General features: G+C 57.6%; 176 protein-coding genes, 2 tRNA genes and 2 pseudogenes. 90 read left to right on the top strand and 90 right to left on the bottom strand.

Features of this window, described 5'->3' with window-relative positions:
* Positions 1-169: 169 nt before the first annotated feature.
* On the bottom strand, positions 170-664 hold the full coding sequence (locus tag ACR0M9_RS12960) for a MarR family winged helix-turn-helix transcriptional regulator (protein WP_480773789.1): 495 nt from the start codon (positions 662-664) through the stop codon (positions 170-172).
* Positions 665-742: 78 nt separating this feature from the next.
* On the opposite strand from ACR0M9_RS12960, the gene ACR0M9_RS12955 reads away from it, so the two are divergent.
* Both ACR0M9_RS12955 and ACR0M9_RS12950 read left to right on the top strand, forming a co-directional pair.
* Positions 743-1,651 carry an EamA family transporter gene (locus ACR0M9_RS12955; RefSeq protein ID WP_480773788.1) on the top strand — a complete coding sequence of 303 codons (909 nt, stop codon included), beginning with the start codon at positions 743-745 and terminating at the stop codon, positions 1,649-1,651.
* Positions 1,648-2,289: an NAD(P)-dependent oxidoreductase gene (locus ACR0M9_RS12950; protein WP_480773787.1), complete on the top strand. Its 642-nt coding sequence runs from the start codon at positions 1,648-1,650 to the stop codon at positions 2,287-2,289. Before ACR0M9_RS12955 ends, ACR0M9_RS12950 begins: the two co-directional genes overlap by 4 nt.
* A gap of 12 nt (positions 2,290-2,301) precedes the next feature.
* Here ACR0M9_RS12950 and ACR0M9_RS12945 read toward each other — a convergent pair whose 3' ends face one another.
* Positions 2,302-2,745, bottom strand: coding sequence for a hypothetical protein (locus tag ACR0M9_RS12945; RefSeq protein WP_480565296.1), 444 nt, complete (start codon positions 2,743-2,745; stop codon positions 2,302-2,304).
* A gap of 278 nt (positions 2,746-3,023) precedes the next feature.
* On the opposite strand from ACR0M9_RS12945, the gene ACR0M9_RS12940 reads away from it, so the two are divergent.
* Complete coding sequence (locus ACR0M9_RS12940) at positions 3,024-3,467, top strand: hypothetical protein (RefSeq protein ID WP_480773786.1); 444 nt, start codon at positions 3,024-3,026, stop codon at positions 3,465-3,467.
* A 271-nt stretch (positions 3,468-3,738) separates the two neighbouring features.
* Positions 3,739-4,359, top strand: a complete 621-nt coding sequence (gene rpsD, locus ACR0M9_RS12935; RefSeq protein WP_170374584.1) for a 30S ribosomal protein S4 — start codon at positions 3,739-3,741, stop codon at positions 4,357-4,359.
* Positions 4,360-4,417: 58 nt separating this feature from the next.
* On the opposite strand, the gene ACR0M9_RS12930 is transcribed toward rpsD, so the two are convergent.
* On the bottom strand, positions 4,418-4,699 hold the full coding sequence (locus tag ACR0M9_RS12930) for a DUF1330 domain-containing protein (protein ID WP_480482308.1): 282 nt from the start codon (positions 4,697-4,699) through the stop codon (positions 4,418-4,420).
* A 93-nt stretch (positions 4,700-4,792) separates the two neighbouring features.
* On the opposite strand from ACR0M9_RS12930, the gene ACR0M9_RS12925 reads away from it, so the two are divergent.
* Positions 4,793-5,665 (top strand): LysR family transcriptional regulator, encoded by an 873-nt coding sequence (locus ACR0M9_RS12925; RefSeq protein WP_480773785.1) that lies wholly within the window; start codon positions 4,793-4,795, stop codon positions 5,663-5,665.
* Here ACR0M9_RS12925 and ACR0M9_RS12920 read toward each other — a convergent pair whose 3' ends face one another.
* Positions 5,666-6,127 (bottom strand): Lrp/AsnC family transcriptional regulator, encoded by a 462-nt coding sequence (locus ACR0M9_RS12920; protein ID WP_480773784.1) that lies wholly within the window; start codon positions 6,125-6,127, stop codon positions 5,666-5,668.
* Positions 6,128-6,229: 102 nt separating this feature from the next.
* On the opposite strand from ACR0M9_RS12920, the gene ACR0M9_RS12915 reads away from it, so the two are divergent.
* The 4 genes from ACR0M9_RS12915 to ACR0M9_RS12900 all read left to right on the top strand — a co-directional run bounded on the left by ACR0M9_RS12915 (position 6,230) and on the right by ACR0M9_RS12900 (position 10,560).
* A complete protein-coding gene (locus ACR0M9_RS12915; RefSeq protein WP_480773783.1) occupies positions 6,230-7,645 on the top strand; it encodes an aminotransferase class V-fold PLP-dependent enzyme in 1,416 nt (471 codons plus the stop codon).
* Between the two features lie 64 nt (positions 7,646-7,709).
* The gene (hisC, locus tag ACR0M9_RS12910; protein ID WP_480773782.1) at positions 7,710-8,795 is read left to right on the top strand and encodes a histidinol-phosphate transaminase; all 1,086 of its coding nucleotides are present in this window, start codon (positions 7,710-7,712) and stop codon (positions 8,793-8,795) included.
* Positions 8,792-9,712: a prephenate/arogenate dehydrogenase family protein gene (locus ACR0M9_RS12905; protein ID WP_480773781.1), complete on the top strand. Its 921-nt coding sequence runs from the start codon at positions 8,792-8,794 to the stop codon at positions 9,710-9,712. The genes hisC and ACR0M9_RS12905 overlap by 4 nt, the downstream gene beginning before the upstream one ends.
* Positions 9,709-10,560: an extensin-like domain-containing protein gene (locus tag ACR0M9_RS12900; protein WP_480773780.1), complete on the top strand. Its 852-nt coding sequence runs from the start codon at positions 9,709-9,711 to the stop codon at positions 10,558-10,560. The genes ACR0M9_RS12905 and ACR0M9_RS12900 overlap by 4 nt, the downstream gene beginning before the upstream one ends.
* Here the strand turns inward: ACR0M9_RS12900 and ACR0M9_RS12895 are convergent.
* Positions 10,557-11,558: a DUF2125 domain-containing protein gene (locus ACR0M9_RS12895; protein ID WP_480773779.1), complete on the bottom strand. Its 1,002-nt coding sequence runs from the start codon at positions 11,556-11,558 to the stop codon at positions 10,557-10,559. The genes ACR0M9_RS12900 and ACR0M9_RS12895 overlap by 4 nt on opposite strands.
* Before the next feature lie 67 nt (positions 11,559-11,625).
* On the opposite strand from ACR0M9_RS12895, the gene ACR0M9_RS12890 reads away from it, so the two are divergent.
* The 3 genes from ACR0M9_RS12890 to ACR0M9_RS12880 all read left to right on the top strand — a co-directional run bounded on the left by ACR0M9_RS12890 (position 11,626) and on the right by ACR0M9_RS12880 (position 15,150).
* Complete coding sequence (locus ACR0M9_RS12890; RefSeq protein ID WP_209504811.1) at positions 11,626-12,156, top strand: gamma-glutamylcyclotransferase; 531 nt, start codon at positions 11,626-11,628, stop codon at positions 12,154-12,156.
* Between the two features lie 69 nt (positions 12,157-12,225).
* The gene (locus ACR0M9_RS12885) at positions 12,226-13,404 is read left to right on the top strand and encodes a biopolymer transporter ExbB (protein WP_480773778.1); all 1,179 of its coding nucleotides are present in this window, start codon (positions 12,226-12,228) and stop codon (positions 13,402-13,404) included.
* Between the two features lie 3 nt (positions 13,405-13,407).
* Positions 13,408-15,150, top strand: a complete 1,743-nt coding sequence (locus ACR0M9_RS12880) for a peptidoglycan -binding protein (RefSeq protein ID WP_480773777.1) — start codon at positions 13,408-13,410, stop codon at positions 15,148-15,150.
* Positions 15,151-15,393: 243 nt separating this feature from the next.
* Here the strand turns inward: ACR0M9_RS12880 and clpA are convergent, their stop codons facing one another.
* Both clpA and gloB read right to left on the bottom strand, forming a co-directional pair.
* The gene (gene clpA / locus ACR0M9_RS12875; RefSeq protein ID WP_480773776.1) at positions 15,394-17,718 is read right to left on the bottom strand and encodes an ATP-dependent Clp protease ATP-binding subunit ClpA; all 2,325 of its coding nucleotides are present in this window, start codon (positions 17,716-17,718) and stop codon (positions 15,394-15,396) included.
* 174 nt (positions 17,719-17,892) lie between these two features.
* Positions 17,893-18,660, bottom strand: a complete 768-nt coding sequence (gene gloB / locus ACR0M9_RS12870; protein WP_480773775.1) for a hydroxyacylglutathione hydrolase — start codon at positions 18,658-18,660, stop codon at positions 17,893-17,895.
* Between the two features lie 61 nt (positions 18,661-18,721).
* Between gloB and ACR0M9_RS12865 the strand changes: the two genes are divergently transcribed.
* The 7 genes from ACR0M9_RS12865 to ACR0M9_RS12835 all read left to right on the top strand — a co-directional run bounded on the left by ACR0M9_RS12865 (position 18,722) and on the right by ACR0M9_RS12835 (position 25,080).
* Positions 18,722-19,456, top strand: a complete 735-nt coding sequence (locus ACR0M9_RS12865; protein WP_480482285.1) for a class I SAM-dependent methyltransferase — start codon at positions 18,722-18,724, stop codon at positions 19,454-19,456.
* Positions 19,457-19,758: 302 nt separating this feature from the next.
* Positions 19,759-20,319: a F0F1 ATP synthase subunit delta gene (locus tag ACR0M9_RS12860; RefSeq protein ID WP_209598051.1), complete on the top strand. Its 561-nt coding sequence runs from the start codon at positions 19,759-19,761 to the stop codon at positions 20,317-20,319.
* Positions 20,320-21,858 carry a F0F1 ATP synthase subunit alpha gene (atpA, locus tag ACR0M9_RS12855; protein WP_209504804.1) on the top strand — a complete coding sequence of 513 codons (1,539 nt, stop codon included), beginning with the start codon at positions 20,320-20,322 and terminating at the stop codon, positions 21,856-21,858.
* A gap of 12 nt (positions 21,859-21,870) precedes the next feature.
* Positions 21,871-22,746 carry a F0F1 ATP synthase subunit gamma gene (locus ACR0M9_RS12850; RefSeq protein ID WP_480487549.1) on the top strand — a complete coding sequence of 292 codons (876 nt, stop codon included), beginning with the start codon at positions 21,871-21,873 and terminating at the stop codon, positions 22,744-22,746.
* A gap of 20 nt (positions 22,747-22,766) precedes the next feature.
* Complete coding sequence (gene atpD, locus ACR0M9_RS12845; RefSeq protein ID WP_209504802.1) at positions 22,767-24,191, top strand: F0F1 ATP synthase subunit beta; 1,425 nt, start codon at positions 22,767-22,769, stop codon at positions 24,189-24,191.
* Positions 24,192-24,203: 12 nt separating this feature from the next.
* Positions 24,204-24,614, top strand: coding sequence for a F0F1 ATP synthase subunit epsilon (locus ACR0M9_RS12840; RefSeq protein WP_209504801.1), 411 nt, complete (start codon positions 24,204-24,206; stop codon positions 24,612-24,614).
* A 115-nt stretch (positions 24,615-24,729) separates the two neighbouring features.
* Positions 24,730-25,080: an H-type lectin domain-containing protein gene (locus ACR0M9_RS12835; protein WP_480482280.1), complete on the top strand. Its 351-nt coding sequence runs from the start codon at positions 24,730-24,732 to the stop codon at positions 25,078-25,080.
* 28 nt (positions 25,081-25,108) lie between these two features.
* On the opposite strand, the gene rpiB is transcribed toward ACR0M9_RS12835, so the two are convergent.
* Both rpiB and ACR0M9_RS12825 read right to left on the bottom strand, forming a co-directional pair.
* Positions 25,109-25,558: a ribose 5-phosphate isomerase B gene (rpiB, locus tag ACR0M9_RS12830; RefSeq protein WP_480487551.1), complete on the bottom strand. Its 450-nt coding sequence runs from the start codon at positions 25,556-25,558 to the stop codon at positions 25,109-25,111.
* A gap of 105 nt (positions 25,559-25,663) precedes the next feature.
* On the bottom strand, positions 25,664-26,683 hold the full coding sequence (locus tag ACR0M9_RS12825) for a ribose-phosphate pyrophosphokinase (RefSeq protein WP_209504798.1): 1,020 nt from the start codon (positions 26,681-26,683) through the stop codon (positions 25,664-25,666).
* A 107-nt stretch (positions 26,684-26,790) separates the two neighbouring features.
* Here ACR0M9_RS12825 and ACR0M9_RS12820 point away from each other — a divergent pair, with 107 nt between their 5' ends.
* Both ACR0M9_RS12820 and ACR0M9_RS12815 read left to right on the top strand, forming a co-directional pair.
* Positions 26,791-27,393: a DsbA family protein gene (locus tag ACR0M9_RS12820; protein WP_480773774.1), complete on the top strand. Its 603-nt coding sequence runs from the start codon at positions 26,791-26,793 to the stop codon at positions 27,391-27,393.
* 11 nt (positions 27,394-27,404) lie between these two features.
* Positions 27,405-28,223 carry an alpha/beta fold hydrolase gene (locus tag ACR0M9_RS12815; protein WP_480773773.1) on the top strand — a complete coding sequence of 273 codons (819 nt, stop codon included), beginning with the start codon at positions 27,405-27,407 and terminating at the stop codon, positions 28,221-28,223.
* Here ACR0M9_RS12815 and ACR0M9_RS12810 read toward each other — a convergent pair.
* Genes ACR0M9_RS12810 through ACR0M9_RS12800 form a run of 3 tightly spaced genes read right to left on the bottom strand, consistent with a single transcriptional unit; the run spans position 28,210 to position 30,646 of the window.
* Positions 28,210-29,244 (bottom strand): threonine aldolase family protein, encoded by a 1,035-nt coding sequence (locus tag ACR0M9_RS12810; RefSeq protein WP_480605204.1) that lies wholly within the window; start codon positions 29,242-29,244, stop codon positions 28,210-28,212. The genes ACR0M9_RS12815 and ACR0M9_RS12810 overlap by 14 nt on opposite strands.
* Positions 29,244-29,717 carry a YcgN family cysteine cluster protein gene (locus ACR0M9_RS12805; RefSeq protein ID WP_209504795.1) on the bottom strand — a complete coding sequence of 158 codons (474 nt, stop codon included), beginning with the start codon at positions 29,715-29,717 and terminating at the stop codon, positions 29,244-29,246. Before ACR0M9_RS12805 ends, ACR0M9_RS12810 begins: the two co-directional genes overlap by 1 nt.
* Positions 29,714-30,646 (bottom strand): bifunctional riboflavin kinase/FAD synthetase, encoded by a 933-nt coding sequence (locus ACR0M9_RS12800; protein WP_480773772.1) that lies wholly within the window; start codon positions 30,644-30,646, stop codon positions 29,714-29,716. The genes ACR0M9_RS12805 and ACR0M9_RS12800 overlap by 4 nt, the downstream gene beginning before the upstream one ends.
* A gap of 261 nt (positions 30,647-30,907) precedes the next feature.
* Here ACR0M9_RS12800 and ACR0M9_RS12795 point away from each other — a divergent pair, with 261 nt between their 5' ends.
* Together ACR0M9_RS12795 and ACR0M9_RS12790 are read left to right on the top strand one after the other, a co-directional pair.
* Entirely contained in the window at positions 30,908-31,489 is a 582-nt protein-coding gene (locus ACR0M9_RS12795) for a methylenetetrahydrofolate reductase C-terminal domain-containing protein (RefSeq protein ID WP_209598048.1), read from the top strand.
* Positions 31,486-32,475 carry a methylenetetrahydrofolate reductase gene (locus ACR0M9_RS12790; protein WP_480475455.1) on the top strand — a complete coding sequence of 330 codons (990 nt, stop codon included), beginning with the start codon at positions 31,486-31,488 and terminating at the stop codon, positions 32,473-32,475. Before ACR0M9_RS12795 ends, ACR0M9_RS12790 begins: the two co-directional genes overlap by 4 nt.
* Before the next feature lie 76 nt (positions 32,476-32,551).
* On the opposite strand, the gene ACR0M9_RS12785 is transcribed toward ACR0M9_RS12790, so the two are convergent.
* The 4 genes from ACR0M9_RS12785 to ACR0M9_RS12770 all read right to left on the bottom strand — a co-directional run bounded on the left by ACR0M9_RS12785 (position 32,552) and on the right by ACR0M9_RS12770 (position 36,175).
* Entirely contained in the window at positions 32,552-32,995 is a 444-nt protein-coding gene (locus ACR0M9_RS12785) for a MaoC family dehydratase (protein ID WP_267362989.1), read from the bottom strand.
* A gap of 101 nt (positions 32,996-33,096) precedes the next feature.
* Positions 33,097-33,972 carry a TIGR01459 family HAD-type hydrolase gene (locus ACR0M9_RS12780; RefSeq protein WP_480773771.1) on the bottom strand — a complete coding sequence of 292 codons (876 nt, stop codon included), beginning with the start codon at positions 33,970-33,972 and terminating at the stop codon, positions 33,097-33,099.
* 191 nt (positions 33,973-34,163) lie between these two features.
* Positions 34,164-35,084, bottom strand: a complete 921-nt coding sequence (locus ACR0M9_RS12775) for a manganese-dependent inorganic pyrophosphatase (RefSeq protein WP_480773770.1) — start codon at positions 35,082-35,084, stop codon at positions 34,164-34,166.
* A 110-nt stretch (positions 35,085-35,194) separates the two neighbouring features.
* Positions 35,195-36,175: a TraB/GumN family protein gene (locus ACR0M9_RS12770; protein ID WP_480773769.1), complete on the bottom strand. Its 981-nt coding sequence runs from the start codon at positions 36,173-36,175 to the stop codon at positions 35,195-35,197.
* 110 nt (positions 36,176-36,285) lie between these two features.
* Here ACR0M9_RS12770 and ACR0M9_RS12765 point away from each other — a divergent pair, with 110 nt between their 5' ends.
* The 6 genes from ACR0M9_RS12765 (at position 36,286) to ACR0M9_RS12740 (ending at position 42,139) form a co-directional block, all read left to right on the top strand.
* Entirely contained in the window at positions 36,286-36,960 is a 675-nt protein-coding gene (locus tag ACR0M9_RS12765) for a DUF2161 domain-containing phosphodiesterase (RefSeq protein WP_480557812.1), read from the top strand.
* A gap of 152 nt (positions 36,961-37,112) precedes the next feature.
* Positions 37,113-37,400, top strand: coding sequence for a co-chaperone GroES (groES, locus tag ACR0M9_RS12760; protein ID WP_170536247.1), 288 nt, complete (start codon positions 37,113-37,115; stop codon positions 37,398-37,400).
* A 53-nt stretch (positions 37,401-37,453) separates the two neighbouring features.
* Positions 37,454-39,091: a chaperonin GroEL gene (gene groL, locus ACR0M9_RS12755; RefSeq protein ID WP_267362982.1), complete on the top strand. Its 1,638-nt coding sequence runs from the start codon at positions 37,454-37,456 to the stop codon at positions 39,089-39,091.
* 245 nt (positions 39,092-39,336) lie between these two features.
* Positions 39,337-40,188, top strand: coding sequence for a DMT family transporter (locus tag ACR0M9_RS12750; protein ID WP_480773768.1), 852 nt, complete (start codon positions 39,337-39,339; stop codon positions 40,186-40,188).
* A gap of 29 nt (positions 40,189-40,217) precedes the next feature.
* Positions 40,218-40,991 carry an alpha/beta fold hydrolase gene (locus tag ACR0M9_RS12745; RefSeq protein ID WP_480482253.1) on the top strand — a complete coding sequence of 258 codons (774 nt, stop codon included), beginning with the start codon at positions 40,218-40,220 and terminating at the stop codon, positions 40,989-40,991.
* Positions 40,988-42,139: an alpha-D-ribose 1-methylphosphonate 5-triphosphate diphosphatase gene (locus ACR0M9_RS12740; RefSeq protein ID WP_480773767.1), complete on the top strand. Its 1,152-nt coding sequence runs from the start codon at positions 40,988-40,990 to the stop codon at positions 42,137-42,139. The genes ACR0M9_RS12745 and ACR0M9_RS12740 overlap by 4 nt, the downstream gene beginning before the upstream one ends.
* A 65-nt stretch (positions 42,140-42,204) precedes the next feature.
* Here ACR0M9_RS12740 and ACR0M9_RS12735 read toward each other — a convergent pair whose 3' ends face one another.
* The 4 genes from ACR0M9_RS12735 to ACR0M9_RS12720 all read right to left on the bottom strand — a co-directional run bounded on the left by ACR0M9_RS12735 (position 42,205) and on the right by ACR0M9_RS12720 (position 44,813).
* Positions 42,205-43,272, bottom strand: a complete 1,068-nt coding sequence (locus ACR0M9_RS12735) for a 5-(carboxyamino)imidazole ribonucleotide synthase (RefSeq protein WP_480622114.1) — start codon at positions 43,270-43,272, stop codon at positions 42,205-42,207.
* Positions 43,273-43,274: 2 nt separating this feature from the next.
* Entirely contained in the window at positions 43,275-44,030 is a 756-nt protein-coding gene (locus ACR0M9_RS12730; RefSeq protein ID WP_480773766.1) for an NAD(P)-binding domain-containing protein, read from the bottom strand.
* Entirely contained in the window at positions 44,027-44,512 is a 486-nt protein-coding gene (gene purE / locus ACR0M9_RS12725) for a 5-(carboxyamino)imidazole ribonucleotide mutase (RefSeq protein WP_267362974.1), read from the bottom strand. Before purE ends, ACR0M9_RS12730 begins: the two co-directional genes overlap by 4 nt.
* A 76-nt stretch (positions 44,513-44,588) precedes the next feature.
* Entirely contained in the window at positions 44,589-44,813 is a 225-nt protein-coding gene (locus tag ACR0M9_RS12720; protein ID WP_267362973.1) for a YdcH family protein, read from the bottom strand.
* 163 nt (positions 44,814-44,976) lie between these two features.
* On the opposite strand from ACR0M9_RS12720, the gene ACR0M9_RS12715 reads away from it, so the two are divergent.
* The 3 genes from ACR0M9_RS12715 (at position 44,977) to ACR0M9_RS12705 (ending at position 46,600) form a co-directional block, all read left to right on the top strand.
* On the top strand, positions 44,977-45,390 hold the full coding sequence (locus ACR0M9_RS12715) for an Hsp20 family protein (protein WP_058275530.1): 414 nt from the start codon (positions 44,977-44,979) through the stop codon (positions 45,388-45,390).
* 5 nt (positions 45,391-45,395) lie between these two features.
* Positions 45,396-45,620 (top strand): DUF1150 family protein, encoded by a 225-nt coding sequence (locus ACR0M9_RS12710; RefSeq protein WP_209504776.1) that lies wholly within the window; start codon positions 45,396-45,398, stop codon positions 45,618-45,620.
* Between the two features lie 92 nt (positions 45,621-45,712).
* The gene (locus ACR0M9_RS12705) at positions 45,713-46,600 is read left to right on the top strand and encodes a PhzF family phenazine biosynthesis protein (protein WP_480773765.1); all 888 of its coding nucleotides are present in this window, start codon (positions 45,713-45,715) and stop codon (positions 46,598-46,600) included.
* 101 nt (positions 46,601-46,701) lie between these two features.
* Here ACR0M9_RS12705 and ACR0M9_RS12700 read toward each other — a convergent pair whose 3' ends face one another.
* The 4 genes from ACR0M9_RS12700 to trxB form a co-directional block, all read right to left on the bottom strand.
* Positions 46,702-48,420, bottom strand: a complete 1,719-nt coding sequence (locus tag ACR0M9_RS12700) for a bifunctional sulfate adenylyltransferase/adenylylsulfate kinase (RefSeq protein ID WP_267362968.1) — start codon at positions 48,418-48,420, stop codon at positions 46,702-46,704.
* Positions 48,421-48,616: 196 nt separating this feature from the next.
* Positions 48,617-50,308, bottom strand: a complete 1,692-nt coding sequence (locus ACR0M9_RS12695) for an adenylate/guanylate cyclase domain-containing protein (protein WP_480773792.1) — start codon at positions 50,306-50,308, stop codon at positions 48,617-48,619.
* 80 nt (positions 50,309-50,388) lie between these two features.
* Complete coding sequence (locus ACR0M9_RS12690) at positions 50,389-50,838, bottom strand: RES family NAD+ phosphorylase (RefSeq protein ID WP_480773764.1); 450 nt, start codon at positions 50,836-50,838, stop codon at positions 50,389-50,391.
* Positions 50,839-50,841: 3 nt separating this feature from the next.
* Positions 50,842-51,783, bottom strand: a complete 942-nt coding sequence (gene trxB / locus ACR0M9_RS12685) for a thioredoxin-disulfide reductase (protein ID WP_267362965.1) — start codon at positions 51,781-51,783, stop codon at positions 50,842-50,844.
* A 227-nt stretch (positions 51,784-52,010) separates the two neighbouring features.
* On the opposite strand from trxB, the gene ACR0M9_RS12680 reads away from it, so the two are divergent.
* A complete protein-coding gene (locus tag ACR0M9_RS12680; protein ID WP_480493624.1) occupies positions 52,011-52,511 on the top strand; it encodes an Lrp/AsnC family transcriptional regulator in 501 nt (166 codons plus the stop codon).
* Positions 52,512-52,630: 119 nt separating this feature from the next.
* Here the strand turns inward: ACR0M9_RS12680 and ACR0M9_RS12675 are convergent, their stop codons facing one another.
* The 5 genes from ACR0M9_RS12675 to lgt all read right to left on the bottom strand — a co-directional run bounded on the left by ACR0M9_RS12675 (position 52,631) and on the right by lgt (position 56,852).
* Positions 52,631-53,413 carry a Hint domain-containing protein gene (locus ACR0M9_RS12675; protein ID WP_267362963.1) on the bottom strand — a complete coding sequence of 261 codons (783 nt, stop codon included), beginning with the start codon at positions 53,411-53,413 and terminating at the stop codon, positions 52,631-52,633.
* Positions 53,414-53,743: 330 nt separating this feature from the next.
* A complete protein-coding gene (locus ACR0M9_RS12670) occupies positions 53,744-53,872 on the bottom strand; it encodes a hypothetical protein (protein WP_267362961.1) in 129 nt (42 codons plus the stop codon).
* A gap of 270 nt (positions 53,873-54,142) precedes the next feature.
* Complete coding sequence (pgeF, locus tag ACR0M9_RS12665) at positions 54,143-54,901, bottom strand: peptidoglycan editing factor PgeF (RefSeq protein ID WP_267362960.1); 759 nt, start codon at positions 54,899-54,901, stop codon at positions 54,143-54,145.
* The gene (locus tag ACR0M9_RS12660) at positions 54,898-55,965 is read right to left on the bottom strand and encodes a class I SAM-dependent methyltransferase (RefSeq protein WP_480773763.1); all 1,068 of its coding nucleotides are present in this window, start codon (positions 55,963-55,965) and stop codon (positions 54,898-54,900) included. The genes pgeF and ACR0M9_RS12660 overlap by 4 nt, the downstream gene beginning before the upstream one ends.
* A complete protein-coding gene (gene lgt, locus ACR0M9_RS12655) occupies positions 55,962-56,852 on the bottom strand; it encodes a prolipoprotein diacylglyceryl transferase (RefSeq protein WP_480493629.1) in 891 nt (296 codons plus the stop codon). The genes ACR0M9_RS12660 and lgt overlap by 4 nt, the downstream gene beginning before the upstream one ends.
* Before the next feature lie 97 nt (positions 56,853-56,949).
* Between lgt and ACR0M9_RS12650 the strand changes: the two genes are divergently transcribed.
* The 5 genes from ACR0M9_RS12650 (at position 56,950) to ACR0M9_RS12630 (ending at position 60,156) form a co-directional block, all read left to right on the top strand.
* The gene (locus ACR0M9_RS12650; protein WP_480487580.1) at positions 56,950-57,198 is read left to right on the top strand and encodes an accessory factor UbiK family protein; all 249 of its coding nucleotides are present in this window, start codon (positions 56,950-56,952) and stop codon (positions 57,196-57,198) included.
* 321 nt (positions 57,199-57,519) lie between these two features.
* Positions 57,520-58,020 carry a type III secretion system chaperone family protein gene (locus ACR0M9_RS12645; RefSeq protein ID WP_209598027.1) on the top strand — a complete coding sequence of 167 codons (501 nt, stop codon included), beginning with the start codon at positions 57,520-57,522 and terminating at the stop codon, positions 58,018-58,020.
* Between the two features lie 39 nt (positions 58,021-58,059).
* The gene (proC, locus tag ACR0M9_RS12640) at positions 58,060-58,875 is read left to right on the top strand and encodes a pyrroline-5-carboxylate reductase (protein ID WP_480773762.1); all 816 of its coding nucleotides are present in this window, start codon (positions 58,060-58,062) and stop codon (positions 58,873-58,875) included.
* Positions 58,868-59,206: a tRNA-binding protein gene (locus ACR0M9_RS12635; RefSeq protein WP_209504763.1), complete on the top strand. Its 339-nt coding sequence runs from the start codon at positions 58,868-58,870 to the stop codon at positions 59,204-59,206. The genes proC and ACR0M9_RS12635 overlap by 8 nt, the downstream gene beginning before the upstream one ends.
* On the top strand, positions 59,206-60,156 hold the full coding sequence (locus ACR0M9_RS12630) for a 2-hydroxyacid dehydrogenase (protein WP_480773761.1): 951 nt from the start codon (positions 59,206-59,208) through the stop codon (positions 60,154-60,156). Before ACR0M9_RS12635 ends, ACR0M9_RS12630 begins: the two co-directional genes overlap by 1 nt.
* Here ACR0M9_RS12630 and ACR0M9_RS12625 read toward each other — a convergent pair.
* Positions 60,153-60,731, bottom strand: a complete 579-nt coding sequence (locus ACR0M9_RS12625; protein WP_480587907.1) for a thymidine kinase — start codon at positions 60,729-60,731, stop codon at positions 60,153-60,155. The genes ACR0M9_RS12630 and ACR0M9_RS12625 overlap by 4 nt on opposite strands.
* Before the next feature lie 355 nt (positions 60,732-61,086).
* On the opposite strand from ACR0M9_RS12625, the gene ACR0M9_RS12620 reads away from it, so the two are divergent.
* Positions 61,087-61,548: a hypothetical protein gene (locus ACR0M9_RS12620; protein WP_480475505.1), complete on the top strand. Its 462-nt coding sequence runs from the start codon at positions 61,087-61,089 to the stop codon at positions 61,546-61,548.
* 159 nt (positions 61,549-61,707) lie between these two features.
* Positions 61,708-63,510 carry a hypothetical protein gene (locus ACR0M9_RS12615; protein ID WP_480773760.1) on the top strand — a complete coding sequence of 601 codons (1,803 nt, stop codon included), beginning with the start codon at positions 61,708-61,710 and terminating at the stop codon, positions 63,508-63,510.
* Between the two features lie 26 nt (positions 63,511-63,536).
* On the opposite strand, the gene ACR0M9_RS12610 is transcribed toward ACR0M9_RS12615, so the two are convergent.
* Positions 63,537-64,661, bottom strand: coding sequence for a beta-ketoacyl-ACP synthase III (locus tag ACR0M9_RS12610; RefSeq protein ID WP_480557788.1), 1,125 nt, complete (start codon positions 64,659-64,661; stop codon positions 63,537-63,539).
* 160 nt (positions 64,662-64,821) lie between these two features.
* On the opposite strand from ACR0M9_RS12610, the gene ACR0M9_RS12605 reads away from it, so the two are divergent.
* The 3 genes from ACR0M9_RS12605 to ACR0M9_RS12595 are packed head-to-tail and all read left to right on the top strand — an operon-like array spanning position 64,822 to position 69,382.
* Positions 64,822-65,289, top strand: coding sequence for a MarR family winged helix-turn-helix transcriptional regulator (locus ACR0M9_RS12605; protein ID WP_480487592.1), 468 nt, complete (start codon positions 64,822-64,824; stop codon positions 65,287-65,289).
* The gene (locus ACR0M9_RS12600) at positions 65,286-66,323 is read left to right on the top strand and encodes an efflux RND transporter periplasmic adaptor subunit (RefSeq protein ID WP_480539308.1); all 1,038 of its coding nucleotides are present in this window, start codon (positions 65,286-65,288) and stop codon (positions 66,321-66,323) included. The genes ACR0M9_RS12605 and ACR0M9_RS12600 overlap by 4 nt, the downstream gene beginning before the upstream one ends.
* Positions 66,324-66,334: 11 nt before the next feature.
* The gene (locus ACR0M9_RS12595; RefSeq protein ID WP_480773759.1) at positions 66,335-69,382 is read left to right on the top strand and encodes an efflux RND transporter permease subunit; all 3,048 of its coding nucleotides are present in this window, start codon (positions 66,335-66,337) and stop codon (positions 69,380-69,382) included.
* Between the two features lie 65 nt (positions 69,383-69,447).
* Here ACR0M9_RS12595 and carB read toward each other — a convergent pair whose 3' ends face one another.
* Entirely contained in the window at positions 69,448-72,801 is a 3,354-nt protein-coding gene (carB, locus tag ACR0M9_RS12590) for a carbamoyl-phosphate synthase large subunit (protein WP_480539304.1), read from the bottom strand.
* Positions 72,802-72,979: 178 nt separating this feature from the next.
* Here carB and ACR0M9_RS12585 point away from each other — a divergent pair, with 178 nt between their 5' ends.
* The 4 genes from ACR0M9_RS12585 (at position 72,980) to aspS (ending at position 77,232) form a co-directional block, all read left to right on the top strand.
* Positions 72,980-74,107, top strand: coding sequence for an aminodeoxychorismate synthase component I (locus tag ACR0M9_RS12585; RefSeq protein ID WP_480482220.1), 1,128 nt, complete (start codon positions 72,980-72,982; stop codon positions 74,105-74,107).
* Positions 74,062-74,709 carry an aminotransferase class IV family protein gene (locus tag ACR0M9_RS12580; protein ID WP_480539302.1) on the top strand — a complete coding sequence of 216 codons (648 nt, stop codon included), beginning with the start codon at positions 74,062-74,064 and terminating at the stop codon, positions 74,707-74,709. The genes ACR0M9_RS12585 and ACR0M9_RS12580 overlap by 46 nt, the downstream gene beginning before the upstream one ends.
* Positions 74,706-75,377 carry a CPBP family intramembrane glutamic endopeptidase gene (locus ACR0M9_RS12575; protein ID WP_480539300.1) on the top strand — a complete coding sequence of 224 codons (672 nt, stop codon included), beginning with the start codon at positions 74,706-74,708 and terminating at the stop codon, positions 75,375-75,377. The genes ACR0M9_RS12580 and ACR0M9_RS12575 overlap by 4 nt, the downstream gene beginning before the upstream one ends.
* Positions 75,378-75,456: 79 nt before the next feature.
* Positions 75,457-77,232, top strand: coding sequence for an aspartate--tRNA ligase (gene aspS, locus ACR0M9_RS12570; RefSeq protein WP_480773758.1), 1,776 nt, complete (start codon positions 75,457-75,459; stop codon positions 77,230-77,232).
* A 180-nt stretch (positions 77,233-77,412) separates the two neighbouring features.
* Here aspS and ACR0M9_RS12565 read toward each other — a convergent pair whose 3' ends face one another.
* A complete protein-coding gene (locus ACR0M9_RS12565) occupies positions 77,413-78,132 on the bottom strand; it encodes a response regulator (RefSeq protein ID WP_480505952.1) in 720 nt (239 codons plus the stop codon).
* A gap of 136 nt (positions 78,133-78,268) precedes the next feature.
* On the opposite strand from ACR0M9_RS12565, the gene mce reads away from it, so the two are divergent.
* Together mce and ACR0M9_RS12555 are read left to right on the top strand one after the other, a co-directional pair.
* Positions 78,269-78,673, top strand: a complete 405-nt coding sequence (mce, locus tag ACR0M9_RS12560) for a methylmalonyl-CoA epimerase (protein ID WP_267364251.1) — start codon at positions 78,269-78,271, stop codon at positions 78,671-78,673.
* Positions 78,674-78,697: 24 nt separating this feature from the next.
* A complete protein-coding gene (locus ACR0M9_RS12555; protein ID WP_267364249.1) occupies positions 78,698-78,970 on the top strand; it encodes a DUF1467 family protein in 273 nt (90 codons plus the stop codon).
* 6 nt (positions 78,971-78,976) lie between these two features.
* On the opposite strand, the gene ACR0M9_RS12550 is transcribed toward ACR0M9_RS12555, so the two are convergent.
* Positions 78,977-79,687, bottom strand: coding sequence for an EI24 domain-containing protein (locus tag ACR0M9_RS12550; protein ID WP_480773757.1), 711 nt, complete (start codon positions 79,685-79,687; stop codon positions 78,977-78,979).
* Positions 79,672-80,250, bottom strand: coding sequence for a nitroreductase family protein (locus ACR0M9_RS12545; protein ID WP_480773756.1), 579 nt, complete (start codon positions 80,248-80,250; stop codon positions 79,672-79,674). The genes ACR0M9_RS12550 and ACR0M9_RS12545 overlap by 16 nt, the downstream gene beginning before the upstream one ends.
* 134 nt (positions 80,251-80,384) lie before the next feature.
* On the opposite strand from ACR0M9_RS12545, the gene ACR0M9_RS12540 reads away from it, so the two are divergent.
* Complete coding sequence (locus tag ACR0M9_RS12540; RefSeq protein WP_267364245.1) at positions 80,385-80,660, top strand: DUF167 domain-containing protein; 276 nt, start codon at positions 80,385-80,387, stop codon at positions 80,658-80,660.
* Here the strand turns inward: ACR0M9_RS12540 and ACR0M9_RS12535 are convergent.
* Complete coding sequence (locus tag ACR0M9_RS12535) at positions 80,657-80,896, bottom strand: hypothetical protein (RefSeq protein ID WP_267364243.1); 240 nt, start codon at positions 80,894-80,896, stop codon at positions 80,657-80,659. The two genes, ACR0M9_RS12540 and ACR0M9_RS12535, sit on opposite strands and share 4 nt — an antisense overlap.
* A gap of 121 nt (positions 80,897-81,017) precedes the next feature.
* Here ACR0M9_RS12535 and ACR0M9_RS12530 point away from each other — a divergent pair, with 121 nt between their 5' ends.
* The 5 genes from ACR0M9_RS12530 to ACR0M9_RS12510 all read left to right on the top strand — a co-directional run bounded on the left by ACR0M9_RS12530 (position 81,018) and on the right by ACR0M9_RS12510 (position 82,954).
* On the top strand, positions 81,018-81,725 hold the full coding sequence (locus ACR0M9_RS12530; protein WP_480773755.1) for a M48 family metallopeptidase: 708 nt from the start codon (positions 81,018-81,020) through the stop codon (positions 81,723-81,725).
* Positions 81,722-82,090, top strand: coding sequence for a YigZ family protein (locus ACR0M9_RS12525; RefSeq protein ID WP_480773754.1), 369 nt, complete (start codon positions 81,722-81,724; stop codon positions 82,088-82,090). The genes ACR0M9_RS12530 and ACR0M9_RS12525 overlap by 4 nt, the downstream gene beginning before the upstream one ends.
* Positions 82,091-82,158: 68 nt before the next feature.
* Entirely contained in the window at positions 82,159-82,410 is a 252-nt protein-coding gene (locus ACR0M9_RS12520) for a DUF6455 family protein (protein WP_267366457.1), read from the top strand.
* 14 nt (positions 82,411-82,424) lie between these two features.
* Positions 82,425-82,694 carry a DUF6455 family protein gene (locus tag ACR0M9_RS12515; RefSeq protein WP_267366459.1) on the top strand — a complete coding sequence of 90 codons (270 nt, stop codon included), beginning with the start codon at positions 82,425-82,427 and terminating at the stop codon, positions 82,692-82,694.
* The gene (locus ACR0M9_RS12510; RefSeq protein WP_480487616.1) at positions 82,694-82,954 is read left to right on the top strand and encodes a DUF6455 family protein; all 261 of its coding nucleotides are present in this window, start codon (positions 82,694-82,696) and stop codon (positions 82,952-82,954) included. Before ACR0M9_RS12515 ends, ACR0M9_RS12510 begins: the two co-directional genes overlap by 1 nt.
* Here ACR0M9_RS12510 and ACR0M9_RS12505 read toward each other — a convergent pair whose 3' ends face one another.
* Positions 82,955-83,197, bottom strand: coding sequence for a CDGSH iron-sulfur domain-containing protein (locus ACR0M9_RS12505; protein ID WP_480773753.1), 243 nt, complete (start codon positions 83,195-83,197; stop codon positions 82,955-82,957).
* Positions 83,198-83,423: 226 nt separating this feature from the next.
* Between ACR0M9_RS12505 and ACR0M9_RS12500 the strand changes: the two genes are divergently transcribed.
* Entirely contained in the window at positions 83,424-83,612 is a 189-nt protein-coding gene (locus tag ACR0M9_RS12500; RefSeq protein WP_209504738.1) for a hypothetical protein, read from the top strand.
* Positions 83,613-83,749: 137 nt separating this feature from the next.
* On the opposite strand, the gene rimO is transcribed toward ACR0M9_RS12500, so the two are convergent.
* Positions 83,750-85,138, bottom strand: a complete 1,389-nt coding sequence (rimO, locus tag ACR0M9_RS12495; protein ID WP_480505964.1) for a 30S ribosomal protein S12 methylthiotransferase RimO — start codon at positions 85,136-85,138, stop codon at positions 83,750-83,752.
* 95 nt (positions 85,139-85,233) lie between these two features.
* Between rimO and ACR0M9_RS12490 the strand changes: the two genes are divergently transcribed.
* A complete protein-coding gene (locus ACR0M9_RS12490; RefSeq protein WP_480773752.1) occupies positions 85,234-87,189 on the top strand; it encodes an AsmA family protein in 1,956 nt (651 codons plus the stop codon).
* 47 nt (positions 87,190-87,236) lie between these two features.
* On the opposite strand, the gene ACR0M9_RS12485 is transcribed toward ACR0M9_RS12490, so the two are convergent.
* Genes ACR0M9_RS12485 through ACR0M9_RS12470 form a run of 4 tightly spaced genes read right to left on the bottom strand, consistent with a single transcriptional unit; the run spans position 87,237 to position 91,808 of the window.
* The gene (locus ACR0M9_RS12485) at positions 87,237-88,733 is read right to left on the bottom strand and encodes a phosphomannomutase/phosphoglucomutase (protein WP_480773751.1); all 1,497 of its coding nucleotides are present in this window, start codon (positions 88,731-88,733) and stop codon (positions 87,237-87,239) included.
* 15 nt (positions 88,734-88,748) lie between these two features.
* Positions 88,749-89,582, bottom strand: a complete 834-nt coding sequence (kdsA, locus tag ACR0M9_RS12480; protein WP_480487624.1) for a 3-deoxy-8-phosphooctulonate synthase — start codon at positions 89,580-89,582, stop codon at positions 88,749-88,751.
* A gap of 5 nt (positions 89,583-89,587) precedes the next feature.
* Positions 89,588-91,171: a KpsE/RkpR family capsule polysaccharide export protein gene (locus tag ACR0M9_RS12475; protein ID WP_480773750.1), complete on the bottom strand. Its 1,584-nt coding sequence runs from the start codon at positions 91,169-91,171 to the stop codon at positions 89,588-89,590.
* The gene (locus tag ACR0M9_RS12470; RefSeq protein WP_209504732.1) at positions 91,149-91,808 is read right to left on the bottom strand and encodes an ABC transporter ATP-binding protein; all 660 of its coding nucleotides are present in this window, start codon (positions 91,806-91,808) and stop codon (positions 91,149-91,151) included. The genes ACR0M9_RS12475 and ACR0M9_RS12470 overlap by 23 nt, the downstream gene beginning before the upstream one ends.
* Before the next feature lie 249 nt (positions 91,809-92,057).
* Here ACR0M9_RS12470 and ACR0M9_RS12465 point away from each other — a divergent pair, with 249 nt between their 5' ends.
* Together ACR0M9_RS12465 and ACR0M9_RS12460 are read left to right on the top strand one after the other, a co-directional pair.
* Positions 92,058-92,645 carry a uracil-DNA glycosylase family protein gene (locus ACR0M9_RS12465; protein ID WP_480773749.1) on the top strand — a complete coding sequence of 196 codons (588 nt, stop codon included), beginning with the start codon at positions 92,058-92,060 and terminating at the stop codon, positions 92,643-92,645.
* Positions 92,638-93,426, top strand: a complete 789-nt coding sequence (locus ACR0M9_RS12460; RefSeq protein ID WP_480482184.1) for an SseB family protein — start codon at positions 92,638-92,640, stop codon at positions 93,424-93,426. Before ACR0M9_RS12465 ends, ACR0M9_RS12460 begins: the two co-directional genes overlap by 8 nt.
* A gap of 59 nt (positions 93,427-93,485) precedes the next feature.
* Here ACR0M9_RS12460 and yghU read toward each other — a convergent pair whose 3' ends face one another.
* On the bottom strand, positions 93,486-94,364 hold the full coding sequence (gene yghU / locus ACR0M9_RS12455; protein ID WP_480505973.1) for a glutathione-dependent disulfide-bond oxidoreductase: 879 nt from the start codon (positions 94,362-94,364) through the stop codon (positions 93,486-93,488).
* 248 nt (positions 94,365-94,612) lie between these two features.
* Between yghU and ACR0M9_RS12450 the strand changes: the two genes are divergently transcribed.
* A complete protein-coding gene (locus ACR0M9_RS12450) occupies positions 94,613-95,131 on the top strand; it encodes a YHS domain-containing (seleno)protein (protein ID WP_480475567.1) in 519 nt (172 codons plus the stop codon).
* 49 nt (positions 95,132-95,180) lie between these two features.
* On the opposite strand, the gene ACR0M9_RS12445 is transcribed toward ACR0M9_RS12450, so the two are convergent.
* Complete coding sequence (locus ACR0M9_RS12445) at positions 95,181-95,846, bottom strand: J domain-containing protein (RefSeq protein WP_267364348.1); 666 nt, start codon at positions 95,844-95,846, stop codon at positions 95,181-95,183.
* 229 nt (positions 95,847-96,075) lie between these two features.
* Entirely contained in the window at positions 96,076-96,942 is an 867-nt protein-coding gene (gene metF, locus ACR0M9_RS12440) for a methylenetetrahydrofolate reductase [NAD(P)H] (protein WP_480773748.1), read from the bottom strand.
* Positions 96,943-97,036: 94 nt separating this feature from the next.
* On the opposite strand from metF, the gene ACR0M9_RS12435 reads away from it, so the two are divergent.
* Positions 97,037-97,942, top strand: coding sequence for a LysR family transcriptional regulator (locus ACR0M9_RS12435; protein WP_480482174.1), 906 nt, complete (start codon positions 97,037-97,039; stop codon positions 97,940-97,942).
* Between the two features lie 98 nt (positions 97,943-98,040).
* Positions 98,041-98,826 (top strand): inositol monophosphatase family protein, encoded by a 786-nt coding sequence (locus tag ACR0M9_RS12430; RefSeq protein WP_480773747.1) that lies wholly within the window; start codon positions 98,041-98,043, stop codon positions 98,824-98,826.
* Positions 98,827-99,743: 917 nt separating this feature from the next.
* Here ACR0M9_RS12430 and ACR0M9_RS12425 read toward each other — a convergent pair.
* From ACR0M9_RS12425 to ACR0M9_RS12405, 5 genes are all read right to left on the bottom strand, one after another.
* Positions 99,744-101,000: an NAD(P)/FAD-dependent oxidoreductase gene (locus tag ACR0M9_RS12425; protein ID WP_480773746.1), complete on the bottom strand. Its 1,257-nt coding sequence runs from the start codon at positions 100,998-101,000 to the stop codon at positions 99,744-99,746.
* A 33-nt stretch (positions 101,001-101,033) separates the two neighbouring features.
* Positions 101,034-101,396: a cupin domain-containing protein gene (locus ACR0M9_RS12420; RefSeq protein ID WP_480773745.1), complete on the bottom strand. Its 363-nt coding sequence runs from the start codon at positions 101,394-101,396 to the stop codon at positions 101,034-101,036.
* 54 nt (positions 101,397-101,450) lie between these two features.
* The gene (locus ACR0M9_RS12415; RefSeq protein ID WP_480557754.1) at positions 101,451-102,188 is read right to left on the bottom strand and encodes an amino acid ABC transporter ATP-binding protein; all 738 of its coding nucleotides are present in this window, start codon (positions 102,186-102,188) and stop codon (positions 101,451-101,453) included.
* The gene (locus ACR0M9_RS12410; RefSeq protein ID WP_480773744.1) at positions 102,185-102,841 is read right to left on the bottom strand and encodes an amino acid ABC transporter permease; all 657 of its coding nucleotides are present in this window, start codon (positions 102,839-102,841) and stop codon (positions 102,185-102,187) included. Before ACR0M9_RS12410 ends, ACR0M9_RS12415 begins: the two co-directional genes overlap by 4 nt.
* A 79-nt stretch (positions 102,842-102,920) precedes the next feature.
* Complete coding sequence (locus tag ACR0M9_RS12405; RefSeq protein ID WP_480773743.1) at positions 102,921-103,664, bottom strand: ABC transporter substrate-binding protein; 744 nt, start codon at positions 103,662-103,664, stop codon at positions 102,921-102,923.
* A 114-nt stretch (positions 103,665-103,778) separates the two neighbouring features.
* On the opposite strand from ACR0M9_RS12405, the gene ACR0M9_RS12400 reads away from it, so the two are divergent.
* Positions 103,779-104,519 carry a helix-turn-helix domain-containing protein gene (locus ACR0M9_RS12400; RefSeq protein ID WP_480773742.1) on the top strand — a complete coding sequence of 247 codons (741 nt, stop codon included), beginning with the start codon at positions 103,779-103,781 and terminating at the stop codon, positions 104,517-104,519.
* 412 nt (positions 104,520-104,931) lie between these two features.
* Here ACR0M9_RS12400 and ACR0M9_RS12395 read toward each other — a convergent pair whose 3' ends face one another.
* Together ACR0M9_RS12395 and putA are read right to left on the bottom strand one after the other, a co-directional pair.
* Positions 104,932-105,675 carry a rhomboid family intramembrane serine protease gene (locus ACR0M9_RS12395; RefSeq protein WP_480493652.1) on the bottom strand — a complete coding sequence of 248 codons (744 nt, stop codon included), beginning with the start codon at positions 105,673-105,675 and terminating at the stop codon, positions 104,932-104,934.
* Positions 105,676-105,717: 42 nt separating this feature from the next.
* Positions 105,718-109,116, bottom strand: a complete 3,399-nt coding sequence (gene putA, locus ACR0M9_RS12390; protein WP_480773741.1) for a bifunctional proline dehydrogenase/L-glutamate gamma-semialdehyde dehydrogenase PutA — start codon at positions 109,114-109,116, stop codon at positions 105,718-105,720.
* 108 nt (positions 109,117-109,224) lie between these two features.
* On the opposite strand from putA, the gene ACR0M9_RS12385 reads away from it, so the two are divergent.
* The 4 genes and pseudogenes from ACR0M9_RS12385 to ACR0M9_RS12370 form a co-directional block, all read left to right on the top strand.
* A complete protein-coding gene (locus ACR0M9_RS12385; protein WP_480475581.1) occupies positions 109,225-109,707 on the top strand; it encodes an Lrp/AsnC family transcriptional regulator in 483 nt (160 codons plus the stop codon).
* A 30-nt stretch (positions 109,708-109,737) separates the two neighbouring features.
* Complete coding sequence (locus ACR0M9_RS12380; RefSeq protein ID WP_480773740.1) at positions 109,738-110,304, top strand: tetratricopeptide repeat protein; 567 nt, start codon at positions 109,738-109,740, stop codon at positions 110,302-110,304.
* A gap of 119 nt (positions 110,305-110,423) precedes the next feature.
* Positions 110,424-110,870 (top strand): annotated as a pseudogene (locus ACR0M9_RS12375) (integrase core domain-containing protein); the annotation flags it as partial.
* A gap of 34 nt (positions 110,871-110,904) precedes the next feature.
* Positions 110,905-111,093: pseudogene (locus ACR0M9_RS12370) on the top strand (D-lactate dehydrogenase); the annotation flags it as partial.
* Between the two features lie 7 nt (positions 111,094-111,100).
* Here the strand turns inward: ACR0M9_RS12370 and ACR0M9_RS12365 are convergent.
* Both ACR0M9_RS12365 and gph read right to left on the bottom strand, forming a co-directional pair.
* Positions 111,101-112,804 carry a SulP family inorganic anion transporter gene (locus tag ACR0M9_RS12365; RefSeq protein WP_480773739.1) on the bottom strand — a complete coding sequence of 568 codons (1,704 nt, stop codon included), beginning with the start codon at positions 112,802-112,804 and terminating at the stop codon, positions 111,101-111,103.
* A 327-nt stretch (positions 112,805-113,131) separates the two neighbouring features.
* Positions 113,132-113,791 carry a phosphoglycolate phosphatase gene (gene gph / locus ACR0M9_RS12360; RefSeq protein WP_480482160.1) on the bottom strand — a complete coding sequence of 220 codons (660 nt, stop codon included), beginning with the start codon at positions 113,789-113,791 and terminating at the stop codon, positions 113,132-113,134.
* A 217-nt stretch (positions 113,792-114,008) separates the two neighbouring features.
* Here gph and hemP point away from each other — a divergent pair, with 217 nt between their 5' ends.
* Together hemP and ACR0M9_RS12350 are read left to right on the top strand one after the other, a co-directional pair.
* Positions 114,009-114,176 carry a hemin uptake protein HemP gene (gene hemP, locus ACR0M9_RS12355; protein ID WP_209504713.1) on the top strand — a complete coding sequence of 56 codons (168 nt, stop codon included), beginning with the start codon at positions 114,009-114,011 and terminating at the stop codon, positions 114,174-114,176.
* Positions 114,173-114,649: a hypothetical protein gene (locus tag ACR0M9_RS12350; protein ID WP_480487641.1), complete on the top strand. Its 477-nt coding sequence runs from the start codon at positions 114,173-114,175 to the stop codon at positions 114,647-114,649. Before hemP ends, ACR0M9_RS12350 begins: the two co-directional genes overlap by 4 nt.
* A 49-nt stretch (positions 114,650-114,698) precedes the next feature.
* Here ACR0M9_RS12350 and ACR0M9_RS12345 read toward each other — a convergent pair whose 3' ends face one another.
* The 8 genes from ACR0M9_RS12345 to ACR0M9_RS12310 form a co-directional block, all read right to left on the bottom strand.
* Positions 114,699-117,764, bottom strand: a complete 3,066-nt coding sequence (locus ACR0M9_RS12345; RefSeq protein ID WP_480773791.1) for an aminotransferase class III-fold pyridoxal phosphate-dependent enzyme — start codon at positions 117,762-117,764, stop codon at positions 114,699-114,701.
* 107 nt (positions 117,765-117,871) lie between these two features.
* Entirely contained in the window at positions 117,872-118,786 is a 915-nt protein-coding gene (locus ACR0M9_RS12340; RefSeq protein WP_480482356.1) for an NAD(P)-dependent oxidoreductase, read from the bottom strand.
* Positions 118,787-118,845: 59 nt separating this feature from the next.
* Complete coding sequence (cueR, locus tag ACR0M9_RS12335) at positions 118,846-119,235, bottom strand: Cu(I)-responsive transcriptional regulator (protein ID WP_480482156.1); 390 nt, start codon at positions 119,233-119,235, stop codon at positions 118,846-118,848.
* Entirely contained in the window at positions 119,232-121,700 is a 2,469-nt protein-coding gene (locus ACR0M9_RS12330; RefSeq protein ID WP_480773738.1) for a heavy metal translocating P-type ATPase, read from the bottom strand. Before ACR0M9_RS12330 ends, cueR begins: the two co-directional genes overlap by 4 nt.
* A 79-nt stretch (positions 121,701-121,779) precedes the next feature.
* On the bottom strand, positions 121,780-122,544 hold the full coding sequence (locus tag ACR0M9_RS12325) for an SDR family NAD(P)-dependent oxidoreductase (RefSeq protein ID WP_480773737.1): 765 nt from the start codon (positions 122,542-122,544) through the stop codon (positions 121,780-121,782).
* Positions 122,541-123,533, bottom strand: coding sequence for an SDR family oxidoreductase (locus ACR0M9_RS12320; protein WP_480773736.1), 993 nt, complete (start codon positions 123,531-123,533; stop codon positions 122,541-122,543). The genes ACR0M9_RS12325 and ACR0M9_RS12320 overlap by 4 nt, the downstream gene beginning before the upstream one ends.
* Positions 123,470-124,372 (bottom strand): bile acid:sodium symporter family protein, encoded by a 903-nt coding sequence (locus ACR0M9_RS12315; protein WP_480773735.1) that lies wholly within the window; start codon positions 124,370-124,372, stop codon positions 123,470-123,472. Before ACR0M9_RS12315 ends, ACR0M9_RS12320 begins: the two co-directional genes overlap by 64 nt.
* A complete protein-coding gene (locus ACR0M9_RS12310; protein ID WP_480487653.1) occupies positions 124,369-125,685 on the bottom strand; it encodes a flavin-containing monooxygenase in 1,317 nt (438 codons plus the stop codon). Before ACR0M9_RS12310 ends, ACR0M9_RS12315 begins: the two co-directional genes overlap by 4 nt.
* Positions 125,686-125,750: 65 nt before the next feature.
* Here ACR0M9_RS12310 and ACR0M9_RS12305 point away from each other — a divergent pair, with 65 nt between their 5' ends.
* A complete protein-coding gene (locus ACR0M9_RS12305; protein WP_480487655.1) occupies positions 125,751-126,413 on the top strand; it encodes a TetR/AcrR family transcriptional regulator in 663 nt (220 codons plus the stop codon).
* 13 nt (positions 126,414-126,426) lie between these two features.
* Here ACR0M9_RS12305 and ACR0M9_RS12300 read toward each other — a convergent pair whose 3' ends face one another.
* The 3 genes from ACR0M9_RS12300 to ACR0M9_RS12290 are packed head-to-tail and all read right to left on the bottom strand — an operon-like array spanning position 126,427 to position 127,730.
* The gene (locus ACR0M9_RS12300) at positions 126,427-126,585 is read right to left on the bottom strand and encodes a hypothetical protein (protein WP_480487657.1); all 159 of its coding nucleotides are present in this window, start codon (positions 126,583-126,585) and stop codon (positions 126,427-126,429) included.
* 48 nt (positions 126,586-126,633) lie between these two features.
* Positions 126,634-127,254: a pyridoxamine 5'-phosphate oxidase family protein gene (locus tag ACR0M9_RS12295; RefSeq protein WP_480487659.1), complete on the bottom strand. Its 621-nt coding sequence runs from the start codon at positions 127,252-127,254 to the stop codon at positions 126,634-126,636.
* Positions 127,255-127,265: 11 nt separating this feature from the next.
* Positions 127,266-127,730 (bottom strand): nuclear transport factor 2 family protein, encoded by a 465-nt coding sequence (locus ACR0M9_RS12290; RefSeq protein WP_209504702.1) that lies wholly within the window; start codon positions 127,728-127,730, stop codon positions 127,266-127,268.
* Positions 127,731-128,033: 303 nt separating this feature from the next.
* Here ACR0M9_RS12290 and ACR0M9_RS12285 point away from each other — a divergent pair, with 303 nt between their 5' ends.
* From ACR0M9_RS12285 to ACR0M9_RS12275, 3 genes are all read left to right on the top strand, one after another.
* Positions 128,034-128,597 (top strand): TetR/AcrR family transcriptional regulator, encoded by a 564-nt coding sequence (locus ACR0M9_RS12285; protein WP_267366610.1) that lies wholly within the window; start codon positions 128,034-128,036, stop codon positions 128,595-128,597.
* Positions 128,598-128,739: 142 nt separating this feature from the next.
* A complete protein-coding gene (locus tag ACR0M9_RS12280) occupies positions 128,740-129,897 on the top strand; it encodes an acyl-CoA dehydrogenase family protein (protein WP_480773734.1) in 1,158 nt (385 codons plus the stop codon).
* Positions 129,898-130,042: 145 nt separating this feature from the next.
* Entirely contained in the window at positions 130,043-131,344 is a 1,302-nt protein-coding gene (locus ACR0M9_RS12275) for an NAD(P)/FAD-dependent oxidoreductase (RefSeq protein ID WP_480773790.1), read from the top strand.
* Between the two features lie 2 nt (positions 131,345-131,346).
* Here ACR0M9_RS12275 and ACR0M9_RS12270 read toward each other — a convergent pair whose 3' ends face one another.
* Together ACR0M9_RS12270 and ACR0M9_RS12265 are read right to left on the bottom strand one after the other, a co-directional pair.
* Positions 131,347-132,048, bottom strand: a complete 702-nt coding sequence (locus tag ACR0M9_RS12270) for an SDR family oxidoreductase (RefSeq protein WP_480773733.1) — start codon at positions 132,046-132,048, stop codon at positions 131,347-131,349.
* A gap of 131 nt (positions 132,049-132,179) precedes the next feature.
* Positions 132,180-133,082, bottom strand: a complete 903-nt coding sequence (locus ACR0M9_RS12265) for a LysR family transcriptional regulator (protein ID WP_480482132.1) — start codon at positions 133,080-133,082, stop codon at positions 132,180-132,182.
* A 75-nt stretch (positions 133,083-133,157) separates the two neighbouring features.
* On the opposite strand from ACR0M9_RS12265, the gene ACR0M9_RS12260 reads away from it, so the two are divergent.
* From ACR0M9_RS12260 to ACR0M9_RS12240, 5 genes are all read left to right on the top strand, one after another.
* Positions 133,158-136,370, top strand: coding sequence for a 2Fe-2S iron-sulfur cluster-binding protein (locus ACR0M9_RS12260; protein ID WP_480773732.1), 3,213 nt, complete (start codon positions 133,158-133,160; stop codon positions 136,368-136,370).
* A gap of 125 nt (positions 136,371-136,495) precedes the next feature.
* A complete protein-coding gene (locus ACR0M9_RS12255) occupies positions 136,496-137,362 on the top strand; it encodes an FAD binding domain-containing protein (protein ID WP_480773731.1) in 867 nt (288 codons plus the stop codon).
* Entirely contained in the window at positions 137,359-137,838 is a 480-nt protein-coding gene (locus ACR0M9_RS12250; RefSeq protein ID WP_209597982.1) for a (2Fe-2S)-binding protein, read from the top strand. The genes ACR0M9_RS12255 and ACR0M9_RS12250 overlap by 4 nt, the downstream gene beginning before the upstream one ends.
* Positions 137,838-140,093, top strand: coding sequence for a xanthine dehydrogenase family protein molybdopterin-binding subunit (locus ACR0M9_RS12245; RefSeq protein WP_480773730.1), 2,256 nt, complete (start codon positions 137,838-137,840; stop codon positions 140,091-140,093). Before ACR0M9_RS12250 ends, ACR0M9_RS12245 begins: the two co-directional genes overlap by 1 nt.
* Positions 140,086-140,331 (top strand): MoaD/ThiS family protein, encoded by a 246-nt coding sequence (locus ACR0M9_RS12240; protein WP_170346142.1) that lies wholly within the window; start codon positions 140,086-140,088, stop codon positions 140,329-140,331. The genes ACR0M9_RS12245 and ACR0M9_RS12240 overlap by 8 nt, the downstream gene beginning before the upstream one ends.
* Here ACR0M9_RS12240 and ACR0M9_RS12235 read toward each other — a convergent pair.
* Positions 140,328-141,032: a lysophospholipid acyltransferase family protein gene (locus ACR0M9_RS12235; protein ID WP_480773729.1), complete on the bottom strand. Its 705-nt coding sequence runs from the start codon at positions 141,030-141,032 to the stop codon at positions 140,328-140,330. The two genes, ACR0M9_RS12240 and ACR0M9_RS12235, sit on opposite strands and share 4 nt — an antisense overlap.
* 141 nt (positions 141,033-141,173) lie before the next feature.
* Between ACR0M9_RS12235 and ACR0M9_RS12230 the strand changes: the two genes are divergently transcribed.
* A tRNA-Trp gene (locus ACR0M9_RS12230) sits at positions 141,174-141,249 on the top strand.
* A 164-nt stretch (positions 141,250-141,413) separates the two neighbouring features.
* On the opposite strand, the gene ACR0M9_RS12225 is transcribed toward ACR0M9_RS12230, so the two are convergent.
* Positions 141,414-141,632, bottom strand: coding sequence for a hypothetical protein (locus ACR0M9_RS12225; RefSeq protein WP_480773728.1), 219 nt, complete (start codon positions 141,630-141,632; stop codon positions 141,414-141,416).
* Between the two features lie 438 nt (positions 141,633-142,070).
* Between ACR0M9_RS12225 and lptF the strand changes: the two genes are divergently transcribed.
* Positions 142,071-143,210 carry an LPS export ABC transporter permease LptF gene (lptF, locus tag ACR0M9_RS12220; protein WP_480773727.1) on the top strand — a complete coding sequence of 380 codons (1,140 nt, stop codon included), beginning with the start codon at positions 142,071-142,073 and terminating at the stop codon, positions 143,208-143,210.
* Positions 143,211-143,212: 2 nt separating this feature from the next.
* Here the strand turns inward: lptF and ACR0M9_RS12215 are convergent, their stop codons facing one another.
* Entirely contained in the window at positions 143,213-144,046 is an 834-nt protein-coding gene (locus tag ACR0M9_RS12215; RefSeq protein WP_480773726.1) for a LysR family transcriptional regulator, read from the bottom strand.
* 101 nt (positions 144,047-144,147) lie between these two features.
* Here ACR0M9_RS12215 and ACR0M9_RS12210 point away from each other — a divergent pair, with 101 nt between their 5' ends.
* On the top strand, positions 144,148-144,738 hold the full coding sequence (locus ACR0M9_RS12210) for an HD domain-containing protein (RefSeq protein WP_480605317.1): 591 nt from the start codon (positions 144,148-144,150) through the stop codon (positions 144,736-144,738).
* Here ACR0M9_RS12210 and speB read toward each other — a convergent pair.
* The 10 genes from speB to ACR0M9_RS12160 form a co-directional block, all read right to left on the bottom strand.
* Complete coding sequence (gene speB / locus ACR0M9_RS12205) at positions 144,735-145,577, bottom strand: agmatinase (RefSeq protein WP_480773725.1); 843 nt, start codon at positions 145,575-145,577, stop codon at positions 144,735-144,737. The two genes, ACR0M9_RS12210 and speB, sit on opposite strands and share 4 nt — an antisense overlap.
* Positions 145,574-146,743, bottom strand: a complete 1,170-nt coding sequence (gene nspC / locus ACR0M9_RS12200; RefSeq protein ID WP_480773724.1) for a carboxynorspermidine decarboxylase — start codon at positions 146,741-146,743, stop codon at positions 145,574-145,576. Before nspC ends, speB begins: the two co-directional genes overlap by 4 nt.
* Positions 146,744-146,828: 85 nt before the next feature.
* The gene (locus ACR0M9_RS12195) at positions 146,829-148,052 is read right to left on the bottom strand and encodes a saccharopine dehydrogenase family protein (protein ID WP_480773723.1); all 1,224 of its coding nucleotides are present in this window, start codon (positions 148,050-148,052) and stop codon (positions 146,829-146,831) included.
* Positions 148,053-148,074: 22 nt separating this feature from the next.
* Entirely contained in the window at positions 148,075-149,964 is a 1,890-nt protein-coding gene (gene speA, locus ACR0M9_RS12190; protein WP_480773722.1) for a biosynthetic arginine decarboxylase, read from the bottom strand.
* Between the two features lie 100 nt (positions 149,965-150,064).
* On the bottom strand, positions 150,065-151,150 hold the full coding sequence (locus ACR0M9_RS12185) for a DUF1513 domain-containing protein (RefSeq protein ID WP_480773721.1): 1,086 nt from the start codon (positions 151,148-151,150) through the stop codon (positions 150,065-150,067).
* A gap of 3 nt (positions 151,151-151,153) precedes the next feature.
* A complete protein-coding gene (locus ACR0M9_RS12180) occupies positions 151,154-152,164 on the bottom strand; it encodes an imelysin family protein (protein ID WP_480773720.1) in 1,011 nt (336 codons plus the stop codon).
* Between the two features lie 3 nt (positions 152,165-152,167).
* Positions 152,168-153,715 carry a di-heme oxidoreductase family protein gene (locus ACR0M9_RS12175; protein WP_480773719.1) on the bottom strand — a complete coding sequence of 516 codons (1,548 nt, stop codon included), beginning with the start codon at positions 153,713-153,715 and terminating at the stop codon, positions 152,168-152,170.
* Positions 153,675-154,160 (bottom strand): bacterioferritin, encoded by a 486-nt coding sequence (gene bfr, locus ACR0M9_RS12170; RefSeq protein WP_267365109.1) that lies wholly within the window; start codon positions 154,158-154,160, stop codon positions 153,675-153,677. Before bfr ends, ACR0M9_RS12175 begins: the two co-directional genes overlap by 41 nt.
* Entirely contained in the window at positions 154,108-154,401 is a 294-nt protein-coding gene (locus ACR0M9_RS12165; protein WP_480482354.1) for a (2Fe-2S)-binding protein, read from the bottom strand. Before ACR0M9_RS12165 ends, bfr begins: the two co-directional genes overlap by 53 nt.
* A gap of 93 nt (positions 154,402-154,494) precedes the next feature.
* Positions 154,495-155,766 (bottom strand): imelysin family protein, encoded by a 1,272-nt coding sequence (locus ACR0M9_RS12160; protein WP_480773718.1) that lies wholly within the window; start codon positions 155,764-155,766, stop codon positions 154,495-154,497.
* Between the two features lie 248 nt (positions 155,767-156,014).
* On the opposite strand from ACR0M9_RS12160, the gene ACR0M9_RS12155 reads away from it, so the two are divergent.
* Positions 156,015-156,572, top strand: a complete 558-nt coding sequence (locus ACR0M9_RS12155; protein WP_480487689.1) for a ZrgA family zinc uptake protein — start codon at positions 156,015-156,017, stop codon at positions 156,570-156,572.
* Positions 156,573-156,629: 57 nt separating this feature from the next.
* Here ACR0M9_RS12155 and ACR0M9_RS12150 read toward each other — a convergent pair.
* A tRNA-Leu gene (locus ACR0M9_RS12150) sits at positions 156,630-156,702 on the bottom strand.
* Between ACR0M9_RS12150 and ACR0M9_RS12145 the strand changes: the two genes are divergently transcribed.
* Both ACR0M9_RS12145 and ACR0M9_RS12140 read left to right on the top strand, forming a co-directional pair.
* A complete protein-coding gene (locus ACR0M9_RS12145; protein WP_480773717.1) occupies positions 156,670-156,849 on the top strand; it encodes a hypothetical protein in 180 nt (59 codons plus the stop codon). The two genes, ACR0M9_RS12150 and ACR0M9_RS12145, sit on opposite strands and share 33 nt — an antisense overlap.
* Positions 156,850-156,888: 39 nt before the next feature.
* Positions 156,889-158,427, top strand: a complete 1,539-nt coding sequence (locus ACR0M9_RS12140; RefSeq protein WP_480773716.1) for a hypothetical protein — start codon at positions 156,889-156,891, stop codon at positions 158,425-158,427.
* Between the two features lie 157 nt (positions 158,428-158,584).
* Here ACR0M9_RS12140 and ACR0M9_RS12135 read toward each other — a convergent pair whose 3' ends face one another.
* On the bottom strand, positions 158,585-161,893 hold the full coding sequence (locus ACR0M9_RS12135; RefSeq protein WP_480773715.1) for a hypothetical protein: 3,309 nt from the start codon (positions 161,891-161,893) through the stop codon (positions 158,585-158,587).
* A 349-nt stretch (positions 161,894-162,242) separates the two neighbouring features.
* On the opposite strand from ACR0M9_RS12135, the gene ACR0M9_RS12130 reads away from it, so the two are divergent.
* Together ACR0M9_RS12130 and ACR0M9_RS12125 are read left to right on the top strand one after the other, a co-directional pair.
* Positions 162,243-162,923 (top strand): AAA family ATPase, encoded by a 681-nt coding sequence (locus ACR0M9_RS12130; RefSeq protein ID WP_480773714.1) that lies wholly within the window; start codon positions 162,243-162,245, stop codon positions 162,921-162,923.
* Between the two features lie 13 nt (positions 162,924-162,936).
* Positions 162,937-163,236, top strand: coding sequence for a hypothetical protein (locus ACR0M9_RS12125; protein ID WP_480773713.1), 300 nt, complete (start codon positions 162,937-162,939; stop codon positions 163,234-163,236).
* A 109-nt stretch (positions 163,237-163,345) separates the two neighbouring features.
* Here ACR0M9_RS12125 and ACR0M9_RS12120 read toward each other — a convergent pair whose 3' ends face one another.
* On the bottom strand, positions 163,346-163,666 hold the full coding sequence (locus ACR0M9_RS12120) for a hypothetical protein (protein ID WP_480773712.1): 321 nt from the start codon (positions 163,664-163,666) through the stop codon (positions 163,346-163,348).
* Between the two features lie 395 nt (positions 163,667-164,061).
* On the opposite strand from ACR0M9_RS12120, the gene ACR0M9_RS12115 reads away from it, so the two are divergent.
* Both ACR0M9_RS12115 and ACR0M9_RS12110 read left to right on the top strand, forming a co-directional pair.
* Entirely contained in the window at positions 164,062-164,505 is a 444-nt protein-coding gene (locus ACR0M9_RS12115) for a hypothetical protein (protein ID WP_480773711.1), read from the top strand.
* A 17-nt stretch (positions 164,506-164,522) separates the two neighbouring features.
* A complete protein-coding gene (locus ACR0M9_RS12110) occupies positions 164,523-164,861 on the top strand; it encodes a hypothetical protein (RefSeq protein WP_480773710.1) in 339 nt (112 codons plus the stop codon).
* Here ACR0M9_RS12110 and ACR0M9_RS12105 read toward each other — a convergent pair whose 3' ends face one another.
* From ACR0M9_RS12105 to ACR0M9_RS12080, 6 genes are all read right to left on the bottom strand, one after another.
* Positions 164,862-165,788 (bottom strand): TAXI family TRAP transporter solute-binding subunit, encoded by a 927-nt coding sequence (locus tag ACR0M9_RS12105; RefSeq protein WP_480773709.1) that lies wholly within the window; start codon positions 165,786-165,788, stop codon positions 164,862-164,864.
* A gap of 16 nt (positions 165,789-165,804) precedes the next feature.
* Positions 165,805-166,653: a hypothetical protein gene (locus ACR0M9_RS12100; RefSeq protein ID WP_480773708.1), complete on the bottom strand. Its 849-nt coding sequence runs from the start codon at positions 166,651-166,653 to the stop codon at positions 165,805-165,807.
* A 1-nt stretch (position 166,654) separates the two neighbouring features.
* Entirely contained in the window at positions 166,655-167,860 is a 1,206-nt protein-coding gene (locus tag ACR0M9_RS12095; protein ID WP_480773707.1) for a hypothetical protein, read from the bottom strand.
* A 116-nt stretch (positions 167,861-167,976) separates the two neighbouring features.
* Positions 167,977-169,080, bottom strand: a complete 1,104-nt coding sequence (locus tag ACR0M9_RS12090; protein WP_480773706.1) for a hypothetical protein — start codon at positions 169,078-169,080, stop codon at positions 167,977-167,979.
* A 719-nt stretch (positions 169,081-169,799) separates the two neighbouring features.
* Positions 169,800-170,594, bottom strand: coding sequence for a DUF2272 domain-containing protein (locus tag ACR0M9_RS12085; RefSeq protein ID WP_480773705.1), 795 nt, complete (start codon positions 170,592-170,594; stop codon positions 169,800-169,802).
* A gap of 868 nt (positions 170,595-171,462) precedes the next feature.
* A complete protein-coding gene (locus tag ACR0M9_RS12080) occupies positions 171,463-171,639 on the bottom strand; it encodes a hypothetical protein (protein WP_480773704.1) in 177 nt (58 codons plus the stop codon).
* A gap of 103 nt (positions 171,640-171,742) precedes the next feature.
* Here ACR0M9_RS12080 and ACR0M9_RS12075 point away from each other — a divergent pair, with 103 nt between their 5' ends.
* Positions 171,743-171,865, top strand: a complete 123-nt coding sequence (locus ACR0M9_RS12075) for a hypothetical protein (protein WP_480773703.1) — start codon at positions 171,743-171,745, stop codon at positions 171,863-171,865.
* A gap of 60 nt (positions 171,866-171,925) precedes the next feature.
* Here ACR0M9_RS12075 and ACR0M9_RS12070 read toward each other — a convergent pair whose 3' ends face one another.
* Complete coding sequence (locus tag ACR0M9_RS12070; protein WP_480773702.1) at positions 171,926-172,360, bottom strand: hypothetical protein; 435 nt, start codon at positions 172,358-172,360, stop codon at positions 171,926-171,928.
* Between the two features lie 171 nt (positions 172,361-172,531).
* Between ACR0M9_RS12070 and ACR0M9_RS12065 the strand changes: the two genes are divergently transcribed.
* Complete coding sequence (locus ACR0M9_RS12065) at positions 172,532-172,942, top strand: hypothetical protein (protein ID WP_480773701.1); 411 nt, start codon at positions 172,532-172,534, stop codon at positions 172,940-172,942.
* The last annotated feature ends 195 nt before the right edge of the window (positions 172,943-173,137 follow it).

Raw genomic sequence — 173,137 nt, 5'->3', positions numbered from 1 at the left:
GGTCAGCCAGAAAAGGTCGCTCATATCACCACTCCATTTTTCGAGCCGTGAATCATGCAGCGCCTTGAAAATCAATGCATCCTGACCCTAGGCATCGGTAGTTAGTTCCAATGCAAAGTCGTATTCTGAGAGTGTGTTGGTTTCTTGGGGCGCGCCAATTTTCCGGTACTTATTTCGCGTCTACGTCAATCGCCTCGCCAAGTGTTTTGAGCAATTCATTCAGGTTTTCGCGCTGCGTGAGTGATAACCCTCTCAAGAGCCGATGTTGTGTTTCAACGTGATCTGAAACGACATTTTCGATTTTTGAGAACCCGGCCTTGGTCAAACGTATCAAAAAACCCCGTTTATCTTCAGGATTTGGTACGCGCTCTACCAGACCAGCCTTGACGAGCTGGTCAATCCGGTTGGTCATTGTCCCGGACGTCACCATGGTCAGGTCAAGCAATTCCCCGGGCGACAAGCCTTCAGGCTTTCCGGATCTGCGCAGAGTCGCCAGTACATCAAAGCTGGCGAGGTTAAGCCCGTAAACCTTCCAGGTTTTGTCCATCTCTTTTCTGAGTTGAGCCACCAGGCGGGAGAGACGCCCAATCGTTTCCATCGGTCCGACATCAAGGTCGGGTCGGGCTTTGTTCCATTGCGAAATGATACGATCAATGTGGTCCATGGAAGCATATTGCGAAGATTTATCTTGACGTCAAGAGAATGAGGAATATCTTGACGTCAAGATAAATGGAGATTCCTCATGAAACATCATGTCGACATCGCGCTCACTGCAATCGCGCCGCTGGTCTGGGGCAGCACGTACTACGTTACGACTGAATTCCTTCCGGCCGGGTATCCAGTCACTATGGCTGCCCTGCGGGCTTTGCCCGCTGGCCTGCTACTGCTTGTTCTTGCCCGGCAATTGCCGCAGGGTATCTGGTGGATACGCGCCTTCGTTCTCGGTGCGCTCAACTTCACCGCGTTCTGGACATTGCTATTTGTGGCGGCGTACCGACTGCCTGGCGGTGTAGCCGCAACTGTTGGGGCGGTTCAGCCTTTGATTGTCGTATTCTTGGCCGGGGTACTGATTGGTACGACGGTCAAGGTGTCTGCGGTGGTCGCGGCACTGATCGGTATCTTTGGGGTCGGACTTCTTGTTCTTGGTTCGGGGATTTCACTTGATCCGATTGGAGTGGTTGCGGGCATCGGGGGCGCAGCCTCCATGGGGGCGGGCACAGTTCTGACCCGGAAGTGGCAAGCCCCTGTGCCCCTTTTGACTTTGGCGGCCTGGCAACTCACGGCAGGGGGGCTGTTGCTGGTACCCTTGGCGCTTTTGTTTGAGCCTGCGTTTCCACCATTGAATACGCAAAACATCACCGGCATCGTCTATCTCACTCTGATCGGGGCTGCGCTGACATACATCTTATGGTTCCGGGGCGTTTCCCGGATCGAACCCGGCGCCGTTTCAGCCCTTGGTTTTCTCAGCCCGCTTTCCGCAGTCATTATTGGATGGATGCTTCTTGGTCAGGCTTTGACACCCACCCAGATCGCCGGAGCCGGGGTTGTGCTCACGGCAATCTGGCTTGGACAGCGTGCTGGGCGTATTAGCCCTCTCGTTCTTTCAGAAACTGCCCATACACACCTCGTCTCAAAAGGAGAATGCTCATGAAACTTGTCGTATTTGGTGCAACTGGCGATGTCGGTTCTCGTGTCGTGACTGAGGCGATCTCGCGTGGCCATGACGTTACCGCGGCAGTTCGAAACGAGGCAGGGATCGAAAACCTGCCCAAAGGCGCCAAGCCGATTGTTGCGAATGTTGCGGACCCTGCGGCTTTGGCCGCGGCCATGGCTGGTCAGGATCTGGCCGTAAGCGCTGTGCGCGCACCAGCCGGGCGTGAGGGCGAAGTCGTTGCTCTGACCCGTTCCATTTTGGACGCCGCATCCCTTGCAGATCTTCGGGTGATCATTGTCGGCGGTGCCGCGCGTCTGCATCTACCCGATGGTAGCCCACACACCGTCTTGACAGATCCCGACTTTCTGCCCGAGAGCATTGTTCCAACCGCGCGTGCATCCATGGCACAGTGGGAACTCTGTTCATCCGATGCCTCGGCAAACTGGACCTATGCCAGCCCATCCGCATTATTGCAGCCCGGTGAGCGCCTAGGTGTCTTCAGAACCGACACAGATAACCTGATTGTCGATGACGCCGGCAACTCAGAAATCTCCATGGAAGATTTTGCAGTGGCAATTGTAGATGAGGCTCAATCGCCCAAATATCCACGCGCCGCCTTTACCGTAGGCTATTGAACCTCCAACGACCTAGTCGTTTTGGGAGAGCGCCCCGCCTGCAGTTCGCAAGCGGGGTATTTTCTCGAATGCGGTCTCGTCACGCGACCTTACGAATACGAACAGGCCGCACCACGGCATCGACAGTCGCTGACGTAAGGCAGCTATGAGCCGATTCAACAGGGCGGTCCATGGCGGCTGGTGAGAAACTGCAGGCTCACCAATGACCGAGAAAAGCCCCATCGCCACAGGGCAGGTAAATGTCTCACCCAGGATGGCCAGACCCGGCATCACACCGACACCGGCGCGCAGATACACCTGGCTTGCGACGTCCATGGACCCTAGCGTTTGCACCAGTTTGAAATAGATCGGCAGGGCCACACCAGTGCACAAGGTCAAAAGAACGCTTGTTGCCGCCAATGCTGTTACACTCGGCGTCAAGGTCCATGGACGGTCCAGCAGCAGCTTAGCGCCCATCACCAAAACGCTCCGTCGGATCGCATGTCTGACTAAGGAAGTGTGACCACCACTCTCACGAGTGGGTTTTTCCATCTTGATCTCTGGCCAGAAACCATTCCCTGGGGAGCCGCAGCAAGCTGATGCTCAGATAATCAGCTTGGATCAAGGCAAACACGTATTTTTGATTCACTTCTGCAACATTCTTGTGAATGCTGCATTCCCGTCTCTTTTCCGCCGGATTTTGTGCTGATAAGCAATGATTGAATATCGGGATGTTAAATAGTGCGAGTGGGCAGATGAGAGCCGGAGTTAACGGTCAGGTAGCCATTTCATGGGATCAAACTGAAATCGACGGACTCGAGGACGCGCCTCTGGCGTGTCTGGCCGTCGGCGCGGCTTGGTCATGGCGCGGACAGGCGATAGTGCTGAGCGCAGAAGCCGAGAGCAGCGTCGAACAGATTGGATATGCGCGGGGCGCTGCAACCCGCATACAAAACCGCTTCCCGATTGTCCGGGAAATCTCCGGCTACGTGACCGGAGCTTTGACGCTTACCAATGGGTCGCAGCGGTTTTCAGCCAACCTTGTTGCCGACACCAATGATGCAGCGCCGACCATCGTTTTCGATGGCGCTTGCCCGCCACGGGATGAAGAATTCTGGATCGTCGACGTGACCGAGGTTGTGATGGTGCACAAGGCGGGTGTTGAAGGCGGCGGGAATGTCGTTGCCTTTCCGGCCTGAACGCGACCTGCATTTTTCTTGATGAAAGCGGTGTGACGGCAACCGTCGCTATGCGCGCAGGGGCCTGTGCTGCCTGCGGCGAACATATCTTTGCAGATATTCGAAACTGCGTTGAATGCCGTGTTGACTCTGCCGGCTTTGCGGATATAAGCGCGGCTTCATTGGTGTTGGTGGCCCCCGCAAGGGGAAGCCTGTCATGAGGGAAACCTCAAGAGGACAACGCCCTTCATAGTTGCCCGTTTGGGCATCGACCTAAAGAAGGAGATCAGCCGTGACCAAACGCACGTCTGCCAAGTACAAAATCGACCGCCGGATGGGCGAAAACATCTGGGGTCGTCCGAAATCCCCGGTCAACCGTCGTGAATACGGCCCCGGCCAGCACGGCCAGCGCCGCAAAGGCAAACTGTCGGACTTCGGTCTGCAGCTGCGTGCCAAGCAGAAGCTGAAAGGCTACTACGGCGACCTGACCGAAAAGCAGTTCCGCCGCATCTATGCCGAAGCCGAGCGTGTCAAAGGCGACACCGGTGAAAACCTGATCGGCCTGCTGGAGCGCCGTCTGGACGCCGTCGTCTATCGTGCCAAGTTCGTACCGACCGTCTTCGCTGCGCGTCAGTTCGTGAACCACGGCCACGTCAAAGTGAACGGCAAGCGGGTGAACATCCCCAGCTACCGCGTCAAAGAAGGCGACGTCATCGAAGTGCGTGACAAGTCCAAGCAACTGGCTGTTGTTCTGGAAGCTGTTGCCCTGGCCGAGCGTGATGTTCCTGACTACATCGATGCTGACCACTCGAAAATGACCGCAACGTTCGTTCGCGCACCGGGCCTGAGCGATGTGCCGTACCCGGTCATGATGGAACCGAACCTGGTCGTCGAATTCTACGCGAAGAACTGATCTTCGCATTCCGACCTGGAATTCAGAGCCGCACCTTTGGGTGCGGCTCTTTTCATTTTCAGCCCAGCAGAACGATATCTGACGCGCCTGCGCTGCGACGCAGCTCGTGAATGTCTTTTAGTTCCGGGTCGTTGATCCATCCCAGCGCCGCGTCCCGGTTGGGAAAGGAAAGTAGGGCTGCAACGTCAGGCAAGTCCGGCGTGCCGTCCAGCGCGGTTGTTTCTTTGGTGGCGTGTTCGACCTTTCCGCCATGGCGGGCCAGTGCAGGCCCGGCCTGTTCGCGATAAGCGGCCAGCGCGTCGGGATTCTTTACGGTAAGTTTTGCGTAGGCATAGATCATGGCTTTGCTCCTTGATGTGTGGGCAAAAGCTAGGGTGTGATCTGCTTTGCGAAAACGCGTGTATTTGCATCAGTGATATGCGAATTTGCATGTATGGATATTCATTGGGATGATTACCGGGCCGTACTCGCCGTGGTCCGCAGGCGCACCCTGTCCGCCGCGGCACAAGAGCTTGGCGTCAACTACACAACTGTTGCCCGCCGTATAGCCCGCGCCGAAGCTGCGACAGGCGAAGTGCTGTTCGAAAGGCTGACTGACGGGTATCGACCGACAGAAGCAGCGCACCTAGTCGCTGCGTATGCTGCCCGGATGGAAAGCGCAGAACACGCAATGCTGCGCGGTTTGTCAGGGCGGGATGCCCGGTTGGAAGGGCAGCTGACCTTAACCGCGCCGCAACTGTTAATTGCCCATGTGCTGGCCCCGGCGCTGGGCGAGTTTGCTCAAAGGCACCCTGCTGTGTCTTTGCAGGTGCGCGCGGCAAACGAGATTCTGGACCTTAATCGGCGCGAAGCCGATATTGCGATCCGGATCAGCCGCAACCCCGGCGATACGTTGAAAGGTCTGCGCCTGACGCAACAGCACAGCGCTTGTTTTGCCACGTCGGAATGGGCCGCGCGAATGCGGCAAGATCCGAATGCGCCCGTGGATTGGTTGCTTTATGAAAAGCAGCCGAACCTGCCGGACGGCGTCGACAAAATCTATCCGAACTCGCGGATACATATGCGCTTTGATGACATGGTCGCGATGGCGGCTGCCGCACAATCAGGGTTGGGCGTTGTGCGTATGCCGGTGTTTCTGGGCCGCTCACTTCGGGGCTTGGTGCAGGTTCCGGTCCTTTCACCGCAACCCTACGCAGATATCTGGATCGTGGCGCACCCGGACGTTTGGCCTTCGGCAAAACTGGTCGCGTTCCGCGATATCGCGGTGCCCTTTTTCAAACAAAAACGCCCGCTGTTTACGGCGTGATCAAATCGGCAAAGGCCGTCCTTCGGCGATTGCTTCCATCGCGAAATACGACGTGACGCTGTCCAGCTCGACCTTTTCGATCAGCCGTTGATACACCCTGTCGTAAGACGCCATATCCTGTGTGACGACTTTCAGCTGATAATCGTAGTCACCGCCAATCCGATGAAAATCCACGACCTCGGGGATCGTCAGAACGTGGCTGCGAAAGGCCTGTAGCCACTCGGCCGAATGATGCCGCGTGCGCAGCATGACAAAGACCACAAGGCTCAGGCCCAATTTCTCGCGTGCGATGCGGGCGGTTGAACCGATCAGGACGCCATCTTCGTTCAAAGCCTTCAGCCGCCGCCAGCAGGCGTTCTGCGAAAGCCCCGCACGATCCGCTAACTCCCGTTGCGACAGGGTGGCGTCCTTCTGCAGTTCTTTCAGAATGCGTGTGTCAATTTGATCCAATTTTGATGCCATTACTGATCATATGACACAAAGATTTTAAAATCTATGCAATAATAGGTGAAGTTTTCGCGCTAACAATAAATCACATTAGTCGGACAGTTAGGAGCCAATGCAATGTCCCTGTCCAAGTTTCGTGCGGAACTCTGTTCCACCGCTCACAATTCAAACCTGCGCGATGGGCTGATCGGAGAAAATGTTCTGATCCCGGGTCTGCATGGGGACGTGCCGCTTGTCTATGCGGATTACGTCGCTTCGGGTCGCGCCTTGCGGCAGGTCGAAGACTTTGTGGCGCAACATGTGTTGCCGTTTTATGCGAACAGCCACACCGAGGCCTCTTACTGCGGATCTTACATGACACATCTGCGCCGCGAGGCGCGGGCGGAAATAGCCCGCATTGTTGGTGCCCAGGAAGAGGACGCGGTGATCTTCACCGGGTCCGGCGCCACTGCGGGGCTCAACCGGTTGGTCAGCCTGCTCGGGGTGGCAGAGGCCGACCAACCGGTTGTCTTGATTGGTCCGTACGAGCATCACTCGAACATCCTGCCCTGGCGGGAAAGCAAGGCACTTGTGGTTGAAATCCCCGAGGCCGAAGGCGGCGGGGTTGATCTGGGGGCGCTGGAAAGCGCGCTCTTGACCCATGCAGGCGCAGATCTTCTGATCGGTTCCTTTTCGGCGGCGTCCAATGTAACCGGAATTGTCACAGACCCTGATCCGGTGACTCGGTTGCTCAAGGCGCACGGCGCTGTGGCGATTTGGGATTACGCCGGGGGCGGGCCTTACCTGCCGATGGATATGGGGCCGGCGGACGCGCGCAAGGATGCGATTGTCGTTTCCCCGCACAAGTTCCCGGGCGGTCCGGGGGCGTCGGGTGTTCTGATCGTAAACCGGGCTGCGGCCAAACGGAACTGCCCCAGCTGGCCGGGCGGCGGCACCGTCAGTTTCGTGTCACCGTGGCGGCATGACTACAGCGCGGACCTGTCTGCGCGGGAAGAGGCGGGAACGCCCAACGTGATCGGTGATATCCGAGCGGCGCTTGCCTTTATCGTCAAGGATGTCGTCGGCACAGAAGAAATCGCAAGACGCGAGGCGCAGTACAACCAGATGGCGCTGGACGGGTGGAAGGATAACCCGCACCTGACATTGCTTGGGGTCAATAATTCGCATCGCCTGCCGATCTTCTCTTTCCTTGTGCGCGACAACGCGGGACAGCCTGTGCATCAGCAGCTGTTTACCCGGATGCTCAGCGACGTCTACGGCATTCAGGCACGTGGCGGGTGTGCCTGCGCAGGGCCTTATGCCCACCGCCTGCTGGGGATTGACCGCGCCGCGTCCGAGGCGCTGCACGCGGCTTTGTCTGCGGGCGAAGAGATGAAGAAACCCGGCTGGGTACGCCTGAATTTCTCGTACCTGATGAGCGAGGAAACGGTTCAATTCATCATCGACAGTGTCAATGATCTGTCCCGCCGTACCGAGGAATTCGTGCCGTATTACAACGCCGACCCGGCGACTGCGCGCTTCAAGGCCGCATGATGGAATTGTCGCTTTTCTCAATCCGTTGAGACAGGTATGAGGGGCCCAATCAACGGAGCCTCTCATGACCAAGATCACCCCGCAACCCGGCATTATGGACATCGCGCTTTATCAGGGCGGCCAGTCGCATGTGGCGGGGGTTGAGCATGTGATCAAGCTGAGCTCGAACGAGAACCCGTTCGGCCCCAGCCCCAAGGCGATTGAGGCGGTGCGCGACAGCGCGGCCACTTTGCATCGGTACCCCAACACCGACCACGCCAGTTTGCGCGCGGCCATCGGCGCGCGTCACGGACTGGACCCTGCGCAGATCATCTGCGGTGTCGGCAGCGACGAGGTGCTGCAATTCATCGCTCAGGCCTATGCAGGGCCGGGGGATGAGGTGATCTATACCGAACACGGGTTCTCCATGTACCCGATCATCGCCCGCATGGCAGGTGCCGCACCGGTCATGGTGGCCGAGCGCGACCGCAAAGTCGATGTGGATGCCATTCTGGCCGCCGTAACCAGCCAGACGCGGATCGTGTTTGTGACCAACCCCGGTAACCCGACCTCGACCATGATCTCGAACGACGAGCTGGACCATCTGGCACAGGGTCTGCCTGATACCTGCCTGATGGTTCTGGACGGTGCCTATGCCGAATTCGTCGACGGTTTCGATGGCGGCGCGTCTTTGGTGGATGCGTATGAGAACGTAATCATGACCCGCACATTCTCGAAAGTGTACGGGCTGGGCGGGATGCGGGTCGGCTGGGGGTATGCGCACCAATCGATTATCGATGTTCTGAACCGGGTGCGTCAGCCCTTCAACCTGTCTTTGACAGCCCTGGCCGCAGCCGAAGCAGCGATCAGCGACGTCGATTTCCTGACGTTCTGCCAATCCGAAAATGCGCGCCTTCGGGTGTGGCTGGCCGAGGCGCTGGACAAGATCGGCGTGCCCTCGGACCCGTCCTGCACCAATTTCATCCTCGCGCGTTTTGCCGACAGGACCGAGGCCGAGGCCTGTGACGACTATCTGAAGACGCAGGGTTTGATTGTCCGCCGGGTTGCAGGCTACAACCTGCCGAATGCCCTGCGGATCACCGTGGGCGATGAGGAAGCCTGCCGCCGCGTCGTTGCGGCGATTACAGCATTCAAAGAGGGCGCAGCATGAGCCAGATTTACGACCGGGTTGCGCTGATCGGGCTGGGCCTGATTGCCTCCTCCATGTTCTGGGCGATCAAGCGTGGAGGCCTGGCCGGGGAAGTGACCGGCTATGCCCGGTCCGAGGCGACACGTGACACGGCGCGCAGAATCGGGCTGTGCGACCGCGTCTGTGACACGGCACGCGAAGCGGTCGAAGGTGCTGATCTTGTCGTTCTTTGCGTGCCCGTGGGGGCAATGGGAGCCGTCGCAGAAGACATCGCACCCGTGCTCAAGCCCGGCGTGACCCTGTCGGATGTGGGGTCGGTCAAGCAGCATGTCATTCAGGCGGTTCAGCCGCATATCCCCGAAGGTGTGCATTTCATTCCCGCGCATCCTTTGGCTGGGACAGAGCATTCCGGTCCGGAATCGGGTTTCGCCAAATTGTTCGACAATCGCTGGTGCCTGCTGGTGCCCGTCGAAGGGACCGACCCGGATGCAATCGCCCGCCTTCGGGCGTTGTGGGAAGGTATGGGGTCCCATGTGGATGAGATGGACGCGGATCATCACGATCTGGTTCTGGCCGTCACGTCCCATGCGCCGCACCTGATCGCCTACACGATGGTTGGTGTGGCCGACGATCTGCGCCGGGTGACCGATAGCGAAGTGATCAAATACTCGGCCGCGGGATTCCGGGATTTCACCCGCATTGCGGCATCTGACCCGACCATGTGGCGTGATGTGTTCCTGTCCAATAAAGATGCGACGCTGGAAATCCTGGGCCGGTTCACGGAGGAGCTGTTTGCGCTGCAACGTGCCATCCGCACCGGGGACGGGGAACATTTGTTTGACTACTTCACCCATACCCGTGCTATTCGTCGCGGCATCATCGATGCAGGGCAGGACACCGACGCACCGGATTTCGGGCGGGGAAAGGCAGGTTCATGAGGTCATACCGGGGGCAATTTCTGATCGGGATCATGGCGTTGTGCGCCATGGCCACACAGGCAGCACCTCTGGAACGATCTCTGGTTCCTCCTGCACGTCCGATTCTGGACCAGCACAACGTACAGGTTGTGTCCGCCGTTGCCCCGGTGTCCGTCGCGGCCATAACCGATCTGCGCCCCATCTCACGTCCGGTTTCACCGCAGGTCACTGCTGCACTGGCGCGACCTTCGGATTTGCCACTGCTGGGGCCCGACACCTCGCTGATACCTAACATGAGGCCTGAATCCCTTGAACAGCAGGTGCTTTTCAAAAAACGCAAACTGCGCAAAGGGTCCGTTTGCGGAGATATCGCAATTCAGGGCAAGCCCGTCGGAAGGGTCGGCAGCGAGAATTCAGCCTGTGGCGTAAAAGATGCGGTGCAGATCACCTCTGTTTCCGGTGTGGCACTCAGCCGCCCATCGACAATGGATTGCGGCACCGCCGTTGCACTGAACAAATGGGTCGATAAGACAGTCAAACCCACCTTCAAACGTCGCGGCCCGGTGGTCGAGTTGCAGGTGGCGGCTCATTATGCCTGCCGAACCCGCAACAACCGCAAAGGCGCGCGGATTTCCGAGCACGGCAAAGGACGGGCCATTGATATTTCAGCCTTCAAAATGGCCGATGGCGAGGTGGTGACCGTCCTCGCAGGATGGCGCAAGAACCCGTCAAAGAAGCAATTGCAGAAGATCTGGCGCGGCGCGTGTGGCCCGTTCGGCACCGTTTTGGGGCCGAACTCGGACAGCTACCATCGCGATCATTTCCATCTGGATACGGCACGCTACCGCAGCGGAGCGTATTGCCGTTAACGAAGGATCAGCCGCGGGGCAGGGCCCAGCGGCACCGGCCCCAAGGCGACAAAACCATCCCGGAAGTTCAGCTGAAGGTCCAGCGCGTTGGGGTTGCCGCCCAGCCCTGCCAGAAAATTCAGTGCGCGGGTGACAGGATCAACCGCCTGATCAGGCAGGGCACCTGCCGCGTTTGCCATGTCGATCATATCACGCCAGTTCTCGGCTTTGACGGCGATCTCACCACTGGGAACACCCTGCGCGTCTACATCCAGTTTACCGGCAGCAAACAGACGCAACCCACCCCATTTGATCTCGGCCAGTCGCAGGTCGATGGCCACGGGCTGTGGTCTGCTGTGTTCCAGCGCTGACCTGTCCCAGACTTTGCTGAACGTGGTGATCATGTCCAGTTCCAGCGTTTCGAAGGACTGCGGCAGCGACGCGGCCGAATTCATAAGGGCCCGCAACCGGTCGCCGGGTGTGAACCCATCCGCGTGGGCGGTAATGGCATAGGCTTCGGGCAGGGATGTTTGCGCCATGATCAGGCTCAGGGTGTCCCCGGCGGCCAGTGCAGTGGTGTTCTCGGTCACCGACCATGCCCCTGCCGTCAGCGCCAGTTTCTCAAGCACAAGCGAAACGCCGGGCTGCAACTGTAGTTCTGCAATCAATTCATCGGCGACAATCGTTGAGGTTTGATCGTAGTAAGACAGTCGTTGCGGCGTCTCGGCAAACCGCAGCACCTGCCGGCCGGGCCAGATCGCGGGGCTTTCGAATTCGATCCAGTCCGCACGCCAGGCTGTGCCATTCACCGGATCTGCAAGGGCAGGGTTGTTCAGACGAGTCACGTGATGGGTCGGATACCCTGCCGTTGCCACGTCCGAGAAATCAGCCAGCCAGCCGCGCGCCTGTTGTTGATCAAACCAGCCAGTGATTGCCGCGCGCAGACCATATCCGGCGACAAACCAATATGCGCTCCACAGGATGCCGACAAAAATGATCACTCGTATGACACGGCGCATGAGCTTTGGCCCTTTTTCCTGCCTCGGAATTGATGTTTATAGGCCCAAACGGGCAAGGACCAGTGCAATGACGATGTGGGTTTTCGGTTATGGATCGCTGCTGTGGAATCCGGGCTTTCCGGTCGCGCGCAGCGAACGCGCGACACTGCATGGCTATGCCCGGTCCTTCTGCATGAGCTCGATCCACCACCGGGGGACCGAGGAAGAGCCGGGGCTGGTGCTGGCGCTGGACGAGCAGGCGAACGCCAGTTGCACCGGTTTGGCCCTTGCGGTTGAAACCGGTCACGAAGACCGCACTCTGCACGAACTGCGCGAGCGCGAGCTGATCTCGTCGGCCTATGTCGAACGTATGCTGGATGTGCATCTGGAAAATGGCGACATTGTCAACGCCGTGACCTATGTGATCGATGCCGACCATGTGCAGTATTGCGGCGGGATGCCGTTGGAGGATCAGGCCCGGATCATCGCCCATGCGGTTGGCGGGCGCGGCCCGAATGACGAATACCTGTACAATACCGCCGAACATCTGGCCGAGATCGGCCTGCGCGACGCCGATCTTGAGTGGTTGGCGCAACGGGTGCGCAGTATTACCGCATAAACTCTTGGCGTCACCAGTGGAATTTCGCTAGTTTCGACGCAGAGCAGGCAAATACCGGGAACCACGCGCATGGCGCAGGCACATCAGGGCGCGAGACCCCATTTCTCGCATCCAACACGGCAGATTCTGTTGATGTTGATGGCGATCGGCCTGTCCGGGCTGGGTGTGTTTCTGGCGCTGCCCTATGTGTTGCCGGTGTTCTTCGCCAACCCGTACCTGAACGGCTTCATCCTGATGGTGTTCCTGATCGGCGTTCTTGCCTGTTTCTATCAGGTGACGCAACTGATCGGATCTGTACGCTGGATCGAGGCCTTCGTCGGCGGTGTTGTTCGCGAAGACGCCCGCACGCCGCAATTGTTGGCTCCTTTGGCCTCATTGCTGCGCGAACGGGGCGCGAGGTCGCAGATCAGCTCCACTTCAACCCGCTCGATTCTGGATTCCGTAGCCGAACGGGTCGAGGAAGAGCGGGAGATCACTCGCTATATCACCAACGTGCTGATCTATCTGGGTCTTTTGGGTACGTTCTTTGGACTGGCGACAACCGTACCGGCCATTGTCGATACCATCCGCAGCCTAAACCCGCAGGAGGGCGAGGAAGGGCTGGCCGTTTTCAACCGCCTGATGACCGGGCTCGAGGCGCAATTGCAGGGGATGGGCGTTGCGTTCGGATCGTCTCTGTTGGGTCTGGCCGGGTCGCTGATCGTCGGCTTGCTCGAAGTTTTTGCAGGGCACGGGCAGAACCGCTTCTATCGCGAGCTTGAAGAATGGCTGTCTTCGATCACCCGCTTAGGTTTCGCGGGTGGAGAAGAAGGCGGTGCCGAAATTGCCGTGCTCACGCCGGTGCTGGACGCCATGTCAGAACAGATGGATGCCTTGCAGGATCTGTTCTCTGCGCAGGAAAGCGACCGGGCCGAGGTTTCTGCCAAGCTGGGTTTGCTGGTCGATGTGATCGGTGAGATGAACAACCGTCAGGCCAATACCGAAGGAGTCACCTCGGCTTTGGAACGCGTGGCGCTGGGTCAGGAAGCCCTGCTGGATCACATGCGCGATCACGGCGCGGGTGAAGGCATCGACGCCGAAAGCCGGATGCGCCTGCGCTCGATGGATGTGCAGCTGCTGCGTATCCTCGAAGAGATTTCGGCGGGCCGTCAGGAAAGCATGAACGAGTTCCGAAAGGATATAGAACTGCTGGTCAAGGCGCTGACCCTGCCGCGCGGTGCGGTGCGTACCACGCCGGAAGGAGAATAACCCATGGCGCTGTCCCGCCGCACCGGTCAACGGTTCCAGGGCTCGGTCTGGCCCGGTTTCGTCGACGCGATGACGGGGCTGTTGATGGTGCTGACCTTTGTGCTGACCATCTTCATGGTGATCCAGTTTGTGCTGCGCGAAACCATCTCGGGTCAGGAAGACGAACTGACCACATTGGCCGACGAAATCGCGGCTTTGGCGGGCGCGCTGGGGCTGGAAGAACGCGAAAACAGCCGGTTGCAGGCGCGGCTTGGGGCGTTGAACACCACCCTGTCGCGGGCTGAAGACGATCTCGCGCAAGCCCAGTCACTGATCGCGTCACTGACCACCGAGCGCGACCGTCAGGCTGCCGCATTGGATCAGGCACAGACCCGGATCACCAACTTCGAAGCGCAAGTTGCCGCCCTGCTGGCCGAACAGGAACGGGCACTGGGCGATATTGCAGCGCTTGAAACGCAGCGCGCGCAACTGTTGACCGAGCAAGAGGCGCTGAACCTGGCGCTTGCCCAAAGCCGCGAGGAAATCGACGCGCAGACCGAAGCCGCCCGTTTGGCCGCTGCCCGTCGGGAAGCACTGGAAGCACTGGTGGCGGATCTGGAGCAAGGCAGCGCCGACCGAGACGCCCAGATCACCACCCTTGAACAGCAGCTCAGCGATGAAGAAGCCGCCCGTCTGGCCGAAGCCGCCGCCGCCGAGGCATTGCGTAACCGTCTTCAGGATGCCGATGCCGAGCTGACGGCCATGACACTTGCGCTGGAAGCGCAACGCAAAGAGGCCGAAGACACACTCACCCTGTTGGCCGCAGCACAGGCGGCGCGTGCCGCGTTGGAGCGTCAGTTTGGTGACGTGAACCCGGATCAACTGCGGGCCCAGCTTGAAGCCGCTTTGCAGGCGCAGACGCAAGCGCAGGCGGATGCCGATGCGCAACGCTCTCTGGCCGAGCAGCGGCAGGCCTTGCTGGACCTCGCCAATGCGACGCTTTCGGATGAAAAAGAAATCTCTGCCGAGGCGCAGCGAGAAGCCGCTCTGCTGAACCAGCAGATCGCCGCCCTGCGCGGGCAACTTGGCTCCTTGCAGGCTTTGCTTGACGATTTCGAAGAACGCAACGCTGCCGCCGAGGTGCAGATTCAGACGTTAGGACAGGACCTGAACGCAGCGCTGGCCCGTGCCGCATCCGAAGAACGCAGGCGCCGTCTGCTGGAAGAAGCGGAACGCCTGCGTCTTGAGGCCGAGGCCGAGGCACTGGCCGGGCAGAACCAGGAATTGGCGGCACAGGCCGAGGACCTGCAACGCTATCGCTCGGAATTCTTCGGTCGCCTGCGGGACGTTCTGGGCGGTCAGGAGGGGGTGCGCATCGAAGGTGACCGGTTTGTATTCTCGTCCGAGGTTCTGTTCCCGACCGGGTCCGCCGTACTGTCCGCAGAAGGGCAGCAGGAGGTCGCCAAGGTGGCTAACATCCTACGTAGTGTTGCCGCTGAAATCCCGCCGGGTCTGAACTGGGTGATCCGGGTCGACGGCCACACCGACAACGTTCCTCTGGCAGGGTCGGGCCGGTATCGCGACAACTGGGAGCTCAGCCAGGGTCGCGCGCTGTCGGTCGTGCGCTATATGGTTGACGCGCTGGGCATTCCGCCCAACCGCCTTGCGGCTAACGGGTTTGGAGAATTCCAGCCCGTAAACCCCGCTGACACGCCCGAGGCATACGCGCAAAACCGCCGGATCGAGTTGAAGCTGACCGAAAGGTAAAGACACTGGCCCTTAGCAGCCACGAAAACAAACAGCCGATCCGCAACCGGTTAGTGGCGATCCCGGCCACAGTGACCCGAACCGTTGGAAAATCAAGGCGGTGCATGTCCGCCAGACGTTTCACACGCGGCCTAACCGAGATGCCAACGCGACGCCGGGTAGGCGGGTGAGCCTTGCCAGCGCTGGGCGAAACCAAAAAAACCCGCCTTGGTAGGCGGGTTTTTTGTTAAATGCGGCGGGCGATCAGTCCGCCGTCAGAAGCGGAGGCTTGTCACCCGAAATGCGCGGTTGATCCGGGCCAAGGATCTCAAGATCCAGATCACCTTTCTTGACCGAGACACGGACCACACCGCCTTTTGCCAGCTTGCCAAACAACAATTCTTCGGCCAGCGGTTTCTTGATGTATTCCTGAATGACGCGACCCAGCGGGCGCGCACCCATCTTGTCGTCATACCCTTTATCCGCCAGCCATTCGGCGGCTTTGGGTGTCAGATCAATGGTCACACCACGATCCAGCAACTGCGCTTCCAGTTGCAGGACGAATTTCTCGACCACCTGCAAAATGACCTCTTTCGGCAGCGGCGCGAACGAGATCACGGCATCCAGACGGTTGCGGAATTCCGGCGTGAACATGCGTTCAATCGCGGCGGTGTCTTCGCCCTCGCGACGGTCACGACCGAACCCGATCGCGGCCTTGGCCTGCTCTTGCGCCCCCGCGTTCGAGGTCATGATCAGCACCACGTTGCGGAAGTTCACTGTACGGCCGTTATGGTCGGTCAGTTCCCCATGGTCCATCACCTGCAACAGGATGTTGAACACGTCCGGGTGCGCCTTTTCAATCTCGTCCAGCAGCAACACACAATGTGGATGCTGGTCGACACCGTCGGTCAGCAGGCCGCCCTGATCGAACCCGACATAGCCCGGAGGCGCGCCGATCAGACGGCTGACCGCGTGTTTCTCCATGTATTCCGACATGTCGAAACGCAGCAGTTCAACGCCCAGCGTATCCGCCAGCTGTTTCGCCACCTCGGTCTTGCCCACGCCGGTCGGGCCGGCAAACAGATAGTTGCCGATGGGCTTTTCGGGTTCCCGCAGGCCGGCACGGGCCAGTTTGATCGCGCTGGACAGCGCCTCGATGGCCAGATCCTGACCAAACACCACCCGTTTCAGCGATGCTTCGAGGTCTTTCAGCACCAACGCATCATCCTTGGTGACGTTCTTGGGCGGAATGCGCGCGATCTTGGCGACAACCGCCTCGATCTCTTTGACACCAATGGTTTTGCGCCGCTTGCTTTCCGCGACCAGATGCTGCGCCGCGCCGGCCTCGTCGATCACATCGATGGCCTTGTCGGGCAGCTTGCGGTCGTTGATGTAACGCGCCGACAGCTCGACCGCCGTCTTGATCGCATCAGCGGTGTACTTGATGTCGTGATGTTTTTCGAAATAGGGCTTCAGACCGCGCAGAATCTTGACACTGTCTTCCACTGAAGGCTCGTTCACGTCGATCTTCTGGAACCGGCGGCTCAGCGCACGGTCCTTTTCGAAGTGCTGACGGAACTCTTTGTAGGTGGTCGAGCCCATGGTGCGCAGTTTGCCGCCCTGAAGCGCAGGCTTCAGCAGGTTCGAGGCATCCATTGCCCCGCCCGAGGTTGCACCGGCACCGATCACGGTGTGAATTTCGTCGATGAACAGCACCGCGTCGGGGTGCTCTTCCAGCTCGGTTACAACCGCTTTCAGGCGTTCCTCGAAATCGCCGCGATAACGGGTCCCGGCCAGCAGCGCACCCATGTCCAGCGAGTAGATGGTGGTGTTTGCCAAGACATCCGGCGCCTCTCCGGCGACGATCTTGTGCGCCAGACCTTCGGCGATGGCGGTTTTGCCCACGCCCGGATCACCCACCAGCAGCGGGTTGTTCTTGCGGCGGCGGCACAGCACCTGGATACAGCGTTCCACCTCATCCGCGCGCCCGATCAGAGGATCGACATCACCCGCACGCGATTTCGCGTTCAGGTCAATGCAATATTTCCCAAGCGCACTTTCCTTTTGTTCCGTGTCGCCGGAACCTGTCTGAGCTTCTTCTTCCACCTGATCCGCACCGGATACCGACCGGCTTTCGCCATACGCGGGGTCTTTGGCCACGCCATGGGCGATGAAATTGACCGCGTCATACCGGGTCATGTCCTGTTCCTGCAGGAAATAGGCGGCATTGCTTTCGCGTTCGGCGAAAATGGCGACCAGCACATTGGCGCCGGTCACTTCGGTCCGGCCCGAGCTTTGCACATGAATCGCGGCGCGTTGAATGACGCGCTGGAACGCTGCCGTTGGTACGGCTTCGGACCCGTCAATATCTGTGACCAGATTTGAAAGATCTTCGTCTATGAACTCAACCAGAGTGCTGCGCAACTCGTCCAGATCAACGCTGCACGCTTTCATGACGCGCACCGCATCGGGTTCTTCCAGAAGCGCCAGCAGCAAATGCTCCAGCGTTGCAAATTCGTGTCGCCGTTCATTCGCAGCCGCCAAGGCCGCGTGGATGGCTTGTTCCAGTGTGCTCGAGAATGAAGGCACGCGGGTGCTCCTCTGTCTTGGGTCAGAAGGGGGCGGGCTTTCGGCCGGAACCCCATCCCAACCATGTCCTCATACTATTAGAGTTTGGTTGATCGTGGCCCGGCTTCAAGGGTTTTCTTTCACTTGACAGTCACATTTGTTGTGACCGTGGCCGTGAAGAGGGGCAAATAAGCATCAGAACCTGTCTTTTCCACCCCGAATTTCGGCGAAAACCGCCACAGGATCGGCGTTTTCCATGCCAAGATGGGCCTGAATCGCCGGATCCGTGGCCCTCAGGAACGGGTTGGTGGCTTTTTCAAGCGCCAAAACCGACGGAACAGTGGCTTCGCCAGCGGCGCGGGCGCGGTCGATATCGGCAATTCGCTGTTTCAGCGCAGCGTTCTTGGGATCGACGGTAATGGCGAATTTCGCGTTGGATTGTGTATATTCATGCCCCGAACAGACCAGAGTGTCGTCCGGCAAAGCGGCCAGCTTGCTCAGCGACGCCCACATCTGCGCCGGGCTGCCTTCGAACAGACGCCCACACCCGAGGGCCATCAGGCTGTCAGCGGTAAAGACGACCGCGCTTTGCGGAAGATAAAACGCGATATGACCAACCGTGTGCCCCGAAACGTCCAGCACCTCGACCGGTTCGCCACCCACCTCAAAGCTGTCGCCTTCGGCAACCTGCTGGTCCAGCGGGGGCAGGCGGTGCGCGTCGGCGGCCGCACCGATGACCTTTGCGGGGTGCTTGGCCAGAATTTCGGCCAGCCCTTCAACGTGATCCCAGTGATGATGGGTCAGCAGCACATGTGACAACGTCCATCCCCGATCTTCCAGTGCTGCAAGAATCGGCGCGGCTTCGGGCGCATCGATCAGCGCAGTCTGGCCATTGCCGCTGTCATGGGCCAGAAAGGCGTAATTGTCGCTGAGGCACGGGATTGTAACGATTTCAAGAGGCATGGCCTTTTGCCCTTTCATTGCTAGACTGCGCCCAGCTAAGCCGATTGACCGGATGTCCGCAATGCATCTTGATGTGCAGGATCTGAGGAACTTCTACTACCGCAGCACCCTTGGGCGCGCGGCACAGGCAGCTATTCGCGGGCGGCTGACCGAGCTCTGGCCCGAAGCCAAAGGTCAGACCGTTGCCGGTTTTGGCTTTGCCGTGCCGCTATTGCGCCCTTATCTGGCCGGTGCGCGCCGGGTCATCGGGCTGATGCCCGGCCCGCAGGGTGTGATGCCCTGGCCTGCGGGGATGCCCAATGTCTCGGTCCTGACGGAGGAGACCCGGTGGCCCATTGAAACCGGTCACGTCGACAAGCTTGTGGTGATGCACGGGCTGGAAACGTCCGAGCGGCCAAACCAGCTGCTCGAGGAATGCTGGCGTGTTCTGGGCCCCGGCGGCAGGGCCGTGTTCATTGTTCCGAACCGGGCGGGTCTATGGTCACGTACGGACAAAACGCCATTTGGCTTTGGTCGTCCCTATTCCGCCACTCAGCTGGAAAATCAGCTCAGATCACATTACTTCCTGCCCGAGGCGCATTGCTCGGCTCTTTACATGCCGCCGTCCTTCCGGCGGTTCTGGTTGAAATCGGGCAGTCTGATCGAAAAAACCGGACAGCGCATTCCAACTGTCATGGCGGGCGGGGTGCTGATGGTTGAGGTCACAAAGAACATCCACCCGCCTCGGGGCAATGTCACCAAAGATGCCATAAGGAAGCCGATCAAGGCGCTTGACGGTTTGCTAAAGCCTGCATGACAACCGCGTGCATCCCAAAGTGACAAATTCGCGAGAAAAAAGTCACAGGAATCGCAAAAACCTGCATATTCGTAACATTTTTCAACCGGGTTGACGGGTCCAAACGGTCGCACTTGGTGTAAGTGCATGAAAATTAACATTTTGTGGATAAATCTGTTACCGCTATAGCGTATTGCTTGGTTGGTTCACCTCTGCTACATCCCCGGTGATTTTGATCCCCGACCGTCTGGCCGGGGTTTCCTCACGCCCCAAGGTAGCGGCCGCTACCCAAAATCGGGGCCTCAAATATCGGAAGGGTGGACGTGTCCGAACCAGCTTCGATTTCCACAGGCATCGCCGAGCGCTATGCCACCGCGATCTTCGAGATCGCAAAAGAGAATAATGACCTTGCGGGTCTGGAATCCGGCATCAACGATCTGGCAGCAGCACTGGGCGACAGTGCCGACCTGCGTGACCTGATCGCATCGCCTTTGATTTCGCGGGCCGAGCAGGAAGGAGCAATTGCCGCTGTTGCTGACAAGATGGGGCTGAACGCCATCCTGCGCAACACGCTGGCTCTGATGGCGCAGAAACGCCGCCTGTTTGTTGTGCCGCAACTGGTGCAGGTGCTGCGTGACATGCTGGCAGATGAGCGTGGCGAAGTGACCGCCGATGTCGCCTCGGCCAAGGCGCTGACCAAGACACAACTGGAAAAACTGTCCAAGACGCTGTCCGAGCGTGTGGGCAAGACCGTAACTATCAATGCGACCGTGGATGAAAGCCTCATCGGCGGTCTTGTCGTCAAAGTGGGCTCGAAGATGATCGACAGTTCGATCCGTTCGAAGCTGAACTCCCTACAGAATGCAATGAAAGAGGTCGGATAAATGGGAATCCAAGCTGCAGAGATTTCTGCAATCCTGAAGGACCAGATCAAGAATTTTGGTCAGGAAGCCGAAGTGGCCGAGATCGGTCGCGTGCTGAGCGTCGGTGACGGGATTGCCCGTGTATATGGCCTGGACAACGTTCAAGCCGGTGAGATGGTCGAATTCCCCGGCGGCATCATGGGTATGGCGCTGAACCTGGAAAGCGACAACGTCGGTGTCGTTATCTTCGGTTCCGACCGTGACATCAAAGAAGGTGACACCGTCAAGCGCACCAACTCGATCGTGGACGTTCCGATCGGTGATGAACTGCTGGGCCGTGTTGTTGACGGTCTGGGCAACCCGCTGGATGGCAAAGGTCCGATCAATGCCACCAAGCGCGGCGTTGCAGATGTCAAAGCGCCCGGCATTATCCCGCGTAAATCGGTGCACGAACCGATGGCAACCGGCCTGAAATCGGTTGACGCGATGATCCCGATTGGCCGCGGCCAGCGCGAGTTGATCATTGGTGACCGCCAGACCGGTAAAACCGCTGTGGCTCTGGACACCATCCTGAACCAGAAGGTCTATAACGAAGCAGCAGGCGACGACGAGTCGAAGAAACTGTACTGCGTTTACGTTGCGATCGGTCAGAAACGTTCGACCGTTGCCCAGTTGGTGAAGAAACTGGAAGAATCCGGTGCGATTGAGTATTCGATCGTTGTCGCCGCAACCGCGTCCGACCCGGCACCGATGCAGTTCCTGGCACCCTATGCCGCAACCGCGATGGCGGAATACTTCCGTGACAATGGCCGCCACGCGCTGATCATCTATGATGACCTGTCGAAACAGGCCGTGTCCTACCGTCAGATGTCGCTGCTGCTGCGCCGCCCGCCGGGCCGCGAAGCCTATCCGGGTGACGTTTTCTACCTCCACTCCCGCCTGCTGGAGCGTTCGGCGAAGCTGAACGAAGACTTCGGCGCAGGCTCGCTGACCGCTCTGCCGGTTATCGAAACCCAGGGTGGTGACGTTTCGGCCTTTATTCCGACCAACGTGATCTCGATCACCGACGGTCAGATCTTCCTGGAAACCGAACTGTTCTATCAGGGCATCCGTCCTGCTGTGAACACCGGTCTGTCGGTTTCGCGTGTGGGCTCGTCGGCTCAGACCGACGCGATGAAATCGGTTGCCGGTCCGGTCAAGCTGGAACTGGCTCAGTATCGCGAAATGGCGGCCTTTGCACAGTTTGGGTCCGACCTCGACGCCGCAACCCAGCAGCTGCTGAACCGCGGTGCGCGCCTGACCGAGCTGATGAAGCAGCCGCAGTACTCGCCGCTGACCAACGCGGAAATCGTCTGCGTCATCTTCGCGGGCACCAACGGTTACCTCGACAAGATCGATGTCTCAGACGTTGGCCGCTACGAGGCTGGCCTGCTGGCGCATCTGCGCGGCAAGCACGCTGACCTGCTGAAGTGGATCACCGACGAAGATCCGAAGATCAAAGGCGACGCGTCCGACAAACTCAAAGCAGCGATCGACGAATACGCCGCGACCTTCGCTTGATAGGAGGTTCCGATGCCTAGTCTGAAGGACCTTAAAAACAGGATCGAGTCGGTCAAATCGACCCGCAAGATCACCAAGGCCATGCAGATGGTCGCGGCCGCAAAACTGCGCCGCGCCCAGGAATCTGCCGAAGCCTCGCGCCCTTATGCCGAGCGGTTCAATGCCGTGATGGCCGGGCTGGCGGCGTCGGTCGGGGGCAGCGACAGCGCCCCCAAGCTGCTCCGTGGTTCGGGCAGTGATGATGTCCATCTGCTGGTTGTGTTGACAGCTGAACGCGGCCTGTGTGGCGGCTTCAACTCGAACATCGCCAAGCTGGCCCGCCAGAAGGCGGAAGAGCTGCGCGGCAAGGGCAAGACGGTCAAGATTCTGACCGTCGGCAAGAAAGGCCGCGACGCGCTCAAGCGTGATTTTGGCGATCTGTTCGTTGGGCATGTGGACCTGAGCGAGGTCAAGCGTCTGGGTTATTCCAACGCGCAGGACATCGCAAAGGACATCCTGTCCCGCTTCGACGGGGGCGAGTTCGACGTTGCCACGATCTTCTACTCGAAGTTCGTCAACGTTGTGACCCAGATCCCAACGGCACAGCAAGTCATCCCCGCCTCGTTCGAGGAATCGGAAGGTGACGACAGCGGTGCCATTTTCGACTACGAGCCCAGCGAAGAGGCCATTCTGGCCGACCTGCTGCCCAAGGGGGTTGCGACCGCGATCTTCTCGGCTCTGCTCGAAAACGGAGCGTCTGAACAGGGCGCGCGGATGTCCGCAATGGACAACGCGACACGCAACGCGGGTGAGATGATCGACAAGCTGACGATCCAGTTCAACCGCTCGCGTCAGGCCGTGATCACCAACGAGCTGATTGAAATTATTTCCGGCGCCGAGGCGCTGTAGAGACAAACCGGAGACGAAACATGGCGAATGCAAAAGGCAAAGTCACACAGATCATCGGGGCCGTCGTCGACGTGCACTTCGAAGATCAGCTGCCTGAAATTCTGAACGCGCTGGAAACCACCAACAACGGCAAGCGCCTGGTGTTGGAAGTTGCTCAGCACCTGGGTGAAAACACTGTCCGCACCATCGCGATGGACGCGACCGAAGGTCTGGTCCGTGGTGAAGTGGTCACCGACACCGGTGCACCGATCTCGGTTCCGGTTGGCAACGCCACCCTGGGCCGCATCCTGAACGTGGTCGGCGAGCCGATCGACGAAAAAGGCCCGGTTGAGGCAACCGAAGCGCGCGCGATCCACCAGCCCGCACCGACCTTTGCCGAACAGTCGACCGAGTCCGAAGTTCTGGTCACCGGCATCAAGGTGGTTGACCTGCTGGCCCCTTACGCCAAAGGCGGTAAGATCGGCCTGTTCGGCGGCGCCGGCGTTGGTAAAACCGTTCTGATCATGGAACTGATCAACAACATCGCAAAAGTGCACTCGGGCTTCTCGGTGTTTGCGGGTGTTGGTGAACGGACCCGTGAAGGCAACGACCTGTATCACGAGATGATCGAATCGAACGTGATCAAGCCGGACAACCTGTCGGAAAGCCAGGTGGCCCTGGTTTACGGTCAGATGAACGAGCCTCCGGGTGCGCGTGCGCGTGTTGCTCTGACCGGTCTGACTCTGGCCGAGCAGTTCCGCGACCAGTCCGGTACCGACGTTCTGTTCTTCGTCGACAACATCTTCCGCTTTACACAGGCGGGTTCCGAGGTGTCGGCTCTGCTGGGTCGTATCCCGTCCGCTGTGGGCTACCAGCCGACACTGGCCACAGACATGGGTGCCCTGCAGGAACGCATCACCTCGACAAAGGCCGGATCGATCACTTCGGTGCAGGCGATCTACGTGCCTGCGGACGACTTGACCGACCCCGCGCCGGCAACCTCGTTTGCTCACTTGGATGCGACCACCGTTCTTAACCGTGCGATCTCGGAAAAGGGTATCTACCCGGCGGTTGACCCGCTCGACTCGACCTCGCGCCTGCTCGACCCGGCCATCGTCGGCGAAGAGCACTACAAGGTTGCGACCGACGTTCAGCAGATCCTCCAGCGCTACAAGTCACTGCAGGACATCATCGCCATCCTCGGCATGGACGAACTGTCGGAAGAGGACAAGCTGACCGTGGCCCGTGCCCGTAAGATCGAACGCTTCCTGTCGCAGCCGTTCGACGTGGCCGAGGTCTTCACCGGCTCGCCGGGTGTTCAGGTTCCTCTGGATGTCACAATCTCGTCGTTCAAGGCCGTTGTGGCTGGCGAATACGATCACCTGCCCGAAGCAGCCTTCCTGATGGTTGGCGGCATCGACGAAGTGATCGCCAAAGCCGAGAAAATGGCAGCAGCAGCCGCCTAAGGAGTATCCCTGATGGCAAACACGATGCATTTCGACCTCGTCAGCCCCGAGCGGAGCCTTGCTTCACTCGAGGTCACCGCGGTCCAGATTCCCGGCGCGGACGGGGACATGACGGCGATGCCCGATCATGCCCCCACCATCACAACGCTGCGCCCCGGTCTGCTGAAGGTTGAGGCACCCGAAGGGTCCAGCGAATACCTGGTCACCGGCGGGTTTGCCCAGATCAACGGCGACAGCCTGTCGGTTTTGGCCGAAAAGGCGGTTCCGGTTTCGGAAATCACCCGTTCGCATATGGACGAGCTGATTGCCGAGGCACGCGCCTCGCACGAAGCGGCAAAGGGCGGCGACGACATGTCGATCGTCGACGAAGCCGCCAAGCTGCTGGCCGATATGGAAGCTCTTGGGACACATATGAGCCTGTAATTGGCTTAACAGTGGAAAATTGGAACGGCCTCGCGATTGCGGGGCCGTTTTTTTTGTCGTGCTTTTGCCAGAAAGCCGGGGTAAGTTGCGGAAATTCAAGTATAATGATGAAAACATGAAAAAATTTCTGACCCATCCCATTGGCATCGATCAGGGTGAAAGTGTTCTGTTTTCGGAATTTGCCGAAGGCGGGGACATGTGGACTGGCGAAGGCCCCCGCGAACGCCGGAAACCCATCCAATTCAAGGGCACGTTTCTTAGCCCGCCCATGGTTCAGATCGGGATTTCCCTTTGGGATGTCGACACATCATCAGCCCTGCGCGCCGAGGTTCAGGCAGAAAATATCACCTCGGAAGGGTTCGAAGCGGTGTTTCGGACATGGTCCGACACGCGGATTGCCCGGATCCGGATCAGTTGGACCGCGTTTGGAGAGGTAGCACACCCCGACGACTGGAACATTTCCTGATCCGGGGCTTGCAGGACAGGCGCGGGGCTCAGTCGTCCTGCGCTTCGATCATGTCGACCCGTGTGGCGTGGCGGCCACCTTCGAATTCGGCCCCCAGAAACGCATCCACAATATCCAGCGCCTGACCTTCGCCGACAACGCGCGCGCCAATCGACAGCATGTTGGCATTGTTGTGCTGGCGGATCATCCGCGCAGAAAACGCATCCGAACAGACACCGCAGCGAATGCCGGGCACCTTGTTTGCGGCCATCATGATGCCCTGACCCGTGCCGCAGAGGATAATGCCCAATCCGCAATCCCCCGAAGCCACGGCCAGTGCCGCGGCCTTGCCGTGTTTGGGGTAATGGGTGCTTTCAGGGGTCGTCGGGCCGATATCGACCACGTCCCAGCCTTGCTGCGCGATGTGGTTGGCCACAGCCTGACGCAGCTCGATTGCCGCGTGGTCGCTGGAAAGAACAATGCGTTTGTTGCCAGTCATGGAGATCGGTCCACTTGTGTCGCTGATCGCGCACATGGGTCAGGCTTGTGCGCAATCGATGGTTCAAAAAGAAAGGGACGACACATCCTGTCGCCCCGTCCAAACTCAATCCATCTGGTACATGGATTCGTAGATCGGTGTCAGCGTCTTGTCTTCGAACAGGGATGACACGCTGGTTCCGTTCCAGATGTTCAGGATCGCCTGCGTAAAGATAGGCGCGGTCGGAACAATGCGGATGTTCTTGGCGCCCAAAATCTCTTTGGTCGGCTGGATGGTGTCGGTCAGCACCAGCGACTTCATCACCGAATTTGTCACCCGTTCCACCGCAGGGCCGCTCATGACGCCATGCGTGATGTAGGAATGAACCTCTTTCGCACCGTTATCCAGCAGCACCTGCGCCGCCTTGCACAGCGTTCCGGCGGTGTCGCACATGTCGTCGACGATCAGACAGATCTTGTCCTTCACATCCCCGATCACGGTCATCTCGGCGACTTCGCCCGCTTTCTCGCGGCGCTTGTCCACGATCGACAGAGGGGCGTTGATCCGCTTGGCCAGTTCGCGTGCGCGGGCCACGCCGCCCACGTCGGGTGAGACCACCATGATTTCATCTAGATTTCCCTTGAACTGATGCTTCACATCCAGCGCAAAGATCGGCGAGGCATAAAGGTTGTCCACGGGCATATCGAAAAAGCCCTGAATCTGGGCCGCGTGCAGGTCCATTGTCAGGATCCGTTCGATCCCGGCCCCTGTCAGCATGTTGGCCACCAGCTTGGCGCTGATGGGCGTGCGGGCCTTGGTGCGACGGTCCTGACGGGCGTACCCGAAATACGGGATCACGGCGGTGATCCGCTGCGCGGACGACCGGCGCAGCGCATCGGCGATGATCAGCAGTTCCATCAGGTTGTCATTGGCCGGGTTCGAGGTCGGTTGGATAATGAACATATCCTCGCCGCGCACATTTTCGAACACTTCCACGAAAATCTCACCGTCGTTGAACCGTTCGACACGCGCATCGACCAGACCCTGATCAACGCCTCGGTACAGGCTCATGCGGCGTGCGATGGCTTGGGCAAGCGGAAGGTTGGCGTTCCCAGCGATAAGCTTGGGTTCGTGAAGTGTCGGCATCGGCTGAGGTCCCCGGGCAGCAATGGCAATGTGACAGAATCGTGATGTTGACACCGCTTAGCATGGCCTTACCGTCCCGCAAAGGTAACGCAGCGGAGAAAGTGCACATGACCCAGATTGACTACTTTTTTGCGACACTCTCGCCCTATTCCTATCTGGCAGGGATGCGGTTGGAAGAAATCGCGGCGAAACACGGCGCGACGATCAACTATAAGCCGCTGGACATTATCGCCCTGTTCGCGCGCACCGGGGGGACCCCTCCGAAAGACCGGCATATCTCTCGTATCGAGTACCGCGCACAGGAGCTGCTGCGCCAATCGAAGAATCTGGGGATGGAGTTCAATCTGAAACCCGCGCACTGGCCGACCAACATGGCCCCGTCATCTTATGCGGTTATTGCCGCGATCAAGGACGGCTCGGGCGATGTGGGTAAGCTGTGTCATAGCTTCCTTCGCGCCTGCTGGGCCGAGGAAAAGGATATCGCACAGGACGATGTCATCCGCGAATGTCTGACGCAAGCCGGGTTTGATCCCGGTCTGGCAGACAGCGGCTTGCTGGTGGGCGCAGAAACCTACGCCGCCAACCTCGAGGAAGCCGTGGACCGGGGTGTCTTCGGCGCACCGTTCTACATCACGCCCGACGACCAGCGGTTCTGGGGTCAGGACAGGCTGGACGATCTGGACCGGCATCTGGCCGAGATGACCGAGTGACGGTCGGCGCCGTGACGCGATCCGTTTTCGTCAGGCACTTGGGCGAGGGGGAGCGGAAACTGCTCGCCCTCCATTGCACGATTGCACATTCCGGTGCCTGGTCCGGTTTGGCCATTGTGCTGGATGGTTGTGCGTCATTTATTGCCCCGGATATGCTGTCGCATGGGCGCAGCCCGGATTGGGACGGGCAGGTTGATTTCTTTGACGCTGTGACCAAACCGGCCCTGGCTGAATTGACCGAACCCATGGATGTAATCGGGCATTCCTTTGGGGCGATGATCGCGCTTAGGCTGGCGATCGAACATCCCGACCGTGTGCGCAGCCTGATCCTGATCGAACCCGTGTTCTTTGCAGTTGCAAAACAGGATGCGCCGCTGTTGTTCGAACAGCACGAACGGGACTCCGAGCCGGTCAACGCGGCCTTCGCATCTGGTGACAAGGTTTTGGCCGCGCGCCTGTTCAACAGGGCGTGGAGCACAAAGATCAGCCCCAAATGGCCTGATTTGCCCGAACGCACGCGGGCAAATATGGTGCGCGGGATCGATGCGGTTCCGGCTGTGCAGCCTGTGCTCTACGATGATCAGGCAGGTTTGCTTGACCCGGATAGGCTCCGGCGTGCATCGATGCCGACCCTGCTGCTGAGCGGGTCAGAGACGCCGCCGGTGATCCACGCGATTTGCGCCGGGCTGCAACGGCGTCTGCCTGATGCGCGCCATGAAAGCATCAGCGGCGCAGGGCACATGCTGCCGATTTCACACCCTGATGAAACCGGCGCTTTGCTGCGGGCGTTCTGGCAGGCCAACGCCCCGTTAGGCGTCAAAGCAGATTGAGAAACTGATCGATCTCCGCCGCTCCGATGGACCAGTCGCAAACCAGCCTGCACGCGAGGTTTTCGTTGTTATCCTCGCCTTCCAGCTCTGCACCCCAAAGGTGATAAACCGCGCCTGCCTTGTGCAGTTGCTTGTGCTTCGCGCGTGGGAATGAGGCAAAGATCATATTGGCCTGCGGTTCGTGCAGAAATGCGGCCCCCTTGGCGCGCAACCCCTCGGCCAAGCGGGCGCAGTTGTCATTGGCCTGACGCGCCATCTTCAGCCACAGGTCGTCTTCCAGATAGGCCGCCATCTGAGCGGACAGATAGCGGTGTTTGGAAAACAGATGCGCCCCGCGCTTGCGCCGCAGCTCAAACTCCCAGGCTTTGCTTTCATCAAAGAACACAACCGCCTCGACACCCATGAGACCGTTCTTGGTGCCACCAAAACTGACAGCATCTACACCTGCTTTCCATGTCATATCCGCAGGGGAACAGTTCAGCGCAACCAACGCGTTGGTAAAGCGCGCGCCGTCCAGATGCACGGGCAGGCCGTACGTCTTGGCGACCTCGCACAGGGCCTGCAACTCTGCCAGCGAATAGACCGATCCGCGCTCGGTCACTTGTGTGATCGACACAGGTCCGCGCTGCGGCCCATGTACGCCGCGTGTTTCCTCGCCCAGAATTGACCCGCGCAAAGCCTCAGGGGTCATCTTGTCTCCGCCCGGTACCAGGGTCAGCTTGGCGCCGCTGTAAAACTCCGGCGCGTTGCATTCGTCCTCGTGGATATGCGCGACTGGGGAACAGAAAACCGTTTCCCAAGGCTTTGACAATGTTGCAAGGGCCAGAGAATTCGCGGCTGTCCCCGTCGCCACCAGATAGACCGCAGCACCCGGAGCCTCGAAGATGCTGCGGATACGGTCGCGCACCTCGTTCATCAGCGTATCCGCACCATAGGCCATCTGATAGCCCTGATTGACCTCGGCCAGCCTGGCCATGACCTGCGGATGAACCGGCCCGGAATTGTCAGACGCGAAATGCATCAGCTTGGCTCCTCGATTATGTAATCTTCCCACTCTTCCATGGGTGTCTCAAACTCGGACACTGTGCGCCCCTGAACCGAGACCCCGGCGGCATGCACACTGTCCGCTGTACCAGATATCAACGGGTGCCAGTCGTAAAGCGGTTTGCCTTCCCACAGCAACCGATACGCGCAGGTTTGTGGCAACCAATAGGCATGTTCGTCGATATTGTCGGGGGTCATGACGATGCATTCGGGCACGAATTGATGCCGGATGTCGTATTGTACGCAGCGGCAGCTTTCGTCATCCAACAGGCGGCACGCGACGCAGGTCAGGGCAACCTCGCCCGTGTCTTCATCTTCCAGCTTGTTCAGGCAGCATTTGCCGCAGCCATCACATAACGCCTCCCACTCGCGCTGGTTCATTTGGCGCAGGGGTTTGCGCTCCCAAAACCGGGCAGGCAGGCCCGTGCGTTCAATCGGATCAACACTCATAGGGTGGTCAATATACCGCGGGCCTGTTTGCAGTCGGCATCCATCTGCGTGATCAGACTCTCCAGCCCGTCAAATGTCATCTCGGGGCGCAGAAAGTCGATCAGACCCACCGACAGCGTCGCCCCGTACAGATCGCCCGAAAAGTCGAACAGGAAGGTTTCGATATTGGGCACCTGGCCGTTAAACATCGGACGTACCCCGATCGAGGCCGCGCCGTGATAGCTGCCTTTATGCGGCCCATCCAACACGTCCACCAATACGGCGTAGACACCGAACTTTGGCGGGTGCAGCCCTTCGATGGACATATTCGCGGTGGGAAAGCCCAACTCGCGCCCGCGCTGTTCGCCCCCGATCACTTCGCCTTCGATCCGGTGCCAGTGTCCCAGCATCGCGGCTGCGTCCCGCGGTCGGCCGTCGCTCAGCGCGGTGCGAATGGCGGTTGAGGACACAACGTTTTCCGACCGTTCCATCAAAGGCGCAATCGTCACGCCGAACCCCATGTCCCGCCCGAACCGCACCAGATCCTGCGCCGTGCCGCTGCGGCCCTTGCCAAAGCAGAAATCGGCCCCCACCACGACATGCGACAGGCCCAGCCCGTCGCAGATCACGTTGCGTGCAAACTCTTCCGGCGATAGCCCTGCCAGCGCGGCGTTGAACGGCAGTTCATACAGCTTCTCTACGCCCAGCTTTTCCAGCCGGTGCGCCCGCGCATTGCCCCGCATCAGGCGGAACGGAGGCGTGTCCGGCGCAAAATACTCCCGCGGATGCGGCTCGAAGGTCAACACACCCAGCGGCGCGTCTGGCGCAGCATTACGGGCCAGTTCGATGACCGACTGGTGCCCCAAATGAACGCCGTCGAAATTCCCGATTGCCGCGCTGGCGCCGCGATCTTCTGGCTGGACGAACTGGATATCCCGGATGATGTGCATAGACGATTGCGTAGCGGCGCGAGTCAATTTGTTCAAGCGGCAGTTTGAATTCCAAGAATGCGATCCTGCGAATGAGCTTTGAACATTTCGCTTGGCCGGGAAAATGCACGAGGCCAATCCAAGTATTTCAGGTCAGGCGCCTCCAACCGCTTGATTCAAAAAAAACTCTGGGTTTAGACTGAAAATCCGGTCCCCTGGATTTAGGCGCACCGGATCAAAGCCCGGCCAGGTTCGAACGAACCCAGCACAGGAGGCAGACCCATGTACCGAATGCGACTGTTCGCGATTCGTCATGCCCGCACTTTCGAGTGGATCTATAAATGTGTCGAACGCGGCATGGTCGCGATGGACCCGCTATTTGCAAAGATCGGATATAACCGCGTCGAACGCCCCATTGCACTGGTCGAGAAGGGCGTCAAAACCCTGTTGTTCGATTGCAAGATGTGCGGGCAATGCGTGTTGTCATCCACCGGAATGTCCTGCCCGATGAACTGCCCAAAGCAATTGCGCAATGGCCCATGTGGCGGCGTACGTCCCGGCGAGTTTTGTGAGGTGAAGCCGGATATGAAATGCGTCTGGGCCCTGGCCTGGAACGGAGCCAGCCGTATGCGGGACGGAGCCGACAAGATAAAAGAAGTTCTTCCGCCGGTGGAGCACACGTTGAAAGGCTCGTCATCCTGGTTGCGGGTCAGCCGCGAGATTGCAGCGCACGAGCGCGAGACCCGGGATGCTGCCCGATTGGCGCTGGCCGAGGCATTCCCCGAAGCGCGCGAGAATGAACCCTCTGCGGCACCACTGGCCGCCGAACCACCCAACGCGATCAACCGGGAACTGAAGAAATGAGTGATACCCATCGCAACGAGGTGGAGCCGATTGGCTATGTTCCGGTTCCCCAAGGATATGTGTCGCACAGCCGGTTGGAAAAGGTACTCCGTTCAGGCCGTTTCGCAGTCACAGCCGAGTTGAACCCACCCGACAGTGCCGACCCCGAGGATGTTTTTCAGGCGGCCCAACCGCTTGGCGAAGTGGCTGACGCGATCAATGCAACCGATGCTTCGGGCGCGAACTGCCATATGTCGTCAATTGGGATTTGTGCCTTGCTGACGCGCGCGGGTTATTCTCCGGTCTATCAGATTTCCTGCCGCGACCGGAACCGGATTGCCATTCAGGGCGATGTTCTGGGGGCTGCGGCGTTGGGCGTCAGTAACGTGCTGTGCCTGACCGGCGACGGCGTCGGCGTCGGGGATCAGCCAGGGGCAAAACCGGTTTTCGATTTCGATTCCCTGACCCTGCTGCGGACGATCCGCACGATGCGCGATCAGGGAATGTTCCTGTCTGGTCGTAAGATCACGCGCCCGCCGCAACTGTTCCTTGGTGCTGCCGAAAACCCCTGCATACCGCCTTATGACTGGCGACCTGACCGTCTGGCAAAGAAGGTTGAGGCCGGGGCCGAGTATATTCAGACCAATTACATCTACGACATTCCGCTGTTCGAGAAATTCATGGCGCGGGTGCGGGATGCGGGACTGGACAAGAAAGTGTTCATCATCGCGGGTGTTGGCCCCATCGCGTCAGCGCGTGCGGCACGCTGGATGCGCAGCAATGTTCCCGGCATTCACATCCCCGATCAGGTCATCGAGCGGATGGAGAAAGCCGAAAAGCCAGCTGACGAGGGCAAGAAGATCTGTATCGAACTGATCCAGCAGATCCGCGATATCGCGGGGGTGTCCGGCGTTCATGTGATGGCTTACAGGCGCGAACACGTGGTGTCAGAGATCATTCTGGAATCCGGTGCGTTGAAAGGGCGAAAACGCGCCCGCCCGTCCTGAAAGGCACAGGCAAAAAACAGTGTCCAAACAAAAAAAGGCGCCGGTCGGGCGCCTTTTGCTTGGATGTGTTCGCCGATCAGTCGAACTTGCGCGACGGGGCCAGTACCATGGCTTCACCGATCAGAACCTTCTTGCCCTCGACCGAGCAATGGCAATCCAGTTTGACGCGACGCTTGGAAAAGTCGATGTCGATAACTTTGACCTCGGCGTAAACCATGTCACCGGGGCGCACGGGGGCCAGGAACTTCAGTGACTGCCCCATATAGACCGTGCCATGGCCCGGCAGTTGTTCGCCAATCACGGCCGAAATCAGCCCAGCTGTCAGCATCCCGTGCGCGATGCGCCCTTCGAAGATTGTATCGCGGGCATAATCATCATCCAGATGCACCGGATTCCGGTCTGTCGAGATCTGCGCAAACATCTCGATATCTTCGTCCGTCACCACTTTGCGCAGGTGGCGGGACATGCCCATTTCGATGTCTTCGATACAGATCGTTCCGCGTGGAAGATTGTCCAACATGTTGCCCTCACTCGAAATCGACCGAGAAAGAAAAAACCACTATCCGGCCTAGGTTGGCAACTTTATTACTTCGCAGTTGCAGAAAATCAAGTCTTTTCTTGCTATCTCAATCGACCGATTGTGTAGGTCGGGTTGATCTTTTCCCTTTCGATATAAGCTGTTAGGGATTCGTGATCCGGATGGTGCGACGTTTTTGTCTCGGCCGCCGCCAGCCCGCCCGAAATGAACAGGGAATCAATGCCTTCACCCATGCCCCCCAGAATGTCCGTATGGGGGCCGTCGCCGATCACCAGAATGTCGCTGTCCGGGATATCATGGCCCAGTTCCTGCAACCTGCGGCGCGCCAGATCGTAGATCGGCGGGTGCGGTTTGCCGAAATACAGGCTCTCGCCGCCCATCTCGGTATAGAGCTTGGCCAAAGCGCCTGCACACCATTCTCGTACCTCGCCGCGATCGACAACAATATCGGGGTTTGCGCATAGCAGCTTCATGCCCATCTGCTTGGCATAGAGGAAATCGGGGCGGTTCACGTCCGGGTCAGCCATCGGATCAAAAGGGCCACAGCAGACGATCCCCTCGGCCTCTCTCAGCGGGACACGTTCGATATGGATCGGGTGGTGCAGCAGTTTTAGGGGCTCGAAAAAGCCCGCATCGCGCTGCCATTCCCCCATGAAGTAAACCTTGTGCCCGACAGCGCCGCGGAACATCGCCGACCGCGCGGAATCGCCGCTGGTGGCGATGGTGTCATAGGCATCTGCGGGAACATTGAACTGCACCAGTTGCTCGGCCACACCCGCACGGGGTTTGGGCGAGTTCGTGACCAGCACGACAAGCCCCCCGTCCGCGCGATAGGCTTGAAGGGCTGCGACAGCTTCGGGATAAGCCGTGATTCCGTTGTGAACGCACCCCCACAGATCGACAAACAACGCTTTGTAGCGGGCAGAGATTTCGGACAGCGCGCGAACGATCTGGGTCATATGTGGCCTCAAGCTGAAACTGCACGAGCCTTATGACCGATTGGCAAGGGATTGGCCACCAATCGATAGGTGGCCACCCTGTATTTCATCTGTCGGGTACAGGTCTGCCCAAGCGCAATGCCGAAGGCGCAGACTCAGGACCAATAATGCGGGGCCAGTTTCACTCAGAACGACAGACCCCGCGTGTTTCTTCAGACCTTCAGGTTCGGAATGATCTGCTTTTTACGGCTCATGATGCCCGGCAGAACCACGGCGTCGCCATCGACGGATGCGCCAAAGCTTTTCTCGGCAACGGTTTTGACCAGATCGTTGGGCACCAGCAGAGTGGCTTCTTCGTTCAGGATATCGACGACGAACAGCAGCACCTGATCGACACCGTCTTCCTTGGCGACATCCACCATCGAACCCGCCAGGCTTGCCTTGCGGTCCAGAATGACGCCCGGCGCAGTGGTTTCCAGAACCGAGACGCGGAATTTGGTGCCATCGACCTCGTATTCCTTACTGTCCATGCGGATCAGTTCGGCATCCGAGAAGGACGAGACATCCGATTTCGCCGCAAACATGTCTGCCGCGTAAGCAGAGATATCCAGCTCCAGCTCGGCCGCCAGCCGCTCAGCGACCTCGCGGTCATGGGGCGTTGTGGTGGGCGAGCGGAATTCCAGTGTGTCCGACAGGATGCAGGTTAGTGCCGCGCCCTTGATGGCGTCGGGCATCTTGGCCGCATCGTCGCCCATCAGGTCGACCATGATGGTGGCCGTGCAGGCCAGCGGGCGTACGGTGATGTCGATCGGGCCTTTGGTTTCCAGACCACCGACCAGCTTGTGGTGGTCGATGACGGCGCGAATGTCCGCGTCATTTACATTGGCGGGCAGTTCGGCGGGGTTGTTGGTGTCGACGATGACCACCGGAGTGCCCGCGGCCAGATCGTCCAGGATGCGCGGTTTGGGCAGGTCCCAGTTGTCCAGCATGAATGCCGCTTCGGTGTTGGGTTCGCCCAACAGCACGGGCTCGGCCTGCACACCTTTGATTTCGTTAAGGTACCACGACCACAGGATCGGCGAGCCTGTGGAATCGGTGTCGGGGGATTTGTGGCCAAATACGAGCGTTGTCATGTCAGCGTCCTGCGGAATGGAAATTTGCGCGCCTTATAGGGCGGACAAACGTCCTTGTCACGCCACAGCAGCCCGTCTGCGACGCTTGGTCTGAAAACCGCTGAACCGGCTTAGAAAGCGGCGCGTGTCAGCGTGTATCCGGCCTGCCACAGCTGGTTCAGCAAACCGTGATCGTCACTCAGATGACCTGCGCCGACCGCGATCACTGCCGTCTGATCCGTGATGGCCAGAATATGCTCCATCCACAGGGCATTCCGCTGGACCAGCATCTGCTGCTCGAACCCGTTCCATTCCTCATCGAAGACGTCCCGGCTCAGCCCGGATTCCTCGAACCCCTGCAGGCGGGCAAATTGTATGATCTCGGCGTGCTTTTCTTCCAGATATCCATTGGCCATGGTGGCCAGTTGATCGTTGCTTCCCATCATCGCCCCGGACAGGCGCACCAGTGACTCGACCTGCTGTTCCAACGGGTGGCTGTCGAACATGGCGATCAGGTCGTCGATACGTTCCAGCGAGTGTTGCGGAATGCCGTTTTCTGCGGCCAGATCATTCAGGCGGGCGTCCATGCCGTAGGTCCCGTTCGGATCTTCCATCATGCAGGGCGGGATGCTCAGCATCATGCTCAAGAACCACGGTCGCATTTTGGCCGCCATCCAGCCGGGAATGCCGCGCTGGTTCAACGCGGTCGAGAATGCGGCCCAGTCTTCATCTCCCATCAGGTCGATCAGGGTCGGCCCGGATGTGATCATTACAGCGTTGAGATTATTGGCCAGGTTTTTTTCGAATGCGTCCATGTCAGTCTGGGTGACTTCGAAATAGAACGCGTCAGCCTTGCTCAGGTCCGGAGACAGGCGTTCAACCACCTTTTCCATGCGTTCGTCATACGTGTGCAGGGTGCCAATGATGTGCAGAACCGTGTCATCCTTGCGCGCAATCCAGTGGTTGCCTTCCGGAAAGGGGATGTCCGCCACCGCGCGCTGCAACTCGGCCCGCGCGTCATCCGACAGCTGCGGGCGCAGGTCCTGCCCATCGCACGCAGCCGCAGCCGTGATCGGGGCCAGTAGAAAAGCAAGAAATGTCAGCAGGCGCATGAACCCATCCGGTGTTGTGTCATCAAGGTGTTCCAGACATAGCCATGCCTGCGACCCATGTTCAAGCAACCCGTCTGGTATTCCTCAACAATCTGCGTAGCATAGGCCCCATGAACCGCGAGCAGGACCTCTATCCCCCGATCAAGGCGCTTTTGGAGCGTCAGGGATACACCGTCAAAGGAGAAGTGGGCGCTGCCGATATCGTCGCGATGCGCGAAGACGAGCCGCCTGTGATTGTCGAGCTCAAGCTCAGGTTCACGCTGTCCCTGTTCCATCAGGCAATTGCCCGCCTGAAACTCACGGATCAGGTCTATATCGGGGTCAGCAAACCCACCGGGCGCACGGCCCGGCGGGCGCTCAGGGACAATCTGGCGCTGTGCCGCAGGCTTGGTCTGGGTCTGATCACCGTACGTACCGATGGCACGGTCGAGGTGCAATGCGATCCGGGGCCCTATGCGCCGCGCAAGAACAAGGCCAGGGCGGCGCGGCTGCTGCGCGAATTCGACCGGCTGGAGGGCGACCCCAATTCCGGGGGCGCGACACGTCATGGGATCGTGACGGCCTACCGCCAGGATGCGCTGAAATGCGCGGCCTTTCTGGCCGAACACGGCCCGGCCAAAGGGGCCGAGGTCGCCAGATCGGTGGGTGTTCCGGTCGCCACCCGGTTGATGCGGGAAAATCACTATGGCTGGTTCGAGAAGGTTGAAAAAGGTGTCTACGCTCTTACCTCTGAGGGAACAGACGGCTTAAAACACTGGGCCTACAGCTGGGAACAGGCCGACTAGGCCGTTCTCAAAAAAATCCCAAACACCTTGTTGACTCGGCGTTTTAGACTCCCTAGCTATGCGTCGTTATCACTCACACACACCGAGTGCTAACGCCTCGTCGAATGGCGAGGGGAGGATAAACAAAACTTTGAGCCCAAGGAGCTGCAAAGATGGCATTGAAACCGCTTCATGACCGTGTGCTGGTTCGCCGTACCGAAAGCGATGAAAAAACCGCAGGCGGACTGATCATTCCTGACAGCGCAAAAGAAAAGCCCAGCGAAGGCGAAGTCGTCGCAACCGGCGAAGGCGCGCGCAAGGACAGCGGCGAGCTGATCGCAATGGCGGTCAAGGCTGGCGACAAGATCCTGTTCGGCAAATGGTCGGGCACCGAGGTCCAGGTCGACGGCGAAGAGCTGCTGATGATGAAAGAAAGCGACATCATGGGGATCATCGAGTAAGCCCGCGCTTTCTCTGATCTTCCACTAAACACATTTTCTCAAGGAGAAACGACATGGCTGCAAAGGACGTCAAGTTCGACACCGATGCCCGCAACAAGATGCTGAAAGGCGTCAACATTCTGGCGGATGCTGTCAAAGTGACCCTGGGCCCCAAAGGCCGCAACGTGGTTCTGGACAAATCCTTCGGCGCACCGCGCATCACCAAAGACGGTGTTTCGGTTGCCAAGGAAATCGAACTGGAAGACAAGTTCGAAAACATGGGCGCGCAGATGGTGAAAGAAGTCGCCAGCCGCACCAATGACGAAGCCGGCGACGGCACCACCACCGCGACCGTTCTGGCGCAGGCCATCGTAAAAGAAGGCCTGAAGCAGGTTGCAGCGGGCCTGAACCCGATGGACCTGAAGCGCGGCATCGACCTGGCAACCGCCAAAGTTGTCGAAGGCATCCGTGCTGCTTCGCGCGAAGTCAAAGACTCGGCAGAAGTTGCTCAGGTTGGCACCATCTCGGCCAACGGCGAAGCTGAAATTGGCCAGCAGATCGCGGACGCGATGCAGAAGGTTGGCAACGAAGGCGTCATCACCGTCGAAGAAAACAAAGGTCTGGAAACCGAGACCGATGTTGTCGAAGGTATGCAGTTCGACCGCGGCTATCTGTCGCCTTACTTCGTCACCAACGCAGACAAGATGATCGCAGAACTCGACGACTGCATGATCCTGCTGCACGAAAAGAAACTGTCCTCGCTGCAGCCGATGGTTCCTCTGCTCGAGCAGGTGATCCAGTCGCAAAAGCCGCTGCTGATCATTGCAGAAGACGTTGAAGGCGAAGCGCTGGCAACTCTGGTTGTCAACAAACTGCGCGGCGGCCTGAAAATTGCTGCTGTCAAGGCACCGGGCTTCGGCGATCGCCGTAAGGCCATGCTGCAGGACATCGCAATCCTGACCGGCGGTCAGGTGATCAGCGAAGATCTGGGCATGAAGCTTGAGAATGTCACCATGGACATGCTGGGCACCGCCAAGAAGATCGAGATCAGCAAAGACGAAACCACCATCGTCGACGGTGCTGGCGAGAAAGCCGAGATCGAAGCACGTGTTGCTCAGATCCGCACCCAGATCGAAGAAACCTCGTCGGATTACGACCGTGAGAAGCTGCAGGAACGCGTTGCCAAACTGGCAGGCGGTGTTGCCGTTATCCGCGTCGGCGGCATGACCGAAGTTGAAGTGAAAGAGCGTAAGGACCGTGTGGACGATGCTCTGAACGCAACACGCGCAGCCGTTCAGGAAGGCGTCGTTGTAGGCGGTGGTGTTGCTCTGGTTCAGGCCGGTAAAGCACTGGAATCGCTGAAAGGCGCAAACGCTGATCAGGACGCAGGCATCAACATCGTGCGCAAGGCTATCGAAGCGCCGCTGCGCCAGATCGCCGAAAACGCAGGCGTTGACGGTGCGGTTGTTGCAGGCAAAGTGCGCGAATCTTCGGATCCGGCCTTTGGCTTCAATGCTCAGACCGAAGAATATGGCGACATGTTCTCGTTCGGCGTGATCGACCCGGCCAAAGTTGTCCGTACCGCTCTGGAAGATGCGGCATCGGTTGCCGGCCTGCTGGTCACCACCGAAGCGATGGTTGCAGACAAACCGCAAAAAGATGCACCTGCTGGCGGCATGCCCGACATGGGCGGCATGGGCGGCATGATGTAAGCACGTCGAATTCGCCTAAGCGAATTCTGACGACCCCTGACAGGCGTTTGGCTGCAAGGTCAGGCTGTCGAGAGGGGAAGCAAAGTGCTAACGGACGGGGTCGCCTTTTGGCGGCCCCGTTTCATTTCCGATGGCCGCAATGCGGCCATGCCTCCGGCGGGAGTATTTTGGAAAAGATGAAGGCTGGGCCGCGTGTGCCCGAATTGTGAGTGTCCAACGCGCCGCCAAGTCGGTATGTGGTTGAAATGCGACTGTTCCTTCTGACCGCCCTGACCATGTGCGCCTTTGCGGCGAACTCCATTCTGAACCGGCTGGCTATCGACAGCGCGTCCAGCGATCCTGCGGGGTTTGCCATTATCCGGGTTCTGGCGGGGGCGTTGGTTCTGGCCGCACTGATCCTGCTGCGTAGAGGACATTTGCCCCTTCGCAACCGCAGGCGGATCATCGGGGCCGGGTCGCTTTCCCTGTATATGATCGGTTTTTCAATTGCCTATCTGACGTTGGATGCGGGGCTGGGCGCACTTATCCTGTTTGCCGTTGTGCAGATTACCATGTTCGCCGCCACCGCCCTTGCCGGGGCCAAACCCACCCGGCGACAGCTGGCCGGGGCAGCGATTGCACTGGGTGGTCTGGCCTGTGTCCTGTGGCCCACAGGAACAGTGCAGGTCGATCCAACCGGAACCGTTTCGATGATTGCTGCCGGAGTCGGCTGGGCAGCCTATTCACTGGCCGGGCGGTCCGAGCCCGATGCGTTGCAGGGCACGGCCGCAAATTTCATCGTCGCGCTGCCGGTGACCGCGCTGGCCCTGATGGCCACAGGGGCAGAGTGGCACATGACCGGATTGGGCTATCTCCTTGCGGCCTTGTCAGGTGGCGTGACCTCGGGTCTGGGATACGCCTTGTGGTATCGCGTTCTGCCCCGGCTGGCACCTTCGACGGCGGCAGTCGTCCAGCTCAGCGTGCCGGTGATCGCGATTGTGGGCGGCGTGGTGCTGTTGGGGGAAAGCGCGAGTGTGCGGCTGCTTGTTGGTGCGGCACTTGTTTTGGGCGGTATCGCGCTGGCTGTACTGCGACGTCAACGTGGGAAGGGCTTTTAACGCAGGCGCACAGGCTTTATCTGGCGGGTATGAGAATTCTGATCGCCCTGCTTTGTTGCCTTTTTCCCGCCGTGGCCAGCGCGAAATGCGTTGTCCTGCTGCACGGTCTGGCCCGGACCGAGGCGTCATTCAGCGTGATGGAGCAACTGTTCAAAGCGAATGGCTATTCCGTCGTGCGCCCCGGTTACCCATCGACCGAAATCGGTATCCCCGAACTGGCCGAACAAACCATCCCGCAAGCATTTGCAGCCTGCGGCAGTGACACCGTCAATGTCGTTGCGCATTCCATGGGTGGCATCCTGTTGCGATACTGGTTACAGGACCACAGCCCTGAAAACATGGGCCGTGTCGTCATGCTGGGGCCGCCCAATCAGGGTAGCCAGCTGGTCGATGAACTCAGCGCGTGGGAGGTGTTCGGATACCTGAACGGCCCGGCCGGACTGCAACTGGGTACGGGCCCGGATAGTATTCCCAGCCGCCTGCCGCCCGTGGATTTCGAACTGGGGGTCATCGCAGGTGATCAGTCCCTGAACCTCGTGTTTTCATCTCTGATCGACGGCCCGGACGATGGCAAGGTGTCGGTCGAATCCACCAAAGTCGAAGGCATGGCCGATCATCTCGTCTTGCCGGTGACCCACACTTTCATGATGAACAACCCGCAGGTCATGGCACAGGCTCTGCACTTTATCGAATTTGGTCGGTTCGATCCCCAGATCACTTGGCTGGACGGTGTGATGGACGTAATAGACGAGATCTGCATCGGGCAGAATTGCTCGGAACCGGGGGCGGAGCCATCAGAATGACCACATTGGAACTGACATTGACCGGTGCCGAGGTTCTGCTACCGGATGAAGGGCTGTCACGCGCGGAGCTTTCCGTTGCAGGTGGGGTCATTCAGAAAGACGCAACCGGGCGGCGGATTGACCTGACCGGGTTTCTTGTTCTGCCAGGTATTGTCGACTTGCACGGCGATGGGTTCGAACGCCATATCGCCCCACGTCGCGGCGCGATGAAGCAGATGAATGAGGGCATTCTGTCGGCCGAGGCCGAACTGGCGGCCAACGGCATCACCACAGCCGTTCTGGCGCAGTTTTACAGCTGGGAAGGCGGCGTGCGCGGCCCGGACTTTGCCGCGCAGGTGTTTGCGGCCATCGCAGCGGTCAAGGGCAGCACGGTCACCGATCTGATCCCGCAATTGCGGTTCGAGACCAATATGCTCGCGGATTACGACGAGCTGGCCCGTCGCATCGCCGATTGGCAGGTGCCATACGTGGTCTTCAATGATCACCTGCCGCATGATCGTTTGGCACAGGGCAAGAAACCACCGCGCCTGACCGGGCAGGCATTGAAGGCCGGACGCAACCCAGAGGCGCATTTTGCGATGCTGCTCGACATGCACGCCCGCAAGGCTGAGGTTCCGGCGGCGCTAGAAGCGCTCTGTTCGGACCTTGCGGACATGGGCGTGCGTCTGGGCAGCCACGATGACGCAACTGCCGAGGCGCGCGCCTGGTGGCGCGGCCAAGGGGTGCGCATTGCCGAGTTTCCCGAAACGCTTGAAGCCGCCGAGGCCGCGCGCGCTGCCGGGGATCACGTCATTCTCGGCTCACCCAATGTGGTCCGCGGCGGCTCGCATAAGGGCAACGCCAGCGCGGTAGAGCTGATCGCCATGGGGCTCTGTGATGCCCTGGCCTCGGATTACCATTATCCCAGTCCACGCCGCGCGGCGCTGATGCTGATCAAAACCGGGCTGCTGGATCTCGCAGGGGCCTGGGCGCTGATCTCATCCGGCCCCGCGCGGGTGCTGGACTTGCAGGACCGGGGCACGCTTGCCGCGGGCAAACGCGCCGATCTGGTAATCCTTGATGCAAGCACTCACCGGGTCGCCGCGACATTGGCGGGCGGGCGCGTCAGCTATATGTCTGGGGATATCGCAACCCGCTTTGTGGGGTAAAACCAGACCAGCTTCACCTTTTTCCAAATACTCTCGCCGAAGGCATCGCGCCGTAGCGCGATATTCTACCGCTTGATCCGGTTGAAATGTCCCATCTTGCGACCGGCCTTGACCTCGGCCTTGCCGTAAAGATGCAGCGCGACGTCCCGTTCGCGCGCCAGCTCGGGCACACGGTCCATATCGTCGCCAATCAGGTTCTCCATCACCACATCCGAGTGGCGCTGCCCGTCGCCCAACGGCCAACCCGCCACCGCGCGGATGTGCTGTTCGAACTGATCCACGGCGCAGCCATTCTGCGTCCAGTGGCCCGAATTATGCACGCGCGGCGCGATCTCGTTCACGATCAGCCCGCCGGGTGTCACGAACAGCTCAACGCCCATGACACCGACATATTCCAGCGCGTTCAGGATATTGGCCGCCAGCAGGATGGCATCGGTGCGCTGGGCAGGGGACAGTCGTGCAGGGATGGTGGTGGTGTGCAGGATGCCGTCGCGGTGCACATTCTCACCCGGGTCGAAACAGGCCACCTGACCGTCCAGTCCCCGCGCTGCAATGATCGAAACCTCGTGTGAGAAATCAACAAAACCCTCCAGAAGGGCAGGCGCACCAGCCATATCGGCCAGCGCGGCCTCGGCATCCCCGGGGCTGCGCAATCTGGCTTGTCCTTTGCCGTCATAGCCAAAGCGGCGGGTCTTCAGGATGGCGGGCGTGCCGATTTCTTCGATGGCCGCATTCAGGCTGTCCAGATCGGTGATATCCGCAAACGGAGCCGTTTTCAGGCCAAGCCCCTGCAGGAACGTCTTCTCGGTCAGGCGGTCCTGACTGACCCTCAATGCCTCACGCCCGGGACGAATGGGGCGATGGGCTTCCAGAATATCCAATGCCTCGGTCGGGATGTTCTCGAACTCATAGGTGATGACGTCCACCGCATCGGCGAAGGCCGTCAAGGCGTCGATATCGTCGTAGGCCGCTGTCGTAACCCGATCCGCAACCTGCCCGGCAGGCGGGTTTGCGCCCGGCTCGTAGATGTGGCTGACAAACCCCAGCCGAGAGGCCGCCACCGACAGCATCCGGCCCAGCTGGCCGCCACCCAGAATCCCGATCACTGCACCTTGGGCGAGCATCTCCGCCATCGTCAATTCTCCAAACGTTTTCCAATTGCGCCAAGCGCCGCTCTCAGCGCCTCATGCGCGCCCTGTTCGATCAGGGTGCCCGTCATTTGCAGGCTCAAAGTACCTTCGGTCGCCAAAGCGTCGCGCTCCTGTGCCAACCGCCCGGCTGTGTTTTTTTCCATCGCGGCGAGAAAACCCGCCATCAACTGCGTGGTATAGAACTCGGCCCCGTCCGCATCGCCGGTTACGTCACCCAGCCATTCGGCCCCGGTGGCCATCAGATCCAGAATGCCGGGAACCATGGCACAAATGGCAAAATGCGCGTTCAGCGCCACCTCATCCGCAACCTTGACCACGGGGTTTTCCGGCTCAAACAGCTCGGCCAGCAAGCGGTCATTGCCGAACGCCGCCATCGGACAGCCACCGGACTGCAAGAACCCCAGTGGGATGGTTTGGACGAAATCCGACGCAGGGGCGCAAAGCTTGGCCAAATCTTCGGCGGAAACGGCCGCCATAACCGAAACAACCTGCTGATCGGCGCGAAAGGTCAGGGGGGCCAGAACCTCGGCCGCGATATGCGGGCGCAGGCACAGAAACACGATGTCCGAGGCGTCAATCACCGCTTGCGGCGGCGCGATAGTCACGCCCAGTTCGGCCTTCAGGGCGGCCGAGACCTCGGCGTTGCGTTCTGTCACGCAGATCTCATGCCCTTTGGCGGCCATCAGCCGCGCAATCGGCGCGGCGATATGCCCGGTGCCGATAAACCCGATCCGGCTCATCCCTGCGGTTCCTCGGGGATTGAGGCGGACAACGCGTCACGCCAGGCATCCAGCCGCGCGGCCAGGGCCTCATCCTGCAAGGCCAGAATGCCCGCTGCCATCAGGCCCGCATTGGCCCCGCCAGCGGACCCGATTGCCATGGTCGCCACGGGAAAGCCCTTGGGCATCTGCACAATGGAATACAGCGAATCCACGCCCGACAGGGCCCGCGTCTGAACAGGCACGCCAATCACCGGTACGCGTGTTTTCGAGGCCATCATACCCGGCAGATGTGCCGCTCCGCCAGCGCCCGCGATGATCACCTGCAACCCGCGCGACACGGCGGTCTTGCCATAGTCCCACAACCGGTCCGGGGTGCGATGGGCCGAAACGATACGCGCCTCATAAGCGATGCCCAGTTCATCCAGAATATCTGCGGCTTCCTTCATCGTGGGCCAGTCCGACTGGCTGCCCATGATGATCCCCACTGTCACATCGCTCATCCGCTTATGTCCCCGCGCTCAGAAAGAGCGCGCACTATAGCCAAATCCGCTTTTGTGGCAATGCGGTACAGGGCGTTCAGGCAATGATATCGGGGGTCAGGCGATCTTCGATCAGGCGGATGAAGTCTTTCAGGCGCAGTTTTTCCTTTTTCAGACGCCGAAGGGTCAACTGATCAGCCGTTCCTTTTTCATGCAGCGCCTCGATCGCCTCATCAAGGTCGCGGTGCTGGCGGCGGAAAACCTCCAACTCAACCCGCAGAACTTCTTCGGTTTTCATCGAAAGGTCGGTGGGCGCGTTCATTGGCGACTCGGGCTTGTTGTGGTGCTTGCCCAACAAGATAGTGTGTCAGACGTTATCGCGCCAGACCTTGTGGACATCCTGGTTTCTTCCCATATTCTATAACAAGCGGTTGCCGGAACGGGACCGCGCACCACGTCGCTTTGACAATAAAGGACGAAAATACGTGTCGAAACTTACTCTTGGCTCATACCCGCATCTTTTGGGGTTCGAGCAGCTGGAACGCCTTCTGGAACGGTCTGCAAAGGCCGGTAATGAAGGATACCCGCCCTATAACATCGAACAGACCTCGGACTTTTCCTACCGCATCACCCTTGCGGTGGCCGGGTTCGCCGAAGAGGATCTGTCGATCACCATCGAGGATCGCCAACTGGTGATCCGGGGCCGTCAGCGCGACGACAGCGAGGGGCGCATCTTCCTGCACCGTGGTATCGCGGCGCGTCAGTTTCAGCGCATGTTCGTGCTGGCTGACGGGGTCGAGGTGGGAGAGGCGATCATGGAAAACGGTCTGCTGCATGTGGATCTGACCCGCGCCGTGCCGGAAACCGTGGTTCAGACAATCAACATACGGAAGGGGTAAGAGCAATGAATACACCGATTGAAATCAACACCGAAGGCGATCGTATCGTCTATGTGAAAACAGTCGACGTTGCCGATCTGCCGCGTGATCTGCGCGATCAGGCAGGTGATCTGGATCACCTTTATGCCGTGCACGATTCCGATGGTCAGCAACTGGCGCTTGTGGCCGACCGCAAGCTGGCCTTCGTTCTGGCCCGTCAGCACGACCTGTCACCTGTGGCCGTTCACTGAACGGCCCCTTTGTCCGGTGGGGCTGAAACGTTGCCCGCAACACACGCGCATCGGCGAAACTGCCGCTTTTAACCTGTAACGGAGCCGACTGCATGAGCTGGTTTGAATTCGACTGGGTAGACGCCTTCACCAATCGTGCATTTGGCGGCAACGGTTGTGCCGTGGTCCACGGCGGCGCGGGTCTCTCGGCCGAGCTCTGCATGGCCTATGTGCGCGAAACCTCTCTGGTCGAATGCACATTCACCGGCCCGTCCGACGTGGCCGACATCCGCGTCCGTTATTTTCTGGCCAGCCGTGAAATTCCCTTTGCCGGTCATCCGACGATTGCCACCGTAGCGGCGATGCGGTCGCGCGGCATGATCTCCGGCGATAACCTGACGCTGGAAACCGGCGCTGGCATCGTTTCGATCGGATTGCAGGGCGAACAGATTGAAATGACGCAGGTCGCCCCGCAATTTGGTGCGCATGTGCCAGCCGATCTGGTGGCAAAGGCGATCAGCCTGCCGCAAGAAGCCATCATCTCGCCACCCCGGATGGTTTCAACCGGCTTGCCCTTTTGTATTACCGTTCTGCGCGATCATGACGCTTTGCGCGCGGCCCGCCTGTCCGAGGACGCGCTGCGCAAAGTGGCTGCGACGGCAGGGTATTCCGGCTCGGACATGGCCGAGCCTTTCCTCGTGACGCTAAAAGGGGCTACCGACGCGGGCGATACGTTCTCGCGCTTGCTTATGGCTCCGCCCAGCCCGCCCGAAGATCCGTTTACCGGGTCTGCCACCGGGGCCATGGCGGCTTATCTGTGGAAATACGGGCTGATGACCAAAGACAGTTTCGTTGCGGAACAGGGTCACGATATGGGTCGCCCCGGTCAGGCTGTTGTCACGCGCGTTGGCCCCACCGATGCGATGACGGGAATCAAGGTAGCCGGTCAGGGGCATATCCTGATGCGCGGGCAGGTTGATCTGCCACAAGCCACCCAGTAGCCGAACCGTTCCCGTCTCCAGGGACTGCCCGGAACGCCTCAGACTATCAAAACAAAAACGGCCCCCGAAAACCGGAGGCCGCTGTGTTTCATTCATCTGGTTCAGCCTGCTGCGATCAGGCCCATGCTTTCCAGCTTCAGCAGCACCTGATGAGCGCAGTTGTCGACCTCGACATTTTCGGTCTCGACACGCAATTCAGGGTTCTGAGGCACGTCATACGGGTCCGAGATACCGGTGAATTCCTTGATCTTGCCTTCGCGCGCCAGCTTGTACAGACCCTTGCGGTCGCGCCGCTCACACTCTTCGATGGTGGTCGCAACATGCACTTCGCAGAAGGCACCGAACTGCTCGATCTCTTCGCGCACCGCGCGGCGCGTGGTGGCATAAGGTGCGATCGGGGCGCAGATGGCGATGCCACCGTTTTTGGTGATCTCGGATGCCACATAGCCGATCCGGCGGATGTTCAGGTCGCGATGCTCCTTCGAGAAACCCAGTTCGGATGACAGGTTCTTCCGCACGATATCGCCATCCAGCAACGTGACCGGACGGCCCCCCATCTCCATCAGCTTGACCATAAGCGCGTTGGCGATGGTGGACTTGCCCGAGCCCGAGAAGCCGGTGAAGAACACGGTAAAGCCCTGCTGGCTGCGTGGCGGCTTGGTCTTGCGCAGCTCTGCCACCACTTCGGGAAAACTGAACCATTCGGGGATTTCCAGACCCTCGGCCAGACGGCGGCGCAGCTCGGTGCCCGAGATGTTCAGGATCGTGACATTGTCCTTGTCCAGAATCTCGTCATTCGGCTCGTATTGCGCGCGCTCCTGCACATAGACCATGTGCTTGAAATCGACCATCTCGACGCCGATCTCGTCCTGGAACTGGCGGAACAGATCCTGCGCGTCATAGGGGCCATAGAAATCTTCCCCGGCCGAGTTCTTGCCCGGACCCGCGTGATCGCGACCCACGATGAAATGGGTGCAGCCATGGTTGGCGCGGATTAGCCCGTGCCAGACCGCCTCGCGCGGGCCAGCCATGCGCATCGCCAGATTCAGCAGGCTCATCGAGGTGGTGGACGCGGGATACTTGTCCAGCACCGCCTCATAGCAGCGCACGCGGGTAAAGTGGTCTACGTCGCCCGGCTTGGTCATGCCCACGACCGGGTGGATCAGCAGGTTGGCCTGCGCTTCCTTGGCGGCGCGGAAAGTCAGTTCCTGATGCGCACGGTGCAGCGGGTTGCGGGTCTGGAAGGCCACGATCCGGCGCCAGCCCAGCTTGCGGAAATAGGCGCGCAGCTCGTTCGGCGTGTCGCGGCGACCGCGGAAGTCATAGTGAACAGGCTGCTGGATGCCCACGACGGGGCCACCCAGATAGACCTTGCCCGCCACATTGTGCAGATAGTTCACAGCCGGGTGGGCATCGTCATCGGCACCAAAAACCTTCTCGGCCTCGCGGGCTTTGTTCGGTGTCCAGCGGTCAGTGACCGTCATGGTGCCCAGAATCACGCCTTCCTGATCGCGCAGCGCGATATCCTGACCCAGTTCGATCTTGTCCGCAAAGTCTTCGCTGACGTCCAGCGTTATGGGCATCGGCCATAGCGTGCCATCAGCCAGACGCATGTTTTCGACGACATTGTCGTAATCGGCCTCGCTCAGGAAACCTTTGAGCGGGTTGAAACCGCCGTTCATCAGCAGCTCCAGATCGCAGATCTGGCGCGGGCTCAGATCCCAACTGGTCAGGTCGGCGGCTTCGACCTTCAGTTTCTGGGCCGAGTCGTACGACACATAAAGTTCGGGAATGGGGGCCAGATTGCTTAACATCGTCATCTGAATACTCTTATCGCAGTGTTGTGTTGCCAATGATTCAAGGGCGTTTTCGGGGCATTTGCACCGACTGTCGTGCGAAGTCCACTGGCGTCAATGAAACAAAGGACGATATGCGCTGATTTCTCGCGGATTGGAAGGAATTTCCAACTCTGAAATCAAAATGATGATCTGGTTCTTTGGTGAGCAGATAATCCGATCATGCAAAGTATGACTGTTCCTGTTTTTGCGTGTGCGGCGCAAGCCCGGATGCGCGGGTGACTGGCAGGGCGGGAATCGGATCGGCAACGCCGCGTAGCTGGAACATCCGGATACCCTCCGGCGGCAGGTCCATACCCGCAGCCTTCAACACCTCTTGCGAGACCAGCAACTCGACCCCCAAGGCCTTGGTTTCGCTTTCCAGTCGGCTGGCCACATTGACGGCGTCGCCGATGATCGTTCTCGCGGCATGTCCCTGCGCGCCAATCTCACCCAACACCAGATCACCAAGGTGCAGGCCCATTCCGATGCGAATGCCGGGGCTGCCTTCGGCCTCAAGCTGCTCGTTGAACCGGTCGAGGGCATGGCTGATATCTATCGCAGCCTTCAACCCCGCGCTGGCGGATGCGGCTGCATCGGGTTTTTCGAAAACCGCCAGCAACCCGTCTCCCATATACTTGTCCACGACACCGCCGTCCTTGGTGATGGCAGGCACGACGGCGTCGAAGAACCGGTTCAGCAGGAACACGATATCATAGGGCAGCTGCCCCGTCGTGCGGGCGGTAAATCCGCGCATGTCCAGAAACAGCACGGCCAGTTTCCGTTCCTGCCCCTGACTGGCATGCCCGCGAACGCGCCCGCCATCCGGTTGAAAAACGCGGAAAACGGTGGTCGGTTCCGTCGGGCGGATCTGGCAGGCCAGCCGTGTCTGCGGTGAGGCGCCGACAGCGGCCAGGCTGCGGGCCTCGACATCGCCGGGCGGGGGCAGGGCGTTAGCGCCTTCCTCGATGATGACGCGGCATGTGGTGCAGCGTCCCTTCCCGCCGCACAAGGCCGTATGGGGCACACTATGTGCCTGCGAAATCTCAAGCAGTGTCATGCCCTTTTCGGCATCCACCTCGGGCCCGTTGCTGTAACTTACCCGCACCGAATGCCTGCGCCGCCACAGCTTGCGCCCGATATACACAAGACCCGTGGCCGCCAAGGCGAGCCAGAACGCCAAAAGGGCATTATCCTTGACGGTGAACATGGTCTGGAACGCCTCGGGCGAGGGCCAGTTGTAATGCTCGATATATTGTTCCCGCAGAAACTCATCCGCGAATTCCAACCAAATGCGGCGGCCCTCGGTCAGCAGACCGGCCAAGGCGAACATGGGGATGAAGACGGCAACACCGATCAGATAGGGTACGGCGCTGGACCACCATTTCGTCAGCCGTAACCACATATGCAGCCCGATACAGCCATGCACCCAGACGATCAGCAACAACGCGCTTTGCATCCAAATTACGATGTTAGGCCACATCAGGATGATGATGTACCCCATCTCGTCGTTGACGTCGTAAATCTCGTGCGCGACCCGCGTCTGGATGACATGCGAGATCAGCTGCAAAGGTATCAGCAGACCCAGAACAATCTGCAACGCCGTGCTGAACGGCATGCGCAGGGTCCGGCGTTGTGCGATCGAAGCTAGCGCCAGACCGGCATGTGTGAACAACGCCGCATAAAGCAGCAGGCTCATAAAACTGTGCCGCGTCACCGCTGTTCGACCGTCCTGCATCCCGTGCAGATAATCGGTGTGAAACAGGCCCAGTCCGATGTTGATGAAATGGAAGAAAGCGAAAGCAAACAGAACCAACCCGCTGCCGATCCGAAGCCGGGCTGCCCAACCGCCACGCCACAAAGCGCTCTTCAAGAATACCACCTGTATCGCTGTTCGCCTTGGTTGGACTTTGCGAGGACGTTTGCGGTCAGGTCAAGGCTTCGGGTGCAAATCTAGGCCCGCCAGTGGGTCGCGGGGTGTTGGGATTGAATTGATATCTTGTCCGCACAAAACAGCACCAGATGGCTGAGGTCGGGGCGCGAGCGCGAGCTGTAGATCAAGCCGTCCGCCCCTATTGCCCGCGCTTTATCCGAAAAAGACCATGTCGGCGAAGGGATCCCCGTCGCGCGAATATCCTGCCAGATCACCGACGCTGCCGTCTGCCCGCGGTAATCCACCAACTGCGCGTTTTCCACCAGAAACCTTTGTATCACGCGGTCGGGATCATCACCCGAGACGTAGCGCCGGATGGCGACCGAAGCGCCTTCGGCGCTGAGCGAGGCATAAAGCGCGAACTGTCCGGAATGATGAAAGCGCCCCTCAGGCGCGCGGGCAGGCAGCAATGGGGTCGCTGCCTGCGACGCAAACAGAATTCTCCAGACAGGGCCAGAGAATTCAAGCATGCATCAGTCCTGTTCGGCCAGGAACCGTTCGGCATCCAGTGCCGCCATACAGCCCATCCCGGCGCTTGTTACCGCCTGACGATAGACATGGTCGGTCAGATCGCCTGCCGCGAACACGCCGGGGATCGAGGTTTCGGTGCTGCCCGGTTTGGTGACGACATAACCACCCATATGGGTTTCCAGCGTGTCCTTGACCAACTCGTTCGCAGGGGCGTGGCCGATGGCGACAAAGACACCTTTGCACGGGATCTCGGTGATCTCGCCGGTTTTGACATGTTTGACCCGAACACCTTCGACGCCCAAAGGCGCATCGGTGCCGATCACTTCTTCCAGCTGGTGGAACCACAGCGGTTCGATCTTTTCATTCTTCAACAGGCGATCCTGAAGGATCTTTTCCGCCCGCAACTCATCACGGCGGTGGATCAGGGTCACCTTGCTGGCGAAATTGGTCAGGAACAGGGCTTCTTCCACGGCTGTGTTACCGCCACCGATCACCACGATTTCCTGCCCGCGATAGAAGAACCCGTCACAGGTGGCGCAGGCCGAGACGCCAAAGCCCTTGAACTTCTCTTCCGACGGCAGACCCAGCCATTTTGCACGCGCGCCTGTGGCCAGAATGACCGCATCAGCGGTATAGGTGGTGCCGCTGTCGCCCTTGGCGGTGAAGGGGCGCTTGCTGAGGTCCAGATCGCTAATGATATCGCCAATCACCTCACATCCCATGGCCTTCGCATGGTCCTGCATCCGCACCATCAGGTCCGGGCCCTGCACCTCGGTGTCGCCGGGCCAGTTTTCGACCTCGGTCGTCGTTGTCAGCTGACCACCGGGTTCGATGCCCTGTACCAGAATGGGTTCCAGCATGGCGCGGCTTGCATATACGCCTGCGGTGTATCCTGCGGGCCCCGACCCGATGATCAGAACCTTGGTGTGTCTTGTGTCGGCCATGGTGCCCCCGCTCGAATTGCCTGAATTGGGCCCGCGGCCCGTCGCCCCGATATAGCGACCGACCGGCCCGGCTTAAAGCCCCTTACTGTTCAGGTCCCCTCGGGACGGGGCGCCCTGGGTTTTAGGGGAGAAGGCGAAAAGGAAACAAAGAAAATTGCGCATCTGCGAAACATTATTGCGCGCGTGTGGGGTGCTGATATAAGAACCGAAAAAATCAGGAGCATTTGATGGTCACGACTCGGCTGGATGATATTGATCGCAAGATTCTGGCGGAACTGCAGGCGGACGGTCGTATGACCAATGTCGAGCTGGCAAAACGGGTCGGAATCTCGGCCCCGCCCTGTCTGCGCCGGGTGCGCACACTCGAAGAATCCGGCTTCATCACCGGTTATCACGCCGAGGTCAACTCACGCGAGTTGGGGTTCGAGGTTCAGGTATTTGCCATGGTCGGTCTGGACAGCCAGGCCGAAGTCGAACTGCGCGCGTTCGAAGGTCGCTGCCGCGAATGGCCATTGGTCCGCGAATGCCACATGCTGAACGGAGAAGTGGACTTCATCCTGAAATGCGTCGCACCTGACCTGAGCAGCTTTCAGCAGTTTCTGACGGGCGAGTTGCTGACCACGCCAAACGTGGCCAGCGTCAAGACATCGCTCGTTATTCGCGGCGCAAAAGACGAGCCAGGCGTACCGTTCGACGTTCTGGAAGAACGTATGAACCGGATGGCGTGACCCCAACACGTTTTGGTTGCGCGGTGATTGGTGGCAACAGTGCTGCCACCGCAAGGGATAGAACCCAACTTATTACCAGCTGCATGATGCCCCCCATAATGCAGTAATCACAATCATGCTCAGGCCGTCATCGCGTCGATCTCACCATCTCCGGCGCGCGGCATCAGCAGCGGGCCAAAATCGTTCAGCGACTCGATATGCGCGAACAGGTTCAGATAGATCGACCGAAGCGAGTGGCTGATCATGCGAACCGCATTCACACCTGGATGATATGTTTCGAACTGTAATCCATCTACGCGAATAACGGAATGGCGTTTTAAACAAATGTGAAACAGTTCAACGGGGGTGGGCGGCATTGTTTCAATGACACCCATCCCGTCCTGAAATTCGGACACGGGTGTAAGAATCGGCTGCCCCCCATGCAGGTGCCGCAAATGCGCAGGTGTTCCCACGATTCGCGCCGCCGGGCCAGCAATGACACCCGACATTGGCTTTTGCATCCCGAACGTATCCGCCATGATCCGCGTCAGCGGTCGCGTCCGGCCACGTGAATCCGCGCGTCCGGGGATCAACGTGACAGATCCCTTCCACAACACGGTTTCCGATGCGCCATCCTGCGTCAGGACCGTATCCCCCGGCATCAGATCCTCGATTGCCATCGGTCCATGTTCCGTTTCTACCAAAGATCCACGTGTGAAGGCGCAAAACGCGTCTTCAAACATCGGCAGGGCAGGTGCGATGTGGCGGGTCTGAACCACATCTCCGTTCTTCAACAGGCTGCTGACCTCATAGCGGCGCAGCTGGGCTTTTGGCTTGGAAACCGGCCGCGGCGCGTCCCGCAGCATAACAGACGTTTCGATAGCATTTCTGGCCGCGCGGGCCAGTGAATTAGGAATAGTCATTAATATTCCGTCCCCTCAAAATGTTCGGTCAGGCGCGGCGTACCCCCGTACAGACGCGCCCGGCGAACTGGTTCTTTGCCTTGAAACAAATGGGTGACCCTCGGGCGGCAACCGGTACGGTCCCGCGACGCGACTAAATCTCGCTTTCCAATGGTCAACACATTGACCCCCCAGACAAACTCGTACTTCACGGGCGAAATTGCCCGCACACACACAACTCCTAAAAAGTCACGAACCCCTCGCTCGTGACGCGCGATTCATCAGGCCGGAGCGAACCTGATACGCGTTGACCCAAATAAGACCGGCAGCTTGGTCTCTGGGTTTTCTGTCTCAGCGTCGTGCCGCGATGCGACTGGCGACCCTGACAGAATTGCTTGTTACCCGCTTCCACGGCATTTCCAGGTTCTGGTCCCGAGTGGCCTCGACCATGGCTTTCAGAAAGCGTGATTTGGTCTTCATTTTTTGGTCCTGCTCTGAACGGGGTGTATTTCCCCACATCCTCTGTGAACCTTTTGTGACGCGGGTTTGCGGCAGGGATAAGGCTTATCCGGGATGATTTGCGGACAGAAAAATGAAGTCAGACGGACCTCCCACTCAACACGCCAGCGCCCGATTTTCGAACGTCAGATACCGATCTGATTACTGGCAAAAACTCGTTACGATTCTGATGCCCAATCAACACAACAAATGTGGCGGAAAAGTGGCAGGGCACCTAAATCTGGACGAAGATCACAATCTTATGACGGAAATCAACCGCCCGTAATCGACCTCGTTCGCGTGCGTTGATCGGCGATAGGAATAGAACCTGTCAGGGTCGGAATATGTGCAGTGCCGGGTCCACTCGGCCTGTCCGATTCCCGCCTGCCGCAGCCGGTGCAGCCCGAAGGCGGGCAGATCAAATTGCAGGCGGTCACTTTCACCATTGGCAAAAAAGCGGCTGTTGTCCGGCGAATCCGCCAGGAACGCGTCCAGAAACTCTGGCCCCACCTCGTAAGCGCGCTGGGAAATACTGGGTCCGATCACGGCGCAGATATTGCTGCGGTCGGCTCCCAGCGCCTCCATCGCGTCCAGCGTCGCTTCCAGAACACCGTCCAGCGCGCCGCGCCACCCGGCATGGGCCGCACCGATCACATGCGCGTCGGGATCGGCGAACAGAACCGGCTGGCAATCGGCCGTCAGGATCGTCAGGGCCAGACCGGGTGTTGCTGTGACAATGGCGTCCGCTTTGGGTTTTTCACCGTCAACCGGGGCTTGGACTGTCAAAACCGTCGGGGAATGAACCTGATGCACCGCGACCATTGCCTCGGGGTCCACCTCCATCGCGTCGGCCACCCGCCGCCGGTTCAGCGCGACAATCTCGGTTTGATCCGAGGACCCCTGACCGCAGTTCAACCCGCTGAAAATTCCTGAAGACGCGCCGCCGCGACGGGTAAAGAACCCATGGCGAAATGGCGACAGCAGATCCGAGGTCAGAATTTCCAGCGTCATGGTTCCAATCCTGGTGGTGGGGCTGCATAGGCCGGGAAAAGGCCCATCACCTTGAACAGATTTCCCATTTCATCAGGATGCGTCAACCGCCGATGCGCGGCAATCAGCGCATCCAGCTCGGAACCGCTCAGTGCCTTGGACAGGGCTTGCGCGCGGGCGGTGATCCCCAGCCGTTCAAGGAAGACGCCCTGCGGTGTCAAGCGCGTATGCCTGCACCCACAGGCGCGGGTCGCAACGGCCAAAGGCTCAAAATCCACATGCGCGGTCAAATCGGCCTGACCGGGCGATGCCAGAGGATCGGAATGTTCGTGGTTTTGCAGAGCCTGCAAGGTATCGCCCAGCGAATGCCAGTCGCCATAATCCACAATCAATGCCGCGCCGCCATGGCTGGCGACCCGCCCCGCGATTACGGTCAGAATGGGAATTGCAGCAGCACACAGTTCGACCAGATCACCGTCCTTGGTGTCCGACAGCCTATCATTCAACGCCACCTGCGGCCCGATCGCGCCCAGTCCGAACGTCAACCCACCGTCGCGCTCGCCCACCAGACGCTCGCGCCAGCCCGTACCGTCACGCTGAAACTGGCGGATGGGCAGGGCATCAAAGAATTCGTTGGCCACCAGCAACAGCGGCTGGTCGGGCAGGTCGGCGATCGTTGCAATCCAGACCGCGTCGTAATCCTTCAGCGTTGCCGCCTGCACCTGTTTCAATACAGGCGATGCTTCAACCAGTACAACCTGCGCTGCCTCGTGAAATCCGGGTACTGACCGTGTGGCGCGCAGAATATCGGCCATCAGGGTACCACGCCCCGGCCCCAGCTCGCATAGGGTAAACGGTGCGGGCCGACCCTGATCCATCCAGCTCTGCGCAAGGCATAGCCCGACCAGCTCCCCGAACATCTGACTGATTTCCGGCGCTGTGGTGAAATCCCCCGCAGCCCCCAGCGGATCACGGGTCGTGTAATAGCCCAGCGTCGGATGCAGCAGGCATTCACCCATGAAATCTGCCACGCTCATCGGTCCATCCTGCCGGATGCGGGCGACCAGATGATCGGTCAGGCTCATGCCGCCCGCCGCCGCGCACGCAGGGCAAACCACAATCCAAGCGCGATCATCGGCAGCGACAGGAACTGCCCCATGGTCAGCCCGTACCCGCCCACATGCCAGGCCAGCCCCAGCGGATTGCCGGGCGATACGAATTGTGCGTCCGGCTGGCGAAAGAACTCGACGATAAAGCGCGACGCGCCGTAGCCCGCAAGGAACGTCCCCATGACAAGGCCCGGTGTGCGAAAACCGCCGCGCCGATAGACCAGCCACAGCAATACCGCCCCCAGCAACACCCCCTCCAGCGCGGCCTCATACAGCTGCGACGGGTGCCGGGCGCACATGCCTGCGACCACGCCGGGGCAATCCTGCGCAGCATATCCAGGAAAGATGACCGCCCAGGGCAGCTCACTCGGGCGGCCCCACAGCTCGGCATTGACGAAATTGGCCAGCCGCCCCAGCAGCAATCCGGGCGGAACGGTGTAGGCAACCAGATCCCCCAGCGACAGGGCGGGGATACGGTGCTGTCGTGCAAACAGGTACGACGCAAGGATCACGCCCAGCAATCCGCCATGAAAGGCCATGCCGCCTTGCCAGACCTTCACGATCTCCAGCGGGTGGGACAGGTAATAAGCCGGTTGATAGAACAGCACAAAGCCCAGCCGCCCGCCCAGAATCACACCCAGAATGATCCAGGTAACCAGATCCTCCAGCTGTTCGGGCTTCATCGGCGGGCCATCCGCAGGCCAGAGTGCCGGGCGGCGCAACGCCACAACAGCCAGCCGCCACGCGATCAGGATGCCCGCGATATAGGCCAGCGCATACCACCTTAACGCGAACTCCATCCCGAACAGCGGGATCGAGAACAGTTCGGGCGACAGATCGGGGAAATTCAGAACAGCCTGCATGTGCGTCTCATTGCCCGGGGTTTGCAGGTCAAGTCAACCTTGAGCCCGCGCCATTCTTTGCCCATATACAGGTAAACCGCGAGATCGGAGAACAGATATGCAGACCCGCAACAAAATCCTGGATGACGTGTCCCAGCTGATGACCAACGCCATGGGCGTGGCGCAGGGCGCGCGGGAAGAGGCTGAAAACGCGATGAAGTCGATGATCGACCGCTGGCTGGCCGACCGCGATTTCGTCACCCGTGAAGAATTTGACGCCGTGCGCGCCATGGCTCAGAAGGCGCGCGAAGAAAACGTGGCACTCGAAGCCCGCATCGCCGCGCTCGAGGCGAAACTGGACAAATAACGCCCCGGCGTTCCCTGTTTCCACAATTTTCGGACAAAGCATTCCGCCGCGCAATCCAGCCCGGATTGTGCGGTGCTGTGTATTCTGACGTGTCGCAGAATTTATTCAAGACAAAGCTGACTCTGGCGCCAATATTTTGATCGCCGTTGCCTTCTGTCCACAACTTATTGCTGTTATCCCCAATAATTAGGGTTGCCAGAACTTACGCCACATCGCACCATATTTAGTACAGGCCTATGGGGGAAGCCCGGTTTGTAGAGCAGGCAACTAGCGCTGGGGCGCTGCCAGCCCCGAAATGCTAGAGATTAGTGAGGTGGCATTATGGCCCTTTCCGAGCAGTATCTCGAAGAAGACATTCATCCGATCGACATTGTTGAGCATCTGGCCGAACATCACGACTGGGATTTTGATCGCATTGGGGACGATCAGATTGCCATGGCCGTTGAAGGGCAGTGGCGCACCTACTCGATCACGCTGGCCTGGTCCAACTATGACGAAACGCTGCGCATGGTGTGCAGCTTCGAAATGGAACCACCGGCCGAGCGTGAAATGCAGCTCTATGAGCTGCTCAACAAGATGAACGACCAGTGCTGGGCAGGCGCGTTTACCTATTGGGCAAACCAGAAGCTGATGGTCTATCGCTATGGTCTGGTCCTTGCAGGCGGGCAAACGGCCAGCGCTGACCAGATCGACACGATGATCAATGCCGCCGTCATGAGCGCCGAGCGGTACTACCCCGCGATCCAATTGGTGACCTGGGGCAACAGAGGGCCAGAAGAAGCCATGCAAGTGGCCATTGCAGAGGCCTACGGCCGCGCGTAAACCTTTGCCCCGAACCGATATGTAAAGCGGGAGGGGCAAATGGACATGACGCGAGTGGCTGAACAGGGGCTTGTGCTTCTGGGGTGCGGAAAGATGGGGTCCGCAATGCTGGCGGGATGGCTGGAACACGGCCTTCCGCCAGCTTCCGTTTGGGTCATCGATCCCTGCCCGTCAGATTGGCTGAAGGCGCAGGGCGTCAATATCAACGCACCGTTGCCCGAATCCCCCGCCGTGGTGCTGGTTGCGGTCAAACCGCAGATGATGGGCGAAGCCCTGCCTGCCATTCAGGCGCTGGGCGGTGGGTCCAGCCTGTTCATTTCCGTTGCGGCTGGCACCTCGATTGCCACCTTCGAATCCGTTCTGGGCCAAGACACCCCGATCATTCGCGCCATGCCCAACACACCCGCTGCTATCCGTCAGGGCGTCACGGCACTGATCAGCAACGCACACGCCTCCGAAACCGATATGGAACAGGCCGAAAACCTGCTGGCGGCAGTGGGCCAGACCGTTCGCCTAGAGGATGAGGCACAGATGGACGCCGTCACCGGGCTCAGCGGGTCCGGCCCGGCCTATGTGTTCCATCTGATCGAAACCCTGGCCGCAGCGGGCGAGGCGCATGGCCTGCCTGCCGAGCTTGCGATGAAACTGGCCAAGTCCACAGTGGCCGGTGCTGGGGCACTGGCCATGGCGTCCGACGAAGACCCCGCGCAGCTGCGCATCAACGTGACCTCTCCGAACGGTACCACACAAGCCGCGCTTGAGGTGCTGATGCATCAGGAAACCGGCTTTCCCGACCTGCTGCACCGTGCCGTCAAGGCCGCAACCAACCGATCCAAGGAGCTCTCGCGTGAGTGAAATTTCGTTCGACGACTTTCTCAAGGTCGATATTCGCGTGGGCGAGGTGATCCGCGCCGAACCCTATCCCGAGGCCCGCAAACCCGCGATCAAGATGTGGATCGACTTTGGGGACGAGATTGGCGAGCGCAAGACCTCGGCCCAGATCACCGCGCATTACGATCCGGCCACTCTGGTCGGCAAACAGGTCATGGCTGTCGTCAACTTCCCTCCGCGCCAGATCGGCAAGTTCATGTCCGAGGTTCTGGTGCTGGGTCTGCCCGATGACAACGGCGAGATCGTTTTGATCGGCCCCGACGGCAAGGTACCAACCGGCGGGCGGATGCACTGATGAAACTGCTTATCACGCGTCCGATGACACCGGCAGTCGAATCGCGCGCCCGCGCCGATTTCGATGTAACCATCCGGGAAAACACCCTGCCCATGGCGCGGCAGGAGATGCTGGCCGCTCTGGCCGGATACGACGTTGTTGTGCCGACATTGGGCGATCAGTTCTCGGCTCGGATCTTTGCCGAGGTCGGTCAGCCGCGCTGCAAGCTGCTGGCCAATTTCGGTGTTGGCTTCAACCATATCGACGTGGATGCCGCACGCGCGGCCGGGATTGACGTAACCAACACGCCCGGCGCGGTCACCGATGCCACAGCCGATATCGCCATGACCCTGCTGCTGACCACAGCCCGGCGGGCCGGTGAGGGGGAGCGGCTGGTGCGATCGGGTCAGTGGCAGGGCTGGCACCCGACGCAGATGCTGGGCCATCATGTGACCGGCAAGCGCGTGGGCATTGTCGGCATGGGCCGCATCGGACAGGCCATCGCGCGCCGCTGTCATTTCGGGTTTGCCATGCAGGTGGCCTATCAGTCCCGCAGCGCCAAGCAACTGGATTTCCCGGCGGAATTCACACCTGACCTTGAAACACTCGCCGCTTCGGTCGATTTCCTTGTGCTTGCGGTTCCCGGCGGTGCGGAAACCCGCCACCTGATCAATGCGCAGATTCTTGAGGCGATGAACCCCTCGGCTATTCTGGTCAACATCGCCCGTGGCGAGGTGGTGGACGAGGTCGCGCTGATCACGGCGCTGCAAACCGGTCAGATCGCGGGGGCGGGGCTTGACGTCTACGAATTCGAACCCAAAGTGCCGCAATCCCTGTGCGAAATGGAAAACGTCACCCTGCTGCCCCACTTGGGCACCGCCACCGAAGAGGTGCGCAGCAGCATGGGGCACATGGCGCTGGATAACGTGGCGGCCTTTGTCGCGGGCAGGGCGCTGCCCAACCCGGTCTAGTCGCCCACCGCCTCGCGCCAGTGTTTGCGGCAGAGCGAGACATACGTCTCGTTCCCGCCGATCTGTACCTGCGCCCCTTCAGTGATGGCCTTGCCGGTCTCGTCGCGACGAATCACCATCGTGGCCTTGCGGCCGCATTCACAGATCGTGCGCACCTCGCGCATTTCGTCGGCAAGGGCCAGCAGGGCGGCAGAACCGGGGAACAGCTTGCCCTGAAAATCCACGCGCAGCCCATAGGCCAGCACCGGCACATCCAGATCGTCCACCGCACGGGCCAGTTGCCAGACCTGCGCCTCGGACAGGAACTGCGCCTCATCAATGAAAACGCAGGCCACGGAACCTTTGTCCAGCCGGGACCGGATCATGGCGAAGACATCATCTTCGGGTGTGAAAGTGTCAGCCTGCTCCGATATGCCGATGCGCGATGCAATCCGCCCCGCACCCGCCCGCCCGTCAATGGCGGCGGTCATCAGATAGGTCTGCATTCCGCGCTCGCGATAGTTGTGCGAGGCCTGTAGCAACACGGTCGACTTGCCCGCGTTCATGGTGGAATAGTTGAAATACAGCTTTGCCATGGCGTGGGTCTAAAACGCCCGGCCAAAAGGAACAAGAGAGCAAAGGGATGTAAGAAGCGACGTCGCCATTGCGTGTGCAGAGGCCGAGCTGGGCTCGTAGGGGATGGAACCCCCGCGTCTGCAACAGCGACGCCGTCGGCCAACATGTGGCCAAAACAAAGCAAGGCCCAACAATACCGCCCCGCAATCACTCTTTACCGGCTTGAACTGCCGCCACTCACTCACAAAATCCCCCGCTTATCTGAGGGATAGTCAATGTATGACATTTCAATTATGACTCAGGTATGGGAAATTTCCCGACGCTTTCCCCGGTTTGGACACCGGGCGGGCGTTTGCAGGTAATAAAGGTAAATCAATGGCAGATATCGGGGCCTATCTGAAGAAACACACAGAAGCGCTGGTCAAAGATGTCGGAATAGAAGCTGCTTGTGAAATCACCGGAAAATCCAAGGCGACCCTGGGCCGGTATTATTCGGACAATGCCGAACACGCGGACAGGTTCATGCCCGTGGATGCGGTGGCTCGGCTTGAAAACGCAGCAACTTATCCGCATGTGACATCCGCGCTGGCGGATCTGAAAAACATCACCTTGTCCTACAGCGAACGCAACACCGAGGATCCTCGCACAGGCGGGGTGAATTCGGATGTCATCGCGCTCAGCCAGCGGTTTGCAATGTTGATGACTGAATATCAGTCCGCTATCGAAGATGGCATCATCACGGTGAACGAAGCCAAAAGGCTGCTGAAAGAAACCAGTTTGCTTCAGCAGGTCCTGATAGAAATGAAACTGCACCTGGAAGAAGAAAGCGTCAGCTAGGCTTGGTGGCGGCCAGCTATCGGCCAAAAACCGCCTGCCCGGATCGCCGCAGATGTCGTGCGCTTTGTGGCATGATCATCAACCGGACTCTGCGCCTCAATTCAGTCACGTCTTTCAGATAAGCTGTGGCGCAGGCAAGATCGTCAAGGGCAGTAAACCATGCAGAAAATGCAGGGAAATTACAGCATTCTCGCAGACCGTATGGTTTGGCGGTCGTTCCTGTTTGTCTATGCGCTCTTTCTGGCCACGGTGCTGTTTGGCGCTTATCAGGAAGGCCCTGATGACGCGATGCGCTGGGTCATGGTACAGGACCTGCTGGCGGGACAGGGCTGGTTTGACGCCTATCAGCATCGGCTGGGCCCCGGTGACGGCACGCTGATGCACTGGTCCCGGCTTGTCGATGCACCGATTGCCGGGATCTACGCGCTGTCCGCGATGGTCGTGCCGCCCGACACCGCCTTGCAAGTGACCGCGTTTGTGTGGCCGGTGCTTCTGGCGGGGCTGACCCTGTGGGCCTTTGCTGTCACCGGCGCAGCGTTGGGCGGGCGAAATGGCGCGATTTCGGCACTGGTGGTCGGTGCGCTGACGCTCGAACATTATCGGAAGTTCGACTATTTCTCGTTTGACCACCACAATGTTCAGATTCTGCTGTTTGCAGCGGCCCTCATGTTCTTTGTCCTGCGCAAGGCCAAACCCTCTGCTGCGGGATGGCTGGGTGTCTGTCTGGCCCTTTCGGTGTCAATCGGAACCGAATCGATCGTGCAGGTCGCGATTATCGCGGTGTTCTTCACGATTGACTGGATCGTGACCGGCACAGCCGCCCGCCGCCGCACCATGGTGTTTGGAACCGGGCTGGCGCTGACCCTGTTGTTGGCCAGCATTGCAACAACGGGGCGTCAGGGTTTTCTGTTCCCAAGCTGCGATGCCCTGACGATCAGTGTGGCCCTGCCGGCCGGGATCGCGGCCCTGTGCCTGTGTGCAGCAGCCTGGGTCGGGTCGGGCTGGTCCTATTGGGGGCGCATCGGCGCGTGTCTTGCGACAGGCGCTGTAACACTTGGCTGCGCTTACGCATTTGCACCGCATTGCCTTGAAAACCCGATTGCGGACCTGCCTCAGGACATGCGCGACTTCTGGCTCAGCCAGGTTGCCGAAGCACAGAATATAACCGTCGTGCTGGAACGACATCGGGGCGAGGCTGCGGCCCTGATCGCCATGTCCGTCATCACGGCGGTTGCAGCCTTGTTCTTTGCCCGCCAGTCGCAAGACAAACTGGATTACCTTCTGTTTCTGGCGCTGATTGTGACCGGGTTTTCCATGTTTCTGTACCAGTCCCGGATGATGACGTTTCTGGGCGTGTCTCTTGTGGCTGTTCAGGCTCAGGTGCTGCGGACCCTTTACGTCAGTTACAGAACCCATGGCCGCACGCTCTCCGGCTTGGCTATGATAGGCTTTATCGTCTGCGTCTCGCCAAAGATTGGTAGCAGCGTGGAAAAACAGTTGGAACGGTTTGCGCGCCCCTCCCTTGCGGCACCCGTCGCCGAGGTTGTGCAGGATTCGCAAAACATCGGCGCCCCCTGCAAAGCGCCCGAGGCCTACGCGGCCCTGAAAAACCTGCCAGCCGGAATGGTTCTGGTCGATTTCGATTATGCGGCAGAGGTGCTGCGCTATACCGATCATTCGGTTCTGGCGGGGAATTATCACCGCAACCGGGCCGGAATTCAGGCGCAGATCGCGGTTTTGCGTATGGACGCGCCTCAGGCCGGTCCGCGTCTTGCTGCGCTGGGTGTAAGCTATGTGCTGCTCTGCACCGCTGCGCCCCGTGCCGAATTCTGGGATTGGGCATCTCAGGGGCGCGGGCTGCAATCCCAGTTGGCAAAGGGTGAAACCCCCGCCTATCTCAGCCGGATTGATGGTGGGGAAGGGGCAGCGTTTCAGGTTTTTCAGTTGGCGGCCGATCTCTAGGCCGTAAGCGCTTTGCGGAATGTCGATCAGGCGTGACGCTTCACGATCACCGATCCAACCGAATACCCGGCCCCAAAAGAACAGATCAGGCCCAGATCGCCCTCTTGCAGATCGTCAGAGTATTTCGAAAACGCAATGATCGACCCTGCGGATGAGGTGTTCGCATAATCCTGAAGGATATTGGGTTGCTCGCCCGCCTCGGGTTCGCGGCCCAGAACCTTCTTGCCGATGAAGTCGTTCATCGTCTTGTTGGCCTGATGCAGCCACAGGCGTTTGAGGTCGGTATTGCTGACCCCTTCGGCCTCCATATGGTCGCTGATATGCTTGCTGACCATCGGCAACACTTCCTTGAACACCTTCCGGCCATTCTGCATGAACTGCATGTCGCGGCGGTCAATCACGCCATCGGGGCGCGACCGGCGCAGGAACCCGTTGTTATTGCGGATATTGTTGGAAAAGGCGGTGGCACAACGTGTCGACAGGATTTCGAAATGCGGGCCTTTTGCGTCTTCGATCCGCTCGATCAGCGTTGCCGTTGCCACATCGCCAAAGATAAAGTGACAATCCCGGTCGCGCCATTCCAGATGGCCCGAGCAGATTTCAGGGTTCACCACCAACGCCGCGCGCACCGACCCGGACCGCACCATATCCGCCGCCGCCTGAATGCCGAACGTGGCCGAAGAACAGGCGACATTCATGTCAAAGCCAAACCCGTCGATGCCCAGTTCCTGCTGAATCTCGATTGCAATCGCCGGATAGGCGCGTTCATGGTTCGAGGCCGCGCAGATCACCAGATCGACATCCGCCGCCGTACGCCCCGCCTGCGCCAGCGCCTTCCTGCAGGCATCCACTGCCATCTCGGTCATGATCCCGGGCTCGTCATCGCTGCGCTGGCGCAGCGTCGGGTGCATCACGTCCGGGTTCAGCACCCCGGCCTTGTCCATCACATAGCGGTTCTGAATGCCCGAAGCCTTGACGATGAACTCTTCCGAGGAATGCTGCATCGCCTCCATCTGCCCGGCTGCGATGGCCTCGGCATTCTTCGCGTTCTGCTTGTCGGCATAGGCGTTGAACGCTTCAACAAGCTCGGCGTTGGTGATGACGTTTTCCGGGGTGAAGACACCGGTACCGGTGATGGCGGGGGTATACATGGCGGGTCCTGAATGTTTCGGATTCGCCCAAAATGCAGTCATGGCGTGATTTGATCAAGATATGTTGACCTAAGGGAATTCTTTTCGGGGCACAGTTTCATATCTTGAATAGTTCAGAAATTGAAGTATATCGCTCCGTAACCCGCGCGGAGACCCCCCAATGCCCGACGATATCAGCGCCAGACTGGGCCGCCTCAGCCCCGAGATTCAGGCGATCATGGGCGTCTATGCCCTGTACTGGAAACTGGAAGAGACCTTCGACTGTATCGAAACAGACCTGAGCCACCCGGAATGCCACATGCTGATCAAACTGGATCAGCCCAAGCGCATGGGCGTTCTGGCCGCTGATATGTTAAGCGTCCCGTCAACGATCACCGCCACAGCCGATGCCCTTGAAAAAGCGGGCTACCTGACGCGGCGGCGTGACCCCGAAGACCGCCGCGCCTGGTTGCTGGTGCTGACAGAGCAGGGCGAAGAGGCCCGCAACATGCTGGTCGCCGCCGCCGGGGACCTGTTTCACAGGGCCTCGGGCCTAAACGAACAAGAAACTGCCGAATTCGCGCGACTGGCGCGCAAAATCCGCGACAACGTATTGAAAACGGGAATTCCCGAGGGATTGAAGAAATGAAACTCCTGACCTCTCTGGGCCTTGCACTGGCCATTCTGGCAACCCCGATTGCCGCTCAAGAGACCCCGAAACCGGTGAAACTCATGCAGGTGCGCGAAACCGCGCCGGGTTTCACGCGGCAGTTCTTTGGCCGCGTCGCCGCGCGCCAGACCGTTGATCTGGCCTTTCAGGTTGCGGGCCAGATTGTCGAGATGCCCATCAACGAAGGCTTCGTGATTCCCAAGGACGGCCTGATTGCCCGTCTGGATCAGGAACCGTTCGAGCTGCGCCTTGATCGGGCACGGCTGCAAAAGGAACAGGCCGACCGCACTGTCGCACGCCTGTCGCGCCTGCGCGGTACAACCGCCAGCCAGGTGGCCGTGGATGACGCCGAGACCGAGGCGCAACTGGCCGCGATCGCACTGCGCGACGCGGAATATGAACTGGAACACGCCACGCTGACCGCGCCGTTTGACGCGCTGGTCTCCAGCCGCTCGGTCGAGGCGTTTACGACCGTCTCGGCGGGCACCCCCATCGTCCGCATTCACGACATGTCGGAACTTCGCATCGTGGTCGATGTGCCCGAGATCCTGTTTCAACGCTCTGGCCAGAATGACGACTTCTTCATCACCGCGAAATTCCCGGTCAGTGACGAAGTCTTCCCGCTGGAAATCCGTGAATTCGACGCGGAAACCTCCAGCGTCGGTCAAACTTTCCGCATCCAGTTTGGCCTGACCCCGCCAAAGGGGCTGCAAATCTTTCCCGGTTCTTCCGTTACCGTCAACGTTCAGGTGCAGGACAACCGCACAGGCATCGTCGTCCCGGCGACCGCCGTAGTCGCTGACGCAAACGGCGCGCTGAACGTCATGGTGTTTTCCCCGGTCGGGGCGGATGAGGGCACCGTGCGCCGCGTCCCGGTGACCATCGAGCCCACGCAAACCGGCGAAGTCCGGGTGCTGACGGGCCTGTCTGACGGGGATGAGGTCGTCGTGGCCGGGGGCGCTGTGCTGACGGATGGTCAGACGGTGCGCCGGTTCGCCGGTTTCGCGAACTGAGGGGCTGACAGATGAACATCGCCCGCGCCTCAATCGACCGGCCGCTTTACACATGGCTGGTCATTCTCATTGCCCTCATTGGGGGCATCTGGGGGTTCACATCGCTTGGCCGTCTGGAAGACCCGGCCTTTACAATCAAGAACGCGGTTATCATCACGCAATACCCGGGCGCCACCGCCGAGCAGGTGGCGCTGGAAGTATCGGAACCGCTGGAATCCGCCATACAACAGATGGGCGAGGTGGACGTCATCACCTCGGTCAATCAACCCGGACGGTCCCTGATCGAGGTCGAGATCAAGTCGACATACGACGGCACCGAACTGCCTGCCATCTGGACCCGCCTCAGGGCCAAGGTGCGCGACGCCGCGCGCGGCCTGCCATCGGGCGTCGGCCAACCGTTTGTGAATGACGGGTTCGGCGACGTGTTCGGCCTGTTCTATGCGGTGACCGCCCAAGGGTTCTCGGACGCTGAAAAACACGAACTGGCAACCTTCCTGCGGCGGGAACTGCTGACCGTTGACGGCGTTGCGGATGTCGAGGTTCAGGGCCTGCCGGACGAGGCGATCTTTGTCGAACCCGATCTGGCGATTTCTGTGAACCAGAATGTCCCGCTGCAAGCAATCAACCAGGCCATCGCCAACGCGGATTCGGTCAATTCCTCAGGGTCCTTGCGCTCTGATAATGACCGGACCACCATCCTGACGGCCGAAGGGTCAGACAGTGTGTCGGCCATTGCGGGCCTGTCTGTCGGTTCGCAAGGGCAGGTGATCAACCTCTTTGACATGTCCGATGTCTATCGCGCCCGTCAGAACGACCCCGACATCATTATCCGCTACAACGGGACCGAGGCCTTCACCTTGGGTATCGCGGGTCTGGCCACGGAAAACATTGTCGAGGTTGGTAAACGTGCTGATGCAAAGTTCGCGGAATTGAACACAAGCATTCCCTTCGGTGTCGAAATCCTGCCGATCTATCAACAACATGTGGTGGTCGAACAGGCCTCGAACGACTTTCTCGTGAACCTTGCCATGTCGGTGGCCATCGTGGTCGCCGTGCTGGGCATCTTCATGGGCTGGCGCGCGGCCATTGTCGTTGGCTCGACCCTGCTGCTGACCGTGGTCGGCACGCTTCTGTTCATGTCGCTCTTCTCAATCGAGATGGAGCGAATCTCATTGGGTGCCCTGATCATCGCCATGGGGATGCTGGTGGACAACGCCATCGTCGTGGCCGAAGGGATGCAGATTTCCATGCTGCGCGGCCAGTCCTCGCGCGATGCGGCCGAGGATGTGGCGTCAAAAACCCAGATCCCGCTGCTGGGTGCGACCGTGATTGGCATCATGGCCTTTGCGGGCATTGGCCTCAGCCCTGACGCAACCGGAGAATTCCTGTTCTCTCTGTTCGCCGTGATCGGCATTTCACTGTTGCTCAGCTGGGTATTGGCGATCACCGTCACGCCGCTTTTGGGGCATTACTTCTTCAAACAGGGCAAAGCAGGCGAGATCGACGCATACGGCGGCCTCCTGTTCCGCACCTATGGTGCGATCCTGCGCTTTGCGCTGCGCTTCCGCTGGCTGGTTGTTGCTGGTCTCGTCGGTGTAACCGTGGTGTGTTATGCCGGGTTTGGGCTGATGAAACAGCAGTTCTTCCCCAACTCCAACACGCCTTTGTTCTTTGTGCACTACAAACTGCCGCAGGGCACACCGATTGCACGAACCGCCGAAGACATGGCGGTGTTCGAAGAGTGGTTGGCAGCACGCGACGACGTCGTCTCGGTCACGACCTTTGTCGGCCAGGGAGCTACTCGTTTCATGCTGACTTATTCAGCCGAAAAGCCGAACCCCAGCTATGGGCATATGGTCATCCGCACAGCAAGCCTGGACGACATCCCGGCGCTGCAAGCGGACCTTGAGGCGTTTGGGTCCGTCCAATTCCCCGAAGGTGAGTTCGGCACTAAGCGCCTGGTCTTTGGCCCCGGTGGCGGCGATCCGATTCAGGCCCGGTTCTCGGGCAGCGATCCGGTCGTGCTGCGCCAGCTTGCTGATGAGGCAGTGCAGCGCATGGCAGCCGCATCCCCGAACGCGCTGTTGGTTCATCACGATTGGCGCGAACAGGAACTGGCGCTGCAACCGATCTATGCCACCGAACGGGCGCAGACAGCCGGTGTCACACGCGAAGACATCGCCGCCACCCTGCAATTCTCGACCGACGGCATTACGGGTGGTGTGTTCCGCGAGCGCGACCGCCTGATCCCGATCATCCTGCGCCGACCCGCGGACGGAGATTACTCGATCGTCGATCAGGTCGTGTACTCGGACCAGTCGGAAAAGTTTGTACCAATTGAACAAATGGTGGATGGATTCGAGTACAAAACGCTCAATACGCTGGTTCACCGTCGTGATCGGGTTCTGACCATCACCGTCGGCGCCGACATCCCGCCCGACCTGACAGCGGCACAGGTCCACGCCGAAGTGCGCGACGCCATCGAGGCCATCGACCTGCCACCCGGCTACAAGATGGAATGGGGTGGAGAGTTCGAAAACTCGCGCAAAGCGCAGGCAAGCCTGGGCAGACAATTGCCGCTGAGCCTGCTGATCATGGTGTTGATCTCGGTCCTATTGTTCAACGCGATCCGCCAGCCGATCATCATCTGGCTGCTGGTGCCGATGTCCGTGAACGGCGTGGTGATCGGCCTGTTGGGAACAGGGTTGCCCTTCACCTTTACGGCACTTCTGGGCCTGCTCAGCCTGTCGGGTATGCTGATCAAGAACGGCATTGTTCTGGTTGAGGAAATCGATCTGGTCCGCGCCACAGGAAAGCCCCTGCGCGAGTCAATCATCGAAGCATCCGTGTCGCGTTTGCGGCCCGTCATGCTGGCGGCTGTCACGACCATTCTGGGCATGGCGCCGCTGCTGACGGATGCGTTCTTCGTCTCGATGGCAGTGACGATCATGGGCGGTCTGGCATTTGCCACCGTGCTGACAATGGTCGCGGCACCGGTGTTTTACCTGCTGTTCTTCGCCCGTGACGAACGAAAGAAAACGATGGAAACGCCTGCGTAAGGCATTGGAAATAAAGAAAAGCCCCAGAGTTTCCTCTGGGGCTTTTCCGTTTGGTTCAGGGGTCTTTACCCCTGTAGCGATTTCACCTCGACGTCGCCCTCAGCTTGTGCCTTGATCGCCAGTGCTGCGGCATTGGCCCCTGCAGCGGTGGTGAAATACGGGATCTTGTCATACAGCGCGATCGAGCGGATGGCCTTGCTGTCCTCAACCGCCTGCGCACCTTCGGTGGTGTTCATCACCAGCTGCACCTGACCGTCTTTCAGCATGTCCACAACATCCGGGCGGCCTTCGTACACCTTGTTCACCACGTCACAGGCAACACCCTGTTCGTCCAGCCAGCTTTGGGTGCCGCGCGTGGCCACAAGCGTGAAGCCCTGATCAACCAGAACCTGTGCCGCTTCCAGCATGGCTTTGCCCTTGTCGGCATCCTTGATCGAAATGAACGCACGGCCAGAGGACGGCAGCACCATGCCCGCGCCCATCTGCGCCTTGAGGAACGCGCGTGGGAAGTCACGGTCCCAGCCCATCACCTCGCCTGTCGAGCGCATTTCCGGGCCAAGGATGGTGTCGACGCCGGGGAAACGGGCGAAGGGCATGACGGCCTCTTTCACCGAGAACCAGGGCATATCTGGATCGGCCAGCGTCATCTGGTCCGCGATCTTGGTGTCCTTGCCTTCCTGATAGGGCGGGCGCATCGGGAAATCGGCCAACTTCTCGCCCGCCATGATGCGCGCCGCAATCGACGCAATCGCACTGTCGGTGGCCTTGGCAACAAACGGCACGGTGCGCGAGGCGCGCGGGTTCACTTCGATCAGATAGATCTCATCATCCTTGATCGCGAATTGCACATTCATCAGGCCAACAACATTCAGCGCCTTGGCCAGCTTGAACGCCTGATCCTTGATCTGCCCGATGATCTCTTTCGACAGCGAATAGGGCGGCAGCGAACAGGCGGAATCGCCCGAGTGAACGCCCGCTTCTTCGATGTGCTGCATGATACCCGCGACGTGAACGTCGGTGCCGTCACACAGGGCGTCTACGTCCAGTTCGACCGCGCCGGCCAGATAGCTGTCCAGCAGTACGGGGCTGTCGCCCGAGACCACAACGGCCTCGTTGATATAGCGTCGCAGCTGATCCATATCGCGCACGATTTCCATCGCGCGACCGCCCAGAACGTAAGAGGGGCGGATGACCAGCGGGAAACCGATCTCTTCCGCAATCTCCAGCGCCTTTTCGTCGGTCGAGGCAATGCCGTTTCTGGGCTGTTTCAGGCCCAGTTCATTGACCAGCGCCTGGAACCGTTCGCGGTCTTCGGCCAGGTCAATTGCGTCCGGCGTGGTACCCAGAATCGGAATGCCCTCGGCCTCGAGCGCGTTGGCCAGCTTCAACGGTGTTTGACCACCGAACTGAACGATCACACCGTGCAGCGTGCCGTTTTCCTGTTCCTTCGTCAGGATTTCCATGACGTGTTCAAAGGTCAGCGGCTCAAAATACAGACGGTCCGAGGTGTCGTAGTCGGTCGAAACCGTCTCGGGGTTGCAATTGACCATGATGGTCTCGTACCCGGCCTCGGTCAGCGCATAACAGGCGTGGCAGCAGCAATAATCGAACTCGATCCCCTGACCGATCCGGTTCGGACCACCACCAAGAATAACGACCTTCTTGCGGTCGCTTGGGCGTGCCTCGCATTCGACATCGCCCATCATAGGGGCTTCGTAGGTCGAGTACATATAGGGGGTTTGCGCTTCGAACTCAGCAGCGCAGGTATCGATGCGTTTGAAGACCGCGGTAACGCCCAGATTGTGGCGGGCGCGGCGCACGTTATCTTCGCTGCGGCCTGACAGATTGCCCAGACGCGCATCGGTAAAGCCCAGCATCTTGAGCTTGCGGATGCCTTCTTCGGTCACTGGCAGACCGTCCTTGCGCACGGTGCGTTCTGCTTCGATGATCTCGCGAATGCGGGCCAGGAACCAGGGGTCAAACTTGGTGACGCCAAAGATTTCATCGTCGGCCAGGCCATGACGCATGGCTTGTGCGATAGTGCGCAGACGGTCGGGGGTCTGCTTGCTGATCGCCTTGATGACATGCGCCTTGTCATCGCTGCTTTCGACCTCATCCCACAGGCCGATGCTCAACCCCGGAATTTCGATCTCATCAAACCCGGTCAGGCCGGATTCCATCGATGCCAGCGCCTTCTGCATGGATTCGTGGATGGTGCGCCCGATGGACATCGCCTCACCCACTGACTTCATTGCAGTGGTCAGGTAGGGTTCAGAGCCGGGGAATTTTTCAAACGCGAATTTCGGGATCTTGGTGACGACATAGTCGATGGTAGGTTCGAACGACGCAGGCGTGACCTTGGTGATGTCATTGTCCAGCTCGTCCAGCGTGTAGCCGACGGCCAGTTTCGCGGCGATCTTGGCAATAGGGAAACCCGTCGCCTTGGAGGCCAGCGCCGATGAACGCGACACGCGCGGGTTCATTTCGATCACAACCATGCGGCCATCATCGGGGTTGATTGCCCATTGCACGTTCGAGCCACCGGTTTCCACCCCGATCTCGCGCAGGACGGCAATCGAGCCGTTGCGCATGATCTGGTATTCCTTGTCGGTCAGCGTCAGGGCAGGGGCCACGGTAATCGAGTCACCCGTGTGCACGCCCATTGGGTCGACGTTTTCGATGGAGCAGACGATAATGGCGTTGTCGGCGGTGTCGCGCACCACTTCCATCTCGTATTCTTTCCAGCCCAGCAGGCTTTCATCGACCAGGATCTGGTTGACAGGCGAGGCATCCATGCCCGAGCGGCAGAAATGGATATAATCCTCGCGGTTATAGGCCACGCCGCCGCCTGTGCCGCCCAAGGTAAAGGCCGGGCGGATGATGGCAGGCAGGCCGATTTCCTCCAGCTCGTCCAGAGCGATCTGAACACCTGCGTCCAGATCGGCAGAGCCGTCGGCCTTCTTGGGGGCGGTCACGATGGTGGCTTTGGGGTTTTCCAGCCCCAGCCGATCCATCGCCTCGCGGAACAATTTTCGGTCCTCGGCCATCTCGATGGCGTCGCGTTTGGCACCGATCATCTCGACACCGAACTTGTCCAACACCCCCATCTCTTCCAGCGCGAGCGAGGTGTTCAGACCGGTTTGCCCGCCCATTGTGGGCAGCAGGGCGTCAGGGCGTTCCTTTTCGATGATCTTGGCGACGACCTCGGGCGTGATCGGCTCGATATAGGTGGCATCGGCAAGTCCGGGGTCAGTCATGATTGTCGCGGGGTTCGAGTTGACCAGAATAACCCGGTAACCTTCTTCGCGCAGGGCCTTGCAGGCCTGAGCGCCGGAATAGTCGAACTCGCAGGCCTGACCGATAACAATGGGACCCGCCCCGATGATCATGATCGACTTGATGTCGGTTCTCTTCGGCATGGCCTGGCCCCTTCGATTTTGTACGAGTCGCGGGCGCCGCCCAAGCGCCCAAATTGTCGTGCGTTATAGGGACCACGCAGAAAGGTTCAAGGGGTATCGGAAACAGAAGCGAAATTGCCGCTTTCCCCCCTTTCCCCTGCCAGAGTATTCTCTATATCGCCCTTCACGGCAAAAGAGGATGCAGTTGCGTATTCGTTTTGATCAGGGACCAGCCGGTCGCGGAACCCGGTTTCAGCGCCCGACTCGGATTATCCGCGCGGATACGGCGGAGGACGTGCCCCAGGCTCTGGCGGCGCTGGATGAGGCGCGCGCGGGCGGGGCCTGGCTGGCTGGCTATGCCAGTTATGAACTGGGATATGTGCTTGAACCCCGGCTGATCAAACTTTTGCCGGAATCGCGTCGGCTGCCCTTGCTGTGCTTTGGGGTCTACGGCGCGCCGGATCGGGTTTCTTTACCGACGCCCGCAGGCGTGGTGCGCGCGTTTCAGCCGCGCTGGGACGAGGCGCGCTATGGCGAAGCCTTTCAGGTGGTGCATGGTGCTATCGGTGCCGGTGATATCTATCAGGCGAACCTGACCTTTCCGATTGACCTGACCGTCTCGGGCAGCAGTGAAACCCTTTATGCGGCACTGGCAGCGGGGCAGCCCGTTGGGCATGGCGCGCTGGTGCAGCAGGTCGGGTTACCGGATTTGCTCAGCCGCTCGCCAGAGTTGTTCTTCCGCACAGACGCGGATGGAAAGATCGAGACACGACCGATGAAGGGTACCCAGCCGCGCAGCGAAGACCCGGACGAGGATATGCGGCGCCGGGCGTTTCTGACCACGGACGAAAAGAACCGGGCGGAAAACCTGATGATCGTCGATCTTCTGCGCAACGATATCAGCCGTGTCGCATTGCCCGGTTCCGTTCATGTCCCTGAACTGTTCAAGGTGGAAACCTATGCGACAGTGCATCAGATGGTTTCACTTGTCCGTGCCCAGTTGCTCAAATGCGCAGGGCTCAGCGATATACTGACGGCGTTGTTTCCCTGCGGCTCGATCACGGGCGCCCCCAAAATTCGCGCCATGGAAATTCTGGCCGGGCTGGAACCCTGGCCGCGCGACATCTATTGTGGCACCATCGGCTGGGCCGCGCCTGATGGGCGGTCCGAGTTCAACGTGGCCATCCGTACGCTGATGCTGGAAGACGATCAGGCCACCCTGAACGTGGGCGGGGGCCTTGTCTGGGACAGCACCGCCCCGGCAGAATATGAGGAGGCGCTATGGAAAGCCCGCTTCGCCCGCCAGCTGAGCCTGATTTCCGCCTGATCGAAACGCTGGCGTTTCGGCCAGGTCAGGGCTTTCTCCGAAAAGACCGTCACCTTGCGCGCATGGCCCGAACCGCTGCGGCCTTTGGCCTTCCCTTCAACCCGGATTCAGCGACCGCCGCGCTGGATGGCGCGTTGGGCGACACCCCCTTGCGGTGCCGCCTTACACTGGACGCATCGGGTGCATTCGAATTGACCACCGGGGTTCTGGCCAGCAACCCTCCGGTCTGGCGCATCGCCCTGTCTGATCAGCGACTGGCTTCCAATGATCTTTGGCTGCGTCACAAGACAAGCCGCCGCGCCCTTTATGACAATACTCGCGCCGCGCTGACGGATGGCATAGACGAGGTGTTATTCCTGAATGAGCTTGATGAGCTGTGTGAGGGCACCATCAGCAACCTTTTCGTCGAAAAACAGGACGGTCGTATTCTGACACCTGCGCTGTCCAGCGGTCTGTTGCCTGGCATATTGCGCGAAGAATTACTGGATAAAGGAACGGTGTCTGAGGCCGTGCTGACCTTGAGCGACCTGAAAAATGCACAAACTGCCTACATGGGCAATTCATTGCGCGGGCTGATCCGGGTGGAGCTGATAGACACGTGACCAAAGACAGCGCGATGGTCGGACCGCCGGTTGCATTGCCGCGGTTAAGGGTCGAGTTCGGCCTGTTCTATGTTGTCCTGCCGCTGATCATCGCGGTTTTGTTTCCACCGAACTGGATGTTTCCGGCTCTGTTTGCCCTGACCGGGCTGGGGATCATGCTGCTGCATTGGACACCGGGCTTTCAATGGGCCGAGTTGCGCTATGATTGGGCCAACTGGTCGCTTCGCGAAGTTGTGCTGTTTACCGCTTTCATGTCCGTGTTTTGCGTCGGGCTGATTCAGGTGACACGCCCCGACGCCGCATTTCTTCTGCTGATACACCGCCCTGAGATGCTGGCGCTTATCTGGATCGGTTATCCTGTTTTGTCTGCACTGCCTCAGGAACTGTTGTTCCGCCCACTGTTCTTCCGGCGTTATCACGCGATCCTGCCAGAGGGGCGTGCGGCTTATGTGCTGAATGCTGCCATCTTCTCGTTCGCGCATCTGATGTATTGGAGCTGGACTGTCGCCCTCATGACATTTGCGGGCGGGCTGCTGTTTACATGGGCCTACAGGCAGCGCGGTTCGTTCTTCTACGCGGTGCTGCTGCACGCGATTGCGGGCAATATCATCTTTGCGGTCGGGCTGGGTGTCTATTTCTACTCAGGCAACGTGCAAAGGCCGTTTTGACAGGGCGACCCGCCTTGACTTTCCGGGCCTGACAGGGTGTATCGGCGCGACGAATTCTGCGCCCGAAGGGATATGATCCATGCACGCCTATCGCAGCCACACCTGCGCCGCACTGACCGCCGCTAATGTCGGTGAAACCGTTCGCCTGTCCGGTTGGGTGCATCGGGTCCGAGATCATGGGGGCGTCCTGTTCATCGACCTGCGCGACCATTTCGGCGTAACCCAGATCCTGTGTGACGGCGACAGCGCCGCTTTTGCTGCGCTTGAAAAGGTGCGTTCCGAATGGTGCATCCGCATCGACGGAACCGTCAAGGCGCGTGCCGCCGAACTGGTGAACCCGAAACTGCCCACCGGTGAGATCGAGGTTTACGTGCGCGAACTGGAAGTTCTGGGGGCCGCCGAGGAATTGCCGCTAATGGTGTTCGGCGATCAGGAATACCCCGAGGAAACCCGCCTGCGCTATCGTTACCTCGACCTGCGACGCGAGGCGATGCAGCGCAACATGACCTTGCGCTCGGACGTGGTGGCCTCCATGCGCAAGCGTATGTGGGATCAGGGGTTCCGCGAGTACCAGACGCCGATCATCACCGCGTCCTCACCCGAAGGCGCGCGTGACTTCCTTGTGCCGTCGCGCCTGCATCCGGGTAAGTTCTACGCGTTGCCGCAAGCCCCGCAGCAGTTCAAGCAGCTGATTATGGTGTCGGGTTTCGACAAGTATTTCCAGATTGCGCCCTGCTTCCGCGACGAAGACCCGCGCGCCGACCGCTCACCCACCGATTTCTACCAGCTTGACCTCGAGATGTCCTTTGTCGAGCAGCAGGACGTGTTCGACACGATCCAGCCCGTTCTGACCGGTGTGTTCGAAGAGTTCGGTGGCGGTCGCAAGGTCGATCAGGACTGGCCGCAGATTTCCTACAAGGATTCGGCTCTGTGGTACGGCACGGACAAGCCCGACCTGCGGAACCCAATTAAGATGCAGGTGGTTTCCGACCACTTCCGCGGGTCTGGTTTTGCGATTTTTGCAAAGCTGCTCGAACAGGAAGGCACCGAAATTCGCGCTATCCCCGCGCCAACCGGTGGCAGCCGCAAGTTCTGTGACCGCATGAACGCCTTTGCCCAGAAAGAGGGTCTGCCCGGTATGGGCTACATCTTCTGGCGCGATCAGGGCGAAGGGATGGAAGCCGCAGGCCCGCTGGCCAAGAACATCGGCCCCGAGCGGACCGAGGCTATCCGTCAGCAATTGGGTCTGGGTGTCGGCGATGCGGCGTTTTTCCTGGGCGGCAAGCCGAAAGCCTTTGAAAAGGTTGCAGGCAAGGCGCGCGACGTGATCGGGGAAGAGCTTGGTCTGACCGAGAAAGACCGCTTTGCCTTTGCCTGGATCGTTGATTTCCCGATCTATGAGCAAGACGAAGAAACCGGCGCGATCGACTTTGAGCACAACCCGTTTTCGATGCCGCAAGGCGGCATGGAAGCGCTGCAGGGCAATCCGCTGGACGTACGTGGATACCAGTATGATCTGGCGTGCAATGGATATGAGCTGGTCTCGGGCGCGATCCGGAACCACAAGCCGGAGATCATGTTGAAAGCCTTTGAACTGGCGGGCTATGGCGAGGACGAAGTGAAATCCCGCTTTGGGGCCCTGTTCAATGCCTTCCACTACGGTGCGCCGCCACACGGTGGATGCGCTGCTGGGATCGACCGGATCGTGATGTTGCTGGCGGATGAGGCCAATATCCGCGAGGTCATGATGTTCCCGATGAACCAGCGGGCCGAAGACCTGATGATGCATGCGCCGTCGGACCCGACATCAGATCAGCTGATGGAACTGGGCTTGCGCCTCATCCCGCAGGACTAAACACCAGCCGCCCGCATCAAGCGGGCGGGTTCATTTTGGTGCCGGTGCGTATTCGCGGGTCAGTCCAGCGGGTTGTTCAGATCGCCCCGGTTGACACGAATAGAGCGCGCAGTCTGCCGTGTTTGGCGATAGGCCCAGATGCACAGAAGCGTCGCGGTGATGAAGTAGGCTGCAATCACGTCAAATCGCCTTTCTTTGTTCCAGGCGGTTCTGCACCATGCCGGCGACCTGCGCTGCCTGCGCGGTGATCGGTGCTCCGTTCGCCCGTGACAGCGCCAGCTTTCGGGCGGCTTCTGCCAAGGGCCTGTCATCGGCTTCCCGTGCGACCCCTTGCAGGAACTGGGCGGCGTAATCCCATGTGCGATGATCGTTGGGCCCGGTAAGGACATCGGCGATATGCGCCATGTCGTCCTGATAAGCCATCGGGTCGGGTCGGATGACTTCATCTCGAACCGAGTGGAGCCCGCTTGGGCGTCGATCTTCGGGTAGGCGCTCCAGAATGGACTTCTGAAAATAAGACAATGATTTTATCGGCTTGGACAGGAAACCATCCGCCCCGGCTGCGTGGGCCAGACCTTCGGTGGCGTCATCGCCCGACAGGCCCATGATTACGCTGATCCGTGGTGAAGCGTCGGCCAGTTCGGCGATCAGGTCAGCTCCGGATCCGTCAGGCAGGCCCATATCGACCAGAATGACCGACGGGCGATAGATCTGCAGGTGTCGCCGTGCCGATTTCAGGCAGTCAGCGCGTCGGATACGTGCACCGCTATGCAGGCACATCAGGCGGATCGCATCGCAGGCATATCGGCTGTCTTCAACAACCAGAATTGTCTGTCCCAGCAAGGGCCGCGTTGCGGTGGGCGTGGCGGCGGTGGTGGCAATGAGGCCCGAATCGTCCATGGCAGCTCTCCTATCCAGCAGATGCTTCACGCTAGGAACTTCTGGCTAACACGACGTTAACGCGCGATTTGGCGCACTTGTTCTTTCGCAGAGCAGCCCCCATAACCCACGCAACGCAGGACATCAGGAGTGAGACATGATTGGACGTCTGAACCACGTTGCCATCGCCGTACCCGACCTTGAGACGGCATCCGAACAGTACCGCAATGCGCTGGGCGCTAAGGTTGGCGCGCCGCAGGACGAACCGGATCATGGCGTCACGGTTGTGTTCATCGAACTGCCCAACACCAAGATCGAACTTTTGTACCCGCTGGGCGACGACAGCCCTATCAACGGGTTTCTGGAAAAGAACCCGGCAGGCGGTATTCATCACGTATGCTATGAGGTCGAAGACATCATCGCCGCCCGTGATCATTTGAAAGCGACCGGTGCCCGTGTTCTGGGGTCGGGGGAGCCCAAGATCGGCGCGCATGGCAAGCCGGTGCTGTTCCTGCATCCCAAGGACTTCAACGGCTGCCTTGTCGAGCTGGAACAGGTATGATCCGCAAAATCCGGAGGGGCTGAAGTGACCATTACTGCTGCATTGGTGCTGTTTGCCGTCATCTGGTTCATGACGTTGCTAGTGGTTTTGCCCATTCGCATCAAAACTCAGGGTGACCTGAACGATATCGTTCCGGGCACCCATGCGGGTGCGCCGGAAGTCCATCATCTGAAGGCAAAGATGTGGATCACCACCGCCATTGCTGTGGTTTTGTGGGCTATCATTGCCGGCATCATCATTTCCGGTGTGATTTCAGTGCGGGACTTCGACTGGCTGAACCAACTGGAGCCGCGCTAATCTGTGTCAGACCTTTTGGCCTGACACAGCATGAAAAATATGGGTGAATGTCGCCGCGCCAAGGATCGGGATCACCAGATTCAACAGCGGTATCGACAGCGGAATGGCCATCAGGGTTCCAGCGACCCAGATCGTGGTCGAATGCCTGGCTCGCAATTGGCGTGCGCCATCCCGTCCGATCCGGCGCATTGCAGCCAGCGTGAAGTATTCCCGCCCCAACAGGAACCCGTTCATGGCCCAGAAGATGAAGGGCGCAAACGGGGTGAAGATCGCATAGAGGATCAGCGCCAGCAGGTTTGCGACAATCAGCACGCCAAGAAAGCTGAGGCCGTCCAACAGGGCTTCTGACACCGGGATGCGTCGTGCAGGTGGTAAGGCTGGAAAGTGCTTGTCCTCGACGGCCTGTGCCACTTCGTCCAGAAAGATCGATGTGATGGCTGACGCCACCGGCACCATCAGGAAAACAGGCAGGATCAGGACGAGAACGATACCTGAATAGTTCAGAACGTCGTTCAGCCACGGGACAGCTCCGACAAATGGCAGCGAGATTTCACTGCCTGACAACAAGTTGATCAACCTGATCGCACCCGCACAGGCGAGACCCAGCAACAGGATGGTCAAACCTACACCGCGCAGCAGAACGGCGCGGAATTTGGGGTCTCCGATCTGGCCGAGCGCGCTGAAAAAGGCGTTCAGGATGATCATTCTGCGATCCATTCCGTCAAGGCTGCCACATCGGGCCGCGGGCGTTCGGGTGGCGCTGTTCCCTCGGTGGCGATATGTATCAGCCCGGCGACACGTTCGTTGTCGGCAAGCCCAAAGGCGTCGACGCAGAAGTCGTGGTCATGGGTTTGCCAACCCGATAGCCAGTTTGCGCCCCAGCCTGCGGCCAGCGCGACATTCAGCAGGGCCAGACAGACCGCGCCCGCAGAATAGGTTTGTTCGATCGCGGGTATTTTCTCGGACGGTTTTTGTACTTCGATCACGGCTACGGCCAGATGCCCCATGTCGAACTGGCTGCGCGCTTTTGAAATATCTTCCGGACTTTTGTTCAGCCGTTGCCCGCAGGCCTCGGTCAAGGTTGCCAACCGTGCCATGGCCCCCTGTTCCAGAACGATAAATCGCCAGGGTTCCAGTTTTCCGTGATCGGGGCTGCGTGCGGCTGCGGTCAGCAGGGGGCGCAATTCGTCCCGTGTCGGAGCCGGGGCAACCAGTGTCTTGGCGGGTCGGGACCGGCGCGACTGCAAAAACTCCAGAGCAGCGGGGTTTTTCATGGACATATGTTAACTTCCTTTACATCACGTCTCTGTATCTTGGTCGGCATGCCGAGGGTTTCAAGGGCGCGGCGACGGATCGCGTGGATCAATTTCATTCCACCGCCCATCATGCAAGACTATTGAGGGAAGGGGCGACAATGGCGAAATCCAAACTACGAGATCTGCCGGATCTCAGCGCGCAGGCGCACGCCGGGGCAACGTTTCATCTGAAAGTTACACCCAAGGCCGCGCGCGACCGGGTGGTCGTGAAAGACGGGCAGATCAGGGTATTTGTCACGGCACCGCCTGACAGCGGCAAAGCCAACCATGCGGTTCAGGTGATCCTTGCGAAATGTCTTGGCGTTGCCCCTTCGACACTGACACTCAAGCAGGGGCAAACCGCGCGCAACAAGGTGTTTGTCTATGTGCCCTAAGGCCCCGTTTCACGGATCTGGTAAACACCCTCGGGCAGGTCCAGCGCTGCGGCCAGATCGCGGACCTGTTCGGGCGACAAGGTGATCTTTTGCACTTGGTCGGTTCGCGGATCAAACTGTTCCAGCGTGACGCATTCGGCGAAATTGTTGATCACAACATCCTCTTGCAAAGGTTTTTCACCTTCGTCCACAAGCGTTATGACCGTCGAGTCGAATTCATGCTCAATCGAAAACATAAGGACAGAGTGCAAGCCGTCGACGCGCAATGCAAGACGTTCGTTTCAAAGCATTGTGTGGTTACTCTGAACAGCACGTACTATGTTGAAATCACGGTCAGACCGAGCCGAAGGATGTAACATGCGCAGACGCTTTGTTTTGGTGCTTCCCCTGCTGCTTGCGGCCTGTGCGGAAGGTGCATTGCGCGTGCAACCCGCCGCGGATTGGCTGGGTGAAGGGCCGGAGTCCGAAACCATGGCCCAGACCTTTCGCGAAGTCAGCCAGAACATTGGGGCCGAGGCTCGCAGCCAGTGTTTGAAACAATCAAGGCCTCAGAAATGCGATTTCCGGGTTCTCGTTGATCTGAACCCACGTGCGCCGGCCAATGCGTTTCAGACATTGGACGACCAGAAGCAACCCACCATAATCTTTACACTTGCGATGATCCGTTCCACACAAAATGCAGATGAACTGGCTTTTGTCATGGGGCACGAGGCGGCCCATCACGTGCTGGGCCACATCGCACGGCAAAGCGAAAATGCCAGCGCAAGCGCAACTGAGTTCGGAAAGGCGGAAAAGCTGCGCGGGGGCGACGCCGCCGACATAGAAGAGGCCCAGAAAGTTGGGGCGCAGGTTGGTGTTCAGGCTTATGTGAAGGATTTTGAGCTTGAGGCTGACCAGATGGGCACGATCATTACACATAATGCGGGCTACAACCCGCTGATCGGGGCAAAGTTCTTTGATCGCATTCCGGATCCGGGTGACAGGTTTCTGGGCACCCACCCGCCAAACGCGCAGCGCGTTCACATCGTGCTTGAAACCGCGACACAACTGGGACTGACGCAATGACCGATCTTGTGCGCCTTGGCGTGATTTTGACGGATCGCGGGTCGAAATATGCGGTATCTGGCGCGCCTGTGGCGTCACGCGCGGACGTCGACGCGGTTTTGGACCAACTGAAGTCCGATAAATCCTATGCCAAGGCCACACATAACACCTGGGCCGCCTCTTTGCCGACCGGCGCGCTGAAGGCCGATGATGGGGAGAGCGGCGCCGGTATGGTAATCCTGCGGATGATCGAGCGTGCAGGGCTGGACAATCACGTGATCATCGTCACCCGCTGGTACGGAGGCAAAAAGCTGGGCGGGGACCGCTTTCGCCGCGTTCAGGATGCAACCCGGGCCTATCTGGACCACATCGGCGTCCAATCTTGACCTGTATCAAAGTCTGACCTTCCGGATGCGCTAGGATTTCGTAAAGCGCGAAAGGGAAAGGATATAGCATGCCCACCCGAGAGTCCTTGCGGCTTCATGCCGGATTGGTGGACGATATGGCCAGAATGCTGGACATCGATCTTGAGGAAGCAGCCATTGGCGGCAAGCTATCTGTCGACCAGATTTCTGACGCAGTTCTGCGATGTACCGATTGTCCGAACCCGGATCATTGTCAGGATCTGCTTAAGAAAATGGCGACCGCTGGGCGGACACCTGAATATTGCCGTAACCAGGAGTTACTGCACAAATTGATGCCTTAACTGTCAGGTTCGCCATGCCACGTCTCGGTGAAATCATGGCCCACCTGCGCTTGGTACTGCGGATGGGCGAGGTCACAGGAACCGACCTGGCCGCAGCCTATCGGGACGGTCACCTGAAACATGAGGATTGGGCCGAGATCGTGCAGCAATGCCGAGGCTGTGCCTGGGCCAGAACCTGCCCAGAGTGGCTGGAACGGCGCGAACAGATTGATCATGCCCCATGCACATGCCCGAACCGTGAGCGTTTCAAGGCCATCAAAGCTTTGCAAGCGGAGGACGCGTGATGCCTCGGGATATTCTGGGTGAGGTCGAAAAGCACTTTTGGTTGACGCGCTCTGTCTCGCGAAGCATGGGAATTTCACTGAGCGAAGCAATGGCCGAAGGGCGGCTGTCGCCCGAAGAATACGCCAAACTGGTCACGCGTTGTCGCGCATCGGGCTGTGATGCGCAATGCACCAGCTGGCTGGCTCAGCGGCAGCATCCAGCGGATACGGCCCCGGATTTCTGTGCAAATTCAGAGACACTGAACCGATTAAAAGGTTGATCAAAGGTCTTTGTGCGTTCCATCGCATAGCGGCGCGTTTGCACTGTGTTTGCACCCGCAAAAGAAGACCTTTTTGCTGGTCTCGGCCGTGTATTTCACCGGTTCGAACCCACTGCCTTTATGTGAGCCATCGCAAAAGGGTTGGCGGTTCGATTTTCCACACGCGCACCAGAAATAGGTTTTCCCTTCGACAACCTCGACTGAAAAAGGGGTTTTCTGGGCAATAACGGGTGTGTCTGACATGTGGCTTCTCCGTCTTTGGCTGAAACGTCGCACAGTTTAGGACGATGCAGACAAAAAGGTAGCTGTAATGCCGCAAGGATCATCATTTGGGCTTCGAACTGGCATGGAATCGCTCTTCCTCACGAGGAAGTGACCGTTTCAGTTGCCAGATTGCCGTTCAGCCCGTACTCTGGAAACGGCCCGAAAAGCTGGGCAATATCAGAAAAGTAATAGAGGATTGACGGACATGAAACTGAAACTTGCAGCCGTTGGCGCATTTGCTCTGGTCCTGACCGCTTGTGCGCAGCAGGAAGAACCGACCCCTGTTTACGTACAACCCGACTACGACAAGTATGGCTCGGCCAGCTGCTCGGCAGGCTATGAACTGGCAACAACCGAAGCAGGTCAGACTGTCTGCAACCCGGTTTCTCAGTAAGCTTATCGCAGGCGGTCTGATTGCGGACCGCCTGCACCATTTTCAGGATTTATCGCCGCCATTCATGGCGGTTTATTTCTACCTGCGCTGTAAGGGGTAACTATTCACCCGAGGGCATTATGGGCAGGTTACTGGCGTCAAACGGGTTTCCCCCACAGATCGTATTCCCCCGCCTCGTCCACTTCGACCGTGACGATATCGCCGGGTTTGAGGCTTTCGAAGCCCTCGTCAATGAACAGGTTGCCGTCGATCTCGGGCGCGTCCGATTTGGTGCGGCAGGTGGCGGCTTCGTCATCCACTTCATCGACGATTACTTGAAGCGTTTGTCCGACTTTAGCTTGCAACTTGGCTTCTGAAATGGCCTGAGCCTTTTCCATGAAGCGATCCCACCGCTCTTGTTTGATTTCGGCCGGGACATGATCAGGCAGGTCGTTTGAGCGCGCACCATCCACGTTTTCGTATTGAAAACAGCCGACACGATCCAGTTGCGCCTCGTCCATCCAGTCCAGCAGGGTTTGGAATTCGGCCTCGGTCTCACCCGGGTAACCGACGATAAAGGTCGAACGCAGGGTGATATCGGGACAGATTGCGCGCCAGGCCTGAATTTCGTCCAGAGTTTTGGCCGCTGCGGCGGGGCGGGCCATCCGTTTCAGAACATCCGGGTGGGCGTGCTGGAACGGGATATCCAGATAGGGCAGTATGTTGGACCCGGCGTCCGCCATCAGCGGGATCAACTCGCGCACATGTGGATAGGGATAGACATAGTGCAGCCGTACCCAGGCATCCAACTGACCCAGTTCTCGGGCCAGATCGGTGATGTGGCTGCGCGCCTCGCGGTCTTTCCACGGGTTCACATCGTATTTCCGGTCCAGCCCATAGGCCGAAGTATCCTGCGAAATCACCAACAGTTCACGCACGCCATTTTCGACCAGCTTTTCCGCCTCACGCAGAACCGCATGGGCCGGACGGCTGGCCAGTTTTCCCCGCATATCGGGGATGATGCAGAACTTGCATTTGTGGTTACAGCCCTCGGAGATTTTCAGATAACTGTAGTGGCGGGGGGTCAGTCGAACACTGCTGGCGGGCAGCAGATCGACGAACGGGTCAGGGTCAGGGGGAACGGCGGCGTGAACCGCATCCAGTACCTGTTCGTACTGATGCGGACCGGTGACCGCCATGATGCGGGGGTGGTGTTCGCGGATGTAATCCGGTTCGGCCCCCAAACAGCCGGTGACGATGACCTTGCCGTTTTCAACCAGTGCCTCTCCGATTGCGTCCAGCGATTCCGCCTTGGCGCTGTCGAGGAACCCGCAGGTGTTCACAATGACGGCATCGGCCCCGGCATAATCGGGCGAAATGCCGTATCCTTCAGCACGAAGCCGGGTCAGAATGCGTTCGCTGTCGACCAAAGCTTTTGGACAGCCCAGCGACACCATACCGATCGTCGGCTGGTTTGAACGGGGTGTCTCGGTGATCCGGGCGGCCGGAGCCAGGTCAGGGCGGAGGTTTGGCGGGTTCGTCGTCATGGCGCGGCATATAGTGGGGAAAGCTTCCCCTTGCAAATGTGACGTGCGATTTGAATGATCGCGGCAAAGACAAGCCAAAAGGCGGAGAGCAGATCATGAAATGGCTGATACGCATCCTGTTTATTGTTGTGGCGGTGGTTGGGCTGGTCATTGGCGCGCTATTGCTGATGCCCGGCGACAAGCTTGGCGCGATTCTGGCTGAGCAGGTCAAAGCCCAGACAGGGCGCGAACTGACATTGAGCGGCGATGTGCGCCTGTCGTTCTGGCCGGTACTTGGGATGGAAACCGGGCCTGTGCGTTTTGGGAACGCCAGCTGGGCCGGGCCAGAGCCGATGTTGAGCGCTGATAGCCTTGCCGTGGGCGTGGATGCTGCTGCGCTTTTGAATGGGGATCTGCGGATCAAACGCGTTTTCGCGGAAAACCCGGTGCTGCGGCTGGAACGTTCGCAAGGGCGCGGAAACTGGGAGCTGAGCGCGCCTGTGACCACCGCGACTGCCACACCGTCTGCGGGGACGGTTCCGGCAGGCGCATCGTCGACCGTAACTTTGGAAGAGTTGCAGCTAAATAATGCGCGACTTATCTATGTGGAAGACGGTGCCACGCAGATGGATTTTCCTGATGTCACCTTGTCGGCCAGTTGGCCTCAGGTCACTGCGCCGATGGTAATGGAAGCATCAATGCCTGTACCCGGAGGTGCTGTTCAGGTTGATTTGAAGATCCCGGACTTGCCAGCTTTTGCCGCAGGGTCCGTAACCGCGCTTGAACTGGCCCTGACTGCACCGGGTGGTGAGATAGGCTTTGACGGCCACGTCAATCTGGCCGGAGAGATGGACGGGACCACAAAGATCACCACCCGAGATACGGAAAAGATGCTGGCGGCCTTCGGTCAGGCGGGTGTGGCTGTGCCGTGGGGATTGGGTAACGTTGCCGATATCTCTGCGCAAATGACCTATACGCGGGACGGTCGGATTTCCCTGCGGAACATGACAGCGCAGTTGGATGGCAACCGGTTCGTCGGAGAGGCGGATATCACCATTTCCGATCCCCCTCAGATCGTCGCACGGTTGGATGCGGGCGATCTTGACCTGTCAAAGATATCCGAAACCGGCGCCGGGTCGGGTGGCGCGTCTCAACCTGCGTCACCAGTTCAGGAAGGCTGGTCAAAAGACCCAATCGACGCATCCGCATTGGCTTTGGCGAATGGCAATATTCGCCTGACGGCCAACTCAATCGCGGTTCCCGGCATGACCTTTGGGAAAAGTGACCTGACGCTGACACTGGACCGCGCGCGGGCGGTTCTTGCCATGCATCCGGCGACGTTGTTTTCGGGTCAGTTGAATGGGCACGTGGTTGCCAACAATCGCAATGGCCTGTCCGTGGGTGGCAAGGTGACGGCAAGTGAGATTGATCTGAAACAGGCGTTGTCGACACTGGCCGGTGTCGAACGCCTGTCGGGAACCGCGGCAGGAACCGTTGAGTTTCTGGGTGTCGGTCGGTCTGAGGATCAGATCATGCGGTCTCTCAGCGGTAAGGGAAATCTGGATGTCGGGACGGGGGTAATATCCGGTTTCGATCTGGATCGACTTATGGGGCAGGGGACCGGATCGGGCGGAACAACGGTGTTCAACAGCCTGTCGGCCAACTTCACCATCGATCAGGGTGTAATGACGAATAACGATCTGCTTATGTCGCTTAAGAATTTCCGCGCCGATGGTCAGGGGGTCGTGGGTCTGGGTGCGCGCAATATCGATTATCTGTTCACGCCCGTAGCTTTGCGGGCCAATTCGGGGCAGGGCATATCGGTGCCTGTGCGTATCGTTGGCCCGTGGAGCAACCCGTCAATCAAGCCGGATCTGACCAAGGTCATCGAAGCGGCGGCAGATGTGAAGGTCAAAGAGCTGGAAAACGACGCGAAACAGAAAGTTTTCGAGAAGGTTGGAAACGAGCTGGATACCACCATCACGGACAGCGATCAGATCGAAGATGCGCTTAAGAACAAGCTTGAAGAAGAGGCGAAGAAAGGGCTGCTCAAACTGTTTGGCGGAAACTGAGCAAGTGTTGCGCTTGGGGCGATCAGATATGCCCCAAGCAGTTTTCCTCAGATGGTCTGGTCGTAATCGCCAACACCGGGTTCGGTTCGGATCACCGCATCGATATCGGCAAAGATCGCCCGCATCTCAGCCTCGCTTTCGCTGCTTTCACAGACGACCACCAGATTGGGTGTGTTGGATGAAGCCCGCACCAGCCCCCAGCTGCCATTGTCCAGAATGACACGTGCGCCGTTCACCGTAACGACCTCTTTGATCGCACGGCCTGCGAGTGTTTCGCCCGCATCTCCCTTGGCAACCAGCTTGTCGACCAGTCGCTGCAGGATATCGTATTTTTCGGTATCTGCTGCATAGGGTGACATGGTGGGCGTCGACCAGGTCTTGGGCAGAGCTTTGCGCAGGTCGGACATGCTTTGATCCGGGTTGCGGTCCATCAGTTTACAGATCTCGACCGCGACGCGCATTCCGCAGTCATAACCGCGCCCGACCGGCTCGGCCAGAAAGTAATGGCCCGACTTTTCAAACCCAGCCAGCGCACCGATTTCTTTGACGCGCCGTTTCATGTGGCTGTGGCCGGTTTTCCAGTAATCTGCCTTGACGCCAAGGGCCTGCAACTCGGGATCGCTGGCAAACAGGCCGGTGGATTTCACATCAGCGACAAAGGTCGATCCGGGGTGCAGCTTGGCCAGATCGCGGGCCATGATCACACCCACCTTGTCGGCAAAGATCTCTTCGCCTTCATCATCGACGACGCCGCAGCGATCACCGTCACCATCAAACCCAAGTGCCAGATCGGCACCGCTGGATTTTACCGTTGCCGCCATGTCATGCAGCATTTCCATCGCTTCGGGGTTCGGGTTGTAGTTTGGGAAGGTGTAATCCAACCGGTTATGGCTGGGGACGACCTCAACCCCCATCCGTTCGAAGATTTCGGGCGCAAAGGCCGAAGCGGTGCCGTTTCCGGTTGCGCAGACAACCTTTAGCGGGCGGGACACTTTGAAATCACCGACGAGGTCGTCGATATACGCTTCCTTCACGCCCTCGACGAATTCCCAAGATCCACCCTCATGCGCCTGACCTTCGCCGTTCAGAACGATGTCGCGCAATTCAGACATCTCGTCGGGGCCGTGTGTCAAAGGGCGGTCAAAGCCCATTTTGACCCCAGTCCAGCCGTTTGGATTGTGGCTGGCCGTAACCATCGCCACGGCCGGTACATCCAGATGAAACTGCGCGAAATAGGCCATTGGGCTAAGCGCAGGGCCAATGTCTTTCACGCGGATACCGGCCTGCATCAATCCCAGGATCAGGGCGTTTTTGATCGCCAGTGAATAGTCACGATAATCGTTTCCTACGGCGATCACGGGTTCGATCCCGCGCCTGCGCATTTGGGTACCCAGCCCAAGGCCCAGCGCCGTCATGCCCGGCAGGTTGATCTCTTCCGGATATTTCCAGCGGGCGTCATATTCGCGAAACCCGGTGGGTTTGATCATCGCGTCACGCAGAAAGCTCCAGGTATTTGGTGTTACCTCGGGAATTGGTTTGGTCATAACAAGTCTCAGTCGTTAAATCTGAATAGGATCAGCTTTGGCCAGCGCATCAAAGCGCATCAAAGTGTCAATGAGTTGGGGCATCTGATCCAACGGAATCATGTTGGGCCCGTCCGAAGGAGCATTGTCCGGATCCTGGTGTGTTTCAATGAACACCGCGCCAATACCCAGCGACACGGCGGCGCGCGCCATGACCGGAGCAAATTCGCGTTGCCCACCCGAGGAGCCACCTTTTCCGCCCGGTTGCTGCACGGAATGGGTCGCATCCATCACTACTGGATACCCGGTCTGGGCCATTTGCGGCAGGGACCGCATATCAGCCACCAGTGTGTTATAGCCGAACGAAGTGCCACGTTCGGTCAGCAGGATATTATGATTCCCCGTGCTTTCGATCTTGGACACGATATTGGGCATCTCCCACGGCGCGAGAAACTGACCCTTTTTCACATTGACCACAGCGCCCGTATTGCCCGCAGCCAGCAGCATATCCGTCTGGCGGCACAAAAACGCCGGGATTTGCAGGACGTCTACCGCCTCGGCGGCGATGGCGCACTGCGCTTCGGTATGAACATCGGTCAGGACCGGAATGCCCATTGTCTTGCGGATGCTATCCAGAACCTGCAACCCGGCATCAATGCCCATGCCGCGCTTGCCGGACAGTGAGGTCCGGTTCGCCTTGTCATAAGATGCCTTGAAGACATATTGCGCACCGGCTGCATCGCAGGCCTCTTTCATCTTGCCAGCAATCATCTGTGCGTGGTCTGCCGTTTCAAGCTGGCAGGGGCCCGCAATGATAGTCAGCGGAAGGTCGTTGCCGACTGTCAGGTCGGAGATTTTTACATGTTTCATGAGTCTTATGAGGATACCTGTTCACGAAGGACCGACGCGGTAAGCGAGATCATGAGGTAGATACCAGCAAACAACAGGAATGCCAAAATCGTATTTTCGAACTTGCGCGGATAGCTGGGTTCCTGACTTGGGATCGGGTTCACCGAGACGGTCAGGTAACGCACCTGCCGGTTAGCTTCGGATCGGGTCGATTCCATTTGCTGCATTGCCGTTTGCAGCATCATGTCCCGTGCCGCCAGATCCGCCTGAGCGATCTGGATGCGCACGCTCAACCGCGCCAGCGAATTTTCGCCATCGGAAGCATCCTGCATCTCGGCATTCAGTTGTTCCAGCACCTTTTCAAGCCGGGCAATGTCAGCCTTGACGCCGTCGACCTTGGCTTTGTTCGGGCGCAGGTTGTCTTGCAGGGCGGCAAGTTCAAGCTCTTTGTCCTGCACCAATATCTCGATCTCGTTGATGCGGGCGCGCAGGCTGGCAATGACATTCTCGGGGTCCAGCACCGCCCCTTGAAGCTGAAGCTCGATCAATTCCTCCTGCGCCTGCCGCCGCGCCTCCTGCGCCGCTTCAAAGCTTTCCAATGCGTCGCGCATCTGGTCTTCGCGCTTCTTGCCGGACAGGGCATTCACCCGATCTTCGGCGTAAGAGATCAAACGCTCCGAGAACTCGGTCGAGGTCTGTGCGTCTGGTGCAACAACCTCCATCCGGATGACCCCTTCGGTTGGATCATACCCGATTGTGATCATGCGTTTGAACAGCTTGTATGCGTCTTCCAGCGTGGCGTCGGGTGATAGCCTTTGAATCGGATCAATCACTTCCTGCTTGAAGACATCAGAAAAACCGGCGTCCCGATCCAGCAGTAACAAAGCCTCTTTCGATTCCAGGAAAGATTGAACCGAGATTGAATCTTGCGTGGTGGCGAATTGCGTTCCAGCGAGCAGCCCGCCGATGGAACCCGGCCCGCCATCGGCTTGCAGGATCAGAAACTCGGAATCGCTGGCATACATCGGGGTGGCGATGCGATAGAAATAAAACCCCACAACAAAGGTCGGAAGGAACACAAAGGCGGCCAGACGCGCGAACAGGCCAAACAGTTTACGCCTGCGTCGGCGCGCGATGTCCTTCTGAATCTGACCGATTTCAAGGTTCCGCCGCTCAGCCGGGCTGAGCTCGGGTCCCGGAAGGTTTGGCGTGCTTGCGCCTATGGATTGCGGCAACTGAATGCTGATCTTGTCTTTGACCTTCGAACTGTCGCCCTGTCCCGAGGGCTTTGCCGCGGCAAGATCAAGAAGGTTCGTGCGCTGAAACGGATCAATGCCTTTCTTGCGCAGCAAGCGCACCGCATCATAGTCCGATGTTGCCGCCAGTCCGTGTTTCTGCGCGAGTTTACGCGCAATACGCAACTGGCGGCCTGTCAGGCCTTCGCGCTTGATGTCGTCAATTTGCGTGCCTGGCTGGGCCTCGGCCGCCGGTGCCTGACCTTGCGTCGCGCCCCGTATGCGCGAGATTGCATCCGCTCGCGCCTCGGCCGAATCGTCCACCTGTCGATTGCTGTGCCAGTTGTACTTTCTAACCTTGGGTTTCGTAGTCATATAGCTGCTTTGCCTCTTCCAAGGAGTCAAACATGTACAATTGCCCGTCCAGCAGAACGGCGGCCTGCTGAGCGAATTTTTCCAAAACAGTCGGGCTGTGCGACACGATCACCAATGTCGTGGTGCGCAACCTTTCCTTCAGGATCGCCCCTGCTTTTTCGTTGAATTCAACATCTGTAGACGCTGGCATCCCTTCATCGACAAGATACATGTCGAAATCCAGCGCCAGCATCAAAGAAAACGTGAATCGAGACCGCATCCCCGAAGAATAGGTGGACAGCGGCTGTTCGAAATATTCACCCAAACCGCAGAGCCATTTGCAATACGCCTCAACATAGTCCGGATCCATGCCGTAAATCTTGGCGATGTATCGCGCGTTCTCAAGCGCCGACAACTTGCCGGTTACACCCCCGGTGAAACCCATGGGGAACGAGACCCGGCATTCGCGGCGGATCACGCCCTCGTCGGGTTTTTCCAGACCGGCCATCATGTTGATCAGCGTGGTTTTGCCAGTACCATTCGGGGCCAGAACGCCCAGCGACGTGCCCAGTTCGACACGGAACGAGACCCTGTCCAGGATCACCTTGCGGCGCGTCCCGGTCCAGAAGGACTTGCTGACATTGTCGAACTCTAGCATTCGGGGCCTGCTGCTCGTTTCCGTTGTGTCGCCGCGCTTTCAGGCGGTCAGAAAGGATGGTTTTTACCGTTCCATGTTGGCTACATTATGTCGAATTATGAAACAAATGTTCAATGCGTTGCTGCCGACCCCTCAAACAACTGATCGGTTGTCGGCAATTCCGCTGCACTTCTAGAAATCTGCCGCACCATTATTATGTGGTTTCACACCTGATCCTTGCAAAACAGCTTTGGGAGGTTTTGCAACAAGATGAAAGATTTAGATGGCGAAATCCGCGCGTGCCGCCTGTGCGCCGCGTCCTTTGCGCAAACCAAAACTGCCCATGAACCCCGCCCGGTGGTTTGGTTTCGGCGCGGGACACCCATCCTGATCGCAGGGCAGGCACCGGGTGCGCGCGTGCACGAGTCGGGGCAGCCCTTTACTGACCCGTCAGGCGATAGGCTGCGCCACTGGCTTGGGGTCGATGAACCTGTTTTTTATGATCGTGACCTTGTGTCGATTGTGCCCATGGCATTCTGTTTCCCCGGCTATGATGCCCGCGGCGCGGACCTTCCTCCGCCCGCGATATGCGGCAAAACCTGGCATGACAGGGTGATGCAGGAACTGGGGCAGGTGCCGTTGACGGTGTTGGTCGGTGGTCATGCGCATAAATATCATCTGGGCGCGCGAGGGTCGGTGACGGATGCCGTTCGGAACTGGCAGGACCATGCGCCGCGGGTCTTTGCCTTGCCTCATCCGTCCTGGCGGAATACGGCATGGGTAAAGAAAAACCCGTGGTTCGAGGCAGAACTGCTGCCGGTTCTGCGCGCGCGGGTCCAAGAGGTGCTGAATGACTGAAACCACAGCGTTGGACACGGCGCATGCCGCGATGCTGGCAGATCCGCAGAACGATGCTGCCCGTCTGCGGTTTTTTGAACGGCTTGCAGATAGTGAGCTGTTTTTGATGCTGACCGAGGAAGCGATGGGCGAAAACATCTCGCCCGAGGTGTTCGATGTGGCCGACGGGCGCTTTGTGTTGGCGTTCGACCGCGAGGAACGATTGGCGCAGTTTGCCGGGAGGCCTGTGCCTTATGTTGCGCTGTCGGGGCGTGTGTTGTCGGGGATGCTGGCAGGGCAGGGTATCGGGCTGGGCCTGAACCTGGAAACTGCGCCATCATCCATGCTGGTGCCTGCCGAGGCCCTGGGCTGGTTGGCCGAAACGTTGCAGCATGGCCCCAAAGAGGTCGAGGAAAAGCTTGCCGAGTTCATGCCGCCCTCCGGTCTGCCGGACAGCCTGTTGACCGCCCTTGATGCAAAGCTGGCAACTGCTGGCGGGCTTGCCAGTGCGGCCTATCTGGTCGCCACGAAATCCGAAGCGGGCGCTCAGGGTCATTTGCTGGGGTTTGTCGGTGCGGTCGAAGGGGCCGAGCCAGCGCTGGCCAGGGCAGCTTCAGAGGCGTTGACGTTTTCGGGGATCGAAGCGGGGGCGATAGATGTCGGGTTCTTTGCCACAGATGACGCCGCTGCCGCGCTGCTGGCGAAGACGGGGCTTCGCTTTGACCTGCCCGAACCGCAGGTTGCAGATCTGGTGCGCGAGGTTCCGGGCAGCAATCCCGCGAAACCGCCAATTCTGAAGTAACGACCAAAAGGCAAACACGCGGCGCATATTGCGCCGCGTGGTACCAGGATCGGACGCTGCTATTCCGCAGCAGCTTCCAGTTTGTCCTGCGTACGTGTTTCGAAATCGCTGGCGTCGTGACGCTCGTGAAGCTGTGTGTGCGGCTCGCCAAAGGCGCGGTTGACCATACGGCCACGCTGAACCGCAGGTCGTGCGTCAATCGCTTTGGCCCAGCGCACCACGTTCTTGTAGGATTCCGCGTCAAGGAACTCTGCCGCGCTGTACAGTCGGCCCAGAACCAGTTGACCGTACCACGGCCAGATCGCCATGTCGGCAATGGTATATTCCTCGCCCGCGATATAGGTCTTGTTCGCCAGTTCCCTGTCCAGAACGTCCAGCTGGCGTTTTGCCTCCATCGCAAAGCGGTTGATCGGGTATTCCCACTTTTCGGGCGCGTAGGCGTAGAAATGGCCAAACCCGCCGCCCAGATAAGGGGCGCTGCCCATTTGCCAGAATAGCCAGTTCATGACTTCGGTCCGTTCCGGCCCGGACGCGGGCAGAAACTCTCCGAACTTCTCAGCCAGATGAAACAGGATCGAGGCACTTTCAAACACCCGAACCGGCTTGTCGCCAGAGCGATCCCAAAGGGCGGGGATTTTCGAGTTTGGGTTGACCTCGACAAACCCTGAACCGAACTGGTCGCCCTCGCCGATGTTGATCAGCCACGCGTTGTATTCAGCGCCTTCGTGACCCAATGCCAGCAACTCTTCCAGCATTACGGTGACTTTGACACCGTTGGGCGTGGCAAGGGAATACAACTGCAATGGGTGACGTCCAACCGGCAAGTCCTTGTCATGGGTTGCGCCGGCAATAGGTCGGTTAATGTTGGCGAACTGTCCGCCACTTTCACTGTCCCATGTCCAGACTGCTGGTGGGGTATACGAAGATTGGTCGCTCATGTCTTGCCTTTCATGCCTTTGTCCGGGCCGCGTTCGATGCAGTCTTACAGGTAGTGTTGCAATCCGCCGAGTCCAACCCAGCCTTTCCGGCATAATTTGTAATAATCCGCGACCAAACTCTCACGTTTGCTCGAGAGGGGTCACAGCGGCGCGAGGAGGGCTACGAACAGAATGGGAATCGCATATTGTTTTGCCAGACCTGCCATCACGGCGTCACCGATACCGCTGGAACGAAAAGGATAAACTACATGAAACGCTTTGCTTTGACCTTTGCTGCGGCCATGGCCCTGGCCGTTCCGGCATTTGCCGGGCCGCAATATATTGACGGCACAGGGTTTGCCGTTTCGGGGTATGATGTTGTCGCCTATCGCAACCTGGATCAGGTACCGGTAGGTCAGCCACAGCACGAAGGCGTGCGTGGCAATGCCAGCATTACTGCCGAATACAATGGTGCAACCTGGGCATTCTCGTCCGAGGAAAACCGCGACAAATTTCTGGAAAACCCGGCCTATTATGCGCCGCAATATGATGGGCACTGCGCCTATGGCGTGTCGCGCGGTGGCAAGGTTCCGGCAAACCCGAACTTGTGGCGGATCGTTGACGACAAGCTGTATCTCAACATCACGGATGTGGTCGTCGGGTTCTTCGAAGAAGACATTCCGGGCAACATCAACCTTGCTGAAGGCAACTGGCCGGGTATCGAGCCGTCTGACGCCTCGACCAGCGTGATCCCGAAATTTACCTCGGAAGGTCCGGTGAAAAACTGACCCGGCCAAAATTGCACAAAGCCCGGCTTACCCAGCCGGGCTTTTTCGTTCAGCCAGCAAGCCAGAACTGATCCCGTATCGTCTGGTCGGCGTCAAACCGGATCCTGACGCTCTTGGCACCCGGAAATTTGCGTTCTCGGATCGTATCGGGAATGACGACTTCCCCAGCGCCCGTGTCGCTGGATTGAAAGCTCAGGATTTCCGCTGTGGTGTGCCGCGCACTGGTCAGAACGGTCGTTGGCAAAGCCACACGATTTGCGCCCTGATTAACCGGTGTCGTGACGAAGTAGGTCAGGTGTCGCCCAAAGCATCCGACCGCGTCGGGGACATGGTCAGCAACACCGCTGCCACATTTGGGTTGAATACCAGGCTGACTGTTCATATGCGACAGCACTTGCCCCGGATTCAGCATTGCCTCACAGGCGGCAATATCCTCTTGCGGAAGCTCGATGATACGTTTTTTCAACCGTGCCCGACGTGGTTGCGGCGGGCCAGCAGCGGCACCGCCCTTTGTCGCCAGCCCTTCTTTGCGCAGAAAATCATAGGCTGCCTTGGCGCGCGAAAACCCGGAACTGTCGCCTTCCTTGTGATCAGGATGCGTGTGAAAGGCGATGTGACGCCAGGCCTCTCGTATTTCACTGGAATTGGCAGACGGGTTTAGGCCCAGATCTGCCAGGGCATCCGTGCGTGCCCTAACCTTATCGACAGGTTCCATACTCAAAACACTCATTAAAAACTACACAGCCCTAGTGTTGCCGAGGGCATGGTTTTGTCAAATTTCATGGTTGATTGAGAGGGAAGCTGACAACAATCGCGATGCGAAGATTCTATTGTTCCGCAAAGGTGTGAATTCGCGGATACGACTGTGAAACAGGTCACGCATAAGAAAAGGAAAACGCCCGGGAAAATTCGTAACCCGGGTGAATCATTGGATTTTTCAGTTGTCAGGCGACGTTTTGAAGATCGACTTGTGGCGTAATTCCAAGGGCAAAGCACACATCGCGCGTCAATTCCGGGCGGTTGAGGGTATAGAAATGCAGCTTGTCCACACCACCTTCGATCAGGTCCGAGCACAACTCGGTGCAGATCGCAGTTGCCAGCAGATCCTCTCGCCCGTCGCGCACGGCCTTTTCAAAGGCTTGTTCGACCCAATCGGGAATATGTGTGCCACAGCTTTTGGCGAACTTGCGCGCACCTGCCCAGTTTTCTATCGGCAGAATGCCCGGAACGATCGGTTTGTCGATACCCGCCTTTGCGCAGGCATCACGGAAACGGAAGAAGGTTTCGGCCTCGAAAAAGAATTGCGTCAGCGCTTCGTCAGCGCCCGCGTCAAGTTTGGCCTTCAGCCAGTCCACGTCTGCTGACATGTCGGCGGCTTCAGGGTGCTTGTCAGGATAAGCCCCGACACGGATGCTGAACATTTCGGTTTCAGCCAGCGCCTCAATCAACTCAATCGAACTGTTAAAGCCTTCGGGGTGCGGTACGAACCGATCATGCCCTTTTGGCGGGTCGCCCCGCAGGGCCACGATGTCCTGCACGCCCGCACGTGCGAATGTGTCGGCGATTTCCAGCGTTTCCTGCCGCGAAGCGTCAACACAGGTCAGGTGTGCAGCGACCTTCAAACCAGAGGATTTATGCAGGGTTGCGACCGCGTCGCGCGTCAGTTCCCGGGTCGTACCGCCTGCACCGTAGGTGACGGATACAAAACGGGGCTCCAGCGGTGCCAATGTCTGGACCGTATCCCAAAGGCGGAAAGAAGCCTCCAGAGTTTTGGGCGGAAAGAACTCGAATGAAATTTCGGGTTTGGACATGGCTGCCTCACTGGATCAACTGACTATCTTGTGCCATGACGGGCATTGTGAGACAAACTCATATTATTCAACAACAACATGAACGATACTTGAGATGCATATTGAATTCCGGCACCTGCGTACCATAAAGGCGATCCATGAATGCGGTGGGTTGGCGCGCGCTGCCGACCAGTTGAACATCACTCAATCCGCATTGAGTCATCAGATCAAAGGGTTGGAGGATCAGGCCGGGGTCGAGCTGTTTCTGCGACGTTCAAAGCCGATGAAGCTGTCAGCCGCCGGTTTGCGTCTGCTGCGGTTGGCCGAGCAGATCCTGCCGCAGGTCGAGGCGGCACAGAATGAGTTTTCATCGCTGCGGGACGGGCGTACCGGGCGGATGCATATCGCCATCGAATGCCACGCGTGTTTCGAATGGCTGTTTCCGGTTCTTGAATCTTTCAGGAAATCCTGGGGCGACGTGGATGTCGATATCCGACCCGGTCTGGCCTTCGACGCCCTGCCAGCCTTGCAGAAGGAAGAGGTTGATCTGGTGGTCTCATCCGATCCCGAAGACCTGCCGGGTGTCGAGTTTGTGGAGCTGTTTGACTACAACCCCGTCTTTGTCGCTGCATCAGCCCATCCACTGGCGGAAAAAGCCTATGTCGAGGCTGAGGATTTCCGAGGCCAGACCCTGATCACCTACCCGGTGGAACGCACACGTCTGGATGTGTTCAGCCAATTGTTGATCCCTGCACGGGTCGAACCCGCCTCGATCAGGCAGGTGGAACTGACAGCTGTCATCCTGCTTCTGGTGGCCTCAAACCGAGGCATCTCGGTTCTGCCGGATTGGGTCGTGCGCGAGGTCAAATACAACTCGGACTATGTGACCCGCCCCCTGACCAAAGAGGGGATCACGCGTCGCCTTTATGCAGCGGTCCGTTCAGAAGATCTGGACAAGCCCTATGTGCAGGAACTGGTGAAACTGGCCCGCGAAGAGGCGCGCAAGCTGCAATCCCGGTAGAGGCGTTTTCTGCGGGTCTGTTATGCACATCATTCCTCTTGGCAAGGAAGCCTTGCGGCAGTATACGCGCGGTTTGACCGGACAGGAGCCTTTTTACAATGGTTGGCAGTGCAAATCTCAACATCATGATCAAGGCCGCGCGCAAGGCGGGGCGTTCTTTGGTCAAGGACTTTCGTGAAGTCGAGAATCTGCAGGTGTCGATGAAAGGCGCTGGTGACTTTGTGTCTAAGGCCGATATCGCGGCCGAAGCCATCCTGAAGGACGAGTTGCTGGGCGCACGCCCGACCTATGGCTGGCTGGCTGAAGAGGGTGGCTCCATCGACGGAGAAGACCCGACCCGCCGCTGGATCGTTGACCCGTTGGACGGCACCACCAATTTTCTGCATGGCCTGCCGCACTGGGCGATTTCCATCGCGCTGGAGCACAAAGGCAAGATCGTAGCCGGCGTGATCTATGACGCCGCCAAGGATGAGATGTTCTTTGCCGAAAAAGGCGAGGGCGCGTGGATGAACGACACCCGAATTCGAGTGTCGGGGCGTCACCGCATGATAGAATCGATCTTTGCAACCGGCCTGCCCTTTGGGGGTCGTTCTGACCTGCCTGCAACCCTGCAGGATCTGGCGCGTCTGATGCCCGCTTGCGCCGGTGTGCGCCGTTGGGGTGCTGCGGCGCTTGACATGGCATATGTGGCTGCGGGCCGGTACGAAGGCTTCTGGGAACGCCGCCTGAACGCGTGGGATGTCGCCGCCGGTATCATCATCGTGAAAGAGGCGGGCGGCTTTGTGCAGGCCCTGAACCCCGAGGGTAACGCGCTGGAAGATGGTGAAGTGATCTGTTCGAATGAACCAATCTTTGATCAATTCGCCAAAGTGATCCGGGGCTGATCGCCCACAGGCGCTAACTTAAGCGATCCATAAATCAGTCTTGCTCTGTTTTGGAAGGCGTAGGACTGGTTTCATTCCCGAGTTAAAGGGCCGGAGCGGGCTTGTTTCCGTTCATGGTGATGTAGTTGACATTTGGGTGGCCGCACGGGAAGCCGGTGCCTGCCGACGCAGCCGGAAGGTCGCGGTCTCCCAGTCACTTTTGCGGCTTGCCAGCATCATAGGCCCTATGGCCATTCACTATCGTCCGCTTCGGCCTGCGCAGCGTCTGCCGAGATCACGGTTTGTATGACGTTGGTGTATTGAAGCGGCCCCGCGGGAGTGCAAGCTGGCTGGAAACAACATGCCAGATGCTTTTGGCGGATAAGATCAAGATCTGGTCACATGACCGTTCGGTTGCCTCATTGGTTGACGGAATAACGGTCATGGGACCCAGAAAGAATGGTCAGGCGTGGCGATTACATATCGTTGCGGGGCGACGGACATATTCCGGGCCATTGAGGTTACCGACGGGCATAGTGGTGAATGCCACAAGCACTTTCCGGTTCATACCGGGGATATTGCCGATGGTGTCCGCGCCAATGAGAGGCCGTCGCGGCTGGAGTATATTCTGGAGAGCGGTGCCGATTTCATTGTCCGTTCGGGATGGCCCGCGTATCAACAATCGTCACCAAATAGCGATGTGTTCAGCATGACGTGTACAAGTTCGGCTAAAACTGGCTTTGCCGCGAAAGCCAGAGACCGGCGAAGCGCGAGAGGAAGGCCACGCGAAAGGAGAACCTGCTTCCCATAGAGTACTTCCACACTTTGTCGTCACGCTGCCAGCCGATCCCGAGCACCACGTCCGGACATGACAGCCGTGCTATGGGGCCGCTGCTATCCTTCCAGGTGCTTGCTGATGCGGCAGGTCGATTCTCAGATCACCTCTCCAGTAAGTCCCGCAGACGAAAGTACCAGATCGCGGCAGTGCCGTAATATGGGTGCAAGCGATGAAAGGGGAGCTGCTTCATCCGGTCCGCCGGCAACGGCAGAGGGATGGAAGAGTTCGCCAGATGGGCACCAATTGCCGCCCCCAATGCACTGCCAAGCGCCAGACCTCTGCCATTATACCCCAGTGCGGCCGTGACTCCGGCAGCCGGTTGATAGATATGAGGCAGGTGGTCCAAATTCATTGCAGCGCGTCCAGACCACATAAATTCCAACTCTTGATTTTCCAGAGAAGGGAAAAGCGCCTTCAAGTCAGCATGGATACGTTTGAAAGAGTTCGGCCCGCGTGGTTCTGCAAAATGTCCTCGCCCCCCCACCATGAGACGGTTCCCCGGGCCAATCCGAAAATAATTAGCGATACGCCGAGTGTCCGATACAACGCAGCCTTCGGGCAAGATTGATTGGCTAATGCTTTCGGGCAGAGGCTTTGTGGCCACCTGAGAACTGTTGGCGGGCACCATTGTCTGGCGCAATCCGGGCCACAGGTGGCTTGTATAGCCGTTGGTCGCCAGCACCACCTGATCTGCTTTGATCTGCCCTTGTTCGCCTACCGACAGTTTCCATCCCGCGCCATCTGATTGTATCCGGGAAACAGGGGTCTTGCCGTAAATCTTACACCCGGCATCCGCAGCCGCTTGTGCAAGCCCGGTGGCATAATTCAGCGGGTGCACACAGCCAGCCCTCCGGTCTTTCCAACCTGCAACAAACCTTCTTGAACCCGTCTGACGAGCGACCTGCGCAGCATCCAGCCATTCGACGGAGGCCCCCCGCTTTTCCCATTGCTGCATCCGGCTTTGCAAAGTGGGGATATGCGAGGTTTTTACAGTTGTCTGAATCCAGCCGTCCTGGCGGTGGTCACATTGGATGTTATGTCTATCGATAATATCAAACACATGTTGCGCAGCACCGCCGACAAATTCGGTGGTTACCTCGCCATACATGCGGTCCAGCTTGTCAGGATCGTACTTGAGGCCGGGAATGACCTGACCACCATTTCTCCCACTGGCACCAAATCCAGGTTGCTCAGCTTCAACGACGATGACGTTTGCACCCGCTTCAGCAAGAGAAAGAGCACAGGAGAGGCCAGTGTAACCTGCGCCTACGATCGCGACATCAGCCTTGCAGTTGTCGGCCAAAGCGGGGAATTTTGGGGTGCTATTTGCCGTGGCGGACCAGATAGAGTCTAGCATTGCGGTCAAACTCCGAAACTCAAAATACGGTCGTCAATTTGTATTCTCTACCAGGAAATAGAGCTTGCGGACGTGGGAGTGGATTGCCCAGGTGCCTTTCCAACCTTTGGGCAGGGCAAGAAAATCATTCGCGCCAAGGGTTACGGAATGGCCACCATCGGCATCAGTGATCGTCGCCGAACCGGACAGAATGTGACAGTATTCTGCCATGCCACTACGGTCTGCGGTGAACTCGCCCGGAGTGCATTCCCAGATACCGATCTTGGTATCGCCTGTTGGCGATGTGTAAACGGGTGCAGTAGCTTCCTGTTGCCCCGGCGTCAGGGTTGTCGGTTTGGGTCTGTAGTCGCCAACTTGGATCGCATCGAGATCTTTCAGGCCAACAAGATTGAACATTGTTGTTCTCCGTAAATGTCATTGGGGCAGAGGCTGGATTTAACCAGCATCATTTCACCCTTGTTCAGGGTGTGTGACCCGCCTAAGGAATTCCTGGGTGCGCGGATGTGTTGGATTTCGCAAAACTTCCTGCGCCTTACCCTGCTCAGCGATTTGACCCTTATCCAGGAACAGCACGCGGTCAGCGACTTCCCGGGCAAATTGAATCTCATGGGTCACCACAAACATGGTCATGTGCTCCTCAGCGAGGGCGCGCATAACCTGTAACACCTCGCCGACCATTTCCGGATCAAGTGCCGATGTCGGTTCATCGAGCAAAATGGCTCTGGGTTGCATAGCCAAGGCCCGGGCAATAGCGACCCTTTGCTGTTGCCCGCCGGACAGCGAGGCAGGGTAGGCGTTGATTTTTTCGGCTAACCCGACCCGCTCCAGATATCCGATTGCGCGATCCCGCACCTCGGACTTGTCCTGTTTCAGAACATAAAGCGGCCCCTCCATGACATTCTCCAAAGCCGTTCGGTGGGGGAAAAGGTTGAAACGTTGGAACACCATAGCCACTTGCGCTCTAAGTTGGTGAATTGTCGGTGATGCGACATCGACACGCTTCCCATCGATCAGAATGTCACCTGCCTGGTAAGATTCCAGACCGTTTACGCACCGGAGCATCGTTGACTTACCAGAGCCCGAAGGCCCGATAAGGCAAACAACTTCGCCCACTTCGACATTGGCGTTGATACCTTGCAACACGTTCAGTGAGCCGAAGGATTTATGAACCTCCTTGAATTCGATCATTTTGCGTCGCCCATTTTGTTTTCCATTCGCCGGATCGCGATGTTCAGGGGGATGGTCAAGCTCAGGTAAAGCAGCGCAACCAAAGTAAAAATTGTCATGTTGTCGAAGGTTGAAGAAGCCAGTGTTTTTCCCCGCATGGTCAACTCGGCAACTGAAATAACAGAGACCTGTGAACTGTCTTTGAGTAGCATGATCGTATTGTTGCCATAGGGTGGCAGGACAATTCTAAACGCCTGCGGCAGTACCACTCGACGCATCATCATACCGTGCTTCATTCCGATGGCTTTTGCCGCCTCTACCTGGCCGCGGTCTACCGCCTCTATCCCCGCACGAAAGGTTTCGCCGATATAGCAGGAATAGGTCAGCGCCAACCCGATGATGCCAGCCTGAAACGCGGTAAGGTCGATGCCGATTTCGGGCATCACAAAATAGATATAGAACAAAACCACGAGGATCGGGATGCCGCGTATGAATTCTGTCAGATACCGAATACCTTGAGCAAGGACTGGGATTCCTGAAGTTCTGAGCAGAGCCCACAATAATCCCAACAAGGTTGATAAAAGCAGTGCAAGCACTGTGACGGCAATTGTAAGCTTCAATCCACTCCAAAGCAGAGGTAGATACTCGATCGAGCGTTCAAGAAAGGTTGACATTGGCGCTGTTCCTACGGTCGTAGCGCTGGCACATCACTTGGTGAGCTGCCAGCGCCCTCTTGCTGGATAGGGAAGTTTCTCAAAGGCCGTATTTGTTGAAGATGGCCTTCAGCTCACCCGAATTCTGCAACTTTGCTAACGCCTCGTTCACCTGTTTCAGCAGCTCGGCATTTCCTTTGTCTACAGCCAACCCGACTCTGCCCGGTTTCATTGGTTCATAGCCTTCAACCAGACGAACACCCAGATTGGGATTTTGTGAAATCTGGTATCCGACAATGGGGCCGTCGCCGAAACCCGCTTTGATCCGACCAAGTTGAACGTCGCGCATGATATCTACGATCGAGTCATACAACTTGATCTCGCCGAATCCCCCAATCTCCGCCAGGGAATCCGCGTACACAGTTCCAACCTGCGCTCCAATCACCTCGCCCGCTAGATCGTCTCGCGTATAGTTTTCAGGGTTGTCCGCAGCGACGAACATGGCGTCCCCATAGCTGTAGGGGCTGTCTGAGAAGTCAACGACCTCTGCGCGTTTGTCGGTGATCAGCATGCCCGCAGAGATAAGATCAATCTTTCCTGTGGTCAGCGCGGGAATGAGTGCCGAAAACGCAGTAACTTCAAATTGCATCTCCATTCCGATTTCCGCACCAATCGCATTTGCAATGTCAACCATGGCTCCTGTCGGTTGTCCGGTTTGGATATCAACAAACGTAAACGGCACACCCGTGGTCGTTACCCCGGCATTAAGAGTTTCCGCGAAAGTGCCGTTCGCAACAGACAGCCAGGTCGCTGCAGCGAGTGTGGTAAGTATTTTCATGTTCATGAAACTTCTCCTTGTTGGTTCTTCACTGTTCTGAGGTCCTGCGGACCCGCCTGACAGGTCAACATTCCTCGAGTGTAGATGAGATTGAAAAATTTTCGACATTCTTTCATTAAAATGAAATATTATGCTTATGCGGGCTTCTTCCACGGTCAATGTGAAAAGCTGGGTGTATTTCATGGACATGAAGAGTGGTGGAAGGTATTCTTCGTATTCAAGCAACGAAGAGAGCGTGTCTTTATCATTATGCCAAACAACTCAAATCACTCAGCAGCGGCTGCAACGGATGGAGTAAGCGAAGACGTGCGACTTGGTCGCGCGATACGCGATCGGCGTAAAGAACTGGGACTTACACTGACTTATATCTCTGACGAGGCAGGGATATCGGTGGGCCTTCTCAGCCAAATCGAAAGGGGGTTATCGTCGCCGTCGGTTCGGGTCTTGCGCTCGATCAGTGGCGCGTTGCGGTTGTCGGTACTACAGCTGTTCAGTGTAGATGAAAACGAGGCGGCAGATGATGAGAGCTATATCGTTCGGGCCAATCACCGCAGGTCAATTGATCTCAGCAGTAAAGGGGTGTTCAAGTCCTTTTTGACAGCGCACGACGAAGGTGAATTACAGGTCATGGATCTAGATCTTGAGCCGGGTGGCGGATCAGGTGATGAACCGTATTCTCATGCCGGTGAGGAATGCGGGGTCGTGATTGAAGGATGTCTGGAAATATCGATTGATGGCAGGCCGCATATCCTGAACCAAGGGGATTCATTTCATTTTGAAAGTAGCCTCCCTCATCGGTATCGAAACCTTGGCAAGGGAAAATGCAGGGTTATCTGGGCAACGACTCCTCCAATCTGGTAGTGTTGAGGCAGGGTGTTCAGCAATGAACCGCTCAACGTCAAACTTTTTTCGGAGCTTGGGCAACGCACCTGGCTGCTCGGAGCGAAATCTGACACCTCAGGTGCGAACAATTACCGTGCCGGTGAACGGCGAGCGTGCCTTGCAACCCTGATTTTGGAATCTAATCTCGCAGGGCCAAGCTTGAATGGCTGGTTTTAACCCGCGCGGCGGCGTTGAGAATGAAGCAGCCGCGGCGGTTCCCATGCCGCGAACACGCGCACCAAATCTGGCATGCTGACCCCGAGTTCTCTTGGCACCTTCGCCGCGTTCTGCACGAACGGCAACAACCGCTCACAGGATGCGTGGGCTACCCAATTTTGGTATTCGATTTGGTAAGATAGCGCCCATGGGCTGATCGCCCCTCAGTTCAGCTTTATCGACGCGGAACGCGCGGAATACGTGACTGCGACAGCTTGTACGTTGCCTCTGGGTGGGGCGGGTGCCCGTGCGTGCGGTTCCAAAACTGCACGCCACCGCGCCGCAGCCACAATGGCACGCATAGGAGCAGGCCCACGGCAAACCCGCCGGTATGGGCCCAATAGGCGATACCGCCTTCGTCCGGGTTGCTGGTGACGCTGCCAAAGAACTGAATCGCCAGCCATACGCCCAGCATGATGAAAGCGGGGATGGTAAAGACCCTGAAATAGACAACCAGGATCAGCAGAATATCCACACGCGCCTTGGGAAACAGCAGCAGGTATCCACCCATGACACCTGCAATCGCGCCCGAGGCGCCGACGGTAGGCACCTGAGAGTCCGGCCCTGTAACCACATGGATCAGACCTGCGCCGATACCTGCGACCAGATAGAACAGCAAAAAGGGCAGATGGCCCATTTCATCTTCCAGATTGTCGCCGAATATCCATAAGAACAGCATGTTCCCGGCCAGATGCATCCATCCCCCATGCAGGAACATGGATGTCACAAGGGTTTCCAGACCAACCCCATCACTGACCCGCGCCGGGATGATGGCATAGTCGAAGAACAGCCGGTTGATAAGTGGCGCATCATTCATGATCCCCACATAGCTGAGGAAGATCAGGATGTTGGCCGCCAATAAGGCGTAGACAACATAAGGCGTGCGCCCTGAGGGGTTATGGTCGCGGATCGGAAACATGAGGTGACGCTGGGCTTTTGCGCGCCCAGCGTCAAGGCAAGCTTATGCCGCACCTCCCAACAACGCAGCGTTTCCGCCGGCTGCGGTCGTATCGACACACACATGGCGTTCACCCAGCACACGCGCGCGGTCGGGTCTGCCCGGAATCAGGGGCACAATGGGGCCGTTCCGGCGGGCCAGGTGCTGTTCGATCTGCTGCGCGGTTTCAGCGTCGCCCCACCAAAGGACACCAGAGATACCGGTCAGGTTCTCCAACCGGTGAAGGTCAAGCATTCCGGTTGCCTGAATGGCCGTGCCACCCAGCGCCTGTACGGCGTCAGCCTGCGCGCGCGCTGCCGTTTCCCCCGGCCCCATGCACAGAAGAGGCGGGCGGGGATATTCGCTCAGCCGGTTCGATTCTCCGGTTGGGCCGGGCAGAGAACGGGTCCGGATTGGGGCCGGCTGGCCCTGAGGAGCAGGTAGGTCTGCCAAATGCTCCCAGGTTTCTGTCGTGATTTGCCGATCCGGTGCACAAAACCGGGCCATGTAATTCGGGCCGCCCGCCTTCGGGCCGGTGCCTGACAGCCCTTCACCGCCAAAAGGTTGGGAGCCAACGATGGCACCGATCTGATTGCGGTTTACATAGATGTTTCCGGCATGGATTGCTTCGGTCACATGCTGCACCCGGTCGTCGATCCGGGTTTGCAGGCCAAAGGTCAGCCCGTATCCGGTTGCGTTGATATCCGCGATGACCTTGTCGATCTCCTGCGCTTTGAACCTTGCCACGTGCAACACGGGGCCAAAAATCTCACGCTCCAGCGCGGCAATGCCCGAGATTTCGATCAACGTGGGGGCAACAAAGATGCCTTCGGGCGGCAGCGGCAGCTCTTTCAGAACGCGCCCTTCGGCCCTTGCCGTAGCGACGTGATCGGCGATGACCTGCCGGGCCTGCGCGTCGATCACCGGGCCGCAATCAGTAGAGATCAGCCAGGGGTCCCCGATGCGCAGGGCATCCATTGCCCCTTTGAGCATGGTCAGCACGTCATCTGCGATATCCTGTTGCAGGTACAGGCATCGCAGTGCGGAACACCGCTGACCCGCGGACTGAAAAGCGCTTTCAATGATCGATTGCACGGCCTGTTCGGGAAGTGCGGTGCTGTCGACGATCATGGCGTTCAGGCCGCCAGTTTCTGCGATCAACGGCGTGCCGGGGCGCATGGCCCCAGCCATTGCCGACCGGATTCTGAGAGCGGTCGTTGTCGAGCCGGTGAAGGCCACGCCCGAGACGCGCGCATCCGATGTCAGCGCCGCGCCCACGGCCGGACCACCCGGCAGCAATTGCAGCGCGTCGCGCGGCACACCAGCCTCATGCAGCAATTGAATGGCGCGGTGCGCGATCAGGGGTGTCTGCGGCGCAGGCTTGGCCAAAACGGCGTTCCCGGTTGCCAAAGCTGCCGATATTTGCCCTGAGAAGATCGCCAGCGGGAAGTTCCACGGGCTGATGCAGGTGAATACTCCAGCGGGCTCGGCATCAGGTATGTTGGCGGCGTAGTAACGCAGGAAATCCACCGCTTCACGCAGTTCCGCCACGGCGTCAGGTAGCGATTTGCCAGCCTCGCGCGCCAGCAGGGCGAACAATTCGCCGTAATGCGTTTCATAAAGATCGGCGGCAGAGTTCAGGATGCGGGCACGTTCGACTGCCAGGGCTTGCCACGGCTTTGCCGAAGCCAGCGCCAGTTCCACATCAGCTTCACTTGCCGAGGCGACCGCACCCGGCTTGTCGGCAGGATTCGCCGGGTTGATTACCTGCTCATCCGCCTGGGGTTTGGCAGCGTCAGCCAGCAACGGCTGTGCATACCAGTGATACGCACGGAACTGATCCCGCGCTGCATCGATTTTGTCCAGCGTTGGAGTGTGGTGTAGATCAAAACCTTTGGAATTGGGGCGTTCCGGCTTGAATAGTTCGGGCCCGGTGGGCAGTGGGGGCGGCGGTGTCAGCACCGTAACAAACGGATCCGAGGCAACCACTTCCGGCGGGACGTTTTCGTCGACAATCTGGTTGACGAAGGATGAGTTTGCGCCGTTTTCCAGCAGACGCCGCACAAGGTAGGCCAGCAGGTCACGATGCGCACCAACCGGTGCGTAGATGCGACAACGCGTTTTCTGCCTGTTCATCACAAGCTGATGCAATGTCTCACCCATACCATGCAGGCGCTGGAATTCAAAAGGCTGACCTTCGGCCATGTGCAATATGGCGCTGACTGTATGGGCGTTGTGGGTGGCGAATTGTGGGTAGATCCGGTCTGTCATGCCCAGCAACTTGCGCGCATTGGCGATATAGGACACATCGGTGACCGCCTTGTGCGTGAAGACGGGAAAGCCATCCACGCCTTCGACCTGCGCGCGTTTGATCTCGGTATCCCAATAGGCGCCTTTGACCAGACGCACCATCAGCTTGCGATCGTGGCGTTCAGCCATGTCATAGAGCGTGTCCAGAACCAGCGAAGCGCGTGGCCCATAAGCCTGAACCACGATGCCGAACCCATCCCAGCCAGCCAGAGCCGGATCGGACATCACTGCCTCTATCACCTGCAATGACAAAGACAGGCGATCCGCCTCTTCGGCGTCGACGTTCAACCCCATGCCAGCGGCCTTGGCCAAAAGGGCCAGCGCCCGCAGTCGGGGAACCAGTTCATCCATCACGCGCTTTTCCTGCGCCAGTTCATAACGGGGATGCAGGGCTGACAACTTGACTGAAATTCCCGGGTTGGCGCGGATATCCTCATGGGTGCAGGCTTCGGCGATGACCGAGATGGCGCGTGAATACGACAGGTGATATCGTGCGGCGTCCGCCTCGGTTCGCGCGGCCTCTCCCAGCATGTCGTAGGAGTAGGTATATCCCTTGTTTTCCATCCCGCGCGCACGCTCCATCGCGGCGTTGATGGACTCACCTAACACGAATTGCCGCCCCATTTCCTTCATCGCACGCGACACGGCGGTACGGATCACGGGTTCACCCAATCGCTTGATGGCCCCGCGCAGGGCGCCAACAGGCGAGGCCTTGCCTTCGTCCAGAACCTTGCCCGTCAGCATCAGGGCCCAGGTTGAGGCGTTAACCAAGGATGAAGACGAGTGCCCAAGATGCTTGCCCCAGTCCGAAGGGGCAATTTTGTCTTCAATCAACGCGTCAATCGTGTCGGCATCCGGCACGCGCAACAGCGCTTCGGCCAGGCACATCAGGGCGACGCCTTCGTCGGTGGACAGGCCGTATTCGGCAAGAAACACCTCCATCAACCCCGGAGACGTGCTGGAGCGGATGTCGCGCACAAGCTGCGCGGCGGCGGCGCTGATGGCGCCGCGGTCCGTGGCGCTCAGGCTGGCCTGAGAGATCAGGGTTTCAAGGATCGCCGACTGGTCAGCATAGGTTGAGGTGTCGATTAATGTACGCAGGGTATGAGACATGAGTCCTCCGGTCTTTGTGCCAATATACCTGCGAAAACTCAGGACAATCGCCTGAGTTTACGATAATTGAAGGCGGAACACCTGAAATTTCGCCAGAGAGCAGCGCAAATGAACTTTCCTGACCTGGACCGGTTTGACCGGTCGATTCTGAGAATTCTGGCCGAGGATGGGCGCATTTCGGTCGCCGATCTTGCGCGCGAAATTGGTCTGTCGAAATCACCGACACAGGCGCGCCTGAAACGGCTTGAAGCAAGCGGGGTGATCAAAGGATACCGGGCGATGCTGGATCCGATCAGACTGGGGCTGGACCACGTTGCCTTTGTCGAAGTGCGCCTGACCGATACCCGCGAAAAGGCACTGGCCGAGTTCAATGCGGCTGTCCGAAAAACTGCCGAGGTCGAGCAAGCCCATATGATTGCTTCGAATTTCGACTATTTGTTGAAGGTCCGCACAGCCACGATGTCAGAGTATCGTCGTGTTCTGGCCGAAAAGATTTCATCCATGCCGCATGTCGCCAGCACCTCGACCTTTGTGGCGATGGAGGCGGTTAAGGAAGCCGGCAGTTTGGGTGGGTTCGAGCATCAGGCTTGACGGATCAGGATTACGAGCCATCCTTGGTACATGACACACGCTTTCCTCTTTGCTCTTTCTGTTGTTGCCTTGTCTTGTGCGGCGCACGCCCAGTCCTGCCCTGATGCTCCGGATCATTCAGAAGGTGTGGATGCGCTAATCAATCAGGTTCGGAAGGCAGAATCGCAAAGTGATGCGCGCGCCATTTCCAACCAGATGTGGGAGCTTTGGACGGACGCGCCGGATGCGCGTGCGCAAGGCTTGCTGGACCGGGGAATGGCACGGCGGGAGGCTTGGGATTTACTGGGCGCGTTGGAAGAGCTTGACCAGCTTGTCGATTACTGCCCGAACTACGCCGAAGGCTACAATCAGCGTGCGTTTGTGAACTATCTCAGACAAGACTTCGCTGCTGCCTTGCAGGATCTGAATGTCACGATCGAGTTGTCGCCGAACCATATAGGTGCGCTGAGCGGTCGCGCCTTGTCATTGTTGGGTCTGAAGCGCCTTGACGACGCGCGCGCTGCCCTTGCCGCGGCGCTAGAACTTAACCCATGGCTGTCAGAGCGGGCATTGTTAGAACCCGGCGGTCTTTTGGAACCGCCCGGTCAAGATATTTGACGCCGGGTTTTCGAAAGAACCGAAAGGGAAACCTAACCTTTTTGCGGGCAAACTGGTTGTGTTGGACCCCTTCGGAGTTGTTCACTGGCTATCCAGTGGTATGGGTTCTGACTGGCGTGGGCGTGTATCGGACGCTGAACATCATTGACGAATACACCAGCGAGGTGCTGATGATCCGCGTCGATCGTAAGCTCAACTCAACAGATGTGCTGAATGCATTGACTGACCTGTTCATCCTCCGCGGCCCGCCGGCATTCATAAGATCCGACAATGGGCCGGAATTTATCGCCCAGAAGGTGCGGGAGTGGATTGCAGCTGTCGGGGCGAAGACGGCTTACATCGAACCGGGATCACCCTAGGAGAACAGTCATTGCGAAAGCTTCAACGCCCGGTTCCGGGATGAGCTGCTCAACGGCGAAATCTTCTAAAGCCTAAAGGAGGCGCAAACTCTGATCGAGCAATCTCGTATCCACTACAACACCGTCAGGCCGCACAGTGCGTTGGGCTCCTGCCCGCCTGCGCCCGAAAGCATCGTCCCGATAGACCAGAGGCCCACGATGCACTAACAAACAAACCGGACTACCCGATAGGGGCACGCGACCGAGCGCGCTGAAGGCGGCAATGCTGGCCCTGTTTGACGAGTGCGGTGCGGAATATCCTGCCGAACACTATGTGGGGCACATGTACAAAGCCAAACCCGATTTGGCGGCGCATTACAAATGCTGCGTTCCGACCAACTCTTTCAATCCGGGGAACGGGAAGATGTCCAGGGCGCGAAGCTACAGGTGATTAACGGTCACATGGGATTTGGGCGCGTGTGATAGGCATCCAGCAGGGCTTTGCCGTTTTCATAAAACGCAGTTTCACCAATCAGTTCTGTGATGCCGTAGCGATCCAGCTCGGCTTTCACATCTGGCTCGACCAGCGTGAAAACCAGCCGTATCCCCTTGGATTGCAGGAAATTGGCGATACTGCGCAACGTGAACCCGGCTGTGAAATCGACAACGTCAATTGCCGAGGCGTCGATGCAGAACCATGTCAGTTTTCCGTCTGCGTTCTGAACGATTGTTGTGACTTCCTCGGTGAATATCTGCATGTTCGCGTAGTACATGCCGTGGGAAAACCGGTAGATTACCAGACCGGGCTCGAATTGGTTTGGTGCTTCCAATCCCTTTGAACGCCAGCCACCGGACTCGGTACGCAATACTACCGAATTCTTTGGGTGGTATCCCCGGCGTGTGTGGTCGACCAAAGACAGGACCATGGCAAAAATGACGCCTTGCTCGACACCAACCAGAACAACCACGGTGGCGGTTGCCGTGGCAACCCAGAACTCGGACCGGGCCTGCCTGTAAATTGTTGCCATTCCGTGCAGGTCGATCAGCTTGAGACCGATCAGGAAAACGATGGCCGAAAGTGCTGCTGTGGGAAGATAGGCTAAAGGCTTGGTCAGAAACAGGATAACCAACAGGACTATTACCACTGTTGTCAGTTGCGCCACCTGGCTGCGCCCTCCGGCGCTGGCGACCATCTCGGTCTTTGTGGGGCTGCCATTGACCACGAATGTCCCCGTGAATGCGGCTCCGAAATTCGCAAGACCCAGTCCGATCAGGTCCGTGTTTTCGTTGAAAGTCTCATCATATCTCGAGGCGTATGCCCGCGATGTGGCGGCGCTTTGTGCCAGAATAACAACGAAGATGGACAAGGCCGTGGGGAGCAATTGTTTGAACAAGGTCCAGCTCCACTGCACGTCCGGGATCGAGAACGAGGGCAAACCGCCGGCAACCTCTCCCAACACCGAGATTCCGGAAGTGTTGAATGAAAAGGCCCAACTGCACAGGATCACCCCGACAATGGCAACCAACGGCCCCGGGATTTCGCGCGACAGTCTTGTGCATCCCAGGACAATGCCCAACACGGCTGATGTGACGATCACGGTTGGCCAGTTGACGTTGGATATGTTGAAGTAAACGTCCTTCAACCTTGCAAGTGTTCCGTGCCCAGCGGATTCGATGCCCAACAATCCGGGGATTTGGCCCGTTGCAACCTGAATGCCCACGCCGGTCAGAAAGCCGACCAATACCGTTCTGGACAGAAAATCAGCCAGAAACCCCAGCCCGATGACACGCGCGGCAATCAAAAGCATAGCAGCCATAAGCGCCAGCAAGGACGCCAGTGCCAGATACTCAGACGTTCCGGACATCGCCAAGCCCGCCAGTCCCGAGGCGGTGATGGCTGCTGTCGCCGAATCGGCGCCGACAACAAGGTGTCGGGACGATCCGAACAGCGCAAACAGAGCCATGGGAATCAGGATCGTATACAGCCCGGACATGACCGGAGTGCCGGCGATTTTGGTGTAACCCATGACTTCGGGGATCGCGAGACATGCAAAACTCAGACCAGCCAGCATTTCCGCCGGAAGGCGCGCGCGGTCAACAGGCAGAATGCCCTGCAGGATTTGCAGACGCGCCGCTCTCTGATTTCTGTCCTGTTTTTCCATGGGTTACCCTATACCCATTCAACCAGTGAACCGAATGTTCGAACCGTCAGGCTATCTTATAGGCAAATTATCACAGGTAAATTGGGTGGTCTGACGTGCTGCTTTTTCCAGTTTTTCAGTTATTTTCGCCGAACTACGGGAATCCCCCAATTTCGCAAACTGCCGATCAGGGGTAAACATGACTTACCGTACTTACCACACACAAACACGGTATTTACTTTCCCCGATGAGGGGCTGGTCACACCCCCTCGGCCGGCCCCTCTTAACTTTTTGGGGTTTGCGAAAGCCCAAGTCATTCGTTTTATGACTCGTGTCGAGTGAACTTACTTAGTTTTGGATCAATTTGGTCACGAGTGTCGGCAGTGTTTCGGACGCACTGTAAGCAACGGTGTGCGGTATATTGGCCACCGGGGTTTTGCGGTACCCTTCCGTGAACAGCAGAAACGGTATCCTGGCGTTTACAGCTGTTTCTGCGTCGACCTCGCTGTCACCCACATACAAGCGTGTGCCCGAGGTCCCAAGTGCTTTGAAGCTTTCCAGCAGGTGGCCCGGATCCGGTTTGCGAATTGGCAATGTATCACCGCCGAAAACAACGTCGAAGAACCGGGATAAGTTGAGCGCCTCCAGCACGTGACGTGCGGGTGCTTCGGGTTTGTTGGTGCAGATACCAAGAACGCAACCCATCTGTTTCAGTGTTTCCAGGGCCTCCAGAACCCCGGGATAAGGCACTGTCGTTGCACTGACCGCCGCATTGTAATGCTTCAGTGTCTGTTGGGTCAGTTCCGCGTGGCGATCCATGGGCAAATCACAGTGTCGCATCAAACGCTCGACCAGTTTGGGAAGGCCATTGCCAACAAACCCTCTGATCACATCAACGGGCACAGGATCGTGACCCAGACCGTTCAGCGTTTTATTGGCCGCTGCTGCCAGGTCCCCGACGCTGTCGACCAACGTTCCATCCAGATCAAAAACAACTGCTGCGGTCACGTTTTGCTTGCCTTTCAATACCCGCCCCAAGTCTTAACCCGTCGTTTTCAGGGGCGCAATCGGCTCAATGACGCCTGATTTGAAACAGCGCTTGACATTCCTTACTAAAATAATCAGATTTAATGACAGGAACGGAAAGCCAACCCTCTCGGGTCAGCCAGATAAAACGAAACGCAACAGGTATGGCACCATGCCGACTCGCTCTGGAGATGCCCCGATGAACGTACAGAACCCGACCCCAACCCAAGGTTATGCTGTCTCGATGCTGCCTGCGCACAAGGCCGAGGATTTGACCAAAGGTGGCCACCTGGCCCATATCGAGTTGGGTGACCAATTGTATACCCTGCGCATCACCCGTGCAGGTAAACTGATCCTGACGAAATGAGCGCGCATTCATTGCGCGGCGGTGCCGCGGTCGGCCGTCTGGCGGATCTTGATCCAGTCGAAGCGGGTGCGGTGATGTATCTGCGGATGTGGAGCCAGGGTGAAAGCGGTCGCGCTGATATCGCGAGCGATTTTTGCATAGCGCTGGGATCAGATTATGGGCGTGCCGCCATGCTGACGCTGGATCGTCTGTGTTCGCTTTGCGCAACGCATTGTCGACGCCCGCTAATCAGGCACGGTCTGGGGTGTGCATGTCTGGGCGCGGATGAGAATTGTTTTGCCCAAATGGTTGCCGCCGCATCCGAAGGGGCACGCGAAGACGCGATGATGATGGCGTCACTGATCGTGCGCCCGGATTTTGCGCCTGCTCTGGCATCCCTGTCGGAGGAACTGGGCCTGACGCTCCGGCGTATGACGACGGGAAATGCGATTCCGACGACAGGCCAAGATACCCGCACTGCCGTTTTGCATTGACTGTGCTTGCAGGACGGTCAAACCCCGGCAAAGCGCCGGGGTCAATCCTTCAGCAGCACCCGCATCCCGCGTGGTGATGGTCGTGACCGCAAACCGGAGCAGGAGAGAAGTCACCGACCTCGGACAGCACGTCCCTTAGCGCCCACAGGATCATGTCCACATCCTCGGCCTCAATCGTCAGCGGTGGGCGGATTTTCAGGATGTTGTCCTTTGGTCCCTCACTGCCGATCAGAATTCGGTGATCACGCATCCGATTTTTGACATAGCTGCAAATCTCGGTTCCTTCGGTTCCGTCGGGATTGATCAGCTCAACACCCAGAAACAGTCCCATGCCCCGTACGTCGCCAACGCAACCAAAGTCGGCTTCGATCTGGCGCAGCCCCGCCATCAGGCGCTCACCCATCTGACGCGCATTGTCCTGCAGGCCTTCGTCATCGACGATGTCCAATACTTCCTTGCCGATCCGGCAAGACAGCGTTGATCCGCCAAAGGTCGAGAAGAATTCGATCCCGTTGTTAAAGCTGTTGGCAATCGCCCGCGTCGTTACCAATACGCCAAGAGGGTGCCCGTTACCAATGGGTTTACCCATCACCACGATATCAGGAAGCGCGCCCTGATGTTCAAATCCAAAGTAATACTCACCCAGGCGACCCAGACCGGTCTGTACCTCATCTGCAATGCAGACACCCCCGGCGGCGCGGATTTTTTCATAAACCGCAGGCAGGTAGCCCTTGGGCGGAATAATCTGTCCACCGACAGATGGGAAAGTTTCGGCGATGAACCCGGCTAGACCTTGACCCCGGTCCTGCAAGGCAGCAATGGCCGGGTCCACAAGATCAGCAAATTTCTGCGCCCGATCCGCATCGTCACGCTTGAACGAGCCGCGATAGTCGTCCGCAACCTCGACCAGTTCGACCCAATCGGCTTTCCCGATGCCACCCGGTTTGTTGAACTTGTAGGCCGATATCGCCACAGCCGCATTCGTATTGCCGTGATAGCCATGGTCTGGCGTCACGATCCCCTTGGCGCCGGTATGGGCACGGGCAAGCCGCAGGGCCAGTTCGTTCGCTTCAGTTCCGGAATTGACGAAGAAGCAGACCTCGAAGTGATCGGGCAGTTTGGACAGGATCTTGTCAGCAAAAGTTGTCTGTGCCGGATGCAGGTAGCGGGTATTCGAGTTCATCCGCTTCAACTGATCCGCCGCTACAGCTTGAATGCGGGGATGCGCATGACCCACATGAGGGACGTTGTTATAGGCGTCCAGATAGGGGCGGCCCCATTCGTCAAACAGGTGATGTTTCCACCCGCGTACGAGCATGACAGGGTCATCATAAGTCAGCGACAGGTTGCCGCCAAAGTGATCGCGGCGACCCTGCAGGATCGCCTGTTTGTCTGTGGGTTGGTAGAAAACCTTGTCATCCGGCAGGTTCAGTAAGGCCGCCGGGTTCGGGCAGACTGCGTGCCACAACTCCATCTCATCCGGATCGCCGACACCGGGCCAATCCGCCTCCATGCCATTGGTTGTCAGCGCCAGCTGGAAATGCACATGCGGTGCCCATCCGCCATTCTGGCTGGCGTCGCCCAACCGGGCGAACGCCGCCCCCTGTGCCACCGGATCGCCGGGTTTCAACCGGTCACAGCATTCCGGGTCCAGATGACCATAGAGCGTGTAGAACGGATCGCCATCCGGCGTTCCATGGTGCAGGATTATCACCGCACCGTAATCGAGGTGATGATCTCGGTTCTCGACCACTTCGACCCGCCCGCTCATTGGTGCGTGCAGCACCGTCCCTGCGGGTGCAAACACATCCACCGCCAGATGCACTGTTCGCCGGTCCGAGGCTTTCCATGGCCCTTTGCGAAATCCTGGCTCGGCATAAATCAGGCGGGGTTCGTTGTAATAGCCCAGCCACAGCCCTTCGCCGTATTCTTCACCAACATGTGCGGCCTCGGCCAATGGCATGTGGAAAGGGTTCTGGGGCCACACACAATTTTCAACCGACAACGACCCCATAGGAACATCGCTTAGGTCCTGACCGAACAGTTGGGAAAACCGGCCGCGATGTTCTTGCAGATACGCATGGATGCGTTCTGCGCCGTCCACGACCGGCAGCCCGCACGCTGCCCGAAGACGCGCAGACATCAGTCCGCCGTTGACGGAAGCATTCTCAAGAAACCGCCACGCAGGTGCCTGCGAGATTGTCACATATGGATCGTCCGGGTTTTCGACCGCCATCAGGGTCGAGTTGAGGACAGACACTGCCAATCGCATCCGCAGCAGCGGCCAGATCAGGTCGATCTCCTCGGCTTGCAGCCGGTTTGCGGCATGGTATCCCCGCACGAGAGCAGTCAATGCCCGCTCGGGTCTGGCATGATCTAGCACCACATAGGCCCCGGCGATTGCAAGGTCACAGACGCGCGGTGCTGCACACATGTCACCCAGATCAATCAGGCCGGAAACCCGCCTCCGCTCGCCCAATTCGCCTTCAACCAGAACGTTATAATCATTGGCGTCGTTGTGAATGGCCTGTTTCGGCAGGCCCTCAAGCCTATCCGTGATCGCCGTGAATTCGTTGCAGATATCCCGAAGCAACGCCCGACGCGCGGGATCGCTGATGGCGCCCAGCTTGTCATTGATCCAACTCGCTTGCGTCAGGTCCCATTTGAAATCTGGGCGGTGCAAAGCTTCATGCTGAAACCCCTCCAGCGCGCGATCTGTTGCGCCCACAACACGACCCAATTTCAGGATCAGCTCTTCGGATTTCGGGTTCGCTTGTGCATAGCAGCGCCCGGGCAGGCGTTCCTGCAACCACACCAGCCGCGATTTCCCTTCGGAATCGGAAATTTCCGGCAACATTGCGCCGTTCAACGCCGGGAACACCTTTGGAAACGGCAACCCGGGAGCTTCCGAGGCGATATGCGCAAGTGCTTCGATCTGAAGATCTACCAGACCCGCATCGCACCCTGCGCGCATGACTTTCAGCACATAGTCTTGGCCATTTGTGGCTTGCGCCAGAAAGTTCAGATCATATTCGCCATCCAGCCGGGTCAACCGTGCGTCCAGTCCCCAGTTTTGGCGCAGCGCGTCCGCCCAGAAGTTCACCAAATCGTTCATGTCTTTCTCCGTCCCGCTCATCCGGGATCCTCTTCATCTGGCCGAAAATATCCTCGGGGGTGAATTGGCCCAAAGGGACAAGAGGGGGCAGACAGCCCCCCGACCCCTTAATCCAAGGCACGCAAACGTTTGAACAGCGATGACGTGTCCCATCGTCCGCCGCCCAGTTTCTGCACGTCCTTGTAGAACTGATCGACCAGAGCGGTCACCGGCAGAGACGCGCCGGTTTCATTGGCCGTATTCAGACAAATCCCCAGATCCTTGCGCATCCAGTCCACAGCAAAGCCATGTTCGAACTGATCATTCAGCATGGTTTCATACCGGTTTGACATCTGCCAGCTGCCAGCCGCACCCTGGCTGATCACCTCAACAACGGCCTTCCCGTCCAGGCCCGCTTTTTCGGCAAAGTGCAAGGCTTCGCTGAGACCCTGAACCAGACCGGCAATCGCGATCTGGTTGCACATCTTGGTCATCTGGCCCGCGCCGCTGGCTCCGAGTCGACGGCAGATTTTGGAATAGACGTTCATTACCGGCTCAGCCGCATCATAAGCTGTCTGATCGCCGCCACACATAATTGAGAGAACGCCGTTTTCAGCGCCGGCCTGACCGCCCGAAACCGGGGCGTCCACAAAAGCGATACCCTGAGATAGGCCAGCAGCGTAAAGCTCGCGCGTGACCTTTGCTGAAACCGTCGTGTGGTCAACAAAAATGGCCCCGTTGGACATTCCCTGAAACGCGCCATCCTCACCGGTGCAAACCATGCGCAAGTCGTCGTCATTGCCGACGCAGGCCATGACAAACTCAGCATCCTTGACGGCGTCTTTCGGAGTGGCTGCCATCGCGCCGCCATGCTGCGCGACCCAGGCCTCGGCCTTGGTGGTCGTACGGTTGTAAACGGTGACGTCATGGCCTGCGGTTTGCAGATGTCCGGCCATGGGATAGCCCATGACACCAAGGCCAAGGAACGCGACTTTTGCCATTTTGTGATCCTCTCCGCTGTTCGGTCGGCTTCCGCGAAACAGGCCTGACCAAAATCTCTGGCGAAGACAAAGCAAAGCTGCGCCCAAAGGGCAACCCCAAGTCAGCCTTTCCCACCCAGATCCCGCAGGATTGGGCAATCGGGCCGGTCGTCCCCGGCGCAGGCGTCGATCAGGTGGCTTAGCGTATCGCGCATGGCGTTCAGGTCTGCGATCTTGGTTTCGATCTGAACAAGATGGTCGCGTGCAACTTGTTTCACGTCGGCACTGGCACGGGTTTCATCTTCGTAGAGCGCCAGCAAGGTCCGGCAATCCTCGATGGTGAACCCAAGAGCCCGGGCGCGGCCCAGAAAATTCAGCTTATGCACGTCCTGGTCGCGAAACCGGCGATAGCCATTGTCGTCGCGCATCGGTTTGATCAGCTTGATGTCCTCATAATACCGGATCGTCTTGGCGGGCAGGCCGGTGCGGGCGGAAACATCTCCGATGTTCATGCGTGCACCTCTTTGGTGGCCGTACCTGATGTTTCCGGCACGCTGGCGCGAATACGGCGCAGGCGCAGCGCGTTTGAGACCACAAAAACGCTCGATAGTGCCATTGCACCAGCTGCCAGCGCCGGGGACAGCAGATAGCCGCCAAACGGGTACAGCGCACCGGCAGCCACCGGTATCAGAAGGACATTGTATCCGAAGGCCCAGCCCAAATTCTGGCGAATATTCCTCATTGTCCGGCGGCTGATCTCGGTCGCATTCGCGACGCCCCGCAAATCACCGGACATGAGGACAACGTCGGCTGTTTCGATGGCCACATCCGTGCCGGTTCCGATGGCGATGCCGATATCAGCCGCCGCCAGAGCGGGGGCGTCGTTGATCCCGTCACCGACAAAGGCCAGCACTCCGAACCGGTCCCTTAAGGCCGTGATTGCGTCTACCTTGCCATCAGGCAGTACCTCGGCAGTGACATGATCAATCCCCAGCCGGTCGGCCAGAGCCCGCGCCGTGCGTGCGTTGTCACCCGTGATCATGGCCACGGTCAAACCCATCTGGTGCAACCGTTCCAGCGCTTCCACTGTGCCGGGCTTGATCGGGTCGGAAACGGACAAAGTGGCCGCTGCCTGCCCACCCAGAGCGACGAACAGAGGGGTTGCCCCCTGTGCGGCACGGGCTTCTGCCTCATCCGCCAGGGCTCCAAGGGTGATCCCACGCTGCTGCATCAACCGGTGCGACCCGATCAACACGTCGCGGCTTTCAACCAACCCTTGCAGGCCAAGCCCGGTAAGCGAACGGACATCCGATACCTCTGGCAGTGTCGCGGGCCCCGCGCGGGTGATGGCGGATGCGATCGGGTGTTCCGACCGTGCCTCAAGGGCTGCAGTCAGCCGCAGAACCTCCTCCCGGTCAAATCCTTTCGCCGTAGTCACGCTGTCCAGTTCGGGGCGTCCCAGCGTCAGGGTTCCGGTCTTGTCCAACGCAATTACGCGCGCCTGCTGAAGCTGTTGCAACGCATCCCCCTTGCGGAACAAAACCCCGAGTTCTGCCGCACGCCCGGTGCCCACCATGATCGAGGTTGGGGTCGCCAACCCCATAGCACAGGGGCAGGCGATGATCAGAACTGAAACACCCGCGACAAGCGCCAGGGGAAGGGCCGGGCTGGGGCCGAAGATCAGCCAGAGCGCGACAGTGATCACCGCAACAGCGATGACCGCAGGAACAAAGCGATAGGTGATCCGATCCACCAACCCCTGGATCGGCAGCTTCGCGCCCTGCGCCTGCTGCACCATACGAATGATCTGTGCCAGAGCCGTGTCGCCGCCGACGCGGGTGGCGCTTACCCGTAAAGCGCCGGTGCCATTCACGGTGCCGCCGACAACAGGCGCGCCTGCCGACTTGCCAACAGGCACTGGTTCGCCCGTGATCATGCTTTCATCGACGTAAGAGGTGCCTTCAAGCACTTCGGCATCCACCGGTACACGCTCGCCGGGGCGGATGTGCAGGATATCTCCGACAACAATTTCGGCGATTGGCCGGTCCTGTATCTGTCCATCCAGTTCGACCCGCGCGGTTTTTGGTTGCAAACCCACCAGTTTTCGGATCGCAGCTCCTGTTTTGCCTTTGGCGCGCGCCTCCATCAACCGGCCGAGCAGGATCAGAACCACGATCACCGCGGCCGCTTCGAAATAGACATTGGCGGTACCTTGCGGCAGCAGGCCGGGCGCGAATGTGGCCGTGACCGAATACAGATAAGCCGCGCCGGTCCCAAGCGCTACCAACGCGTTCATGTCCGGCGTGCCTTGCAACAGCGACGGGATACCTTTGCGGTAAAACACACGGCCCGGTCCGATCAGCAAAGCCGAGGTCAGGGCAAACTGAATCAAATGGCTCGTCTGCGTTCCAATGGTCGCCTGTATCCAATGGTGGAAGGCGGGGATCATGTGCCCGCCCATCTCAAGAATGAATACGGGCAGGGCTAGTGCCGCTGCCAGTATTGTGGAACGGACCAGCCGCTGAATTTCATCGTCTTCCCGGCTTTCTGGTTCCGCAACGCCTTGGATACGCGCGGGGTATCCAATTTCGGTAACAACCTGAGCCAGCGCCTCGGGTGTAGTTGCCGCTATAGCATAAGTTACCGTGGCCGTCCGAGTTGCCAGATTGACCTGTGCTTCGATCACGCCAGCGGTGGATGCCAACGCGCGCTCGATCTTGCCAACGCAGGATGCGCAGTTCATGCCCTCGATGCTCAGATCTGCATGACTTGTTTCAGCCGGATAGCCAGCTGCATCCAGCGCCGCTGTCAGTGCCGAGACCGGCCCGTCAAATGCCACCTGCGCTGTTTTGGTCGCGAAATTGACCGAGGCCGCATCAACACCAGACACATCACGCAGTGCAGCCTCGACACGGCCCACACAGGATGCGCATCCCATGCCGGTGATTTTCAGTTCTGTCAGTGCTTCTTGCGCCATGCGACTCATCCCAAGTGGTTTTCTGCCCTCCAGATGGGGGTTCCAGTGACGGGAAGGTCAAGGGGGTCGCGGCGAAATTCTACGACCCGGGCCCGCGCATGTTACGCTCCATTAAGCGCTGAAACAGGCGTGGTGACAGTCGGTTGAGCCACCACGATATGTATGCAACGCGACCGACCGGGATCATGGGCTGCGATTTGTCCAGTCCGCGCAGGATCGCCATGGCGGCACTCTCGGGGCTCATTTCGTCCATTCCGTCCTTGGCCGATCCGGGGCGCGCGGTTCCATCGGGTTGCTCCATTGCGTTGCCGGGGTTGGTGGCCACAAAAGACGGCGCTGCAATCTGAACCTGAACGCCATGTGGCTTTTCTTCGGATCGAAGCGATTTGAAAAAACCCTCAAGCGCGTGTTTCGAGGCAGCATAAGCCGTGCGATGGCAGAGCGGAGCGAAACCAGCCACCGACGAGATAGCCAGATGCGTTCCCTTTGACGCGCGGAGAGGCTGCAAGAATACGCGGGCCATTTCAACGGCTGCAAAATAGTTGATATCAAACAGTGCACGGTGACTGGCCGTGTCAGCCTGATCAAACCCGCGAATTTGAGTAACCCCGGCGTTGTAGATGACCAGATCAATACTGTCGCTTGACGTGATCGCCCTTTGTGCTGCGTTGGCAAGCTGTTCGGGGTCAGTCAGATCACAGGCAATTGGCAGTTGGTTCGGTTCTGTTTGCAGATCGGACACATCAAGGTCCAACAGCACCACCCGCCACCCATGGGCTTGCAATGCACGGCTCAAAGCTTGTCCCAAACCGCCCGCACCGCCAGAGATGACCGCGGTCTTCATAACCCGGCCTGCCGTTGCCAGAGCGCAAAAACCTCGGCGCTGGACTTTTCGGGCACATAGCCGAATTCAGATTTCAGGGCAGAATTATCCAGAACTGGCCGATATTGAAGGAACCTTACCTGTTCCGGCCCATAGCGAGATAAACCCAGTGGGCGCGCCACGACCAAGGCCGCTTTCAGCACCCATGCGGGCAGACGCAGAACCGGTTTTCCCATGGCGCGCGCCAAGTCGTTCACACCCATCGTGCCGTCACCGGCGACGTTGTAAATCCCGGCTGGCCCGTCGGTTGCTGCGCGCTGAAGGATGCGTGCCAGATCCTGGGTCCAGATAAAGACAAACGGGCTTTCGCTGCCGGACACCGCCAGCAAACGGGGTTTGCGAAACAGGGCGGTGATCTGGTTTTCGGTTCCAGCCCCCAGAACCGTTCCAACGCGCAAAACAACCTGCTCAAGATCCGGGGCGGCACTGCGGGCTTCGGCCAAAATCTCTTCGACCTGACGCTTGTGATCTGAATAGGGAAACTCGGGGTTGCCGCGCAATGGGTCGTCTTCGCGCAACGGCACAGGACTGTCTGCATGATAGCCATAAGCGGCACCGGAAGACGTAACGACCAGTCTGCGCACCCCGTTTGCGATGGCGGCATTCACCACATTTCGCGTGCCTTCGACATCGACAGCATAGGCTGTCGCGCGCCCCATCTTCGGCGGCGGCGTTACGACAGAAGCCAAATGCACAATCACATCCGGATTCACCTTGGCAATCACACGTGCAGGAGCGTCGGTTGTAACATCCATGGACAAAAATGAGGCGTCTTCCGGCAGGTTAACCGGGCGTTTCAGATCGGTTGCAAAGACCTCGTGCCCAACAAATGCGGGCAACAGCGCTTGCCCGACCATCCCGGCAGCGCCGGTTATCAGGATGCGGGTCATCGCGCAGCCTCGGTTCGCGCCATGACCGACGCCAAAGCCAGGCCCGAGATAGCGTGCCATACTCCCCAGAATGCAGCGACCACGGCCATGCCGCCCAGACCGTTGAAGAATGCAAAGATCAGGACGAGCCCAAGTCCGGAGTTCTGAATTCCGGTCTCAATGGTGATGGCGCGGCGATCAAAGGGGGACAGCAGGGTCAGAGTGGCCACAACCCAACCGCCCCCCAGCGCCAGGGCGTTGTGAAGGATCACAAGCCCGGCAACAGCCCCGGCAAACCCAAGGAAAAACCCCCAGTTGGCAGCCAGAGCAAGTACGATAAACCCAGCAAAGATACCCATCGACAGAAGTTGCAGCGGTGCGCGTAAACGTGCCGTCAAGGCGGGGAGGCGTTGATTCAGCGTAATTCCCAGAACCAGCGGCAGGATCAGCATCAGACCGACCAGGATCGCGATCTGCATTGGGTCGATCTGGGTCTGTTGCAGGATTGCGCGGGTTGGTTGGTAAAGCCCGCCCCAAAGCGCAATATTGAAAGGTGTCATAAAGATCGCACAGATGGTGGCGAAGGCTGTCATCGACACCGAAAGCGCTGCATTTCCGCCCGCGCGGTGGGTAATGAAGTTCGAGATATTGCCCCCTGGGCAAGCCGCCACAAGGATCAGGCCAAGCGCAATTGATGGTTGCGGTGCTGCAATCCACACCATCACAAAGGTCAGCGCAGGCAGGACGACGAGTTGTGAAAACAATCCGACAACCACTGGTTTGGGTGCGCGCCTTAAACGGTCAAAATCCCGAGGCGTAAGGTCGATGGCAATCGAGAACATCACGATTGCCAGAATAGCATTCAACAGCGTCAGAGACGCCGGACTGAAATTCAGTGTGATCTGGTCAATACCACTCATGCGGCGGCCTTCCCCAGCCGGTCGATCCAGCCGGTGACAGCCTTTCTGTAGGTATTCTTGTCCACGTAATAGGCCATGCGGGGCAGGTCGATATAGTTCATGCCTCCGGTGGCGCGCGTATAACCTTTTTGCTTTTCTGCGTGCAGATCGGCTGCCACGGGGCAGCCGTGTCGAAGCCCCTTGATGTAGCGCGCCACCATCTCGGCCTGCTCGTGCCTGCCCTGCCAGCCCAGGCCCGTGGCCTCGACCATGCCCAGCACGAACAGATCGTCCCGTTCGGGATGTATCGTGTTCAGATACAGATGCGGGGCGTCGCCCTGCCAGTTCAGCAGGCCCTTGTCGATAAACGGGTAATGCAGTTTGTATCCGGTCGCGGCGAGGATCATGTCATAGTCGTCGCAGGAGCCGTCCTTGAAATGCACGGTGTGGCCCTCCAGCCGGTCGATATCCGGGCGGATGCTCAGATCGCCATGGCCTGCGTGATACAGGACCAGCGAATTCACCACGGGGTGGCTTTCGTACAGCTTGTAATCCGGTTTGGGAAAGCCGTATTTCTGTGGATCGCCGACAAACCAGCCAAGGATCAGGCTGTCGACCTTACGCTTCAGCCACATCGGCAGACGGATCTTTCCACCTATTGTGTCAGCGGGTTTGCCAAAGACGTATTTCGGGACGAAATAATACCCGCGCCGCATCGACAGATCGCAGCGTTTCGCGTGGTGGATGGCGTCGACGGCGATGTCACAGCCGGAGTTGCCTGCGCCCACGACCAGCACACGCTTGCCGTCGAATTGGCTTGGGTACCGATATTGCGAGGCATGGATCAACTCGCCGTCAAATGTACCCGGAAAGCTGGGTACATTCGGTTCCGACAGGGTACCGTTCGCAATGAGTACGCCGGCATATTCGGCCTGATGGTCGCCATCTTGGTCTCGCCAGCACACGCGCCAACCGTCACCCGGATTGCCCAGCGGAGCGACCTGAGTGACTTCCGCATTGAATTTGTAACCCTCTCGCAACCCGAAACGGTCCGCAAATGCGCGGAAATAGTCGCGCATCGCCCGGTGCGAGGGGTACTCGGCAACCGCGTCATCCATGGGGAAATCCGTAAACTCGGTCATGCGCTTGGACGAGATCAGGTGCGCCGACTCGTACATGGTTGATCTTGGAGCATCGATGTCCCACAGACCGCCCACATCCGAATGCAATTCAAACCCCTGAAATGCGATTCCCTGTTCTTTCAGCACCTTGGCCGCGGCCAAACCCATTGGCCCCGCCCCAATCAGGGCGAATGTGTCGCGCGTTTCTGTCATGAACCCTCCCAAAGTTCGTGAGGTTTAAATTGAACGAACGTCCAAAATAAGGCAAGGTGAATTTTATGACGCTGAAAAACGTAGAAAAGCCAAGACAAAGGGCACCGTCCAAGCGATCTTTGGAAACCAAAGCGCGGATCATGGACGCGGCCGAAACAGTCTTTGCCGAACGCGGATTCGAAGGCGCGTCGATCCGCGATATCGCTGCGCTTGCAGGGGTTCAGGTTGGCCTTGTTCATCACCATGGCGGCGGCAAGGAAGAGCTGTTTTTTCGAGCGATCGAACGCCGTGCGGGCAAGCTGGCACAAATCAGAACCGATGCGCTGGCCAAGGCAAGAAAAGCAGGTCCGCTAACATTGCGCAGCATTCTGGACAGTTTTATCCGGCCTTATGTGGAACTGGCAGAAACAGGCGGTTCGGGATGGATGGCGTATGGGCGCCTTGTGGCGCATGTCTCGGTCGATCCCCGCTGGCGCGATATCGCGGCCGAGTGTTTCGACCCGACCGCCCGGCATTTTATCGACGAAATCGCTGCGCTTTATCCGGATGTTGACCCTGCGCTGCTGGCCAGCGGCCAGGTCTATTCCGTGTCGGCAATGCTGGCGCATCTCAACAGTGGTTGGCGGGTCGGGGCCCTGTCGCATGGCGGCGGAGTGTCAGAGGTGGAACGCCTGATCGAATTTTGTGCAGCCGGTATCGAAGCGATGGTTCAGACCAGTCGCGGTTGAACGCGCAGCATTGCTATTGCTGCAAATGGTTGAACAGGATGGTGCTGAACACAGAAGGTGGTGACGTCCGGACGGCGCTGGGTGAAGCAAAGAAACCAAACATCATGATCATAAGGATCAGGGCTGCTCCGGCAAGGAACGCCGCAGAAAGCTGAAAGACCGAACGAACCATTGGATTATTCCCTGTAAATACTCAACAAAGTTTGCGGTGTCTTGCGCATCACGAGAGCTTTGACAGTTCTTGTCTCAGCCTTTCATTTTCGGCCTGCAACTGGGCCAGTTGCTGGCCTAAACTGTTTAGATGCGGGCGCAGTTCGGCTTCGGTGAAACGCGGCGTGATGTGGCGTGGGCAGTTCCAGTCAAGCGCCTCAACTCGAATGATCGCGGCCCGCTCTGCGGGGGCTTCGGCCCCCTCCGGATACAAGCTGGCTGCCGCTGCTTGACCTTCCGTGAATTCGACACGCCCCAGGATCTTCAAACGGTGTTGATTGGCATAATCCATCAGGATCATCGCGACCCGATCGTTGCCATCCAGATTTCCGCGCGAGATATACTGTCTGTTGCCTGAAAAATCGGCATATCCGATGGTTTGCGGCCCCAGCACCTTAAGAAACCCGACCGGCCCGCCGCGATACTGCACATAAGGCCAGCCTGTTTCAGACACCGAGGATTGATAAAACCCGTCGCGCGCCTGAATGAACTGTTTTTCGGGTTCGCCGATCAGATGGCCCTGTTGCGGGCCACCTTCAATGAATTTGGCATAGGTTTTTGCCGATCCCATCCGCTCCTGATGGGCGCGGACGGTTGGGGTGAAGGTCAGTTCTGAAAACGCACGCGGCACAGTATGTCCTTTCAAAGACCCAGATCAGACAACTCGGGATGGTCATCGGGGCGTTCACCCAATGGCCAATGAAACAAGCGGTCGCTTTCGGCTATGGGGTGATCATTCAGCGAGGCATGCCGATGCGACATGCGTCCGTCTTCGGCAAATTCCCAATTCTCGTTGCCATATGACCGGAACCACTGACCGCTATCGTCGTGCCACTCGTAAGCGTAACGCACTGCGATGCGATTACCGGTAAAGGCCCAGAGTTCCTTGATCAGCCGATAGTCCAGTTCCTTGTGCCACTTACGGCTTAGGAAGGCGTGAATTTCGTCATGCCCTGACAGAAATTCCGCCCGGTTTCGCCACTGACTGTCATCTGTGTATGCGGGGGTGACGCGGTCGGGATCGCGGCTGTTCCAGGCATTCTCTGCCATGCGCACTTTTTGCGTGGCAGTTTCCAACGTGAACGGGGGAAGAGGGGGTCGAGACATGGTGCAGGGGGCTTTCAGGTTAGAGAAGCGGCAAGAATGGCCAGTGTCAGAAGAAATGGAACGTACTGAGGGGGGAATATGCTGGCGCGACGTTTCATCGGTCAAATCCTCTGGTGTACTGATCGGTTAACTTTCCAATAAGGTGTACCGATCTGTTAACTTTTGCAAGAGGAAAAGCAGAAAATATTTCGCGCGGTTCAGGGCGAGCCATGAATTCTAATGAAAACAATGATTTGAGTTAGGCCGGTTGTACTTCATGTTTCGGGGTAATATGTACAGAACGGTACACCATGGAGCCGAATCATGCGTCCAAACAAACGGGATGAACTTGTCAGCAAAGCCCTGAAGGTTTTTTATCGCGACGGGTTTCACGCGACCGGCATGGATAAGCTGGTGGCGGAAACGGGCGTTTCGAAAACGTCGATGTACAAACATTTCCGCACTAAAGAAGACCTGATTGTAGCCGCTCTGCGTCTGCGGGATGAGAATTTTCGCGAGTGGTTCTATCGGCGCATCGAAGAGATGGCAGAAACACCGGCCGAGCAACTCATCGTCAGTTTTGATGCCTTGAAAGAATGGTTCGAGGAAGATGGATTCCGGGGCTGCATGTTCATCAAGGCCGGGGCAGAATATCAGGAAACAGACCATCCGATCCATGTGCAGGCAGCCGAACATAAACAGCTGTTGCTGGAGCATTTCACGTCCGTCGCCGAACAGGCTGGTGCGCGTGATCCTCAGAAACTCGCGAGCCAGATCGTGTTGTTGCAGGAAGGGGCAATTGTGTCTGCGGTTTTGCTCAAGAATTGTGATCCTGCGGAAGACGCCAGAGATGCGGCACAGCATTTGCTGGCATTGGCGCTGAGTTAATTTCCTTTAAAACAAGCAGGTTCTTAAAGTTACCTAGCAAAGAAACGTTGCGTTGTTCGAAGTCGGAACGCCACGTCACGTGGATTGGCGGGAATCGGGCTGAACGCTAGGCTTTCGCGAAAGACAGATTGGAGAGCCTTTGATGTCACTTTTCACTTCGACCGCGGCATGGATCACTGACGAACACCGCATGTTTGCGGATATGGCTGGCCGATTCATGGATGATGAACTGTCACCGAATATCGAAGCCTGGGTTGAAAACGGGGCCGTTGATCGCGACTTCTGGCGCAAGGCTGGTGAAACCGGCCTGATGGCTGGTGCAATCCCCGAAGAATATGGCGGCGTCGGCGGCGGTATGGGCTTTGACGCCATCACCGCGTACGAACAGGGTGCACGGGGCGACGCTGGCTGGGGCTATGGTATTCAGTCGATCGTGACCCACTATCTTACCGCCTATGGCAGCGAAGATCAGAAACGGAAATGGCTGCCCAAACTGGCTTCGGGTGAGATGGTCGGCGCACTTGCCATGACGGAACCCAGCACCGGCTCGGATGTTCAGGCTGTGCGCACAACGGCCGAGAAGGACGGAAACTCCTACCGGCTGAATGGCTCGAAAATCTTCATCACGAATGGCCAGACGGCGGATCTGATCATCGTGGCCGCCAAGACTGACAAGTCCGAGGGCGCGCGGGGTGTGTCATTGATCGTGGTCGAAACCGAAGGGGCCGAGGGGTTTCGCAGGGGGCGCAACCTCAAAAAACTGGGGATGAAGGGCAACGACACGGCCGAGCTGTTTTTTGAAGATGTCAAAGTACCGATGACGAACCTGCTGGGGGCTGAGGAAGGTCAGGGGTTTTATCAGCTGATGAAGCAACTGCCATGGGAACGGCTGAATATCGCGATCATGGCGCTGGGTTCGATCGATTTTGCCATTGCCGAAACGGTAAAGTACGTGCAGGAGCGCAAAGCGTTCGGTCAGCGGGTGATGGATTTCCAGAACACGCGTTTCAAACTTGCAGAATGCAAGACCAAGGCCGAGGTTCTGCGCAGTTTCGTCAATGACTGTATCGGCAAACTGGAGGCAGGCGAACTGGACGCGGCCACCGCCTCGATGGCCAAGTACTGGGGGTCAGAGGTGCAGAACGAAATCATGCACGAATGCCTGCAACTGTTCGGCGGGTACGGTTTTATGATGGAGTACCCAATTGCCCGTCTCTACGCAGACGCCCGCGTGCAGATGATTTACGGCGGCACCAACGAGGTCATGAAAGAGGTGATCGCACGGTCGCTTGACGTTTGAAGGTATCCGGGCGGCCTCTTGCCTGATGTCATCATTCCTGACGGAATGCTCGCTTTTGGTGGACCTCGCAGGCCCGTGCTTGCGGGGTTTTTTCGTTGCTGACCCGACCACAGTTGCCCACTTGCAAAGGACGTGTAGCGGTATGATGATCCGCCGAAAGACTCAGAGGTCTGACGTGAACGATCCCGAACAAGCCTTGTGGCGGACTACATGTACCGAAGCAGTCACAGCTCTGCCGCTGAGCAGTGACAAAACTGTCGATCTGGCCATTATAGGTGGCGGATATACCGGGTGTTCAGCTGCCTTGACGGCAGCCCGTACCGGCGCTTCGGTCTGTTTGCTTGAAGCACAGAAGATCGGGTTTGGCGGGTCAGGGCGCAATGTCGGTCTGGTCAATGCCGGGCTGTGGCTGCCACCGGATGAGATCCGCGCGCATATCGGTGCAGAGGCTGGTGATCGCCTGATCGATCTGCTGGGCAAAGCACCGTCAGACGTTTTTTCCCTGATCGAAGAACACGGCATCACATGTGAGCCCATTCGCAACGGAACTCTGCATTGCGCGCATTCCGCCTCGGGCCTGAAGGACCTGCAAACGCGACATGCGCAGCTAAGCGGGTCTGGCGCGCCGGTAGCGCTGCTGTCGGCGGATCAGGCCCGTGACCGGACCGGCAGCGATGCTTTTCATGGGGCGTTGTTCGACCCTCGCGCAGGAACAATACAACCCTTGGCTTATGTCATGGGATTGGCGCGTGCCGCGTCTCAGGCCGGGGCGCAGATCCATGAACAAAGCCCGGTACAGACCCTTCGGCACGAAGGTGGGCAATGGGTATTGACGACACCGGGCGGGAACGTACGGGCGAGGTCCGTCATTCAGGCAACCAACGCCTATCACCTTGGCTTGCCAGATACTGCGCCTGCCTATGTTCCCGTTTATTACTTTCAATACGCAACGACCCCGTTGTCGCATAATCTGCGCGCCAGCATCCTGCCGCAGGCAGAAGGGTGCTGGGATACCGGGCTGATCATGACGTCCTTCCGGCTGGATCAGGCGGGGCGGATGATCATTGGCGGCATGGGCGATCTGGGGAATGCAGGACGCAGTGTGCATACCGGATGGGTCCGACGCAAACTGGCTGAGCTTTATCCTCAGCTTGCCGATCAGCCGTTTGAACAGGGTTGGCACGGGCGGATTGCCATGACCTCGGACCATATCCCGAAAATCACGCAGATTGGCCCCAACGCTCTGGCCGCGCACGGATATTCCGGCCGTGGTATTGGCCCCGGCACGGTGTTCGGTCGAATGATGGCCAAAAGTCTTCTTGCAGGTGAGCTTTCGCTTTTGCCCGTTCCTGCGGTGCATGAGCATCGCGAAAGCTGGACGCGCGTGCGCCGCGCCTTTTTTGAATCCGGCGCGGCGCTGACGCATCTGATAAAGGCGCGGATCTGAATTCAGACCGAGCGGGTGATGCCACCATCAACCCGGATATTCTGCCCGGTGATGTAGCCACCGCCTTCGGATGCCAGCAGGGCAACGACCGAGGCGACCTCGTCATAACTGCGCCCATAGCGCCCCATGGGAATGCGCGCGCGGAATTCTTCTTTTTCGGGCAGGCTGTCAATGAAACCGGGCAGGATGTTGTTCATGCGGATGTTTTCGGCAGCGTATTTGTCCGAGAACAGTTTGGTGAACGCGGCCAGCCCGGCGCGAAACACGCCTGAGGTCGGGAAAACCGGGTCAGGTTCGAATGCAGCGAAGGTTGAGATATTGATGATCGATCCACCGCCCTGCGCTTGCATGATCGGCGTCACAAGCCGCGAGGGGCGGACGGCATTCATGAAATAGACATCCATACCGGTGTGCCAATCTTCGTCCGTCAACTCAAGGATCGGGGCACGGGCGCCGTGACCAGCGGAATTGACCAGAACGTCAATACGCCCCCAATGGGCCATGGCCGCATCAACAAGCTTTTGCAGATCCTCCGTGGACTGGTTCGAGCCGGTTACACCGACGCCTCCCAACTCATGCGCCAGCGCTTCGCCCTTGCCCGAGGATGACAGAATCCCGACCTTGAAACCGTCCGCGGCCAGCCGCCTCGCGGAATCCGCGCCCATGCCGCTGCCGCCTGCTGTGATCAGTGCTACTTTCTCCATCTGACGTCTCCGTTTTGATTTGGTTTCAGGATGGCGAATGAATTGCGGTTTGACCAATCCGTTTTGTTGAGTACTCGTAACCGTGTCCCGCAGCCGAACCTGGCCTTTGTTATGCGCAGCTGACGGCTGTCTCAGGTCTGAAGGGACGCTGCGATGGCTTCTATCCGGTCGCGTAACCAGCGGTGGGCGGGGTCATTGGCCGATCTTTGATGCCAGACCATGTAGATGGACACAGGGGGACAGGCGAAGGGTAAAGGTGCGCAATCCAGCGCGGCAAGTGGGCCCTGTTTCATCAGTGCCGTATCTGTCGAGATCAGGTCGCTGCCCTGCACAAAGGCCGGGATCGCGTTGAAATGCGGCAGGGTTACAACCGCAGGATTGATCTGGCTTTGATCAACGCCGCGCATAACGGCACGGGCGTTTCGGCCATCGGCAAAGCGCACTTCGACATGGTCGCTGTGGCAATAGTCCTGCCAGCTGTCCGGGGGCGTGCGTTGCGTGGCGTCGTAGAACACCATCAGCGGGCTTTCGATCAGTCTTTTCTGGAAAATATCCGGTCCGTCGGGCGGCAGCGGGGTTAGCATCAACTGGCACCGGTCGCTGCGCAACAATTCGGGGTCGGGCACACCCGATGGGATGAATTCCAACCGCAGGCGCGCGCCTTCGGCGCGTGTGTCACGCAGCAACCATGGAAAGATCAGCTCTCGTGGCATGTCATTGGTGGCGATGCGGATGTTGATCTGTTCCGACAAAGGATCGAACGGCCGGCCGTCGGTCAGCGCGCGCATCCCGTCCAGTACCTTTTGCGCAGGCTCTTTCAGGGACAGGGCGCGTTCGGTTGGCGTCAGACCCTGACCTGAGCGAACAAACAGCGGGTCGCCCAGGACCTGCCGCAGTTTGGCCAGAGTATGACTGATCGCAGATTGCGTAACCCCCAGCCGATCTGCGGCTTTCGAGACCGAGTTTTCCTCGAGTATCGTCAAAAAAGTGCGTAGAACCTTGCCGTCGAGGTCAATGAAATCGAATTTGCTCATACCATTTATGATTAATCATGAATGGTTTTGCTGTCCATGGCGGGGTACGGGACGGGCATCAACAGGAGATATTCGATGGGGATCCGTTTATTCTCGGACAGAAACCGGCCCGTTCATATGGGCGGCTACCCGCTGGAGCGTTTGGACCGGCAAGATGACATGCCGGATCTGTCGCTTGTGCCCGCTTTGGCCGAGCTGAGTTTCCACCGACCGGAACACCCTGACAGCATCGTCAATGCGATGGGTGAGTTTCAGGCGATGATGGACGCTATCCGCGACGGAATGGTGAACCCGGTTGCGTCCGAGATTCCATCGGACCCGCAGGAACGGGCCAACCACATAAAAGCGTTCGGCTACTTCAACGATGCGTCGATGATTGGGTGCGGTCCACTGCCATCTGACGCCCTTTTGCCCGAGGCTCGCCGCAATCCCGATATTGACCGGCTTGCCCACGCGTTGCGCACCCGTCAGACCAAAACGCTGGCATCCGGGATCGACGTCATCATGGCTGATCTGAAAGACAGTATGGAGGCCGCGCCCAAGCCGATCGACAGCCATCGGCACAGCATTGTCTTTCTTTATGAACACAACCGCGATCCCGACCCGTCCGAACCCGGCGCTGATTGGATAGTCGACGCGCAGGACCATCGCGCCTGTCTGCTGGCGACCGAGAATGCGGTGGTCATTGCCAATTACATCCGCCTTTTGGGCTTTGACGCGCGGGCGCACAGCATGATGTCGACCGACGTTGATTTGGGCAAGCTGGCGGTCACCGCCGGGTTGGCTTCGGTCGAGGATGGAGAGGTTGTCGTGCCCTGGCTGGGCCAGCGCTTTGGTTTGGCCGCTGTGACGACTGACATGCCGATCGCCCATGACAAACCGCTGAAGCCTATGGCCGATCAGCCCTGGTTCCGGACGCAGGGGCCGGCATGGTGGTTGGGTACGGGCTTTGCCAAGAACGCCCTCAACCGCGACCCATATGCCAAGCGGCGCTATGTGGACGGGGCGCATCCGTTTGAGAAACTCAAACGGGTCGAGACACCAACGACCTTTATTGACGAAGAGAATGTCGCTCGTGTGCCCAAGCGTGCAGATATGTTTGCCCGGGCGCAGTTCGGAGATATGGGCAAGTCGCTACAGGATGCGGCCAAAGGCGGGTATTACGTCCGCAAGGCAGCGCCGAGTTTTGCCCAACGCCGTGCTTTGGGTGCGTTTGTACTGTTGCAGGACGGTGAAAGCGCTGACGCGCCCAAGCCATCTGACGCACAACGCAACGCAGCAAACATCAAGGCTGCGACCTATTTTCTGGGGGTCGATGCGGTGGGTCTCAGCCGCTGCCCGGAATGGGCCTGGTATTCCCATGACGCGACGGGCGAAGAAATCGTGCCGCCCCATGATCAGGCCGTCAGCATGATCATCGATCAGGGATATGAAACGATGGAGGGTGCCAGCGGCGACGACTGGATCAGCGTCGCCCAATCGATGCGCGCCTATCTGCGATTTTCGCTGCTGGGTGGCGTGATTGCACAGCAGATCCGCAATCTTGGCTACAAGGCCAAGGCGCATACGGTGATGGATGGCGAAGTTCTGCAACCTCCGCTTTTGTTGCTGTCCGGTCTGGGCGAAGTCAGCCGGATCGGCGAAGTGATCCTGAACCCCTATCTTGGGCCGCGACTGAAATCAGGCGTGGTGACCACGGATATGCCGATCGTGCATGACAGGTCCATCGATTTCGGTCTGCAAAGCTTTTGCGAGTCTTGCAACAAGTGCGCGCGCGAATGCCCATCGGGCGCGATCACGGCTGGGCCAAAGCTGATGTTCAACGGCTATGAAATCTGGAAATCCGACAGCCAGAAATGCGCGACCTACCGCGTGACCACTCCGGGAGGCGCGATGTGCGGGCGGTGCATGAAGACCTGCCCCTGGAACCTTGAGGGTATCTTCAAGGAGCGCCCGTTCCGCTGGGCCGCGATGAACATCCCCTCGGCTGCGCCTGCATTGGCCAAGCTGGATGACGCGGTTGGCAATGGCGGTTTGAACGACACCAAGAAATGGTGGTGGGATATCGAGTTGCAGCCCGACGGGGCGTATCGGCCAACAACACACCCTTTGAACCGGCGCGATCTGCAAAAGGATCTGAACCTTAGATACGAGGATCAGACATTGGCGGTCTACCCGGCCTATCTGGCCCCGCACCCCTGGCCCTATCCGTTTGCAATGGATCGCGAGGCAGGAATTGCTGCCTATGAGGCCTTGGTGACAGCCGAAGAGTACAAGGCGCGTAAAGCTGCGGGGGATATGTCGATCATTCATCTTTATCAGGTCGCAGGTGACGCGCCGGTGATGCGGGTCGCTGTGACCAAGGTCGACAAGATGACCTCGGATGTCACCAAGTATGAGTTTTCCTCCCTTGACGGTGCGCCGCTTCCTGAATGGTCCGCAGGTGCGCATCTGGATGTGCTTGTCGCGCCAGAGTTCCTGCGCCAATACTCCATGTCTGGCGACCCGTCGGAACGGGGGTCTTATCAGATCGGTGTTCTGCGCGAGGATGAAGGGCGGGGTGGCTCGGCCTTGCTGCACCGAATTTTCAACGAAGGGCGCAAGGTTTTCATCTCGAAACCGATCAACCATTTCGAACTGAACGAAGAGGCGTCCAAGACCTTTTTGATGGGGGGTGGTATCGGTATAACCCCGATGATCGCATTTGCTCATCGCCTGCATTCACTGGGCATGGATTTCGAGTTGCACTACTCGGCCAGCACGCGGGGTGGGGCGGGGTATCTGGATGATCTGGCGGGGATGCCATGGGCGAACCGCGTCCACTACCATTTCTCGGATGAAGGCTCGCGCGCTGATCTGGATGCGATCCTGTCGGGGTATCAGCAGGGATGGCACGTCTATACATGCGGGCCTGATCGGTACATGGAAGGAGTCATGCAGGCCGCGGAACATCAGGGTTTCCCCGAAGAGGTCCGACATCTTGAATATTTCTCGGTCCCGGAAACCCCGGACTACGAAAACCACCCATTTACCCTGAAACTCGCGCGTTCAGGTAAAACGTTGCCTGTGCCCGCAGACAAGGATGCCGCGCAGGTTCTGAACGAGGCGGGTTTCCACGTGGATGTGAAATGCGCCGATGGTATCTGTGGTGTGTGCAAATGTGGCGTCCTTTCGGGCGAGGTCGAGCATCGGGATTTCGTGCTGTCCAAAAAGCAGCGCCAAGGGGCGATGATTCTGTGCCAAAGCCGCGCTGCGGAGCCGGATGGTGTGATCGAGCTCGATCTGTAAGCATGGTCAGAAAGCGACCTTTGGACGGTTAAATTTGGTCGCTCGGCCCATGGACGTCAGGTGGGTGGTGAACTAACGTCGCCCCGAACCCAGATATCCCTGACCAACAGGTGCGAGGTAGCATTATGGATTATCACAGCCCCGCCAGCTTTGCCGAGGCTTCGGCTCTGGCCGCAAATGCGACGGGCATCACGCGCTTTCTGGCGGGCGGCACCGACGTTTTGGTGCAGCTGCGCTCGGAGTTGGTGACGCCTGATACGCTGATCGACATCAAGAAAATCAACGGTGTACACGACATTACCCACAAGGCTGATGGAAGCTGGACATTGGGAATTGCCGCAACCGGTTCCGAAATGAGCGAGCATCCCGAGTTGGGTCGTGACTGGCCCGGTGTGGTCGAGGCGATGGACCTGATCGGATCAACCCAGGTGCAGGGGCGCGCAACACCGACCGGTAACCTGTGTAACGGCTCACCTGCGGCTGATTCCGTGCCCGCCATGGTCGCAGCTGGTGTGACTGTTACCGTGACCGGCCCGGACGGCACTCGCGAAGTCGCGGTCGAGGATATTCCGACCAGCCCCGGCAAAACCTCGCTGGCCAAAGGCGAGCTGATCTCGGCGGTCAATATCCCGGCACGTGGCGAAAACGGCGGCGATGCCTATCTGCGGTTCATCCCCCGCACCGAAATGGACATCGCTGTGGTTGGCGTTGGTGTGAACCTGCGTCTTGACGGCGACACCATCACCGAGGCCCGTGTATCACTGGGCGCCGTGGCCCCGACCGTTCTGCTGGTCGAAGACTGTGCCAAGGCCATTATCGGCAGCGCGCTGGATGATGCGGCCCTGGATGCGCTGGCCGCCGCCGCCTCTGCCGCCTGTAACCCGATTGACGACAAGCGCGGCACGATCGCGTTCCGTACCGAGGTCGCAGGTGTTCTGGCAAAGCGCGCCGCGAAAATTGCCTATGCCCGCGCGAAGGGAGAAAACGCATGAAAAAGCTCCACGTAACCACCACCGTGAATGGCGATGCGGTCGAATACCTGTGTGATCCGCGTGAAACCTTGCTGGATTGTCTGCGCGACAAGCTGAACCTGACAGGCGCGAAAGAGGGCTGTGGCACCGGCGATTGCGGCGCGTGCTCGGTCACCGTTGATGGCCGTCTGGTCTGTTCATGTCTGATGCTGGGTGTCGAGGCCGAAGGTAAGCAGATCGAAACGGTCGAAGGCATTGCCGACGGTGATATTCTGCATCCGCTGCAAAAGAAGATGATCGAATACGCTGCTCTGCAATGCGGCATCTGCACGCCGGGCATTCTGGTGGCGGCCAAGTCTTTGCTGGAGAAAAACCCGAACCCGACCGAGGAAGAGACGCGGTATTGGCTGGCAGGCAACCTCTGCCGCTGTACTGGGTATGACAAGATCATTCGCGCCGTGATGGATACGGCGGCTGAGATGCGGGAGGCGTCGTAATGGCTCTGGACGATCGTAAATCAGACTTCACTTTTGTCGGCACCCGCCCCAACCGTCCCGACGGTCTGGACAAGGTGACCGGCCGCGCCAAATTCGGAGCGGATGCCTACGCCCCGGGAATGCTGCATGGCGCGATCCTGCGCTCACCTCATGCGCATGCGCGGATCGTGAAAATCGACACGTCGAAAGCCGAGGCGCACAAGGATGTCAAAGCTGTTGTGACGCGTGCCGACTTTGCTGAAGTGCCGTTCAAGCCCGGTCTGGAAGGTGAATTCTACAACGTTCTGGAAAACGTTATGGCCGGTGAGAAAGCGCTATATGACGGGCACGCGGTTGCAGCGGTTGCTGCGACTTCGGCATTGGCGGCTCGTGACGCGCTCAAGCTGATCGAGGTCGAGTACGAAGTGCTGCCCCACGTCACCGATGTGGATAAGGCGATGGCACCGGATGCGCCTGTCATCCGCGAAGGAGCTGCGGATTATTCCGTGCCGGAAGGAATGCACCCGAACGTTGTCCGCTATCATGAAAGTGGTCACGGCGATGTTGAGGCCGGATTTGCCGAAGCTGATCTGGTCATCGAAGATAGTTTCGTCACCGAAGCGACGCATCAGGGTTATATCGAACCGCACGCTTGTTTGGCCATATTGGGTAATGACGGTAAGGGTGAGTTGTGGTGCACGACGCAGGGGCATTGGATTGCGCAGAAAACCTGTGCCGCGCTTCTGGGGATCGAAACCTCGCAGTTGCGTGTCACTGCGTCTGAGATCGGCGGAGGGTTTGGCGGTAAGACAACCGTTTTCATCGAACCCGTCGCATTAGCGCTCAGCCGTAAGGCCAATCGCCCGGTCAAGCTTGTGATGACCCGGTCCGAGGTGTTCCGGGCTACTGGTCCGACTTCGTCTGCCTCGATGGACGTCAAAATCGGCATGAAGAAAGACGGCACGATCTCGGCGGCTCAGGGCATCTTCCGCCTTCAGGGCGGAGCCTTTCCCGGCGCGCCGGGCGACATGACTGCCATGTGTGCCTTTGCGCCGTACAACCTGACCAACGTCAAGCAGATCGGCTATGACGTTATGGCCAACCGCCCAAAGCAGGCAGCGTACCGCGCGCCGGGTGCACCGATGGGTGCCTTTGCGGTCGAGTCGGTGATTGACGAGTTGTGCAACAAGCTGGGTCTCGACCCCGTTGAGGTACGCCTGAAAAACGCCGCGCATGAGGGCACGAAGGCCAGCTATGGACCGACCTACGAGCGCATCGGTCTTGTCGAAACGCTAGAAGCAGCCAAGGCGCATCCTCATTATTCGGCTCCGCTGAAGCCGGGGCAGGGGCGCGGTATTTCCTGTGGCTTCTGGTTCAACCATGGTGGCGAGACCAGCGTGTCGCTTGCCTTGTCCGAGGATGGCTCGGCTCAGGTGATGGTCGGAACGCCTGATATCGGTGGTTCGCGCGCATCGATGGCCCTGATGGCGGCCGAGGTTCTGGGCATCCCGTATGAGAATATCCGGGTGACCATCGCCGATACGGCCACACTGGGCTACAATGACGTAAGCCATGGCTCTCGCGTGACCTACGCGTCAGGGCTGGCGACAATCAAGGCTGCGAGATACGCGGTCGAGAAACTGTGCGAACGGGCCGCGGCCAAATGGGGCATCCCGGTTGATGCGGTGAAATGGGAAAATGGCTGTGCAGTGCCCTCAGGGCCGAATGCAGGCGATTTCGATCCGATGCCGCTGGCCGATATCACCGCCGATATGGGCCGCACCGGTGGTCCGATCTCGGGTCATTTCGAGGCAACCCCCGAAGGTGCTGGCGTGTCCTTTGGCACCCACATCGTCGATGCCGAGGTTGACCCGGAAACCGGTAAGACCAGTGTGACCCGCTACACGGTCATTCAGGACGCGGGCAAGGCGATCCACCCGACCTATGTCGAAGGCCAATATCAGGGCGGTGCAGCGCAAGGTATCGGCTGGGCCCTGAACGAGGAATATATCTACGGTGAAGACGGTCGCTTGCAGAACTCGATCTTTCTCGACTACCGCATCCCGGTGGCCAGCGACCTGCCGATGATCGACACCGTGATCGTCGAGGTTCCGAATCCAGGCCACCCGTTTGGCGTCCGCGGTGTGGGTGAGACGGGTATCGTGCCGCCACTGGCCGCCATTGCCAACGCTGTGTCCAACGCGGCTGGCGTGCGGATGAAGCGGTTGCCGATGTCGCCGCCACGTATTCTGGCCGCTCTCAAGGACAATGGTTGAGGTTCACCTCTGGTCCGGCCTCCGGTCACTGACCGGGGGCCAGCAGGTGGTTGAGGTCGAGGCCAAAACCACTGGCGAGTTGCTGCGCGCGCTCGTGCGTGCGCATCCGCAGCTTCAGGCACCCATCGACGCTGGCGTTTCTATCGCTGTCGACGGGCGCGTGATCGCGACCGGACTGACCGAACCAATTCCAGAGGGCAGTGAAGTCTATCTGATGCAAAGGCTGAGGGGCGGTTAAGCGTCAGGCGACCAAGGCTCGCGCCCGACCATTCGGTCTGCCTCGGCCGTGATATCGTTCATATGCTGCTCAAGGCTTTGGCGCAGCGTTTCGATTTCGTCTTCACTGGCTTTGCGCGGAACTGTTTCCGTCCATTCCCGGCACAGAAACACCCCCTGGTTACCCCATGGGCGGGGCATCAAAAGATGATCCCATGTTCCTGCTTCGCGCCCATGTTTCGCCGAAAAGGTAATACCAAACACACGTTTACCCGATGCGCGCGCCCAAACCAGCGGAACCGTCGACAAAACCCGCTCTGGCCCACGGGGGCCGTCTGCCGCTATGCCAATTGATATTCCCTGTTTCATTTTGCCAAGCACTTCGCGCGACAACGCCACGTGGCGTTGATGACTGGACATGGCAATCGTGTCCATTCCGAACAGCTTCTGCACGCGACCCACCATGCTGCCAGCCCGCGCAGAAGATGTAATCGAACAGATGCGCCCCTTGTCCAGCGGGAAGAAATAGGGCGACTGCGCCAGCCGTTGGTGCCAGAGAACAACGATGACCGGCTCACCCTGTTCGGCCAATTGGTCCAGTTCGTCATAGCCGATGCGCTGCCATCGTGTGTTGCGGTGTGCCAGCCGAATATAGTTTGCAATCCGACGCGCCACCCAGTTTAGCACAGCTTCGCTGTCTGCAATCTTCTTACGGAGGTTCACGCCGGGTTCCTTCTGCTAACCGGTCCTTGTCTTAGCGCACCATGCGTTTTGCGCAACTTGTTTGTCCGGGCATTTCGTGGATGGGAATCTGAAAAAGCCTCTTGAGTCCGCCGCGTGGCTGGCATATCTGGGGCTCACTACAGGGGTATAGCTCAGTTGGTAGAGCGACGGTCTCCAAAACCGTAGGTCGCGGGTTCGAACCCTGCTGCCCCTGCCACTAAAATTGTCCGAATACTAAGTTGAGATACCCAAGGGTGAACGGGTTTCAGCCTTTGAGTTCGCTTTGCCTGTATTTAGCCATTTCGCGCCTGGGTCATTGCTGGTCGCAGTATTGGCTCCGACAGCACTGCTACAATGGCGCGAGGCCATCGTGCCCTGTTATTATCTTTTGGTGGCACCTGTATTTTCGTGCGGACCTACGGCATCCAGTTTTTTAGCCCACATATGCTGATATTCTTGAAACACCGCCGGCTTGTTTGAGTGGAGCGCCATCAATGCACACGCGGCCCACATAGCGACATCGTAATCCGAGTCGCTCTTTTTCAATAATTGCGCATTCAGTGCAGCGGCTTCTGATGTCGAAGGTTTATGCATTGCCATCGGACCCTTTTTGCCAACTGATGCTGTTTTTCGCAATCGTCCTGTCACGGACATTCACGATAACCAACAGGCATCATTATGTGGGTAGAACAGTGAATGGGTTGGAAACAAGACGTTAACATGTCGTTAACTTTTTGCTGGGGTGCTTGTCCAAAAGAGTGTTCGTGTGACCGGTCCAACGGTGAACTTGGTCACAGACCAATCACTAGAATCCTGCTTTACTTACAATTGTTACGAGTTGGCGCTCACGTTCGGTACATGACGCTGTTTTTGTTTTTCTCTCTTGTGGATGGGGCGCGCTTGTGGTTGAGCGCGCCTTTCCCATTTCCGGGTAACTAGGTTGTCGCCGGTGTCGGTTCTGTGGCGGTAAACGAGGTTTCCTTGGGTGGGCGATTGACTTATTGTCCGGCCACGACGCAATCAGCCGGATGAGGATACATGTCGCGTTTTGATGGATATTTCCTGCGGCAATTGCTGGTTTTATTCGGCTTCTTCACCCTTGTCCTGGTGGGTGTGTTCTGGATCACCCGTTCCGTCAGCCTGTTTGACAAGGTCATCAGCGGTGGCCAGTCCGCTATGGTGTTTCTTGAATTCACCGCGCTTACCCTGCCGACGCTGGTTCGTACGGTTATGCCGATGGCGGTGTTTGCGGCTGCTGTCTATGCGACCAACAGATTGAGCCGCGAAAGCGAGATGACAGTGATGCTGGCAACCGGGTCAAGCCCGTGGCGACTGGCGCGTGCCGTAGTTTTGTTCGGTGTGATCACCGGTCTGATGATGGCCGCCATCAGCGTGTTCCTGCGCCCGGCCTCGGTCCAACAACTGGAATTCCGGCAAGCCGAAGTTGCAGGAGATGTGACAGCGCAGTTGTTGAATGAAGGTGAATTTCTGCACCCTGCCGAAGATGTTACGGTTTACATCGGTGGCATCGATCTGGACGGTACGTTGCACGAGGTGTTCGTATCGGATCGCCGCGACCCGGAAAACGCGGTCAGCTATTCCAGCGTGACAGCCTATCTGGTCAATAACGACGCGGGAATTCATCTGGTGATGGTCGATGGGGTGGCGCTGCGTTTGAACAAGGCGGGCAGGGTTCTGTCCTCGACCCTGTTTCAGGACGCATCATATGACATTTCGCAACTGACGAACGCAAGCCCGTTGGCAAGCCGCAGCCTCGAAGCCATTCCAACCTCTGATCTGATCCTCAACCGGGATGCGATTTCTGAAACCGAGGGGTTCAGCCAGGGTAAATTGATCGAAGAACTGCATCAGCGATTTTCCTGGATAGCCATTTGCATCGCCGTATCGCTGGCGGGTTATTCAACCCTGATGTTAGGCAGCTTTTCACGGTTTGGATTGTGGCCTCAGATTTTGGGTGCCTTTACCATTCTTGTGCTGCTTGAAGGTGTTCGCGGGTTTGTGTCCCCGGTTGTGATCGATGACCCGAAGCTTTGGGTGCTGCTTTACCTTCCTGCCGTTATGGGTGTGTTGATCTCGTGCTGTTTTCTGCTTGTCGCAGGTCGTCCACTTATGCGGAAACGTGTGCGCAGGTCCGAGGTCATCCCAACACCCGCTTGATTTCAGGTTCGAAGTTCTTCCAGACAACAACGAATGTCGTCGAATTCTTCGCGATCACTACGGGCGACCAGATACATCGGCAGCCGCAGGCTCACACTGTCCTCTACCGGTTCGAGTGCACCCGAAGCCAGATGTTGCGAAATGACGTAATCGGGGAAGTAGCCGCATCCGCCTCTATGCAAGACATAACGTAGCGCCATCATGCAATTTCCCAGAAACAAGATCTGCCCCGAGGCGCGTCGCACGGCCGATCTGACGTGGTCTTGGTAAATCTCTCCAAGTTCAAGGTTGACGAAGACCAAATCGTTTTCTGCTGTTGCTGCTTGCGGGGTTTTGACCAGGGTTAGAAGCTCCGGTTCCAGCTCGTGGTAGGTGACGCGTCGGTCTGATGGCGTTTCATGCGTGATCGCCACGTCCAGCACATGGGTCGCCACAGCTTCAACCATGTTCAGATCGTGGTCGTAATTCAGTGTCAGCAGCAGTTTGTCAAAGCGCTGTTCAAACCGAACAGCCAGATCCACAAGCAAAGGGTCCCAGATGCTAAGCTGACTACCCAACCGAAGCGCTGGACGGTTCTGTGTCTGCAACGATAAATCCCGCGACGCGAAGGCCCAAAGGGACAGAATTTGTTCTGCATATGGTTTGAATTGTCTGCCAAACTCGGTCAGCGCCGTGCCACCGGCTCCGCGGGTAAACAGTGGTCTGCCGGTTTCTTCTTCGATCAAATGAATGCGCGCGCTGACGGCCGTTTGAGTCACATTCAGCTTGCGGGCAGCGGCATGAAAACCACCTGTCTCGGCCACACATAGAAAGGTTTCCAAAGCTTTGGTTCGCATACCGAGAGTATTTTTTGATCATTGTGATAAAATCAATTCATTTTTTTGAAGTTGCGACTCGTAATATTGTCGGCTTCGGGAAACACGCCAAAGGATCAGCCATGCTGGACAAAAGCCACAAACCGACCTGGACCAGTTTTGAGAATGCCACCAAGGCCGACTGGGACGCCGTTATGGATTATGAAGAGGCGTATAATGCCGCCTTGCCGGATCGCATTCTGGACGCCATTCGGTCACTGGACGAGGAATGGACACCCTATCCGGTCAACCGGTATCAGCACAGCCTTCAGGCCGCGACCCGGGCTTATGAGGATGGCGCGGATGAGGAGTTGGTGGTCGCCGCTTTGATCCACGATACCGGCGACATTCTGTCACCCTACAACCATGGAGAGCTGTCAGCGGCGATGATGAAGCCCTATGTCAGCGAGAAAACCTATTGGATACTTAAGCACCATTGCGTGTTTCAGGGTTACTACTACAACCACCACCTTGGAGGAGACCGCAACGCGCGCGACAAGTATCGCGACAGCCCCCATTGGGAGGACTGCCGCTATTTCTGCCATGAATACGATCAGAAGGCGTTTGACCCAGACTATCCGACGAAACCGCTGGAGTTTTTTGAACCCATGCTGCGCCGCATCCTGAGCAAGGGCGAAGGCCATATGGAACTGAACGAAACTGCCGAAGATTAACAGGCAGCCATCAGGCGATAGACAATCTGAGCTGTGGTGAAGTCCCAGGCGGCATTGCCGTCCGGGGCCAGCTCAACCACATCGAAGCCCACGCATCTGCGCCCCTTGAGCGCGTGCTCGACCAGCCGCAGCGCCTGATAATAGCCCAACCCGCCAGGCACCGGTGTTCCGGTGGCGGGCATCAGCGATGGATCCAGCCCGTCGACGTCGAAACTGACATAGACCAGCTCGGGGAAGTCTGCAGGCAAGTCGACCGAATGGATGTTACCTGTCACCAGTTCCTCGGCATCCACGTGAAAGACGTGGTTTCTCAGTCGGCTTTGGGCCTCTTCAGTTGAAAAAGCGCGAACACCGAACTGGGCGAGCCGAACGCCTTCTTCGGCAAGCAGGTGCATCACTGAGGCGTGAGAGTGTTTTTCGCCCTGATAAGCGTTGCGCAGGTCGGCATGGGCGTCGATCTGGACGATGCCGATGGGTTGGTTTAGCGCACGGGCCACACCCTTCACCGCACCATAGCTGAGGGAATGCTCGCCGCCCAAAGTGACCGGCACCTTTCCGGCCCGAATTGCAGTCTCGGTGCGTTGCGCAAGGCGTTCCATTACCTCGGGCAACGGGCCGTCACAATTCAGCGGTTCTTCGGTGAAAATCCCTTCGACACAGGGCTCAGCGTGACCGGTGATGCGTTCCAGTTCATTACTGGCCTCGATAATTGCTTCGGGGCCTTTGGCCGTGCCGGACCCGTAAGAGACCGTGCGCTCCAAAGGCACCGGGATCACGCGAAAGCGGGCATCTTCGGTGCGTTCGGATGCGGTCAATTCGCTGTCGAGAAAAATGCTCATGAGAGTCTGTCCTTGAAGTCGTCATATCCGAACTGCCGGATGATCTTCAGCTCGTCTGTTTCGCTGTTCCACAGGGCGATTGTGGGCAGGGGGACGCCATTGAAGGTGTTTGTCTTGACCATCGAGTAATGTGCCTGATCGAGGAAGGCAAAACGCTGTCCGATCTCCAGCGGCTTGTCCCAAGTGTAGTCGCCAATAACGTCACCCGCCAGGCAGGACGGGCCGCCAAGGCGATAGGTATGGCCTGTTTCGACCTCATCCATCAGGGCGGGGCGATAGGGGGCCTCGATCACGTCGGGCATGTGGCATGTGGCCGAAATATCGGTGATCGCGAGGTTCATGCTGTTGGTCGGCAGGTCGAGGATTTCACCGATCAGAACACCTGCGTCCAGCGCCACTGCTTCACCGGGTTCGAGGTAAACATCAATGCCGTAGGTTTCGCGAATGCTCTTGAGGAAAGCCACCAGCCCGTCGCGGTCATAATCGTCGCGGGTGATGTGGTGGCCACCGCCAAAGTTCACCCACTTGAGTTGATCAAGGTAGGGTTTGAGCTTCGGTTCGACAGCGTCCCAGGTGCGCTGCAAAGGCGCAAACCCCTGTTCGCAAAGCGTATGCATGTGCAGCCCGTCAACGCCGCGCAACGTGTCGGCGGTCAGTTGGCTGACTGGTGTGCCAAGGCGCGAGCACGGGGCGCAGGGATCGTATTTCGGAACCTCGCCTTCGGAATGTTCCGGATTGATGCGCAGGCCAACCTGCACTTTGGCGGTTTGGGCTTTGGCGAGAAACCGGTCCTTTTGGGCAGCGGAGTTGAAGATGACGTGATCCGACTGCGACAGGATTTCGTCGATGTCGGCGTCTTTGTACCCGGCGCAGAAGGTTGCGACTTCACCTCCATATTCCTCGCGTCCCAGCCGCGCTTCATAGATACCTGAGGCGCAGGTGCCGCCGAGGTGTTGGCGCACCAGTGGGGCCAGTGAGAACATTGAAAACGCCTTGAGCGCGCTGAGAACATGCGCGCCGGAGCGGGTTCCGACATCAGCGAGGATTTTCAGGTTCCGTTCAACCGCCTTTTCGTCGACGACAAAGCAAGGGCTGGGTACACGGGAGAGGTTGAAATTGCGGAAGGCGCCGGCGTCTCCGGCCTGTGTGGTCATCATGTCGGACATAACCGGCGTCTCCGTTTGGTGGAGAGGCCGGGGGCGCTGCCCCCGGACCCCCGGGATATTTAGGGCCAGATGAAGCTGAAGCGGATCAGAAGGTGACCGGGCCGTCGAGTTCATGGACCTGCCACGGCAGGCCATGTTCGTTCAGCATGGCCATGAAGTCGTCCGGGTCGAGCTGTTCCATGTTCCAAACGCCGGGCTCGGTCCAGTTGCCTTTCAGCACCTGCGCCGCGCCGATCATGGCGGGGACACCGGTGGTGTAGCTGACGGCCTGGCTGCCGACTTCCGCGTAGCACTCCTGATGATCGCAGATATTGTAGATGTAATAGGTCTTTTCGCCGGAGCCATCCTTGGCCTGACCTGTGGCGATATCGCCGATGCAGGCCTTACCCTTGGTTTCCGCGCCCAGATCACCGGGATCGGGCAGGAGTGTTTTCAGGAACTGGATCGGGATGATTTCCTTGCCGTCATGCATCACCGGGTCGATGCGGGTCATGCCGACATTTTCCAGAACCTTGGCGTGGGTGATGTAGGCGTCACCGAAGGTCATCCAGAAGCGGGCGCGCTCGATCTCGGGGAAGTGGGTCGAGAGCGATTCCAGTTCCTCGTGATACATCAGGTACATGTTCTTGGGGCCGATGGCGGGGAAGTCGAATTCGACCTTGTGGGTCATGGCGGGAGAGTGCTTCCATTCGCCACCTTCCCAGTGGCGCACTTCGGCCAGCACTTCGCGCAGGTTGATTTCGGGGTTGAAGTTGGTGGCAAATTCCTGATCGTTCGAACCACCATTGGCATCAAGCACGTCGATCTGGCGGATGGTGTCCAGCTTGTGCTTTTTCAACCATTTGGCAAAGACGGATGTAACACCGGGATCGAAGCCCGAACCAAGGATGGCGGTCAGGCCGGCCGCCTTGAACCGCTCCTTATAGGCCCATTGCCAGTGGTATTCGAACTTGGCCTCGTCTTCCGGCTCGTAGTTCGCGGTGTCTAGGTAATGGATGCCCGCCTTAAGGCATGCATCCATCAGCACCAGATCCTGGTAGGGCAGGGCGAGGTTCACGAGGATTTCAGCACCGGTTTCCTTGATCAGCTTTACGGTGTCTTCGACCTTGTAGGCGTCCAACTCGGCGGTTGCGATATCAACACCCACACGGTCTTTCACCGATCTGGCGATGGCGTCGCATTTAGATTTCGTGCGGCTGGCCAGCGTGATTTCGGTGAAGATATCCGAATTCATCGCCATCTTGTGCACAGCAGCGTGGGATACGCCGCCCGCGCCGACAACCAGTGTTTTGCCACTCAAAGTTCCCATGGGGGTGATCTCCTCTCAGGGGTTATTCGTAATAGGTGTAACCGTTGATCGACTCGCGGTAAGCGCTCATCAGGGTTTTGCGGTCCTTGGCATTCAGGGTGCCGGTCGAAATCGCCTCATCCACCATTTTGCGGAAGGCGGCGACGCAATCCTGCGGGTCGAATTCGACATATGACAGAACCTGGCTGATCGTGTCGCCCTCTTGTTCGTGCAGCAGGTCAAAGCCACCGTCCCGACGCAGGTCGATGGTGACCACGTTGGTGTCACCAAAGAGATTGTGTAGATCGCCCAAAGTCTCCTGATAAGCGCCAACGAAGAAGACACCCATGAAGTATTCGTTCTCTTCGGGCAGGGAATGCACCGGCAGGCTGGGGGAAACACCGTCGGCCAGAATGAACCGGTCGATCTTGCCGTCGCTGTCGCAGGTGATGTCGGACAGCACGGCGCGACGGTCGGGGATCTGGTTCAAAGATTGCAGTGGCACGATCGGGTGCAGCTGGTCGATGGCCCAGACATCTGGCAGCGACTGGAACAGCGAGAAGTTGCAGTGATAGATGTCAGCAACCTTTTCAAGCTGGTCATTCAGGTCCGTTTCCAGATCCTCTGACGCGGCCAATGCCTTGAGCCGCGCCATCAGCGACAGGTATATCCGTTCGGCCCGGGCCATCTGACGCAGGTCGACATAGCCGCGACGAAACAGGGCGCGCAGCTCGTTACGATAGAAGGTGGCGTCGTTCCAGCATTCCTGCAGGCGGTCGCGAGAGAGGTATCCGTGCACCGCGGCGAGGTCCGAGACCAAGTGGTGGTCATCCGGATCAACCTCGGGGCCATTGGGCGCATCGTAAAGCGTGCTTTCGAGCACGTTGAAGACCAGCATCGAGGACGTCGCCACCACGGCACGCCCACTTTCCGTGACCAGTGTCGGGTGGTCCACCTCTGCCTCGTCCATGGCGTAGGCCACGGTTTCGACGACATTGGCACAGTATTCTTCGACCGTGTAGTTGATCGAGTTTTCGGCGGCTTTCTTTTCGCCGGTGTAATCGACCCCCATGCCGCCACCCAGATCCAGGTGGGTCAATGGCACGCCTTCGCGCGTAAGCTCGGTGTAATAGCGACAGGCTTCGCCCACAGCACGGCGCACATCGTTGACATCCTGAACCTGGCTGCCCAGATGTGAATGCTGCAGCTTGAGGCAGTGCAGCAACCCTGCGTCTTTCAGCTTGTCTACGGTGGCGATAAGCTGATCAGTGTTCATCCCAAAGGCCGAGCGGTCGCCCGAGCTTTCTTCCCATTTGCCGCTGATCTGGTTGGTCAGCTTCACCCGAACACCGATCAGGGGCTCGATGCCCAGTTCGTTGTAAACTTCGATTACCGTGTCGGCCTCTTTCGGGCTTTCCAAAACGATGACCGTGTTGAACCCGATCTTGCGGCTTAGAATAGCCAGTTGGATGAATTCGGCATCTTTGACACCGTTACACACGATCAGCGCTTCGGGGGCCAGGCGATGCGCCAGCGCAATCACCAGTTCGGGTTTGGAGCCGGCCTCGAGCCCATAGTTGTATTTCTTTCCAAACTCGACGATCCGGTCAACAACCTGCGCCTGCTGGTTCACCTTGATCGGGAATACACCGCGATAGCTGCCTGTGTAGCCCACGCGCGCAATCGCATCACGAAAGCTCTCGTTCAGATGGGCAATTTCGTGTTCCAGATAAGACGCGACGCGCAGGACCATCGGTGCCTTGATTCCGCGGTCGTCCAGATCGCTGAGGATACCGGGCAGGCTAATCGCCGCTGCCTCGGGGGCCATGGGATTGCGCAGACCGATCTCGCCCTGTTCGGTCACCTCGATGAGGCCTTTTCCCCATTTCTCAACTCCGTAGATGGAATGCGGTGCGTCGGGCGTCTGTTTCAATCAAGTCGGTCCTTAACGTAGGGTGCCAGTTTCGCGCCCGCCAATACGGCAGCAGTTTGATTCTTCCAAGTGTAAACTATCTGATTGGGGATTCCGAATTTTACGCGGACGGGTGGATCGGGATCAGATGATTGTCCCATTGGCATTCGGCGCGGGTTCGAACAGCTGGGCGCGCGCCCATCAATGTCCCGAAAGCGCCTGTTCCCGTGGTAAAGACCAACCCGCCCGCCCCGGCCCCAAGCCCGCAGACATCCTCAAGCGCGAAGGCGCCGGTGAGTGTGCCGCTGGTTATGTCGAACTGGTGCAGCGCATTGCCGCGCGGACAGGTTATTGCGATCATATCGGCGTCGGCTGAAAACGCGACGCTGCCAGCGTATCCCTGCAACATGCTTTGTTCGTGATCCGGTGCCGCCAGCAGGCGTGGGGCTTCACCCTGACAATGCAAGCCCAACAGGGGCGGGTGTTCGGACTTGCTGCCCTGCCATTGCATGGCAAAGCCAACCAGACCGTCGCTCCGCACCACCAGATGGCGGATCGAGTTCTTGTGAAGCTCGTCAGGTAACGACACCTGTTCTTGGATCCTACCCGACTGGGTGAGATAGCTCAGGTTGGGTGCCATCGTCGGCAGGTTCAGCTTTGTGCGCCCGGTTTCGGGGTGGGTTTCGATCCCGCCATTGGCAATCACCAGCGTTTCCCCGTCGGGCATCAGGCGCATGTCATGCGGGCCTATTCCACCAGATGAAAACTCACCCAGACGCGAAAAGCTTTTAGCGTCCCAGACACTGACGATACCTGTCCCGGCTTCGTAGTCGTTCTCGGTGGCATAAAAATACGCGCCATCCGCCGAGAATGTGCCGTGGCCGTAGAAGTGTCGGCTTTCAGGGGCATTTAGCTGCGCAATCTGCGCGCCGGTTGCGCAATCGATGACGATGGCAAAGGTTCCCGGACGTCTGGCAAACGCGACCGCCAAGGCCTTGTGTGGATGGGCAGCGGCCGCATGTCCGCGTTCGGGTAGAGGCACGGAGAACACGATTTTCCCCAATGTGCTCAACCCGGCAAGTCGAAAGGACCCGTCGGGAAACAGCCCTGCGGCCAGAAAACCAGGCGAACCGGCCGAGGCCCACCCGCGGACTGGGGAAATCGTGGCTGCGGCAAGACCGGCAAGAAAATGGCGGCGTGACGTCACGGGTTAGTCTCCGTCCAGCGAGTTGAATCCTGCGCTGATCCCCAATGTCGGACCCAGCTCGGTCACGGCGATGCTGCGGATATCGTGGATCGACTGTTGAAGCGCCTCAATCCGGAACCGGGCCTGGGGATCTGAAACCCCGGCCAGCGAGGGATCGTCAATGGATTGAGCGTTCTGGATGGCACGTGCAAACGCAGCGTCCAGTTCCGACGCGATTTCGGGGTGATCAAAAGACAGCCGTGCAGCTAAATCTCGCAAGGATATCAGCGACAGTTCTACATGGCGTAAAGACCGCCCGGACCGCCACGCTTCGGCCCGGTTCGGACGGGGGCGGTCAAATGTCCCCATGGGGCGACCCAGCCGAGTGTCAGCCGTGAACTCAAGACCGGTAGCCAAGGCCTTGAACAGCTCCTGCATTGCTTCGTCCTGCGTCCGGTAGCGCCTGTTCTCTTGGGGTTGGGTAAGGCTAGGGGCATAGCTGTGCCAGTCCTGCGCCATCGCCCGGGCATTGGCATCGATATCCGCCGTGATCGCCCTGATCAGCGCGCAGCGATATTCGGCACTACCCTGTTCCGCGTAATTGGGATCGAACAACATCCGTTCGAGCGCGAAGAACCCGCGCCCTGCTATGGACGTTTCGGCATAGGTCTCCGGGCTTTGCACGGCGTCATCCTCGGTTGCGATATGCTGGGACAGGGCTTTGGTGGTGAACCCTTTCGTGTCCGGCCAGAACGCCATGGCGAAAGCGCGGTCATCGACCTCGGTCGGACCAAACCGCAGGTGGCTGGCGGATATCCAGCTATCGAAAGCCGCATCGTAGGCCGCGCGCAGCTCCGGTGAGGTCGGATCGCACTCAACCAGTGATGCGCTGACTAGCGCGCCTGTCGTTTCCGGGAGCGTGTCGAACCGGGGCAGGATATGGGTTTCTGTTACATCCATCAGGATCGGCGCGCGATCCTGTGCCTGCGCGGCAAGTGGCATGATCAACGCTGCAACAAGGGTAAAAACTCGCATGGGTCAGAGGCTCTCCAGAAATCGGATCAGGGCGTCACGGTCTGCCTTGGGCATCGAGACAACGGTGTCGCGGGCAGCCTGCGCTTCACCGCCATGCCACAGGATTGCTTCAAGCAAGGTGCGCGCCCGCCCGTCATGCAGAAACTCTGTGTGGCCCGAGACGCGTTCCGTCAGGCCAACGCCCCACAAAGGCGGCGTGCGCCATTCCCGGCCCGTTGCGCGGGCCTCGGGGCGATTGTCGGCCAGACCTTCGCCCAAGTCATGAAGCAACAGGTCGGTGTAGGGCCATATCAGCTGAAAACTGTGCTCGGGCCGGTCTTCCATCCGATGAGTGACATGTGACGGTGTGTGGCATGACGCGCAGCCGGTTGCATGGAACACCTCTTTCCCGCGAAGGACCCTGGGGTTGTCCATGTCGCGGCGACCCGGCACGCCCAGATTGCGGCTGTAGAATGCGACCAGGTCCATACCCTGATGATCGATCTCAAAGCCGCGCTCATCATTGTCGCCGTGCGGGGCTTTGATGCAGTTCACCTGCACATTGGTGCAATCCCCGTGCGGAGCAGGGTAGAGTGGGTTCGAAATGCCGATATCCCCGGCAAAAGCAGCTGCCGATTGTTCCATAACTGACGGCGTCCCCGCCTTGTGACCGAACCGGCCCATCATCGGCGTGTCAAACTCGACCGACCAGACGATATTCGGGCGACCTGATATGCCGTCCCCATCCAAATCGTTAGGGTCGGCCTTGGCAAGCAGGTCTTCGACCGGGATCGCTTCCAACAGGCCAAGCCCGATCATCTGCGGCGCGACCCGGGGGCTTAGCATCGCGTCGGGGTGCAGCGGGCCATAATCCAGATCGGCTGCCTGATAAGTCGGGCGGCGTAATGAGGCGGTTTCACCGTCAGAAAGCTCTACCGGGATTTCTTCGTACGAGATGTCCAGCCGGTATTCCGCTGGATGACCTGCCAGTGCGAAATCCTGCATCTGCCCACCATAGGTAGGCTCGGGCAGAGTGGCGATGTAATCTTCTATCGCTGCATAGCCATCTTCCGACGTGCCGGGGATCGAGACCCGCAGAAACATCGAAACCGCGTTGTCATCGGGCCCGTTTGGCGTGTGTCCGCGCCCATCCTTGATGTGGCAGCGCTGGCACGACCGCGCGTTATAGAGCGGCCCCAACCCGTCAGAGGCGAGCGTCGATGAGGGCGACGAAACCCAGACCTTCTTGAACAGCCCGTTTCCGACTTTGAAGTTCAGCTCCTGTTCAAAGCTCAGGTTGTCTGACGGTTGCGAGAACGCATCCGCGTCAGTACGGACCCGAACAGTCGCAGCCCCGGCGGGCAGTTCTTCAAACTGCTGCGGTGCGCTGAAATCCTGGGGCGGTGCTGTGACAACGGCAATTCGGGCGCGTTCATCGTCAGTGCGGGGGGTGAAGTTCAGATGCAGGTCCTGTAGCTCGGCTGACAGGGAAGGGGTGGCCGCAAAGGCGACCACCGACAGGGCGACAAGGCTATTCGCCTTCGTCCATTTTCGATGCGTTGAGTTGCGCATAATTGGCTTCGCCGATCCTTTCATAGAGGTCGAGCTGCGTTTCGAGAAAGTCGATATGGCCCTCTTCATCGGACATCAACTGCTCGAACAGCGACATCGAGACATAGTCGCCGGCATCCCGACAATATTCGCGCGCTTCCTTGTACAAGGCCCGTGCATCGATCTCGGCCGCAAGGTCACATTCCAGCGTTTCCTTTGGTGTTTGACCGATCCGAAGCGGGTCCAGCTTCTGAAGGTTGGGGTGGCCTTCCAGAAAGATGATCCGTTCGATCAGCTTGTCCGCGTGGCCCATCTCTTCGATGCTTTCCTCGCGGCTTTTCTTGGCCATGTGGCCAAGCCCCCAGTCTTCCTGCAACCGGTAGTGCAGCCAGTATTGGCTGACTGCAGTCAGTTCATGCCGCAGAGATTTGTTGAGATATTCGATGACTTTTGGATCGCCCTTCATCTGCACTCTCCTGTGATACTGCCGCGCGCAGGGCGCGGAGTTGCATGGGTACTTCGAGATTATCGCTTGACCGCATCGTGTCCAGAAACAGAGGCATGCATCCGCCGCAATCCGCCGATTTTCCAAGAGCACGGTAAACCTTGCCGGGGGTGATGATGGTTTGGGGGTCGGCTGTCCGCATCCAGTCGATGGCGGCGCGGATGTCGTGGTCCGAGATGTTGGTGCAGTGGCAGACAATCATGAATGTTGGCTTGGGTTTGTGTGGTTCAAAGGGCTGGCGGGTCAGCGTGCTGAGTGTACCGGGGGCAGGCAAGCCCCCGGCACGCGTTCTTGTTTAGTGGAATACCGCGTCGGGGTTATCCAGACTGTCTGATCCTTCAAATTCAATCTGGTCCAGTTCCAGTGTGGTCACGATGCGCTCGATTGTTTTGGTCTGGTCGATCAGGCCGTTGACGCCGGCCATGATTAGGGTTTCACCGCCTTCGTTGCCGCGTTCCAGCATTTGGTCATAGGCAAACCCTGCTTCCGCGGTCGATTTGATCCTGCCAAGGGCTTGCATCGTGACGGCCAGTTTCGCCTTCATCTCGGCGTCCAGTGCCGGATCAGTTGCGATTACCAGATCGGCCAGCGATGCGCCTGATACAGGTGTGCCATCGATGCGGGTATAGCTGCCCAGATAGACGTTCAGAACGCCCAGTCCATCGTAGTAATGGCTGTTGTGGGTGTTGTCCGAAAAGCAATCATGTTCTTCTTCCGGGTCGTTCAGCATCAGGCCCAGACGCATCCGCTCACCCGCTTGTTCACCGTAAGACAGTGAACCCATACCGGTCAGGATCGCACTGACACCCGCGGTTTCATTTTCCATCAGCGCCGTGCGCGCCGCGCCGCCTTGTTTCCACTGATCGGCCATCCAGGTCAGATCGCTGACCAGCAGGTCGGTTGCGGCGCTCAGATACTGGGCACGACGGTCGCAATTGCCACCAGTGCAGGTATCGCCGTTCGCATAATCAGTGGCTGGACGGTTGCCTGCACCGGCCCCGTGGCCGTTCATGTCCTGACCCCACAGCAGGAACTCGATAGCGTGGTAGCCGGTCGCGACATTGGCTTCGATACCATCAGCTTCGTGCAGGGATTCGCTCAGTAGTTCCGGAGTAATCTCGCTGGCGTCAATGGTTTCGCCCGACAGTTCGAAGCTGGGGTTGGCGATGACATTCAGAACCGCAAATTCGTTCTCATCCGTCGAGCCACCATAGGCCGCGTCGACATAATCAATCAGACCTTCATCCAGTGGCCAACCGTTTACTTTGCCTTCCCAGTCATCAACGATTGCGTTGCCAAAACGATAAACTTCGGTCTGTTGATAAGGCACACGCGCTGCAACCCATGCTGCCCGTGCCGCAGTCAGGGTCGCGTCCGAGGGTTCGGCAATCAGCGCACCGACTGCGTCCCGCAAAACCTTTGCCGCAGTCAGGCTGTCGTCATACTTGGCTTCGGCAATATCGGCATAGGTTTCCAGAATATCCGCTTTTGTCGGCACATCACCGGCAAAAGCAAAAGTGGCTGTCGCAAATGTCAAAGCGCTGGCTGTTGCAAACAACTTGGTCATGGAGGTCGATACTCTCTTTTCAGAACTGTCAGATCAGGCGGGTTTGTTCCCGCGGCGGCTTTCATTGAAATAACTGAGTTAAAAAGTCAACATTGTCAATCTGAGTTTTTTTGTCGGATAATGAAACCGCTGACTCAGTTGCCACTATCCCCATATCTGGCGGGGGTTCGGTCCGGCGGATCACATTGTGCGATACATGTTTCGGGCTAAAATCAGCCAAGTGATTCTTTGTAGGTGGTTTGTTGTTCATGAAGCGCGTGGTTCTGGCCTTGTTCCTGTTTCCTGCGGCACTTGCGGCGCAAGCAACGCAGGTTTCCACGCCTCATCACCATGGTTCGGCCCAGATCGACATCGTGTTTTCTGACACCGGGTTCGCCTTGGCGCTGAGGGTGCCAAGCATGGACATCGTCGGGTTTGAAACCCCGGTTGAAAACGATGACAGCCGCACGCGTGTGGCCATAGCAATGTCAGAGCTTTCCGACCCGCTGGACCTGTTCGTAACCCCGCCGGAAGCTGGGTGCTCTACGGTGACCGCCCATGTGGTTCTGACATATGGTATCACACGGCAGAGTGGCGAGGCGAACGCAGTTTCAGGCTCCACAACGGCGGAGAGTCACTCGGAGTTTCAGGCGGACTATGTCATTCAGTGTCAGGATATGAATGCGCTGAACATGATCGAGTTCGCCTATTTCGCGCGGTTCAGTGGGACTGGCCAGCTGAACATCCACTTGAATACGAACGGGGTACAGGACGCTGTCGAAATCACACGCGCGGCACCATATCTCGATCTTCAGCCGGATCGATGAGCGCTGAAATCAAAAGAAAAACCACAAGTGGTGTTTCGGTTTGATGCTCTGGGGAATTGGTAGCGGAGGAGGGACTTGAACCCCCGACACGCGGATTATGATTCCGCTTCATGCTTTCCTCTACTTCTTTCAGGGAAACCTGTTGGGCGCTTGGATATATGGCGCCCAAACCGCTATCGCACTGCTCTTTAAAGAGTTTTTAACAACAGAGCTCCGCTTTTCTGTGATGTTCGCCGCAGAAACCAACGACCTTCTGGGACCGCGTCAACATTTTTGAGGATGGTACAGAAATGGTACAAAATTTGAGGCGAACAACATGCCGACAGAAGCATGCGAAATTGACAGAAGAATTGTGGCGAAGGCCGTGCGTATGGCTGAGGAGGGCATCACCCAACTTCATACGTTCAAAGACTATGGTGGACGTGGATTACACCTGCGCGTTCGAGGGAAGCGCGCTGTCTGGTTGGTAAAGTTCCGACAAAAAACAAAGACAATCGGGCAGCTTTATCCAGATCCTTCGGATATGTCTTTGAGAAGCACTCGGGACGCAAGGCAACTGGCTGCGGATGTTCGATCTGTGATGAAAGCGCAGCCGGAGCATGTCGACAAATACGTAAAGTTGAGGCACCAGAACTGTGGTCATTCGGAAGCCCTTGGGCGCTTAGTCGAACCTAAGAAAAGCTGGACTTTGGCTGAATGCTATGAAGTCGCCATTGACGAAAAAAGCTCGTCGCACGCCAAACGACCTATTGCTGAGGCGACCAGGAAAGACATGGAGTACGTCTTTTCGTTGGATGCCTGGGGCAAGCTTACCCGGATGCCGGTAACAGAACTGGCGCAAGGTGATGTCGAATCCGTTCGTGATGCCGTGAGAAAAGCCAATGGCCTTTCTACGTCTAACAAGGTTATTGCGTATACAAGATCAGTGCTGAATTGGTGCGCCAAACATCATTCAGGGGCCAGTGGTCTCTCAGGGCAAACTCCTTGGTGGCGCATGCTGTCGACGCCAGCAATTGTAAAGCCAAAAGTGAGAAGCCCGCAAATCACAGATATTGTGAGAACCCTGGTATTGGCGGAGGAGTATTTGGGCAAACCCCTTCCTGGTCGGAAAATTAGGGCCAATGGTGTCGACTCGCTCACGCTAGGCGGTCTCTGGTGGGTGGTTTTGACTTGCCAAAGATCTGGCGCAGCACTGTCTTTGCTAAAAGATGATTTACTAAAGGAACCTGAACCGGATGAGTGGGGGCGCCACTGGTTACTTGCATCTTGGGATGACGACCAGGTCAAGGGCAAAAAGCGTTTTGTTCTACCGGTTCCGAACAGAGCTTGGACGCATGTGCATAAGTATTTGTCGCTGAGTGCTCAGTATGAAAATGCAGACCTGCTCCTCCCCTCCGCCCATGACATTGAGAAAAGTGTGACTGGATCTGGTGCATACAGAGTACTCTACCGATTGTCTGGGAGAGATGCGGACAATGTTCGCAAACTTCGTATGACATCTAGAAAAACAACAAAAAACGACCACTGCGAAGGGAAGCCAGATTTGCTGGCCGAGGCTGGAATCCCCTGGTGGTCATTGCACGATGTTCGACGAACTCTTTCAGATTTCTTGAGTTGCGTTGGCTGCCCCGGCGGGTCGTCAGCCGTTCTGTCGCACGTTCTCAACGATGGAATTATCGCTGGGTTCAATTTGCGAGATCAAGATCTCTACGACCGCCTTAAGCAAAGTCCAGCGAAGATTACGTCTAATTCATATCATGCTCATTCACCGTATATGAAGCTAAAGCGAGAGGCGATGCAGCTATGGGTGGATGAGGTGCTGGACGAATATGAACGACAAAAAATCAGTGCATAACGTGTAGAAGCAAAGAAGTGGGCACGTGCGGTATGCCTCAGCCTCTTGATCACCCCGTTACCGATCTTGCCGTTTGTGAACTTCTGAAGCCGTCAGTGAGTGTTCATGAGAATGGATACGACCGAACCTTCGGTCGTACCTTGCACGTGTTGGCAGCCTACTTGCCCGCTACTGATATTCGCTGAACTTCGCCGACAAGGTCATTTAAGCTGGCCGAAATGTCCTTTCGCGAGCCATAGTACAGGGCTTTCTTTTTTCTGGATCTCTGATTTTTGGAGACACTCGGCCAAAATTCGATAATTCGCGGGCTCTTATCGTCAAACTTCCCATGTAGATAAAATCTACATGGCGAATCTGACATTAGCTTCGCGCGGTGGAGGTCGGCGCTGGCAGTCTGGGGATTGGTCCAGATATCTGACATGTATCTGGCACAGTCCCTAGGCGACAAGAACAGAAGGCCGTAAGTCTCGATTGCCCGTTCGATCCGGCTGCCGCCTTTTTTGAATTCCCGCCACTCTACGACCTTCTCTACGGTGGCGTTGATGACAACGGGGCTAAGGAGGAACACCTGCTTTGGCTCCTCGTTGTATGTCAACCTGATCCGGTCAATAGCCTGTTCGACTTCAGCTTCGCGTATCTGCCGCAAAATGCGGTCTCCCCAAGGATCAACATGGGCTGAGACTTTCAACACAGTTGGATCCCCTGTTGTGCGAATTGCCCTTGGGATTTGCACAAAGTCACTGCTGGCGAATGTGCTTCCTGCGGCTGATGCATAAGCTCGTGCTTTCTCCTCAACACCGGCCAGAGGTGGTTGTTCGCGACCGACAACAACAACTTCTTCTCGGTTCTCCCAGCGGTTTTGACCACGCAGCTTACCAAAGTGCCCAAAGCGGGTCGGATCGTCGATTTCCAAGCTTTCCACAATTGCCTTTGAAGCAAAGACAGCTGCATTTGGACGCCTTGCTATGACTTGGTTGACGTGGTCGCGCAGCGCGTTGTTCTCGTTGATCTGTTTGTTCGTCAGCGCCTGCTTCCTAAATTGCTGATTGCACAATCGCCGCTTGGCGAAATTGCAGCCCAGAACCTGTGTAATGTGAGCGTTTCTTTCGACTGGGTAGTAGTGGTGCGCGAGATCCTGTCCGAAGGCGATCCTGCAAAGATCTGGATCGGCAGTGCCATCCAAGTGCAAGAAAGGCTGGGCAAGACCGTGTTTAAGTTCCTTGACCGCAGAAACAGCAAATCCGGGTTCAGTTTTTGAGTACCCCGCGCCGGTGCTAATTTTGAACACCGATGCACAATTCTCGTTTTCGCTTTCAATTTCGGATGCCAGGCCACGAAATAACATTTGCATCCGACGTGCTAGGAGCGCTGGGTGGTTGGCCAAGTTGCGCTTAATGGACGCTGACCATGACGTCGCATTACGGCCCTGCGCGGAATCCATAGAATAGGCAACTTGGGAATACAGGCTGGATTTGGCAAATCGTTCCAAATCTTCAATGGCAGTCTCCAGAAGGTTTTTCGTCACCCCCTCGTTTCGAAGAGCCGCAAGCGAGACTTCTGCGCTTGTGCCCGCTGTCTTCAACAAAGCATTTTTTAGGGGGTTGATGGCGCGTTCTTGCTCGAAAAACGCCTCACAAACCTGAATATTTCGCGCTTCATCGGAGACATATATGGACTGGCGGGCGGGGAGTATCTTTTCTATCAACTCGGAATAGCTGACCTCCGTCGTTTCCACTGCAAAGTCCCTGGGCCTTTCGTCGAAGATGACTAATTGAGGCACTGCTTCAGCCGGTAGTGGCAGGTACGCGTACTCATGAGCGGCAAAGATTACGAGGCCTTTCGCCGCCTTCAGGTACTCTTCAATTGCCCGCTCCTGCCGCATGTAACCACAGTTGTCTTTGAGCGGGCAGCGAGGGCAAATAGTACTGCGGATGCTCAGGCCAGCCTGGGAGAGTACCGCGGCATTTTCGTGCACCTGACACATTTTCTTACTTTGATCTGTGGAGACCGGGTCAGGCCGATTGCGGCCGAGGAGACCAATTGCGGGCGGAGAATTCTCCAGCGCGTTTTTGCAATAGTCTTCGAGCGCTTCCGAGACCTTGTCATGATCAGGCAAGAGCATCAAAGTTACGAGACCTTGCGTCTGGTGCAGTGCGCCGGACATACCCCTCCTTCCCACCAGAGTTGAGGTTTTACCCACACCCATTGCCCCTGATAGCAGGTAGCGTGGAGGAACACCTTGGCTTTCCAAACCTTTGCTGGCCTTGGAGTTGAACTCCTTAGCTTTCCTTACCCAGGATTGGATGGTCTTCGAATGCAAAGCGATTGCTGCCTGGCGTTCAATCGTTGGGGCTTTGAAAAAAGGTTCGAGTCCTTCTAGACCTCCATCTGCTCGCAGCGGACGCTTCAACCCAGCCTCAATACCGTTTTTGACGGCTTCACTAAAGCGCGCGTGACCCGATTTGGCGGCGGAGTACAACAAGGCACCAAGAGCAAACTCATAACCTATTTCGCCCCCGGCCACATATCCGCCAATCAATTGGGCTTCGTTGTAGATTTTTGTGTTGCCGGTATTCGAGCTCTCAATTCTCTGGCAAGACGCAAGGAGAACTGTTTGGCCAGCCTTGGATGTTCTCTGATTATCGCGAACTGCGCTGGGATTACTTGCTTTGCCTTGTCTTGGTCGGTTTTCCCCTGCCAATTCAGTCTTTGGCTTAGCTGGGCTTGGGAAGTTAATACTTGTAGTAACAAGGCAAGCCTTGGCTTTCTCGAACACCCCAGACCGGGGCAAATCTTCCAGCGGATCTGTGATGCCGTCGAAAATGGGGCGGGCGACATAGTTTGGCTGCGCCGGTGAAGCGAGCCGCTGATCACTTCCCACGGTCTTGAACAAGTGTTTGCGTTCATAAGCACGCAGAGGCCGGTCTGCCAAAATCCAGAAGTGGAATTTCGCGAGATGCTCTTTTCCTTCGGTCGCTGCACTGGCAGACGCCTGCCAAAAGACCGATACTTTCTGCATAGCAGGTAACCGGTTGCAAATCTGATCCCAAGTCCACTTCGCCAGAGCCTCTGGGTCGTTCCATCCAATGTGGTCAGGGTTTGATACGTCATCCACATCAAAATGAAGCAGGTAGGATCCCGAGTCTTCGAGCGTTGCGGGCTCTTCTTTAGTTGAGTTTAAACGTCGAACAATCCTCTGATCGTTAGTGAATTCCGCTTTGACCGAGCCCACAACAATCATTTTGGTTGGATCGGCTTCAAGATCGCGCAACAAGCCGACAAGCGCATCAAAGTCTGAGATCGTAGCCTCTTTGTGAGAGAAATACTTGGCTAGGCTAAATTGTTCACACCCGCCGGGGTGAAAACGCTTGGTCAGCCTCTTGTTCCCCAATGCTTCTAAAATAGTGACCTTGATGTCTTCGGTTGAATACTCTTCATCAAATGTTTCTATGGCTTTCTTCGCCATCTGAACTGCTCCTGGGGCCCGTTGGCTGGGAAGCGTTCAGACTTGTATTGTGTTGAAATAATCTTTCTCAAACTCATTCGAAGCAAACCCGGCCTCTTCGGCTCTCAATTTTTGGCTGGCGGAATTGCCAGCGAGTACAAGGTAGGAGGGCTGGGTTACGGTGGGATTTAAGAGACTATGCAGTTTGCTATCGAAAGCTTGCGTTCTTGCTTAGCAAGGCAAGCAAGGACTTGGTTAGCATTGGCAAAGCTTGGGAACTCAAGTCGCTCAAAGAAAAGGCAATTAATTTAAATTTTTCCGAAACCTCACTTTGGCAAACTGTCTCCAGAGTTAAAAAAGGAGAATTACATTGCCAACTCTTTCATTTTGCTCACCAAAAGGTGGCAGCGGAAAAAGCACGACATGCATTCTGATGGCTCTTGAGATCGCTCGATCCGGGCTCTCCGTCATGATATTGGACACGGACCCCAAGCTCTGGCTCTCAAGCTGGTCAGGCCTGAAGCCGCTTCCTGAAGGCATTCGGGTCCGGCAGGTCTCACAAAAGGATCTGACCGATGAAGCCTTCAGCGCGGCTGAGCAAGCGGACTACGTTCTGATCGATGTAGAAGGTTCGGATGATGCTTCTCTCATTGATGCCGTTCTGGTCAGTGATTTGGTTGTCGTTCCGACCAAGGCTTCCCGATTGGATGCTTTAGCAGCAGTGCAAGTTCTGAAACAAGTACGCCAGAAAAGCTTGGTTTCGCGGAGGAACATTCCAGGTCGAGTTTTGATGACGCAGACCGAGCCAGGTGCTGTTCAGTACCGCATTACTGGTGAAATCAAATCTATCCTGAACCAGGCCAACGCTCCATTAATGCGGACTCAACTGCCGGATCGCCCAATTTTCAAAGCCATGGTTAGTCTGGGAGGCGATTATTTGGAGTTGCCCAAAGAGTTCCAAGGTTCATCCCCTCATTCGGCAAGAGCCAATGTCTCGGCCCTGGCGCGGGAAATTTCGGAAATCCTAACGGCAGAATTGCAAGCAGCGTGAAAGGACAGATCCAATGAAAACACAAAATCCAACTCAAGCCGCCGGTATTGGAGATGTCGAAGAAAGAGCCGAAGGCGACATGCTGTTTCCAAGGACAGAGCGTCATGCTCGAAACTCGTTGTCGGCAAGCGAACTTAGCCCAAGTAAACGGCGCGCCGCCGCGCGGACAAAAACATTCACAGCGAACGTTAACCCAGAACTATATGCTGTGTGGGACGGCATTCGCGAGGGCAATGAACAGTCTGTTGTCCGGGCTCTCGAACTTTCCCTGATTGCATTTCTGGAAAAACACGGGAAAGAATTTGAACTCTAATAGCTTGTATTCCAAGGTAAGCGTTGGCTTGCCTTGGGCTGCGCATCTACATCAATGATGACCTGATCGCAAAAGGAAACGTAGGCAGTTGAATTAAGCACTTTAAAGACTAGCGAACTCTGTTTAAGTGGGGTTTTCGTTTTGCCGGAGCTTGTTGATGCAGATTAACGTTTCTCAGTTCGTTCCCAGTTGAGTGCAGGTCCGGTGCAAGACGCGCGGCCTCAGCGATGACACGTTGCACTCTACCATCATCTGGATTTTTGACCGTAATAAGCACTGGTAGAGCTGATACAGGAATGCCAGCTGCAAACTCGACAATCTCGAAGAGCGGTTCGGTTTCATGGGAGCTACTGATCCGGCCCGGAATGACCACAATATCAGCATGAATGGCGTGTGTGCTGGGCGGGGCAAAGTCTTTATCGAGCGACACTGGCGGATGATCAAGTAAGAAAAGTCTACCCGTTCGCCTATGACGGCGTCTCAGCAGCACGTGAACGCGCGAGCCGGTACCGGGTTCTCTACAACACGAGACCGTATTTAACGCTCGACGACCATACGACCGATCACGCATATCTCAACCCGCCGCAACCAATCCCGGTACCGGCATAACCGAGGGGGAAGCCCGTGTACGAAGCCGTTTGAAACTGTACAGGCAAACCGAACACTCTCTCGAATGATCGAAAGAAAACAGTATTAGCCGAGGGTTTTGCATCAGTGTGACCAGCTGCGGATCCGATCCAGACAGATAACGCAGAAGAGGTGGCAATAGAGTTTTGAGCGTAACAAAGACTGTGCTAATCTATAGAAAAGTTTAAAGGAATTTTCATGCCAGTCATTCTTTTTAGAAAACTTGTCGCACTTTTCTCTCTAGTTGTTGTTCTGGCGGCATGCGAACCGATCATCAGCCCATTCACTGAAAAGGCCTATGAGAACGCGACGACACTGAAGGCGCAAAGTTTGGCGCTCATCGCCAAATCCGGACAGCCATACAGCACTCATCAAGCTGCTGTAGAGGAGCTCTTGGTCGAAGTTGATTCCGCGTATGAGTATGCGAACGGACTACCGAAGAATGATGTGGTTACAGAACAGTGGGATATCTTGCGCGATCCTGATGGGAATTTGTTGGGGGGATTTGCCAATAGATGGCGCAATTCTGGAACGCTAAGCCCGTTTCTAAGAGAGGAAATCGGCATACAAGTTGGAGATGCATTCGACGCCATTATTTGTGTCGAAATCAATAAGCGGGAAGCTTCCGTCTGCGAAAATTAATTTCTGAGGGATAAGCAATGTCATTGTCAGATAACTGGAATGAGTTTGTTAACGCGGTCCAAAAAGGTTTGAAAACACTCGCCAAGAACACGGTTCAAGAAGCGATAGAGCAAGCGGAGGCGGACGCAAGAGCTTTTGTGAATGACAGTGAACAGGCTCTTCGTCGCTGGGGTGATGCGCTGGCTCAAGGAACCATCACAAAAGATGAATTCGAGTACTTGGTTGGCGGGCAGAAAGATTTGGCCAAAATGCATGCTCTAAAAGCGGTCGGCGTAACTCAAGCAAGGCTTGAACGGTTTCGGACAGGACTACTTAGCCTCGTGGTTAGTTCCGCATTTGATGCAATAGGGCTGTGATCAATCAGAAATGGACGAATGCAACGGTATTCCAATAGCGAGTTGATTGTCAGATAACGCCGTACTAAACCCATCGATCTGAGAAAATGTTCTCTCAAAGCTACTCTCAACAACTTCGCTGACGAGTGATACTAGTTTTTCGGATGCATCCCGCCTCGTGACTAGATAAGCACTTAACCCGAATGACTTAACATCTGCTTCTTGCACACTATAAGTACCTCGGGGAATGACAGTCTCTTTAAATACTGGATGATCTCTAGAAATTTCTTCGTAGTCAGAGAGATCTACGCTAAGTAAGTAAGCACCGCATTCCTCTATTACTCGCCGTGCCATTGAATTTGGAAAGCCTGCAACCCAGAAACTTGCATCTATTTCATCGTCACAGATAGCTCGTTGTTGTTCGTCGGGGCTCAGCTCAATGAGTATACTATTCTGGTTCGAAATATCCCACTTCCTGAGAATGCTATTGGCTATAGAGTTTGAACCACTTCCTTGCAGCCCAGTATTTATCCTTTTACCCAACATGTCCGAAATAGCCTTTATTCCGGACTTCCTTGATGCAATGACATGTAAGGATTCACTGTACAATGGACTGATTACTGCCATCTTTGAAAGGAATGCTTCCGGAGCAGAAATAATGACGTCGGATTGCAACACAGCAATGTCGACGGACCCATCAATTAGGAGGTCGAGGTTCTCTTTTGAACCAGCAGTGACCCTAATTTCGCACCAGATACCCTGCAATCTACCAACTGAATTAAAAGCCTCACAAATCTCACTTCCTATACGAAAGTAGATGCCTCCAACGCCTCCGGTCGCTACCGAAACAATTTCGTGTTCGAGCTCCTTGGCGTCCGACGGGCTTATTGCGTTGTATCCGGCAACAAATAGCACTATCGAAAACTTAACGATTTGAAAGTACTGCAAAATCAGCCTCCACCAATTAGGGGTCAGTTCTTGGCGAACTGCCCGTGTCGGGCCTTTTAGGAATGAGAACAGTTGCGATCAAGTCAGACACTTTAGGCTCGGCAAATCCGCAGAGGAGACCTGCAATCAAACCAACCGCTGGTTTACTGTCTTCTAAAGACTCAAAATCAACCATCTCATTTAGTAATACATTTCCGACTCCAACTTGTATTAGACCAGCAAACAGCAGAACCAAAAGAACAATCATGATTACAGATATGATCAGAATCTTCTGGGTGGACGATATGTTCCTTCGTCTAGAAACTCCAATCGATTTCATGTTTTCGGTCTGAGATTCAAAAATTGTGGCAAGTAGTACGCCTAAAAAGAGTCCCACGCAGCAAAACCCAAGTGCTCCAACGAGTCGGATTGCAATCTCAATATCTTGCCGTGTGAGAGTGTTCGCCCAAGAGTCAGAGATCTCTTCTATGCGCCCTTTAAAGCCAAAATATCCCGCCAAAAATACAAAACCAGCGATTAGCACTATCAAGCCAGCAACAGCGATACTACTGACATACTTTCTCCTAACGACGGCACCCTCTTTTAGTATTTCTTCTTGGAGAAGATCGAAGTCCCTATCCACTTGCGTGCTGTCATATTTTCGACCGATCAAGCATGACTCACAAATTTCCTTCAACCGATTGAACAGATTCACCCGAATTTTCGCCTCGTCACTAAATATATTGGTGATAGCCTGCTGTTCGTCATATATTCTATTCAGAATTTTTGACTGATCCTCGGTTAGGGACGGCCCGTCTTCTCCACTAGTAAAGATCAGCCTAGTGGGTTCGTTTCGATCATCGAGCAAGACTTTCTGATAAGACATCCTACCAATTCTCCTTCAGCTCTTGTTCAATGTACTGTAGTTGCTCCAATTTTTCCGTTGGGAAGCCTTTTGTGTAACTCTGAAAGGCAGCTTCGCCCTCGGCTAGTTTAATAGCAATGCCAAGGTATGCACCTGTTGTAAGGCTGTTGGGGGAGAGTTGGTTGGCCCTGCGTAAAACATCGAGAGCTGCGACAAAATCCCTATTGGTCAAAAGATAATATCCGTATGCACTCAACGCGCCAGGATCATTCGGTCTAATCCCGATCATCTTTTCACAAGGAATTTGTGAATCCTCTATGCCAAGGTGGTAAATCTGTAGTGAACACAATTGATAGTGAGAAGGGAAAAAGTCCTCATCCCTCAAAATGGCGTCATTAAAGCTCTCACTAGCTCTCTCATATTCCTTCAAGTAGCGAAGCATAATCCCTTGCAGATTAAAAATTTCTGGCAAGTTTGGGTAATTCTCTGCTGACGGGTCTGACTTTTGTTCTACAGCCAAGATAGTGTCAATGATATTTAGAGACTTCTGGAATTCAAAAAGCTCATAATATAAGAAGGCCAATAGTTCAAAATAATAGGTGGGTTTCTCATACGTGTATTCTCCACTCTCCACAATTACTTCCAGGTGATCGAAGCCACTCTGGAGGAGTTGTACGGCTGCGTTCTGGCGGCCACGAAGCCTGAGTAGATTAGCGTAGGAGTATTTAACGGACTCAAACAGATCAGCAAAAAACGCAACTTCTTCTGAAGATCTGGCAGCTAAACTTGGAAGAAAGTCATCAACAAGCTTGTTCGCAGTCTCGCAGTCGATTTGTGCTGCTGAATAGAGAGCAAGTTCTGTATAGGACCAGCAACGAACCCAAAGCGACCAAACATCGTTGGGGTTGGTTTGGATTGCTGAAGTTGCGAATCCAATCGCATGTGCATACTCGCTGTTCAAAAATGACAGGTGTGCCTTTCTTCTAAATGCCGTTGCGACAATCTCTGGCGTGAGCTTCGTCGCATGAAGCGCCTCGCTCAAAGCGGTCAAGCCCATGACGTAATCTTTTGAATACGCGTTTAGCTCTTTTGAGAAGCGGTTACGAAATTCTCTTTCAGCTTCCAAATCGATAAGATCGCTTGTGGAATCACTTAAACCTTCCACAGGAGCAAGAATAAAGAATAGACCGACAAAGAACGGGCGTAGAAAAGTCGCAATGCCGTACATTTAGCAATATATTTTTGTCGGCGGGCAAGGTGGTTTCCCTGGGCTAGCAACGGCTTTTCCGGAGTATATTGTGCCAGAGGCAACAACCATTATTAAAAAAAGATAGAAAGTTTTCGCTATCCTGTTATTTCGGTGCATCCCTGTTCTCCTCGAATAAGTTTTGCAAACGAGATTCTATCGTTATACAGGAACTTCGCAAATGCCTGATCTTGATCAAGGTCTTCAACGAATTCCTGTATTATAGGATATTTTTCGACGGTACATATTAACTCAACCCAAGCTGGCTTGATTGTGGAGTTTCCTTGGAGTTTTTCCAGTTTCACAGGGCTTATTTCTTCATTCTTTTTTCGTGTCGCCGTTTTATGAAAGCCGCTAAACTCGTTCAAATTCCAAATGGCCACTTTTAAGTATTCTTCCACATCCCTGTGGTCTGGCGATCCGTTGGTTTCAAACAGGATGCGAAGGTTTTCAACGCAATCCTTTAGCTTGCCGGATTCTGAACAGGTAATTTTCTTCCTTTCACCAAGGGCATCCAACAAGTTAGGCCAGGACTCATCATCAACACGTGCGCTCACGAAATCAAATATCTTATCGTATATGCTTATCGTTATGTCGTATTGGTCTTTATCTGCGACTATGATCGCACTTTGATCGTACTTGGACAATGCATATGCCACATCACGTAGTATTGTATATGTTTGGAGATCGGCCAACCCAGGTATACCTTCCGAAAGCTTAAGGTCATTTAGCATCTGTTCGAAGGTCGAATGCACGACTCCAGATTTCTTGGAGTACATTCCAATGGCCTTTGCAGCATCCCTATAAAAAACCTCTCTAGGGTTATCCGCAATTAGTATTAGCAAGACTTCAAATGCTTCAATAATCTTCGCTCTGCTTGGTTCGCCGATGAGTAAATTATAACTTTTAGTATGATTTATTATAGTCTTAGCTTTTCGTTCTTTGATGCAGACGTCGAAACCTCGATCTTCCCGATCTACTATTTCTTCTCGCAACCCGAAGTACTTTGTGTTGCTGAATTCAACCCTGAGTGCCCAACTTGACTTATCAGTTGGCCGCGCGATTCTAAACTTAATTCTATCGCTATCAATCTCTAGCGGCGGGTGTCCAGAGCTGGTATAGTTTGCTAAGCCTTCAACTATCGGACCTCTTTGATACTTCAGATGAGGCTTTGCCTCATCGGGCCTCAGTGGTTGAGGCATTATTTCCGGGTCTTGAATGCAGTCTTCGTAAGCAAAGTGTAGCCTACCTTCCACCTGCGCAATAGCTTGAGCAGATTGCAGAAAGCAAAATCCAACAGTTAGTAGTATTCTTAGCCTACAGCGCATAACTCTGTGCCGAGATGATAAACGATAAATCAAACAGGGCAATTATAAGGCGAATCCCTTAGGCCGTCAAACACCGCCGGTTGGTTGCGGTTCAAAGCCGGTATTGCAGAGTTTCACAAGACGAAGCCAGTCTTTGAATAATACGGATAGGTCATATTGGGACAGCCGGTATGGTCGCTGACCTTTTATCAAGCTCGGATCAGGATCCTCCTGCGATTGCAACCTCTCCAGTGTGATGGGCTATCCGAGGGTGATAGTTTCAAAAGGTGTAGGTACAACCCCAATGGCACACATATCCACCTCTCTAGTAGAGCATTCTGCTGGAGAGCCGCTCTGTGGGAATACTATTGTAATGTATCCGTCGTGTTCATCACAAAGATACACCGGACTCTGCTTTGGAAGAACCGTTTTTACGTCACCATTGGCTCGTGTGAAAACCGTTGTTACATCCATGGTCAAAACGGCATCACTTTTGCAGAAATTTCTCGCGAAGGCGTCTTGGATGTCAAATTCGTGGGGAGATGAGCTAATAGAGACAAAGTACGAAACGGCACCTAGTGCTGCAATCGTAACTGCAATCAGAGGCCAAACCTTCATTGATCTGTAATATTTCTAAGTATCGCATAAGTGTACTTGGTATCGGCAGCGAAGTCACCATGCGTTAGATCATATTCGGCGATGCTAACCGAATGACTCACATTGCCGCCTATGGCGATAATCTTATTATTCTCTGAGTCGATCTGCATGATTATGTCCGTGTGGCTTCGATAACTATCAACATTTTTTGCAACATCAAAATCGACTTCGGGTGCATACTCAGGATTATCACGACAGATAATGTCTCCAACTTCTGGCTGCACTTCGTCGAGGCGATACCCCCAGAACGGAACCTTGTCGTTACCCTCGAAACGTTCGTTTATTGCATGATTGACAAATTTCGAATGTGCCGCTGCAAATTTGAACTTCTCGTAGGCTGAGCCAGCATTTTTTACCATGAAAGAGATAGCTGCCGCCGACCAAGGGGTGTCACGGTCTTTACCGTCTAGATTGATACCAATAGACTGCCACATCTCGCCTACATGTTTATAGTAGGGATCATGATGTTCTTTGCCGGTGCCGCGTGCAAATCTCATCCATTCACGGTGAACAGAGGCGATCAACCGTTCGCGATTCTTTGTTAGCGGCGCTCGTAAATACTTCAGGGAAACGTATCCCTCCTGCGCTTCACCATTAACATCAGCCTTACAGGACACCCAACCTTCAACGTCTGCTTTTTTGACGTCTTTTAGCTTTTGGCACAGATAGACAGTGCCAATTTTAGTTTCAGGATGAACCTTAGGCTCAGTTCTAAAATTCAAAGCGGCCACATCAACATAAAGATCTGTCATAGTAATAACTCCATCTGTATTACTTCAGCGTGCCATCGAACCCTTTTTGAAGCAACAGCCGCGGTTCGCAGATGCAGTAGGATCAATCCTGACATCGGTCCATAGTGAACAGGGTCGATTGTGTGACAAAGCAACTGACTGTCATTGCACCCGTGATCTGTGCACACGTGGGTCTCGGAAAGGCTTGCTAGGAGAACCACATGATCTCTTGAAGATCAAAGACCCATCGACCAACCATCGATTGTGTTTGAACTGGCTTTGTATGCGTCCAGTTAACCCGACCAAGGCTCATTTTTTAAACATTTCATTACGTCAATGGTATCGGCGTATAGGAACAGTTTTTGAAACCTGTCGTAGTGTTTCGCGACTCATCGCAATCGTTGAGGCGAAACAAGCTGTCTCAATCTTGTGGTGTTTGCGATAGTAGCGGACCTCGTCATGGGGCCGGGGTCTTGCGACCTTTTGACAAGGACATACAGGGCTTACCGCTCTTGGTATCTCCGTCTTGGAGGCCTCAGGATAAGCCTGTTGAGAAAGGTAAACTGCACACCCCCCCCCGGTTTGAGCAATTAACCCAGGCTTCAATGCAATTCGAATCTGAGTTTTTTCAAAAAGCGCGCTCCATTTAAGCCGGCGTCGGGGCCGGTGATTCTAAAAAATTAGGCATCTTTCTCCAATTTGTTGTCGTTTTCCTAGGGGGCATGATTGCAGACTCTAACGGGTAACACAGGGCAGAAGGTGGTTCAAAAAGCGCAACCTGGATTTAATCTCAGCCTCGCCTCACTAGGCAAGATGTCAAGCTAAGGCCACTTTTGCAAAGGCGATAACCTAGTAACGCGACCATCGCATCTTGGCGCCGCAGATCAAATTAGTCGGTCATTTTCGCGGCCGATGCGGCCAACCCCAATTTCACAAGCTCTCGGATCGCCTTGGTTCGCGCACGAATTTTATGGTCGAACCCCCAATCGTCAATCTCATTGATTTCATCCTGAGGCAAATAGATATGCAGTCTAACGTTTTTCTCTTTTTCAACATCGTCGGTCATTTGAGTCTCCTTGCCCTCAAAATGGGTATAGATGCGCTTTGTGTCAATTGCGCTATTGACACAAAGGTAAATTTTTGGCACAAAAGTCCCACTAGACACAATCATGATTGGAGACGCCATGATCCAGATTGCAAAGGAAATCTATCACCAACTGCACGTTGCAGCAGTCATCATTCATGTCTCGCTGGTACTCAGTGAGATGTATCACCTGATCCCGCACGCTTGATCGAGGTCGTGATTTTTTTGTTTAATTTCATTCTGATACACCGGCCAAATACGGCCTCGTTCATGGGATGCTTGATGCGGAAAACCTGGGTCTGATCAGCCGTTTCCGAATTACACTAGACGGTCGCGGCGACTGTTCCTGCTTTACGTTTTCTAGAAAACCCAACTTCAGAGACTTCGTCTTCAAATTTTCCGCAGACACCCAAAGATTACACAAGAAGTCGCGCTCAGCGATTCTAACAGCACCGACCATGTTTGGATCACCCGAACCATTCTGTTCCACCACTTCCAGTTTTCCCTTGTAGATACAGGCGCCTTGTTCTGTATGAGCATGGAATTGTAGGAAGACCTCCGCCTGGCGGCCTGGGAAAATTTCAATGTCGGCGACTGTGATCAAATGCTGATCATCAAGCTCCAAAACGCCAAGAAATACAGGTGCGCCCGGTCGTCCAAACAAGACCGATTTGTACAGTGTGACGCGAGCAATTTCTTCCATCCAAAATCTCCTAAGTGTTGGAAATCAGATTGTCGACTGCTCGCAAAGAACAAGCGCCTTGTGCCAGACCGGCGCCGTCTTTGTGCCTTGCAAGCGGCCTGACACATTCTTGTGCAACGGGTTTTAGCCAGTCGTGCTGCAAGCCGGATTTGAGCAGAGGAGTTTTACAAATTGAAGAGAACAGCAATAAGGAAGCAGACCGAGATGATAGGTCTGCGGGTCGATCAGGGTCTATTCAACGCAATTAGGGAACGCGCGGACAACCAAGGTGTTTCGACAACATCCTGCGCACGGCTATTGATCGCTGAAGCACTTGGTTACAATGCGGATCTGCCTCTTGAGCGCGCCAGGCGAAGGCGATCTAAGAAGCCGGTTCAATCTGAGCTGAAGAATGCAGTTCAGTTTTTGGCGCTCCTAATCGACATCAGCACAGACTTGAGATCGGTGGTGCGCAGGTTCGGAGAAATGTCTGCACGCGAAGAATTCTCCGAAGCGGAGTTGAGAAGCACCAAGATTTTAATGAAGAAAACACACGATAGTCTGGCTGAAATCCGCGCTCATCTATTGGAGCGGGCTCAATGATACTCAAATCGACAAGGGTGCCAGCTGGTCGAGCCAGGCAGATAGCGAACTATCTCTCCGATCAAAAAGACAACGACAGAGTGTCCTGGTTGCGAGGGTGCCCCCTGGACGTGTCGCGGTTTGCTGCCGCTCCTTTGATAGCATTTATTGCAGCAAAGGAGACGAACTATGGGACTGAAACGGACGGACGAATTT

The organism is Ruegeria sp. CH2 (assembly GCF_056537065.1).
This window is presented reverse-complemented; position numbering and strand designations above follow the sequence as displayed.

Excerpts from the sequence above, each read along its gene's own strand:
- ACR0M9_RS12960 (WP_480773789.1), bottom strand. The coding sequence starts at position 664 with ATGGACCACATTGATCGTATCATTTCGCAATGGAACAAAGCCCGACCC.
- ACR0M9_RS12955 (WP_480773788.1), top strand. The coding sequence starts at position 743 with ATGAAACATCATGTCGACATCGCGCTCACTGCAATCGCGCCGCTGGTC.
- ACR0M9_RS12950 (WP_480773787.1), top strand. The coding sequence starts at position 1,648 with ATGAAACTTGTCGTATTTGGTGCAACTGGCGATGTCGGTTCTCGTGTC.
- ACR0M9_RS12945 (WP_480565296.1), bottom strand. The coding sequence starts at position 2,745 with ATGGGCGCTAAGCTGCTGCTGGACCGTCCATGGACCTTGACGCCGAGT.
- ACR0M9_RS12940 (WP_480773786.1), top strand. The coding sequence starts at position 3,024 with ATGAGAGCCGGAGTTAACGGTCAGGTAGCCATTTCATGGGATCAAACT.
- ACR0M9_RS12930 (WP_480482308.1), bottom strand. The coding sequence starts at position 4,699 with ATGATCTATGCCTACGCAAAACTTACCGTAAAGAATCCCGACGCGCTG.
- ACR0M9_RS12925 (WP_480773785.1), top strand. The coding sequence starts at position 4,793 with ATGGATATTCATTGGGATGATTACCGGGCCGTACTCGCCGTGGTCCGC.
- ACR0M9_RS12920 (WP_480773784.1), bottom strand. The coding sequence starts at position 6,127 with ATGGCATCAAAATTGGATCAAATTGACACACGCATTCTGAAAGAACTG.
- ACR0M9_RS12915 (WP_480773783.1), top strand. The coding sequence starts at position 6,230 with ATGTCCCTGTCCAAGTTTCGTGCGGAACTCTGTTCCACCGCTCACAAT.
- hisC (WP_480773782.1), top strand. The coding sequence starts at position 7,710 with ATGACCAAGATCACCCCGCAACCCGGCATTATGGACATCGCGCTTTAT.
- ACR0M9_RS12905 (WP_480773781.1), top strand. The coding sequence starts at position 8,792 with ATGAGCCAGATTTACGACCGGGTTGCGCTGATCGGGCTGGGCCTGATT.
- ACR0M9_RS12900 (WP_480773780.1), top strand. The coding sequence starts at position 9,709 with ATGAGGTCATACCGGGGGCAATTTCTGATCGGGATCATGGCGTTGTGC.
- ACR0M9_RS12895 (WP_480773779.1), bottom strand. The coding sequence starts at position 11,558 with ATGCGCCGTGTCATACGAGTGATCATTTTTGTCGGCATCCTGTGGAGC.
- ACR0M9_RS12890 (WP_209504811.1), top strand. The coding sequence starts at position 11,626 with ATGACGATGTGGGTTTTCGGTTATGGATCGCTGCTGTGGAATCCGGGC.
- ACR0M9_RS12885 (WP_480773778.1), top strand. The coding sequence starts at position 12,226 with ATGGCGCAGGCACATCAGGGCGCGAGACCCCATTTCTCGCATCCAACA.
- ACR0M9_RS12880 (WP_480773777.1), top strand. The coding sequence starts at position 13,408 with ATGGCGCTGTCCCGCCGCACCGGTCAACGGTTCCAGGGCTCGGTCTGG.
- gloB (WP_480773775.1), bottom strand. The coding sequence starts at position 18,660 with ATGCCTCTTGAAATCGTTACAATCCCGTGCCTCAGCGACAATTACGCC.
- ACR0M9_RS12865 (WP_480482285.1), top strand. The coding sequence starts at position 18,722 with ATGCATCTTGATGTGCAGGATCTGAGGAACTTCTACTACCGCAGCACC.
- atpA (WP_209504804.1), top strand. The coding sequence starts at position 20,320 with ATGGGAATCCAAGCTGCAGAGATTTCTGCAATCCTGAAGGACCAGATC.
- ACR0M9_RS12850 (WP_480487549.1), top strand. The coding sequence starts at position 21,871 with ATGCCTAGTCTGAAGGACCTTAAAAACAGGATCGAGTCGGTCAAATCG.
- atpD (WP_209504802.1), top strand. The coding sequence starts at position 22,767 with ATGGCGAATGCAAAAGGCAAAGTCACACAGATCATCGGGGCCGTCGTC.
- ACR0M9_RS12840 (WP_209504801.1), top strand. The coding sequence starts at position 24,204 with ATGGCAAACACGATGCATTTCGACCTCGTCAGCCCCGAGCGGAGCCTT.
- ACR0M9_RS12835 (WP_480482280.1), top strand. The coding sequence starts at position 24,730 with ATGAAAAAATTTCTGACCCATCCCATTGGCATCGATCAGGGTGAAAGT.
- rpiB (WP_480487551.1), bottom strand. The coding sequence starts at position 25,558 with ATGACTGGCAACAAACGCATTGTTCTTTCCAGCGACCACGCGGCAATC.
- ACR0M9_RS12825 (WP_209504798.1), bottom strand. The coding sequence starts at position 26,683 with ATGCCGACACTTCACGAACCCAAGCTTATCGCTGGGAACGCCAACCTT.
- ACR0M9_RS12820 (WP_480773774.1), top strand. The coding sequence starts at position 26,791 with ATGACCCAGATTGACTACTTTTTTGCGACACTCTCGCCCTATTCCTAT.
- ACR0M9_RS12810 (WP_480605204.1), bottom strand. The coding sequence starts at position 29,244 with ATGCATTTCGCGTCTGACAATTCCGGGCCGGTTCATCCGCAGGTCATG.
- ACR0M9_RS12805 (WP_209504795.1), bottom strand. The coding sequence starts at position 29,717 with ATGAGTGTTGATCCGATTGAACGCACGGGCCTGCCTGCCCGGTTTTGG.
- ACR0M9_RS12800 (WP_480773772.1), bottom strand. The coding sequence starts at position 30,646 with ATGCACATCATCCGGGATATCCAGTTCGTCCAGCCAGAAGATCGCGGC.
- ACR0M9_RS12795 (WP_209598048.1), top strand. The coding sequence starts at position 30,908 with ATGTACCGAATGCGACTGTTCGCGATTCGTCATGCCCGCACTTTCGAG.
- ACR0M9_RS12790 (WP_480475455.1), top strand. The coding sequence starts at position 31,486 with ATGAGTGATACCCATCGCAACGAGGTGGAGCCGATTGGCTATGTTCCG.
- ACR0M9_RS12785 (WP_267362989.1), bottom strand. The coding sequence starts at position 32,995 with ATGTTGGACAATCTTCCACGCGGAACGATCTGTATCGAAGACATCGAA.
- ACR0M9_RS12780 (WP_480773771.1), bottom strand. The coding sequence starts at position 33,972 with ATGACCCAGATCGTTCGCGCGCTGTCCGAAATCTCTGCCCGCTACAAA.
- ACR0M9_RS12775 (WP_480773770.1), bottom strand. The coding sequence starts at position 35,084 with ATGACAACGCTCGTATTTGGCCACAAATCCCCCGACACCGATTCCACA.
- ACR0M9_RS12770 (WP_480773769.1), bottom strand. The coding sequence starts at position 36,175 with ATGCGCCTGCTGACATTTCTTGCTTTTCTACTGGCCCCGATCACGGCT.
- ACR0M9_RS12765 (WP_480557812.1), top strand. The coding sequence starts at position 36,286 with ATGAACCGCGAGCAGGACCTCTATCCCCCGATCAAGGCGCTTTTGGAG.
- groES (WP_170536247.1), top strand. The coding sequence starts at position 37,113 with ATGGCATTGAAACCGCTTCATGACCGTGTGCTGGTTCGCCGTACCGAA.
- groL (WP_267362982.1), top strand. The coding sequence starts at position 37,454 with ATGGCTGCAAAGGACGTCAAGTTCGACACCGATGCCCGCAACAAGATG.
- ACR0M9_RS12750 (WP_480773768.1), top strand. The coding sequence starts at position 39,337 with ATGCGACTGTTCCTTCTGACCGCCCTGACCATGTGCGCCTTTGCGGCG.
- ACR0M9_RS12745 (WP_480482253.1), top strand. The coding sequence starts at position 40,218 with ATGAGAATTCTGATCGCCCTGCTTTGTTGCCTTTTTCCCGCCGTGGCC.
- ACR0M9_RS12740 (WP_480773767.1), top strand. The coding sequence starts at position 40,988 with ATGACCACATTGGAACTGACATTGACCGGTGCCGAGGTTCTGCTACCG.
- ACR0M9_RS12735 (WP_480622114.1), bottom strand. The coding sequence starts at position 43,272 with ATGGCGGAGATGCTCGCCCAAGGTGCAGTGATCGGGATTCTGGGTGGC.
- ACR0M9_RS12730 (WP_480773766.1), bottom strand. The coding sequence starts at position 44,030 with ATGAGCCGGATCGGGTTTATCGGCACCGGGCATATCGCCGCGCCGATT.
- purE (WP_267362974.1), bottom strand. The coding sequence starts at position 44,512 with ATGAGCGATGTGACAGTGGGGATCATCATGGGCAGCCAGTCGGACTGG.
- ACR0M9_RS12720 (WP_267362973.1), bottom strand. The coding sequence starts at position 44,813 with ATGAACGCGCCCACCGACCTTTCGATGAAAACCGAAGAAGTTCTGCGG.
- ACR0M9_RS12710 (WP_209504776.1), top strand. The coding sequence starts at position 45,396 with ATGAATACACCGATTGAAATCAACACCGAAGGCGATCGTATCGTCTAT.
- ACR0M9_RS12705 (WP_480773765.1), top strand. The coding sequence starts at position 45,713 with ATGAGCTGGTTTGAATTCGACTGGGTAGACGCCTTCACCAATCGTGCA.
- ACR0M9_RS12700 (WP_267362968.1), bottom strand. The coding sequence starts at position 48,420 with ATGACGATGTTAAGCAATCTGGCCCCCATTCCCGAACTTTATGTGTCG.
- ACR0M9_RS12690 (WP_480773764.1), bottom strand. The coding sequence starts at position 50,838 with ATGCTTGAATTCTCTGGCCCTGTCTGGAGAATTCTGTTTGCGTCGCAG.
- trxB (WP_267362965.1), bottom strand. The coding sequence starts at position 51,783 with ATGGCCGACACAAGACACACCAAGGTTCTGATCATCGGGTCGGGGCCC.
- ACR0M9_RS12680 (WP_480493624.1), top strand. The coding sequence starts at position 52,011 with ATGGTCACGACTCGGCTGGATGATATTGATCGCAAGATTCTGGCGGAA.
- ACR0M9_RS12675 (WP_267362963.1), bottom strand. The coding sequence starts at position 53,413 with ATGACTATTCCTAATTCACTGGCCCGCGCGGCCAGAAATGCTATCGAA.
- ACR0M9_RS12670 (WP_267362961.1), bottom strand. The coding sequence starts at position 53,872 with ATGAAGACCAAATCACGCTTTCTGAAAGCCATGGTCGAGGCCACTCGG.
- pgeF (WP_267362960.1), bottom strand. The coding sequence starts at position 54,901 with ATGACGCTGGAAATTCTGACCTCGGATCTGCTGTCGCCATTTCGCCAT.
- ACR0M9_RS12660 (WP_480773763.1), bottom strand. The coding sequence starts at position 55,965 with ATGAGCCTGACCGATCATCTGGTCGCCCGCATCCGGCAGGATGGACCG.
- lgt (WP_480493629.1), bottom strand. The coding sequence starts at position 56,852 with ATGCAGGCTGTTCTGAATTTCCCCGATCTGTCGCCCGAACTGTTCTCG.
- ACR0M9_RS12650 (WP_480487580.1), top strand. The coding sequence starts at position 56,950 with ATGCAGACCCGCAACAAAATCCTGGATGACGTGTCCCAGCTGATGACC.
- ACR0M9_RS12645 (WP_209598027.1), top strand. The coding sequence starts at position 57,520 with ATGGCCCTTTCCGAGCAGTATCTCGAAGAAGACATTCATCCGATCGAC.
- proC (WP_480773762.1), top strand. The coding sequence starts at position 58,060 with ATGGACATGACGCGAGTGGCTGAACAGGGGCTTGTGCTTCTGGGGTGC.
- ACR0M9_RS12630 (WP_480773761.1), top strand. The coding sequence starts at position 59,206 with ATGAAACTGCTTATCACGCGTCCGATGACACCGGCAGTCGAATCGCGC.
- ACR0M9_RS12625 (WP_480587907.1), bottom strand. The coding sequence starts at position 60,731 with ATGGCAAAGCTGTATTTCAACTATTCCACCATGAACGCGGGCAAGTCG.
- ACR0M9_RS12620 (WP_480475505.1), top strand. The coding sequence starts at position 61,087 with ATGGCAGATATCGGGGCCTATCTGAAGAAACACACAGAAGCGCTGGTC.
- ACR0M9_RS12615 (WP_480773760.1), top strand. The coding sequence starts at position 61,708 with ATGCAGAAAATGCAGGGAAATTACAGCATTCTCGCAGACCGTATGGTT.
- ACR0M9_RS12610 (WP_480557788.1), bottom strand. The coding sequence starts at position 64,661 with ATGTATACCCCCGCCATCACCGGTACCGGTGTCTTCACCCCGGAAAAC.
- ACR0M9_RS12605 (WP_480487592.1), top strand. The coding sequence starts at position 64,822 with ATGCCCGACGATATCAGCGCCAGACTGGGCCGCCTCAGCCCCGAGATT.
- ACR0M9_RS12600 (WP_480539308.1), top strand. The coding sequence starts at position 65,286 with ATGAAACTCCTGACCTCTCTGGGCCTTGCACTGGCCATTCTGGCAACC.
- ACR0M9_RS12595 (WP_480773759.1), top strand. The coding sequence starts at position 66,335 with ATGAACATCGCCCGCGCCTCAATCGACCGGCCGCTTTACACATGGCTG.
- carB (WP_480539304.1), bottom strand. The coding sequence starts at position 72,801 with ATGCCGAAGAGAACCGACATCAAGTCGATCATGATCATCGGGGCGGGT.
- ACR0M9_RS12585 (WP_480482220.1), top strand. The coding sequence starts at position 72,980 with ATGCAGTTGCGTATTCGTTTTGATCAGGGACCAGCCGGTCGCGGAACC.
- ACR0M9_RS12580 (WP_480539302.1), top strand. The coding sequence starts at position 74,062 with ATGGAAAGCCCGCTTCGCCCGCCAGCTGAGCCTGATTTCCGCCTGATC.
- aspS (WP_480773758.1), top strand. The coding sequence starts at position 75,457 with ATGCACGCCTATCGCAGCCACACCTGCGCCGCACTGACCGCCGCTAAT.
- ACR0M9_RS12565 (WP_480505952.1), bottom strand. The coding sequence starts at position 78,132 with ATGGACGATTCGGGCCTCATTGCCACCACCGCCGCCACGCCCACCGCA.
- mce (WP_267364251.1), top strand. The coding sequence starts at position 78,269 with ATGATTGGACGTCTGAACCACGTTGCCATCGCCGTACCCGACCTTGAG.
- ACR0M9_RS12550 (WP_480773757.1), bottom strand. The coding sequence starts at position 79,687 with ATGGATCGCAGAATGATCATCCTGAACGCCTTTTTCAGCGCGCTCGGC.
- ACR0M9_RS12545 (WP_480773756.1), bottom strand. The coding sequence starts at position 80,250 with ATGTCCATGAAAAACCCCGCTGCTCTGGAGTTTTTGCAGTCGCGCCGG.
- ACR0M9_RS12540 (WP_267364245.1), top strand. The coding sequence starts at position 80,385 with ATGGCGAAATCCAAACTACGAGATCTGCCGGATCTCAGCGCGCAGGCG.
- ACR0M9_RS12535 (WP_267364243.1), bottom strand. The coding sequence starts at position 80,896 with ATGTTTTCGATTGAGCATGAATTCGACTCGACGGTCATAACGCTTGTG.
- ACR0M9_RS12530 (WP_480773755.1), top strand. The coding sequence starts at position 81,018 with ATGCGCAGACGCTTTGTTTTGGTGCTTCCCCTGCTGCTTGCGGCCTGT.
- ACR0M9_RS12525 (WP_480773754.1), top strand. The coding sequence starts at position 81,722 with ATGACCGATCTTGTGCGCCTTGGCGTGATTTTGACGGATCGCGGGTCG.
- ACR0M9_RS12520 (WP_267366457.1), top strand. The coding sequence starts at position 82,159 with ATGCCCACCCGAGAGTCCTTGCGGCTTCATGCCGGATTGGTGGACGAT.
- ACR0M9_RS12515 (WP_267366459.1), top strand. The coding sequence starts at position 82,425 with ATGCCACGTCTCGGTGAAATCATGGCCCACCTGCGCTTGGTACTGCGG.
- ACR0M9_RS12510 (WP_480487616.1), top strand. The coding sequence starts at position 82,694 with ATGCCTCGGGATATTCTGGGTGAGGTCGAAAAGCACTTTTGGTTGACG.
- ACR0M9_RS12505 (WP_480773753.1), bottom strand. The coding sequence starts at position 83,197 with ATGTCAGACACACCCGTTATTGCCCAGAAAACCCCTTTTTCAGTCGAG.
- ACR0M9_RS12500 (WP_209504738.1), top strand. The coding sequence starts at position 83,424 with ATGAAACTGAAACTTGCAGCCGTTGGCGCATTTGCTCTGGTCCTGACC.
- rimO (WP_480505964.1), bottom strand. The coding sequence starts at position 85,138 with ATGACGACGAACCCGCCAAACCTCCGCCCTGACCTGGCTCCGGCCGCC.
- ACR0M9_RS12490 (WP_480773752.1), top strand. The coding sequence starts at position 85,234 with ATGAAATGGCTGATACGCATCCTGTTTATTGTTGTGGCGGTGGTTGGG.
- ACR0M9_RS12485 (WP_480773751.1), bottom strand. The coding sequence starts at position 88,733 with ATGACCAAACCAATTCCCGAGGTAACACCAAATACCTGGAGCTTTCTG.
- kdsA (WP_480487624.1), bottom strand. The coding sequence starts at position 89,582 with ATGAAACATGTAAAAATCTCCGACCTGACAGTCGGCAACGACCTTCCG.
- ACR0M9_RS12475 (WP_480773750.1), bottom strand. The coding sequence starts at position 91,171 with ATGACTACGAAACCCAAGGTTAGAAAGTACAACTGGCACAGCAATCGA.
- ACR0M9_RS12470 (WP_209504732.1), bottom strand. The coding sequence starts at position 91,808 with ATGCTAGAGTTCGACAATGTCAGCAAGTCCTTCTGGACCGGGACGCGC.
- ACR0M9_RS12465 (WP_480773749.1), top strand. The coding sequence starts at position 92,058 with ATGAAAGATTTAGATGGCGAAATCCGCGCGTGCCGCCTGTGCGCCGCG.
- ACR0M9_RS12460 (WP_480482184.1), top strand. The coding sequence starts at position 92,638 with ATGACTGAAACCACAGCGTTGGACACGGCGCATGCCGCGATGCTGGCA.
- yghU (WP_480505973.1), bottom strand. The coding sequence starts at position 94,364 with ATGAGCGACCAATCTTCGTATACCCCACCAGCAGTCTGGACATGGGAC.
- ACR0M9_RS12450 (WP_480475567.1), top strand. The coding sequence starts at position 94,613 with ATGAAACGCTTTGCTTTGACCTTTGCTGCGGCCATGGCCCTGGCCGTT.
- ACR0M9_RS12445 (WP_267364348.1), bottom strand. The coding sequence starts at position 95,846 with ATGGAACCTGTCGATAAGGTTAGGGCACGCACGGATGCCCTGGCAGAT.
- metF (WP_480773748.1), bottom strand. The coding sequence starts at position 96,942 with ATGTCCAAACCCGAAATTTCATTCGAGTTCTTTCCGCCCAAAACTCTG.
- ACR0M9_RS12435 (WP_480482174.1), top strand. The coding sequence starts at position 97,037 with ATGCATATTGAATTCCGGCACCTGCGTACCATAAAGGCGATCCATGAA.
- ACR0M9_RS12430 (WP_480773747.1), top strand. The coding sequence starts at position 98,041 with ATGGTTGGCAGTGCAAATCTCAACATCATGATCAAGGCCGCGCGCAAG.
- ACR0M9_RS12425 (WP_480773746.1), bottom strand. The coding sequence starts at position 101,000 with ATGCTAGACTCTATCTGGTCCGCCACGGCAAATAGCACCCCAAAATTC.
- ACR0M9_RS12420 (WP_480773745.1), bottom strand. The coding sequence starts at position 101,396 with ATGTTCAATCTTGTTGGCCTGAAAGATCTCGATGCGATCCAAGTTGGC.
- ACR0M9_RS12415 (WP_480557754.1), bottom strand. The coding sequence starts at position 102,188 with ATGATCGAATTCAAGGAGGTTCATAAATCCTTCGGCTCACTGAACGTG.
- ACR0M9_RS12410 (WP_480773744.1), bottom strand. The coding sequence starts at position 102,841 with ATGTCAACCTTTCTTGAACGCTCGATCGAGTATCTACCTCTGCTTTGG.
- ACR0M9_RS12405 (WP_480773743.1), bottom strand. The coding sequence starts at position 103,664 with ATGAACATGAAAATACTTACCACACTCGCTGCAGCGACCTGGCTGTCT.
- ACR0M9_RS12400 (WP_480773742.1), top strand. The coding sequence starts at position 103,779 with ATGAAATATTATGCTTATGCGGGCTTCTTCCACGGTCAATGTGAAAAG.
- ACR0M9_RS12395 (WP_480493652.1), bottom strand. The coding sequence starts at position 105,675 with ATGTTTCCGATCCGCGACCATAACCCCTCAGGGCGCACGCCTTATGTT.
- putA (WP_480773741.1), bottom strand. The coding sequence starts at position 109,116 with ATGTCTCATACCCTGCGTACATTAATCGACACCTCAACCTATGCTGAC.
- ACR0M9_RS12385 (WP_480475581.1), top strand. The coding sequence starts at position 109,225 with ATGAACTTTCCTGACCTGGACCGGTTTGACCGGTCGATTCTGAGAATT.
- ACR0M9_RS12380 (WP_480773740.1), top strand. The coding sequence starts at position 109,738 with ATGACACACGCTTTCCTCTTTGCTCTTTCTGTTGTTGCCTTGTCTTGT.
- ACR0M9_RS12365 (WP_480773739.1), bottom strand. The coding sequence starts at position 112,804 with ATGGAAAAACAGGACAGAAATCAGAGAGCGGCGCGTCTGCAAATCCTG.
- hemP (WP_209504713.1), top strand. The coding sequence starts at position 114,009 with ATGAACGTACAGAACCCGACCCCAACCCAAGGTTATGCTGTCTCGATG.
- ACR0M9_RS12350 (WP_480487641.1), top strand. The coding sequence starts at position 114,173 with ATGAGCGCGCATTCATTGCGCGGCGGTGCCGCGGTCGGCCGTCTGGCG.
- ACR0M9_RS12345 (WP_480773791.1), bottom strand. The coding sequence starts at position 117,764 with ATGAACGATTTGGTGAACTTCTGGGCGGACGCGCTGCGCCAAAACTGG.
- cueR (WP_480482156.1), bottom strand. The coding sequence starts at position 119,235 with ATGAACATCGGAGATGTTTCCGCCCGCACCGGCCTGCCCGCCAAGACG.
- ACR0M9_RS12330 (WP_480773738.1), bottom strand. The coding sequence starts at position 121,700 with ATGGCGCAAGAAGCACTGACAGAACTGAAAATCACCGGCATGGGATGC.
- ACR0M9_RS12325 (WP_480773737.1), bottom strand. The coding sequence starts at position 122,544 with ATGAAGACCGCGGTCATCTCTGGCGGTGCGGGCGGTTTGGGACAAGCT.
- ACR0M9_RS12320 (WP_480773736.1), bottom strand. The coding sequence starts at position 123,533 with ATGGCACGCTATCTCGGGCCTGGCTTTGGCGTCGGTCATGGCGCGAAC.
- ACR0M9_RS12315 (WP_480773735.1), bottom strand. The coding sequence starts at position 124,372 with ATGAGTGGTATTGACCAGATCACACTGAATTTCAGTCCGGCGTCTCTG.
- ACR0M9_RS12310 (WP_480487653.1), bottom strand. The coding sequence starts at position 125,685 with ATGACAGAAACGCGCGACACATTCGCCCTGATTGGGGCGGGGCCAATG.
- ACR0M9_RS12305 (WP_480487655.1), top strand. The coding sequence starts at position 125,751 with ATGACGCTGAAAAACGTAGAAAAGCCAAGACAAAGGGCACCGTCCAAG.
- ACR0M9_RS12300 (WP_480487657.1), bottom strand. The coding sequence starts at position 126,585 with ATGGTTCGTTCGGTCTTTCAGCTTTCTGCGGCGTTCCTTGCCGGAGCA.
- ACR0M9_RS12290 (WP_209504702.1), bottom strand. The coding sequence starts at position 127,730 with ATGTCTCGACCCCCTCTTCCCCCGTTCACGTTGGAAACTGCCACGCAA.
- ACR0M9_RS12285 (WP_267366610.1), top strand. The coding sequence starts at position 128,034 with ATGCGTCCAAACAAACGGGATGAACTTGTCAGCAAAGCCCTGAAGGTT.
- ACR0M9_RS12280 (WP_480773734.1), top strand. The coding sequence starts at position 128,740 with ATGTCACTTTTCACTTCGACCGCGGCATGGATCACTGACGAACACCGC.
- ACR0M9_RS12275 (WP_480773790.1), top strand. The coding sequence starts at position 130,043 with ATGATCCGCCGAAAGACTCAGAGGTCTGACGTGAACGATCCCGAACAA.
- ACR0M9_RS12270 (WP_480773733.1), bottom strand. The coding sequence starts at position 132,048 with ATGGAGAAAGTAGCACTGATCACAGCAGGCGGCAGCGGCATGGGCGCG.
- ACR0M9_RS12265 (WP_480482132.1), bottom strand. The coding sequence starts at position 133,082 with ATGAGCAAATTCGATTTCATTGACCTCGACGGCAAGGTTCTACGCACT.
- ACR0M9_RS12260 (WP_480773732.1), top strand. The coding sequence starts at position 133,158 with ATGGGGATCCGTTTATTCTCGGACAGAAACCGGCCCGTTCATATGGGC.
- ACR0M9_RS12255 (WP_480773731.1), top strand. The coding sequence starts at position 136,496 with ATGGATTATCACAGCCCCGCCAGCTTTGCCGAGGCTTCGGCTCTGGCC.
- ACR0M9_RS12250 (WP_209597982.1), top strand. The coding sequence starts at position 137,359 with ATGAAAAAGCTCCACGTAACCACCACCGTGAATGGCGATGCGGTCGAA.
- ACR0M9_RS12245 (WP_480773730.1), top strand. The coding sequence starts at position 137,838 with ATGGCTCTGGACGATCGTAAATCAGACTTCACTTTTGTCGGCACCCGC.
- ACR0M9_RS12240 (WP_170346142.1), top strand. The coding sequence starts at position 140,086 with ATGGTTGAGGTTCACCTCTGGTCCGGCCTCCGGTCACTGACCGGGGGC.
- ACR0M9_RS12225 (WP_480773728.1), bottom strand. The coding sequence starts at position 141,632 with ATGGCAATGCATAAACCTTCGACATCAGAAGCCGCTGCACTGAATGCG.
- lptF (WP_480773727.1), top strand. The coding sequence starts at position 142,071 with ATGTCGCGTTTTGATGGATATTTCCTGCGGCAATTGCTGGTTTTATTC.
- ACR0M9_RS12215 (WP_480773726.1), bottom strand. The coding sequence starts at position 144,046 with ATGCGAACCAAAGCTTTGGAAACCTTTCTATGTGTGGCCGAGACAGGT.
- ACR0M9_RS12210 (WP_480605317.1), top strand. The coding sequence starts at position 144,148 with ATGCTGGACAAAAGCCACAAACCGACCTGGACCAGTTTTGAGAATGCC.
- speB (WP_480773725.1), bottom strand. The coding sequence starts at position 145,577 with ATGAGCATTTTTCTCGACAGCGAATTGACCGCATCCGAACGCACCGAA.
- nspC (WP_480773724.1), bottom strand. The coding sequence starts at position 146,743 with ATGTCCGACATGATGACCACACAGGCCGGAGACGCCGGCGCCTTCCGC.
- ACR0M9_RS12195 (WP_480773723.1), bottom strand. The coding sequence starts at position 148,052 with ATGGGAACTTTGAGTGGCAAAACACTGGTTGTCGGCGCGGGCGGCGTA.
- ACR0M9_RS12180 (WP_480773720.1), bottom strand. The coding sequence starts at position 152,164 with ATGCGAGTTTTTACCCTTGTTGCAGCGTTGATCATGCCACTTGCCGCG.
- ACR0M9_RS12175 (WP_480773719.1), bottom strand. The coding sequence starts at position 153,715 with ATGCGCAACTCAACGCATCGAAAATGGACGAAGGCGAATAGCCTTGTC.
- bfr (WP_267365109.1), bottom strand. The coding sequence starts at position 154,160 with ATGAAGGGCGATCCAAAAGTCATCGAATATCTCAACAAATCTCTGCGG.
- ACR0M9_RS12165 (WP_480482354.1), bottom strand. The coding sequence starts at position 154,401 with ATGATTGTCTGCCACTGCACCAACATCTCGGACCACGACATCCGCGCC.
- ACR0M9_RS12160 (WP_480773718.1), bottom strand. The coding sequence starts at position 155,766 with ATGACCAAGTTGTTTGCAACAGCCAGCGCTTTGACATTTGCGACAGCC.
- ACR0M9_RS12155 (WP_480487689.1), top strand. The coding sequence starts at position 156,015 with ATGAAGCGCGTGGTTCTGGCCTTGTTCCTGTTTCCTGCGGCACTTGCG.
- ACR0M9_RS12145 (WP_480773717.1), top strand. The coding sequence starts at position 156,670 with ATGATTCCGCTTCATGCTTTCCTCTACTTCTTTCAGGGAAACCTGTTG.
- ACR0M9_RS12140 (WP_480773716.1), top strand. The coding sequence starts at position 156,889 with ATGCCGACAGAAGCATGCGAAATTGACAGAAGAATTGTGGCGAAGGCC.
- ACR0M9_RS12135 (WP_480773715.1), bottom strand. The coding sequence starts at position 161,893 with ATGGCGAAGAAAGCCATAGAAACATTTGATGAAGAGTATTCAACCGAA.
- ACR0M9_RS12125 (WP_480773713.1), top strand. The coding sequence starts at position 162,937 with ATGAAAACACAAAATCCAACTCAAGCCGCCGGTATTGGAGATGTCGAA.
- ACR0M9_RS12115 (WP_480773711.1), top strand. The coding sequence starts at position 164,062 with ATGCCAGTCATTCTTTTTAGAAAACTTGTCGCACTTTTCTCTCTAGTT.
- ACR0M9_RS12110 (WP_480773710.1), top strand. The coding sequence starts at position 164,523 with ATGTCATTGTCAGATAACTGGAATGAGTTTGTTAACGCGGTCCAAAAA.
- ACR0M9_RS12100 (WP_480773708.1), bottom strand. The coding sequence starts at position 166,653 with ATGTCTTATCAGAAAGTCTTGCTCGATGATCGAAACGAACCCACTAGG.
- ACR0M9_RS12095 (WP_480773707.1), bottom strand. The coding sequence starts at position 167,860 with ATGTACGGCATTGCGACTTTTCTACGCCCGTTCTTTGTCGGTCTATTC.
- ACR0M9_RS12090 (WP_480773706.1), bottom strand. The coding sequence starts at position 169,080 with ATGCCTCAACCACTGAGGCCCGATGAGGCAAAGCCTCATCTGAAGTAT.
- ACR0M9_RS12085 (WP_480773705.1), bottom strand. The coding sequence starts at position 170,594 with ATGACAGATCTTTATGTTGATGTGGCCGCTTTGAATTTTAGAACTGAG.
- ACR0M9_RS12080 (WP_480773704.1), bottom strand. The coding sequence starts at position 171,639 with ATGACCGACGATGTTGAAAAAGAGAAAAACGTTAGACTGCATATCTAT.
- ACR0M9_RS12075 (WP_480773703.1), top strand. The coding sequence starts at position 171,743 with ATGATTGGAGACGCCATGATCCAGATTGCAAAGGAAATCTATCACCAA.
- ACR0M9_RS12070 (WP_480773702.1), bottom strand. The coding sequence starts at position 172,360 with ATGGAAGAAATTGCTCGCGTCACACTGTACAAATCGGTCTTGTTTGGA.